The sequence below is a fragment of the Helicobacter sp. MIT 11-5569 genome (genome assembly GCF_000765695.2).
GTDB lineage: Bacteria > Campylobacterota > Campylobacteria > Campylobacterales > Helicobacteraceae > Helicobacter_D.
This window is the reverse complement of the sequence record NZ_JRPB02000001.1, coordinates 230,687-433,360: the sequence shown is the minus strand read 5'-3', so window position 1 is coordinate 433,360 and position 202,674 is coordinate 230,687. Positions and strand designations below refer to the sequence as shown.

Sequence of the window (202,674 nt, the reverse complement as noted above, 5' to 3'; positions counted from 1 at the left end):
TGATTGTAGAATCTTTAGGAAGCATTACCTTTAATTTTATCTAGCCATTCTTTAAGTGTTTTCTCAAAACCTTTAGGAAGCCATTTGACGAAGGTTAAAGTGTGTGTCAAATAGGATTGTTTGACATATCCGCCAAAGTCGTGGGGATAGAGATAGTTTTGGGAGAAGTGTTGGATATTTTGTGGGATTGTGATATTCGGGTTTTTTTCTACATAATCTAAAGCTGCGTTAATCGCTAGGTATGCGGAGTTTGATTTTGGGCTAGCACAGAGATAAATCACGCATTGACTAAGAATAATTCTAGCTTCTGGATAACCGATTTTTGCCACACTTTGCATTGTGGAGTTTGCTAAGTTTAGGGCATTTGGATTTGCATTGCCAATATCTTCGCTTGCTAAAATGACAAGTCTTCTTGCGATAAATTCGGGATTCTCTCCACCTTGTATCAGACAAGCAAGATAGTAAATCGCTGCATTTTCATCGCTTCCGCGTATGCTTTTAATCATCGCAGAGATAAGATTATAATGTGTATCTAGCTCACTTGTTCCGCTTAGTGAAGTCTTGCGCAAAGATTTTAACAACTCTACATTTAAGGGTAGTTGCGTGCTTTGTGCGCAATCTAGTAGATTTAACATTGCTCTTGCATCGCCCCCACTTGTTTGGATAAGAAATTCTTGAATCCCTTGACTTAGATTGAAAGGTTCTAAAACTTTTTCTAAATCTTCCTTGTTGAGTGGATAGAATTCAAAAAGCATAGAGCGTGAGCGTATCGCTTGGGTTAATGCAAAATAGGGATTTTCTGTGGAAGCTCCTAAAATAAGTGCGGAGTGATTTTCCATAATAGGAAGCAGCATTTCTTGTTGCGCTTTATTGAGTCTATGCACTTCATCGATGAAAATCAAAGGTTTTTGTAAAGTATTTTGATGATTTTTTAGGATATTGCGTAAATCTTCAGTCTTAAAATTTGTCGCATTTAATGGATAAAATGGATAATCCATAGTTTTTGCAATCAGTATTGCAGCACTTGTTTTTCCACTTCCCGGAGGTCCAAAGAAAAAAGAATGCGGAATCTTGCGTTGCAAGATAAGCTGCATAAAAGGCGCATTTTCTCCAAAAAGATGTGTTTGTCCGATAAATTCTTGAAAATTTTTAGGTCTTTTATTGTATGCTAAGTCTTTCATTTTACTCTCTTAAGGATAGATATGACAAAATTTATTCCTTTGTTTCTTGGCATTTTTGCCGCATTTATGGTGCTTTTTATGATGTATGGTGTGGGGAATCCGATTTTTTAAAGTTCTCTAAAATCTCTAGCACTTCATTAGGATTATCAGCCGTGGCAAGCAGTTCTAGCTCTTCTTTAGAGATAGCCTCTTCTTTTAGAAGTGTGGTTTGTAGCCACGCTAGCAGTCCGCTCCAATAGTCTTTTCCATAGAGAATAATGGGAATCCTTTTGTGTTTGCCTGTTGCAATTTGCACCAAAACTTCGCTTAATTCATCAAGTGTTCCATAGCCTCCCATTGCGACAATAAAAGCTGTGGAGTTGTAGCTAAATACAAGTTTTCGGCTAAAGAAATTTTGGAATTCAAGCGGAATCTCTACATAGGGATTGATTTTTTGTTCGTGTGGAAGCTGGATATTTAATCCAATAGAAAATACAGAGGAGTCTTTGGATTCTTGTTTATACTGCATAAGTCCGCGATTTGCAGCTTCCATAATTCCTGGTCCCCCACCTGTCATAATGGAGTATTTATGCGCCCCTAGTGTGTATGCGAGTGCTTGTGTTTTGTGATATGCGCTATGGTTTTTGCTAACGCGTGCGCCGCCAAAAATTGTGATAATATTTTCTAGTTTTTCTAAAGTGTGCAAACCTTTAGAAATCTCTTGTCTTAATGCTTCTAAATCCATTATTATCCTTGTTTGAAGTTCTCTAAAAGCTCTTGCACATTTTTTGTAATTTCTCCTTGCCAAATGCTGCTAATGCACGCTACCATTTGCGCACCTTTAATTTGCTTGATATTATCCTTTTGGATTCCACCAATTGCACATAATGGAATCCCTAACGTTTGTGCTTGTGTGAAAATATCTAGGTTTATGGTTTTGGCATTTGGTTTGGTGCTAGATTGAAAACACGCTCCAAAGGCTACATAATCAGCACCTATTAGGGCTGCGTTTTGTGCGAGATTAAAATCTCCATAGCAAGATACTCCTAAGATTCCGCTATATTGCGCTCTAATTTGTTTGAGTTCTTCTTTGGTGTAGGGGGTATCATCGTCTTTTTTGCCAATATGTAGTGCAGGGCTTTTTATTGCTTTTGCAAGCTCTATGCGGTCATTTAAAACAAAGATAACATTATGTGCTTTGCACATTTCTATTAGGGGTTCGCAGAGTGAAGCGAGTTTGGAATCTGGAGTTGTTTTATCGCGGAGTTGAAAGAGTGAGATTCCACCTTTTATTGCGTCTTTTAGCATACTTGCTAAGGAGGAATAGGGTGTGAGTGTCGTATCGCTAATCGCATAGATTCCGTGTAGCATTTTGGTAAATCCTAATAAAAAATATTTTAAAATTTTATACTTTAATCTATAAAGAGAGTTTGAAATGTCAAAGAGTTTGCGAACAACTTATGAATTTCATCTACAAGGTGTTGTGCAGGGTGTGGGATTCCGTCCTTTTGTGTATCGGATTGCTAAGAAATGTGGAATCTTTGGCAATGTGCGCAATACAACTTCTGGAGTGTTTATCCTAGCACAAGGCACAATACAAGCATTAGAATGTTTTGAGAAAGCACTCAATAATCCCCCAAGTGCAGCAAAGATTGTTGCAATTTCTAAGAAATGTATAGAAAATGCAGAATCTTTTAATGCTTTTAGCATAGAGCAAAGCACGCAAGATAATAGAGTGAGTGCTACAATTCCTGCAGATATTGCGCTATGTAGTGAGTGTTTGGAAGAAATAAGGAATCCTAAAAATCGTAGATTTCAATATGCGTTTTGTAGCTGCACAAATTGTGGGGGGAGATATAGTTTAATCCGCGCTTTGCCCTATGATAGAAAAAATACTGCTATGGTAGAATTTGAAATGTGTGCGCGTTGTAAAGAGGAATATGAGAATCCTGATTCTAGGAGATTCCATTCTGAAATTAATTGTTGTGAGGATTGCGGTCCAAGATTATTTTTTGCTAAGGATTTGGAGGGTTTTAAAACTAAAGAATCAATGGGAGATTTTGCTTTATGCAAGAGATTTAGCAAAGATTTTTTAGAGAATCCTTTAAATGAGGCTATAGAGTTTTTAAAACAAGGAAAGATTTTAGCGCTTAAAGGGGTTGGTGGCTATGCGCTAGTGTGTAATGCGTTAGACTCCAAAGCAATTGCAAATTTACGTGCGCGAAAAAATCGCCCTAGAAAACCTTTTGCGCTAATGTGTAAAGATATGAAAATGGCAGAATCTTATGTGCATTTAAGCAAGAAGCAAAAAGAGATTTTAAGCTCTAGCATTGCCCCAATTTTGTTGGCTAATTTTAAAAATAACACTCCTTTGCCACTTTCTAGCATTGCTCCAAATCTCTCTACGCTTGGGATTATTCTCCCTTATGCACCTTTGCATTATTTGCTTTTTACACAATTAGATTTTCCTCTTATTTTTACAAGTGCGAATCTTAGCGGTGAGCCTATTATTAAAGATTTTTGCAAAATTGTAGAAGTGTGTAGCAAAATATGCGATGGAGTTTTATTTTATAATCGTGATATTTTAAATCCCATTGATGATAGTTTGGTGCGCACGATTTTGCATAATGGTGAAGAGCAAATGCAAGTTTTGCGCCGTGCGCGCGGATTTTTATCAGAAATTCCATTGCCATTTAAAAGTCAGCAAAATTTTATCGCATTAGGAGCGCAACAAAAAGCAACTTTTTGTCTAAAAACACAAAATCAGATTCTACTTAGCCCGCATTTAGGAGATTTAGAAAATGTTGTGAGTGTGGAAAATTTTAGCAATACACAAAAATTATTTTTGACACAATACCAAATTGCATTGAAGGATTTTGTGCTAGATTTGCACCCTAATTATGCGCAAAGGGGGTTTGTTAAGGATTTAGAGCATGCACAGCATGTGCAACACCATTTTGCGCATTTGCTTTCAAATGTCGCAGAAAATGCAATCGATTCAAAAGTGCTAGGAGTGGTATTTGATGGCACGGGATATGGTGAGAATGGTAAGATTTGGGGGGGAGAGTTTTTGAGATGGAATCCTAGCACGCCATTAGAGTATCAACGCATTGCACATTTTGATGATTTTGCACTTTTAGGAGGAGAGAGGGCAATCAAAGATATAAAAAGGCTTGGGCTTTCTTTGGTTTTTGAAAGTTTTAAAGAAGAGTATAAAACGCTGAAATTGCCATTATTGAAGGAGTTTTCAAAGGAACATTTAGAGATGTTTTATGCAATGGGGGCAAAAGTGCCTTGTAACAGCGTAGGCAGGCTTTTTGATGGTGTAAGTGCTTTGTGTGGTGTGTGTTTGCAAAGTAGTTATGAAGGAGAAGGGGGAATGGTTTTAGAATCTCTTGCGCAAAGTGCGGAATCTAAGGATTTAAGTGCGTATTCTTATGTGCTAGATAATGGAGTGATTCTCTATCAAGAAATGATTAAAGAGATTTGCAAAGAACTAGAACAAGGAGTTAAGGCGTGTAATATCGCGTTGCGATTCCATATTACGCTTGCACAAATTATTGCTAAAGTGGCTAAGGATTATACGCATATTGCTTTAAGTGGTGGGTGCTTCCAAAACGCGCTTTTGACACAGCTTGTGTTGGAGGAATTAAAAGAAAAAATCGTGTATTTAAACAAAGAGATTCCATGCAATGATGGAGGAATTAGCGTTGGGCAAGCGTATTTTATGGATTTACTCCTTATGCACGGATAATGCGCTAAAGCTTTGTGTGGTTGGCATCATTTCTAATGTGTTGATATTCACGTGCTTAGGTAGGGTCGAAACCCAATAAACTGCTTCTGCAATATCTTGTGGTTGTAGTGCGTTGCTGCCTTTATAAAGTGCTTTGGCGCGCTCTTCATCTCCTTTAAAACGCACGAGTGAAAATTCACTTTCTGCAAGTCCGGGTTCAATATCACTAACTCTTACATTTGTGCCTGCTAAATCTGCGCGCAATCCCAAAGCAAATTGTCTTACAAAAGCTTTTGTTGCTCCATAAACATTGCCACCAGGATAAGGATATTTTCCTGCAATAGAACCTAAGGTAATAATATGCCCGCTTTTGCGCTCTACCATTTGCGGCAATATAAGATGTGTTAGAAAGCTAAGGGCGGAGATATTCACTGCAATCATTCTTTCCCAATCGTCAAAATCGCAGATTTGAGCGGGTTCTATACCTAAAGCAAGTCCTGCATTATTGACTAACACATCAATGGATTGAAATTCTTTTGGCAAAGAAGCAAGAGAATTTTTTAGGGCAACTTTATCGCAAATATCACAAGGCAAAATTTCACATTGTGGAATCTCTCTTTGTAGGGATTCTAACCTCTCTTTACGCCTTGCAAGTGCGATAACTTTATGTCCATTCTCTCCAAACTTTTTTGCAATAGCTCTTCCAAAACCACTTGATGCGCCTGTTATTAAAACTATCATAACTTACCTTTCTGTTTTGATTTTACAATTTAAAATTTTTTGATAATGCATTGTTAATTCCTTTTCTTTTTGGATTTCTTCTTTTGCGATTTTATCAATTTCTATTTTTGCATTTTTGCAATCTTTAAGTTTGAAATATCCCCACGCAAGGGAGTCTATATAATAGTGGTTATCAGGGTCTAAGAGGAGAGCTTTTTTGACATATTCTATACCTTCTTGAACGCGCAGGGAATCGTTAAAATCATGGTCAATCATTAAATAGCCTAAATAATTCCAATACAACGCATCATCAGTCTTTTGCGCTGCTTCTTTTAAATCTTTTTCTATGGATTGTAGATAGGATTTTGTGCGCGTTTTGGTGCTCTCATAAGAAAGCATTGCTTTATAGGCTAGGAAGTTAAAATCTTGTGTGTTTTGATAGATAATTTCTGCTTGTTGGATACTCTTTTTTACATCTTTTTGTAAGCGATACACTTCAAAGAGTAATGTATCTCGCATATCAATATTTGGGTGTTTTAATAAAAAAGATTCTACTAAATCTAAATGTTTATTTTTGGCATAAATTTCTAAGACAAAGCGCGCGTAATCTTGCGTGCCTAATTCTTCAAAAAGAAGTGTATAAATGCGCGCAGCGTCAAGATAGAGTTTGGATTCTAGGTAGATTGCTGCAAGTTTATCCCCGATTGCTTTTGTGATTCCTTGTGTTTTGATATGTGTTTCATAAAGAGAAAGTGCGGTTTGTAAATCTTTTAAAAACAGAAGGTGAGTTGCTGCGAGTTTATCGAGTAAAATAGGGTTTGGGTCTAAATTATAAGCAGATTGGAGATATTTTACAGCATTTTTATAATCTTGGCGCAAAAAATATACAGAAGAAATAAGTTCATAGCTTTCAGCATTTTTGTGGTAGCTTAAAAGTGTTTTAGCTTCTTTTAGGGCTAAATCAAATTGCCTTGAGTTTGTTAGGATTCCAATAAGCACGCTACGCACCACTTCATCTTTTGGATATTTTTCTAAAAATACATACGCTTGTTTTTGTGCTTCTTCTAGGTTATTTTGTGCGACTAAGATTCCTAGAATCTCTTTTGAATAGCTGGGGTTTGGATTAATTGTATTAGCATTGCTAAAAGCTTCTTTTGCGCTTTCATAATCTTGTGCATCAAGGGCAGCATAACCTTGTGCGATAAAAATATCTTCAAGATTTTCCACTTCTTTAAAAGAGGGGCTTTGAGAGAGCATTAAGTTGTTTTTGAAACAACCCACAAATCCAATAAATAGAGCAAATCCACTAATAAAAATGATAAGACTTTTATTTTTTAACCACACCGATACATTCCTTTAATAATTCTTCAATATTATCTTTATAACAATCCCAAAAAGGAAAAGTAATACATTGTTTTGGGCGTTTTGGATAAATTTGACAGATTCCGTCTTTAAAAAATATGCAAGAATAGATTTTATTACCTTGCGCAATTTCTAATAAAGAGTAGCGATAGCCTACTTTTTTGACATAGTTTTGACAAAAAGTATCAAAATCTATGCTTAAAAACTCTGCAATTTCTTGTATCTCTTTAGGAGAGACAAAAATATATCCACTCTCTCCTGTGCAACATTTGCCACCGCATTCTTGACATTTGTTAGAATCAAAGTAGAATCCAAAATTAGAATTCTCTAACATTTAATACTCCATGTATTTGCATGCTTATAAATTGCTTGGACTTCTTGCGTGAAATGTTCTCCATTGTGCGTAAAAAGTGGTGGCAGAATCTCGCATAGGCTTTTAGAATTTTTTTTAGCACGGCATAATACCAAAGTTGCGCTTTTTTCTACCTTTGGATACACAAAACGCACAGAGATTGGTGGAATCTTAAAAGTGTGCAATGTATTAAATAGGCTAGAAATTGCCTTTGCATCATAACAAAAAATAAATTCTCCTTGTGGTTTTAGCAAGGAATTGACTTTTTTGACAAAATCAATAAAAGGAAGATTTTCTGCATAACGCGCGCTAGAAATTTCTGCATTTTCTGACTTTATAACTCCATTGTGATAAAAAGGCGGATTGCTTAAAATCACATCAAAAGCAACTTGTTTGGAATCTAAAGTCTTAAAATCAAAATGTAAAAAATCTTCACAAATAAGATTAGCTTGGAGATTATTAATGCGTAAATTATGTGCGCATAATTCCGCTATTTTTGGATTTTTTTCAATCATTGTTAAGTGGATTGGCAAATCTCTAGCACAGAGCATTCCTAAGATTCCACAGCCCGAACCAACTTCTAGTGTGATGTGATGTTTTTTTAAAAAAGGCATTGCAAAGTTATGCAAAAACAAAGTATCGCTATTGTAGCAATATCCATTTTTTGGTTGGTAGATTTGCATAGGATTCCTAATGGATTGCAAGAGAAAAAATTGTTTTTTTCTGCAAGTCTTTAATCTCTAATTCTATGGAATCTTGTGTGGTGTTGTAGTTTAGCTCCATTCCCTCACGCATAATATTTTGCTCAAAACCATTTTGGATTTTGCGCTTATTTTCTCCGCTAAAAATTTCTTGTCCTTTTAAAATTGCATTAAAATCAAGTTCTCTAAACGCATCATTTCCAAAAAATTTCCGCATAACAGAATCCTTAGCATAGCATTGTGTGTTTAGACAAATTTTATCTTTATAACAATCCATTTTTAAAAGCACAATTCCTGCATTAAAAATTTCTAATGTTGTATGGTTTGGATAGGATTTTACAAAACCTAAGTCATAAAATTTAAAAGCGTTAGTGGAGAAGAAAATTGTTTTTGGTGTAGAATCTTGTAGGGCATTGGGTGTCTTAGAGCACCCAAATACCGATAAAAATATCAGGCTACAAATGCTTAATTTTAGAATTGTTCGCCGGTTAATACGCGATACCATCGTTTTCCATCAAGTTTAAGTTCCATACTAACTTGGCAAAGCCCGTCTTTATAAACAGTTTCTATGATTTCAGCATTGCGAATTACTGCTAATACTTTTGTTTTAACAGTAGAATTCTTTAGCATCATATCACGCACTGTATCTTGTGCATTTACGCGGATACCATACATTTTTTCACCGATTTGGCGGTAAGCATCTACGATAGCTGCGCGTTTAGCAAGTGCTAATGCTTGCGCTGGAGATACCGTAGATTCAGGTGCAACCCCCATACCAATTGCGCTAATTTCAATAATGCTTGATGGTGTAATAATCGGAGCATTTGGAATTACAATATCATCTCCCCCAACTTCCATTCCTTGTAAATTAGAAGGAGAATTTGAATTTCTTCCAATAGAAGAATTTTGAACAGAGTTTTGGAATCCTGCATTCCCTATTGGGCTTACAGATGCACTACTTGTTGTTGAATTTACTTGAGCAGCAAATAAACTACTTCCTAAAAGCATTCCTGCTAAAACTAATGAAATTGATGTTTTTCTTGCCATTTCAATCCTTTTTGACATAAGATACTTTGTGTTAAGCAATTGGTGTTCCACTTTTTTCAAAAAGTGTTTCGCGTAAGGATTCTAACATTTTATCCATTCCTATAAGATAAAGTTCGCAACTTTTTTCCCAAAGATCTTGCATATTATTATGTGGGGTATGTATAGAACAAGACGCAATTGCATAGAGAAAATGGCATAGAGTTCCTCCAAAAAGTATGCTAATAAAAGGATTGCTAAGAGATTCTATGGCAATTACTTCATAAACTTTATCCAAAGCTACAAATAAATCTTGTTTTGAAAAAACTTTCATTTTGAAAGTATCGTGTATTTTGTTTTTAAAAGCTAGAATTTCAAAAATGTATTTTTGTGTTTCTTTTGTGTAGAATCCTTCTTTTTTTGGGTCTCTAAAAAGAGATTTAATTTGTTTTAGTGCTGTTTTTTTGTTGATTGTTTTAAGCTCAAAATCTTCATGGTGTATAGGTTGTGCGCCATTAATCCTTGCGCCATCACTTAAATTTAAAATATGAAAAGGTTTAAGTGCGCTAAATGCTTCTTCTAAAGTCGTTTTTGATAGAGAAAAAAGCGCATCTGAATAAATATCATCGCTAAAATTTCCAGCCACAGGATAGGCGTCTTCTGGGATTTCTGCATCTTCATCTCCATAATAGGAATTTTTAGCATGCTTACTAGAACCTTTTTTGTAACCACAATCTAATCCGCATAAAATCACATCACTTCCTAAATATGCTGCTAATGCCGCTCCAGCATTTCCAACAAGTGGTGCAGTAAATTGCACTCTAAAACGTGGAACATTTAAATTTGCAGCACTACTACCATCACGTTCAAAGAGATAAAGTTCTTTTGCAACTTCTTTTGCGCTTTTATCAAGCACGCTTGCAGCAATTAAAGGAATATCATCTAAAGGAGCAGATTTTAAAACATCGCCCAAATAATCATGGCGTTCGATTTCTATTTGAAAATCAGGTTTGATTCCATAGTTTAGCAGAGGTTTTAAAGCGGTTCCACAGCTAAAAATAATCATTTTATTTTTATTCTTTTTGATAAATGGAAGCAAGAAGTCAAGACTTGGTCCATTTGCCACTACGCAAATTGGAGCATTAACGCGCTTTGGCTCGATGAGCATTTTGCGGATAGGAAAAGAAAGTTTATTTTTGATTCCGCGCATCTCATCTTCAAAAGTTCCCCATCCACGCATAATTTGAGAATGCATTTCATAAACAACATCGCGCGCATTTAGTGTAATTGGAGTTTGATAAAGCATAAGTTCAAATCGAATAAGAGAGGTGGTGATTTTTTTTCTTAGAAAAAAGTTTTGGATATATTCTTTTTTCATGATGCTTTCTAAAAAAATATATCCTGCTTGGTCTTGAGTTTTGCTAAAAAGTAGGGAAAAATCGACAAAAAAGCATGCGATTCTAAATAAATCTAAGGATTCTTCAAAAATAAAAAAATTATGGATTGTTGCATAATTTTCAATAAGAATCTGCAAGAAAATCCCCCCACCTAATCCAAATAGGTTTAAACTTGGCAGAAAATCACTAGGCAAGTGATTATCAACAATTCCACCATTTTTGAGTGTGTAATTTAAAATTTCATCAATAAAGATGTTGCTATAAGGATATTCATCTCCTACAAAAGAGGCTTTTCCTCCAAAAATGTGATTCCATTTTTCATTAATGGGAGGATTATAAGCGCAGTTTTCATGCACATCTAGCATTGTAGATTTCCCATCAACGACCGCATACATAAAAGTATTTTGTTTGAAATTTAAGATATTAACACCTTCTTGCCCTATATAAAGCTGATATTCTTTAGCTGGAGTTTGTAGCACTTCAAAAAGATTAGGATAATTTGCTGCTTGAAAAAAGGCTAAGTTACTTTGGAATCTCGCATTACAGAATGCTTCTAATTCTTTTGGAGAGCTATTTTTTAGAGTTTCTACAATATTTTGTTTGAAATTTGTGTGCATTTTTATCCTTGAAATTTATAAATGAGAAATTTTAGCAGAAATTTTTAAAACCTTTTAGCAAAAAAGACAAATCCTTTAAGTTTGTAAGGTTTATAATTTACTTTTTATTTCACACAAAAGGTTACTAATGCAAGATTACAAGATTTTTACAGGAAGTGCTCATAAGGAGTTTTCTCAACATGTCTCTAAAGTTTTAGATGTAGAGTTATCTAAAGCGGAAGTTACGCGTTTTAGCGATGGGGAGATTAGTATCCGTTTGTGTGAAAGTGTGCGCGGAAAAGAAGTGTTTGTGATTCAACCAACTTGCGCACCTGTAAATGACCATTTAATGGAATTATTAATAATGATAGATGCGTTAAAACGCAGTTCTGCAAAGAGTATTAATATTATTATGCCTTATTTTGGCTATGCAAGGCAGGATAGAAAGGCAGCACCACGTGTGCCAATTACAGCAAAACTTGTCGCGGATTTACTCCAACGTGCTGGAATCACGCGTTTAATCACTATGGATTTACATGCTGGGCAAATTCAAGGATTCTTTGATGTTCCTGTGGATAATTTGTATGGGTCAATCGTCTTTAAAGATTATATAATGGAGAAAAATCTTAAAAATCCGATTGTTGCAAGTCCAGATATTGGAGGTGTAGCGCGCGCTAGATATTTTGCAAAACTTTTGGGGCTTGATATTGTAATTATTGATAAAAGACGTGAAAAGGCAAATGAAAGCGAAGTGATGAATGTCATTGGAAGTGTAGAAGGTAAAGATGTGATTTTAATTGATGATATGATTGATACAGCTGGAACAATGGTAAAGGCTGCGGCTGCTTTTAAACAAAAAGGTGCGACAAGTGTTATTGCGTTAGGAACACACGCGGTATTTAGTGGTCCTGCGTATGAAAGAATCTCAAATGATGCGATTGATGAAGTGATTGTAACAGATACGATTCCATTGCAACAAAGCTGTGAAAAGATTAAAATTTTAAGTGTTGCACCATTATTTGCAGAAGTGATTAAAAGGATAAACAATGATGAAAGCGTTAATTCTCTTTTTGTTTAGAGTCAGTCTTGTTGCTGGGCTTGGAATCCTATCTTTAAATGCGCAAGAGCAAAATAAGATTATTCAAGCAGTGTTGGAGACAACTTCAGGCAAGATTACTTTAGATTTATTTCCAGAAGTTGCTCCAAAAGCGGTTGAAAATTTTATAACACACATTAATAACGGATATTATAATGGAGTTATTTTTCATCGTGTCATTCGTAAATTTATGATTCAAGGGGGAGACCCAACAGGCACAGGAAGAGGCGGGGAATCCATATGGGGGGAGGATTTTGAAGATGAGATTGCAAAGGGATATGCCTTTGATAGAGCAGGAATTTTAGCAATGGCAAATGCAGGTGCTAATACAAATGGAAGTCAATTTTTTATCACGACAACACGCACTCCACATTTAAATGGAAAGCATACAATTTTTGGTGAAATTAGCAAAGAACATCAACAAGAAAGTTTTACAACATTGCGCAAGATAGAATATACGCAGACAGATTATGCAGATAAACCTATTAGAGAGCAAAAGATTTTAAAAGCATATATTGTTGCAAATTAGCTTTAAGATTTTGGTCGGAATGCTTGGATAACAGAAGGATTTGTTTCTAAATATGCTGCTCCGATTAAATCAAGACAATAAGGAACAGCGGGAAAAACAGAATCTAAGCATTCGCGGATAGATTTTGGTTTGCCCGGAAGGTTGATGATTAGGCTTTTGTGGTAGATTCCAGCAGTTTGTCGTGATAGAATCGCTGTTGGGACATATTTTAAGCTAGTTTGGCGCATAAGTTCTCCAAAGCCAGGAAGCATTTTTTCGCATACAGCTTCTGTGGCTTCGGGTGTTACATCACGCAGTGCGGGACCAGTTCCCCCAGTTGTTACGATTAAATCGCAAGATTCTTCATCTGCAAGTTCAATAAGCTTCTTTTTAATCAGTTCTAATTCATCAGCAATTACGCAATAGCTATGCGTAAAAGGAGTAATAAGATATTCTTGTAGAGTTTCTAAAATCGCTTTTCCAGAAATATCTTCATAGATTCCAGCACTTGCGCGGTCTGAAATGGTTAAGATTCCTATTTTTGCTTGCATATTATTCCTTTATGTTAGTGTCAATCCATTTTAGGATTTCTAAGGGATTATTTAAATCTAAAATTTCTAATTGATAGGGTTTTAGGGATTCTTTAGGAATGCTAGAATCAATAGCGATTGCTTGGATAAAGGGTAAAAAGCGCGTATCAAAAGAATCTCTAGCGACACAAATTCTTGGCAATGGCAATTCTTTTAAGCCTTCTACAAAAAGATAATCATAGGTGCTAAATTGCGCTTTTAGGGATTCCAAACTTAAAGCATAATGGAATCGCAAAGTTGTTTGTGTGCTTCCTAGAATCGCTACATCAGCTCCACTATTAAAAAAGCGCGCGGAATCCTTACCTTGCGTATCAAGTTTTGCTTTATCTTTTGGGTCATGTTTGATGATTGCAACTTTTTTTTTCTTGAGCATTTAAGAGCAAAGAGAGTTTTTCAATCAGCGTTGTTTTTCCGCTATTAGAATTTCCTGTAAATGCAACAGCTTTCAAGAATTATTCTTCACTTAGGATTCCACTATGTGGGAGATGATAGCTGCGCTCTTTTGCATAAATTCTTTCTCCTTGCTTTAAATCATATTTCCAAATAGGGGCATTATGCTTAAAGTCTTCGATAAAATCTTCAAAAATTTCCAAACTTGCGCGTCTTTGCGAGCTAAAAACACCTGCCATATAAGAGCTTTGATGGTTAAGCACATCGCCTTGTGCATGTGCCATTTTTAAATACGCATTTAAGTTTTGCGCTTTTTTGCACCATGTGTTAAACCATTGTTCTAAAAGAGGTTTATAAATATCAAAGCTTAAGCCATCACACCCATTTTCAGCGCGCACTATTCCTGTAAAAATAACATTTGCGCCTAGGTTGTGTTTAGTTCCAAAGGCATACCATTGCGCATAAATTGTTGTGGTATCTAATGCGCCATTATAAAGTAATAGGTCCTTTGTGTCTTGCATTATCCACCGCATACAGGAGGAAGCATAGCAATTCTGTCTCCTTCTTTGATGGGAGTATCTAAAGAAGTGATAATCTCATCATTTAAAGCAATTGCGCAGTCTTTTAACCATTCCTTTATTTCTGGAATGGATTGCAATTCTTCTTTTAATGCGTGTAAATTTGTAGCATTACTTTTATAAGTTTTATTGCCAAGAGGTCCTAAAAATTCTACTTCTATCATAAACACTCCTTTATTGTAAAAGTTCAATGCGTTCTTCTTGCATTTCATAAGGAGCCGCATTTCTTATAGGCGCAGGTAAATTTTCTGGAGTAGCTTTATATTGCGATTCTGTGGTTGGTCTTGTTTTTGGAGGTTTAGCAACAGAAATGATTTTTCCTGTTCTACCATCAACAAAAAATGCAGAATCTTTAGGATATTTTTCCATTTCTCTTTTTAAAGTTTCATCAAAAGGTGTTAGAGGTGAAACTACGGTGTATGTATATGATTTATTTTCAGAGGGTTTTGGAGTTACAAAAATATCTGCATATAGAGTGCTGTTGGTCAAAGAAAATACAAGAACACTAATACTTAGAACTCTTAAAAGTGATTGCATAAGAAATCCTTAAAAACGAAATTTGCTATAATTTTATAATAAATTACACAAAAAAGTAAAGGAATCTATATGTTAGAAATTATTGCAACACAAAATGCACCTCAGGCTATTGGTCCTTATTCTCAAGCAATTAAAGTCAATGGAATGCTTTATACCTCTGGGCAAATTGGTTTAACGCCACAAGGGGAATTAATCGGCGATATTAGTGTGCAAACAAGACAAGTGTTACAGAATTTAAAAGAGGTGTTAAAAGCAGGAAATAGCGGTTTAGATAAAGTTGTAAAAACAACAATTTTTTTAAGCAATATGGAAGATTTTGGGATTGTGAATACTATTTATGCAGAATTTTTTGGGGAGCATAAACCAGCAAGAAGCACAGTTGGCGTAAAAGTCTTGCCCAAAAATGCGCTTGTAGAGATTGAATGTATTGCAATTGTGAATTAAAGTTTTATTAATAAAAATTAAGATAAAATTTAGCCTTTTATTAAGTTTTAATAAAAAATAACTTCAAATTTTAAGGAATTGTATTATGTATGCAATCATTGCGAATGGAGGCAAACAATACAAGGTAAGTGAGGGCGATATTATTTTGCTAGATTGCTTAAACCTTGAGCCAAAGTCAAAAGTTGAAGTCAATGAAGTTTTAGCAATCTGCAATGGCGATGATATTAAGCTAGGTGCACCTTATGTGAAGGGTGCAAAAGTTGAGCTAGAGGTCATCAATGAAGGCAGAGGCAAAAAAGTCATTACTTTTAAGAAACGCCGTAGAAAAGATAGTAAAACAAAAAGAGGTTTTAGACGAGATTTTACGCGTGTGCACGTAGTAAAAATTGCGGCTTAAGATTGCGACATTTAAGGAGTTAAAATGGCACACAAGAAAGGTCAGGGTAGCACTCAAAATAACCGTGATTCCGCGGGACGCCGCTTAGGTGTTAAGAAATTTGGCGGTCAATTTGTGCGTGCGGGTAATATTATTATTCGCCAAAGAGGAACAAAAGTTCATCCGGGAAACAATGTGGGAATCGGTAAAGATCACACAATTTTTGCATTGATTGATGGAATCGTATCTTTTGAAAGAAAAGATAGAAATCGCAAAAAAGTCTCTATTCTTCCTGCTTCTTAAGCACTGCATTTCAAGATTCCAAACTACGGAATCTTGAGCCAAATACTCTAAGGCTATTTAATGTTTGTTGATTGTGTTGAAATCTTTGTATCTTCTGGCAAAGGTGGAGAAGGCGCAGTTTCTTTTCGCCGTGAGAAATTTGTCATTAATGGAGGTCCAGATGGTGGTGATGGTGGCAAAGGTGGCAATGTGTATTTTCAAGTCGATAGAAATACAGATACGCTTTCACATTTTCGAGGACACAAACATTTCAAAGCGCAAAATGGACGTCCGGGTGAAGGGCGTAACAAATCTGGTAAAAAAGGTGAAGATTTAATCATTGTTGTGCCTCCGGGGACTCAAGTTTTTGATAGTCAAAGTGGAGATTTGCTTTTAGATTTACTAGATGAAACACAAAAAATATTATTTTTAGAAGGTGGCAAAGGTGGATTAGGTAATGTGCATTTCAAAAATGCTACAAATCAACGTCCTATTTATGCGCAAAAAGGTTTGCCCGGAGTTGAAAAAACGATTCGCTTGGAGCTTAAACTTATCGCTGATGTCGGGCTTGTGGGTTTTCCAAATGTAGGAAAATCTACACTTGTTTCTGTGCTATCAAATGCAAAACCTGAAATTGCAAACTATGAATTTACAACGTTAATTCCTAGTCTCGGAATTGTAAATGTAGGGGATTATCAATCTTTTGTTATAGCAGATATTCCCGGAATTATCGGTGGAGCAAGTGAAGGGAAAGGACTTGGAATAGAGTTTTTGCGCCATATTGAACGCACGAGATTTTTACTTTTTGTGCTAGATTTAGTAAATTATAGGACTTTAGATGAGCAATTTGACATATTGCGTTTAGAGGTGAGTAAGTTTAGTAAAAAACTAGAAAATCGTCCTTTTGGGATTATGTTTTCAAAGAGTGATGCAACAGAAGATGCAGCAAATCTTATAGAATCTTTCATAAAAGATAAGAATTTTGGGCTTAAAAAAAATGTAGAGATTCCACAATGTTACACACAAGAAGAGAATTTTGATACAAAATACGATGTTATAAAACCACTTTTTGTATTGGGAGTTTCAAGCGCGAGTAATGTTAATGTGGAATCATTAAAGCATTTATTAAATGCAGCATTTAAAAGAATTTAACAATGAATACAAAAGACAAAAATAAAAGAATCGTCATTAAAGTTGGTAGTGCAATTTTGGTAGAAAATCAAAGGATTAACCTTGCTCGCATTGAAGCATTGGCTCAACTTATTGCAAAACTTAGAAGTGCTTATGAAGTGATTTTAGTAAGCTCTGGTGCGGTAGCTGCAGGATATACAGAGCTAAAACTTGATAAAACAAATCTTAGCAATAAACAAGCCTTAGCGGCAATTGGGCAACCATTACTTATGCAAATTTATGCAAATGTGTTTGAAAAACATAAAATCACGACAGCGCAAGTTTTATTAACTGCTTATGATTTTGATTCCAGAAAACATACACAAAATGCACGTAATGCAATGGAAGTTTTGCTTGAAAATAAAGTATTGCCTATTATTAATGAAAATGATGTGATTGCAACAGGGGAATTAAAATATTTGGGTTTTGGGGATAATGACCAACTCTCTGCGCATGTTACACATTTTTTCGATGCTTATTTACTTGCTATTTTAAGTGATATTGATGCTTATTTTGATGCAAATCCAAAAGAGAATCCTAATGCTAAAATGCGCAAAGTTGTAACACAGATTTTTGAAGAAGAATTGCATGCTGAAGCTACCCCAAATAACGCATTTGCCACAGGTGGAATTGTAACAAAATTAAAAGCGGCAAAATTTTTACTTGAGCATCAAAAAGAAATGTTTTTGTCTAATGGCAAAGATTTAGAAGTTTTACACGATTTTTTAATGTGTAATATTCACGAAAAAGGCACTTTATTTACTACATATTCTTATAACTCTTAAAATTTAGGAACGAAAATTGCTTTAATCTCAGTATTGCCACAATAAGGAGATTAATATGGAATTTTTAAAAGATGACGGCTTGGTATTTTGTAGTTTTTTTGATATTAAAGAGATTTCTGTCAATAAAAATGCGTCTAAGGAAAATAAAAAAGGCAGCGTATATTTAAGTGATACGAAAGAGAATGAAAAAATAATGATTTTATATGCAAAGGAAAAATTGCAAAAAACACCTGCGTGATACTAAAGGAAGCAAATTTTTTTAAAAAAATCGCAAAATTTTTAGAGTGTATTTACTTAGCTAAAATTATTGTTATAATGCTACATCAAAACATAAAATTTTGGAGTTTTTAATGATTAAAATTACTGAAAATAGTTTAAGAGATGGGCATCAATCTTTATTGGCAACAAGAATGCGCACAGAGGATTTAGTTGAGGCTGCTCAGCTCTTTGAGCAAGTTGGATTCCATAGTGTAGAAGTGTGGGGTGGAGCGACTTATGATACTTGCTTGCGTTATTTAAAAGAAGACCCTTTTGAGCGTCTTGCAATTTTCAAAGAAATTTTCAAAAAAACTCCAATACAAATGCTTTTACGTGGGCAAAATCTAATCGGCTATCGTCATTATGCAGATGATGTTGTGCGAGAATTTGTTAGACTTTCTGCACAAAATGGTGTAGATATTTTTAGAATTTTTGATGCGCTTAATGATATTCGCAATTTAGAGGTTTCTATACAAGAAGTTAAAAAACAAGGCAAGCACGCACAAGGGGCAATTTGTTATACGACTTCGCCTGTGCATACGATTAAAAGTTTTGTAGAATATGGCAAGGAGCTAGCAAAGCGCGGTTGCGATTCTTTGGCAATTAAAGATATGGCGGGATTAATTACTCCAAATGCAACCTTTGAGCTTGTTAAGGCGTTAAAAGGGGAAATCGGTTTGCCTTTGGCATTGCACACACATTCTACGGCAGGATTTGCTTTTGGTTCGCATTTGAGGGCTATTGAAGCAGGTGTGGATATTGTAGATGTTGCAAACTCTGCATTAGCTGAGGGCACAAGTCACCCCTGCACACAATCTATCGTTGCGACTTTGCAAGGCACGCAGTGGGATACAAAATTAGATTTAGAAATTATGGAAAAAGCTGCTGAGATTTTGAAGCGCAATCGCCGAAAATATAAAAAATTTGAATCCGAATATAATCAAATTGATACGCGTGTGTTGGTTAATCAAATCCCTGGTGGTATGATTTCTAATATGGCAAACCAGCTTAAAGAGCAAAATGCGCTTGATAAAATGGACGAAGTGTTAAAAGAGATTCCAAATGTGCGCAAGGATTTTGGCTATCCTCCGCTTGTTACGCCATCTAGTCAAATCGTTGGCACACAAGCTGTGCTTAATGTCCTAGCACAAACGCGTTATAAGACATTAACGACAGAATCTAAAAATATTATTAAAGGATATTATGGCAAAACTCCAGCCCCTATTGCTAAAGAATTAATAGAGCGCATTCATGCGGAGGGAGAGGGAATTATTTCAGAGCGTCCGGCAGATAAACTAGAGCCAGAATTGCAAAAAGCTCGTGAGGAATCCAAAGACTTTGCCAAAAGTGAGACAGATATAATTTCGTATGCAATGTTTGGTGGAATCGCTAAGAAGTTTTTATGTGAGCGCAATGAGAATCGTTTAAGCCCAGAGGCACTAACGACTTTTGAGGGAGTAAATGCGCCAATGTCAAAAGAATTTACAATTAATTTGCATGGCGAAACTTATAATATCAAAATAGAAGGAAGCGGTGCAAAAGATGAGAATGTGCGACCATTCTTTGTGCGTGTCAATGGAGATTTAAAAGAAGTTTTGATAGAATCTAACGATAAAGAGGATTCCAAAACTCCTAGCAAAAAATCTGATTCTTTGCCACAAGCAAATCTTCCCGGACATATTATTTCACCAATGCCCGGTAATCTTACAAAACTGAAAGTTCAAGTAGGGGATAAAATCAAAGAAGGCGATGTGCTTGCTATCGTGGAAGCTATGAAAATGGAAAATCAAGTTTTGGCAACAGTTGGGGGAGAGATTAAGGAGATTTACGCAAAAGAAGGGCAGCAAATTAGCGCGAATTTAGCAATTATGCTTGTAGAATAATGCCTACTTTAAGCGTTACAGAATTAAATACACAACTTAAAAGCTTAATAGAAGCTACTTTTATCCAAGTAAGTGTGAGTGGGGAAGTAAGCAACTTCACGCACCACTCTAGCGGACACTTATATTTCACTTTAAAAGATAAAGATTCTTCTTTAAAATGCGTAATGTTTCGTAGTAATGCTTCAAAGTTAAAGTTTAAGATTGAAGAAGGAATGGAGCTAACACTTGAAGGTGTTATTAGTGTGTATATTCCACGTGGAGAGTATCAGCTAAACTGCACCAATGCCTTTCCTAGTGGCTTTGGAGCATTGCTTTTAGCGTATGAACAGTTAAAAAGTGAGTATGAAAAGAAGGGTTATTTTGCAAATAAAAAGCCTTTGCCAAAATTTCCCAAAAAAGTTGCACTAATCACTTCAAGCACGGGTGCAGTGTTGCAGGATATGTTAAGTATTGCAAAAAAACGATGGAATCTTGTAGAGTTTGTGCTGTTAAATACGCTTGTGCAAGGTGATGGTGCTAAAGAAAATATTGTAGAAAATCTTAGAATCGCAGATAATTTAGGAGTAGATTGTATCATTTTGGCGCGTGGTGGTGGGAGTTTTGAAGATTTATGGGTGTTTAATGAACCTTTAGTCATTGAAGCAATTTATACTACAAAGACTCCTGTTATTTCTGCAATTGGGCATGAACCTGATGTTGTCTTAAGCGATTTTGTAGCAGACTTGCGCGCTCCAACACCTTCTGCTGCGATAGAAATATTACTTCCGGATAAAAATGAATGGTTGATGCGTTTAGATTCTATGCAAGGGGATTTGGATAAAAATTTAATGCGTATTTTGCAGGTAAAATTTACACAAATGCAAAGATTAAGAGAAAAACTAAATCAGAATCCTTTTTTTAATAAAATCACCCAACTGCAAATGCAATGTCAGCAACAAGGTGAATTTTTGATACAAAAAATGGAGCATAAACTTATTCTTTGTGGGTTAAGATTCCAGATGCCAAGTGAGAAATTGCATTTAAAAGTAGAGCAAAAATTAGCAAGGCTTTCTATGAAAATAAAATCTTTAAAAATGCAGCTAGAAGCAAAGAATCCAGAAAACCACCAAAAAGAAGGTTATGCATGTGTTTTAAGCGAAGGTAAAAAAATTAAAAAACTTTCAGATTTATCTTTAGATTCCACAATAGAACTGCAAGATAAAAGTGCTACAATTAAGGCACAAGTCAAAGCTATGCTTAAATAATATCTAGATAATACAAAAATGCAACACCAAGAACAATGCGATAGATTCCAAAAGGAATAAAATTAAAACGTGATACAAAGCTCAAAAAAAGCTTAATTGCAAGTAATGCACTAAAGAATGCAGCGACAAACCCAACTCCCAAAATAAGTGTATTATCGGCATTTAAAACTTCATGATTTCTATAAAGACTATATGCGCTTGCTATAATCATCGTAGGGAGTGCTAAAAGAAAAGAAAATTCTGTGGCAACTTTGCGATTACAACCTAAAAGCAATCCACCAACAATCGTTGCTCCGCTTCGTGAAATTCCCGGAATCATAGCCAATGCTTGAAAAAATCCAATCAATAAAGCTTGCTTGTAAGAGATTGTATTGATTTCTGTGGTATGGTGTTCTTTCTCCTTATAAAAAATCTCCAAAATAATAAAGACAATTCCTCCTAGAATGAGCGCAATTGACACAATAATTGGTGAAAAAAGTTCTTTAATATAGGGGTAAAATAAGAATCCTAAGATTCCAGCAGGTAAGAATCCTAATGCTAATTTTATCCATAAATATAGACTATTTTTAAAAAGTTTTTCATAAAAGACAAAAATCACTGCTAGAATAGATCCTAGTTGAATCACAACTTCAAATGTTTTGTGAAAAATATCTTGTGGAATCCCTAATAATTTTGAAGTTAAAATTAAATGTCCTGTGGAAGAGATAGGTAAAAATTCTGTTAAGCCCTCTACGATTCCTAAAATGATTGCATGAAATAATTCCATAAAACTACCTAAATGTGTAAAAATGCGCAAATTGTAGCACATTTGCAAGCTTTTTACCAAATTTTATAAAACTTTAACAATTCTTAAAAATAAAATTTATAGAATGTGTAGATTATCTTTGTTTGGAGCGATAATGTTTAAAAGAATTTTGATTGCAAACCGCGGTGAAATTGCCGTGCGTATTATTAGGGCTTGTAATGATTTGAACATAGAATCTGTAGCAATTTATTCGCGCGCAGATAGAGATAGTATGCATGTAAAAATGGCAACATATACTTATGCGATTGGTGATGATCCTATTAAGGGATATTTAGATTCTGATTTAATCATTCAAGCAGCTAAGGAAATGGAAGCAGAAGCAATTCATCCCGGATATGGATTTTTAAGCGAAAATGCTCTTTTTGCTAAAAAAGTGCAAGAAGCTGGGCTTGTTTGGATTGGTCCTAGTAGTGAAGTGATTGCAAAAATGGGGGATAAAAATGCAGCTAGGAGTTTGATGATTGCAAATGGGATTCCAGTTGTTCCGGGCACTGAACCATTAAATGCCCTTAGTATGTATGAGATTCAAAAAATTGCACGTAAAATTGGCTACCCTGTGATTTTAAAAGCAAGCAGTGGAGGGGGAGGACGTGGAATCCGTGTTGTTTGGGAAGAGAAAGATTTGGAAAGTTCTTTTGAAGCGTGCAAAAGAGAAGCATTAACATTCTTTAAAAATGAAGATGTTTTTATGGAGAAATATATTCAAAATCCTCGTCATATTGAGTTTCAGATTTTAGCGGATAATTATGGGCATGTTATCCATTTATTTGAGCGTGATTGTTCTATCCAAAGGCGACATCAAAAGCTAATTGAGATTGCTCCTTGTCCGACAATGAGCACAGATATGCGCCGCAGAATGGGAAGTGTCGCAGTGGGTGCTGCAAAAGCTGCAAATTATACAAATGCTGGAACTGTTGAATTTTTAGTTGATGATTATAATAATTTTTACTTTATGGAGATGAACACAAGGATTCAAGTAGAACACGGTGTAACTGAAGAAGTTACTGGGTTTGACTTGATTGGGAGACAAATTAGAATCGCAAGTGGAGAAATTTTAGATATTGTGCAAAGTGATGTGCATATTCAAGGATTTGCGATTGAAGCTAGGATTAATGCAGAAGATGTGCATAATGATTTTGTGCCAAATCCTGGGACAATCACAGCGTATTATCCAGCACTTGGTCCTTTTGTGCGTGTAGATAGTTATATTTATAAAGATTTTACGATTCCACCTTTTTATGATTCTATGGTTGCAAAACTTATTGTGCATGCGACAAGTTATGATTTAGCGGTTAATAAATTAAAGCGTGCATTAAATGAGTTTAAAATCCGCGGAGTGAAAACTACGATTCCATTTTTGATTAATATTTGTAATGATAGGGATTTTAGGAGAGGAAATTTTGACACTTCTTATTTGGAGAGAAAGCTAGAGCAATTAATGCCACAAGAAAGCAAAGATGAAAGTGATTTGGTTGTTGCTATCGCTGTTGCGCTAACTTGTGGATTGGAAGAGAGTGATAAATAAATCTAGTTTTAAGTAAAATTGCGCTAAAATCAGCGTTTATTTTTTAGTAAGGTTTTTAACAATGAAAAGGACATATCAACCACATAATACTCCACGTAAGCGCACGCATGGTTTTAGAGTAAGAATGCAGACTAAAAATGGACGTAAAATTATTAATGCAAGACGTGCAAAAGGCAGAAAAAGGCTTGCAATCTAAGTTTTATAGGGTTGCATTTGGTTACGCTAAACACAAAGCAGGATTTTGACCGTGTTTATAAGAGCCAAAAACGATGGCATAATTCTCATTTTGTCTTGTTTTTTAGAGAAGATGCGCAACGAAAAAGAGTTGGGTTTTCTGTATCGAAAAAGATAGGCAATGCAGTATGTCGTAATCGTATCAAAAGAAGATTACGTTCTATTTATAGAGAATCTATGTTAAATTTAAGGGGCGGAGATATGATTTTGTTGGCAAAAGATGGATTAGATGAGGTTGCATATAAAACCTTGCAAGATAATTATAAATACGCATTAATGCGACTTGGTTTGGTCTAAAATATGTTTAGAAATGTTTGTCTTTTTGCTATCGAAGGTTATCAGCGTTTCGCTTCCCCGTTTTTAGGGATGAATTGTCGCTATTACCCCAGCTGTTCAGAATATGCTAAGCAAGTATATTTATTTCAAAACCCATTTATTGCAACTTTTAAAACTTTAGGTAGAATCTTATCATGTAATCAATTTTTTGAAGGCGGTGTTGCCTATCCTAACATTTCTATATCTTTGCAAGTTAATGTGTTTAAACCCTGTTTAGTCAAATATTGGTTAATTCCTTACAAAGAACAGAGTTATATTTTTCAAAATATCCCTATAAATAGAATGTTGCTAAATATTCAATTACAAGCATTTCAAGTTATTAAAAACTATTCAAAGGTTTCTCGTGTTTAACAAAATTGACCAATTAAGCTCACAAACTAGAATTATGATTGCAGTAGTTTTAGCACTTGCATTTTTTGTGCCATACAGCTATTTTTATCAACCTGAATTCACTGAAAATAATGCAACAAAAATAGAATCCAAAGTTAATGCTAATGCACCGCAAATTTCTTCAAATGTGCAAGATGCAAGCACTTCTGTGGAGACTAGTAATGCCATAAAAGATTCTGCAATAATTGCAACTATTGAATCAAAGAGTTTTACTTACAAAATTGATAAGTTAGGCAGAATTACAATTGTGGAGCTAAAAGAGGAAAAATATCGTAAGGATTCCGCACCACTTTCTTTGTTTGCCGCTGATGTAGCAAACCAAAGTAATCCTAAGATTTTGGAAGTGCGTTTTTCTGATTCTGTATTAAATAATCAAGCTTTAAACACTCCTTATAGAGCAAGTGTAAGCCATTTAGAATTAACCGATGCTCCACAAAGTCTAACACTGGTGCAAGAGTTAGATGGAATCACAGTGCAAAAGATTTTAACTTTCTATTCCAATGGTTATTATACCGCTACGATTAAGATTCCACAAAACTCTATTTATTTTGTTTCTCCGGGTATGCGTCCAAGCGTAGAAAATGACGCGTATGTTTTTAAAGGAGTGATTGTTAAGGAATCTGATAATACGATTACAACGGTCGAAGATGGCGATGCACAAGGGCAAGTAAATTTTTCTAATGCAAAAATTTTAGCATCTGTGGATCGTTATTATACAACACTCTTATTCAATGAAAAAGGTTTAAATGCAACAATTTTAAGTAACGCAAATGAAAATCCAATGCCTTTTATTAGTGGGAATGGAGAGCTAGTATTAGAGGGTTATATTGGTCCTAAAAATTATCGTTTGTTAGAATCTATTAATCCGACTTTAACAGATGTTGTAGAATATGGCGTAATCACATTTTTTGCAAAGCCATTATTTTTACTCTTAGAGAAATTATATGATTTTTGCGGAAACTGGGGTTGGGCGATTATTTTACTCACGCTTATTGTTAGAATCGTTTTATATCCTTTGACTTACAAAGGAATGGTTTCAATGCAAAAGCTCAAAGAAATTGCACCAAAGATGAAAGAATTGCAGCAAAAATACAAGGGTGAGCCACAAAAATTACAAGTGCATATGATGGAGCTTTATAAAAAACATGGCGCAAATCCTATGGGTGGATGCTTACCGCTATTATTACAGATACCGGTATTTTTTGCAATCTATCGCGTGTTATTTAATGCAATTGAGTTAAAAGGTGCGGATTGGTTGTTGTGGATTACAGATTTATCAGTGATGGACCCTTATTTTGTATTGCCAATTTTAATGGGTGGGACAATGTATCTTCAACAACATTTAACACCAACAACATTTAATGACCCTATACAAGAGAAAATTTTTAAATTTTTACCTTTAATTTTTACAATTTTCTTTGTAACATTCCCATCAGGGCTTGTCTTGTATTGGTTTGTTAATAATGTATTCTCTATTTTGCAGCAGCTTTTAATCAATAAATCTCTAGAGCGCAAAAAAGCTAGAGAAATTGCTGAACATAAACAACATAAAGTTTAACCATGAAAAAAATAGAAGCTCAAACCTTAGAAGAAGCACTAATTATCGCTGCAAAAACATTTGATTGCTCTGTGGTGGATTTAGAATACGAGATTATTCAAAACCCTTCCAAAGGGCTTTTAGGATTTGGTAAAAAGCAAGCAATAATTTGTGCTCAGCCTAAAAATGTTAATAAGAATGTTAATGTGGAATCTCAAAGTGTTTTGAAAGATTTTACTAAAGAATCTAGTAAAAATCCTTTTAGTGATTTTGAAGATACAAAAGAATCATATGATAAAAAATGCAAGAAGCCCACTTTTTCTAATGAAGAGCTTCAAGAGATTGCAAAAGTCGTGCAAAAAGAGCTTAATGAGCTATTAAAAATGCTTCCTTATAAGCTTGATGATGTGATTGTTGAGCCTTATGATGAAAATACGCTTTTTGTAAAAATTGATGGTGAAGATTCTGCATTATTGATTGGTAAAGAAGGGTATCGCTATAAGGCAATTTCTTATTTAATCTTTAACTGGGTTAATCATGTTTATGGTTTGATGATTCGCCTTGAAATTGCAGAGTTTTTGCGTAATCAAGAAGAAATGATTGCAAATTACTTATTGCCAACTATTGAGAGTGTTAAAGCCACAGGAAGGGCGCAGACAAAGCCATTAGATGGCGTATTGGCACACATTGCTTTAAAGCAACTGCGTGAGCAATTTCCTGATAAATATGTTTCTTTTCGTCTAAATAGCGAAGGGGAACGTTATATTGTGATTAATGCTTTTTATCATTCTTGATAATGTTAGATAACGATACAATTATAGCTCCAGCGACAACTTATGGTCGCTCCTCTTTAAATGTGCTGCGTTTAAGTGGTAAAAACTCCCTTTTTATTGCTTCAAAACTTGCCAAACTTGATTTTAATTATATTGAAAACTCTATTAAACCGCGTTTTGCAAGACTTACTAAAATTTATTTTGAAAATGGTGCGCTTTTAGACGAATGTATTGTGCTGTATTTTAAAGCTCCCAATAGTTATACTACTGAAGATGTGGTGGAATTTCAATGCCATGGTGGAAATTTCATAGCGCAAAATATTTTACAAGAATGTTTAAAGTTTGGGGCACGTTTAGCAAATCCCGGAGAATTTACAAAGCGCGCATTTTTAGGCGGTCGTATTGATTTATCACAAGCGCAAGCCATAGCAAAACTGATAGAATCTCAAAATGCAAATGCGCATCAAATGTTAATGCGCCATTTAAAAGGAGAAATGCACGATTTTTGCGAAGATTTGCGCTCTACCATCATTGGTTTATTGGCGCATAGTGAGGTGTTTATTGATTATGCTGATGAGGAGTTGCCTGAAAGCTTATTAGGGGATTTAGAGCAAAAGTTACAAGCCATTTTAAAGAATCTCAATGCGCTTTTAGAGTATTCTAAAAACAAAAGAATGGTATTTGAGGGCTATAAACTTTGTATTGTGGGAAAACCAAATGTCGGCAAAAGTTCTTTGCTAAATGCCCTTTTGCGTAATAATCGCGCTATTGTGAGTGATGTTGCAGGGACGACACGTGATAGTATTGAAGAAAATTTTATGCTAGGTGGGCATTTGTTGCGCTTAATTGATACCGCTGGGATTAGAGAAAGTGCAGATGTCATAGAAAATGAAGGCATTAAACGCAGTTTAGAAAGTGCAAAAGAGAGTGATTTGCTTCTTGCACTTTTTGATGGTTCTCGTCCTTTAGATGATGAAGATTTACAGATTATTACTTTGTTAAAAACATATAAATTGCAAAAGAAAATTCTTGTGCTTATTAATAAAGTGGATTTGGAAATGCGACTTGATACTGCAATGCTAGAAGAGTTTGAGCCTTTATTGTTGAGCTTAAAAGGGGATTTATATCATGAAGATTCTTTGCTTGAGCAGTTCAAAGCTAAACTTGAAACGCTTTTAAATGCAAATGAAAAACTAGAATCTCTTTTGTTGGTTTCAGAATATCAGTTTCAAGCGGTGCAAGCATGTATTAACGCGCTAAAAAGCTCTCTTGAGCCACTAGAAAATGGTGAGCTAGAACTTTTTAGTTTTCATCTAAACGATGCATTAAGTGCGATTGCTTCTATTACAAAGCCTTATGAGTATTCGCAAATGTTAGATGTGATGTTTAGTGATTTTTGTTTGGGAAAATAAATCAAATTAAGTTTGTGATTACGCTGTTTTTAGGGTAATCACTGCAAGAATAATAATAAAGATTCCAATCCAACCAATAGGTTTTAGTTTTTGCTTGAAAAAAACCCAGCCTCCTATTGTTGTGCCTAAGATTCCAATACTTCCCCAAAGTGTATAAGCTACTGCTAGTTTCATTCCTTCTAGGCTTAAAGCAAGTAAATAAAAAGCAAGCCAAACAAGCAAAACTGATAAAATTCCCCATTTTAAGTTTCTAAAACCATCAGATTTATTCAGTGTTAGATTTGCGATAATATCTAAAATGGCAGCCAAAATGACATAGAGAAGATAAATGTTAAACATTATGGTCTTCTCCTAAATTTACAAGTGTGATTCCAATAACAGCAAGGGCTAATCCAATATATTCTTGTGTTTTTAAGGAAGTATCAAAAATAAATAATGCAATTAGAGTGATTAAGCTTAAACCTACAATCTCCCAAATTGCATAAGCGATTCCTACGCTAATCTTGCGGATAGATAGGGACATAAAATAATACGCGATTCCTATCATTAGGAACATAAATCCATAGACAAAAATTTCATTTCCTTCTTTGGAGTAATTCATAATAGAAACACCAAAAACTTCACTCACAATCGCAAGAATGAGAAAAAACCACGCTTTTAGCAAACTTTCTCCTAAGGCTCAAATCTTTGCCACAAAAAGAGAAAATTATAACACAAAAGGATATATAAAACAAAAAATTGCTAAAATGAAAAAAACAAACAAAAGGCAAAACGCGTGGAATCTTGCATAAATCCTTTGCGGATTACTTTAAAAAGCCAAGACATTGGTTACAAAATTCATTTTGGAGATTTACCTAAATTGACATTGGATAAAAAAGTTTTAATTGTTACAAATCCAAAAATTGCAGGATTGCATTTACAAACCCTTTTAGGACAAATTCAAGCAAAAGAAGTGTATTGTTGCACGATTCCTGATGGCGAAGTTTATAAAGATTTTAAGAGTGTTGAAGCGATTTTAGAAGCGGCATTTATTCATCGTTTAGACAGAAAATCTTTAATGATTGCTTTTGGTGGTGGTGTTATTGGGGATATGGTAGGGTTTGCTTCTGGAATCTTTATGCGTGGGATTGATTTTATTCAGATTCCAACTACACTTTTAGCGCAAGTGGATTCTAGTGTTGGTGGGAAAACAGGAATCAACAATTCTTTTGGTAAAAACCTTGTTGGGCTTTTTCATCAACCACAAGTTGTGTATATTGACCCTAAGTTTCTAAACACATTGCCAAAACGTGAAATGAGCGCAGGGCTTGCAGAAGTCGTGAAAATGGCAGTGTGTTTTGATAAGGAATTTTTTAGATTTTTAGAAAATCTTGATATTAGCAATGAAAATAATCTTTTAACAATGATTCATAAGGCAGTTAGCATTAAAGCGCAAGTTGTGAAAGAAGATGAAAAAGAGCAGGGGATTAGAGCAGCACTAAATTATGGGCATACTTTTGGTCATATTATAGAGCTACAAAGTGGATATGGAAAATATCTGCATGGAGAAGCAGTTGGGATTGGAATGATGATGGCAAACACTCTTGCGCTTGCTCTTGATTTAATCAAGCAAGAAGAGTTTGATGCAATTAAGGCTTTATTGGAGAAATTTGGGATTCCAACAACTTATGCAATTAAAAATGTGGAATCCTTTTACGAAAGCTTCTTTTTGGATAAAAAAACCCTTGATGCGCGTATTAAATTTATCTTACCGCAAGGAATCGGAAATGTATGTTTTAGGGAAAATATTCCAAAAGCTTTAGTGCTGGATATTTTAAGAGAGTTTATGTAATGCGTTTTGTAGTTTTTATTTGTCTTTTTGTATGCATCGCATTTGGAGAAATTGTTGATGAGATTAAGATGATTAAATCTTTGGAATTAGAAGTTACGCAAGCAAATCGTTTGTTAGAAGATTCAGACAATGTATGGATGAAACGTTATTCTAATTATCAATCCTATCAACAAATTTTAGAAAGCCTTAAAAATACTCAAGAAGCAATTGCACATTTAGAGAGTAAGCCAAAAACTCTTGAAACCCAAAATCAATTAAGTATTTTAAATCGGAATCTTATAGCGCTAGAACAGCAAAAAAAAGTGTTAGATATTTATAAAGATTTACCCTTTAGAGAACTTACAGAAGCAAAAGAGTTAGAGGAAATGCCAAATGTAACAAATCCTCTTTTAATTGTGCGTGCCTATTCTTATATTAAAAAAGCTGATGAAGAATTAAAAATTTTAAATGCAAATTACAAGAGCTTGCTTAATAATTTAAAATGGCTAAATGATAAGGATATTGCATTAAAAGGTTTGCTTAAAATTTATCAAACTACTCCAAATCAAGCAGAATTATATAATGTTTGTCGTTCAAATTATTGTTTGTTTTCAAATCAAAAAGAGATTGAAAAAGCATATAGCAATAATATTAATGCGCTTACTGTGCTAGAGACTACCAAAGAGGTTTTTAATACAACTTTAGAGATTTTCACAAAAGAAACACAAGAAAACAGAGCGCGACTTACGGTGCAAATTAAAGCGCAGTTTGTAAAAGGTATTTATATAGGAATTAGCATTCTTGTATTAATTGGAATTGCATTTGCATTAAAGCTTGGAGTGCGCAAGTATATTCATGATAATGAGCGTATTTACACGACAAATAAGATTATTAACTTCTTAAATATTACGCTTATTGTAATCATTTTGCTTTTTTCTTATCTTGATAATGTGGGTTATCTTGTTACTGTGCTTGGTTTTGCGTCTGCTGGTTTAGCAATTGCTATGAAAGATTTATTTATGTCTGTTCTTGGTTGGATTGTGATTGTTGTTGGTGGAGCTGTGCATGCAGGAGATAGAATCAAGGTGATTAAAGATGGTGCAGTGTATGTGGGAGATGTATTAGATATTTCTGTGCTTAGAATCACGCTTTATGAAGATATTACATTAACAACTTATACGGAAAATCGCCGCGCTGGAAGAATTATTTTTGTTCCCAATAACTTTGTTTTTACGACAATGTTTTCTAATTATACGCATGGAGGAATGAAAACAGTTTGGGACGGGATTGATTTTACGATTACTTTTGATTCAGACCATGCAAGAGCTTGCCATATTGCAAGAGAATGTGCGAAAAAATATGCAAAAGGTTACACAGAAAGCACGCGCAAGCAATTTATAAAATTGCGTGATAGGTTTTCTTTGCGTAATACAAATGTAGAGCCACGCGTTTTTAGTCTTTTAGAACAAAATGGGATTAGAATCTCTGTGTGGTATTTGACAAACGCCTATGCGACTTTGGCTTTGCGTAGTAGTATAAGTGCAGAAATTATTAATGCGATTTTGCAAGAACCAAGCATTCAAATTGCATATCCTAGCACAACAGTGTATGAAGGAAAGCGCAAAAGCGAACAAGAGGCATTTAAAGCTACGCGTGTCGGCGATGGCGTTGTTCCACCTACAAATTTTAGCTAGAGATTTTAATGTCTAAACAAAAAGTCTATTTTAAAACGTTTGGTTGCCGAACAAATGTCTTTGATACGCAAGTAATGATTAATGCTTTAAGGGATTTTATACAAACTCCCTATGAAGAAGATAGTGATATTGTAGTGGTTAATTCCTGCACAGTTACAAATAGTGCAGATAGTGGTGTGAGAAACTATATTAATCGTTTGCAAAATGAAGGGAAGAGAATCTATTTTACAGGTTGTGGTGTGCAAACACAAGGGCAAGCACTCTTAGATAAAGGGCTGGTAAATGGGGTGTTTGGACATTCTCATAAAGAAAATATTAATACTCTTTTAAAGCAGGATTCTAAATTTTATTTACACGATGATTTAGAATCTTTGGAGAATGAAATTTTAAGTGATTTTGTGGGGAAAAGTCGCGCTTTTATTAAGATTCAAGAAGGTTGTGATTTTGCGTGTTCGTATTGCATAATTCCTAGTGTGCGTGGAAAAGCTAGGAGTTTTTCAAAAGAAAAGATTTTAGAACAAGTGGAGAGTTTAACGCAAAAAGGGTTTAGTGAGTTTATTATTACAGGGACAAATATGGGCAGCTGGGGTAAGGATTTTGGCTCAAATATTACCGCACTTGTGGAATCTCTATGCGCAATCCCAGCTTTAAAACGTCTTAGAATTGGAAGTTTAGAACCTTCACAAATTGATGAAAAGTTTTTAGAAATACTAGATAATCCAAAGATTGAACGGCACTTGCATATTGCATTACAGCACACTTCGCCAAAAATGCTAAAGATTATGAATCGCTTAAACACTTTTGAAAAAGATTTGGAATTATTTTGTATTTTGCATGATAAAGGATTTGCGCTAGGGAGTGATTTTATTGTTGGACATCCCGGAGAGAGTGAAAAAATTTGGCAAGAAGCATTTGAGAATTTTTCACAACTTCCTTTGACGCATTTGCATAGTTTTATCTATTCTCCGCGTGATAATACACCATCAGCTTTGCTAAAAGATAGAATTAATGGAAATGTCGCAAAAGAGAGAAAAAAACAGATTGAAACAAGTGTGCAAGAAAATAATCTAGCATTTAGAGAGGCGTTGTGTAGCAAAAAGATTCCTTTAAATGTGTTGGTTGAAAATGTAATATCACAAGATTCTATGTCTATTGCACAAGGTTTTGATGAATATTATAATAAAGTGCAAATGATTTCTAAAAAATTGATTTTAAAAGATAGCTGGATAAAGCTAGAAAAATTTAACCCAAAAATGGATAAGAATTATGCAGAAATTTAAAGCTTTTTATGTTGGCATTTTAGCGATTTTAGTTGCTGGAATCCTACTTGGCGTGTTATTTTTAAAACAAGAAGTGCAGTTAATTAGCGCAACAAAGCTACAAAGTTTAATGCAAAATGATATGCCAAAAATTGCAACAATTAAGGGAGAATATTTATATTTCACATTGGATAAAAAGCATTATAAAGTTGCAAAGGATAGCGTGGATTTGCAGGCTTTTGGGCAACAAGTGCCTTTGGAAATCAAAGAAGATTGGAGTTTATGGCGTAATGCAGTAGAAATTATTGTAATTTTTGGAGCAGTTTTTATTGTTTTGTTATTTTTCTTTGCTTTTAAACAAAGTAAAACTATTCAAAGTCCGCAAAAACAAGTTAAACCAAAAGAGGAATCAACATATTCTAATGTCGCAAAATCTTTAGCAAATGAAGCATTTATGCTCCAACACATTAAGCCTATAAGCTCAAATGTTACTTTTGCAGATGTTGCTGGGATTAGTGAAGCAAAAAATGAATTAGAAGAAATTATTGATTATCTAAAATCTCCTAAGAAATATCAGGATTTTGGCGTAAAATTGCCAAAAGGGGTATTGCTAGTTGGTGTGCCGGGTGTTGGGAAAACACTCATTGCAAAAGCACTTGCAGGGGAAGCAAAAGTGCCATTTTTTTATCAAAGCGGGGCAAGTTTTGTGCAAATTTATGTCGGAATGGGTGCAAAACGTGTGCATGATTTATTTACAAAAGCAAAATTAAGTGCACCTTCTATTATTTTTATTGATGAAATTGATGCGGTGGGCAAAGCGCGTGGTGGAATGCGCAATGATGAGCGAGAAGCAACGCTCAATCAGCTTTTAACAGAAATGGACGGCTTTGAGGATAGTTCTGGAGTAATTGTAATTGGAGCGACAAATAATGTAGAATCCCTTGATGAAGCATTATTGCGTAGCGGAAGGTTTGATAGAAGAATTTTTGTAGAATTACCAAATTTACAGGAACGTGTTAAGATTTTGCAAGTGCATACAAGGGGCAAGAATTGTGATTTTGATTTTGAAGAAGTCTCAAAACTATGTGTAGGATTTAGCGGTGCTGCGCTTGCTTCTTTGGTGAATGAAGCTGCATTAAATGCGATTAAAAGAGGTTCAGAGGTTATTACCAAAGAAGATATTTTGAGTGTGCGCGATAAAGTCATGCTTGGGGTGCGCAAAAAGCTAAGTTTTAGTGTCAAAGAACGCGAGATTCTAGCATATTATCAAGCAGCTAAAGCTTTTAGTGCATACACTTTAGAAGTTCCTTTTGAAAAAATCACTTTAATGAGCGATGGATTTAAATATGCAGATAAAGAGTTTTTAAGTCAAAATGAAATGGAAAGTCAAATTAAAATTCATTTATCTGGAATTGCAGCTTTGGAATTACTCTTTGAAGAACGCTATTCGCATGCAAAAGATGATTTAAGCATTGCAAAAGGCATTGCGCATAAAATGGTAGAATCTTATGGAATGGGGCAATATCTTGTAGGTAGGGAAGAAGATGTTTTAAAGATTTTAGAAAATTGCAAAAACGAGCGTTTAGCATTTTTTAAAAATTATCGCAACATTTTAGAGAATATCAAAGTCTCTTTACTTGCTAATGAAAAGCTAGAATATAATGCCGTAGGAGAAATTATTGCGGAGGTGCAATGTTAGTTTTTGGCGATACATTTGTGCTAGAATCTTTTAAGATTCCGCCGATTTTATATGGCACATTTAGTGTATTTGGTGTAAATGTATGTTGCAACAAAGCCATAGAATATGCTTATAAACAGCTTTGCCAAAAAAAGCGTGTAGAAAATTTAGTTTTGATAAATCCAAGCAGAACCTTACAAAGTAACTCTTTAGAGCAAATTCAAAATTTTGGAAGCAAGATTTATTGCTTTGTAGCAGTAGAAGATTTTAAGGGCTTACAAGAGTTTGCACATTTAAGAAAAGTCGGGCTTGTTTTTTGTTATAAGTCGCAACAATCTTAATATGCTTTGTTTCTATAACATTCTATTTCAATTTCTCTTGCAATTGGATTTGTTTGTCCATTATTTAGGTTTTGGAAATACAATTTAATCTCTACGAAAGTTCCCGGGGTTAAATCCTTAAAAGTTCCATATTTATTGATTCCAAAAGCACCACAATTATCCATTTCGATTTCAGTATTTGGTAAAATCTTTACAACAACACTATCTCCATAAATGGAATCCACAGTAATTGTTTTATCCGCATTATTTGTCTTTGCAATAGTTCCTTGAAGCTTGAAGCTGCTTGCTAAACTTGTCGCAACCAGCAAAGACATAATTAAAATTGCTCTAAAGAAAATCATAGAAGCTCCTTAATACGCTTTTTCTCCGCATTGCCACTTATAATGTAAGCATTAAAATTTCTTCTTTTAAGTAACCTTTTGCCTCTACAAACATTCCTGATTGCAGAGCAGAGAAACGCTCATTGTCTGAATATGTGCCAAATAAACCACAATTTTTTCCATGTAGCTTTGTATTTGGAAATACTTGCACAGTAGTAACATTATTGTTTTGTGCATTTTGAATAGTGATTGTTTTATTTGCGTCATCTACATTGATAATTTGTCCATATAAAATTGCATTATCTGATGCAAATGTATTTAAACCAACAAATACTACCAAGATTGTGAATATTTTTTTAAAATACGTTTTTTATCTTTATCCTTTCATAAACTAAACAAAAGAATTCTAACGCATTTATTGTTAGTTTTTGTTAAGATATAGATTTAATGATTATAAAATTAATATGCTCTTCGCCCGCATTTCCATTCTATTTCTTTTGCTCCAAAAACTTGCCCTTGTGGATAACCATCAATCTCAACAAACATTCCGGGCTTAAGAGCGGTAAAATTATGATAAGTATCGTAAGCTCCAAAGATTCCGCAATCATCTCCTTTAAGTTCAGTATAAGGAAAAACTTGAACAACCATATTATTACCATGCATTCCTGAAATTGTGATGGTTTTGTTAGTATGATTGACATCAATAATTTGTCCTTGTATATCCATATCTGCAAAAGCAGGCAAACTTAAAACGCTAGCTAATAGCATTGCGCTTACAAATTTTTTAGTTTTCATTACTAACTCCTATTTAAAATTGATTTGGTGAAATTTTAGTTGGTTATTGTTAGTTTTTTGTTAAGATTCCATAAAATTTTAAAGGTAGATTTTGGAATCTCTTATTAAGAAAAATACATTAATGTTAGCTCCTTTGGCGGGTTATAGTGATTTGCCTTTGCGTGAAGTGGCAAAAAAGTTTGGAGCAGATATTACTGTTAGTGAGATGATTAGCGTGCATGCTTTGGCATTTAAAAACAAAAAAACATTAAAAATGGTAGAAAAGTCTCCCCTTGAAACTCCTTTTGCTTTGCAAATTGCGGGTAATGATTTTGGAATTATTACGCGTGCAGTAGAATATTTAAATACACTAAAGAGTGAAATCCAGATTTTGGATTTAAATTGTGGTTGTCCAGCTCCAAAGGTTTCAAGTCATGGAAGCGGTAGCTCTTTGTTAAAAGATTTAAAAAAACTTGTAGAAATTTTAAAGCTCATTAGAGAAATTAGCGAGATTCCGTATTTAAGTGTAAAAGTGCGTTTGGGGTTTGATAAAAAAATTCCCTTAGAAATTGCACAAGCTTTAAAAGATGCGCCTATTGATTATGCCGTTGTGCATGGCAGAACAAAGACTGATGGATACAAAAAAGAAAAAATTGATTATCATGCTATTGCTCTTATGAAAAAAAATCTTTCCATACCACTGATTGCAAATGGAGAGATTACAAGTGCTAAAAAAACACAAGAAGTCATAGAATTTACAGGGGCTGATGGTGTAATGATAGGGAGAGCAGCGGTAGAGAAGCCGTGGATATTTGCACAGATTAAAGAAGGAAGCGTTGAAGAGAGTGTAGAGCTAAGAAAACGCGTTGTGCTAGAGCATTTTGACCGCACAATTTCTTTTAGAGGGGATTATGGGGCAACAATGTTTCGCAAAAATTTGCATGCTTATTCTAAAGGATTAAAAGGTGCAAGTGAATTTAGAAGTAGAGTTAATGCAATTGCAGAACCTTCTTTAATGCGCGAGGCAATTTTGGAGTTTTTTACCACAACAGCATTTGAGGATTAATTTAGGCTAAAAATATAGGCTTTGAATGCAAAAAGCACTAGCGATTCTACACAAAGTAAAAGACATGTTAAAAGAATAAATTTGGGATTCCATAAAATAGATAAAAAATATTTCCAACTAAAATAATGCAATGTTAAAAGAAAAACAAAAACTCCACTAATGCTTCCAGCAAGTGCTAGTCCAACTGCTCCAAAAAACTGCATAAGAATAAGTGAAAAAAATGTGCCAACAAGTAGAGAAAATGCAGAAATTTTTGCCGCTAAGACTTGCTGATTTTTAGAATAGAGCCAAAGAGAGAAAATTCTAGCAAGCCCAAAAGGAAGCAATCCAAGAAGATATGCTACAAAAACATTCGCACACATTAAAGTATCTTCGCGCACAAATTTACCTCTCTCAAAAAGCAACCAAATAATTTCATTTTTTAAAAACATTCCTCCAACTGTGCAAATGCTAAGCAAAATTGCAAGAAACCAAAAAGATTTTGAGAGAGCTTTTAAGGCTTCCTCTTCTTTTGATTCTTTAAGGAATTTTGCAACAAGAGGGAAAAGTGCCGTAGAAGTGGCAATGGCAAAAACTGCTAAAGGAAGCTGAAAAATACGATTTGCATAATATAAATAAGAGATTGTCCCGCTTGCTAAAAAGGAAGCTAAAAGCGTATCAATAAAAGATGCAAATTGCGCAGTAGAGCTACCAAGCATTGCAGGAAAAAATTGTTTAAAGAATCTCTTAACGCTTTGGTCGATAGATTTTCTTTTGTCGATATAATTTGTATTGTGTGGTTTGGTTTTGAGTTCTTTAAAGCCAGCAAATAAAAGCTTAAAGAATCCCAAACGATACATTGGAAAGCAATGTAATAGAATCTGCATGATTCCACCTGCTAATACGCCATAGCTAAGAATAATTACTGCTTCATAAGCTTCACTATTTCTTGCAAGCAAAAGTGCAACAATCATTGCAAGGTTTAAAAGTGCGGGAGAATAAGCCCACGCGGTGAAATTGCGTTTAAATTGCAACATTGCTCCAAAGAGAGTAACAATAAAGATTAAAAGCAAATACCAAAAGTTAATTGCTACTAAAGGCGCGGTGAGTTCTATCAAATCATCAGAGAATCCAAACGCCAAAAGTTTGGTAATACTCGCACTAAAAATCCCTGCAAAACAAGAAAGCACAATCAAAATCGTGCAAAAAATTAAACCGATTTTAAGAGCAAATCCCCCGCGTAATCGCGCATTGAATAATCCGGGCAAAAATGCTTGATTAAATGCGCCTTCTCCAAAGACACGGCGGAAAAGGTTTGGTAGTTTAAAGGCAACAAAAAATATATCACTATAAATGCCAGCACCTAATGTCGTAGCAGTGAGTAAGTCGCGGAAAAAACCTAGAATCCTTGAAGTTAGGATTCCGCTAGAATTTGTTAGAAAACCTTTTAAAAACATATTTTCTCTTTTTTTAGTATGAAAATCAAAAATTTCAATGAAACTTATAGCAAGATTGGCTAAAATTAATATTTATTTTTACATAAAAGGCTTTAGAAATATGTTAAAGAAGGGTTCGCATACATTTCGACCTTATTATATTAATGAATGCGAAGATATTAAATTTGCTATTAAGCACATTGCTTCACAATATAATCGTGATGCGGATTTATTTGATTTTGAGCTTCAAGCAGTAACGACTTATAAGAAAAATCTTTATGATTATGAATTAGAGCAAATTCATCAAGATGCTGTTGATGAATTTTTGACAAAGCGTGATAATATGCTAGAGCCAAACTTGGTTATCTCACAACGTTATTGTATTTTAATTAAAGAAAAAGAACGCAAAGAAACACGATTCCACATAAGTGCAGATAAGAGTTTTAGTGAAGCGTTTTTGTATTTTCATTCTGGTTTTGTATATAGGGAAGAAGATTTTGAAAATCTTTATGTGCAAATCAAAAAAGAAAAAGTGTGGAATAAAATTTTATGCTTTGATGAAGAAAACGAAAAAAAAGCATTAGAGGAATTTTTAAATACTCTGACATATCCTCTTGGGCAAGAAGTGCGGTATTTGTTAATACGCGGAGTTAATTTAGTTGTTAGCACAGAAGCAAAATTTGAATTTAAAAAAGATGTAATCGCACAATTTCAAACTGTTTTGCAAAATGAAGTTATTTGTGAATTTCAAAAACCTTTAGAAGGAAAGCCCGGTCGTAATATTAGAGGAGATTACATTGTTCCACAATCTCCAAAAAGTCTTGAACAGACTAGCCCTTTAAAGTATGATACAGCAAGCATTACACTTATAGATTATCCTAATAAAATAGAGTATAGAAGTGCTATTGGTGGAATCTTAAACTATGAAGAAGATATTTTAAGTATTGAAGATACTTTAGAAACACAAGAAGTTTCTTTTAAAACAACAGGTTCTTTGATTGGTTCTATTGATAGCCAAACAGTTGTTAATATTACAGAAGCAGATACGATGAAAGAAGCCTTAGGGCAGGGAATGAAAATCCAAGCTGGTGAGGTTAATATTGAAGGAAATGTTGGAACTGATGCGATTGTGCATTCTAAGAAAGTGCGTATTGGTGGGCTAACGCATCAAAACTCAAAAATTTATGCAGATGATGTAGAAGTGGCAACACATAAGGGCTATATTAAAGGAGAGAATATTCAAATTGATATGCTAGAGACAGGAATCGTTGAGGGCAAGCGTGTAGAAGTTAGCAAAATGTATGGAGGAAAAATTTATGCAGAAGAAATTATTATCCAAACTCTACATGCTAACGCGTTTTTGTATGCTACAAAAAGCATTCACGTTGTCCATATGAAAAAGGGGGAGAATAAATTTTTCTTAGCAGCAAATTATAGCCCTAGCAACAAAGAAAAGTATAATGCTTTACTGCATAAAAAAAATCATTCCATTAAAGAAGCGATTCGTATGACTAAGGAATTAAAAGTAGAGAGTTTAGAGGTAGCTAAGCTTAAGGAAACTGCTGATGAGGTGCGTAAAGTGTTGATGCAATATAAAAATACACAAACAAAACCACCAAGCTATTTGTTAGAAAAATTTGAAGCATATCGTGCGCGTGTTGTGGCTTTGCGTGAAAAAAGAGAAAAGATTAATCAACTAAGCGAAGCATTTAAAAATGCGCGTGATGATATTATAAAGCTGGATTCTCAAACAAAAAATGCAACAATTACCATAGAAAGTGGTTGGGTAGGACATAATGAAGTGCATTATACATTTTATGCGCCTAGCAAAGAATTGCTTTGTGTTCCAAAACCCGGAGAGCCAACGCGAGTGATTTATGAAAATGATAAGGTTGTATTGGCGTTATAAGGGAGAGAAATGATTATTGCAATAGAAGGAGAAATTTTTATTAAAGAACCTACACGCATTGGAGTTAAATGTGCAGGGTTAGTGTATGAAGTGTTTATATCATTACAAACATCACAACAGATTAAAGCAGGTGTAGGAGAGAAGCTTGCCTTGCATATTACACAAATTATCCGAGAAGATACACAAATGCTTTTTGGGTTTTTAGAATTATTAGAAAAGAATCTTTTTGAAAGATTAATTAAAATTAACGGCGTGGGTCCAAAGGTTGCTATTGCGATTCTATCGACTTATAATCCACAAACTTTTGTAAAAATCATAGAAAGCAATGATATTAAATCTATGCAAAGAGTTCCGGGGATTGGTCCAAAAAGTGCAGGGAGAATCTTAGTAGAATTATCAGGTTGGTCGCTAGATTTAGCACAAGAGCAAAGCATAAGCGTGCCTAAGGATTCTAATTTACACCAAGTTATCTTAGCCTTAGAATCTTTGGGATACAAAAATGATGTGATTGCAAAAGTAACAAAGGGCTTAGAAAATGATGAAGTGGGCGCAATGATAAAAGCTGCTCTGAAACGCCTACAAACTCTATAAAGTCGAAAATAATGCATAAAAAATTGTATTTAATTTCATTAGGTTGCACAAAGAATCTCGTAGATAGTGAAGTCATGCTTGGGGCTTTAAGTGAATATGAAAACACGCAAAATGTGAGTGAAGCTGATATTGTGATTGTTAATACTTGCGGATTTATTGAAGCAGCAAAGCAAGAAAGTATCCAAACGCTTTTAGGCGCATTGGAATCTAAGAAAAAAGATGCGATTTTGGTTGCAAGTGGTTGCTTGAGTGAGCGTTATGCAAAGGAGTTAAAAGCAGAGATTCCAGAGATTGATATTATCACAGGTGTTGGAGATTATGACAAAATTAGTGAAATGATTGATAGACGCAAGAAAGGGGAAAAGGTTTATCAAAGCCAAAATGGTGTGTTTCTAGCAGATGAGAATCATAAACGCATCATTAGTGGCTCAAAAATCCACGCTTATATCAAGCTTTCTGAGGGGTGCAATCAAAAATGTAGTTTTTGTGCGATTCCAAGTTTTAAGGGCAAATTGCACTCGCGCACATTAGAATCCACGCTTAAAGAAGTGCAAAATTTAGTTAAACAAGGCTTTAGAGATTTTAGCTTTATCTCTCAAGACTCTAGCTCGTATTTAAGAGATTTGGGCGTCAAAGATGGATTGGTGGAGTTGATTAAAGGCATTGATAAACTTGTTGAAAATGGGTTAGAGCTTAGAAGTGCTAGGATTTTATATCTTTATCCTTCCACGACTTCTAAACGATTAATTTCTGCGATTTGCGATTCTCCAGTTTTTCAAAATTATTTTGATATGCCTTTGCAGCATAGCAGTCAAAAAGTCTTAAAAACAATGGCGCGAAGTGGCGAGTTTTTGGAGTTGTTAAAAGCAATGCGTGCAGTGCCAAATAGCTTTGTGCGCACAAGTTTTATTATCGGACACCCCGGAGAAAGCGAAGAGGATTTTGCGCAATTGTGTGAGTTTATTCAAGAATTTTCTTTTGATAGAATGAATCTTTTTGGATTCTCTTGCGAAGAGGGGACAAAAAGCGCGAGTTTGGAGCAGATTCCACGAAAGATTATTAATGCGCGATTAAAGAAAATTGACAAAATTTTTACTAAACAATATCAAGCAGGTTTAAAGCAGCTAGTCGGTCAAGAGATTGTCGCTATTATTGAAGGAAAATCACAAGAATCCGAGTATTTTTATAGTGCGCGCGATTTACGCTTTGCTCCTAATATTGATGGGGAGATTCTTATTAATGATTCAGCATTTGAGGGAGAATTAAGCGTTGGATATTATCGCGTAAAAATCACAGAAATTGCAGGGGAAAATGTGCTTGGTTGTGTGCTTGGGCGCGCATAATGGATTATTTAGAGATTCAATTAGAGTTTTTAGACGCCCTTAGAGGCAGTCGGAATCTTTTGGCATTTTCTAGCGGGGTGGATTCCAGTGCTTTGTATTTTTTGCTTAAATTTTATGGAATCCCATTTGATGTGGCTATCGTAGATTATGGGGTGCGCAAGCAATCAAAGCTAGAAGTGGAGCGTGCAAAAACACTTTGCTTTTTGGATAAAAAGCAATGCTTCATTAAGCAAGCAGAGCCAATTTTTACGGATTTTGAACACACAGCACGTAAAATCCGCTATGAATTTTTTGAGCAAATTCTTCACACTTATCATTATCAAAACTTAATCTTAGCGCACCAGTTAAATGACGCGTTTGAGTGGTTTTTGATGCAATTTTGCAAAGGCACAAGTGGTGCGTTGTTGCAAATGCAGGGTTGTTATAAAAAGCAAAGCGCATTTGGGGATTACTTCATTGTTAGACCGCTTATTAAAACTTCAAGAAAAGAAATTTTAGAGTTTTTGCACAATTTTAAAATTTTTTATTTTGAGGATTTTAGTAACACAAACACAAATTTTCAGCGTAATGCTTTTAGGAAGCATTTTAGCAATCCTTTATTAGAGCGTTTTAGAAGTGGAATCGCTTTTAGTTTAGGGCATTTTAAAAGTGAAATTGCAGATGTGAAGTTATTTAGGATTCCACCTTTAGAGCCTTTTTGCGTTTTTAAAGAAGAATCGCATTTGCTAGAGAGGATTGATAGGGCTTGTAAAATGTGTGGAATCTTATTATCGCGCGGGCAAAAGCTAGAGCTTAAGGGTTATTTGGAGAGAGAAGAATTTTCTGTGGTGCTGCAGGGGAAAATTAATATAGAAAAGCTTGATTGCAAGATTTTTATTTCGCGTTTTTGTGCGTATCAAGCTACAATTCCAAAGCAGTTTAAAGAAAAATATCGTAAGCTTAGGATTCCAAAAAAGTTTAGAATCTTTTTAGAAAATGCTAGAAAGTTAGGGAAGCTTGAGGCTGTTCTATCTGAAATTAAGGAGATATGATGGATAAAATTTTATTGCTAAAAGATGATGCGATTGGTGAAAATGGAGAGCTTGGGCATAAGCTGATGATGAGCTTTTTAAGCACATTGCTGACAATGGAGACATTACCAAAGGAAATGTATTTGCTAAATCGTGCAGTGCTATTGGCGACAAGTGATATTGAGGGCGTAGAAATTTTGAAACGTTTAGAAGCAAAAGGGGTAAAGATTTATGCTTGTCAAACTTGTTTAGGGTATTTTAATGTTTTAGACGCGCTTAAAGTTGGCAGTGTTGGCAATATGCAAGGCACAATAAATGCAATTTTGGAATCTAGTAGTGTAATTACTCTATAAGCAAAGGGTCTAAAAAATCTTGCAATGCTTTTAGCGCGGCTTGTTGGTTAAGTTTGCTTAAAAGGCAATCGCTTTTTTGGCTATCATTGCAACCTGCTTTACCACAAGGCACACAAGGCAAAGGTTCTTGATAAATGCAGTGTTTGCCCATTTTTTGGATTCCACCTTTTTGGTGTTTGTAGGTAGAATCGCTTAGGGCATTATCCCATGGTCCCCAAACATACGCTAAGCTTGGTCCAAAAAAAGCAAAAGTTGGAATCCCATTTGACGCGCTTAAGTGCATAATAGAAGTATCCACACCCACAAATGCCTTTGCTTTTGTGTTTAGCAATGCGACTTCTTCTAAGGATAAATTGCCGGCAAAACAAATAGGATTGCTTTGTGTTAGGGTTTGTATGGTTTTTAATTTTTGTCTTTCATTGGCATTTGGAGCAGTAGTTAAAACACATGGAATCTGATAAGTTTGCGTGATGAAATCCACAATTTGCGCGCAAAATGAATCTTCTAAACATTTAAAAAACCAATCACTAAAAAAATGGCAATGCACAAAGTTTTGTGGTAAATCTTGCAAAGCTTCAGATTCTTTTGCAACTTTAGCATGCACAGATTTATCTATGATTGGAATCTCAAGTAAGCGCAAAGCGTCAAGGTTGGATTCTATATTGTGTTGTGCTTTGTAGGGGATTTTGTGTGTGTAAATATGTTTTGCCCAAAAACTTCTTGGGGGGATTCCAACGCGCAAACTTGCTCCTGTGATAAATGCCACAAAGGCGGTGCGCTCACCACTTGCTAATCCAATAACAATATCGTATTTTTCCTTTCTTAGTGCCAAAATTAAGGATATTTCTGTTTTTATTTTAGTGAATATATTTTTTGGGCGGTGCAAAAGGTGGATTTTACGCAAATGTGTGGAATCTAATAGCCCTTCTGTTCCTGCATTAACTAGCATATCAATCGAGCAATCTTTAAAATGCGCTTTTAGATTTGCAAAAAGAGGGCTAGTTAATAGCACATCGCCGATTTTGTTAAGTTTAATGATGAGAATTTTCATTGTTTTCATAGAGTTTTAAATATTTCCAAAAAGCAGTTTGTGCATTATAACTTGCAATAACAAAGCCTTCATAACCTTGTAAGATTCCTTTTTGTAAAAAATAGTTTTTAAAAAAACACCAAATGCTATGCGAAAGTGCTTTAAGCGCGCTAGATTGTTTTTTGCCACATTTTTCTTTTGCAAAAAGAGTAGAATATTTTTGCATTTTATCCAAAAAACCTTCTAAATTTTTATAAGGATAGTGTGAAATATGTCCCTTTAAGTCGAGAGTTTGCATAGGATTATTATTAAGTGGAATGACGCTTTCATGCACAAGCTCTGCGTTGAAGTTAAAATATTGTTTATTGTATAAGCCAATGCAGCGGTCGTTTCCCCAACCGCAGCTATAAATATGCTTGCCATTAAAATAATTTTTCACATCATAAGTGTAGCAATATTTTGCATCAAGTTTTAAGCTTGCAATTTCTTCTATAAGCTCTTTAGAGGCAATCTCATCGCTATCAATGGTTAAAATCCAATCATTTTTAGCAAGATTTGCACCTAATTGTTTCATTGCTCCAAAACCTATAAAGTCGTGATAATGAATGCTTGTGTTTTTGAAGTTTTTGGCAATTTCTAGTGTGTTATCGCTTGAACCATTATCTAAAATTACTACTTCATCAAGGGTTTGCAATGCTTCTAAAACTTCTGATAAAAGTCGGCTTGAATTTTTTGTCAAAATCACAGCAGATATTTTTTCCATAAGTTTTCCTAATGCTGATAAATTTCTGGATATTGGTTTTTAAATTTTTTATGAAACCATAGCCACTCTTTTGGGTTTTCTCTAATGATTTGCTCTAAAACATCACTTTGTAGTTGGGTTAGATTTTGAGTATCTTCTTGTAAATCTTGTGTTTTTTGAAACTCTAAAGGGGGCAAAGTTTTAATCATAATTTTACGATAATCTTTAGAATAATGGGCAAAAGCATGCACAATCTTAGCATTATATTTCAAAGCTAAAATAGATGCAATAGGAGTGTGGCGGACATTTTTGCCAAAGAATTTGACAAGCAATCCTTCACTTTCAGCGGTGTTTTGGTCTGTTACGATTCCTATAACCCCTGTTTTTTTAAGTGTGCGAATCAAGCCGCTTGCTGCACCTTTTTTATCTAAAATTTCAATATCAAACCGCGAACGCACTTTTGTGAGATAAGCATTAACGATAACACTTGGAGTCATTCTAGCAACAGCAGTTATGTTATGATTAAAAGTGCAACTAAAGGCTGGAGTTGTGTATTCCCAATTCCCAAAATGTGCAGTTACAAAGATGATTTTTTCACCTTGTTCTAGGAGTTTTGTAATAATTTCTGGTTTATCAATACAAATTGTATCTAAAACGCGTTTTTTGCTACTAACTCCAAGCATAAAAAAATGTATGCTGTTATACACTAAGTTTAGATAATTTGTGGCTAAAATCTCTTGTTTTTGTTCTTGACTTAGGGAGTTGTTGTAGGCAAAGTCTAAGTTGTTTAGTAAATCAAATTTGCGTTTGGAATCTAAAAGAAATAAAAGATATGCGATTCCTTTTGCTAGGTTAAAGCGCAAGAAATGTGGCATATACAAAAAGAAATAGCCTAAAGTATCTAAGAGAAAAAAAATAAGTTTTTGTTTTAGGGTATTTAGCATTGCATGTCCTGTTGTAAAAGCTTTTCTGCAAGCTCTAAAATCGCAGTTGCTTTTAATGTATGCAGACTAAAATCATTTTTGTCGTATTTTGCATTTGGGTTTGCGCTTAGATGGAGATTATAAGCTGTATCTAGGTTAAAACGCTCTTTGGGTGTTGCGCCAAAAAGCGTAATAGAAGGGCGTTTGAATGCCCAAGCTAAATGTGTGATTCCAGTATCTCCGCCAATGATTAAATCCATTTGTGCAATAAGGCTTTTGATGTGTTTAAGCTCTAGGTTGTGCGCGTGATAAAACTGCGCTGTATTTGGAATCTCTTTAGAATCTTTGGATAAAAATATTGGCGTATATCCTTTGGCATTTAGCAATTTTGCAAGCTCCAAAAAAGATTCTAGGGGATAGGTTTTGTTTGGCTTTGAAGTCTCAAGAACACATAAAATATTTTTACCTTTTTGGAGAAAAGGAAATTGCATAGGGGTAAAACCCAAAAAAGGCTCGCAGTGTTTTAAGGATTCTAAGTTTGGAATCTCTAAAGCAAATGCGCCAAAAGCTAGAGTGGCATTGCGCAATAAAATATGCTCTTCATAAGAAATGGGGATTTTAGTTGAATAAAAAAGCTTTGCAAGCGATTCTTTTGGAGTTTGGAATCCAACACTTCTTTTTGTGTGCAAACATTTACTAAGCAGGGCTGATTTTAATAAACCTTGCATATCAAGCACAATATCAAAGGATTCCTTTTTTAAGGTTTTATAGATATTAAAAAGTGCTTTAAAATCTTTTGTTTTTATGGCTTTTTTAAGGGGTAGAGAAACAAGAGTGTCGATATAGGGAGAATCTTGCAAGATTTCACTAAAAATAGAATCCACATACCAATAAATTTTTGTTTCATAATGCTCTTTAAGGGATTCCAAAAGAAATGGCAAGATGCTAGCACTATGGATAATATCTCCCATAGCACTTAAACGCACAATCGCCATTTTTAGCGGTGGTTTCATCGCAAATCTTTAAAAGCACTTGCTAAAACAAGCTGTGAAAATGGACTCGGAAGAGGGAATTTTTCTAGTTTTTCTTGCACGATATAAGAGATATTTGGGTGTATGATTTGCAAAGTGTATCCATTTAAGCTATTAAAAAGAACAAAATGAAAATCTTTTGGGTTTTCATTTTGGCTTAGAATCTCACTTAAACCGACAAAAAAACTAAGGATTCTTAGGGTTTGTAAGTCTGGAAGCAGCTCTAAAAAAGGCAAAGAATCTGGAATCTTTTTAGAAGCAAAGCGCACAAGAGTGGCAATAAGCAAGCGGTCTTGATGGCTTAAACCATAGCTTAAAGCGTTTAATAAAATATAATCACTATGGTAGCTTTTTTCATAAAAATTTAATGCGATTCCAATGTTACAAAGCTCCGCGCTAATGCTTAAGTGTTTTTTGAAAACATGTGGAATCAAGGCTAGATTTTCTTGCGCGCTAAAAAGACGCATTGCTAAAAGCTTTTGAAGATTAGATTGTGTTGCATTTTTTTGGAATCTGTCTTTTAGATTACGCACGCTTGGGTTAAAGTTTGGTGGAAAATGCCCATTTTCATTGCGTAATAAATCATTCAAAAAAACACCTTCTCTTACACCAGCTCCGCTTGTAATAACTTTTTCTGCACCAAAGTGCAGTAAGCATAGGTTAAAAATAAGTGCTCCTCCTTGAATAGAATCAACGCGATCTTCTTTGATTCCTAATTTTGGCAAATCATTAGGCTTTGCAGAGTAAATTGCTTGGAAAAACTCTGTATGGTCAGAGAAATCATACTCAAATGCGTGCAATGTATCAAGGGGGTATTGTATGTATTTTTGAATACTCTTGCTAAGTGCTCTTGCAGTGCCACCGATTCCAAAAATACGCTTATGTTGGAAATGGCTTGGAATATGGGAAAGTGCATTTTGGACAAATTCTTTTGCACCCTTTAAATCCCCCTTATCAAAAAAAAGTTCTTTTAACCGAATAGTTCCAAGCTCTAGGGAAATTTTATCAATGATTTTATGGTTTTCAATCAGTGCGCATTCTGTGCTGCCACCACCAATATCAATAGTAAGACCGCCCGTATAAGGCAGAAGGTTAAGCGCGCTTAATGCACCAAAATACGCCTCTTGTTCTCCTGTTATGACTTTAATCTTAAGTCCGATTCCTCTTGCAAGTTTTAAAAATTCTGCTTTGTTAGGAGCATCACGCACAGCAGAGGTAGCTACGCATAGAATCTTGCGCGCTTTATGGATTTTTGCAATGTATAAAAAATCTTTTAATGCACAAATTGCACGCTCCATCGGTTTTGGTTGTAGGTAGCCATTGTGTGCATAACTAGATTCTGAAATTCTTACTTTGCTTTTGGTTTCATAAAGTAAATGGAATCCTAAATGGCTAGTTTTTTCAAAAATAGCCATACGTGCAGAGTTTGAGCCAATGTCGATAATGGCAGTAATTTTCGCCATTTTATATGCCCTTAATCTTCTTGGTGCATTTGCGAATGCTTAAATTTTAATTCTTCAAGCGTTTCGACATTATCAGGATCTGGAATAATCGCATCAACTGGACAAACAGATAAACAAGCGGGTTCATCATAGAAGCTAAAACATTCTGTGCAACGTTCAGGGTCGATAATATAATAAGGATCTCCTTCTTCAATTGCTTCATTAGGGCATTCTTCTCTACAAGCATCACAAGCAATACATTCTTCATTAATCATTAATGCCATAAATAACTCCTAAGTTAAAATAAACTTTAGCTTTTAACTAAAAGATTCTAAAAAAAAACTTAAAAAATAAATCAATCCTAAACGATTTTGCATTTGTTGGTTTAATCTATAAGTAACAATTCAATATTTATTTAGTTTTATGGGGTTGCACAAGTGTTTTGTAGATTCTAAGCAATGCAATAAAAAGTGCAGTGATTGCTGGTCCTAATACGATTCCCCAAAAACCAAAGCTCGTTAGTCCAGCAATGATTGCAAAGAAAATGAGCATTTCATTGATTTGAATAGGAGTTTTAATCAGAACATGGTTAATAAAAGTAATAATGAAAGGCTTAACGCCATTATCAGCTAAAGTTGCAATAATGATAATAGAGTAGAGTGCAATAATAATTGCATTTGCGTAATTACCTAAATAAAGTTCATATCCAGCAATAGGAAGCCATACAAGTGTGCCTCCAACAACAGGCACAAGTGAAGCAAACCCGTAAAGAACTGCTAATAGATATGCGTTATATCCATAAAATAACATTAAGATTCCAAATAAAGCTCCTTGCAAAAACATTGAAAAGATAGAAGAATAAAAAACAACGCTAATTACCGCACTGACTTCATTATATAAAGATTGTGTTTGTGCGTGGTCAAAGGGAATAAGCTCTAAAAAATAATGTCCTAAAGCATTTCCATAGTAATAAAAAAAGAATAAAAATACTAAAATAAATAGTGTATCACTGACAAAATAAAAACTATTTTTAGAAGCTTTAGCGATAAGATTTATTCCTTGTTTTACAACATCTCCCCATTTTATTGCATGGAATTGCTCAAGCAATGCGTTAGCTTCGTTTTGAATAGTTGCTGGTAAATAAGAGAGCAAGTCTTTACTAAAGAGTGTTAAGCGCGTTTGGATATCAAGTAGAAAATTTTGAAAATTTCCTAAATCTAAATTTGTCGCCATATTTGCAAGGCTTAATAAAATATAAAAAATTGGCACAAAACAGAGTGTTATTAAAAATATAAGCATTAAAGTAGAAACGAGTAATGGAGATTTAAAGCGTTTTAAAAGTGCGCAGTAAATATTTTGTGTCGCAATAAAAAGTAAAAATGCAATCAAAAGATTCATCAAAAAAGGCATATAGAGCTTAAAAAGTGCTAAAAAAGTAAGCGTAAAAGCTATAAGAAAGAAGTAGATTCCACTACTGCGCATTTGCATAATTGTCCTTGAAAATTAGAATCGCAAAGTTTTTAGCTTTGCAATTCTTAAATTATTTGATTTCTTTGCTAGGTGGATAGATAAATACACTTTTGCGATGCACTTCAATTGGCGTTTTGCTATCAAGCGCGTAAGCTTTGATTTGTAGCGGAATATGTGTATTTATCTGGGAATCTTCAGAAAGATCCTTATCAGTATAGAGTGTAACAGGTTGTTTTTGTTTTTCTCCTGCTTTAATCAAAAACGGCTTGCTTGGTCTTTTAATTTTAATTGCGTCATTGTTTTCAATAGCGAAGTAAAACTCATAATCTTCTTTGCTTGTATTTTGGAATAAGAAGATATAAGAGTTTTCTACAATATGATTATCACGAATTGAGAGTTCCCCACGATTAATATTTAGTAGCATACTTTCTTTTGTGGAGCTCATTGCCAAAAGTCCCACAAAGACAATCGTAAGCGCAACAACATAAGCGATTGTTTTAAAGCGCATATAGCGCACATTTTTTCTCTCTTCGATACTTTGTGGGCTTGTCCAAGAAATTAGTGTTTCTTTGCCAAGTTTTCCCATTACACGCGTGCAAGCATCTGAACATTCAAGGCAATTTATACATTCTAGCTGCATACCTTTTCTAATATCAATATGTGTAGGACAAATTTTCACACAAGCTTCACAGCCGGTGCATTCTGCATTTGGAGTTTCTGGCTTTTTCCAAAGTTTGATTCCTTTTGGGTCAAACACAGCTCCACCGCGCTTATAATCATACACTGTCATAATCGTATCATTGTCATATAAAACACTTTGCACACGACTATAAGGACACATATAAATACAGAAATTTTCTTTGATAAAGACGACATCAGCAATTAAAAAAAGTGTGATTCCAAGTAAAAAAATGAATAAATATTTATGCTCTAGCGGGTTTTGGATATAAGTAAAGAAATCCGTAGGCGGCACGAAATACCACATAAAATTTGAAGCAGCCACAAGTGCCAAAAATGCCCAAACAAGAATCGCAATCATTTTTTTAACCTTATTGCTACCTATACTCATATCAGGTTCTAATTGGCGATTTTCTATGCGTTTTCTTAGGTGTAGAATTTTTGTTTCTAGTAAGTCCCTATACAAAACGCGGAATATTGTCTGCGGACAAGCCCACCCGCACCAAACACGCCCTGCAAGTGTGGTGAGAAAAAAGATGGATAAAAACATTAAAATTAGCAAAAATGGCATTAAATAGAGCTCTTGCATATCAAAAGCAACTCCTAGTAAATGCAATTGTTTGTGGTCAAAAGAAAGAAGAAAAATTTGATTGCCATTAATTTGTATGAAGGGAATTGAAAAGACTAAGATTGTTGTAATAAAATACATTACATAGCGTTTTTTGAAGTATTGACGCATTTTTATTGCTTGCTCCATAAGTACTCCTTGAAAGATTCTATAATTTTGCAATACTAGCACTTTGAAAGTAAAAAATAGCAAAAAAAATTAAATTTATATTCCTGTAATGTGATTTTTTTACATTTTAGTGCATTTTTATGTTAGAATTGCGTGCTTTTTAGCAATATTTTTTAAAAAGGTGGTGATTTAGATGCCAGGAATTAAAGTTAGGGAAAACGAATCTTTTGATGATGCGTATAGAAAGTTTAAAAAACAAGCAGATAGAAACCTTGTTGTAACTGAAAGTCGCGCAAGAAGATTTTTTGAACCAAAAACTGAAAAGCGTAAAAAGCAAAAAATTAGCGCACGCAAGAAAATGCTTAAACGCTTATATATGCTTAGACGCTACGAATCAAGGCTCTAATTACATTAGGATTCCAATTTTTGGAATCCTAGCTTAGAATATTTATTTTTAAAGGCAAAACCTTAAGAAGAACAAGCAGATTTTCCTGTATCTACGGGTTGAATCGCGCTATTATCTGCGAGTTTTTTAGTATTGACTTCTTCTATAAAATCCCATAATTCTTTTGCAGCTTTAAGATACTCTTTTGCAGATTTAGATTCTGGTTTGAAATAAACAATTGGCTTTCCGCTATCTCCTCCCTCACGCACAATAGGTTCAATAGGAATCTGTGCAAGTGTTTTTGTGTTAAAATCTTTGGCGACTTGCTCTGTTGTGCCTTTGCCAAAAATATCATATTCTTCACCACAATTTGGACAGATAAATCCACTCATATTTTCAATAATTCCTGCCACAGGAATTTTAAGTTTTGCAAACATATCTAAAGCTCTTGCACCATCATCAAGAGCGACTTTTTGCGGAGTAGATACAGCAATACCTGCTGTTACAGGAACACTTTGTGCTAGCGTTAGTTGTGCATCTCCAGTTCCCGGTGGCATATCAATAACCATTACATCTAAATCCCCCCATATAACATCACTTAGCATTTGCTCAATTGCGCGGATAATCATCGGACCGCGCCAAATAAGACTTTGTCCTTCATCATATAAAACACCCATAGAAATCATTTCGATTCCATAAGCCTGCAATGGAATTAGTTTTTTGAGTTTTTGATCAACTTCTGGTTTGTCTTTTTCTAAACCTAACATTCTAGGCACATTTGGACCATAAATATCAGCATCTAACAATGCAACTTTTTTGCCTTGCTGTGCCAAAGCAATTGCAAGATTAACGCTTGTTGTAGATTTTCCAACACCACCTTTACCGCTGCTTACCATTACAAAATTTTTAATTTGTGGAGCAAGATTTTTTGTGCCTTGTGGTTTTTGTGTTTGCGCTTGTGGTTTTGGTTGCTTAATATCAAGATTGATTTTTGAGATTCCTTGTGCATTTAATTTTTGTGTGATGTTTTCACGCAATTTTTCTGCAACTTCAGGCGAAGCGGAAGGAATCTCTACGCGGATTGCTACAGAATCTCCTTGTGTAAGTGTTTCTTTGACAAAGCCAAAGGTTACAATGTCTTTTTCAAAATTTGGATAAATCACTTCTTTTAAAAGTTGGATTAGTTGTTCTTGATTCATAATATTCCTTTAATAATTAACTGTGCTGTTCGACAATTTCTTGTGAAATTTTGTAACTACAAAATTTTGGTCCGCACATTGAGCAGAATTTCGCGTCTTTAAAAACCTCTTGCGGCAGGCTTTCGTCATGGTATTCACGCGCTCTATCAGGATCTAATGCAAGTTCAAATTGCTTATTCCAGTCAAAATTATAGCGCGCATTACTCATTGCATCATCTCTAAGTCTTACTTTTGTTCTTCCTCTTGCAATATCTGCGGCATGCGCAGCAATTTTATAAGCGATAATTCCCTCGCGCACATCTTTTGCATTTGGCAAGCCTAAATGTTCTTTTGGTGTAACATAACAAAGCATTGCAACGCCTTTCCATGCAGCAATAGCCGCGCCCATAGCTGAAGCAATATGATCATATCCTGCTGCAATATCTGTAACAAGTGGTCCTAGCACATAAAAAGGTGCTTCATGGCAAAGCTCTTTTTGTAATTCTACATTGCGTTCAATCTCATTCATCGGCACATGACCGGGTCCTTCAATCATAACTTGCACATCTTTTTCCCATGCTCTAAGAGTGAGCTCTCCTAAGACTTTAAGTTCTCCAAGTTGTGCTTCATCGCTAGAATCCGCTAAACAACCTGGACGCAAGGAATCTCCAAGACTTAAAGATACATCATATTTTTGACAAATTGCCAAAATATCATCGAAAGCTTCATAAAAAGGATTCTGCTTGTGATAGTGCATCATCCATGAAGCCATTAAGCTTCCACCACGACTAACAATTCCCATTTTGCGTTTTGCAAGACGCGGCATATGCTCTAGCAAAAACCCACAATGAATCGTAAAATAGCTGACACCTTGTTTTGCTTGACGCTCCATAACTTCTAGCATTTTATCAATCGTTAATGCGTTAATATCATTTTTAACATCATGCAAAATCTGATAAATAGGCACTGTTCCAATAGGCACACTAGAATGTTTAATCACTGCTTCTCTAATGGAATCCAAATCCCCACCTGTGCTTAAATCCATAATTGTATCTGCGCCATATTTAATAGAAATAAGAGTTTTTTGCACTTCTTCATCAATTGAGCTTGCAAGCGCAGAGCTTCCAATGTTTGAATTAATTTTTGTGCGTGTTGCGATTCCAATTCCCATTGGTTCTAAGTTTGTGTGATTGACATTTGCAGGTAAAATTAAGCGTCCTTTTGCAATTTCTTTGCGCACAACTTCAGCATTTAGATGTTCTAAATTAGCAACATATTGCATTTCTTCGGTAATAATACCTTTTTTTGCATAATGCAATTGCGTTTTTATCGTATCATTTTTTCGGGATTCTACCCATTTGCTTCGCATAAAAGCTCCTTTTTCCTTATCTTGAGTAAGGTTTGGTCTTATAATTTTTAGATTATATAGGGTGGTAAGGTAGCAAAATAAAAATAAATTCTAGCTTTTCTTTTTATAAAATTCTTTAAAAGGTTAAAATAAAGTTTCAAAAATAAAAAAATGGAATCTACTTTGATTATTAAATAGTATTAATAAAACTTTAGAAGTATAAGAAGGGAGAATATTAATTTTTTTAAAAAAGGGGGGAGGTAAAATCAAGAACCAAGCCAAAGCTAATTTAAGCTTGGCTATTTTTCAGATTCTTTATCTTAGTGATATTTTTCAAATGGGCAACATAATTATACAAAGTGTTCATTAGATTTGTAAGTGATAATGTTACCTTATTACTCTGCATAAAGTTCTGTGCTTAGGTAGCGTTCTCCTGTATCGCAGAGAATCGTAACGATATTTTTACCCGGATTACTTTTTGCAATTTCGCGTGCTGCCCAAAGATTTGCTCCGCTTGAGATTCCAACTAAAACACCTTCATTTTTTGCAATTTCGCGTGATTCTTTATAAGCCCATTCTACATCAACTTTTAAGATTGCATCAATTAAATTTCTATCTAATGTATCTGGAATAAATCCTGCCCCGATTCCTTGAATCTTATGTGGTCCTGGTGCTTCACCGCTTAATACAGCAGAATTTATTGGTTCTACGGCAATGACTTGAGCATTGGGATTGCGTTGTTTTAAAACAGAACCTACACCGCTTAAAGTTCCGCCTGTTCCAACTGCAGAGATAAAAATATCAACTTTATTTTCTAGCGCATCTAAAATTTCAAGCGCAGTGTGCTCTCTGTGCGCTTTAGGGTTTGAAGCATTTTGAAATTGTTGCAAGATAATAGAATTTGGTGTGCTTGCTTGTAATTCTGTGGCACGATTTACTGCACCCTTCATTCCTTGTTCTTTTGGAGTTAAAACAAGTTCTGCACCAAGTGCAGCCATAAGTCGTCTGCGCTCAATACTCATAGATTCTGGCATTGTAAGAATAAGCTTTATGCCTTTTGCGGCACAGACTGCGGCAAGACCAATTCCTGTATTTCCACTTGTAGGCTCAATTAAAATTGTATTTTGATTGATTGTTCCACTTTGCAGAGCATCTTCAATCATACCAAGTGCGATTCTGTCTTTTACAGAGCTTGTAGGATTAAAAAATTCACATTTTGCATAAATGTTTGCCCCGCATTCTTTGGATAATTTTTCGAGCTTTAAAAGTGGTGTATTTCCGATTGCCTCTGTGATGGAATGGATAATTTTCATAGAATATTCCTTTTTCTTGAAGTGATAAAGCAATCTTTTTAAAATATTATAACTTAAAATAAATTTAAAAATTTTAAGGTATTTTGAAAAGTTGAGAAAAAATACAATTTTACACAGCTTTTTAAAAAAGATTAAAAAATATTTATCTAAATTTGCGCAAATGGATAGAAATTCTTGTATTATTGTTAGGTTGAAATAAACCCAAAATTAAAGGAGATAGGCTAATGAATTTCTTTGAAGAATATGATAAGCAAGTAAAAGAGCGCGCAAAGCAAAATATTCCACCTTTGCCACTAACAAAAGAGCAAGTGCTTGAAATGATTGAGCTATTAAAAAAAGGGGAACGTTCAGAGGAATTGATAGAATTGTTATCAAATCGTGTTAGCCCCGGAGTTGATGAAGCTGCGAAAGTTAAAGCAGAATTCTTAGATTCTATTGTAGAAGGTAGAGAAAAGATTAATGGAATCTCTAGCATTGAAGCGGTGAAGTTACTTGGAACAATGCTTGGGGGATATAATATTAATCCTCTTATTAAAGCACTGAAATCTAGCAATGCAGAGTTAGCAAAAGCTGCTGCGGAGGCTTTAAAACATACATTACTTGTTTATGATGCTTTTAATGAAGTTGTAGAAATCTCTAAAAGTAACACTTATGCAAAAGAAGTGTTGGAATCTTGGGCGAATGCAGAATGGTTTTTAAGTAAGCCTGCATTAGAAGAAAAAATTACAGCAGTTGTTTTTAAGATTGATGGAGAAACAAATACTGATGATTTAAGCCCAGCAGGAGATGCTTTTACGAGAAGCGATATTCCTCTTCACGCACAAGCAATGTTGAAGGCTAGAACTGAAAATGCTTTTGGTAGAATCGAAAAACTAAAAGAAAAAGGTTATCCACTTGTGTATGTGGGTGATGTTGTGGGGACTGGAAGCTCAAGAAAGTCTGCTTGTAACTCGCTTGTATGGCATATGGGGCGTGAGATTCCATTTATCCCAAATAAAAAGGCTGGTGGATTAGTCATTGGAAGCGTGATTGCTCCAATTTTCTTTAACACTTGCGAAGATAGTGGGTGTTTGCCAATTATTGCTCCTGTTACAGAATTAAATGAAGGAGATGTTATTGAAATTTATCCTTTTAAAGGAGAGATTCATAAAAATGGCGCAGTGGTATCAAAGTTTGATTTAAAACCAACAACACTTGCAGATGAAATTCGTGCAGGCGGGCGTATCAATTTAATTATTGGACGCGGGCTAACAGCAAAAGCTAGAGAAGCTTTAGGAATGCCAGAAGAGAAAATCTTTGCAAAACCTGCACAGCCAACTTCTAGTGCAAAAGGCTTTAGTTTGGCGCAAAAAATGGTAGGACGTGCTTGTGGAGTAGAGGGAGTTTTACCCGGAACATATTGTGAGCCACGCGTTAGCACAGTTGGAAGTCAAGATACTACAGGTGCAATGACTAGAGATGAAGTTAAAGAACTTGCTTCTTTAGGCTTTAGTGCAGATTTTGTATTGCAAAGTTTCTGCCATACTGCTGCTTATCCAAAACCTGCTGATGTGAAGTTGCATGCAACATTGCCACAATTTATGAGTAGTCGCGGAGGTGTTGCTTTGCGTCCGGGTGATGGTGTTATCCACTCTTGGCTAAATCGTATGGTATTGCCAGATACAGTTGGAACAGGTGGGGATTCTCATACGCGATTCCCTATTGGAATTAGCTTCCCAGCAGGAAGTGGATTAGTTGCTTTTGCGGCGGTTACAGGCTCTATGCCATTAGATATGCCAGAATCTGTGCTTGTGCGCTTTAGTGGAAAATTACAGCCGGGAATTACTTTGCGTGATTTAGTCAATGCGATTCCTTATTATGCTATTAAGCAAGGTTTGCTAACAGTTGAGAAAAAAGGAAAGAAAAATATTTTCAGCGGTAGAATCTTAGAGATTGAAGGTTTGCCAGATTTAAAAGTAGAGCAAGCATTTGAGCTTAGCGATGCGAGTGCTGAACGCAGTGCAGCAGCATGTAGTGTGGCATTAAACAAAGAACCAATTATTGAATATCTCAAATCTAATATCACATTAATCAATGCGATGATTGAAGCGGGTTATCAAGATGCAAAAACTCTCCAAAGAAGAGCGCAAAAAATGCAAGAATGGATTGATAATCCTGTGCTATTAAAAGCAGATTCTAATGCAGAATATGCAGCTGTGATTGAAATTAATCTTAATGAAGTAACAGAACCGATTTTGGCTTGTCCAAATGACCCTGATGATGTTGCAACGCTTAGTGAAATTTTAAGTAGCTCCAAACGCCCACATAAAGTTGATGAAGTTTTTGTGGGAAGCTGTATGACAAATATCGGGCATTATCGTGCGCTTGGTGAAGTTTTGCGCGGAGAGGGAATGGTTCCAACAACACTTTGGGTTGCGCCACCTACAAAAATGGATGCAAAACAACTTACAGATGAGGGATATTATTCACTCTTTGGAGCAGCTGGAGCTAGAATAGAGATTCCGGGTTGTAGTTTATGTATGGGAAATCAAGCACGCGTTAGGGATAATGCGGTTGTGTTCTCAACTTCTACACGTAATTTTGATAATCGTATGGGAAAAGGTGCGCAAGTTTATTTGGGTAGCGCAGAGTTAGCGGCAGTTTGTGCATTGCTTGGTAAAATTCCAACAAAACAAGAATATTTGGATTTGATTCCTAGAAAAATTGAAGGAAAAGAATCACAAATCTATCGCTACTTAAATTTTAATCTTTTACAAGATTATACTTTATAGTAATATTTAGCCTAAAGGATATTTCTTTAGGCTATGTTACAAAATCTCTCATCTTGGTTAAATTTATTTTTTCTTTAATTTTATAAACAATAAAATCATCTTTTTTAATGCTTTTTCAAATTGAATATTGCTAGAATCACTCGCGATTATTTAATAATCAATTTTGTGTATTAAGGAGTTTTCGTGAAGCGATTTATTATGTCGTTATCTACGCTTGTTGTTGTTTCTGCATTGACGTTAAATGCAGCAGATTCTAATTTGCTTCAAAGCGCAAAAGATAATGGACTTGTTCCATTGCCTAGTAATCAAAGTGAAGTTGAGGCAATCTTTAAAGAGATGAATCTAAAATTTACGCCTTTTTCTGAAGAAAAAGCAGAACTTGGTAAAAAATTGTATTTTGAGCCACGCCTATCAAAAAGTGGTTTAATTTCTTGTAATACCTGTCATAATTTAGGTATGGGTGGAGCAGATGGAATCTCTGCAGCTGTTGGACATAAATGGACAGCAAATCCTCATCATCTTAATTCTCCTACTGTGTATAACTCTGTTCTTAACTCTGCGCAGTTTTGGGATGGACGCTCTGGAACATTAGCTGACCAAGCTAAAGGACCTATTGAAGCAGAACCAGAAATGGCTACTCCTGCAAAACTTGCAGTAGAGAAAATCTCATCTCTACCAGAGTATAAGGCAGAATTTGAAAAAATCTATGGCAGAAAAGGAGTAACATTTGATAATATTGCTGATGCAATTGCAACTTTTGAGCGCACTTTGATTACTCCTTCACGTTATGATGCATTTTTAAAGGGAGATGAAAAAGCTTTAACAAATGATGAGAAAAAAGGCTTACAAGTTTTCATCGACAAAGGTTGCACAGCTTGCCATACAGGACCAAATCTTGGTGGATCAATGCAAGCTTTTGAAGTAGCAGGTAAATATAAATTTGCAAATCTTGGGGATTTCAAAGGTGATGCAAATGGAATGGTAAAAACACCAACATTGCGTAATGTTGCTGAAACTGCACCATATTTCCATAATGGAGCGGTTTGGAGCTTAACAGAAGCAATCAAAGAGATGGGAAGCATACAATTAGGTATTGAGATTTCTAACAAAGAAGCACAACAAATTGCAACTTTCCTGAATTCTCTAACAGGTGAGAAACCACAAATTATTTATCCTCAACTTCCAGTTTCTACTGAAAAAACACCAAAACCAGAACTTTAAGATTCTGTATAACTTCGGGTTTTTTCCCCGAAGTTTTTCAGCTTTTGTATAAAATTCTACCTTAAGATTCTGTTTTTTTAAGAATCATTTTTAGCTTTATTTATCAATTTTTTACAAATCTAGGATTTGATATTAGGTAAAATTGGCATTATTTCAGATTATATTGCTATAATTGTAAAATTTTATTAACAAACAAGGATAATTCAATGGAGCAATCAGTCGTCAATATCCTAAGCAACTATGTTCCGATGGTGCAACGCTATCAGTCCCAATTCTCATCATTAAATACTTTGTTGAGCAAAACAACTTTAACAGGAAAAATCAGTTCTCTTGATATTGCTGAAAATTTGTTTGATTATATGGAGAAAACTCAAGAAAAATTTGAGAATCTTCAAGACGAATTAATCCAAACAATTATGGAGCAAAATTTTTATAACGCATATGAAGAGGCGCAAACTTCAGCAAAAGTAATTGGTGATATGCTAGGAATGTTTGTTAGGGGGTGTCATGAAAGTATCTTGGAGCTTTCTAGGAATAATGCGTTACATAGTTTTGCGGTTGATTATATAAGTGCGACAGAGAAAGAAGCGTCAAAAGCATCCTTTGATGCGATGATTCAGATTTTACAAAATTTTGGCAAAAACTCTCAAAATTCTTATAAAGATATTTTTTGTTTTGCAAATGATGGAGCACAATTAGGGCGTATAAAATTTGTAGGAGATCAAGAAAGCAATACAAAAACAAAGCTCCAAAATGTATTAGATGGTGGTAAAGAAAAATCTTATATGGAATATTGCCAAAAAGTTGATTTTTATTATGTTAGAGAAGATGTTGCAGATGAAAAGTTGGAATTATTTTTTACGATTCCATTACGCACAAACAAGGAAATGGCTCCAAGTGTGATTGCAGTGTTTGTTGTTAATATTCAAGAAAAAGTTAAAGAGATTTTAGGGTATTTTCCTTACCGCTTGCCTCAAGGGAATTTGCTTGTAACAGATGACAAAGAACGTGTTGCGTTTTCTGATAATGCAAAAACATTTCCTGTTGGACAGGTTTTAGCATTTAATAAGTATCAAGAATATACTTTTTTGGAGAATCGTGCAAAAACTTGTATGGTAGCATTTGGAAGAGTGAGTGGGCTAGACCATTTAGAGAGTGTAATTAAGAATTGTAGTATTTGTAGAATCGTGCCTTTATATGTTGCGTTTGATGCGAAGCGTCAAATTAATAGAGAGATTAGCGATGAACTTTTGGAAAATTCTTTGCTTGTTGCTGAAGATCTTGAGCGTGTAATTGCAGAAGGTGAAAATATTAATGAAGAACTTGGTGATGTAGTAATTAATGGAGAAATTATCGCTTCAAAAAGCCACTCTTATGCGTTAAATCCGATTCTTAATAACATTAGAATTTTAAGTGAAGAGATGAATACGCTATGTATTCAATCAACAGAAGAACTACAAAAGGGCATCTATGGCGCATTGTTTAATATTGTAGAATATTATTCTAAATATCTTGTTTTAGCAACTGATAAATTATTTGCAAAGGCAATTGAAGATGTCAATCAAGTTTGTAATAATTTAGAGTTCATAGAATACCTTGGCAAAATTGGGCAAGAAGCAGCTGTAGATTCTGAAGTTAAGGCACATTTAGCTTCTTTAGAACAAGATTTTGAGTATTTTTATAATGTAGCATTTTTTGACAAAGATGGGACAATTTTACAAAATGGGTTAGATGACAATACACTCAATAAAAAGAAAATTAATTTTTCTGGAGTAGCTGGAAGTGATGTTATTGTTTCTAATTTTGAGCCAACTTTTTTATACGGCGACAAGCCAACGATATTAATGTATATGTATCTTAAAGATTCTGCGCATCATTTGCTAGGTGGGCTTGTGTTTGTGCTTGATTTTGAAAAAATTCAAGATTTTTTAAATCAAGTATTACCTAACGAATCTACAATTATTTCTGAAAATAGTGAGATTTTTAGTATTGTTTTTAACGATTATAAAAATGTTTTGGCTACAACTAAACCTGATTTTGATTTTGAAGAGTTTTCACAAAATGAAATTATTGATTTTAAAAATCTTAAAAAAATGAATCAAATTATGAAAATTGGACAAAAACACTATCTTATTTGTAGTGATATTTGTAATCCACAACAAAGCGTATATACAGAATATACAAGGAGGTCTTTGCATGCTATGATTTTTGTAGCAGTTAAAGAGGATAAGGTCGATTAAGTTTTGGGAAGCTAAGGAGTTTAACTCTTTGGATTCCATTAGTGGTTGTTAAAGTTTTTCAGATTCTAAATATTTTTTAAAACAGCGTCAAATTTTTGCTGTAAATAAAGGGGTTGATAGGATTGTTTTGCTTTTCTTAAGCCTTCAATTCCTAAGTCTTCTTCTCGATTAACAAGCTTATAATCACTCCAAGCATTTGCTAAAAACTCTCTGTTGATTGCTTGATAAGCCCCTTGAAATTCAATATCAGCTTTTTCTATATGAATAACAACTGTGTCTTTATTGAGTGGTTCTCCAAAACTAAAGGCGATAATTTGTCCATCTACACGTAAGATTCCACCTTGAAAATCAAGATTGTTAAATGCTCTTAGGGATTCTATAATTCCTACATATTCATTGCGCAATCCATCACTTGCAACATCATTAATTTTTCCAAACCAAGCTTGATAAGTGTTAATGAGTTCATTGATATTTTGGCTATCAAGAGCCTCATAAGTAAAAGCATAGCGTTCTACAAAGCGATTGAGGTGTGTTTTTTTCTTATGATATTTTTTTCCTTTTAGCTCGATAAGTTCTGGGATAGAATAAATATAATCACTGCGATCTTCTCTATAAATAAAATCAAATGTATCTGGCATAAGCTTTTCTAGCTCTTCTTTATCAACTTCACTTAAGGAGTGGATTGAAAATCTTAAGCCTTTGCCTTTGCAAGATTCCATAATCTGCAAAATGGTTTGTTTTTTGGCATTTAAATCATTGTTTTTGTGAATAGGATAAAAAATAAAGGGATTTTCATCTGGATATTGTGTTTTAATCACAAGGCATTCATTAAGAATTATATAACTAATATGTCTTGCATAGTGCCAAAGGTAGAGATTTGTAAAAGTTAAATCTGAAACTAAAATAGAGTGTGAAGCAAAGAAGCTAGTTAGCAACTCTTTATCTTCAATATCAATTGGTTTCCATTGCATAGAAATTTCTCCATAAAAAAGAGAAATTTTAGCTCAAAACTTTAAAAAGATAAATTAAGTTGAGAAACTTTTTCTTCTTTGGGAAGAAAATTTCTAGTTTGTTTGAGTTTGCGCATTTCAACACCTAGTTTTTCTTTTTGTTCTTTAGCGTATTCTGTGATTTGCTCCATAATTGCTAAAGCTTCAAACATTTCATCACGTGTTTTGAGAGTTGGTAAATTATCTAGCAACTCACCCATTTTGTTATCGTTTTTATTTAAATATGCTATTTTTAATTCATTAAGCCAATTCATGATTTACCTCTTTCCAAGCTTCTAATAAGCCTTTTGTTACTTTGATAACAATATCAATTTTTTCTTTGTTGTTTTCCATATTTGCCTGTGTTAAAAGCTTTATTTGGTGTGTGTAAAGCCCAGTTAGATAATGTGCTACTTGCCCACCTTTCTCATAATCTAATGAGCTTAAAAGCTCTACAAAAATATCTGTAGTGCGATTAATGTAGTAAATTTTTTTCTCAATATCTTGTGAGTCAATACTGCGTTTTGCCATTGAAGCAAAACGTAAAATCCCTTCATAAAGCATTTCTACTAGTCTTGCAGAAGACTCCACAGCTACAGAATTTTGTTGATATGAGTTATAAGCTAAATTTCCTTTCATTTTAAACCTTTATGAGTTCATAGATTGTTGAATCATTTGCTGAACAACATTAGCTTGTTGTTGTGATTTGGCAATTAATTGGTCGTATGCTGACCATTTAGAAGCCAAAGTTTCATAACGCGTATCAATGCTTTCTTGTGTAGAAGTTTTATCTTTGCTTAACGTGTTATGTTCATTTTTTAGGCTTTGTTCTAGCGCGTTAAGCGTTGCTTTGTCTCCTGTGATTAAACCATCCATTGTGTTGCGCAATCTTGTAAAGACTCCATCGACTTCTTTGGTGTTTCCATTTACTGTGCTAGTTGTGCTCCTAAAGAAAGAAATTGCAGCTTCTGGGTCTTCTTTATAGACTTTCTCAAATTTTTCTTTATCAAATTTAAGTGTTCCATTGCTAGTAATTTTGCCATTTTCATCTGTGCTCATACTTATACTGATTCCGAATTTTAACAAGTTGTTACCATTGACATCATTGGAGTTGATGATAGAATTGAGTTGGCGTATAATACTGCGCATTTCGCTGTTTCCATTAAACACCCCTGCAACTTTTGTTGTTTCATCATATTTCACAAGTTCTTGAATTTTGTTATAGACTTCATTATAATTTTTAACGAAGTCTTCTAATGCTTCAGAGATTCCTTCATCATTACGCGAAACGCGCACGGTAACTTCTTTGTTTGCTTCAGTGATTGCTGTGAGTTCCAAAGATAGACCAGAGACAACATCATTAATCTCATTTTTACTGCGCTCAACTTTAATCCCATTATAGGTAAATTCTGCATTTTGTGCTTTTTGGATATTTGTGATATCCATCTCTTGCATAAAGCTTTGAGAAGAGGCAAAAGTTCCAGCCTGTAATCCTATGGCTTCCAAAACTTTTGCTTTTTCTGCATCATTGTTACCTTCTGCACTGATTATAATATTGTTGCCATCATTGCTATTTAAAACTAGCTTACCATCTTTTACGCTAGCTGTAACTTTTCCGCTTAAGTTGGCATTTTGATTGATAGCTTCTGCAATTTTTTCTGCATTGTCTTTACCTAAGGTTTCACTAAAAGTGCTTAAATCAATTTTTTCTCCATTAATTGAAATTGTCCCATTTAGCTGACCACCAGCAATGCTTTTGTTGCCTGTGATTAAATCTTTTTTTCCAGCACTTTTATTGACAAAGCCTAAATCTGTATCTATTTCACTTGTTCCTGCTGCACCTTGCATTTTAATATCAGTTGTTGTGATATTAATCGCGCCACCTTTGGAGTCATTAAAGATAAGCCCTTTTCCTGTGCTGTTTAAGCCAATAGTAATTTCGCCACTATCTATTTTATCCTTTAAGTCTTTTAGACTAGAATCATTTTCTATTTTTTTATTAATTGCTTCTAAGACAGCTTTTGCATTATCTTCTGCGGTATTTCCAAGCTTGCTTTGGACATCTGTAGCCATATCCAAAGTAATTTTTTTACCACCAATTTCAATATCAAGTGTTCCGCTTTTAATATGACCACCGGGCATTGCAGCACTTTGTAGGGTTGTTCCAAAATAGATTTTATTATCTTTTCCGGATTCTTTACTTTGAATCATAAGGCGATAAGGATTATCACCACCTGTTTTCATTATAATCCCCATAACAGCACCGTCTGTTGCATCGGTAATACTTTGAGAAACTTCTGCAAGCGTAGAACCAGCTTTAACATCAATGCTATAACTTGTGCCATTATGGTAGAAGTCGATAGTTGTGTTTTTGTTTGTAAAAATACTATCTCTTGATGCAAATTGCATTCCTACTTGATTCACATCATTTTGGGCAAGTTGATTAACATTAATTTTAATATCTTGGATTGCTAATCCTTCTCCTGCAGTTGCTTTAACTCCACTTCCTTCTACAGTGGTTTTACGTTGTTGATAAGTGCTAAAGTCAGAAAGTTTCTTAAAGCTGCTATTAAGAGTAGTCATCATTGTTGTTAGAGAAGTAAGCTCTTTTTGTTTTTCTAAATTTTGCTCTATCTTCTTAGTAATAGGATCAACTCTCCATTTAACTTCTTGGTCTTTCATTTGGTTAATATAATCCCAACTTAAGTTACTTCCGATTCCTAAAACAGCCATAGATCCTAAAGCCATGATAATCTCCTTATAAAATTTATGCTTGCTCGTTGAAAATAGTTCCAACGACTTCTTTCATTTTCTTCATCAATTCCATTGCTTCATCGCTTGGAATCTTGCGGATAACGCGATTAGTATCACGCTCACTCACTGTTATATATAATCCTTCAATATCTTCGTTGAAGCTAAATGTAACATTTGTATTTAGAGGATTCAACTCTCTATTTAATTGTTGTGCTAACTCATTTAGCTTTTCCTTTTGCTCTTGAATTTTTTGCCCTTCACTTAATTGATCTATTTCATTTTGGATCTCTTGTGTTGTTGTAGGTGCTTGTGCCACCTGTGCCCCGTTTCCACTACTTGCTTGTTGCTGTTGCGAGTAAGAAACGCTATTTTGTGTGCTAGCAATATTCATTCCAATTCCATCAATATTCATTTTTTACCCTCCTTGTGAATGGATATGATTACAAAATTATTACATTAATGCAATAAATGCAATAAATGCAATAAATGCAATAAATGCAATAAATGCAATAAATGCAATAAATGCAATAAATGCAATAAATGCAATAAATGCAATAATTACATAGTATATCGGATATTTTATTTAAAAACTAATAGCTAAAATAGAATTTTTGTAAAAAAATTAAATATTTTTTGCGCTAATTAATTCAAGAGGGTCAATATGTTTATCTTTTAGCGTTACTTCAAATTTTAGCGCATTATCTACACGTCCTATTGTATAGCCCTTTTTTACTGCGCGTCCGGGTTTTATCGTTGGGGCGATTTTGTCAAGTTGCGCATAAATTGTGTGCATATTATCTTTATGTTCAATAATCACAACACGTTTTAAAATCGGTGTATCTTTAGCAAAAACAACTTTGCCATCAAGCACACTTTTGACTTTGTCATCACCTTTTGGGGCTAGTGTTACGGATTCGTTAAAAACTTTTATTTTATAGACAGGGTCAAAATAAGGTCCAAAACGTTTTTCAATCGAGAAATTATCAAGCGGAGCAATTGTTTTTGAGCCTTTGTATTTTGTGGTGCTAATATCGTGATAAGAACTTGCAATTTGGCGGACATCAAATCCATCAGAAGCTTTGATTGGCTCTTTAGTAGAAGGTTTTGTGGCGGATTTTACTTCGCTTTTTGGGGCAGTGTTTTGTGTATTATTTTTTGCTGCAAGTTTTTCTTCTTCTTTACGTTTAGCTTCTTCTTTGGCTAATGCTTCACGTTTTTTGCGTTTTTCTTCTTCTTGGCTTTTTAGGATATTGAGATTGACTAAAATATCTTGCACAGTATCGCGCTCTTTAGCGATTTTTTGAAGTTCATTATTGTATTTTGTGATTTCTTTTTGATAGTTTGCAATAAGAGTATTTTGTTTGTTTTGTAATTCTTTGAGTTGTTTGCGTTTTTTATTTTCTGCATCAATAAAGCTTTTTAGCTGTGCAATTTGAGTTTGGAGACTATGTAGAGTTGCGATTGCTTCACTTTGTTTTGTGCTTAATTCTTTAAGATGTGTTTTTGTAGTCTCGCTTAGTGTTTTAAAGCTTTCTTCTGTGATTAAATCTTGAATAGATTCTGGTTGAAAGTCATTGAGTAAAATAACAAAAGAAATATCTTTTAAGATTAAATCAATCATTTCAAGTTCAATTTTTTTGCGTATTTGGAATAAAGAATCTTGATTATTTGTTAGATTCTTTATCATAGCTTGTTTATCTTTATATTCTTTTTGGTTTTTGGCTATATTTTGTTCGCTTAAAATAATAATTTGTTCTAAATCTTTGCTTTCTTTTTCTTGTTTATTAATAGCATCTCCTAGTTCTTGGAGTTTAGCATTAATTTGTTCTGTTCTTTTCTTTTTGTTCTCAAGTTTTGTTTTATTTTGGCTAATTTCTTTATTAATATCTTTTTGGTCTGCTCCTAAAAGTATGCTAGCAACTATAAAAATCATTAGCCAAATGCGCATAAATCCCCTTTAGTCTTTTTGCTGTAAGCTTACAATCCATACAGCAATCAAAGAGAGTGTAAGCCCTGTGAGTAAAAGCACAATGGAATCTAAAATCGGGGAGAAAATCTCTGGATTTAATCCGAGTTCTTGAAAAAATATAAGCAAGGACGGATTTTGTGAAATATAAAATAACCCCCCAGCAACGATTAAGGTCGCAAGGATTGTATCAATACAAGCTAAGCGAAACAACACTTGCGAGCGCATCCACAAGGGCGCGCCAAAGAGGGTCATAATTTCCATTCTTTCAATATGTTGGAATTTCCAAATTTCAATTTGTTTAAACATTAAAAGTAGGCTGATTAATGCAATAAGACTTGAAAAAATCATAATACTACCATTAATAATTAAAAGAAGTTGATAAATTTGATTATGGCTTTTGGTAAAGGTTTCAATGCGCACGATTTCATCAAAGCTTTCTAATGCTTTTTGGATAGCAATCAAACGCGCATCACTTGGGTATTGGTTTAAGGTTAGAGAATAAAAGTTGGGAAGAGATTTTTTAAGTAAAATAAGATTGGCTTGACTAATATTATTTTTTAGGCGGTCTAAGATGATTTGCGCATCAATTGGATTTAAAGATTCCGCTTCTGTGATTTTATTGCGTAAAGATTCTAGAGATAACTCTTTTTTGCTTGCTAGAATGATTGCGTAATTTTTCCCGAGTTTGCTTTCATAATCACTAAGCGTGCGATTAACTAATAAAATGCTCTCAAGCGCAAAAAGTAGCGCAACTAATGGAATAATTAAACTTAAATGATTTTTAAGAGAGTTCATAAATTACCCCCTCTTCAATATGGAAATGCCTATAATGCACTCCTAGTGCTTCTGGAATCCTGTGTGTAACAACAACAACAGTAATGCCAAGCTGCGTATTAACGCCTCTTAAAAGATTCCATATCACTTCAGAAGAGTAATCATCTAAGTTTCCTGTTGGCTCATCAGCTAAAATCAAAAGAGGATTATGTGCTAAAGCGCGCGCCATTGCGACACGTTGCTGTTCTCCTCCGCTTAATTCTAAGGGATATTTGCTACCTTTATGAGAGAGCTTAATATGTGCGAGAAGTCTATCGGTTTGTGCTTGAGAGGATTCCTTAGTAAAACCCCCAATCATCATAGGGAGCATAACATTTTTTTCGACATTGAAATCTTTAATGAGTTTATAATCTTGAAAGATTATCCCTAAATGTCGGCGTAAAATTTCAATATTTTTTTTGTTTGCTTTAAACATTTCTACGCCGCAAACTTCTAAAGAACCGCTTTTTAAAGGTAAATCACCATACATTGAGCGCAATAATGTGCTTTTGCCACTTCCACTTTGTCCGCTTACAAATACAAATTCTTTAGGATAGATATTAAAGCTTGCATTTTTAATAATAATATCATTTTTGTAGCCTAGATTAATATTGCTTGCATGAATGATAGGATCCATTATGATTCCTTAAAGTGACTAGAGATACAAGCACTTAAGAGATTATGCGCTTTGTGGTTAATTTTAGAGGGCAAAGGATTGCTTTTAAAATAATGTAGTTTAGAATCTTGTATCACATAGCGCGTTTCTGGATAATTAAAATCTCCAAAAGCAATTTTGATTAAGCTATTGTTATTGCTTAAGAAAATTTCTTCAAGATTTAAAAAATAATCTTCTTTAACAAATTTTTTAGATATAAAATCTTTTGGCTTTAAGGAAGTTTCAAAATCAAAACCAAAATCTAATGCGCGCTCTTTTGAAGTTTGTAGGGCAAAACATTCTAAGTTGTAAATATCTTTTTGGTGTCTTAGCCACCGCGCTTCATATTTGCTAATAATTTCCTCTTGTAGATTTTTTTGCGATTCTACTTTAAAAGATTCTGTAAAATCTTTCATCAAATCTTTTACAAAAGTGAAATATTCTAAACTATCGGTGCGTAGCTGTAAATGCCCATTTTGTTTTAATACTCTTGCGCTTTGGGTTAAAAATGCGTGGCTAAAGATTCTGCGATGAGGTTTTTTATCCCAAGGGACGGGAAAATGCACAAAAATTTTATCCAATACATTAGAGGGGAGCAATTCCAAAAAAATACGCGCATCAAAGGCAAGGATTAAAATATTATCTAATGCTTGGATTCCTATTTGCCGCGCGACTTGTTCTAAAGAAGGGTGGTGGATTTCAAGCCCTAAATGTAAGATATTAGGATTCTCTTTTGCGTTATGTAGCAAATGTCTTCCGCTTCCAAAGCCAATTTCTAGCCAAATTTCTTCAAAGTTGCGTTTAGATTTTGTGCATATTTTTTTAAATAGTTCTTTAAAGTCTAAAAAATCATTAATATCTTTAATAAAAGGGAGTTTGTATTCTGGGGTTATGGTGTTGCGGTTTAAGTTGTGTGTGATAATGGAATCTTGCATTTGCATAAGAATCTCAAGTGCGTTTTTAATGATTTCTATTGGTGCAATACGTGAATGTTTATCAAAGCGCACAAGACTTTCTTTTGGAGTTTGTTTAATCTCTAAGAAAAATTCTTTGGGTTGCGTGTTGTTGTTTGGAATAAAATGGACATGCAGTAGGGATAAATTTGGGTGCCTTAAAGAAGTAAAGAGTTCCAAAAAATTAAACTCTCCAGCACTATGTATGCTAGTGTAGGGGAGATTTGGAAGATTTAATTTAGAAGTTTTAAAATGTGGCATATTATTTTGGCAAAGATAAGGTAACTTCTTCTGAAGGTTTAGATTCTAAACCATTCTCATCAACGGTGCTTACGCGGTAATAGTATTTTTCTCCAGCTCTAATTTCTCTATCAATAAATTCTGGAGTTAGCACTTTATTGTAGCGCAGTGTTTCTCCAAATAATATGGAATCCTTTTTATACACAATGTATTCCTTTGCGCGGTCGTCAGTTGGCACCCATTTTAGCACAACAGAGTCGTTTTCAATACGTGCGTAGGTAATGCTTGGAGGATTTGGAATCGCAAGTGTTGCTCCAGTAATTGGTCCGCTCTCAAGGCTGTCGATTCCATCTTTATCTGTGGCGATGATTTTATATTGGTATTTTTCACCATCTTTTTTAATGGAATCTTGATAAGAGGTTGTGTTGCTTGGCAATGTGGCAATAGTGCTAAAGAGACTTGAAATAAAGCTAGAGCGCAAAACTTTGTAAGAAACTACTTCTTTATTAGGGTGTAAATCCCAACTTAGAGTAATTTGTTTGGGTTGGTCAAGTGTCGCGCGAAAATTCGTTATTGGTTGTGGTTTTGGTTTTGTAGTAGCACTTACGATTGAAGATGGCAAAGAGAGAGAATTTTTAGCATTATAAGCGAAGACTTGATAAGTGTAAGTCGTCCCATCTTCTAAATTTGTATCAAGAAATTCCACAAGCAAACGATTTTTGATTTTTCCTATTTCTTTCCAAACCCCATTTTTATCTTTGCGTTGCACAATATAACCTACAACGCGTGGGTCTTGGTGAGGATTCCAAATCACTTTGACTTTACGCGGATAGTTTCCGATAGCTTCTGCATAAGTGATTGCAGAGATTGATAATGTTGTTGCAGTAACCGCAGGAGAATAAGAGGAAACATTGCGATTTTTATCAAAAGTGGCGAAATAATAAGTATATTGTGTGCCAGCTTTTAAGTTGTTATCTGCATAATGTGTATTAAAACGAGAATCTAATGTGGCAATTTTCTCAAAATTTTGCGCACTAGCTTCTTTACGATAGATATAATATCCCATTACGCTTGGGTCTTGCACAAGTTCCCACTCAAAAGCAATCGCATTGACATCACTTAAAACGCGAATATCACTTGGTGGCGTTAGATTGCTATTGATTGTTGGATTGTTGCTAAAAGTCGTGCTGCTACAACCACTAAAAAACATAAAAAATAAGCTTAAGATTCCACTTAGAACATATAATAAAAGATTCTTGTGCATAATAGATTCCTAATTTCTTGCAAGTTTTAAAGTTGCTTATTTTAGCATAAAATGCGCAAATTTGCATAATTTTATTATAAAGTAGTCTGAAATTATCCTTGATAGATTTTGGAGAGTGGGATTTGTATAGTATGTGGATTTTGTGTGTTTTGATAGCGTGAAAGGTTAAAATGCTCGCATAAAAAATCTTGCATATCTTTTGGGATTGGAGCGTAAAATTCTAAAGATTCTTGTGTTTTTGGGTGTAGTAAATGCAAGAAATGTGCGTGCAGTAGGATTCTTCCTGTGTAGCTTCCTTTGTATCCATAAAAACCATCTCCTAAAATATGGCGATTAATAGCATTTAGATGCACGCGGATTTGATGCGTGCGTCCTGTGAATAATTTTGCTCCAATTAATGCAAGATTTTGTGTTGGAAGTTTGGAATCGCAATGCGTGGAAATGGCAAAAAAAGCGGTTTTTGCAGTTTTTGCGGTTGGGTGATTTGTGGTAGTGGTTATGTATTTTAGGCGGTGCTTTGGGTGGCGCATTATAGGAAAATCTACAATTTTGGATTCCTTTAAGGGTTGATTGATAACACACAGATAATAACGTCCCATTTGGCGTTCTTTAATTTGTTTGCTTAAATTAGCATGCGTTGCATTATTTTTGGCAATAACAATTGCTCCGCTAGTGTTTTTGTCTAATCGATGAACAATGCCTAAGCGATAAGAATCGCCAAGATTTGAAAGTTTGAATCCTTTGTCTTTTAGATAATCAACAAGGGTAAATTGCAAATCTTGTGGATTTGTGCGATGCACGAGGAGATTTGTTGGCTTGTTTAAAATCAAAATTTCTTCATCTTCGTATAAAATTGGAATATTAAAGTCTTGTGGGGTGGAATCTTTTAGTGGTTTTGCTTGGAGTTTTAATGTGAGTTTATCTCCTGTTTTTAATGCGATTCCATATTTTTCTAAAGGAAGAGAATTTAACAGAATTTCTTTTTTTTGGATTAGAGTTTGTGCTTTTGAGCGTGAGATATTTAGGATTTTGGATAAAAAAATATCTGCGCGGACTCCGTTGTTTTCACTAGGAATGCTAAAAGTTTCTAAGGATTCTGTTTTGTCCCCTTCAAAGTATTGTTGCATAAGGATTCTTTGTGTTAAAACTTTAGGTATTTGTAGAAAATATTGTAGCATTTGAGTGTGTAAGATACAATAAAATGTGGTGGAATAATTTTGTTAGTTGTAAAAGTGGAATGGTAAATGCTTAATTACTAAGAAAATTTTAAAAGGAGTTGTAATGTTATCAACAGTAAATCCCTATGGAGTTGGGAATATCTATCAAAAACCGCAAGTTGCAGCAACACAAGAAAAAGAATCGCAAAATGTTTCTACGCAACAGCAAAATTTGCAAGAAGTGCAAGAGTTACCAAATGTATCACAAACTGCGCTAGAGATTCGTAAATTTACTGATGGAATCAAAGGTGCAAATGAAATGGTAGGAGCAATGCAAATTGCTGATATTACGCTTAATGCGCTAAGTAATCAGATTAAAAGCAGTGGCGCAGATATGAATGCACTTGATGCAACAGCAAAGGCAGCGCAATTTAAAGGAGAAGCTTTATTTGGCAAAGAATTAACCACTTCTTTGGCAGATGAGAATGTTTCTTTGTCTCTTCCATTGCCTAGCCAAATTCAAGGAGATGTAGCAGAAGCTTTTGCAAATAAACATCAAGAGATTATGGACAAAATGGGGCAAATTAGTGGATTGATTGAAAAAGCAAGTTTGCCTTTTGGTGCTCCAAATGGTCAAAGCTTTGATTTTGAAAACTTTGACCCTAGCGCATTAAAAGGACTCTTTAGCTAGATTGCAAAATATTTTGCGTCTTTATAAGGCACAATGAGCGCAGAAGTTGTTGCTTCTGGCGTCATTTGGTAAGTTTGGCTAAGCGTAATACCAAAAGATTCTGGTTTTAAAAGCTTAAATAATCCAACGCTTAAGGCTAAATCTGGGCAAGCGGGATAGCCAAAGGAATAACGTTGTCCGCATTTAGAATCCAAAGAAAGCTCTTTGCGCACTCTTGCGTGCGTAAAGTCTGCTAAAGCTTCTGCTAAGTCCATTCCCAAAGCGTGAGCTAAATAGTATTTATGGTATTCTCCATTTTTATAAAGTGCTTCTTCATAAGGGGCAAAATGATGTCCGCTAGAGACTAAATGCAAGGCGCAAATATCTCCTTGCGGATTAAAATAATCGCTCAAACATAAATAAGGCTTTTTGCGACTGCGCGGGAATAAAAAGGATTCTGCATTGCTAAAATCTGCATTTGCGCTTATTTCTAAAATCAAACCATTTTCTAAGTTTTTTGGTGCTTTTGTGCGCGTGTGGAAATACCCATAAAGCACTATGGGCTTAAAGATTCCTTTTTGGATAAATTCTTGCTTTAGTGCATTAAATGTTGGCTCTAATTCACGCTCTTTTAGGGCTTGATATTCTTCTTTTTTGAGCTTGCTATATCCCCAGCGGTGTTTAAAAAGTAAGTCTTTATCAATATAACTAAAAACTTCTTCTAACATTGTGGAATCCAAATGCAAAGATTGCACACCAAAAAAAGGAGGAGTATGCGCGATATAGTTAAATTCTAATTCGCATTTAGTGGGTTTTGGGGTGGAATCTTGTTGCAAGGTTTTTTCTAATTTTTTCGCAAGCCTTGCTTCTTGTTTTGCTTGTTTTTCTTGCGCATTACCTGCTTTATCGCTTGGCAATGTCAAGTCGCTAAAATCTCCACTTTGGATAATTTGCATTGCTGCAACGCTATCAAATGCGTCTTTGCAATAAAAAATGATTCCATCATAATTTGGCTTACAAAATTCCTCTACAAAATTACGATTAAGTGCCGCACCACCTAGCATAATAGGAATCGTGATTCCGCGTCTTTTTAGCTCTTCTAAATTTTCTTTCATCACTAAAGTGGATTTGACAAGCAAGCCGCTCATTCCGATACAATCTACCTTTTGGGATTCTAACACTTCTAAAAACTTTTCTAATTCTGCTTTGATTCCGATATTAATGACATTAAAACCATTATTTGTTAGGATAATATCAACTAAATTTTTGCCCACATCATGCACATCTCCTTTAACTGTGCCAATCACAATCGTAGTTTTGTGCGCACTTTGCTTTTTGGGCAAAAAGGCATTGAGATAATCTACGCTTTTTTTCATCACCTCTGCACTTTGTAGCACAAAAGGAAGCTGCATTTCTCCATTTCCAAACCGCTCTCCTACGATTTTCATTGCATCAATAAGAATCTCATTAATAATAATTTCAGGATTAATGGAATCTTTAGCGGTTGGCAAGAGATTTTGCATTGCGTTTAAATCCCCATTAATAAGATATTTTTGGATTTTCTCTTGCACAGATAGTGCACTATCATCTTCTGTGCTTTGGAGTTGTATTGCGCCTTTGGATTTAAAATGCTTGATAAACGCATATAAAGCATCACTAGTTTGTGCTGTATTAAAGATTAAATCTTCACACGCTTTAATATCTGCTTGTTCTAGTCGTGCATAAGGAATCAAATGCGCAACATTTACAATCGCTGAAGTTAAACCATTTTTAATCGCGTGGTGCAAAAAGACAGAGTTTAGGCAGATTCTACCTTCTTTGCTTAGTCCAAAAGAAATGTTTGATAATCCAAGCGTTGTTCCAGCTTTTGGATAAAGATTACTAAGTTCTTTAATGGCATTTAAGGTTTCCATTCCGGCAGTGAAATATTCTACATCACCGCTACCAATCGTAAAGGTTAGCGGGTCAAAGATAATATCTTCTTCTCTTAATTTATGCACATTTTTTGCGCGTTCCATCATTCTTTTCGCACATTCTATTTTGCGCTCAAAAGTCTTGCACATTCCTTGTTCATCAATGGTTAAGCAAACAAGTGCTGTTCCAAATTTCTTTGCTAAGCTTGCAATTTTGTCAAATTTTTCAATCCCATCTTCTAAATTTGCAGAGTTGATAATCGGACGTCCGCCGATATGTTTTAGCGCGATTTCTAGCGCGTTAATCTGTGTGGAATCTGGCATTAAAGGAAGAGTGATTTTTGTGGCATAAAGCGGAATTAATGCTTGCATATCTTTATCTTCATTGCGTCCTGCAAATGCTACACTCACATCTAAGCAATGCGCGCCACTACGCACTTGTGAGCTACCTACACTAAGCGCACCTTCATAATCTTCTGCAAGTAATAATTCTCTAAAAGCCTTTGAACCTGTTGCATTAGAACGTTCGCCAATTAGTAAAGGAGCAGGTTCTTGTTTGAGTTCTTTAGATTCAAAAAGAGAAGTGATACTCGGTTTGTAGATTCCATTTGGCGGGAGTGGAATCGCATTTTTTGTTTTTTGCACGAGTTGTCTAATATGTTCTGGTGTCGTCCCGCAACATCCCCCAAGAAAAGCAACACCATTAATCTCCAAAAAGCTTTTTTCAATGGTGCTAAACTCTTCTGCACCCATAGGATAATATGTGATTCCACCCCTATTTTCTGGTAGTCCTGCGTTTGTGTGGATAGAAATAGGGAATTTACACACAGCACTTAGATTTTGCAAGTGTTTGCGTGCTAAATCCGGTCCTAAGCCACAATTAATACCAAGTGAGAGAATATTAAAAGGTTCTAAAATATAAAAAAGTGTCGTAATATCTGTGCCTATTAGCATTGTTCCTGTTGTTTCAATCGTAACAGATACCATAATAGGAATCTCTGGAGCAATTTCTTGTGCTGCGTGTAAGGCGGCTTTGATTTGCAAAGGGTCTTGCGCAGTTTCTAACAAAATAATGTCCGCACCTGCTTCTTTAAAGCCTTCAACGCAAGTGCAATAACCGCTAAACATTGTGTCATAATCAATATGCCCTAAGCTAGGGAGTTTTGTGCCCGGTCCCAAAGAAGCTGCGATAAAAAGCGCGTCTTTTTGATTTTCTAAAGGTGTGTGTGCTGCAATACATTCTTTGACAAGAGAAACTCCAGCAATCGCAATTTCTTTGCATTTGGATTCTAAACCATATTCTGCTAATACCCATGGCATAACGCCAAAAGTATTTGTTTTGATAAGATTTGCTCCTGCTTGTAAATAGCTTGTATGAATCTCTTTGATAACATTAGGAGCAGAAAAGTTTAAAGCTTCTGAACAGCCATCAAGCTTTTCTCCTTTTGCATTTTCTCCCCAAGTTGGAATCTCTTTTTTTTGAATCTCTGTTCCCATTGCGCCATCAAGAATCAAAACTTGATGTTTTAATAACTCATAAATACTCATTTAATGCCTTTTTGTAGCACGACTTAACCATAACCAAAGCCCGCCTAATAACAAAATAAGAAATAATGGTGCAAAAATCGGATAATCACCTAACATTTCAAAAATTTTAATAAGAATCCCACCTGAAAAATATCCCACAACGCCAATGCTAACACTCCAAATCACCGCACCAATTGCGTTATAAAGATTAAATTTCACCAAAGAATAAGGAGTAAGTGCTATTGCAAGCGGCACAAGCGTTTTGAATCCATAAATGTATTTTTTAACAATCAAAATGATAGAGCCATATTTACGCATTAGCAAATGTACTAAAGCAAGCTTTCTGCGGTGTGTCGTAAGATAGGGTTGCATCATTGCTTTTTGATAACGTGAGAGATAAAACAATAACCAATCCCCCAAAAAATTTGCCACACAAGCAACCAAAATACTAAGGCTTAAATCCATCTTCCCAGCAAAACTTAAAATACTTGCCCCAACAAGTGCGACAAACCCGCCACCAAGTGAATATAAAAATAAAATCACATAGCCATATTTTGCAATTAAATCTATTGTTTCTTGCATAGTTTTTAAACAATTATTTTTAAGATTTTATCATTTTGCTTAAGAGAATCTAAAACTTTTAAGCTTTCTTCATCTTCTATTTGTCCAAAAATCGTGTGTTCTCCGTCTAAATGGGGCTGTGGTGCAAAGCAGATAAAAAATTGGCTACCACCTGTATTGCGTCCTGCATGTGCCATTGAGAGCGTTCCTTTTAGGTGTTTGTGGGGATTATTTTCTAGCTCACAAGCGATTTTGTATCCCGGTCCTCCTCGCCCACTTCCTTCTGGGCAACCTCCTTGTGCGACAAATCCCGGAATCACGCGGTGAAAATTTAGTCCATCATAGAATCCTTTTTGTGCAAGAGACGCGAAATTTGCTACTGTGTTTGGGGCTTCATTTAGAAAAAGTTTGATTTTTATATCACCTTTTTCTGTGCGAATAAGTGCATATTGTAATTTTTCTAATTCTTCTTTTGGTAGATTAAATACTTTTAATTCCATATTTTAAATCCTTTTTGTAAAATTAAGGCGTTTATTGTAGTATTTTAAGGTTTAAAAAATCCAAAAAGGATAGAAATAATGGCAAAGATAATTTTTATACTGCTTCTTGCGCTTACTGCAAATGCAAAATATCCAAATTGGTTGCAATATGGAGTAAAGGTGATTGCGGAGTTTGATGTATCAAACAAAAGTATGCAACAATATAACGAAGGTTATGGTTTGATTATTAATGATGGCTTGGTTTTAACAAGTGCTAGTATCGTGTATGATGGTAAAAAAGCAAAAGATATTACACTCTATCATTCAGAGACTCTTGGGCAGCCTATCGCGTGTTTATCACATGCTAGAATTTTAGCAATTGATGATAGCTTAGATTTAGCAGTGCTTGAGACAGAGAGATTTACAGATATTTATTGCAATTCCTTGCCAGAGCCAAATTTTCGCTCGATTAGTTTTGTAGAGAATTATTTTGACATTCTTCTGATTCCTTTAGATTTGCCATTAGATGAACGCCTAGAAATTTCTTATTTTAAAGAGCATGATTGGTCGCAGTTTTTGCGCCATAAAATTGCTTTTAAAGATTTTCTAGTGCTATCGCAGGATAATGCAAAATTATTGCTGGGAATGCCATTATTTGTAGAAAATGAATTTTTGGGACTAAAAATTAAAGCAACTAAAGATTCTACAAAAAAAAGTTTAAACATTGGAATCCTAACACATAGAGAAATTTTAGAATTTCTTTGTCGTTTAGAGAGAGAAACATCTGTATTTAAAGGCAAGCAGAGTCTTAATGCGTTTTGTAATACGCCACCAGATTTGAAAAGCATACCTTGAAGCAAGATTAAAGTCAAAGTAGTATAAAATAAATAGAATTTATTTAAAAGTTTTTTAAAAAGGGAATAAATGTCTGACTTGCTGAATTTCAATCAAGATATCCAAAATGTTAATATTGAAGATTCTATTAAAGAGAGCTATCTTGATTATTCTATGAGTGTTATTATAGGGCGTGCATTGCCAGATGCAAGAGATGGTTTGAAACCTGTGCATAGACGTATTTTGTATGCGATGTATGAGCTTGGTGTAACTTCAAGGGTTGCTTATAAAAAAAGCGCAAGAATCGTTGGTGATGTGATTGGTAAATATCACCCACATGGAGATACGGCGGTTTATGATGCACTTGTAAGAATGGCGCAAGATTTTTCTATGCGTTTAGAGCTTGTAGATGGACAAGGGAATTTTGGAAGTATTGATGGAGATAGCGCAGCAGCTATGCGTTATACAGAGGCTAGAATGACACAAGCTGCTGAAGAAGTTTTGCGTGATATTGATAAAGATACAGTTGATTTTCTGCCAAACTATGATGATACTTTGCAAGAACCAGATATTCTACCAAGTCGCTTGCCTAATCTGTTGATTAATGGTTCTAATGGAATCGCTGTTGGAATGGCGACAAATATTCCTCCGCATAGAACAGATGAAATTATTGATGCGCTTGTGTATTTGATTGATAACCCAAAAGCAAGCCTAGAAGAGATTTTACAATTTATCGAAGGTCCAGATTTTCCAACAGGGGGAATTATTTATGGAAAAAGTGGAATCCGTGAGGCTTATGAAAGTGGACGTGGGCGTATCAGAATCCGTGCAAAAACACATGTTGAAAAAACAAAAACAAAAGATATTATTGTCATTGATGAGATTCCTTATCAAGTCAATAAAGCGCGCTTAGTAGAGCAGATTGCAGAGCTTGCAAAAGAAAAGGTGATTGATGGAATCTCTGAAGTGCGTGATGAGTCTGATAGAGAGGGGATTAGGGTTGTTATTGAGCTAAAACGTGAAGCAATGAGTGAAATTGTGCTTAATCATTTGTTTAAATCCACTCCGATGGAAAGCACATTTGGAATCATTTTGCTTGCAATCCATAACAAAGAGCCAAAAATTTTCACACTTTTGGAATTGTTAGATTTATTCCTATCACACCGCAAAAGTGTTGTGATTCGGCGCACGATTTTTGAACTAGAAAAGGCAAAAGCTAGAGCGCATATTTTAGAAGGGCTAAGAATCGCATTAGAAAATATCGATGCTATAGTTGCATTGATTCGCTCAAGTAGCGACCCAAAAGTTGCAAAAGAAAGTTTAATCGCACAATTTAATCTCAGCGAGATTCAAGCACAAGCGATTTTAGAAATGCGCTTGCAACGCTTAACAGGATTAGAGAGGGATAAAATTGAAAATGAGTATCAAGCCTTGTTAAAAGAAATCGAGCATTTAAGTGCGATTTTAAAGAGTGAAAGTTTGCTTAATGGAATCATTAAAGAAGAATTATTAGAAGTCAAAGAGAAATTTTCTACCAAACGTCTAACTGCGATTGAAGAGGATTATGAAAGTATTGATGTAGAAGATTTGATTCCTAATGAACCAGTCGTTGTTACAATGAGCCATAGAGGCTATGTCAAGCGTGTGCCAGTGCGCACGTATGAGAAGCAAAATCGCGGGGGCAAGGGAAAAATCTCTGCAAATACGCATGATGATGATTTTATTGAAAGTTTCTTTGTTTCTGATACGCATGATACGATTTTATTTGTTACAGATAAAGGGCAGCTTTATTGGCTAAAAGTCTATAAGATTCCAGAAGCAAGTAGAACAGCTATTGGTAAGGCAGTTGTGAATCTTATCAATCTTGCGCCAGATGAAAAAATTATGGCGACAATTACAACAAAAGATTTTAATTCTGATAAATCGCTTGCTTTCTTTACGAAAAATGGAATCATTAAACGCACAAATTTAAGTGAGTTTAAAAATATTAGAAGTGTTGGAGTCAAGGCGATTAACTTAGATGAAGATGACGCACTAGTTACTGCAAAAATTATAAGCTCTGATATTAAAGAAATTTTAGTAGTAACTTATGAGGGAATGTGCGTGCGTTTTGGCGTGGATAATGTGCGTGAGATTGGGCGTGTGGCACGTGGTGTAACGGCGATTAAGTTTAAAATGTCAAAAGATTATGTGATTGGTGCAACAGTGATTGCTGATGAAAATGAAGAAATTTTAAGTGTGAGTGAAAAAGGAATCGGAAAACGCACAGAAGTCAATGAGTATCGCATTACAAATCGCGGAGGCAAGGGCGTGATTGCGATGAAGCTCACGCCAAAAACTGGAAAGCTTGTAGGGATTGTTAATGTTGATGAAAAAATGGATTTAATGGTGCTAACAAGCAGTGGCAAGATGATTCGTGTGGATATGCAAAGTATTCGCAAAGCAGGACGTGCGACAAGTGGAGTTATTATCGTAAATGTTGATGATGATAAAGTTGTTTCTATTGCGAGATGTCCTAAGGAAGAAGAAAATTCACAAGAGGATTCTTTGGAATCTGGGTCTTTAGATGATGTTGTGGAATAATGATTAGAGTTCTTTTTGGAATGTTATGTTGCGCATTATTTGTAGAAGCTTCAGAATATATTTTTTCTTATAGGGTTGCTGTAAAAAATGGAATCCTTTTAAGTGAAAAGTATTATTTTTCACCTGCAATGGTGAGTGCAAAAATGCTAGACAAAGTCCAAAGCTCTTATCAATCCTGTGAGATTGTGCATGATGCAAAAACAGAAAAAGAGTTTATTAAAGCATATCAAAATGAGATTTTGGCGTGTTTTTTTAGTTGGGGTGTGCGTTTAGAAGATAGAAGTGAAGTGAGAAATTTGCAGGGCAAGTCTATTACTTTTCTTTCGATTCCACCTTCACGCATTAAAATAGAATATGCAAGCGGAATCGCAACAATTTACGCATTTATCCAAAACAAAAAGCGCGCAATTTAATCATATAAAGGAGGAGGAATGAAACTCGCTGTTGTAGAAGATGATATTAATATGCGTAAATCCCTAGAAATCGCACTAGGGGAATATGAAGAGTTTGAAGTGGTAAGCTTTAAAAGTGCAAAAGATGCGTTAAAAAAGCTTGATGATTCCTTTGATTTGATTGTTACTGATATTAATATGCCACAAATGGACGGAATCGAGTTTTTACGCGTTTTAGATGGGCGTTATGAAGCATTAATTATCACAGGAAATGCGACTTTAAATAAAGCAATTGATTCGATTCGCTTAGGTGTGAAAGATTTTTTAACAAAGCCTTTTGAGATTGAAACGCTTGTTGAAGCGATTTTGCGTGCTAAAAAAGCTAAAGAAGTGCTGACAAAAACTAAAGTGAAATCTCCAAAAGCAGTAGAAAATAAGCAGTTTATAGCGTCTTCTCCTGCGTTGGATAATGTTTTAAAACTTGCAAATAAAGCAGCAAAAACCGATGCTTCTGTGCTTTTGCTTGGAGAGAGTGGAGTGGGTAAAGAGTTATTTGCAAATTATATTCATACAAACTCTCTAAGAGCTAACGCGCCTTTTATTGCATTAAATATGGCTGCGATTCCTGAAAATTTATTGGAATCTGAACTCTTTGGCTATGAAAAAGGGGCTTTTACAGACGCTACGGAAGGGAGAGCAGGGAAGTTTGAAGCAGCAAATGGGGGAAGTATATTTTTAGATGAGATAGGGGAAATGCCATTAGGTTTGCAAGCAAAGCTTTTGAGGGTTTTGCAGGAAAAAGAAGTGGTAAGACTTGGAAGCACAAAACCTATTAAAGTTGATATTCGTTTTATTTCTGCAACAAATGCAGATATTCAGAAAAAAATTAAAAAAGGTGAGTTTAGAGAAGATTTGTTTTTTAGGTTGCAAACCATTCCTGTGAATATTCCGCCATTGCGTGAGCGCACAGAAGAGATTATTCCTTTGTGTGAGTGGAAACTCGAACAAGTGGATAAGCAATATGGAATCGGAAAAAAGCAATGGGGAGAAGGTGCAAAAGAGCAGCTTTTGAACTATAATTGGCCGGGAAATATTAGAGAATTATTATCTGTGGTAGAAAGAGCAGCAATTTTATGTGAAGATAATACAATTATTCCTGAGGATTTATTTTTGAGTTCAAGGGAGAGTGGAGGAAAGAAAAAAATAGCAAATTTAGAAGAAGAGCTTATTTATGAAGCTTTGAAAAATTGCGATTCTGATATTGATAGTGCAGCAGAATTACTTGGGCTTAAAAAAGATGTGTTATTAAGCAAAATAGAACGCTATAATATTAAATTATAAAGGAGATAAAATGAGAAAATATAATATTGCAGTAGTTGGTGCAACTGGTGCAGTGGGAGAAGAAATTTTTAGGGTTTTAGAAGAAAGGGATTTACCAATTAATAAAATTGTGCCTTTAGCAAGTGCGCGCAGTGTTGGGAGAGAAGTAGAGTTTCAAGGAGAAACTATTAAAGTCAAAGAGCTAACACATAGTGTTTTTGAAGAAGAAGATGTTGAGATTGCTTTCTTTTCAGCAGGTGGAAGCGTGAGTGCAGAGTTTGCTCCAAGTGCAGCAAAAGCTGGAGCTGTAGTGATTGATAATACAAGCCATTTTAGAATGCAGCATAATGTGCCTTTGGTCGTGCCTGAAGTGAATCCTAATGATATTGCACTATGGGAGAAAACAGGAATTATTGCAAATCCAAATTGTTCTACGATTCAAATGGTGCAGGTTTTAGCACCTTTGCATAATGCTTTTGGGATTGAAAGGGTAGATGTTAGCACATATCAAGCCGTATCTGGAGCAGGTAAAAAGGGTATGGAAGAGCTTGTTATGCAAATGCAAAAATTCTTTGATTTTAGTCTTGATTCTTGTGAGCCAAAGGCGTTTCAACACAGAATCGCACTAAATTTGATTCCACAAATTGATGTGTTTTTGGACAACGACTACACCAAAGAAGAAATGAAAATGGTTAATGAAACTAATAAGATTATGCATAGCGATTTTGCGGTAAGTGCGACTTGTGTGCGCGTCCCTGTGCTTAGAAGTCATAGTGAAGCAATAACAATTAAGTTTAAACAACAAGTGAGCAAAGAGCAAGCACAAGAAGTGTTGAAAAATGCAGAATCTGTGATTCTTGTGGATAATCCAAAAGAGCATAAATATCCTATGCCAACACTCGCAACAGATACAGATGAAACTTATGTGGGTAGAATCCGTGTAGATAATTATGATAAAAGCATTTTGCATCTTTGGTGTGTTGCAGACCAAATTCGCGTAGGTGCAGCGACAAATGCAGTTAGAATCGCACAAAAGTGGATTGCAATGCAAAACTAATAATTAATTGTTTTAAAAGGTATTATGTGGAGATTCATTCCCTTTTATTTGTTTGTCTTGGAAATATTTGCCGCTCGCCTTTAGCAGAAGGAATTGCAAGAAATCTTTCTAAAAAAGAAGGCTTGGATTTAAAGATAGATTCTGCTGGGACAAGTGGTTGGCATATTGATGAGCCACCTTGTGAGCGTTCTATCAGCATTGGCAGAAAGCATGGTATTGATATTTCTACTTTGCGCGGTAGAAAGATAAATGCTTATAGTGATTTAGAGTTTGATTTAGTCGTAGCAATGGATAGACAAAATTATAAAGATATTATTCGGTTAGGATTTGATAAGGATAAGGTTGCGCTTATGGGGGATTTTGGTTTGCAAGGCAGAGATATACCTGACCCTTATTATTATAAAGATTTAGATGGTTTTGAAGAAGTGTATCAAATGCTAGAGAGTGCGATTATAGAACTTCTAAAAGGAATCAAAAATAACACAACCTGCTTATAATTTCTTGCAGGTTAGATTCCATATTTTATTATGGAATCTCTTTTGTAGTTTTGCAAACACGTAAAACTAAAATCCAAAACTTATATCCACAAAAGCAATGCTAAGGAGAATATATGGTGATTTTAATTGGTGGAGAAAGCCACACAGGAAAGACTGCTTTAGCACAAAAACTCCTTGAGATTTACCATTATCCTTATTTGAGTTTAGACCATTTGAAGATGGGATTTATTAAAGGAATGGAAAATCCTCCATTTAGTGTAGAAGAGGATTCTAAAATTAGCGCGTTTTTGTGGAATATTGTGCAAGGAATCATTGAAACTTGTATAGAAAATCAACAAAATTGCATTATCGAAGGCATTTACTTAGAGCCAAAAAACATAAGAATCTTGCTTGATTCTAAGCCTTTCTCTCCTATAAAAGTGCTTTTTCTTATTTTTTCAGAGCAGTATATTTTAAAGCATTATCATCTTATTGTTGCTAAAGAAAATGTAATAGAGCAGCGCAAAGAATCTTATAATACGAATAAAGCGCAGCTTATAGAGGAACATAAAGCCCTAAAAGAGCAATGTGAAATTTATAAACTTCCCTTTATTGAGATACAAGAAGATTATGAAAGCCAAATACAAGAATCTTTGAGCTTGCTTAGAGGATTTTTATAAATAACATTGGGGTTGAAAATCAAAGAGGCATTATATTCTTGATTTTGAAGCTAAAAATAAGAAATTTATAATTTATAAAAATAAATTTCATAGAATTATGTTAAAATTACTCAAAACTTTTTCATTTTAAGGTTCGCTTTTTGTTTAGCTTTAATCACAAGTTTCTATCACACTTTGATTTTACTCTACCTCTACTCATTATGCCAATTGCCTTGCTATCTTGGTATTTGATTGATGAAAATAATGTATTTTTGGGTAATAAAGTTCTAATTTATATGTGTATAGGATTGTTAATTTTTGTTATTGTCTTTTTAATCCCAGTGCGTAGAATGTCGTGGTTTATTATTGGTTTTTATTGGATAAATGTTTTATTGCTTGTAATGGTGGAACTCTTTGGTGATACGCGTTTAGGGGCGCAAAGGTGGCTTGAGATTCCATTTGTGCATTTTACTTTTCAACCTTCAGAGACGATGAAACCCGCACTGATTTTTATGTTAGCATATTTAATTAGTAAGAATCCCCCTAAAAAAAATGGTTATAAACTTTTGGATTTTTTAAAGCTTTCTTTCTTTGTATTTGTGCCTTTTGTGCTTGTGCTAAAACAACCAGATTTAGGAACAGCGTTAGTATTGCTGCTTATGAGTTTTGGAATGTTATTTTTAATTGGTGTAAATTATAAAATCTGGCTAGCTTTGTTTGTGGGGGTAATGTTTTTATCACCGGCTTTATATACAAATTTGCATGATTATCAAAAAAAGCGCATTATGGATTTTATTTTAAAAGAGCCAGATTATCAAGTCAAACAATCCATTATTGCTATTGGGTCTGGTGGAGTATATGGGAAGGAAAAAGAGGAAGCTACGCAGGCGGCATATAAGTTTTTGCCGATTGCGACAAGTGATTTTATTTTTCCTTATTTTGTGGAACGATTTGGCTTTATAGGCGTGATTGGATTATTTATTTTATATGGCACGCTGATTTTTCATATATTTTCAATGAGTAATACAGATGAGAAGGATTATTTTTTAAAGGCTGTGTCGTATTGTGTTGGGTTGTTGATTTTTATTTATTCTGGTGTGAATATTGCAATGACAATTGGTTTAGCTCCTGTGGTTGGGATTCCTTTGCCTTTGTTTAGTTATGGAGGAAGCAGTTTTATTACTTTTATTATTCTTTTTGCTGTCCTTGAAAACTTGCTTGCCTTTAGATATAAATTTGTGTATAATCATAGTTCTTTTTCAAAAAGGGCCCTTAGCTCAGCTGGTTAGAGCACTCGGCTCATAACCGATTGGTCATAGGTTCAAGTCCTATAGGGCCCACCACTTACAAATTTAAAATAAATTAATTTTAGGGAATTCAAATGCAAAAAATTCAATGCCAAAATATCAAATGTGAAGGTTGTGTAAAAAAGATTAATGATGCACTTTTAGAGGACTATCCAACATTACGTGTAGATATTAGCACACAAAGTGTAGAAGTAGAAGCTGATGAGAATGCGCTAAATTTGATTAAAGAAAAGTTACAACAATTAGGATTTTTAGCTCCTAGTGGAATGTTGGGTAAGTTTAAAGGCTTTTTTAGTAAGTAAGGTTAATGAATGGAAATTTTGTTACTTGTTACAATTGTTATTATAGCAATTGCATTTATTAATTTTAAAGATTACTTAAATCATCCACACAAACGTCCGCAGATAAATGCACAAGAAGATACACAAGAATTTAAGCAATACCAAAATCCTTATAAAGAGCAGCCTAATCTACAGGAACTAAGCAGGGAAGAGAAGATTAGAGATAGTGAGTATGGTTTAATCGTGGCTTTGCTTGCAAAACTTGCGCAAAGTGATGGAAAAGTGTGTGAGCTAGAATTAGAATTAATGGAAAATACCATTATGGATATTACTAATGCGTTGATGCTCCAAAGTGCAATGTATCAAAAAGATGAGATTCTATCTATTTTGCATCAAATTTTTAAGGAAACAACGCAAAGCGTAGAAGAGCTAACAATGCGTTATGCAGCCTACACAAAAGGACAATATAAAAGTCGTTTAAAATTGGTAGAGTATATGTTCTCTCTTGCATATGCAGATGGCAAACTTGGCGAGAATGAGCGAGAAATTATTTTAGATGTTGCTGCATATTTGGAGATTGATAATACAGATTTTAACACACTTTATGAAGAATATGAAAAATTTTATGCAAACACAATACAAGCAAAAGATATACAAGAATCCTACAAAATTTTAGGAGTGAGTGAGGAAGATTCCATAGAACATATTAAAGATGCGTATAAAAAGCTTGTCCAAGAATATCACCCAGATATTTTGCATCACAAAGGGTTAGATGAATCAATTATTGAAAAATATACACAAAAATTACAAGAAATCAATACAGCCTATGAGGCAATAAAAGCGCATAAAAATGCACAAAAATAACGCAATACAAGAAGAGATTTTAAGCGATATTGCTACATTATATCAGTATTTAGACCATCAAAATAAAGCTACAAATACATTGTATGAAAATATGGAATCAGAAAGTATAACAGAGCTTCTGATTCCTGTTTTTAAGGAGATTCCAGATAATACAGAAACGCGTTTTGCGTGTGTGGATAGAATCGTTGGATTAAAGGAAGGTTCTTTTTTAAATATCTTACAAAAACTTGGAATTGACGAACAAAAAAGTTTAGAATTGCGCATAATGCTTTTGGAGATTACGCGTGATTTTCATATGAAAAAACATACAAAACTATTAGAATATATCCACAAAAACAGCCTTTTAAGCCCATTTTTGCGGAATCTTTTGGATTCTATCCATAAGATTGGAATCGCGTTTAATGCTTTTTTCTTTGCTTGGAATCAAAAATTAATTTTAGGAATCAATAAAGATTTAAATACGCACTTTAAGGGCGATTATAATGCAATTTTAAAAGTTTTGGAATCTAGCATTGAATGCTGTGAAAAGGATTTTTCTAGCAAAGGGGGATTTAGCACGCAAGGTGAGCTAAGCGATAGGAGCTATTCTGTCCCTGTGCTTAAGGATTCTGTGTATCAAGCAGTAGCGTATGCAGAGTTTTTTCAAGAAGAATTTGAAGCGATTAATCAAGCTTTTAATCATGCTTTAGAATCTTTGGAGAATAGCACTGAAATTTGTGCTACTTTGGAACAAAAAGACGCGCATATTGCGTATTTAAAGACTTTACAAAACGCATTAATGCAAAAGCAGTCTAGCTTGCTTTTGGAATCTTGGAGGCTTGTCGATAAGGCTTGGATGCAGATTTCCACACCTTTGCAAATTGGACATCCTTTAGAATATTATGAAGACCATTTTAGAAAAGCAGTCGCTCCTGAATGGGATTTAAGAATCGCTAGAATTTATAATGGCGCAGATTTACTAGAATCTGGTATAAACACAGATTCCAAACTTTCAAAAGAATTAATCTTAGAATTTTATACGCAATATAGTAAAAAGTTTAATAATACGCCATTTAAGGATTCTATTGATAGTTGTGTAGAAGATGCACTCAAACAAACGCAAAGTTATGGCGGTATGCCTTTGTTGTTTTATGGAGCGGAATTAAATGGGCTTTTTAGTGCGCAAGTTGTCCCAAATGATGAAAAAGTAAGCGCAAAATATGGCAAAAAGATTTTTTATTTTCCAGACCGCGTGCGTGAGCTATCAATGGCAAAGCCTTTTATGCTTCTTTCTTCTAAGACTTTTCCAAAGGAATTTTTAGATTTCAATCGGGAATTATTGTATTTTAGAGAACAAGATTGGTATAATGTTTATGAAATCTCCACAGTTGGGCATGAGTTTGGGCATATTTTGTGGGTGGATTTAGATAGTGAATTGCAGATGAATGCTAATGGGCAGTTTAAAAATATCGAAGAATTTAAAGCAACAATGGGGGGTTTAGCCTATTATTTCACAAGAGAAAATAAACCACTTTTAAAAGAATTAATCTTTAATACAATCTCACGTGCGGTTGGTTTGATTGCTTGGATGCAAGAAGATGAAGTGTTGCCTTATTATTGTGAAGGGCTTATCCATTTGCAAGTGCTTTTTGATTCTGGAGTTTTGTATTATAAAGGCAGTTTTGATGCTGTTGCACTTGAAATTGTTTTAAATTCAACAACACTGCATACTTTAGAGCAAAATTATTTACAAATTTATGATAAGTTGATTAATGTGTATCTTAATAAGCGTGATGCTAAAGAGTTTTTAGAAGATTATGCAAAAAAAGATTCCAAAGGGAATTATAAGCCAAAAGATTCCAAAATCTGTGCATTTGTGGAAGATTATTATGCGCAGTATCAAGAGATTGGACAAGTGCAAGATATTATGACGCCAAAGATTTGGCAAGAAACATATAAAAAGGAAAATAATGCACCCAACTATTAATTTAGAGGATATTAATCAAGCACGTGAGCTTATCTATAAAATTGCTGGGCTTTATATGCCACAAAACAAAGATTCCACAATTAAAAATCGTCTTGATAAATTATCAAGAGAACTTAATATTAAAGATTATTCAGAATTTTTTATGGGTCTCAAACATGGAAAATTTAAGCAAGAATTTATTAATGCCTTTACCACAAATAAAACAGATTTTTTTAGAGAAGGATTCCATTTTGAAGATATGATGAATAGAATTCTACCGCATCGTTTGCAAGATAATGAACCTTTTGAAGTGCTTTGTGCTGCAAGTTCTACGGGAGAAGAGCCTTATTCTATTGCAGCGACTTTATTGTTCGCTAAAGAAATTTATCACTCAAATACACAAGTTAGTGTCCAAGCAATTGATATTGATACTTTTGTGCTTGAAGTAGCTAGGGTTGGAAATTATATCATTGATACAAACTTAAATCCTTTGCCAACTTGGATAGAATTAAAGAATTATTTTGATATTACAAGACTTAGTGAGCATAAAATAAGAATGCAAGCAAAACAGAATCTTAAAAAAATTCTGACTTTTAAGCAACATAATCTCTGTGCTCATGTGTATCCTTTTAGTGGAAAAAAATTTGATATTATTTTTTGCCGTAATGTGTTAATTTATTTTAAAGTTGAAGACCAAGAGCAGATTTTATCAAAATTGTTTTCGCATTTAAAACTTGGAGGAACATTGTATTTGGGACATAGTGAGAGTATTTTAGGGCTTGCTTCAAAAGTAGATAGGTTAGGACAAAATATTTTTATAAAGGTAGCGGAATAGGATGTTAAAAGTAAGTTCTAGCGAAAAATATCATCCAGATGAATTGTTAAAATCTGCACCTTATAAGGGTGAAAGCGCAAAGATTATTGCTATTGGAGCAAGCACTGGTGGCGTAGATGCGATTGTCAAAATTTTAAAGCAGTTGCCACGCGATCTTCCTCCTATTGTTATTACACAACATATTCCTGATGGGTTTTCCACTTCTTTTGCAAATCGTTTAAATAAAAATTCAGAATTAGACGTCTTTGAAGTGCGTCAAAGAATGCAATTGCAAAATTCTTGTGCTTATTTAGCTCCGGGCGGTTTGCATATGCTTTTAGACAGGCATAGTAATCATTATTATGCAAGACCACAAGAAGGAATCAGAATTTCACGCCATTGTCCAAGTGTCGATGTGATGTTTAGAAGTGTGAATAATGTTGCAGGAAAAGCAGCTTTAGCTATCATTATGACAGGAATGGGAGATGATGGAAGCATTGGTATTAAAGAACTTTATGATAATGGAGCTTATACGATTGCGCAAGATGAAGCAAGTTGTGTTGTCTTTGGAATGCCAAAGCAAGCTATTGCAAAGGGAGCAATTTGTGAAGTTGTGGATTTGAATTTTATACACAAAAAAATATTAGCTTATGCAAAAGGAGAGCTTAAACGCACAACTTGATGGAAGATTTGTATTATCCTGTGGAAATTGTGGAATCTAGTTTTGAAGTGAAAGGTTCAACATTTATTTCTTATGTGATTCCAAAGGATAGCATAGAAAGTTGGAATCTGAAAATGCGTCAAAAACACCTAAAAGCTGTGCATTTTGTTAGTGCTTCGCGTTATTTTAATACAGAAGGGCAAATTGCGGAGAGTTTTAGCGATGATGGAGAACCAAAGGGGACTTCAGGAATGCCTACATTGAAAGTTTTGCGTGGATATGGGCTTGTGGAGTGCGGGTTGCTAACTATTCGCTATTTTGGAGGCACATTATTAGGCACAGGAGGGCTTGTGCGAGCTTATACACAAGGTGCAAAAGATGTTGTGCTAAAGGCTAGGGATTCTAATAAGCTTGCTTTATACACTCCAAAAGATAGTAGAGAAATCATAGTGAGTTTCGCACTCTTTACACAGGTGGAATATTTGGCTAAAAAGATTGATATTACAATCCAAAGTAAAGAATTTTTAGCTGAAGGTGTGTGCCTAAAAGTAGAGGGAAAAACAGAAAACTTAGAAGTGTTTTTAGAAAAAGTGCAGGAAATGCAGTATTGATTATTCATTGATTTATAAATTTTTGATAAACTCATAGAATGAGAAAATTGCTTGCCTTTTTGCTTTTATTGTCTTTATGTTTTTCGGAAAATGCACCTTTAGAATCTGAAAGTGATATTGCACAATATTTAAAACTAGAGATTAAAGAAAAGAATCCTTTTGAAAATTTTAAACCTTTTGGGGATCGTTTTGGGATTCCATTGCCATCATTAAATAGTGATGAAGTCGTGGTTAATGATTTTCAAGTAAAAGAGCAGTCTTCAATAAATGGGGATTTTAATTTTGAAAAAGATAGTCTATTAAACACATATATTTTAGATTCTGGATTTAACCATATTTCAACGCTACTTAGTGATTATATCAAAGAAATATTAAGAGATAATAATCAAGAAGATATTATTAATATTGAAGTTAATCTTAGCGGAGTGGTAACACACGAAGAAAGTGGTTTAGGGGGTGATGTAAATTTGCTATACCGCGTGCATAAAGATAAGGTAAATACTTTAGAGTTATTGGGAGGGATTAATCGTGATCCTGCTTCGCAAATATGGAGTGGAAACTATGGTGTGCAGCATAGGATTCAACATCAATCTTTAGAAAAAATATATTTTCAACAAAGTCTTATAAAAAATGATGATTTGATTGATGAGAGCACTTGGAAGTATGGCATTGGATATTCGCCTTTTGAAAATTTTACAACTTATATTGAGCGCGAAAATAATACAGGAAGTGAAGATAGCACTAAAGCTGGTGTGCGATATAAAATTACTTTTTAAGCTAATAATTTTTAATTTTCATTTTTTCTGCTTAGGTTCTAAAGTAAATTTATATTTGAATAGATTTATCTTCAGGTATTTAAGAGAGATTAAGCATATAGATTGTTAAACAATCTATAAAACTAAATCTCACAAATATCTTTTATTTATTCTTATCCTAAGTTTTTTCTTGCAATTTCTTTTGCTAAATCTAAGGCTTGCGTGATTTTGCTAGTATCCTTTCCTCCAGCAGTGGCAAAGTCGTCTCTTCCGCCACCATTTCCCCCTAGAATCTGTGCAACTTCTTTTACCCACACTCCAGCTTTTAAGAGAGATTCCACTCCTTTTATTCCTGCGGTAATGGCAACTTTTCCATTTGTTTGCGTGATGAGCAAAATTGCTACTTTTTCATTTTCATTTTTTGTTTTATCTATGATTTCTTTTGCCTCTTTTGCTTCAACAGAATCAAGCTTTAACACAATAAGTTTTGTGCTGTTAATTTCTTCATAATCTAAGCTTTTGATATTTTGTTTTGCTTTGTTTGCTTGCTCTTTTGCTTCTTTTAATGCGTTTTGTAATTTCGCAACACCTTGTATTATATCTTGATTTTTTAGCGTATCTTTAAGGATTCTGATAGAATCTAGCGCATTTTTGCCATATTGATATGCTGCTGCTCCACAGACTGCCTCAATGCGTCTTACTCCGCTACTTACGCTACTTTCACGCACAATATAAAAGCTTCCAATCTCTGCAGTATTTTGCACATGGATTCCCCCGCATAGCTCAATAGAATCGCCAAAGGTTATAACGCGCACATTATTACCATATTTTTCACCAAAGAGTGCCATAGCACCTTTTGCTTTAGCTTCTGCAATCTCCATATTCTCGCACACTTGTGGATTTTGGTTTAAAATTTGTGCATTAACAAGTGTTTGTATTGCTTCTAATTCCTCTTGTGTAAGGGCTTTTGGGTGGCTAAAGTCAAAACGTAAGCGATTTTCTTCTACAAGGCTTCCAGCTTGTGTGATATGATTGCCTAGAATCTTGCGTAATGCAAGATGCAATAAATGCGTAGCTGAATGGTGTTTTGCAATTTCAAAGCGACTAGAATCCACTTCTGCAATAATTTTATCTTTTGTTTTTAAGATTCCTAAAGCTTGTATTTTTGAGAGATTAAGCCCAAAATATTTTTGTGTATCTAACACTTGTGCGACAACATTGGAATCTATTTTTAAGATTCCTTTATCGCCAACTGGTCCTCCTGATTCTGGATAAAATGGTGTAGAATCTAATAGCACATAGCCTTCTTGTCCGTTTTGTAAAGATTCTACACGCGTAAAATGAGAATCAAGCAAAGCTAGAAGCGTAGAGTGTGCTTGTGTGTGCGTATAGCCAATAAATGAATTCTCGCCAAATTCACTTAAAAGCGCGTTGAAATCACCTTCTTTTAAGCTATCCCCACTCCCTTTCCAATGCGCTTTACTCCTGCTTTTTTGCTCTTGCATACAAGCTTCAAAGCTTTTTAAATCTACGCTAAAGCCAACTTCCCTTAGCATATCTTGTGTTAAATCAAGTGGGAATCCGTAAGTATCATAAAGTTTAAAGGCAACTTCTCCTTTGAAGCTTTTTTCGTGATTGTTTTGCATAGAAGCTAGCTCTGCGTTAAATAGGCTCATTCCTGATTCTATTGTCTCAAAAAAGCGTTCTTCTTCTGCTTTGCATTGCTCCATAATTGCGTTTTTGCGCTCTATTAAATAGCTATAATGTGTCCCCATAGATTCACACACAGCACCTATTACTTCATATAAAAATGCTTTTCTTAAACCTAGTAAATATCCATGTCTAACCGCACGGCGTAAGATTCTGCGCAAAACATAACCGCGCCCTTCTTTGTCAAAATTTACCCCTTGTGCAAGCAAAAAAGCAACAGCTCTTGCATGGTCGGCAATTACCCTAAAGCTTGCTTGTGTTGCATTTGGCGTATTTTTGTGTATTTCATCATCACGATAATACTTTTCCCCTGTTATTTTTTCGATTTTTTGCATTAATGGTGAAAAAAGAGAAGTATCAAAATTATTGTGCTTGCCCTCTAATAATGCCACTACGCGCTCTAGCCCCATACCTGTATCAATGCTAGGCTTAGGCAAAGGTTTTAAATTTCCCTCTTTATCGCGTTCATACTGCATAAAAACAAGATTCCAAATTTCTAAGAATCTATCCCCATCTCCACCAAAATAATCTTCCTCTCCATTAAAAAACTCTTCCCCTTGATCGACAAAAATCTCACTACAAGGTCCGCAAGGTCCTGTATCCCCCATTTGCCAAAAATTATCTTTATCTCCCATTCTGCTAATACGACTTGGGTTAATATGCTTGCACCATATATTATAGGCTTCATCATCACTTTCGTGGATTGTTACATAAAGCACAGATTTATCAAAACCTAGAATCTTAGTTACAAATTCCCAAGCATACGCAATTGCATTTTCTTTAAAGTATGCTCCAAAGCTAAAATTCCCAAGCATTTCAAAAAGTGTGTGATGGCGCGCAGTGTAGCCGACATTTTCTAAATCGTTGTGTTTTCCACCTGCACGGATACATAGCTGGGAGCTTGTAGCGATATTTGGAGTTGGAATTGGAATTTTGCCTGTGAAAATATCCTTAAATTGCACCATTCCCGCATTAGTAAAAAGCAAGCTTGCATCATCTGGCACTAAAGGCATAGAATCATAGACTTTATGCCCTTTGCTTGCAAAATACTCTAAAAATAATGCTCTTATGTCTTTTGTTTTCATTGAAATACCTTGAAAAAATGAGTAAAATTCCAAAATTCTACTTTTTTTCAATTAAAAACTCGCTTTAGTTATGCTTTTTATGTTTGAAATATTGGGTTAAAAATTTTTAAGTGCGCTTTGCCATAAATTTTGGTGTTTGAGTAGGGATTGTGCTAGAGTTTGGTGTTTTTGACGCAGTGTTAAATCTTGATAGGATTCCACAAAATCTATAATCTTTTTTGTGATTGTGCTGTGTGAAAGTTGATAGGTTTTTGGAAGATTGAGTGTGCAGGATTTAAAACTTTTTAAATTTGCATTTTGGTTGGCTGCAACTTCAAGCGCAATTGCTGGGATTCCGCAAGATAGAATCTCTCTTAAGCTTTGCCCACAAGCACAAACGCAAAAATCCATTGCGCAAATGTGTTGCGCCATTTCTTTTGCGCTAAGGTTGGAACGTGTGATAACGCTTTTTGGCAAGAGTTTGGAATCTTTTGTGATACAATGAATTTCAAGGTTGGGAAATGCACTTAAGAGTGCAGAGGCTATGGGGGTGTTGAGTTTTAAAATATCTTCACCGCCTAGAGTAATTAGGCAGCGTTTAAGTGTTGGATTCAGCTTTGGGGGAGTTTGTAGCTTAAAAGCTTGTTGTAAGAGGGTGAATTTATCGCCCAAAAATAGCGTGTGGTTTTTGTATTTTTGCGCATAAGCTTGAAAATTGACACCACTTGCATTATTAATAATGATTCCTTTTGGATAATCTAGGCGCAAAGTATCATCAAAAAATAGACAAATCTTAGCGTGTTGTGTAGCGAGGATATAAGATTCTAAAGGCAAGATGTAAGAATCTATAGCTATTAAATCATAGCTTGTAAAACTAAAAGAATCTAGCAAAGTGGAATCTAAAAGTTCAGCTTTGAAATTTTGGGATTCTAACTCTTCTTTTAATGCACTACAGCGGCTAATATGTCCTAACCCAACTCCAAGCTTGCCATCAGCAAAGATTAGAGCGGTTTTTAAGTGTTGCATGATTTGGGCGCGTAAATGCGTTGTAGAGATTCTAGTTTGCTTGTGGCATTTAGCAAAAGCATATCTGCTAGAATTAGTGCGAGTTGAGATTCACACACAATACTACCGCGCACAGCAATACAAGGGTCGTGCCTTCCTTTGATATTGCATTCTACTGCATTGCCCTGTATATCTTGTGTGCTTTGTGGCAAGAAAATGCTAGGAGTTGGTTTAAAATGCACTTTAATGCTGATTGAATCTCTTGTGCTAATTCCCCCTAAGATTCCGCCACAATTATTACTTAGGAATCCCTGCTCGTTCATTTGATCATTGTTTTTTGAGCCAAGTAATTGTGCAGATTCTATGCCATTGCCAATTTCAACTGCTTTTACTCCATTTAAACCAAGCATTAATGCGCCAATTGCGCTATCAAGTTTGTAATATAGAGGCTCTCCAAGTCCAGCTGGAATTCCGCTTGCTTGGATAAGAGCAACACCGCCAATACTATCGTGTGCATTTCTTGCTTGCATAATCATTTCTTTTTGGAGAGATTCTACATTACAATCAAGCGCAAAAATTTCACTATTTTTTGCATAATTAAAATCAATATTTTGTGCTTCTATTTCTCCAATATTTAGGATTCCGCTTTGCACTTTAATATTAAAATGCCCCAAGAATAGCTTTGCAATCGCACCAGCTGCTACGCGTGCAGCAGTTTCTCTAGCACTGCTTCTCCCGCCACCCCTATAATCGCGGATTCCATATTTTTGAAAATAAGTAAAATCAGCATGTCCGGGACGGAATAAGTTTTTTATAGAATCATAATCCTTGCTTTTGTTTGCAGAATTTTGGATAAAAAAGCCTAGTGGTGTGCCTGTAGTTTTGCCTTCAAACACACCGCTTAAAATTTCAACTTTATCGGCTTCTTTGCGTTGTGTGGAATAGAGATTCTGCCCACCAGCTCTGCGTTGCATTTCCTTATCAATAAAATCTGTATCAATACTAATCCCAGCAGGCAATCCATCAATCACACCGCCAATCCCACATCCGTGGCTTTCTCCAAAAGTTGTAACTCTAAGTGCTTGCCCAAAGGTATTCATTTTAACCCTTTAATTTTTCTAGTGCAATTTTTGCGCAGATTTGTTGTGCTTCCTTTTTACTTTTGCCATTTGCTGTGGCATATTCTTCGCCTTGAATTTTGACGCTCATTAGAAAATTTTTATTATGGTCTGGTCCGCTAGAATCTAATAAAATGTATTCAGGAGTAACACCAAATTTTTCTTGTGTTAGCTCTTGTAATGCTGTTTTATGGTCATAAAATAGGCTATTTAAATCAATATTTGGATGCACTGCATTTAAAAGATGATGCACTAAAGTGCGCGCAACTTCTAAACCACTTTCTAAATAAATCGCCCCAATAACTGCTTCAAAAGCATTTGATAAAATGGAATCCTTTTGGCGTCCATGATTTTGCTCTTCAGAATTTGAGATGAAAATATAATCTCCAATCTTTAAATAGCGCGCAACCTTTGCAAATGCCTTTTCATTAACCATTGAAGCACGCATTTTAGAGAGTTCTCCTTCTCTTGAATTTGGGAATTTTTTATACAAAAACTCGCCAATAATCAAATCTAAAACCGCATCACCTAAAAACTCTAAACGCTCATTATGCGCCCCTTTTTTTGTGCTTTTGTGGGTGAGTGCTTCTTTGAGTAATTGTTGGGTTTGAAAATGGTAGCCTAAGGTCTTTTCAAAATGTTTCAAATCCACAATAGTCCTTAAATATTTTTAAATTTTAATGCTTCTTCTTTAGCAATTTTATCACAACGTTCATTTTCATTATGCCCATTATGCCCTTTTACCCATTGCACTTTGATATTATGGGGTTTTGCTGCGATGAGATAACGTTGCCAAAGTTCTGGGTTTTTGACGTTTTTGAAATTTTTAGCAATCCAGTTTGGAAGCCATTTGCTAATGCCATCTAACACATATTTAGAATCGCAAACTACAAGCACTTCGCAAGGCTCTTTTAAAGCTTCTAAACTAACAATAAGTGCTGTTAATTCCATTTGATTATTAGTCGCTTTCTTTGCACCACCGCTTAAAATTTTTTCGTGATTGCCATAGCGTAAGATTCCACACCAACCGCCAAAACCCGGATTTCCTAAAGAAGAACCATCACAGAAAAGAGTAACACACTTCATCTTGCTTTTCCTTTAAAAATACAAGGGTTTTAGAAGTTAGCAACTCATCACAATGCGGACAGCGGTCAAAGGCTAAAGGGGAAGTCCCAGAACAATTTGTGCATTGATAGCTAAAGCGTAAATCGCCTTGATAACTCTTATTTGCACGCAATAAACATAATGCTTCTAACTCAAAGATCGCTTTTTGTGAAGCACTAAGCGATAGGATTCCTTTTGCTTCTAAAATCTCTTTTAAGATTCTAAGATTATTTGCTTGTGTGGGCAGATTTTCTAATTCTTCTAAAATCTCTTGTGGAATCTCTTTTTGACTCCATAATAAATCTAAGATTTGCAAAAGGGAATCTTGTGGAATCTCTAAGACACATTGCCAAAATAAAGAAGGGTAGTAATCTTTTAAAAAAGTCATAATAAGACGCATTAAGCGAGGTTCTTTTTTTAGAGTTGCAAGGAGCTTTGCTGGAAGTTGTTTTTGGGTGATTTGTGTGTGATTTTGAGAGGTAAAAATAAGAATTTTGGTTTGTAAATAGGATTGGTGTAATTGTGTGCCACCTTGAATTTCTTCTAAACAATCTAGTGCATTTAGCGCATCTTCAAATGCGTTTAATTCTTCATAAATTTTAATCAGCGCATTTAAAGTCACTGGATTGCGTGGATAATGGTGTAAAATCTCAAGATAAATTTCTTTAGCGCGCAAAGGGAATCCTGCTTTTGTATAGACAAGCCCTAGAGATTCTAGGATTGGAATCTTATCTAAAGGATTTTTAATAGAATCCAAAAGTGTCGTATAAAGACGGATTGCTTTTTCATAATTTGCGCTTTTTTGATACATTTTTGCCATAAACAAAAGAGAAGGAATAGGATTTGGGCTTAGGGCTAGGAATTCTTTAACTTCTTTATCAAAGCCGATATAATCAAAGCTTTCCATAAATTTACGCAAAGATTCTTGTTGTTTTTTACTAATAATGTAATTCCAATAATAGCCAAACAAACTCACAAGTCCAATGCAAAAAATTAGAATCACGATTCCAAATAGTGGGTCGCGATACTCAATATTGCTTATAGCGTATTCAAAAAAATCCACTCTATCCCTTTTTTAAAAAATCCACACATTATAACAAAACTTATAGGTTAAATTTTGTAAAATGCGTGCGTTTTTAATTTTTTATAAAAAGTAAAGTTTTAGAGTTTAAGAAATTTTGGAGTAAAGTTGATACAGCAGCAAAGCATTGATGCGTTAAAAAATCAATTAGATATTTTAGAAGTAATTAGCCATTATATTGAAGTGAAAAAAATGGGAAGCAGTTATAAGGCTTGCTGTCCGTTTCATCAAGAAAAAACTCCTAGCTTTGTTGTTAATGCAAATAAGGGCTTTTATCATTGTTTTGGTTGTGGTGTAAGTGGCGATTCCATAAAATTTGTAATGGAATATGAAAAACTTAGCTATATTGAAGCGATTGAAAAACTTGCACAATTTTATAATGTGCATTTAGAATATGCGCAAAAAACTCAAAATAACGATAGTTATAAGATTATGGATTTTATGAATCATTATTATCAAACAATGCTAAATTCTGAAGTAGAATCTTATCTAAAAGAGCGTGGAATCACAATGGAGACTAAAACACGCTTTGAGCTTGGATATGCTCCACAAAATCATGAGATTATGGCGTATTTGCAACGCAATATGGTAAATTTACAAGATGCGCTGAATCTTGGAATCTTAGGAGAAGATATAGAAAATGGTGTTAAACGCTATTATGCGCGTTTGGTCCAACGTTTGATTTTTCCTATCCGTTCTGCACAAAATAAAATTATCGGCTTTGGGGGGCGCACACTTGCAAATCGCCATGCAAAATACATTAACTCACCCCAAACTAAACTTTTTAATAAATCACAAATTTTATATGGGTATCCACAAGCAAAAGAAAGCATTTATCGTTTAGAAGAGGTTATTATTACAGAAGGGTATTTAGATACATTAATGCTCCATCAAGCAGGATTTACAAATGCAGTTGCAACACTTGGAACAGCACTAACTAAAGAGCATTTGCCTTTGCTTGCAAAAGGGAATCCAAAGATAATTTTAGCCTTTGATGGTGATAAGGCAGGAATGCAAGCAGCTTTTAAAGCAGCAATGTTGTTAAGTATTGCGAATAAACAAGGGGGTGTGGTGCTCTTTGATGGCGGATTAGACCCTGCAGATATGGTAAAAAATGGTGCAATAGAAGAATTAAAAAGCTTATTTGATGCTCCAATTCCATTGATTGATTATGTTTTAGAGAGCATTTTAAAACGTTATGATTTACAAAATGCAGTGCAAAAGGATAGTTGCTTAAAAGAATCGCTAGAATATTTACACCAGTTATCCCCTGTGATTCAAGAAGAATATAAAATTTGGCTTGCTAGACGTTTGGCATTACCAGTGCATTTAATCCAAGTTACAAAACAGCAAGCTTATAATAAAAGCACTATAAAAAATGTGCCACAACCCACACAAGAAAGCTTTTATGGTTTAGTAGAGAAAATTATTATTAAAAGTGTTTTAGAAAATATGGAGCTTTTAGAATTTGTGCTTGATTATTTAGAACCCAAAATGTTTCATACACAAAGGGAAGCATATGAAAAACTTTTAAAAAACGAGCTAGAAGATTCTTTGTTAATTGGAATCTTATTAGATGAGAGAATAAAACCACAAGATAAGGAGCATTTAAAACAGCAAATTATTATGGTTTTATACCAACATTATGACCAAAAGCGCAAAGAGTTATTGCATGATAATGGTTTATCTTTGCGCGAAAAGTCATTTTTGTTGCGTAAATATCAAAAATATTTAGAAGATTTAAAAAAAGGAGATTTATTGCTTTATGAAAGCACTAGCGTTATTTAGTGGTGGGCTTGATAGCTTGCTTGCAATTAAAATTATTAAAGATTTAGGCATTGATGTTTTGGCGTTGCATTTTAATATTGGTTTTGGAGCAAAGCGCGATAAAAGTGAAATTTTGCGCCAGCGTTTAGACCAAGTGGGTGTAGAGTTAAAAATTATAGATATAAGAAAGCAGTTTTTTGAAGATGTGCTGTTTCAGCCAAAATTTGGTTATGGAAAGTATTTTAACCCATGCATTGATTGTCATGCAAATATGTTTGCGCATGCTTTATCAATGCTTGAGAGTGAAGGGGCGAGTTTTGTAATTAGTGGAGAAGTTTTAGGACAACGTCCTAAAAGTCAAAGAGCAGAGGCTTTAGGACAGGTAGAAAAACTTTGTAAAGCAGAGGGCTTAATTTTGCGTCCAATGTGTGCAAAATTATTACCTATTACAATTCCAGAGCAAAAAGGTTGGGTGGATAGAGAAAAACTACTTGATATTCACGGAAGAGGGCGCGAGCGACAATTACAGCTTGTGCAAGAATATGGATTAGAATATTATGAAAATCCCGGAGGGGGTTGTTTATTGACAGAAACTTCTGTGGCAAATAAAATTAAAGATATTCAAGCACATCGTGAAGTGGTTTTTGAAGATATGGAGCTAGTGAAGTTTGGTCGCTATATGATTTTACCAGATGGCGGCAGATGTGTGATTGCTAGAAATGCAGAAGAAAATGAAAAATTAAATTTCGAGCACCCTAAAATGAGCAAAATTGAGCTTTTAGATTGTATTGGTCCTTTAGGACTTGTAGAAAATTCAGCAAGTTTAAGTGATAAACAACTTGCTATAGCACTTACGCTTTTGTATGGAAAGTCAGAAGCAGACAAAAATTATCAAGTGCGCTTTGAAGGCGAAGAGTTAGAGGCAAAAGCATATGTTAGTAAAGAGAAAGCAAAAGAATTTTTAATTAAGGAGTAAATAATGGAATTTTCAAAAATCATTCATACGCGCTATTCTTGTAGAAATTTTAAGGATTCTATGCTTAAAGAGCAGGATTTAGAATTTATTTTAGAAGCGGGTCGTTTAGCACCTAGCTCTTTAGGATTAGAACCATGGATATTTTATGTTGTGCAAGATTCTAAAAAGAAACAAGAGATTGCAAATATTGCAAATCATCAAAGCCACGTGGAGCATTGTGGGGCGATTATTATCATTGTTTCACGTTTAGATTTTGGCGAGTATTTTGAAAGTAAGCTTAGAGAGCGGAATCTCAAAGAAGAAGAATTGCAAAAACGTTTAAAACTCTATAAGCCTTTTATTGATGGAATGCATGAAGAGAGGAAATTAAGCTATGCTAGAGAACAAGCACATTTGGCTTTGATGAATATGGCAAATGCTGCAACTTCTTGTAATCTTGCATCGTGTATTGTGGGTGGATTTGATAATAGAGCTTTAGATAAATATTTAGGATTAAGCAGCAAAGAAAAGAGTGCTGTAATGCTTGTAGTTGGGGAGTCAAAAGATTCTACAATTCCAGAAAAGATACGAAACTCTAAAACAGAAGTTATAAGATTCCAATAATAGAAAGCTTTATTAATTTTAATATTATTTGAAGTTTAATGATAATTAGTGTATAATCAATCCTAATTTTTTTGATTAAATTATAGTTAAATAAAAATTCAATGCGGGGAGTTTTCTATGTTTGGCAATTTAAAAAAAGAGCAGGAATTAGTTGCAGAAAATAGGGCATTGCATACGAAAATTGAACAGCTTCAAAATGCACTGCGTCAGCAAAACGAAGAAAATGAGAAAAAAAATGCCTTATTAGCAGAATTTCACGAAAATAAAGAAAAATCTGCTATTTCTAATGGAATCTTTAACGCAGTTATGGGGTCTTGTGCGAGAAATCTAAAGATTCTACAAGATAATTTTGCATCGTCAGTAGAAATGTTGGAGGGTGCAAAAAGTGCTTCAGCAGACAATGCTGAACAAACAAAATTATTAGAAAAAGCAATTATGGATAGTGTGTGTCAGGTTACAGAACGTTTAAATAGTTTTCAAGGAATGATTCAGCAAGTTTATCAAGATTTGGATTCCATTTCTAATGTGATTAATCTCATTACAGATGTAAGCGACCAAACAAATCTTTTAGCATTAAATGCCGCTATTGAAGCAGCAAGAGCAGGAGAGCACGGAAGAGGATTCGCTGTTGTTGCTGATGAGGTTAGAAAACTTGCAGAACGCGCACAAAAAGCAACAAAAGAAATTGAAATGAATATTCAAGTGTTGCGTCAAAATTTCTCCGAAGTGCAAACTTCCACAGAAGAAATTGTAGATGATATGCATGAGGTAAATGATGAGGTGGCAAAATTTGTAGAAGTTGGAGAAACATCTATGGAAGTAAGACAAGATTCTGCAAATGTGTTAGATACGACATTTATTGGTCTTGTAAAACTTGATCACTTACTCTTTAAAATTAGGGGATATAAAGCAATTTTAGAGGAAGATTTGGAGATAGATCTTGCCTCTCACCATGATTGTCGTTTAGGAAAATGGTATGAACAAGGAGTTGGAAAAGAGGCGTTTGGACATTTAGAAGATTATCGAAGTTTGGAATCTCCGCATGCAGGAGTTCATGACTCTTTTAAAGGTGCAATTGAAATTTTAAAGAGTCAAGGTGTAGAAGGTAACTCTGAAAAAATTTTAGAATTCTTACAGCAAGGAGAAGTGGCTTCTGATAAAGTTGTTGAAGTGCTTGATAAAATGCTTGATGCAAAAATTACAGAGCGTAATAATCGCCATTGATAGATTTTATTTAAGCGATTTTTGTATTATATGTGTTCATAGTTAGAAGTAAAAGAATTTGATAAACCCTTGATATGTAAGAGGAAATTTTATTTGTTGGTACGCTCAGAGGGAGTCGAACCCCCAACCCTCAGATCCGAAGTCTGATGCTCTATCCAATTGAGCTATGAACGCTTTTAAAAAGAGAATAATATCCTAAAAACATTTAATACGCATTAAATAAGGAATTAAGAATGAAAAAGATTTTAATATTTGCTTGCTTGTTTTTAAATATTACATTTGCGTTTGCGCGTGATGTGGTCGCAGTAAGTATTCCAATGCAAAAGGAATTTGTTGGGAAAATTGCGGGGGAATTTTATGATGTTGTTTCTCTTGTAACTCCGGGGATTAATCCACATGATTTTGAGCCAAAAGCGTCAGATATTAAAAAGATTAATAAAGCTGTGGCATATTTTTCTATCGGAATTGAATTTGAAGAAGCTTGGATTCCACGTTTTAAAGGGCAGAATCAAGCAATGAAAATTTTTAATACAAATGCTAATGTTGCACTTATTAATTTTACGCAAAATGAACACAATCACGCACATGATGAACATGGAGATACACACATTTGGCTATCTCCTAGTAATGCAAAAATTATTGCAAAAAATATCTTTGAAGGATTAAAAAATCTAAACCCTAAAGAGGATTTCTCCAAAAATTATCATGCACTAATTAGCGAGATTGATGAAGTAGATAGAGAGTTAAGAGAGATTTTAAAAGATTTACCCAAACATCAAAAATTTGTCGTGTTTCACCCAATGCTTGGATATTTTGCTAGAGATTATCATTTAGAAGAAGTTTCTATTGAAGTGGAGGGAAAAAGTCCAAAAATGCAAGAGATGATTGCTGTGATTGAAGCAATAAAGCAAGAGAATCTTAAAATGGTTTTTGCTCAGCCAGAATTTTCTGCAAAAGCTGCAGAGTTTATTGCAAAAGAAAGTGGTGCAAAATTAGGATATTTTTCACCTTTACAAACACCTTGGGGAGAAAATTTATTAAATTTTGCTAAAACACTTGCGGAGTTTCAAAAATAAAGTTTTAAAAGGAAAAATTGTAAAAGAGATTAAAAAGATACAGAATCTTAAAAACCCAAGAGGGTTTTAAGATTATTCTACAACTGGTGTATGTGCATTTCTCTTATCATCACCAATATCTTCTCTATGTGATGGAGAAGCAGCAACAGCGTCCCATACAATACAGCCTTCTGTAGGGCAAGCAGATGCACAAGCAGGCTCATCATTATGCCCCACACATTCTACGCACTTGTCATTATAGACGAAATAGCATCCATCATCATTTGGGTTATCATCTTCATCAACAATTGCTTCTACTGGGCATTCATCAATACAAGCACCACACGCGATGCAAATATCAGTAATTTTAACTGCCATAATTTCTCCTTTTGATACTTAGATTAAGTGGTGAGTATATAGAAAAGAATATAAAATCTAGCTTCAATCAAGAAAAATTATAAAAGTTTTGGACAAAATTAGTGTAGAATCTCCCTTGAAAATTGAGCGAATATAATCAAAAGGTTTTTTTGATGGATATTATTTTTGGACCTGTGCAATCAAGACGCTTTGGCGAATCTTTGGGGGTGGATTTATCGCCAAAACTTAAGCAGTGTAATTATGATTGTCTTTATTGTGAATTGAGAGGCAAAAAAACACAAAGTGAAATGCAAGAGATTTTAGAGGTTGATGAAATCTTAGAAGCAGTTAGACAAGGTTTAGCAAAGTTTCCTAATGTGGAATCCCTTACTATTACAGCAAATGGAGAACCTACACTTTATCCATATTTGTATGAGTTAATGCTGCGTTTAGAAGATATTAAAGAGAGTAAGCAAACTTTACTTTTAACAAATGGCGCATTGCTGTGGGAACCATGTGTTGCTAGAGCTTGTTTGTTCTTTGATAAAGTGAAGTTTTCTTTAGATGCAATAAGTCAGAATGTCTTTAAAAAGATTGATAGACCGCATAAAGAGATAGATTTAGACCGTATTTTAAAAGGAATTTATCAGTTTAGTGCAGATTTTAAAGGTGAGTTATATGCGGAGATTCTTTTTGTAAAAGGTGTCAATGATGATGCCCAAGAGATTCAAGAAATGGCTCGATTTTTAGCACCTATGCCACTAAAGCGTTTAGATGTTAGCACCATAGACCGCCCTCCTGCTTATAAAGTGGAATCTTTAAGTGTGTCAGAATTAGAAGAGATTGGTAAAATCTTTTTACGCTATCAGATTCCAGTTTTTGTGCCAAAGAGAACTTTAGTTAAAAAACAAGAAAACTTAGAATTAAATAGAGAAGAGATTGTAAAAACACTTGCTTTGCGCCCGATGAGTCAAGAAGATATTAATACACTTTGGAGTGCGCAATCAAGAGAGATTTTAGAATCCTTAGTAAAAGCACAAAAAGTAAAAATCAAAAGCATAAATGGAGTTAATTTTTATGCCCTAGAATCATAAAGTCAATAAGATTTGCCAAATACTTTGGAATTTTTATCAGTATTCTTTTTTATCTACTCGTGTCGCAAAGCATCAATTGGGTTTAGTCTTGAAGCGCGGCGCGCAGGAAGATAACCAAATAAGATTCCAATAAATGCTGAAAATACAAAGGCAATTAGGGCAATACTATAATCAAAGTTGAAAGGCAAATCCATCGCATAACAAATTCCAAATGAGCCAAAAAATGCCAAAACTACTCCTAAGATTCCACCAAGCGCACTTAGGGTGAGTGATTCTATCAAAAATTGCAACAAAACTTCACTTTGCATTGCACCAATTGCTAAACGTGTGCCAATTTCTCGTGTGCGCTCTGTTACAGAAACTAGCATAATATTCATAATCCCGATTCCGCCTACAATCAAGCTCACTCCAGCAATCGCACCTAAAAAAATCGTCAAATTTGCGGTGGTGTTTTGCATCATTTCAATGATTTGCTTTGTATCCATAATTTCAAAATCATCTTTTTGCCCCTCGCGAATGTTGCGAATCTCGCGTAATGCACTAGCAATCTGCTGGCTTGCGAATGTGGAATCTACATTGTCCTTAAGAGAAATCATAAGCCTTGAGATATTATAAAGTGTGCTAGATTTGGAAATACTGCGTTGGTATGTGCGAAGTGGTAACAAAATCACATCATCTTGGTCATTTCCCATTGCTCCTTGTCCCTTTTCTTCTAGCACTCCGATACATTCGCATACGATATTTCCAAGTCGGATTCTACTGCCTAAAGGATTTGTAGAAGATTTATCAAAAAGGTTTTTTCTAACACTTGTGCCTATAATGCAAGTATTGCTTCCTGCACGATAATCTTGTGCGCTAAAGGTCGTTCCTGAAGTAACATTCCAATTTGTCGCGATAAAATAATCTGTATTGACGCCTTGAATTTGTGTTTGCGTGTTTTCTTGACGAAATTGCACAAGACTAGAAGTCATAGAAATAGGCGCGATTGCGCGTGTGAGGAATCCAACTTGCAAATTTAATGCCTTGATATTTTCCAAACTAAAAAGTCTTCTGCCACCACCTCCCACATTTTGGTTGCGCGCAGGAAAAACAAGTAAAATATTGCTTCCTAAGCTACTCATACGCTCGGTAATAACTTGTGTTGTTCCATTACCAAGCGTAATCATAATAATCACCGCACCTACGCCAATAATGATTCCAAGCATTGTCAAAAGTGCGCGCAAAAAATTTCGTCTTATCTGGCGAAATGCGAGAAAAAAGGCGTTAAGTATCATTAATTTGTTCCTTTTATGCTTTGGAATCGCTTTGAATCAAGCCATCTAAAAAGACAATTTCACGCGTTGCGTATTGTGCCATTTCTGGTTCGTGCGTAACCATTAAAATTGTGATTTTGGATTCTTGATTAAGACGCACTAGAATTTCCATAATCTCTATACTTCTTTTAGTATCTAAATTGCCTGTTGGTTCATCTGCGAGCAAAAAAAGTGGTTTGGAGGCGATTGCGCGGGCGATTGCTACGCGTTGTTGTTGTCCCCCACTTAGTGCATTACTTTGATGATTATGCCATTTTTCTAAACCTACCATTTCAAGGGCTTGCATTGCGGTTTTTAGGCGTTCCTTTTTTGGGATTTGACGATACAGCAGAGGAAGCTCAACATTTTCTAATGCAGTTGTGCGTGGCAAAAGATTGAATCCTTGAAAAATAAAACCGATATAATTACGGCGCAAAAGTGCTTTTTGCTTTAGGTTAAGATTGCTCACATTCACTCCGCAAAACTCATAAATTCCGCTTGTTGGGCTATCTAAACAGCCTAAAATATTCGCCAAAGTGCTTTTTCCACTTCCACTTGGTCCCATAAGTGCGACAAAATCACCCTCTACAATCTCCAAATCAATTCCTCGCAAAGCTTCAAAAGAGTTTGGAGGTTTGCCATAAGTTTTATGAATCTTTTGCAAGGATATAAAAGACATTACTTTTCTTCTTTTTGTGCGACAATCACTGACATACCGGGCTTAATAGAATCGCTAAAGATTTGCGTTAGAGTTCCATCACTAATGCCTACTTCTATTGTAATTTCTTTAGGCGCACCCTTTTCTAACACCCAAATGCTAGAGTTTGCTTTAGGTTTGCTTCCATCTCCTCGCGTTCGTGTTGGACGTATTGAAAAGGAGCTCAACCCAGAAGTTTTAGTAGAATCTTTACGTTTGGTTTGCGGGGTAAAATAAAGTGCGCTAGAGGGGACTAATAATGCGTTTTTGGCAGAATCTGTTACAATATCTGCTGTCGCACTCATTCCGGGTTTAAGCAGTAAATCTTGATTGCTCACATAAATGCGTGCTTCATAGCTTACGATATTGTCTGTGCTTTCACTTGCGCCGAAATTCACCCTATCCACAATAGCTTCAAAGGTTTTTTGGGGATAGGAATCTACGCTAAATTTCACATTTTGCCCTACTTTGACTTTGCCAATATCTGCTTCAGAAATGCTAACATTAAGTTCCATTTCTTCTAAACTTTCAGCGATGATAAAAAATTCTGGTGCTTGAAAACTCGCTGCAACACTCTGCCCAACTTCAATGGAGCGACTAAGAACAACGCCATCAATGGGGGTTGTAATATGGGCATTTTTCAAATCCACTTGTGTGGAGCGAATCGCAGTTTCAATCTCTTTAATACTTGCTTGACGAATTTCCACTTCGCTTATAGCCGCATTGTAAGCAGTTTTTGCAGTTTGTAAATCAAGTTTGGAGGGAGTTTTGCCATTGGTGGTTTTAAAAAGTGTTTGAAGCTGTTTGTATTGCCATTGCTTCTCCTCTAATGCTACTTTAGAGCTTTTTAGCTGTGCCTTTGCGCTTTGGAGTTGCGCCTCATAACGATAAAGGTCTTGCTCAATGCTTTCACTATCAATTTTTGCTAAAACTTGTCCTTTGCTCACCTTGTCATTCACATCAACAAGCACTTCAAGCACGATTCCAGAAATGACTGAACCGATAGAAACTTCGTGCGTTGGAGAAAGTGTGCCATTGGCACTAATGCTTGTAGAAATATCTCCTAAAGTTGCCTCTTGTGTTGTATAAGAGTAGTTAGGTGCTTTATTTTGCCACCAAAATATTAAACCACCAAAAAGAAGAATCCCTAAAAGCGTAGCTGTTAAAAGTGTAATAAGTTTTTTATAATTGCGCTTAGGGTTTAGTGTTTGTAAGATTTCTTCAGTTGTCTGCATAAGATTCCTTATGTAAGTTTAAGTTCCCTCCAAAGGCTTTATAGAGCGTAACAAGTGTTTTTAGGTTCTCGCTTTGTGCGGTATTTAATGATTTTTGAGCATTGTTTAAAGAAGCACTATTAAGCGCATGTTCTAATGTATCAATAAGCCCTATTGTGTGGCGATTGAAAGAAAACTCATAATAATTTTGTGCATTTTTCAAGCGTCTATGGCTGTTTTGGAGCTGTGTTTGTGCGCTATTTGTGTTAAAGCTTGCGTTTTCAATTTCAAAAAATGCGTCTTTTAGGGATTTTTGAAGCGTTAAATAGGATTCCTTGAGTAAAGCATCTTGTAAAAAATAATTTTGTGTCAGTTGGGTGCGATTAAGAATCGGTGCGCTTAGAGAGCTTGCAAGCCCCCAAGCGAGATTTCCGCTAGATTGTGTTGTGGAATCTAAAATTTCTCCAATGTTAGCACTAATAGAGAGAATAGGGAATAAACTTGCTTTTGCATTAGCTTTTGTGTAGATTTGTGCATGCAAACTAAAAAGTGCGGCTTTAATATCAGGGCGTGATAATAGCGTATCTGCTGGAAGATTTGCGAGATTAAATTGTGTTTTTGGTTGGGGTAAATTTTGTTGGATTCTAAATGGAAGCGTTGATGTATCAAGCAAGACTAATAAGGCATTTTTACTTTCTTCTTCAATACTTTTTAGGCGTTCTAATGTGTTTTGTTCTTCTGTTAAGAGGTCTTGTTTTTCAAAAAGTTCTGTGCTATCTAGCAAGCCATTTTCTACTTTTAAGCGCGTTAGTTCTAGAGCATTTGCATAATGTGTGATATTATCTTGCGTGAGAATTAAATTTTTTTGTGTTTCAAGCAAGGTAAAATAAAGTGTGGCAATATCTGAAAATAGAGTGATTTTAGCATTTTCTAAATCTTGCAGCGATTTTTCATAAAGAGATTGCTTAGCATTTTTTGTCTGTCTTAAACGTCCAAAAAGGTCAAACTCCCAAGAAAGAGTCGCACCAATTTGGGTAGAATAGCTATGTGTTTTAATCACAGGAGTGGTGTTGCTACGACTTTTAGAAGTCTCTGTGTTTAAGCTTCCATTAATAGTTGGAAACAAATCCCCCCACGCAGTTTTTAATTGTGCTTGTGCTTGTAGGATTCTTGTTTGTGTGATTTGTAAATCTAAATTTTTTTGTGCAGCAATCTCTAAAAGTGCATCAAGAGTGGAATCATCAAATAAAAGCCGCATTTGTTCTATGGGAGTAGAATTTTGTATTTTTTGGTTTGTGTTTTGAGAAATAAGACTTATGTTTGTGAAATTTGGCATTAAGTCTTGTGTGAGTGATTTATTATCAGGAATTTTAGCAGAACAAGCAATAAATGTGAAACATAGTGCATTTAAGATTCCATATTTTAAAGCAATCTTTAGAAATTTTTGCAAAGCACTCTCCTTAAAACTTAAAGTGTATTTTACAAAAAAAGCATAAAGTAAACGTTAAGAACATTTTAATGTTTTATAAAATTGTGTTGTATTAACTTAAGCAAAATGTGCTAAAATTACTAAATTTTAGAAGTATTAGAAGGGTTGATATTGAATCTCACAATGTTGTATAGTAAAATCCATCGCGCAAGTGTAAGTGATGCGAATCTTAATTATGTTGGTTCTATCACAATAGATTCTGCTTTAATGGAAGCGGCAACACTTTTTGAAGGACAAAAGGTTGATATTGTTAATATCAATAATGGCGAGCGTTTTTCAACTTATGTGATTATGGGAAAAAAAGGCGATATGTGCTTAAATGGTGCAGCGGCGCGCAAAGTGCAAGTGGGAGATAAGATTATTGTAATGGCATATGCGCAATACAGCCAAGATGAGCTTAAAAACTATACACCAAAGGTTGTTTTGGTTGATGAAAATAATCAAATTGTTGCAATTAAAAAGGAGTTGAGAGATGTTTGATCCTAAAGAATTAGCAAAAACACTAGGGGATTTGCAAGAAAAGTTTCAGAGCGCACAAGAATCCAACAAAAATATTACCCTAAATGCCAAAAGTGGTGGTGGGCTAGTAAGCGTTAGCGCAAATGGAGAAGGGGAAATTATCGACATTACTATTGATGATTCTTTGCTTGAAGATAAAGAATCTTTGCAGATTTTATTAATGAGTGCGCTAAATGATGTGCTAAAGAGTGTAGAATCTAACCGCAAAAATATGGCAATGCAGATGTTAGGAAATTTAGGAGATTTTCCCTTAAAGGTATAAGTATGATTCGAGAAAATATAAAATTTTTTAAAGCTGCATTTGCAGCATTGTGTTTTTCTTTGCCTTGTATGGCGTATGATTTTAGTGCGTGTGAGAAAAAAGCAGCCTTATCTATGGAACGTGTAGGAAGCACTTATGGAATCGCAATCAAGTCTCTAGGAGCGCAAAACCCATCAAAAGCAGTATTATTTGTGTATTCTCCAAAACAGCAACTGCGTGGTTATAAGATTCTAAAACACGACCCTTTTGTTGGAATGTATTTGTTAGAATCAAAAGGCGCATTAGAGCCGATTAACTTAAGGGTTATACAAAAAGAAATTTTAGAAGATGAGATGGCAAGTGTTAATCCAAATGATAGTGTGAGTGGAAAGATTGCAACAAGAATGCAAAGCCCGATTGATTTTGCAACACTTAATACGCCAACTTTTCAAAATAGTTTAATTAGCACGGTTTGCGACCATATTTATGGAATCGGGATTGGAGAAAATGCTTTTATTGAAAAGGCATATTTAGAGCGTTTTGTAGATAGCGATTCTATCTATTATGGAGATATTGGAGTGCGTGTTATACAAAATGATGAACACGCAGTGGAGGTTAGTATCGTGGATCCTTTTTTTAAGAAGAATCCTTTTAAGGTTGGCGATGTAATTAGTGCAGTCAATGGGGAGAGCATTACAGGTTTGCCAAGTTTTCGCCGTATTGTCTTTGATTTAAATGAAGGAGCAGTCGTTCCTGTGCGTATTAAGCGTGATGGTGTTGCGATGGAAGTTATGGTGCAAGTCGATAAATTACGTGGCGGAATGTTGCTTCCTGATGACTTTTTTTCACGTGTGCATATTGGGGTTAATGATAATTTTGTAATTACTTATGTGGGTAATGAAGCAAAAGATGGATTTGAGCGTTTGAGGGTTGGAGATAGAATCTTGCGTGTTAATCAGCATACTACACCAAAGGGTCTTAGCGCAATCATTCGTTTATTAGGGGAATATCCAGATAAAAAACAGCGTTGGTTGGTTTCGCGCAATGATTTTCAATTTTTTATTGATGTGAATGATAAAAGTGCGATGGAATCGCAAGACTCTCTTACACAAGGGCTTTTAAGTGAAGACACTAGATTCAGTTTTTAAGGCTTTTGAAGAATATTTAAAACACAATACACCTAAAGTTTCATCTTTTCATCCCCATTATGAAGCAGCTCTTTGGGAAATGGTCTTAAATGGTGGTAAGAGATTCCGCCCTAAATTACTTTTAAGCATTGTGGCGAGCTTCAAAAAAGAATCTCTGCAAAATGCTTTTGCTCCAGCTCTTGCTTTAGAGATTTTGCATGCATATTCTTTAATTCACGATGATTTACCTGCAATGGATAATGCGCCATTGCGGAGAGGTTGTGAGACTTTGCATAAAAAATATGATGAAGTTTTAGCAATTTTAGCGGGAGATGGGCTTAATACGCATGCGTTTTATTTGATTGCAAAAGCGCAATTAAAGCCAAAAGTCAAAGTTAAATTAATAGAGACATTAAGTTTTAATGGTGGAATCTATGGAATGGTTTTAGGGCAGGCTCTTGATTGCCATTTTGAACACCAAACATTGCCTTTGGAGCAGCTAAAAATTATCCATTTAAATAAAACAGCAAAATTGATTGCCTCTGCGCTTGAAATGGGTGCGATTATTGCGCAATGTGATAAAAAAACACGTAAAAATTTATATCAATTAGGTTTAGATTTGGGGCTATTTTTTCAAATTCGTGATGATGTGATTGATTCTACACAAAGTATTCAAGAAGCAGGAAAGCCTACGCATAATGATAGTATAAAAAATAGTTATGTGAATTTACTAGGTTTAGAAGGTGCAAGAAAAAGTGCAAAAGTTTTGCAAGATTCCATAACTAAGCAGATTAAAACCCTAAATAAACCTGCGCAAAAGCATTTGCAAGCATTATTAAATGGCTATTTTAATATTTAAAGGAAAATTTTGAAGCGTATTTTAATAACAAATGATGATGGTTATGAATCTCCCGGACTTTTGGCTTTAAAAGAAGCACTAAGTCCTTTGGGGCATACGGTGATTGTCGCTCCTGCTAGTGAAAAATCTGCTTGTGGGCATGGAATGACATTAACGCGCCCTTTGCGCTTTGTCAAGCTTGAAGATGATTTTTATAAGCTTGATGATGGAAGCCCAACAGATTGTATTTATCTCTCGCTTAATGCGTTGTATGAAGAAAGTTTTTTGCCAGATTTAATTGTAAGTGGTATTAATATTGGCTCAAATATGGGGGAAGATGTGAGTTATTCTGGGACAGCTAGTGCGGCAATGGAAGGCGTGTTGCACGGGATTCCATCTATTGCTATTTCTCAAGTTTTAAAAGATAAAGACCATTTTGGTTTTGATTTTGCGCTTGCTAAAGAGACGATTTATACACTTGCTAAAAAGATTCTTGATGGTTCTTATCCCTTGCATTTTAGAGAGTTTTTAAATGTAAATATCCCACAATTAAAGCCAAAAGAATGTAAGGGAATGCAAGTTACAGAGCTTGGTATCCGCTCTTATGGGAATGATGCGCATGTGCATAGGAATCCACGCGGAGAAGAGTATTATTGGTTGGGATTGCACCCGCTTGCTTGGAATGAGCGCGAAAATGGAGAAATTTCAGATTTTAGCGCAATACAGCAAGGTTATGTTTCTATTACGCCTATTACACTTGATTTTACGGCGCGGGAGCGTTTAGGAGGACTTAAGGAGTGGATTAATGCAAAATAAGCGTTTTGCTAGAACTTTGTTGCTTGTCAAAGAAGAGGGATTTCAAAAATTGCAAAATGCTAGTGTATTGTTGCTTGGTGTTGGTGGGGTCGGAAGTTTTGTGTTAGATTGTTTGTATCGCACAGGAGTTGGGAAGATTTGTATCGTAGATTATGATAGTTTTGATATAACAAATCAGAATCGTCAAATTGGCGCATTTGAAGGTGTCGGGCGCAAGAAAGTCGAAGTTTTGGGAGAAAAATATCCCGGAATCTTATCAATGGATTCTAAAATTACACAAGAATTTATTGATACATTTGATTTTAGTGCGTATGATATTGTTATTGATGCTATTGATGATATTAATGCAAAGATTGCTTTAGCGATGAAGATTGCAAATCAACCCAAAAAATCTAAGAAATCTGAAAGTTTAAAAATGCCACATTTGCTTGTTTCAACTGGGAGTGCAAAAAAACTCGACCCTTCAAAGATTCAGTTTGCTCCTATTTGGAAAAGTTATGGAGATAAGTTTGCTAGAAAGTTTAGAGAAGGGCTTAAAAAACAAGGATTTAAAGGGGATTTTATGGTTGCATTTAGTCCTGAAGAGCCAAAATGCAAAGAGCTTGGAAGTTTTTGTGGTGTAACTGCAAGTTTTGGGCTGCGATTAGCAAGTGAAGCAGTTGCTTTGATTTTACGAAAGGAATGATTATGGAATTAGTAGCAAAACCATTTGAAGAAGATGAGATTGAGGAATTTGAAGAAGAAGAGTATGATGGCTATGATTCAGATTATGAAGATAGTGATAGATTTTTATATGATGAAGATGATTATGATAGCAGCGATAGTGATTATGAGGGCGATGATTTTTAAAAGTAAAAGTTATTTAAGGAAAAGCAATGGAGATTCAAGTCGCATTAATTCAACAATCTTATAAACACAATAAACAAGCAACCAAAGCTTATACAGCAGAGAAAATTAAAGAAGCTGCAAACAATGGAGCGCAATTAGTGCTGCTGCAAGAGTTGCATTGTAATGAATATTTTTGCCAAAGTGAAAATGTGGATTTTTTTGATTATGCTTTGGAATTTCAAGAAGATTGTGCATATTTTGCAAAAGTTGCTAAAGAATGCAAAGTTGTGCTTGTAACTTCTTTGTTTGAGCGGCGTAGTGCTGGGTTGTATCATAACACAGCAGTCGTATTTGAAAATGATGGGAGTATAGCAGGGCAATATCGTAAAATGCACATTCCAGATGACCCAGGATTTTATGAGAAATTTTATTTTACTCCCGGGGATTTAGGATTTGAGCCTATTTCTACAAGTCTTGGGAAGCTTGGAGTGCTTGTGTGTTGGGACCAATGGTATCCTGAAGCAGCGCGCATTATGGCGTTAAAAGGAGCGGAGATTTTAATTTATCCAACTGCAATTGGTTGGTTTGATGCAGATGATGAAGGAGAAAAGAATCGCCAAAGAGAAGCTTGGATAGCAGTGCAGCGCGGACATAGTGTAGCAAATGGAATCCCTGTTGTAGCGATTAATCGTGTGGGGTTTGAAAAAGATGCAAGTGGTGTGATAGATGGAATCCGTTTTTGGGGTTCTAGTTTTGCGTATGGAGCGCAAGGAGAATTACTAGCTTTAGGAAGTGTGGAGAATGAAGAGATTTTGTATTTTAAATGGGATAAAAAGCGCAGTGAAGATGTGCGCAGAATTTGGCCATTTTTAAGAGATCGCCGCATTGAAATGTATAGCGATATTTTAAAGCGGTATTGTGATTAAATGCAAGATGATGCACTAAAATGGAACACACGCCACAAAGAAAATCCGCCACCAACTCAACCTTTGGAGCTTTTAAAAACACATATTCATAAGGCAAAAGTAGGGAAGGCACTTGATATTGCTTGTGGAATGGGGCGCAATTCAAGATTTATGCGAGAATGTGGCTTTTGTGTGGATAGTGTAGATATTTCTACTTATGCAATTAGTGCATTGCAAGGAGAGCATAATATCAATGCGCAATGCGTGGATTTGGATACTTTTAAGATTCCAAAGCAAAGTTATGATTTGATTTGTAAGAGTTATTTTTTAGAACGCCGATTATTTCCTTATATGGTAGAAGGATTGAAAAAAGATGGAATTTTGATTTTTGAGACTTTTATACAAAGTCCTGTGGAATCGCAAAATGCTTTTACTAGCGATTCTAGCCATTTGTTGCGCAAAAATGAGCTATTGCGCGCATTTTTAGATTTAGAGATTCTTTTTTATGAAGAAACATTAATAACACGCGAAAAAGATTCCAGCCTTGCTCTTGTTGCAAGATTAGTGGCGCAAAAAAGATAGGGATAACTTTTTATTTTAAATTTAATTTTTTTTGATTACAATTTCAGTCTTATTTTATGCAAGGTTTGCATATAACATTTTCCTAAGGACACTTCATGCTTTCACTTTTAAAGCAATTCAAACAAAAATATCTTCTTTATTTTTGGGATACTTCAAAAGCTATGATTGCACTTGCAATTATTGCTTCAATTTATTTTGGTTTTTTTGGCACAGGTTGGCAAGTTACTGGTGAGATGACGCGCTGGGGAGGCGAGTTTTTGGAGCTTTTTGGGCTTGATACTAGCAAATATAGCTATTATAATATGACAAACCTTTCAGGAAATCCACTAACCCGCTATGAAGGGCTTGTGCTTATTGGTATGTTTTTAGGTGCGTTAATAGCAGCCCTTTGGGCAAATAAGGTTAAATTCCGCCTTCCTGCTTCTAAGATTCGTATTGCTCAAGCAATTATTGGTGGTCTTTTATCTGGCTTTGGTGCAAGACTTGCTTTTGGTTGTAATTTGCTGGATTTTTTTACAGGGCTTCCCTATTTTTCACTGCACACTTGGGAATTTGCAATCTTTATGGTTCTTGGGATTTTTGCCGCTACAAAAGTTGGTAAGCTTAAAATTTTTATGCCAAAAACTACTCTTGAAAAATGCGGTGTAAGTGGCAAGGGAATCGTGCATGACAAAAGCCGTGCAAATCGCCATTTTAAATATGGCTTAGCGATTCTAATTTTAACGCTGATTTGGCTTGTTTATCTTTTTGCAACAACTGAACCCTTTACTTTGAAAGTGAAATCTAGTTTCTTGCCACTTGGATTAATTTTTGGGCTGATTTTTGGATTTGTGATTTCGCGCGGTCAAGTCTGCTTTACATCATGTTTTAGAGATTTGTTTTTATTTGGTAGAGACAATGCTGCAAAAGGCGCGTATTATGGAATGATTATTGCCACATTTATCATTTTTATACTGATGTTAAATGGATACACAGCCTTTGTTAGAAGCCTTTCAATTGCTGTTGCACTTGGTGCTTTTTTGTTTGGTTTTGGTATCGTTTTTGCTGGTGGTTGTGAGTGTGGCTGGACCTATAGAGCGGCTGAAGGGCAAGTGCATTTTATGATAGTTGGCGTAGCAAATTTCGCTGGAACTGCGATTTTGGCGTTAAGTTATGATAGGATTCCAGATTGGATTAAATCTGGTCCAAAAATCCAACTTTTAAATGATTTTGGTGCTTTACCCGGTCTTGCTTTAAATGTTGGGTTTTTACTTCTCTCACTTGCGCTAATCTTTGCCTATAAAAAACAATTTTTTGCTAAAAAGGAAGGCTTAAATGGCTAATTTAGAAAATGTTGAAATCACATACACGCTTGATATTCAAGGAGAAGCTTGCCCGATGCCTGCAATTGCTACCATAGAGGTATTGCCGCAACTTAAAAAAGGCGAAGTCTTAGAAGTGCTTTGTGATTGCCCACAAGCGATTAATTCAATCCCTGTAGATGCTAAAAATAGAGGTTTTGAAGTCTTAGCAGTGGAGCAAGATGGACCAACTTTAAGGTTTGTAATCCGCAAACCTTAGAGGATAAACTTAGAGCAAAATAACTTCTATAATATCTCCATTTTTTTTGCTAGAATCTAAAATGCAAAGCCCAACTTGTGCGTCATCAAGCGGGCAGAAGTTATTTAGAATCGCACTTTGAAAATCTTTTTTATCTTTAAAATCAATTTGAAAATTTCCATCAACATTGCGCACATTACAAACGCGAAATTCCAAGCGTGTATCGTTTTTGTGAATATCTTGTGTGAGTGGAATCTTAAGAATCGTAGTCTTAAGTGTGGTTCCGCTTAGTTTTTTAAAAATCTCTTTTACAAAAAGTTCAAAAGTTACAAGTGTGGAGTTTGGAAAGCCGGGCAATCCAAAAAAATACTTATGGTTAAAGCGTGCATAGATAATATGCTGCCCTGGCTTAATACGCACACCTTGAAAGACAACTTCTTTTGCGCGTTCTTTGCAAAGTGCAGCGATAAAATCATAATCCCCAACGCTTGCTCCACCGCTAGTTACTACCATATCACATTCTTGTAAGGCAAGATTAATATAGTGTTGGATTTGCTCTGCATTGTCTTTTAAAATCGGGTAAAGTTTTGGGATTCCGCCATTCTCTAACACTTTTGCAAAGAGTAAATGTCCATTTGCGTTATAAAGATTTTTAGAATCGCTTGCATTCTCCCCAATCTCTAAAAGCTCATTTCCACTAACTAAGATTCCAACTTTTGGGCATATAAAAACTTCAACAAAGACTTGATTAAGGCTTGCTAAAAGCCCAATGTGGTGCGCGTTTAGTTGCGTTCCTTGTGTGAGCAATATTTCGCCTTGTTTATAATTCTCCCCTCTTTGTCTAATGTATTGCCAAGTTTGTGGCAAAGTAATAACCTCTAATGTATTTTGTGTAACTTTGCAATGTTCAATTGGTGCAAGCATATCTGCATACAATGGAATCGTAGCCCCTGTGAAAGTTTTTATCGCATAAGGAGCGTTAAGCGGGAGTGTTGGTTGTGCGCTTCCTGCTGGATTCTCTCCTAGAATCTCAAAGGTTTTGGCGTCTTTAAAGTTGGAGCTAAAGGCATATCCGTCCATATTTGAAAGAGGGGTGATTGGCATATCTGAAGGAGCAAGAATATCCTTTGCCAAAATGCGCCCTAAAGCATTATGTAAAAATACGCGCTCAACACCTATTGGAGTGATATTTTGTGCATGTAGAATCTGTTTTGCGTCTTTAAAATCAATTTTTGTTTGCATGGGATTCCTTTTTAGAGTAGATGTCCCATCTTTTCTTTTTTGATAGCGAGATAGTGTGCATTATGCTGATTGCATTCTGTGAGGATTGGCTCTCTTTCTAATTTTATCATTGTTTCAAAAATTTTGATTTTGCTAGGATTGTTGGTAAGCAAACGAATATGTGTTAGCTTGTAAAAATCAAAGATAAATTTTACAACATTATAATCACGTTCATCGTCTTTGAATCCTAATGCTAAATTAGCTTCTACCGTGTCAAGTCCTGTATCTTGCAAGGCATAAGCATTGACTTTATTAAAAAGCCCGATTCCTCTACCTTCTTGACGCAGATAAATAACCATTCCTTGTTCTTTTTGGATTCTTTGTAGTGCAATATGTAGCTCACTACCACAATCGCATTTGAGGCTTAGAAGTGCGTCTCCTGTTAGGCATTCTGAATGCACGCGCACAAGGGGATTTTGTGGTAAATCTTGTGTTTTAATCACAAGATGTTCTAGGGTTTGATTGGATTTTATCTCTCTGAATGCACGGATTTTAAACTTTCCAAATTGTGTTGGTAAATTTGCTTCATTAGAAATTTCTATCATTTTGTTATCCTTATTTGTTTTTTTAAAGAGCGCATAATAACGAATTTATTGTAAGAATTGTTTTAAGTTGATTTGTTAGAGAAGTTGCGTTACAATGTAAATGATATTTTACTAAGGATAGCTAGTGGAGAATCCTATAAGAAGTGTTGAAGTTGGACAAAGAATCTTATCAAAAAACGATAAAGTTGCAGAAGAGCTGCGTGGTATTTATAGACAAAATCATATGTTTGTGATTAATCTTATGAGTTCCCCAGGAAGCGGAAAAACAACACTACTAGAGAGCATTGTTAAACATAATCTTTTGAATTTTAGCGTGGTGGAAGGAGATTTGCAAACAAATCGTGATGCAGAACGTTTATCGCGTTTTGGTGTCAATGCGTATCAAATTACTACCGGAGAGGCTTGCCATTTAGAAGCTTTAATGGTAAAAGAAGCATTAGAGAAACTACATCAACAAGGAGCATTAAAAGAGTTTATGTTTATTGAAAATGTAGGGAATCTTGTGTGTCCTGCAAGTTATGATTTGGGTGCTAATATGAATATTGTCTTGCTTTCTACTCCAGAGGGAGATGATAAAGTGCTAAAATATCCTACAATGTTTTTATGCGCTGATGCTGTTATAATCTCTAAAGCAGATTTGATAGATGTGTTTGATTTTAAAATAGAAAGAGTGCAGAAGGATTTAGCAAAATTGAAAAAGGAGATTCCATTATTTTTGTTATCGTCTAAAAATATGGAATCTTTGCAAGAATTCTGTGCATTTTTACAACAAAAAAAGGAGCAAAATTATGTGTCTAGCCATACCTTCTAAAGTTATCTCTATTGATACAAAAAACAATATGGCAATGCTTGATACACTAGGTGTTACGCGTGAAGCAAGTTTGGATTTAATGCAAGAAGAAGTGCAAGTTGGGGATTATGTGCTTTTGCATATTGGATATGTGATGGGAAAGATTGATGAAGAACAAGCAAAGCTATCTTTAGAAACTTATACAGAAATTTTACAAGCAATAGAAGAAGAGGAAAATGAGCTAAGAGAGTATTAGAACTCTCTTTTATTAGGATTCCAATGAAGCAAGTTTTTCTTGTGCTAGGCTATCTAGGCAAGCAACAACAGCATCACTTGCTTCTTCTGCTTTTTTAAAGTATTCGTAAATTTCTTCTAAACAATCACGAGAGTTCCCATGCTGTTTCATAATTTCATGCGCTGCAATGATATTGTCATGCACATCTTTATGGAATGGCTCTAGCTTCGCATAGCTTGGAAGTGTTGAGAATACTTGTTTTCCTCTACCAGTATCATACCATTTACCTAAGCGACAATCATGATGACCAGCAAATTTTGCTTCTAAATCTTCATCAAAAATTGCTCTATAGCCATTTATTTTAAAGAGTGTGTGGTCTAACTTTATAAGTCCAATAAATGTTGCAATAAGAATCTCATAAGTATCTTTGCAAATCGTATCTGCAGATGAGTTAATCTTTTCTAATGTTTCATTTTGTGCTTCTAATGTTTCCATTTCGCTAATAATGCTATCTGTGGAAGTTTGCACTTCAGAGAAATTTTGTCTAACAACTTGAATATTCATTTCAATTTCTTTTGTTGCTTTTTGTGTGCGTTCTGCAAGTTTTCTAACCTCATCAGCAACAACAGCAAATCCTCTTCCATGCTCTCCTGCTCTTGCTGCTTCAATAGCGGCATTCAAAGCAAGAAGGTTTGTTTGATCAGAAATATCTGTAATTAGTGCTATAACACTTGAAATTGTTGTAAAATCATTTTGCACTTGTGTAATCATACTATTAAATTCTGATAGCTTGGCTGTCATATTTGAGATTCCCTCTACAAGAACACCTTGCGTTTCTTGAGTGTTTTGTTTATTGTTTTCTGCAATTTCTTTTGCATTATATAAAAGATTAATGGATTTGCCAAAATCATCTTGCAAAACTTTTAAATTAACACCGCAACCTTTTGCTAGAGATAAAGTCATATCTCTAAAAGTCCCAGCACACTCTTCATTTTTTGTAGTATTTGTGCTACTTGTAGATTGTAATTGTTCTTCTAATGCCTTATTTTTGTCTAACATTTCTTGTAGTTTTGCTTTTAGGAGCTTATTTTCTTCTAAAGCATGTTGTAATTTTTCTTTATATTCACTGCCAAACATCTTGCTTATCCTTACACAAATTGAATTATTAAACTACATACTTATTAATTTAAGAATTAAAAATTTAACTCACCTAAATATTAAGTAGGTAATTTAATTTTTAATTATAGCATAAATTATTAATGTTTATTAAATTTTTCAGCTGAAAATTATAGGGCTTAGCGAAATTTATTTGCGGATTTTTCAAAAACCACAAAAAAGATAAATTTTTAACCCTTATATTAATAAAACTGCTTTATAATTCCAAAATTTTTTATTCATTTTGGAGTTTTTGATGGATATTCCAACACTACAAGAAGCACTTAAATTTGATAAAGATGGTATTCAAGCACTAAAAAAGACATTGAGAGAAAAAATCCAAGTAAGCGATTTAAACGCCTATGTTGGTGCATTAGAAGATAGCGATACAAATCTTTTGCCTATTGCGATTAAAGATAATATTAATGTAAAAGGCTGGGAAATTACTTGTGGCAGCAAAATTTTACAAGGTTATATCGCTCCTTATAATGCAACAGCCATAGAGAATCTTATTAAAAAAGGTTTTGCTCCTTTTGGACGCACAAATATGGACGAGTTTGCAATGGGAAGCACAACAGCAAGTAGTTGCTATGGCAAAACACTAAATCCTAAAAATAAAAATAAAGTTCCCGGTGGAAGTAGCGGCGGAAGCGCAGCGGCTGTGGCAGGTGGAATCGCACTTGCAGCACTTGGAAGTGATACAGGAGGAAGCATTAGGCAACCCGCTAGCTTTTGTGGTTGCGTGGGATTAAAGCCTACTTATGGACGTGTTAGTCGCTATGGGCTTGTGGCTTATAGTTCAAGTTTGGACCAAATTGGACCTATTGCGCAAAATGTAACAGATTGTGCCTTGCTTTTTGATGCGATTGCAGGCTATGATACGATGGATTCTACAAGTGCAAAAATGGAATCCCCAAATACTTTTAATGCACTAAATGCAGAGCGAAAATTAAAAATTGCAATTTTGCCAGATTTTCTAAAAGATGCGGATTCTAATATCCAAAATGCTTACCAAAAAACGATAGATCTTTTAAGTAAAAATGGACACACGATTCTTGAAAAACAAATGCTAGATACTAGCTATATGATTGCTGCATATTATATCATCTGCACCGCAGAAGCAAGTTCAAATTTAGCGCGTTTTGATGGGGTGCGTTATGGAAGACGCGCAAAAGATTTAAGCAATCTAAAAGAATTGTATTTAAAAACGCGTTCTGAAGGCTTTGGTGATGAAGTTAAGCGCAGAATCTTGCTTGGCTCTTTTGTATTAAGTAGTGGATATTACGATGCGTATTATATTAAAGCGCAAAAAGTGCGCACTTTGATTGCTAAACAATATAATACGATTCTACAAGATTGTGATGTGATTTTATCTCCAGTTTCTCCAAGTGTTGCATTTGATTTTGACGCGTGTAAAACACCTTTGCAAATGTATTTGGAGGATATTTATACGATTGGGATAAATCTTGCGGGATTGCCTGCTATTTCTTTGCCTGTTGATAGTGATGAGGGATTGCCTATAGGAATGCAATTTATTGGAAAAGCTTTTGATGAGCAAACTTTACTTGATATTGCATTGCATTTAGAAAAATACATTAAGATAAGGAGTTTTTATGAGGATTAGAGCGCGCGCATTAACCTTTGAGGATGTTTTATTAGTCCCTGCATATTCAGAGATTCTACCTAAAGAAGTTTCCTTGCAGTCAAAATTTTCTCGCAATATCGCATTAAATGCTCCTATTGCTTCTGCTGCAATGGATACTGTAACAGAAGAAAGAACAGCTATTGCAATGGCAAGATTAGGAGGGATTGGAATTATTCATAAAAATATGGATATTCCAACACAAGTTGCATTGATTAAAAAAGTAAAAAAAAGTGAAAGTGGAGTGATTATTGACCCTATTTATATTAGTCCAAATTCCATACTTGCCGATGCAAAAGAAATTACAGATAATTATAAGATTTCTGGTGTGCCTGTCGTAGATGAGCATGGAGGTTTAATTGGAATCTTGACAAATCGTGATATGCGTTTTGAGACAAATTTAACGCGTCTTGTTAAAGATGTGATGACAAAAGCTCCTTTGATTACTGGGCGTGTTGGAACGAGTTTAGAAGAAGCACGCAGTATTATGAATAAGCATAAAATTGAAAAACTTCCTATTGTTGATGAAAAAGGAATCCTAAAAGGGCTAATTACGATTAAAGATATTCAAAAGCGCATTGAGTATCCAAACTCCAACAAAGATGATTTCGGACGTTTGCGCGTGGGTGCTGCGATTGGCGTATTTCAGTATGACCGCGCTAGAGCTCTTGTAGATGCAGGAGTTGATGTATTAGTTTTAGATTCTGCACATGGGCATAGTAAAGGGATTTTAGAAACGATTCAAACAATTAAAAAAGACTTAGTTATTGATATTGTAGCTGGAAATGTCGCAACAGGAGAAGGAGCACAAGCACTCATTGATGCAGGCGCAGATGGGGTAAAAGTTGGAATTGGTCCAGGAAGTATTTGCACAACAAGAATTGTAGCAGGTGTTGGAGTGCCACAAATTACTGCGATTGATTCTGTTGCACAAGTTTGTCAAAAAGCCGGAATCCCAGCTATTGCAGATGGTGGTATTAAGTATTCTGGGGATATTGCAAAAGCTTTAGCAATAGGTGCTTCTAGCGTGATGATTGGAAGTATGCTAGCGGGAACAGAAGAATCTCCGGGAGAGACAATTATCTATCAAGGAAGACAATATAAAATGTATCGCGGTATGGGAAGTTTAGGAGCGATGAATCGCGGAAGTGCAGATAGATATTTTCAAGAAGGCATGGCACAAGAGAAGCTTGTTCCAGAAGGAATTGAAGGAAGAGTGCCTTATCGTGGAAGAATCGCAGATGTTATTCACCAAATGCTTGGAGGCTTGCGCTCCTCAATGGGATATTTAGGAGCTAAGGATATTCCAACACTTTGGGAAAAGGCAGAGTTTGTGGAGATTACACAAAGTGGGCTTAGAGAATCGCATGTGCATGATGTGATGATTACTAAAGAAGCACCAAATTATCAGATTAATCAATAATGCCAAAATTATTATTTTCTTATAGTTTGTATCACGCAAAGACTCAAGATTATGAGATGATTCTGACAAAAATCAGAGAGGATTTTAATGCTAATCAGCCAGATATTTTTCTGAATAATCCAGAATATTTGGTTTTAACCTTAAAGGAAAAAGAGTGGCAAAAAGAAATTATCAATCTGATTGAACGCTTGAAAAAATGTGTGAATGTGGAAGTAGAGCGTTTGCGTGAAATGGGTGCAAATACGCACATTGTGTATCGTTTTGGGATATTAGAAATGGAGAGCAAGTTTTTTCAATATCCAGAAGATTTAGAAGATGATGATGACGACTAAAGTTTATATTTAAATCGGTGGTTAAAGAAAAAGCCGCTAAAATCTTAGGAAAATTTTTAAAAGGAATCAAAATGCAAAGACCAGCAGTGGATAAAAAAGCAGTAGAAGAGTTTTTTAAGTATTGCAAGGAAAATGAAGTAGAATTTATTGATTTTCGCTTTACGGATATTAAAGGAGTTTGGCATCATTTTTCCTTTGATATAGAAGTAATTGATGCAAGCAGTTTTGAGGGGATTCCTTTTGATGGAAGTTCGCTTCCTGCGTGGCAACCAGTCGATAAATCTGATATGGTGCTAATCCCAGACCCTGTGCGTTATTTTATTGACCCTTTTACAGCGGATACGACTGCTGTTGTATTTTGTGATGTGTGGGATATTTATAAAGATGAGCCTTATGAAAAATGCCCACGTTCCATTATTAAGCGTGCTATGCAATATTTAAAAGATTCTGGAATTGGAGATGTAGCGTATTTTGGTCCAGAAAATGAATTTTTTGTGTTTGATTCTATTAAGATTAAAGATTCTGTGAATTGTCAGTATTATGAGCTTGATACAGAAGAGGGAGAGTGGAATCGCAGCAAGGAATTTGAAGGAGTGAATTTCGGGCATCGTCCGGGAACTAAAGGGGGATATTTTCCTGTTGCTCCAGTAGATTCTATGGTGGATTTGCGTGCTGAAATGGTAAAAGTGCTTAAGCAAGTGGGCTTAGAAACTTTTGTTGTGCATCATGAGGTTGCGCAAGGACAAGGTGAGATTGGTGTGAAATTTGGAAATATGTTAGAAGCTGCTGATAATGTGCAAAAACTTAAATATGTTGTAAAAATGGTTGCACATTTAAATGGCAAAACAGCGACTTTTATGCCAAAACCGCTTTATGGTGATAATGGTAGCGGAATGCACGTGCATATTAGTATTTGGAAAGAAAATAGGAATCTTTTTGCGGGAGATTCCTATCAAGGTTTAAGCCAAATGGCTTTACATTTTTTAGGAGGAGTATTAAAGCATGCTAGAGCTTTAGCAGCTTTTACAAATCCTAGCACAAATTCTTATAAGCGATTGATTCCGGGTTTTGAAGCTCCAAGCATTTTGACATATTCTGCGCAAAATAGAAGTGCGAGTATTAGGATTCCATATAATAGTGGGGAAAAAGCAAAAAGAATGGAATTTAGATTCCCAGATAGCTCAAGTAATCCTTATTTAGCATTTTCTTCTTTGCTTATGGCAGGAATTGATGGAATCAAAAATAGCATTGAGCCAGGCGAGCCTATGGAAATAAATCTTTTTGAGTTGCATTTAGATGAGATTCGCGAAAAGGGCATAAAGCAGCTTCCACATACACTAAGACACGCAATTGAAGAGATGTTATTAGACCGCGCATTTTTAAAAGAAGGTGCAGTGTTTAGCGAAGAGTTTATTCAAGCGTATAAAACTTATAAATTTGAAACTGAAATTTGGCCTTGGGAAGCACGCCCACATCCTTTTGAGTTTATCACAACTTATAGTTGTTAAAACTTTTGGATTCCACAAGTTTGGAATCCAAAGCTTAAACATTTAATTAGTAAAGCAGTGGTAAAATCCGCAAATTTATTTTATAAGGATTGACTTTATGGAAAATGCTGGAAATATCTTGACACAATTACTTCCGTTAATTGTTTTAATTGCAATTTTTTATTTCTTAATTATTCGCCCGCAGCAAACGCAAGCTAAACGTCATAGAGAAATGATTGCAAGTTTAGATAAAGGGGACAAAATCGTTACAAGCGGTGGATTTATCGTAGAGGTTGTAAAGAAAGAAGAAGAGTTTTTTATGGTGCGTTTAAATGATGATACACTTGTAAAACTCTCTAAAGATTATGTCGCTAAAAAAATTGAACAATAGTGTAAATCGTATATGAAAAAATCTTTTAATACAAAGTTGCTATTTTTTATCATTGCAACACTTTTTGGAATTGTGCTTTCTATCCCTTCTCTTTTTCAAACACAAGGTCCTAAAATCACATTAGGTCTTGATTTGCAAGGGGGGTTAAATCTGCTTTTGGGAGTGCAAACAGAAGAAGCAATTAAAACGCGCTATTCTTCTTTGGCTTCCCAAATTAATTATTACGCTTTAGATGAGCAAATTCTATTAGATGGATTAAGTGCGTTTGGGGATTCTGTTAGTTTTGAGTTGTTAGATTCTAATGAAAAAGCCAAAATGGATTCTTATTTGAAAGAAATCAAAGGTTTAGATGTGATTGAGAATAGTTTGCGCTATACGCTTACTTTCACAGAAGCAGAAATTATCAACCTTAAAAACTTTGCAATTGAACAAGCAATTGGAAACATAAGGAATCGTTTAGATCAATTCGGATTATCTGAGCCTAGTGTAACAAAGCAGGGAGAAGACGCAATTTTGGTGCAATTACCCGGGATTAAAACGCAAGAAGATGAGCAACGTGCTTTAGAATTAATTTCTAAAGGCGGGCATTTACAAATGATGGCAGTCGATGAAGCGCGTAATGCTAGAGTTTCATCGATGACGCAATTAGAAGCAGAATCCTATGGTGATGTAGTCTTACCTTTTATAGAAGATGAAAACCAAAAAATCTTGCTTAAAGCGATTCCGATTTTAGATGGTGCAATGCTAACAGATGCAAGAGCAGCCTATGACCAAAACGGACAACCTATTATCAACTTCACGCTTAATGCACAAGGAGGAAAAATCTTTGGAGATTTTTCTGGAAAAAATGTTGGTAATCGTATGGCTATCGTGCTAGATGGCAAGGTATATTCTGCACCTGTTATTAGAGAGAGAATCGGTGGGGGAAGTGGTCAAATTAGTGGAGGATTTAGCGTGCAACAAGCAAGCGATATTGCTATTGCCCTAAGAAGCGGGGCTTTGCCTGCACCTATTGTTTTACTAGAAAAGCGTAGCGTTGGACCTTCATTAGGAGCAGATAGTATTAAGGCTTCTATGGTTGCGCTTATTACTGGTGCGATTCTTGTTGTGATTTTTATGGTGTTGTATTATGGAATCGCTGGAATCATTGCAAATCTTGCGATGATTGTTAATATCCTTCTTGTGATTGCAGTAATGGCTCTTTTTGGGGCAACTTTAACATTACCCGGAATGGCTGGGATAATTTTAACAGTTGGTATGGCTGTGGATGCAAATGTAATTATCAATGAAAGAATCCGTGAGGGATTCCGAGCAAAAGAAAATTTTATAAAATCTATGGAAAATGGTTATGCAAATGCCTCAAGGGCGATTTTTGATTCCAATTTAACTTCTTTAATCGCCGCTGTGTTGCTTTATATGTGTGGAACAGGTGCAATTAAAGGGTTTGCTATTACTATGAGTATTGGAATCTTAGCATCTATTATCACTGCGATTGTTGGGACGCATGGGATATTTAGAATGTTTCAAAATCGTATTATAAAATCTGGCAACTATGCGCTTTGGTTTGGTTATAAAGATAAAAGCAAATAAGGATAAATATGGATTTTTTCAAGCATAATAGAATTTATGATTTCGTAAAAATGTCAAATTATGGAATCGTGCTTTCTTTGATTTTATTTGTTGGGTCTTTGATTTTATTTGTTAAACCCGGATTTAGTCTTGGAGTAGATTTTGCGGGCGGGACAGTCATTCAAGTGCAGTATGAAAAGCCAGCTCCTTTAGCAGAGATTCGTAAAACATTAGAAGCAGTAGAAGCATATAGTGGTGTGCAAGTTAGTGAATTTGGCTCACCAGAAGAGATTTTAATCAAACTTCCTACCGCTTCATCAAAAGTTAATCAAGATATTGGGCAAGAAGTCGCAAATGTGCTAAAGAACACAGGAGATTTGAGCGTGCGCCGTGTGGATATTGTAGGTCCAAAAGTAGGTAATGAGCTAAAAGAAAAAGGCTCTTTAGCTCTAATTTTAGCAATCATTAGTATTATGCTTTATGTATCGTATCGTTATGAATGGCGTTTTGCATTGGCTGCGGTTTTGGCTCTTGTGCATGATGTGGTAATTTCTGCGGGTGCGGTGATTTTATTTGATATTGATTTGAGTTTAGAAGTTATTGCTGCACTTTTGACACTCATTGGATATTCTATTAACGATACAATAATCATTTTTGATAGAATCCGAGAAACAATAGGCATTAGAGTCAATGATAGTTTAGAAAATGTTATCAATGAAGCATTATCAGCTACGCTTTCAAGGACAGCTTTAACTTCTCTAACAGTATTTTTTACAGTTTTTACACTTTATGCTTTTGGTGGAGAGATTATTAAAGGCTTTAGTTTGCCTATGTTGGTAGGTTCTATTGTCGGAAGTTATAGTTCTATTTTTGTGGCAAGTAAATTAGTAATTTTATTTAGATTTAATTTACAAGCCTATTGCCAAAAAGTAACAGAAGCGCAACGCAAGGCATTAGAAAAGAAAAAATTGCGTGAAATGTATGAAAGAGGGAGAATGTAATAATGGATTGGGGAAAAGTAACTTTTGTATTCTTTATCTTAATGAGCCTAACTTCAACGGTAGGTTTTTTGTATGAACAAAATTTGGTGATGTTGTTTATTGCTGGGGGAGTAAATATTCTTTCTACAATTTTAAAAATAGGTGTTAGAAGTTTTATGTCTGCAGAATTAATGGCAGCTTCTTTGGTTGCAGATTTACATTTGATTCCATCATTTATTTATATGCAAGTCTTTAATAATGTTAATATTGCTGTGGCATTGGCACTTGGGGCAGTAGTTGCAAATATTGTTTCTATTGTGTTCATTGCTATTGAAAGCATTAAGAGTTACAATAATTATAATTAAGGGCGGCGCATGGAATACAATCCTAAAGCTATTGAAAAAAAATGGCAAAACTTTTGGGAAGAAAGTGGTGCATATGAACCCAAAGACGATAAAAATTTACCTAAAAAATACATTTTAAGTATGTTTCCTTATCCTAGCGGAAATATCCATATGGGACATGTGCGTAATTATTGTATTAGTGATTGTATCGCAAGAAAGTTTCGCAAAGAAGGTTATAATGTTTTGCACCCTATTGGTTGGGACGCTTTTGGAATGCCTGCAGAAAATGCCGCAATCAAACATAAAACTCATCCTAAAGCTTGGACATATTCTAATATTGAAAATATGAAATCCCAGCTTTATAGTTTGGGATTCTCATTTTCTAAAACGCGTGAGCTTGCAACTTGCGATACAATTTATTCAAAGTGGGAGCAAGCCTTTTTTATTGCAATGTGGGAAAAAGGACTAATTTATCGCAAGAAAGGTTTTTTAAATTGGTGTCCTAATGACCAAACTGTGCTTGCAAATGAACAAGTGATTGAAGGAAAATGTTGGCGTTGTGATACTCCTGTGGTGCAAAAAGAAATGTATCAATATTACATTAAAATTACAGATTATGCGCAAGAGTTGTTAGAGGATTTAGAAACTTTGGAGGGCAAGTGGTCTAATCAAGTGCTTACAATGCAGAGAAATTGGATTGGCAAATCTGAAGGTTTGAGCTTTTCTTTTGATTTAGAGAGAAGAATCGGTGAAGGAGATTGTGCAATTTCTACCTTAGAAGTTTTTACAACGCGCCCTGATACGATTTATGGGGTGAGTTATTGCGCACTTGCACCTGAACACTCTTTAGTAAAAGCAATAATGCAAAATGCAGAATTGTATGGAATCTCAAAAGAGGCAGCACAACAAATTCAAACGATGCAAAATACAAGCGAGAGAATGCGTGCGCAACAAGAAAAAATAGGGATTCCATTAGGAATTAATGTTGTGCATCCTTTAAATGGCAAAAAGATTCCATTATGGGTAGCAAATTTTGTTTTAATGGGATATGGAAGCGGAGCTGTGATGAGTGTCCCAGCACATGATGAAAGGGACTTTGATTTTGCAAAAAAATATCATCTTCCAATTCTTCCTGTGATTAAGCCAAAAGATTCTACAGATTCTGTGAGAGATAATTTTTATGCAGAAGGTGGAGTGCTTATAAACTCTGAAGAGTATAATGGCTTAGATAATGAAGATGCAAAGAAGAAAATCATTGCATTTTTTGAAAAAAGCGGGAAGGGCAAATCTGTTGTTAATTTTAAATTACGTGATTGGGGAATCTCAAGGCAAAGATATTGGGGGACTCCGATTCCTTTAATCCATTGTGAGGCTTGTGGAATTGTTCCAGAATCTTTAGAAAACTTGCCTGTTGCTTTACCAGAAGATGTAAGTATTGATGGAGAAGGAAATCCTTTAGACAAACACCCAAGTTGGAAGTATTGCATTTGCCCAAAATGTGGCAGAGAAGCGACAAGGGAAACAGATACACTTGATACTTTTGTAGAGTCAAGTTGGTATTTCTTGCGCTATACGACACCGCAAAACTTACGCCAAAACGAAGCAATTAGTGCCAAAGATGCGCAATATTGGATGGACGTTGATGAGTATATTGGTGGAATCGAACATGCGATTTTACATTTATTGTATGCACGCTTTTTTACAAAAGTCTTAAAAAATTTAGGTTATACGGAATCCAAAGAGCCATTTTCTCATCTTTTAACGCAAGGAATGGTAACAAAAGATGGCGCAAAAATGAGTAAATCTAAAGGAAATGTTGTCGATCCAGAAGAGATTATTGCGCAATATGGTGCAGATACAGCAAGGCTTTTTACTCTATTTGCCGCTCCTCCTGTGCGTGAATTAGAATGGAATGATGCAGCAGTAGAAGGTTCTTATCGATTTATCAAGCGTTTATGCGCAAAGATAGAAAAAACACAAAAAATGACAAGCTTGCCAAAGATTACTGCGGAAAACTTAAGTGAAGCAGAGAAGTATGCGCGCAAAAAAGTGTATGAAACACTTAAAAAATCCAATGAAACCTTTACACATGAAAGTGGATATACATTTAATACATTAATCGCATCTTGCATGGAAGCTTTAAATGCGCTTAATGAGCAAGATAATACAGAAGTATGGAGTGAAGGATATTTCATTTTGCTCAATATCTTAGAGCCAATTATTCCACATATTTGTTGGGAGTTAAGCAAGGAATATTTTAATCTTGCAAACTTTGCACCAATTGCAGTGGATACAACAGCACTAAAAGAGGATTCTATTATTATGGCAATTACGGTTAATGGGAAGCGTAGAGGAGAAATAAAAGTCGCTGTAAATGCCAATAATGATGAAATTTTAACACTTGCTAAGGAAGCTGTTTCAAAATGGATTGCTGAAGCTACAATTATTAAAGAAATTGTCGTGCCTAATAAGCTTGTGAATTTTGTGGTGAAATAATGCAAAAAATCTTTATCGCTTTTGTGTGTGCTATGGTATTTAGTTTTGGTGGTTGTGGCTATAAACCTTTAGCATATAATACACAAAAGACATTGGGGGATAAAATCTATATAGAAGTTAAGATTGACCCAAGAGATCCTCAAAATAGCGTAATACTAAAAGATGAACTTTCTAAAAGTATTTTTGAGCGTTTGCATGCAAACATTGTGGATAAAAATGATGCAATTTCTATTATAGAAGTGCAACTGCGCTCGGTAAATTTTAACTCTCTAGCAGAGAATCGCACAGGTTTTGCGACTTTTTATCGTTGTGAAGTTATTGTAGAATTTAAATATATTAATAATTTAAATCAAAAAATGCGTATATTTAATAAAAGAGGATATTATAATTTTTCTGTTAATGAAAATTCTATTATCACGGATTCTATTCGTCTTGAGGCAATTAATCGTTCTGTGTTGCAAGCTCTTGATGGATTTATATCTCAAGTGGGAATTGATGGTTATTGATGCAAAATGCACAAAATATTGCTAGAGAAGCTTTAAGAGAGTTACTAAAGGAAGGGAAAGATCCAACGCCAGATGCGTATGCACAAGCCTATTGTGCTGCTGCAAAAAAGTTGGGTGTTGTAGTTGAAATGGAATTTAGTATAGAAAAAGTGCTTGAAATGCTAGAATCTGAAGTCAAAGAAAGTCTTTCAAATAAGAAATTTAAGAACAAGAATGAGTTTTTTATTGCTTTAACAAAAGCAATTAACCATTTAAATTTTTCAAAAAAAAATTTTAGCACATCTCTTGAGACTTTAAAACTGCTTTTACGCTTGCTTGCTACCTATCCCCAAAAGGAAGTTAGCACCTTTGCTAAAGGGCATTTGATTGAAATTGATAAATTAAACTCCAAATCAATGCAAATTTGGCGTGAGCGTTGGGTGGAGCAAGTTAAAAAGATTCCAGAAATTGATATTTTGGATTCTTTAAAAATTATTGAAATTTTAAGTAATTTTAAGATTCCACATTCAGCATTCCAAAAATGGCAAGATGAAGCGCGTAATTTATTAAAAGGGTCAAAACCTAGCAAAGACAATCAAGTAAAATTGCTAAAAAGTTTGGAATCACAAATTTTGGCTTTGTGTGCAAAAAGTGCTGAATCTCCACAAAATCCACAGACTTCGCAAAATCAGCAAACTTTGTCAAATGCACAAACGCCTAAACAACAAGATTTCATAAAACCGCCAGAAACTCCAAAAAAACCTTCGCAATATAAAGATGTAATGGCTTTGCCTATTGATGCAGTAACAACGCTTGTTAGCAAGGTTGGTATGCAAGAGGTATTGCATTTTGCAGAAGAAGAATTTTTGAAGAATAAGGAAAATTATTCTGTAATTGTTTTTGGAATCGCAGAATATGACAAAATAAAAGAACATTTTGGATTAGAGGCGGCAAAGCGCATTTTAGCAACACTTGGGAGATTATTAAAGCAATATAGTAATGCAAGGGATTTGATTGCTTATTATGGAGATGAGGAATTTTTAGCTTGTTTATTAGGAAGAGAAAAAGAAGAAGCAATCGCGTTTATTTATAATTTGGATAAGATTGTTAATCAAAGTAAATTTATGTTTCAACAAACACGCATTACAATTTCATTAAGCGCACAAGTTTCACATCGTATGGAGGCAAAAGATTTAGAATCTATGCTAAAGATGAGTATTGAAGAGTTTATTAAACACAAAGACTCTCAAGGAATCATTAAATATGATGCGTAAGTTAGAGAAGTTTTTGGAGCAAAAAGGGGTAGAGTATGCTCCTTTTGACCCAAAACGCGCTCCAAAACTTTTAGAGCAGCTAAACCTTAGTTTTAATGCAAATCAGATTATTATTCAAATCATTGGCACAAATGGTAAAGGAAGCACAGGGAGATTCCTAGCTTTAGCACTTAAAGCTTTGGGGGTAAATGTGGGGCATTTTACTTCACCGCATTTATTATCTTTGTGCGAGCGTTTTTGGATTAATGGGGAAAATATTGCAGAATCTGCATTAGAGCATGCTTTTGAAAGTTTGGATTTAGAGATTTTAAAAGAAGCGAGCTATTTTGAAGTGCTAACATTTTTGGCATTTAGGGTTTTTAGTGCGTGTGAAGTGGTGATTTTAGAAGCAGGGCTTGGTGGGGAGTATGATTCTACAACAACTTGTTCTTCTCCTAAGCTTACATTATTTACTAGCATTGGAATTGACCATGAAACCTACCTTGGAGAAAGTATTGAAGCAATCGCGACAACAAAGCTTAATGCAATGGCAAAAATAGCAGTATTGGGAATACAAAGAGAAAAGGTTGTCATATCCATTGCACAAAAGATTGTTAAAGAAAAGGGTGCGCATTTGGTGCAGATTAATACAATTCCAAAAGAGATTTCTCAATTTGTGCAAGCAAAGCACTATCCAAGCTATCAAGCACAAAACTTAGCCCTTGCTTGGCAAGGTTTGTTAGAATTGCAACAAATCAAAAAACTACCTAATTTTACATTGGAATCTTTACTTAAAATTTTGCCTCCTCTTGATTTACAAGGAAGATTCCAAAAATTATTGCCAAATGTTTATTTAGATGTTTTGCATAATGTTGATGGAGCTAAAGTATTGTTAGAATGTGATACTTTAAATAAAAATAAAACTATTTTAATTTATAATTCCTATTTTGATAAAAATCCTAAAAAGATTTTATTTCTTTTGAAGTCAAAAATTAAGCGTGTAGAGATTTTTGAAGTCAAAAATCCGCGTATTATAGAAAAGAGTCTATTAGAAAAAATTTTAGAAGAATTAGAGATTCCTTATTGCAATTTTTGCGGTATTAATCAAAAAGAACAATATTTGGTTTGCGGTTCTTTTAGTGTTGTGGCAAAATTTTTAAAAGAATTTCAAGCAAATAGAATAATGGATAATAAAGAATGAAAAATCGTTTTGTTGTAACCATAACTGATGTTAATGGCTCTAAGCAGTATAATATCCATCAGTATATGAAACAAATTGTGCTTTATGTAATTTTGCTTGTAGTTGTGATTTTTTTCTTCAGTTTTATCTCCATTCAACTTCTTTTAAAAGAAGTGCGTCAAATTGAAGTAAAACGCGATTTAATGCAACAAGAATATTTAAAGATTAATGAAAGAAATGAAGAATTGCAAGCTTTAATTGATGAAAAAACAGAAGAATTGGTTAAAGTTTCTGATAGAATAGAAGACTTAGAAGGAATTGTTGGGCTAAGTGATCAAATTATAGAACAACAAGATTTAAGCCTAATTGAGCGCGTAGATTTAGCGAGTATCACTGGGGCGCAAAAAGCATTTGTGATGCAGTTACTTCCAAATGGAGTTCCATTGCGTGGGAATTATCGTATCACTTCAGAATGGGGCACACGTGTAAATCCAGTTCTAAGACGCACACAACCACATACAGGAATTGACTTTGGGCTACCTGTTGGCACACCTATTTATGCACCAGCTGATGGTGTAGCATATTTTACAAATAATAGCTATAATGGCGGTTATGGAATTATGTTAAAATTAGAACATTCCTTTGGCTTTAGCACTTTTTATGCACATTTGAGTAGAATTGCTGTAAAAAAAGGAGATTTTGTAAGGCGAGGGCAGGTTATTGCTTATTCCGGTAACAGCGGAAGAAGCACGGGTCCGCATTTGCATTATGAAATCCGCTACTTAAGTCAAGACTTAAATCCGCGTCCATTTATTGAATGGACAATGCGGGACTATACTAAAATTTTTGAAAAGGAGAAAAGTGTAAAATGGCAATCTTTGCTAACAATGATAAATCAACTAGTGGAAATTCGGGAAACACCAGCATTATTGCGCAAGGAACAAAAATAAAAGGCGATGTGTATAGTGAATGCAGCTTACATATTGATGGTGTTTTAGAGGGTAATATTGTTGCGAAAACAAATGTAGCAATTGGAAAAACAGGCAATGTTGATGGCAGTATTGATGCAGAGCATTTAGTCATTAGCGGAAAGCTTATGGGGAATTGCACTTGCAATACAGTAGAGATTCTACCGCAAGGAAGAATTGATGGAAATGTTGTCGCAAAAGAATTAATTATTGAGAAAGGTGGAGAGTTCGTAGGGCAAAGTGTTGTGCATAAAAACAACGAATATGATAGAAATAAAACAGACTTAAAAGCGCCAAAATCAATTCCACTAAATCAAAAAATAGAGGAAGGCATTGTATCAAAGTAGCATTTATGTTTTTTTAAAAGAGCATAAAAGAGAATTTAAAACACGCTTTGATAATGGTTTGGTTGTGTTATGCGAAGATAGGCAAAGTGCCTTATCTTGCGCTGATGTAGTAAAATTTTTAGGATTTAAAAGCTTTGTCTTGCCAGATTTTAGGGCAACTTTTGGCGATGATTTACGCAGTTATCAAGAGGAGCTAAGTGCTATTTTTGAGACACTTAGAAATTTTTATGCGTATAAAGGTGAAAAGATTTTATTATCACCTTTATTTACTCTGTTGCACCCTATGCCTAATGCAGAATCTTTATGTGCGATTATGCTTAAAGTTGGAGATGTTTTAAATCTTAAGAATTTTAAAGAGACGCTGTTACATTTTGGTTATGAATTTGTCGATTTAGTAGAATTAGGTGGTGAAGTTTCTATACGCGGAGATATTATTGATATTTTAACGCCAAATAGTGAGCAGGCTTGTCGTATTACTCTTTTTGGAGATGAAGTAGAGAGTGTGCGCCATTTTGATTTACAAACACAACTTTGCACACAAGAAGTTTTGGAATCTTTAGAGATTCCACCTGCATTTTTAAATCTTAGTGTTACAGCCTACGATATGCTAGAGCAAGAGATTTCCGAACTTCCTACAAAACAATCCTTATTAGATTTGGATAAGGGCAATAATCTTTTAGGTTTTGGATTTTGGTGTTTAGAAAATATTGGAATCGCAAAAGATTTTTTAAAAGAATATCCTTTTGTTGTATTGCCAGCTGCTAAAGATTTAGCACAAGAAATTTTAGGGTTTAAAGAACATAATGCACAAAAGCTAGAACAGATTATCAAGGGAAAAACTTTAGAGCCAACTAAAGATTATCAAGATTTTGATTATAACTTTAACACCTTGCAAGACTTTTTAGCATTGCACCAAAATAAACATATTACGATTTTAGCAAAAACTGAAGCACAAGTGCGACAAGCTAGAATCCCACTAGATTCCCCTTATACTTTTAAGTTTGGAGTGGATTACGCGGTTAATCTTTTGGGCAAAGAGATTTTAATTTTATCGCTAAATTCACCACAAAAACAAAAAAAACATTCTAAAGCAAAAATTTTATTAGATGAGCTTAATGTTGGGGATTATGTGGTGCATTGTGATTATGGAATCGCAATTTTTAATGGAATTACACAAGCAAATATTTTTGGCGCAACACGTGATTTTATTGCATTGCGCTATTTGGGTGAGGATAAGCTTCTTTTGCCGGTTGAAAATTTAGACAAAATAGACCGCTATATTGCAGATAGTGGCGGGATTCCGGTATTAGACCGCTTAGGTAAAGGTTCTTTTGCAAAACTCAAAGAAAAAGTAAAAGAAAAACTTTTTGTCATTGCAAATGCTATTGTTGCTTTAGCTGCTAAGCGTGAGTTGATTGATGGTGTGGTTTGTGATGTGCAAAAAGAAGAAATTTTAATCTTCCAAAATCAAAGTGGATTCTATTATACACAAGACCAAACGCAAGCAATTGCTGAAATTTTTAAAGATTTAAGCAGCGGTAAAGTTATGGATAGGTTGCTTAGTGGTGATGTTGGTTTTGGTAAAACAGAAGTCGCAATGAATGCAATGTTTGCTGTGTTTTTAAGTGGTTTTCAATCTGCGATGATTGCACCAACAACATTGCTCACTTATCAGCATTTTAATACACTTAAAGAGAGATTATCCCTATTTGGGTTGCGTTTAGCAAGACTTGACCGCTATGTAAGTGCTAAAGAGAAAAAGCAGATTTTACAAGATTTAAAAGAAGGTAATTTAGATGCAGTCGTTGGCACGCACGCACTTTTGAATGTAGAATTTAAAAATCTCGCATTAATGATTGTTGATGAAGAGCATAAATTTGGGGTTAAACAAAAGGAAAAAATTAAAGATTTAAGTCAAAATATTCATTTATTATCAATGTCAGCAACTCCGATTCCAAGAACTCTAAATATGGCACTCTCCCATATTAAGGGTTTAAGTGAGTTAAAAACTCCCCCAAGTGAAAGGCAAGCGACACGCACTTTTATTAAACATTTAGATGACACGCTTTTAAAAGAAGTGATTATGAGAGAAATGCGGCGTGGTGGGCAAGTGTTTTATATTCATAATAATATTGCTACTATCAAACAAAGAAAAGAAGAGATTTTGCGTGTGCTTCCAAAGCTAAATATTGCGATTTTACATTCACAAATTCCTGCAAATGAAGCAGAAGATATTGTGTTAGAGTTTGCTAAAGGGACTTATCATTTGCTTCTTTGCACAAGTATTGTGGAATCTGGAATCCATTTGCCAAATGCAAATACAATTTTAGTAGATAATGCAAATTGTTTTGGGATTGCAGATTTGCACCAATTACGAGGGCGTGTTGGGCGCGGAAATAAAGAAGGATTTTGTTATTTGCTTGTGGAGGATTTTAACGCAATTACAGAAGATGCAAAAAAGCGTTTATTGGCTTTAGAGAAAAATTCCTTTTTAGGTAGTGGAGGTGCGCTAGCCTATCATGATTTAGAGATTCGCGGGGGAGGGAATTTGCTTGGAGAAGCGCAAAGTGGGCATATTAAAAATATCGGATATTCTTTATATTTAAGAATGCTAGAAGATGCAATTTTTGCTCTTAGTGGAAATATGCAACAAAAAGAAGCAAGTGTAGAGGTTAAGCTTAGTGTAACAGCATTTTTAAATCCCGAGTTGGTGGAATCAGAGCGTTTGCGTTTAGAGATTTATCGGCGATTATCAAAATGTGAAAATGAAAAAGCAGTTTTTGCAATAGAAGGGGAGATTGAAGAGCGATTTGGGAGATTAGATATTTATACAAGGCAATTTTTGGATTTAATCCGTATTAAGATTATTGCTAGAAATTGTGGAATCGCAAGCATTATGAATTATCAGCAAAACATTACTTTTGCGCCTCTTGATGGAGATAAGATAAATATTAAAGCAAGCAGCAAAGATGAAGATGATGTTTTTAAAGCAGTGTTTGAGTATTTAGAGAGGTTGAAAGAAAAATAATGCGCTTTGGGTTTGTTGGTGATATTGTGGGGAAAGTTGGCAGAGGGCAGGTTGCACGCTATGTAAAGGAAGCAAAGCAAAACTATAACCTTGATTTTGTGGTTGCGAATGGAGAAAATGCAAGCCATGGATTTGGACTTGGTTTAAAAAGCATACAAGAGTTACAAGATTCTGGAGTAGATATTTTTACTGGGGGAAATCATACTTGGGATAAAAGAGAGATTGTTGCATTTTTGGGCATTGAAAATTCTAATGTGTTGCGTCCTCATAATTATCCACAAGGTGTTGTAGGCAGCGGTTTGTATCGTGGTGCTATCAATAATGAACGCTTTGCAGTGGTGAATTTAATGGGGCATTTTGGAATGCCACAATGTGATAATGCTTTTATTTGTGCAAATGCTACTATTGATGCACTACAAAATGAGGGGATAAAAAATATTATTGTAGATTTTCACGCAGAAGCAACAAGCGAAAAACGTGCAATGTTTATGATGTTAAAAGGCAAAATCGCAGCAATTTTTGGCACGCATACGCATATAGGAACAGATGATTTAGAGATTTTTGATGGGACTTTTGGAGTGAGTGATGTAGGAATGAGCGGAGCAAGAGAAAGTGTTATAGGAATGGAATGCAAAGAACCAATTGAGCGTTTTTTAACCGGGATTCCTAGTCGCTTAAGTGTGCCTGAATCTAGTGGAATCCCAACACTTTTTCAAATGATTGTATGTGAGATTTGCGATGGGAAATGTGTCGAAGCCTTTAAGTTAAAGGCTGTGGATAATGGAGAGTTAGAAAAAACATTAGTTGCTAAATAAGGAGAGTTATGCGTCAAACCATTGATAAATTAAAAGCGAACAATGCTTTAAAGATTATTACTGAACCTTTAGATGTAGAGTTAGAGATTCCACATTTAGCGTATTTGGAAGTTAAACACAAAGATTCTAAAGCTTTGTTGTTTGTAAATCCTATGGATAAGGCTAGGGGAGTGCATTATGAAACTCCAGTGCTTATGAATCTTTTTGGAAGTTTTGAGCGGGTGAAATTGCTAATTGGAGATGTGGAAAAACAAGGAAATGAAGTCGCAGAACTTATTAAACTTAAACCCCCAAGATCTTTTAAAGAAGCAATGTATTTATTGCCAAAATTATCAAAATTGCGATTCTTATCTCCTAAGATTTTAAAAGGCAAAGGCTTGTGTCAAGAAGTGATTAAGCAAGGGAATGCTGTAGATTTAAATGCGATTCCTGTGCTTAAAACTTGGAGCGAAGATGGAGGAAGATTTATCACAATGGGGCAGTGCTATACGCAAAGTCTTGATGGAAATGTGCGAAATCTTGGAATGTATCGCTTGCAAGTGTATGATAAAAACCATTTAGGGTTACATTGGCAAATTCACAAAGATAGTGTGTGTTTGCTAGAAGAATACCACAAAGCAGGCGAGAAAATGCCTGTTAGTATTGCTATTGGTGGAGACCCGCTTTATACTTGGTGTGCAACTGCACCTTTGCCTTATGGAATCTATGAATTAATGCTCTATGGTTTTATGAAAAAACAAAAGGCAAAAATGGTGCGTTGTATTACAAATCCCTTAGCTGTGCCTTATGATGCGGATTTTGTGATTGAAGGCTTTGTGGATACTGAAACAATGCGTGATGAGGGGAGGTTTGGCGACCACACGGGATTTTATACTCCTATTGAACCTTATCCTGTGCTTGAAGTTAGCGCAATTACTTCAAAAAAGAATCCTATATATTTAGCAACCGTAGTTGGTAAGCCTCCTTTGGAAGATAAATATCTAGGCTATCCCACAGAGCGCATATTTTTACCTTTATTGCAAACAACAACACCTGATTTAATCGACTACTATATGCCAGAAAATGGAGTGTTTCATAATCTCATTTTAGCAAAAATTAAAGCACGCTTTCCTAATGCGGCAAAGCAAAGTATGCACGCATTTTGGGGTGTTGGGCAAATGAGCTTTGTAAAGCATGCATTATTTGTCGATGAAAACGCTCCTGCATTACAGAGTACAGAGATTGTGCCTTATCTTTTGAATCGCTTTAGCACGCAACATTGTTTGATTAGCGATGGCGTGTGTGATGCGCTAGACCATGCTTCACCAGAGTTTGCACAAGGGGGTAAATTGGGTGTGGATTGCACAAGGGATTATGCGAAGGATTTACAAGCGTGTGAAATTTTAGAAGATAATGCACTAAAAGGGCTTTTAGAGAGTGCATTAAAGAAAAGTGGAGATATTAAGCAGATTAAACAACTCTACACTAATACAAAAAATCCTATCACATTAGTAGCATTAGAAAAAAAAGAGAGTGTAAGCAAAGCATTTTTAGAATTGCAATCCCATAGAGAGTTGCAAAAATATACGCGTATAATTGTTATTGTAGATGCTACAAAAAATGATTTAGAAAATTTATATATGCTGCTTTGGCGCATTGTTAATAATATTGATGCAAAACGTGATGTGAGAATCGTAGAATCTATGGTGTTTATAGATGCAACAGATAAAGATGAGCGCGATGGATATTTAAGAGAATGGCCAAAAGAGACAGATTGCTCTTTGAAAGTGTTAGAGCATTTAGAAAAATTAGGGCTTTTAAAAGATTATGGAGATTTAAAACAATTTTATAAAAGATTCCATATTGATAAATCCTATAATTGTTAAGAAGATTTTGACAATTTTAAGGCAGAATTTTAGCATTTAAAAATATTAAGAAGGGGGTTTTACATGGAAAATAAACCTAATACGCGTAGAAGCTGGCTTAAAGGGTTGAAGTCTGAAATTATGGAATTGCGTTATCAGAATTTGAATGATAAAGAAATTAAGCAAAAAATGCGTTCAGCATTTCGTGGCTATTCTACAAACATAGAATCTGCAGTAAGTTGGAGTTTTTGGCTTATTATTTTAGCGTTAGTTGGGTTTGGAATCCATATTGGCTATGCAGTATTAATGTGGGAAGCGCATTTATATGAATTTATTGTGCATTTTCCTTATGCTTCGATGTTGATTTTTGCGCTTTTATGCGTTGCGTTATGTGCAATTTTGGTATTTTGGCTTGAGTATTTTGTCGATTTTTTTAGATTCCATAAAATTCTTGATGATTCATTAGAAGAACAATTTTATTTAAAACTTTTCAAAACATTTTTAGCATTGAGTTTGGTAGGTTTTGTGGTATTTATGATAATGATATTTTTCGTAGGGTTGCAAATTTCAGAATTTTATCAGATTCCACTTGGAAGAAGTTTGTTTGAAATATTAATGGAGATAATTGATTGAGCAGTATTGGGCTGATTAAAGAGCTTGAAATTGTGCGTTTTGCAAATCACGGAGCGTATTTACTAGAAAATGAAGAAGAGATTTTACTCCCTAATAAATATGTGCCAAATGCAGCAAAAGTTGGTGATAAAATTCAAGTTTTTCTTTATACAGATTCTAGTGACCGTCCTATTGCAACGACTCTAGTGCCAAAAGCACAAAGAGGAGAAGTTGCAGTTTTAAAAGTCGTAGATAAAAACAATGTGGGTTGTTTTTTGGATTTAGGAATCGCAAAAGATGTTTTTATGCCAACAAAGATTCCACAAAATTATCCTATTGGCAGTCAAGTTGCAGTATTTTTAACTTTAGATAGAGAGAATCGTTTGCTTGCAAAAGAAAACATTAAACCTTTTTTGTATGATTTTAAAACAAATCTAAAAATGTTAAAAATAGGCAGCAAAGTCGAGATTCTACCTTTTAGAAAAACACCTATGGGATTTGAATGTGTCGTAAATGGGGAAAATTTAGGGTTATTATATCACAATGAAATCTTTGGCGAATTTACACTTTATGTGGCAAAGAAAGGATATATTAAAAGAATTTATGCCAATGGAAAATGTGATTTGAGCTTAAAGCACCCTTTGCAAAAAAGTGATAAAAATATGGAATCTAAAAATCTTTTAGAGTTGTTAAAGCGAGAAAAAGTATTGCAGATAAACTATGATAGCGAGCCTGAAAAGATTTACGCACAATGCAAAATGAGTAAAAAGGCATTTAAGCGCGCATTGGGTGTATTGCTCGCAGAGAATAAAGTAAAGCTAGAAGAAAATACAATTCGTATAAAAAGTTAAGGTTCTATAACAAGCAGAGAATCTGCAAAAAGTTCTTCTAAAGAGCAGCTTTGTGCGTTATTGGTGGATTTTAAGATACTCTCTAAAATGGGGAATACTCCTAACTCTTTTGCGACTTTTATAATGTCCTCGTCTTTTCCATAACGTTTAATGTATTGGCTAAAGCTACTATGCCAGTCAATATTTTTTGTAACGTGTTTTGAGTTGCTGAATTGAAATTCTTTCAAATATGCAACTTTTAAAAGAGAGGCAATTTTTGTTTTTAAGCTACTAATAGCAACATAATCTTTTAAGATTAATAGCGTATGTTTTGGTTCTCCTTTTATAGCAACTTTAAAAGCTTCTTTAAAAACTTCAGAAAACTTATTATAAAGGATTCTAAATTCTTGAAGATTTTTTAATTCTTTATATTCTTCTGCAAGTTTGAAAGATTCTTTTAGATTTTTTTGCGCAAAAGATTCTAAAAATTTTTCTTTAATGCGGAGGGTTTCAAGTTTAACACTAGCAATCTCTTTAAAAGGAGGTATTTGATTGAGGTATTCACAATTTTTAATTGCTTGGTCTAACTTGTTTTCTTTTTCTAATGTATTTGTTTGTCTAAAAAGTTTTTTAATAGCATAGAGTGCCTTTTTGTAAGTATCTGTTTCTTTTAAAAAATAAAATTTTTCACAAAGAGAAAAATATTCTATCAAGTTATTATTTTTATAGTTTTTTTCTGCTTCTAAAAATGAATTAGCGTTGCTAAGAAGTAATTGGATAGCTTCTTTTTTGGATTCTATATTGCTAAAGATTTTTAAAAGATTTTTTGCTTTTTTGATATTTAATGTTGCATCTTCTGCAAGAAGAGTTTGGCAAGTGTTGAGAACTTGTTGCCAGAGTTCTTCCATTTTTTCATAGGCTAGAGTGTTTTTAACAAAGGGATATTGTTCTGCAATTTCATAGGCTTTAGTATAATTTTTGCATTCTGTGGCATCAATAAATTCTGCAATGTGGTGGATTTGTTCTAAACAAGTGTTGAACTCTTGCTTTTTTTCTATATCACGCATAAAAGGTTCAGCTAAAGTCATTGCCTCTTGGATTGCATTTTTAGAGAGTAAAGCAACAGCCGCTTTTAAGGTTTGCTTCCATTGTTCATCTAGCTTTTCTTTATAAGCTTTTAGCGTGCATAAAAAGATATTATCACGATAAAACATTGTTGTCATCTCTGAAATATTGCCAAATTCTAGGATTTTTAAGAAAGCATCTATTTGGAATGCAGTATCGATACATTCAATCGTTCCATCGCTATATCCTAAGAATAGAAAATTTTGATAAAAATGTATTGCTGAGATTCCATAATGTTTAACTTTTAGCGATTCTACAAGTTTATTACTAGAAATTCTTATAAGATATAAAAAATTATCTCTAGAACCAACAAGGGCAAAATCTGTATTTGGAATCCTTTTGCAAAGAGTAAGCCAAGCATTTTTGATTTTATTTTTGCTTATGATTTTATTTTCTGTCAAATCATATAAAATTGTATCACCATCACGCGTAATGCAAAAGATTCTTGCGTTATCTTTGTCAAAAAGTGCATCTTCAACAACGCTATCAAATGTTATTTTGGCAAAAATTTTCTCATAAGGAATATCTATAACCGCAAGTTCTCCACTAAAGCTAGCTCCTATAGCATAATGTTCATCATCGCTAATAGCAATAGTGGAAATTGCATCAGAAAAGGGTGAAGAGCTTAGCAGAAAGTTATAATTATCTCCATAATATACAACGATTCTTCCGCATTCTCCTCCTGTTGCAAGATAGGTATCATTGGGAGAAAAGAGCACTTTTGTGATTTCTTTTTTTTGCCAAGTTAGAGGCTCTAAAACTTTAATGTCTTGTTCTAAACTAATGACTTCTCCTTTATTGGAATTGTGAAAGCCTATTGCAAAACGTCTGCATTTATTAGCAAAACTTATTGCTTTGCTGAAGCGAAAAAGAGGATTTTTATCATCATGAATAATGGTAGATTTTTCTAAGATTCCATTTGCGCGCGAAAAGATATAAACTTTATAAAGATTATCTACAGCGTAAATTTTATCTGCATCCGCAGTGATTCCTAAAACGCTATTATTAAGAGAAAATGTATCTTTTAGTGGAAGCATTTTGCATATCCTTAGATTTTTTATTTAAATATTATTTGAACTATAAAGCATAGATTATAATTATTTTTTTACGATTGTATAGTAAAACTCTTAACAAAAAATAAATAGACACATTATATTTAGGCATTTATCAAACATTTAATTTTTGACATAAGTCAAGGAAATGGATTTAAAAATTCATTAGAATTATAGCCTAGAGTTTAAAATTCTAGGATTTTAAACTTGAATACTAAAAAAGGAGCGTCCATTGGAAAGTAAGCCTAAAAAATCGCTCTCTTTTCTTGCTACGTTACTTGGGATTCTGTGTGTTTTTGCTTGTGTTATAGGGCTATATACTTTTTATAATGCAAAGGGTATGTCTTATTTTAGCAATGATAGTGAAGCCTGTAATAACTGCCACATTATGAATGATGTTTATAATGATTGGTTAAAAGGCTCACATTCAAAAAAGGTCGCAGGAAAACCGCGTGCAACTTGTAATGATTGCCATTTACCGCACGAATTTGTAGAGAAGTGGATTGCAAAAGCGGAAAGTGGAATAGGGCATGCGTATGCTTTTACTTTTAAACTTGATGTGTTGCCAACAAACTTGAGCGCGACACAGAAGTCTAAAGGCATGATTCAAGATAATTGCGTGCGTTGCCATAGCGAGATGGTGAGTAATGTCGTAAATCCTACGACTAATCCACATGGAAATGAGTCTCTTAGTTGTGTTTCTTGCCATACAGGTGTAGGACATAAACGAGGTTTTTAAATTATTTAGGAGGTTAAAATGCAAAAAAAATCACCTTTAATGCCGATTTTGGTGGTGGTTGTTTTAATTGTGATTGCTGGAATGTTTTGGTTAAACTCTGATATTAGCAAAAAACAAGCACAAAGCACAGGTGGAATAAGCTCTAAGGGCTTTGTAGAAATGAGTGATGATAATCCGACTTTTGATCATTGGGGTAAAAATTTCCCGGATTATTTGGATATGTATTTAACGGTAGAAAATCAAGCTCCAATTCCAACAGAATTTGGTGGAAATTTGGCATATTCTAAATTGATTCGTTATCCACAGCTTACGATTCTTTGGGCAGGCTATCCTTTTAGCATTGACGCAAATGAAGAGCGTGGGCATTTTTGGATTCAAGTGGATCAAATGGATACTGCAAGAAACAACAAAGATTTCTTAAATGCGCATGGATTTGCAGGATTTGGCGGACAACCTACTGCTTGTATGAATTGCCATAGCGGTTGGAGTCCATGGTTGCTTAAAAATGTTGGAATCGGAAATACTCCAGAAGAGAAGTGGATTTCTTTTAACTCTACAAAATATTGGACAATGATTAAAAATGTCCCAGCAGTTAATGGAATCGCTGAAAATTCTCCAGAGCACAGCGGACCGCATGGGGGTAAAAGAATGGGTGTAACTTGTGCGGATTGCCACAATCCAAATGATATGCAGTTGCGTTTAACAAGACAAGCTGCCATTAATGCGCTTGCTAGCAGAGGTTATGAAAAAGACCCAGTTACTGGAATCAAAGCAAGTCGTGATGAAATGCGCACACTTGTTTGCTCACAATGCCATGTGGAATATTATTTCAAACCAACAGGCACAAAAGTGAAAGTTATGGGAGAATCTATCGCTAATGATTCTACTCAAAAATGGTTTAATGGCACACAAAAAACTTATGATGAGTTTGATTCTTGGAGAGATGGCAACCAACCAACAGAAATTGAAGTTGCAGGGATTGAGCTAGTATTCCCATGGAGTGCTTGGAAGAAAAACGAGCCTTTTAGAATTGAAATGTTTGATGAGCATTATGAAAAAGTGCGCGATATTTTCCCACAAGATTGGCAACACAAAATCACTAAAGCTCCTATGCTAAAGATTCAACATCCAGAGACAGAGCTTTTTAGTGGTGGTGTGCATGCGGCAAATGGTGTAAGCTGTGCAGATTGTCATATGCCTTATAAACGCAAAGGAGCAAAGAAAATGACAGAACACAATATTACTTCTCCATTGCAAGATATTAATGCAGCGTGCAAAACTTGCCATACTCAAAGCGAAGAATATCTTAAAGCACAGATTTTTGATATTCAAAAATCTATTGCATTTGATTTAAGAAGCGCAGAATATGCAACTGTGAGTTTGATTGAAGATATTAAAGCATTGCGTGCAAAATTAGGCGTATTGCCAGCATTCCAAACAGATGGCAAAGCAGATGATAAAAAGATTTCTGCAGCTTTAAAAGAGCCGTTAGAATTGCACCGCAAAGGGCAAATGAGAGGCGATTTCGTAGGTGCTGAAAACTCCACAGGATTCCACAATCCAAGAGAAGCAAGCAGAATGTTGCTTCAAGCTGTTGAAATGGCGAGAATGGGACAAACTAAACTTGTTGAAATTGCAAATGCTAATGGAATCAAGGACTTTAAAACTTCTAATTTAGGATTTGATGAGATTCAAAAATATAATCCCGGAGAGATTCGTTATAAAGTTGATATGAATGGACATAAAGCAGGAGATAGATACTATAAGCACGAAGAAATTAATGGTCCAGCACCAAAAGAGCTTATGGAATTGGATAAAAACAACAAACCTTATAATTATAAGGCAATTGACTCCAAAACTTCTGCGTATTAAACCTATCTTTTAAATTTCTCTAAGGCAAAATGCCTTAGAGATTAGTTTCCTTAATAGTAAAAATAATTGGAATTTGTAAAAGTGCATCATTTGTATGTGCTGGGAAATGTAGAGATGCTTTTTCAATAGTCTTGAGTGCGCTCTCATCAAGTATAGAATAACCAGAGCTTTTGCGCACTTTTAAACCTTTAAGAATTTTGTGTTTTGTCCATAGAAATTCTACCACAACCATACCTTCAATATGCATTTTTCGTGCGCCTCTTGGGTAGGTTAAGGATTTATCAATAGCGGATTTAACTTGTCTTAAAAAAGGATTATCGTTTTTACCATAAGAGAGAAATTGCGTAGAATCCTGCGCACCTACATTAGCTAAATTGAAATCCTGCGTATTTTGTGTGCCTTGTTGAAGTTTAGCAGTTTGTGGGATTGGCTTGTTGGATTTGAAATCTGTTTTGTGGTGTTGTTTGTGTTTTGGCTTTTTATGTTTGAAATCCTTTTTTAGAGGCTTTACAATCTCATTTGGTAATTGTTGTTCCATTTGTGCAGAATGCACAGAATTTAAAGCACTTTGCACAGCAAATTGCCCCATTGTGAGTGTAAATTCATTGCGGTTTGCAGGGCTTACTTCCAGCCAAGAAGCACTCCAAAACAGCATAATCACCAAAGGTAAAAAGCAAAAAGTTGTCAGATAAAAAGCTTGTAGTTTGTGTGTAAAAAACAAATTCATGGGTTTCTCTCTGTGATGATTTGAAAATTCTCGTGGTTTTTGTTTCTCAAAATATCAATAATGCGTATAAAACTATCAAACTTCGCATTTTTATCGCTTTTCAGCTCTACAATAGTTTGCCTATCCAAAGCATTGATTTTTTCTGCAATCTCTTCCAAAGTTGCTTCTTTGTCTTCTATATAAAAGATATTTTCATTATTAATAATGATTTTTAGTTTATTAGAATCTTGAGAACTTTTTGTGCTAGAATCACTCTTAGGTAATTCTATTTTGATTTCTCCATGTGCGATAAAAGTAGAAATGCTTAAAACCATTGCCAACAACACCAAAATCACATCAATAAAAGGGACGATGTTTAGTCCTTGTGAATGCTGGATTTTAAGCATTATTTACCCTTTTGGTAGCGACTACTAAGGAGGCTAACTTTGCGAAAAAGCGCGTTGTGTGCCATAAGACTAGGAATCGCAACAACAAGCCCTAAAGCAGTTGCTTTAAAAGCCAAAGATAATCCTACGACAATGGATTTTACATCAATATTCCCACTCATTCCCATATCATAAAAGGTAATCATAATCCCAATAACCGTGCCAAGAAGCCCAACATAAGGGGCGTTAGAGTAGATGATATGCAAGGTTGTGAGGTTTTCTGTAATTGCATCATCAAAATCTTGTTGGCTTTCAAAGTTTCGCAAGTCTAATTTGCGAAAAAACAATAACCGCTCAATCACGCACCAAAGCGCAACAAAAGCCATTAAACCAAGAATACTAAAAATAATAATATCAATGTAAGTTTTGAGTGTTTCCATAAATTCCTCTTTCCTTAAAAATAATTTGTAAATTATAAGGATTTGAAACTTATATAATAATTAGAATAATTATCATTTATTTAATATTATTTTTAATAATAATTATTATAATGCTCAATTCCAAAAAAACGAAATACTCATATAGATATTACGAATTTGGAAAATTAAATTAAAGGTTAAAAATGAGAAAAATAACTTTAAGCATTCCTGCTTGCTTGCTGCTTGCGCAAAGTTTATCTGCACAAACCGAACAATATGTTTTAGGAAATTCTGTCGTAAGTGCGTCTGGGTTTGAACAAGATATTAAAGAAGCACCCGCAAGTATTTCTGTCATCACACAAGAAGATATTATGGAACGCCCTATTAGGGATTTGGGGGATATTGTGCAAGAAGTTCCCGGGGTTTCTACTACGGTAGCAAAAACAGGAGGCACAACGATTCAAATGCGTGGTATGGCGTCTAAATATACTTTAGTTCTCATCGATGGCAAGCGTATGAATATGGACGCTGGGTTTGATGGCAATGGATTTGATTCCACAAGCGGATTTATCCCACCTGCTAGTATGATTGAACGCGTGGAAGTGATTCGCGGTCCTGCTTCTATAATCTATGGAAGTGATGCAATGGGGGGGGTGATTAATATTATTACCAAAAAGAATCCGGGTAAGCTTACAGGGACGATTTCAGCGGAAACTAGACTGCAAGAACACCATGATAATTGGGGAAATACTTATGGGACAAATGCAAATTTGTTTGTGCCAGTAGATGAGCAATTTTCTCTTAATCTAAGAGGCAAGGTGTATTATGGAGAGTCAAATTATTTCTACCAAAAAGACATTCCGGGATACACTCCAAGTAGCGCGAATCCTTATACAAGCCATTCTCCCACAGGTTATCGCAACTATTCTGCGGGTGGGAGATTGAACTATCTTTTAGATGTGCAAAACAGCTTTTATGCAGATATTGACTATGGATTCCAAAGGCTTGGGTCCCTTAACACTTCATCAAGCCAATACACTGCTGTAAGGGATTATCATCGTTATAATACCGTGCTTAATCACGATGGGAATTATGAATGGGGAAGCATTAATAACTATATCCAATACCTTAATACAACTAGGATTCCACATAGGGCAGAGGATATGACGCAAGGATTGCACCCCGGACAAGGTTCTGGTGTCAAAGATAAAACAAAATTAGTAGAAGACCAAAATATTATTTTAAGCTCTGCTTTGAAAAAAGATTTTGATTTTGGCTCTAAGGGAGCTTTGATTTTAACAGGTGGTCCTTACTACAAATACGAGAAATTAACCAATCGTTCTAATCAGTTCCAAAAAGATTCCAATTTGTTTGCAGTATTTGGAGAAGGGGAATATTTTTTCAATGAATATGTTTCCACAACAGCAGGATTAAGAATCAATTATGACGATACTTATGAAGAGTTTTTTAACCCAAGATTCTATGTTAATACTTATCCCACAGAATGGCTAACTCTTAAAGCTGGGATTGCAAGTGGTATGCGATTGCCCGAACTTGCTACGCGTTATGATGGGCTTTATGATGTGAGTAGCAGTAGAGGAAGTGGTGATATTGCAAGTTATGGTAATGCGAGTTTGAAAGCAGAGGAGAGTCAGAATTATGAATTAAGTGGAATTGTAGAATCCTCTATTGGAACTTTGACGCTTACAGGATTCTACACAGATTTTAGAAATGCGATTGCCACAGAAAGTTACCAACAAGATATGACTCTACCCGGAGGATATGGGGTTTGTGGTTATAATACTTGCAATATCTATGAGAATGTAGATAAAGCAGTAATATCAGGAATAGAAGTTTCGCTAAGGACAAAGCCAATGCTAACAAGCATTATCCCTAATGGAATCACAGCGGATTTATCCTATGCTTTGACAGAAACAGAAAGAAAAAGTGGTGATAGAAAAGGAAGTGATTTAAACGATGTTCCTAGACATAACTTGTCTGCGAAAGTTTCTTATAAAATCAGCAAATGGGATACTTATGTGCGTTATGTCGGCAAACTCAAAACTCCTACAAGCAATGAACACACTGCAAATGTTGGACCAAGAGCATATTTTAAAGATATGCACACGATAGATTTAGGTGTGAATTATCGGTTTAACAAAACTTGGCTTTTTGGAGCGGTGATTAATAACTTGTTAGATAAAGACTATGTGGATTATGTAACTTATCAAGGCACTAGAGGATTATCTTATACAAATAATTATCAAAGAATGATTCCCGGAAGAAACCTTTGGCTTAATGTCCGCGCGGAATTTTAAGGAATGGCAATGACAAAGAAGCTAATTTCTAATAAAACTTGGATGCAAATTCATTTATATGTGAGCTTGTTTTTTATTCCTATGGCGTTAATTTATGCCATTACAGGGTCTTTGCATATTTTTGGGATTCGGCAAAATGCTGGAGCGGAGATTGTGGAAGTCAAAGTGGAATCCCAAATCGCACAGAACATCAAAGGCAACGAAGCGCAAGTGATATTAGAGACATTAAAGGCAAATAATCTCAAGATTCCACACAACACAGAAGTGAGATTCTTTAGAAATTCTCATTCTATGGGGGATTTGAAATATTCTGCTACACTCACTAAAGATAAAGAGGGGGATTTTGTTGTTAGGAGCTTAGATGGGCATTGGTATGGTGTGCTTTTGATGCTGCATAAAGCTGCTGAAATGGTATTTTGATGTTTTAGCAGTTGGATTTTCTATCGCGCTTATTGTGTTGTATTTATCAGGGCTATTTATAACCACATTTTGTAAGCGTAGTTGGAAAAGCGCAAGTATTGTTACACTTTTAGGATTTATAATTACTGCTTTGGCGGTGGTTTGGAGTTTGTAAGGGGTTTTTTAGAATCCTTTGCTTTGTAATGAAAATAGCCAGAAAATGGTATTAATAATAAATTTTATCTCCTTGAAATCGTGTGTCTTATGAAATCTGCAAGGCACACGATGAATTTTAACACTTTTTTAAAGCATAGAATCTTATTTTGGGATTCCAAAAATTTATTTCTCAAAACTTTTTCATTAATTAAAGATTAATTATTAAAAGGTAAAATATCAAAAATTTTTATTTAAGGTTTGAAATTATGAAAAAAATTCTTGTTAGTTCAGTCGTTGCATTTGCATTATTACAAGGTGTGAGTTTTGCAAAAACTTATGCAAAAGTTGATGGTTCAGAAGTTACAGATAGAGATGTTGCAGCTTTAATGCGTGCAATGCCGGGTGTTGCTTTTGAGCAGTTGCCACAAGATGTAAAAAATCAAATCATCAACCAAGCAATTGAGCGTAAGCTACTTATTGCACAGGCTAAAAAAGAAAAAGTGCAAAATTCTAAGGAGTTTAAAGAAGCTCTTGCAAATATGGAAGAAGATTTGATGCTTGAAGTTTGGATGCGTAAGCAAATGGAGAAAGTAAAAGTTTCAGATTCTGAAATTACAAAATTCTATAATGAAAACAAAGAAAAATTTGCACAACCAGAAATGATAAAAGTTAGACATATTTTAGTGAGTAGCGAAAATGAGGCAAAAGCGGTTATTAATGAGCTTAAAAAAGCTGGAAAAGACCTTACAAATAAATTTGCTGCTTTAGCGCAAGAAAAATCTAAAGATGGTGCTGCAAAAAATGGTGGAGATCTTGGATATATTGGAAAAAATCAAGTTGTTCCAGAGTTTGCTAATGCCGCATTTAAGCTTAAAAAAGGAGCATATACAACAACACCAGTAAAAACACAATTTGGATACCATGTTATTTTAGTTGAGGATAAAAAGCCAGCAGGAACTTTAGCACTTAAAGATATAAAAGGGCAAATTGAGCAAAACTTAAAACTTAAAAAATTCCAAGAGGAAGTTAAAAAAGAAGGTGAGGAGCTACGCAAAAAAGCAAAAATTGAATTATCAAAATAAGGAAATTCTATGCTAGTTTGTGGAAGTGCAATCTTAGATAAAGCAAACAAAGAAAATTATGGAGTGGGTGCGTTTAACTTCGTAAATTACGAAATGTTAAGCGCGATTTTTGAAGCTGCAAATTTAAAAAACTCTCCAATTATTGTGCAAGCAAGTGAAGGAGCAATCAAATATCTAGGGATTGATATGGCAGTAGGAATGGTGAAGATTCTTTCGCGTTCCTATCCGCATATTCCTGTTGCTTTGCATTTAGACCATGGGACGAGTTTTGAATCTTGTGTAAAAGCAATCCGCGCAGGTTTTACTTCAGTAATGATTGATGCAAGCCATCATCCCTTTGAAGAGAATTTAGCAGAAACAAAGAAAGTTGTTGAAGTTGCGCATATTGCAGGTGTGAGCGTGGAAGCAGAGCTTGGACGTTTAATGGGGATTGAAGATAATATTTCGGTCGATGAAAAAGATGCGTGTTTGGTGAATCCTAGTGAAGCAGAAGAATTTGTCAAGGAATCCAAAGTGGATTTTCTAGCTCCTGCAATTGGCACAAGCCATGGGGCATTTAAGTTTAAAGGTGAGCCAAAGCTAGACTTTGAACGTCTTATTGAAGTCAAAAAACGCACAAAGATTCCATTAGTGTTACATGGTGCAAGTGCAATTCCTACAAATGTAAGTGAAGCATTTTTAAAAAGTGGCGGGGATTTAAAAGGAAGCAAAGGAGTTCCTTTTGCATTCTTGCAAGAAGCGGTTAAAGGCGGGATTAACAAAATCAACACCGATACAGACTTAAGAATCGCGTTTATGTCTGAAGTTAGACGCGTAGCAAATGAAGATAAAACACAATTTGATTTACGAAAATTCTTTGCCCCTGCAAAAGAATTTATGGTTCAGGTCATTGCAGAGCGTATGGATATTTTGGGAAGCTCTAATAGAGTTTAAATAAAAGTTAAGGAGTGGATTATGAAAAGTAGAAGTATTTTATTTTTATTGTTGATGATTGTAGGTATTTTATTTTCTGCATGTAGTTACAAAACTATTTATTGTTGTGATAACGCAACTCAATCAGATTGCCAAAATATTAAGCGAAATCAGTTGTAACGAAGCCATAAAACAATTTACATTACAAATTCTTTAGATGAAATTAAAATCAGCTGTATAGTAGAATGCGCAAGAGTCTTTAATAAGCTTAATTTAATAAAATTTAAATAAAGGAAAAAAATGGCGTATGCAATGGGAGATTTAAAAAAAGGTTTAAAGGTTGAACTAGAAGGGGTTCCTTATAGAATCACAGAATATCAACATGTAAAACCGGGCAAAGGTGCAGCGTTTGTGCGTGTGAAAATGAAATCATTTTTAGATGGCAGAGTGCTTGAAAAAACTTTTCATGCAGGAGATAAATGCGAAGAGCCAAATTTGCAAGAACGTTCTATGCAGTTTTTGTATCATGATGGAGATCATTTTCAGTTTATGGATAATGAAAACTACGAGCAAATTGGACTAAGTGATGAACAAGTTGGTGAAGTGGCAAAATGGATGATTGATGGTATGGCAGTTAATGTTATGTTTCATAATGGCAAAGCAATTACGGTGAGTGTCCCACAGACTGTGGAGCTAAAAATCACAGAAACTCCCCCAAATTTTAAAGGTGATACAACAAGTGCTGGTAAAAAACCTGCAACACTTGAAACAGGTGCTGTTGTGCAAGTGCCTTATCATGTGTTAGAAGGCGATGTAATCCGCGTTAATACAGAAACAGGCGAATATTTAGACAAAGTGAAGTAGGGGGAGATTATGGCGGCTAGAGTTTTAATACCTCTTGCAAAAGGATTTGAAGAAATTGAAGCGATTTCTGTAGTTGATGTATTAAGGCGAACAGGTTGCGAGGTTATCCTTGCAGCAGTAGATGAAAAATCACAAGAAACCCTAATTGTGGAATCGCAAGGCGGTGTTAAGGTTGTTGCGGATTTGAAAATTACAGAAATACAAGCAGATAACTTAGATGCAGTAGTTTTACCCGGTGGCTGGGAAGGCACGCAGAATCTTATTGCTTCTTCTGCACTGCATACGATTCTATCTGAATTAAATGCAAAGGGTAAAATCTGTGCGGCAATTTGTGCCGCTCCTTTAGCCCTCTTTAAGCATAATATATTAATTAATCAAAACTTTACTTGTTATCCAAGTATTGAAGAAATGATTGAAAATAGTAATTACAAAGCGGATTCTAATATTGTCCAAGATAGTAATATTATTACTTCAAGAGGACCAGCAACGGCGTTAGAATTTGCCTTCTACTTAGCTTCTCTTTTAGGTAGTGAGCAAAAATCTAAAGAAGTTCAAGCAGGAATGTTATCCCTTTGAGATTCTCCTTTAAAATGCTTAAAATTCTTAGTATTAGTGTTGCTTTTGGGATTTTTCTTGGTGGTTGTTTGTATGGTTATAGAGATTTGATTTATAACCCACAGATTCTAACTCAAGGGGTTTCAAAAGAGCAAGTGATTAAAAAAGCAGTCAATTATGCGCTTAATCCCGAGCAACTTGAAATTGATATTAAAAATCTCCAAGCAAATTTCAAAAAAGTCGTAGTAGCTTTGACGCAAAATGCTTCTAAACAATGGGGAGAAAACAATACCCCTACTGCTTCACAAGATGTTTATGTAAAATATACAGATTCTTATCTTTCTCGTGCGCAAGTGGATTTTAGCAAGGGTGTAATTTCCGTTGCAACACTTGATACAAAAAACCCCAAAGAGTCGCTTAAAAAAGCGATTGTTACGACTTTGCTTACTCCAGAAGACCCAGAAGAAGTGGATTTGTATTCTGATAAAGAAGTCGCCTTTAAAGGCAAACCTTATTTGGCAGATTTGGTAAAAGATAATGAGGGAGAAGCAGTGCTTTATCCTTGGCGTGCGAATCGTTATGCGGATTATCTGATAGAAAATAAATTACAAACGACAGAAATTACAGAAAAAGGGGAGAGTAAAAAGGTCTATTATGTGCAATTTGATATGGTAGAAGACCATGAAATTAAAAGTGAGCATAAATATGGGGAATATGTAGCCCTTTATGCAAAAGAATATCATTTAGAGCAAGCATTGATTTTTGCAATCATCAAGACGGAATCGAGTTTCAATCCTTATGCAGTGAGCCATATTCCAGCATACGGACTTATGCAAGTTGTGCCAGCAAGTGCAGGCAGAGATGTTTATAAGGCTCTAAATAATAGAGATGGGATTCCAACTAAGGAAATGCTTTTCACTCCAAAAACAAATATCCAATATGGCTCAACCTATCTTAACATTTTATTTACACGTTATATTAAAGGTGTGAAAAATTCCTTATCTCACGAATATTGCGTGATTGCTGCGTATAATACAGGAAGTGGAAATGTATTAAGCGTGTTTGATAAAGACCGCACAAAAGCGGTGCAAGTGATTAATTCTATGACTTCAGCGGAAGTTTATAGAAAATTGCGCACTTCTTTGAAATACGAAGAAGCAAGAAATTATTTGCATAAAGTAACAAATGCTAAAAAAGAATTTCAAACACAAAGTCGCGCTAATGTGGAATCGCCAACAAATTCAAAGATTCATTTAAGTTTAAAATAACCAATGGAAGTTTATGAGCTAGTTCAAGAACCGCGCCCTTGTAGCTATATTCCTAATTTAGAAGCAAGATTCCATTATTTTTATATTAAAGATTGCACAATACCTTTTTATCTGCATTTACTAGAGCGCGGTTGGAGACGCTTTGGAAATTACTTCTTTGTGCCTATTTGCAATGGTTGTGAGGCTTGTATATCCATTCGGCAAAATTGTGAAAATTTTGTATTTTCAAAATCACATAAGCGTGTTTTAAAACACCCTATAACATTGCAAATCAAGCGTCCTTGGGTCAGTGAAGCGCATTTACTTCTTTATGATAAATATCATCAAGCAATGCATGTAAAAAAAGGGTGGGAATACCATAATATCACACTTGAAGCTTATTATGATACTTTCGTGCAAGGGTTTTTAAATTTTGGTTATGAGTTTGATTATTATATGGAAGATAAACTTATCGGTGTGGCGTATGTCGATGTGATGGCTGGTGCAATTTCTGCTGTATATTGTTATTACGACCACGATTTTTCACGATATTCTATTGGAACATATTCAATCCTTAAACAAATAGAAATTGCAAAAGAGTATAATATCAAATATCTTTATCCGGGATATTGGATACAAAACCATATTTCAATGGGTTATAAGGAGCGTTTTAAACCTTTTGAAATTTTATGCAATCGTCCAAATTTAGAAGAGATTCCACTTTGGATAAAGGAGTAGTTTTGCATTATACAAATTTAATGTCGTCTTTATTTGAAAAATTTGCCACACATGAGTTTTCATCAATCATTCAAGTATGGATTAATAAGGCGTATGTTAGAATATTTAATGTTAATTTAGATGAGTTTGATACATTAAGAAATTATCCTAGTTTAAATGCACTTTTTACGCGCTCATTAGTAAAAATGCGTAAGTTTGATAAAACGCAATCCCATATGATAGCTCCTTGTGATTCTGTGATAATGGAATTTGGGGAATGTCAAGATGATTATGCAATACAAATTAAGGGAAAAAAGTATCGTGTAAGTGATTTTATTAAAGTGAAGTTAGAAAATGACTACATATTTGTGAATTTCTATCTTTCTCCTAGTGATTATCATCGTTTTCATGCTCCTATAAATCTTAGAGTGAAGAGACTAGACTTTATAACTGGAAGACTTTTAAGAGTTAATGAAAAAACTTTATTAAAACATAAAGAAGTTTTTGTAAAGAATAAGCGTGTTGTGCTAGAATGCGAAGATGACTTTGGAGAAACTTTGTATCTTGTCGCAATTGGTGCTTTAAATGTGGGTAAAATCCAAATTAACTTTGCTCCTAAAGTCGCTAACTTTAAAGAATCGCAAAGCATAGTGTTTGAAACACCAATCTTTGTGCAAAAAGGGGAGGAGATTGGAAGTTTTTTAATGGGTTCTACGATTGTATTGTTTAGTAAAAATTGGCAGTATGACTTAAAACAAAGAGAAAGAGTGTATTTTGGACAATGTATTGCAAAATCTATGAAGGAATCTTAAAAGGTAAAAGATGATAAAAAAACGCATTAGAGAGTTGCTAGAGCAATTAGACGCACTTTTGGTGGCGCATTACTACCAACGTGATGAAGTGGTGGAAATTGCTGATTTAACGGGAGATAGTTTAGAATTAGCACGTAAGGCAAGCACAAGCGAAAAGTCAAAAATTATCTTTTGTGGTGTTGGTTTTATGGGGCAAAGTGTGAAAATTTTAGCTCCAAATAAGCGTGTGTTTATGCCTAAAATTGCGTGTTGTTCTATGGCGAGAATGATTGATGATAGTTATTTTGACGCTTCTATTGCAAAATTAAAAGAATATGGAATCGCAGAGATTTTTCCTGTAACTTATATTAATTCAAATGCGGAAGTAAAAGCGAAAGTTGCAAGGCTTGGCGGCGTTGTTTGCACGAGTGCTAATGCGTCTAAAATTTTGCAATATGCTTTAAAGCAAAACAAAAAAATTTTCTTTTTGCCAGATTATTGTTTGGGACAGAATCTTGCGCATGATAATGGGCTAAAAAGTGCTATTTTGGGTGTGGATAGTCAAGAAAAAGTGCAAGAAGCAGATGTGATTTGCTATCATGGATTCTGCTCTGTGCATCAGCTTTTTACGCCAAAAGATATTGATTTTTATCGTGCGAAATATCCTGAAATTTTAATTGCAGTGCATCCAGAGTGCCAGCCTGAAGTTGTCAAAAAAGCAGATTTTGTGGGTTCGACAAGCCAAATTATCAAATATGTCCAAAGTTTAAAAGATAGTCAAAAGGTTGCAGTAGGGACGGAATTTAATTTGGTCAATCGTTTGAGAGAGCCAAAAGGTGAGCAAAATACTTTTGTGTTAAGCTCTACAAAGCCAGAATGCCCAACAATGAATGAAACAACATTGCAAGATGTGTTAAGATGTTTGGAGGCAATCCAAAAAGGAGAATCTTATAATGAGATTCTTTTAGATTCAGAAATTGCAAATCTTGCAAAGCAAGCATTAGATAAAATGTTAGAACTATCATAAAGGAGTAAAAATGCATAAAATCTTGTTAGATGATTTTTTAAAAGAAGTGTTAAGAGAGGATATTGGGCGCGGTGATTTGTATATGCGTATGCAAAATGATATTGAGGTAGAAGCTTATATTGTTGCAAAAGAGAGTGGAATTTTATCAGGAAAAACGTATGTTGAACGTTTATGCGAGTTGTTAAAGATTGATTGTCAATTTACCTTTGATGATGGTGTTGGATTCAAAAAAGAAGAAAAAATTGTTACTTTTGAAGGTAAGATGAGCGAAATTTTAAGTGCAGAACGCACAATTTTAAATCTCTTAGAACATTCAAGTGGAATCGCAACGCTAACACGCAAATATGTGCAAAAAATAGAAGGAACAAATTGCATTTTGCTAGATACGCGTAAAACTCGTCCTTTACTTAGGGATTTTGAAAAATATTCTGCGCGTAATGGGGGAGCTGTTAATCATCGCTTAGGATTAGATGATTGTCTAATGTTAAAAGATACACATTTAACAAGGATTTTGGCGTTAAATAAATTTGTTAAGGATATTTGTTCTAAGATTCCATTTACTGCAAAAATTGAAGTAGAGTGTGAGAATATTTTGCAAGCCAAAGAAGCATTAGAATCAGGAATTGATATTTTGATGTGCGATAATATGGATATTGAAACGATAAAAAATGTTGTAAAAATGCGTAATGCAATGGCTCCAAATGTGCTTTTGGAAGCAAGTGGAAATATCACATTAGAAAATATTAGAGAATATGCAGAAAGTGGCGTAGATGCAATTTCATCTGGTGCGATTATTCATCAGGCAGTTTGGGTAGATTTGAGTATGAAAATAGACTAATGCGTGATAGAGAAAAGGCGTTTATACATTCCTTAAAACAAAGTGGTGCAACTTTTGGAATCGGAGATGATGGTGTAGAGATTGATAATTATGTCGTTGCAAGTGATGCTTTTTTTGAAGATGTGCATTTTAAACGTGTTTGGGGGGATTTAAGTGATATTGTAGAAAAATGTTTTTTGGTCAATCTCTCTGATATTTATGCAATGCATGCGATTCCACGCTTTGTGCTTTTAACGCTTACTTTGCCAAAGGAATTTAAAGGAGTGGCGAATCTCGCAAAAATTATAGGAGAATGCGCATTAAAATATAGTGTTAAAATCATTGGTGGAGATACAATAACAGCAGATAAATTGCATTTTTCACTAACGGTTTTAGGAGAGAAGCAAGGTAGAATCTTAACAAGAAAAGGAATAAAAAAAGGAGATATTCTAGGCTATATTAGCCCAAAAAGTATCTTAACCGGGTTAAAAACACAAAGTTTTGGAAGAAATGCAAAAATGTTAAAAAATGCGTTAAGATTCAATAAACACAAAAAAATCCAAAATAATACGCGTTTTGCAAAGCCTCTTTTGTATCCTAAAATGCTTTTTGAATTAAATCGTATTGCAAGGGCTGGAATGGATATTTCTGATGGAATTTTTATGGAGTTGCCACGTCTTAGTCGCTTAAATCGCTTGGGTTTTAAAATGCTTAAAGTTAAAGGAGATTGGTTGTATTCTCCAGAAGAATACCAAATGCTTTATGCGATTCCAAAAAATAAGTTAAAAAAAATGCAAAATCTTGCTTTTAAACACCGCCATTTCTTTATTCCATTTGCTAAATCAGTGCGTGGCAGATTTAAAGAAACAAAAAAGAATTGGCACTGCTAAGAAATTAAAAATAGAGAAGCACTATAATAATGCTTCAATTTTTTGTTCTAAATCTTTAATTTTACTTTTATATTTTTCACTTTCTACGCGGTATTGGGAATTGCGTTGTTTTAAAATTTTAACCTCATTACGCAATGCAGTAATTTCATCTGTTAAAATATCAATATTTCCTAGTGCTCTTTGGAGTTGTAGTTGGTGTTTGCGGATTAAAATTTCTGCTTCTTGTAAAGTTAGTTTCATCACGGCACTATTTTTTTCTTCCTTTTGGGCAATGCTTTTATAAAAGAAAGTTTTGATAACCATAAATAAAACAAAAAGAATAAAAGCAGTTAAAAACAGCCATTGTGTGAATTGTGCCATAAAGATTCCTTAATGTAATTTTCCTATGCGACAAGTGTGGCGACCGCCCTCAAAAACCCCCTCGCAAAAGTTTTTTAAAATACTCTCCACCATACCTATTCCAATAACACGTGCTCCTAAGCATAGGACATTTGCGTCATTGTGCGCACGGCTCATAGAGGCACTATATGGTTCATTGCAAAGTGCAGCACGTATGCCTTTATGACGATTAGCAGCAATACTCATTCCAATTCCGCTACCACAAATCAAAATTCCAAAACTCCCTTCATTTTCTAATACTTTTTGGCATAAGCTATTTGCAAAATCAGGATAATCTACACGTTCTGCATCCATTGGTCCTAAATCCACAACCTTATGCCCCATTTGTTCTAAGATTCCAAAAATTGAACCTTTAAGCGTAAAACCTGCATGATCACTTGCGATGAAAAATTGCATAAATACTCCTATAAAAGCAAATTAATAATATATTGCACAGGTATGAAAATGAAATTAGATAATGATGTGCTTAAGATAATAATTAAAATGAGCATTCCTGCCATTGGTGGAATCTTATCAAATATTCTTGCAAAAAAGTCATTTTTAAACATTAATCCAAAATAGGCTAGAGCATTTGCACCGTCTAAAGGTGGAATCGGAATTAGATTAAAGACAGCTAGCACAACATTATAAATCAAAACTTGCAAGAAAAAGTAAATTGTCAATAATAAAATAAAATTCCCAGCAAGGATTCCACTATTTAAAACATAGATTAAAATACTAGCAAGGATTGCTAAAATAAAGTTATATGTAACTCCAGCGATTGAAACGCCAAATGCACCAAAATATCCACCATTATAAACTACTCGGTCAATGCGCACAGGAACAGGTTTTGCCCAACCAAATAAAAAAGGAGCATTCATTAAAAATAAAGCTCCGGGAATTAGAATAGAACCGACTAAATCAATATGAATAATGGGGTTTAAGCTTAGTCGTCCAGCATCACGTGCTGTCGTATCACCAAATTTTAGCGCGATATAACCATGCATTATCTCATGTCCAATAATTGCTAATAAAAGCGCGCAAATCTTAATAGGAATGTCATAAATTAATGGAATCTCAAACATTTAAGATTCCAAATTTTTGGTATTTTTTTCTTGTAAAGCTTGTTTTTCCAAGCTCTCAACACTTTTTCCGATTCGATTCCAACGAATATTAAAGGCATCGTCCCAGCTAAAGTAAATAAACCAAGGTTTGCCTATAATATATCGATAAGGCACAGCTCCCCAAAAACGAGAATCGCTAGAATTGTTGCGATTATCTCCCATCATAAAAAACTCATCGTCTTTAATGCTTGTGTAGAATGCAATTTCTCCATTGCTTAAATCAACTTGCTCCATTGCAATTTTTTCCCCATTATGCAATAGGATTCTTAATTGTTCAAACGCATCAAGGGAGGTTTGCGCGTAATGCACCCCAGCGTGAAGTGCCGCATAAGGTTCATAATAGAAGACTTTTCCGCCAAATTCTAAAGAACGTGCTGTCGTGTCTTTATAGATAGAATCGCTGCTGAAATGCACCCATAAGCCCTCTTTAGTATAAAGCACTTCATCACCACTAATAGCAACATTGCGCTTTACAAAATGAATTTTTGGTGCGTTAGGGTCGCGAAATATTACAATATCTCCACGCTTTGGACGTTCTCCTTCAATTAAATGTCCGTTTTTATTAAAATCTGGTAGCACTTGAATTTCAAGCCATGGAATCGTGGGTGTTGGGATTCCATAGGAAAATTTTTTGACAAATAAATTATCACCAATCAATAATGTATTTAACATACTTCCGCTTGGAATCACAAAAGCTTGCGCCAAAAAGAAGATAATTCCCAAAACAATAATAATCGTGCCAACCCAACTATTAATAAATGCGTAAAGTTTAAGAAAAATATTTTTCATTGTTTTCCCTTAGTGTTTGCTTGGACGTAATTTAGCAGCTTTTAATGTGTTTTGCAAAAGTGAAGCAATCGTCATTGGTCCAACGCCACCGGGGACTGGAGTGATAAAGCTACATTTTGGGGAGACATTTGGATAATCCACATCTCCTACGATTCTACCATCTTCAAGCTTGCTAATTCCAATATCTACAACAACTGCATTTTCTTTTACTATATCTTTTGTGATAAGGTTTGGCTTGCCAACAGCCACACATAAAATATCTGCTTCTTTTGTAAATTTTGCTAAATCTTGTGTATAAATATGGCATAGAGTAATTGTAGCATTTTCATTTAAAAATAGCGCACCTAAAGGTTTTCCTACAATATTGCTAGCCCCGACAACCACAACATTTTTACCTTGTAGTGTGATATGATAATGTTTTAAAAGCGTGATAACCCCCATTGGAGTTGCTGGAATAAAACCATCAAGATTTGCAAGAATGCGCCCCATATTAAAAGGGTGGAATCCATCGACATCTTTGTGTGGGGCAATAGCTTCTAAAACTGCTGTTGTATCAATGTGTTTTGGTAAAGGGAGTTGCACTAAGATTCCATCAATATTTGGATTTTGGTTTAGCATTGCAATTGTTTGCAAAAGGGATTCTTGCTGGATATTTTCGGGCATTTCATGTGTAATAGAGTAGATTCCAGTGCGTTTGCAAGCCTTTGCTTTCATATTGACATAACTTTGTGAAGCAGGGTCGCCACCGACTAAAATCACTGCAAGACCGGGAGTAATACCTTGTTTGTTTAGAATTTCGACTTCTTTTTGGATTTTATTTTCGATGTTTTGTGCAAGAGCCTTTCCGTCTAAAATTTGCATCAATAAACCTTTTTTGAAATAATCTTGCAATTATAATATAAAGAAAGTTTTTATACCTTTAAGCTTAGCTAGAATTTTAAGAAAAAGCGTTGCATTGCAGGTTGCTTTTGCATTTAGTAGTGTTTGCAAGTGTATTTAACCTAAATTTTGCTAAGATTGCACTAAAAATTTAAGGGATTGTATGCGCTTTGTATTGGTTTTGGTGTGTGTAATAGTTTTTTTAAAAGCGGAAGAGAACTTTATTACACCGCTTGAATACGGAAAAATGCTTTATGAAAATCCTCGAGGAATTGGTTGTGTAGAGTGCCATGGGAAGTATGGAGAGGGAGATAGAGTTGCTAATTACACACATAAAAATTATGCAAAATCTATTTATGCGCCGCGTATTAATAATTTAGAATTTAATACTTTTAAAAATGCTTTGCAAGGTGGCAAACGTGTTATGCCAAAATACTATCTAACTGCAAATGAAATTGAAGCAATTTATAAATATTTACAAAATTTTAAACAAAATCAATAAAAGATTTTTCTATGAAATGTAGAAGTCGAAGTCTTTGTAATCCTATAAAATTTCTATACCTATATAAAAATAAATATATCCAAAAAGTTAAAAAATATTGACTTTTCTAGCCCTAAGGGAGTAAAATTAGCACTATACTAATTATTTTATCAAAGCTTATGCTAGGAATAATACAGATGATTAAAACTCCCATTTCACACACTTTTCCACTTGGTAATATTTTATTAGACAAAAATACTTTAGAATATAATACAAAATTGATATTACTAAATAAAGTGCAAGAGATTAGAGATGATTTTGCTTTAGAGGCAAAGCATCATATTGTGATTGACTCAAAACTTGCTATTGTATATATAAGCGAAGATAATGGTGTGATTCCACAAGTTGTGCAAGATTTTACAGAATCAGCACAGATTTTTTTTGAAGTTTCTTTGTTAGATATTGCGCTTTTAGAAAATTTTAGCGGAAGTTTTGGTGCATTTAGTGCGCGGTTTAATAATGGAAGCGTGGTTGAGTTTGCGCAAGCTGTGCTGTTTGTATATGAGGAAGAATTATTGCGCTTTAGAGGTGTTTATAATGTAGCGGATTTTCAAAGTGCTGATACTTTGCTAGAAAGATTGCGTAATAACCTTGGGGAGTATAGTTATAAGGATATTATTAGCTATAAAGAGGATTATTGTCAATACCATCATAGAAGAGAAAAATACTGCGTAAAATGTGTTGATGTCTGCCCAACTTTTGGTGTAGGCGCAAATGATAGCTTAATGGAACTTGCTTTTTCAATGGTGGATTGTGTGAGCTGTGGGGCTTGTGTGGGAGTATGTCCTACAAATTGTTTAGAATACGAAGAAATGCCAAAAGAGGGATTAGAAGAAATTATTGAGCTTTATAAAGAGCAAAAAATCTTTTTATGTTCTTTTGATGATTATATAAAGTTATGCGAGAAAAATGTAATTTTACCAGAATCCCTAACACCTATGATTCTTCCAAATCTTTTAATGCTTAATGAAAATGACTTATTGACAATGCTTCAGACAAGTGGGAATGCCTTGCTTGTTTATGGAGATACATTAAGTGCGCCTATGGAGTTTTTAAACAACATAACGCAGCAAATTTATCAAAAAGATTCCATATTTTTAGTTAACAGCGTGGAATCCATTTCTACTTTAGCACAAGATTTACCAAAAATGGAATCGTATTTTTATAAAAATCGCTATAACAAGCCTTTTAGAGAATCCTTCGCACAACGCTTGCAATATATGATTAAAGAAGGTGATTTTGGGCTTGCTGCAAGTGTGGCAACAGAAAATAGCGCACCTGTATTTTATGGAGATTTAAAAGTCGATGCGAGCAAATGCACGCTTTGCCTTTCTTGTGTTGGGGCTTGTAATGTGAATGCAATTTTTGCAAAGAGTGATGATTTTTCTTTGCGCTTTAATGCTTCTCTTTGCACAACTTGTGGATATTGCATTACTTCTTGTCCAGAAAATGTTATGGAACTAAGTAGAGATGGAATCACATTAAAGGGAGAATATTTTAAAAGTAGAGAGCTTGCAAAAGATACGCCATTTTTATGCGTAGAGTGTGGAAAGGCATTTTCTACACAAAAATCTATCGAAAAAGTAATGGGAATGCTAGGTTCAGCGTTTAGCTCAGATTCTAAAAAGCTAAAAACAATTCAATGCTGCCCAGATTGCAAGGTTAAAGTTATGTTTGGGCAAGGAGAAGCAAATGTTTGAAAATTTAAGTCCGCAAGAAGCACAAGATTTAAAAAATGCGCGTTTGCTTTATTATGATTTTTTCTATGGTTTGTTTGTTTTTGAGCTTTTAGATGAGCGCGTGGAGTTAGCAAAAAGACAATTAGAAATCTTGCAAAATGCCCCTTTAAATGATAATTCAGAAGCAAGTATGCAGGTTTTGCAACAAGAATTGCAAAAAAATGGAATCGCGAATCTTAAAGAAGAATTTTCACGCCTTTTTGCCTTGCCTTTTGGAGGAAAGCAAGTAGGAATGCATTTATCGCATTATTATGAAAATTGTATTGGAGCGGAATCGCTTCTTAAAATACGCGCACTCCTTAAGAAAAGTGATGTTAGGGTAGAGACTTCAGAGTTTAGAGAGAGTGAAGAGCATTTAGGATTCTTGTTTGGTTTTATGCGTTATTTAATCGAAAATGAAAACACAGAGCTTGCAAAAGAAGTTTTTATCTTCATTAAAGATGCGTATTTTGGATTAATTAATGAGATTAGAGAACGCAAAGATGCGAAATATTATCTAGCATTAGCAGATTTGCTAGAAGGATTTATGCGGTTTGAAAATGATGTGTATGTGTGATTCGACTAGGGCTTTTGCGCAAAAGTCCTAGTGGGATTATCCCAAATCTCAAAATAAAGGAGCCAATACATGGAAAAAAGTAGGCGTGAGTTTCTTAAAACCACAGCGAAAACTTCCGTTGCTGCTGCAGGTGTAAGTATTGCATTAGCAGGTTGTGGCAAAAAAGGCACAAGTGAGAATCTTGTTCGTGGAAAATCTCCAAAAACAGAGATTCTTTACCAAAAAAGTAAGCAATGGGATTTGTATTATTCTGTTGCAAAATAAAAGAAGTGAGGCAAAATTATGAGCGAAGCAATTAAAAGACGCCAAACAAGACGTGCGTTTTTGAAAATGACAGCTCTTGGAAGTTTGGCAGGTGCTAGCGTAGCTTTGGGTAATGATAGTCAAAAAACTATGCGTCAAGCAACTGCGCAAGAGCTAAAAGAAAGGTATCCAAATTCCCAAAAAATTAAAACTATTTGTACGCATTGTTCAGTAGGTTGTGGAATTGTGGCGGAAGTTGTTGATGGCGTATGGGTGCGCCAAGAAGTTGCACAAGATCATCCTGTGTCTCAAGGTGGGCATTGCTGTAAGGGTGCTGACTTGATTGATAGAGCAAGAAGTGAGACAAGATTGCGCTATCCTTTGGAGAAAAAAGACGGAAAATGGGCGCGTTTAAAGTATGATGAGGCAATGGATAAAATTGCAGCACAACTTAAGCAAATCCATGAAGAAAGCGGTCCTGATGCAGTAATGTTTTTAGGAAGTGCAAAATGTTCTAACGAGCAAAGTTATTACATTAGAAAATTTGCAGCTTTTTTTGGAACAAATAATATAGATCACTGCGCTAGAGTTTGACACAGCCCAACAGTTGCCGGTGTGGCAAATACATTTGGGTATGGTGGTATGACAAACCATCTTGGCGATATGATGTTTTCAAAATATATTATTATCATTGGAGCAAACCCAGCAGTCAATCACCCTGTATCTATGGTGCATATTTTACGTGCAAAAGAGCAGGGCGCAAAACTTGTTTGTATTGATCCTAGATTTACAAAAACAGCGGCTAAGTGCGATGAGTTCCATAGAATTAGAAGTGGGACAGATATTGCCTTTGCTTATGGATTATTAAATCACATTATTACAAATAATCTTTATGATGCGCAATATCTAAAAGATAGAGTGTATGGCTATGAAGATATTATGGAAGAGGCAAAAAAATTCCCCCCAGAAGTTGCAGCAGATGTGTGTGGAATCCCAGCAGATATGATTCGTCATATTGCAGAAGAGATGGCAGCCGCAAAGCCTGCAAGTTTGATTTGGAATCAAGGTCTAACACAACATACAGTTGGGACAAGCAATACTAGAATTATGCCGATTTTACAAATGTTCTTAGGAAATATTGGTAAAAATGGTGGTGGTGTAAATATCTTACGCGGACACGATAATGTGCAAGGTGCTTCAGATATGAATAATCTAGCGGATTCTCTTCCGGGATATTATGGGCTTGGAGAGCCAGCTTGGAGACATTTCTGTAAGCATTGGGGTGTAGATTATGAATGGATGCTTGGTCGTTTCAAAGATAAAGAAATGATGGGTAAAACAGGATTTGCACACTCTACTTGGAAATTTGGTGTTTTAGATGAAGAAAATGCTGAAAATAATGGTGGAACTAAACTTAGAGCGTTAGTTGTAATTGGTTCTGGTATGACAACAGTTTCATTGCTAGATTTACAAAAAAAGGCTATGGATAAACTTGATTTGGTTGTCTTTGTAGATCCTTATGTAAATGACTTGGCAATTTATAGTGATAGGACAGATAATCTCTTTATGCTTCCAGCCGCATCACAAATGGAGACAGCAGGTTCTGTGGCTGCGACAAATAGAAGTTATCAATGGCGTAGCAAGGTTATGGAACCTTTATTTGAGTGCCGCCCAGATGAGGAGTTTTTGTTTGGTTTAGCAGAGCGTTTAGGATTCTTAGATAAATTGCAGTGGAGACTTTACGATATTGCAAAATCTAAGGGTAGAGATAAATTTATTTGGCCAGATGACGCGACAACAGAGCTTACACAAAGTATTAGAAGCATTGGTTTGCAAGGAATGAGTCCAGAGCGTTTAAAAGCACACCAAGAAAATTGGCATATGTTTGATAAAGTAACATTAAGAGGAACAGGTCCTTTTAAAAATGATTATTATGGATTGCCTTGGCCTTGCTGGAGCGATAAGCATCCGGGAACCCCAGTAATGTATAATGATACTATTCCTGTTATGGAAGGTGGTATGGGATTCCGTGTAAATTGGGGTGTAACAAGTCCAGATGGAAAATCTATGCTAACCCCACGTTCTTTACCAGATGCAAAATATCAAGGTGGGCATGCTCCTGTAACTGCGGCAAATGCAGAATCTTTAGGTATTAAGCTAACAGAGAAAGAAAAAGAAGAAATTGCAGGTTCAACATTTGCTCTAGGAATTGGTAATAATATTCTTGTGGAAAAGGCATTAGAAGCTGGAATCTGCCCTTATGGAAATGGAAAAGCAAGAGCTAAAGCCTGGAATTGGTATGATCAGATTCCATTACATAGAGAGCCTTTACATTCTGTAAGAGGAGATTTGGTAGATAAATATCCAAACTTCCCTGATAAGCCTAATCATTTTAGGGCAAATATCAAATATAGAAGTCGCCAAAAAGAGTTGGGAGAAAACAAAAATTGGGTCGATGAATTCCCAATTAATATGCTAAGTGGGCGTCTTGTTGCACATATGGGAACAGGTGCAGAAACAAGAAGTGCGAAATATTTAGCAGAGGTTGAAGGTGAAATGTTTGTTGAAATTCACCCTGATAAAGCAGCAGAGCTAAATATTGTAAATGGCGATATGGTTTGGGTGTATGGAACAATGGATACTAGAATTTTGGTCAAAGCAAAACTTTCTACAAGGGTAGATTATAATAGTATTTGGCTGCCACAAAACTTCTCTGGTATGGATCAAGGAAAATCAAGACTTGAAATGTATCCTGAAGGCACAAAACCTTATGTAATTGGTGAATCAGCAAATATGATTTCAAGCTATGGCTTTGATTATAACTCTGCTTGTCCAGAAACAAAATGCGGTTTATGCCGTATTGAAAAAGCACAATAGGGGGTAGAAAATGAGTAATACGATTCCTATGAATCTTGAAGATTTTTCAAGAATTAAATTCTATTGTGATACTAATCGTTGTATTGAGTGCCACGGATGCGATGTTGCATGTAAAGAAGCGCATCACTTGCCTGTTGGTGTGAATCGCCGTAGAGTTGTTGTGTTAAATGAAGGACAAGTTGGTAAAGAAAGTGCCGTTTCTGTAGCTTGTATGCATTGTGCAGACGCACCTTGTGCGCAAGTATGTCCTGTGGATTGTTTTTACATCCGTGCAGATGGCATTGTTTTACATGATAAGAAAACTTGTATTGGTTGCGGATATTGTTTGTATGCTTGCCCATTTGGTGCGCCACAATTCCCCAAAAATGGAGTTTTTGAAAGTCGTGGAGCAATGGACAAATGCACATTTTGTGCTGGTGGTCCTGAAGAGACAAATAGCGAAGAAGAATATAAACTCTATGGACAAAACAGAATTGCAGAAGGTAAAGTTCCGATGTGTGCAAGTATGTGTTCTACAAAAGCATTGTTAGCAGGAAGTAGTGAAGAAGTTTCTAATATCATTACACATCGTGCAACAATGCGTGGGGAAAATATCCCAAATGCCGTTCCAAATGTATGGAAAACAGCGTATGGCAACTAGGAGGATTCTATGAGATTATTTAAATTCTTTAGAATCTTTGTAATGCTTGCAGGTTTTGTAAGTGTTATGTTTGCAGCAAATCCTAGTGTCCCACAAGAGGGCGGCAAGCAGTATGCTGAAGTTATTAAAGGGAATAATGCTTTATTTACAAAAGAGGATTTAGCAAATCCTTACCTTTATGGTGGTCCTGAAGTAGAGGCAATTAAGAGTTGGGGTATTGGTTCTCCTAATGCAAGTGGATTAGGGGAGATTTTTACTCTTTTACAAGGACATTATTTTGCAACAATTTTTGCACTTTTAATTGTGTTTGTTATCCTAGCTTTTTTAGGGCATTTTATGATTGTTGGACAAAAGAAATTTACACATGGAAAGAAAATTCGCGTGTTTTCTAGTTACAATATTTTTGTGCATTGGGCAGCAGCGATTCCTTTTGTGTTGATTTGTCTAACAGGATTAACAATGGTATTTGGTGATAAATTAGGCGGTGGAGCATTTGTGCGCTTTGCGCGTGATGTTCATGGAATCGCTACAATACTTTTTGTTATTTTCGGCGCTTTGATGTTTTTGATGTGGGCAAAAGATGCACTTCCAAAAGCTTATGATATTCAATGGCTTATGATTATGGGCGGATATTTAAGCAAGGAGAAAAAACCTATTCCTGCGGGGAAATTTAACGCAGGGCAAAAAATGTGGTTTTGGGTATGCACGCTTGGTGGTTTTGTAATGGCAATTTCTGGAGCATATATGTTCTTTCAGTTTGCCGATATTGACACTTTGCGTTTAATGGCATTGGTGCATAATATTTTAGGATTCTTAATTATTGCGTTATTAATTACGCATATTTATATGGCAGTATTTGCGATTGAAGGTGCTTTACATTCTATCATAGATGGAAATATGGGTGAAGAAGAAATTGCAATTTTGCATAGCTATTACTATAAAGAGCTAACAGCTGCATAATGGAATCTTATTGTAAAACATTAACAATAGAAAAACTCTCTCCCAATGGATTTGTTGGGGGAGTAGTTAGCGATAATGTTATCACAGAAGAGCGTATCGCGTTTTATCTTAATGGTAGAAAATTACTTTCAGTTATGAGTATCCCAAGTGAGCAAGATTTTCATTTTGTTGGGTTTTTGATAAGTGAAGGTGTTCTTAGTGATATTTCTCAAATCAAACATTTAGAGATTGCAGAAGATGGCAAAAGCGTCTCTATGGAAGCTGAGATTCATACAGAAAATTTAGAAAATTTATTTCGTGAGAAAACATTAACTTCAGGTTGCTGCGTAGGTGTTGCTGGAAATTTAGAAGGGCATATTGTAGAGCGGTTTGTAGAATCTGAAATTCTTTTAAATCCTTCGATACTTTTTAAGTATTTAAGGGAATTTGAAATCCCAAGTCCTTTGTTTAGCAAAACAGGCTGTGTGCATAAAGCAATGCTAGTTTTAGGAGATAAAACCTTAGTTTGTGAAGATATTGGTCGGCATAATGCTATTGATAAAGTGATGGGAAAAGCGCGTATGTTGGGGTTAAATACACGTGATTGTATGCTTTATGTGAGCGGAAGATTATCGCTTGAAATGGTGATTAAAGCAGTTATGCACAATATTCCTATTGTGATTTCAAAAGCAGCAGCGACATTAATGGGAATAAAGGCTGCACAAGAAACAGGTGTTACGCTTGTTGGGTTTGCTAGGGGAGAGCGCGCAAATGTTTATACACATAGTGGAAGAATCCAAATGTAGCTACAATTTTGCAATGAAAGCTAAAGCTATGTAGAGATTCCATATTTATAAATTTGTAAGTTTGTATGAGTTGCTAACGCGCATTTTGCCTTGTTTATAATAGTGCGAGTAAGTCTTGTAATAAAATCCTAAAACTTGACAAAAACTTAATAATTTCCCCCTTTTTAATTCACAAGTATCCTTTAAAATTTCAATAATTAATTTTAAAGGAATAAAGATGAAAAAGTCAATCTCTACTATTATTTTAGTTTTAGCATTTCTTTTTAGCGGTTGTGAAAATAGAATCCAACCTAGCTTAGAGTTAAGAGAAATCACAAATATTGGTTTTAATATTAATTATATTTACAAAACTTATTTTAAAAGAGCTTTTATTTTTCAAAGCATAGCATATAAAGATTCTTGATAATCTAAGATTCTTTAGATTCCCCCCAAAGCCCTTGAGTAAAAGCACAAAGCTTATTAGCAATCTCACCATTTGCATTCTCACTTTTCTTGCATATTTTATCAATATAGCGCACAAAGGCACTCCCTACAATAGCGATTGGCACAACTCCGCGCAAAGCGTCAATTTGTTCTTTGCTTTGGATTCCAAATCCTAGTGCAATGGGTTTTTGACAATGTGCTTTGACAACGCAAATATATTGCATTAAAGATTCATTAATTTGTGTGGTATCACCTGTGATTCCATTGCGTGCAACTACATAAACAAATGCACCACTTGCATTGCTTAGCTTTTCTATGCGTTTGGGTTTGGTTTGTGGTGCAATAAGTGCAATATTTTCTAAGCCCATTTTTCTAGCTTTTGCAAAGAGTTTTTCATCATTGCCCCACGATAAATCTGGCACAATTAGTCCATAAACCCCGCAAAGTTTCGCTTTTTTAAGGAAACTCTCTATACCATAGCAAAACAAAATATTCCCATAAGTCATAATTAATAATTTGGTTGTAATGCCACTATGCGCAAGCTTTTGCTGTAATTGGGTGATAAACTCAAATCCCAAATCTGTATTAAATCCATTTTCAAGTGCTACTGCGCATGCATTAGTGATTGTGATTCCATCTGCATTTGGGTCAGAAAAGGGAAATTGCACTTCTAAATATTTAGCCCCACCTAAACAGATTCCAAACGCTGCTTCTAGGCTTGTTTCAAAGTTTGGAAATCCCGCAACAATATGCCCCATTAAAGCAATTTCTTTCATTTTTGGATTCCTTTTGTGGGTGTTAGTGTATTTTGCATTTCATAAATTTCTTGACTTAGAAATTCTGCCCAACGCTCTTTTTGCAAGGTTTTTGCAGTGATAAAAATATCTTTATCTCCTCTGCCTGAAATATTTACAATGATTTTTTTGTTTTTTACACTTTTAGCAATCTTTAAAGCCCCTGCAAGCGCATGACTAGATTCCAAAGCTGCAAGGATTCCCTCAGTTTTGGCGAAGAATTGCAAAGCTTCCAATGCCTCACTATCTAAAGCACTCAAAAACTCTATGCGTCCAATCTCTTTTAAATGCGCAAGTTGCGGTCCAATCCCCGCATAATCAAGTCCCGCCGAGATAGAATAAGTTTCTAATAGGTTTCCATATTTATCGCTTAAAAATAAGCTTTTGTAGCCTTGTGCAATACCAAGATGCGCATTTTTATTATCCATTCGCGCAGCATTTTCTCCAGCACCACTGCCACGTCCTCCAGCTTCTACTCCAATTAATCGCACTTGACTTTTTAAATAATGATTAAAGAATCCCAAAGAGTTGCTTCCCCCACCTACACAAGCAATCATGATGTCTGGATTGCCTTTGAAAAACTTTCTAGTTTGTTTAGTGAGCTCTTTGCTGATAATGCTTTGAAATTCACGCACTATATCAGGATAGGGATAAGGTCCAAGCGTGCTTCCAAGCACATAAAAAGTGTTTTTGCTTTCTTTACTCCATTCCCTTAAAGCTTCATTAACAGCGTCTTTAAGTGTCTGGCTTCCACTCTCTACACTGACAACTTTTGCTCCTAGAAGCTCCATATTAAACACATTTGGGAATTGTCGTTTAATATCGCGCGCACCCATAAACACTACGCATTCCATACCAAGTTTGGCGCAAGCAGCACTTGTGGCAAGCCCATGTTGTCCTGCACCTGTTTCTGCAATGATTCGTGTTTTGCCCATTTTTTTTGCCAACAAAACTTGCCCAATGGCATTATTGATTTTGTGCGCGCCCGTATTTGCTAAGCCTTCAAACTTCAAATAAATCTCATTATTTAGAATCTTGCTTGCATTTTTGGCATAAATTAAAGGTGTCGGACGCCCGACAAATTCTCTATACAAAGTGTGTAGCTCTTCTTTGAATTCTTTGGATTTTAGAACATATTTATAATAGCCTTCTTCAAGTTCTTTTAATGCAGGGTAGAGAATCTCTGGCATATATTGCCCTCCAAAAGCATGTAAATCTCCTTTTGGAATCCCAAAAAAGCCTTTTTTAGACTTTAAAAACATTTTGTGCTTCATTTTTCTACTTTGTGTTGTGAATTTGAGTGCGTATTTTAACAAAATTTTATAGGAAATTCTGCAATTTCTACACATTTAGATTGTGCTTGTGGAATCCTAAACCAAAAAGATTCCATAAGTTTAACTCTCTCTTAACTTTTCAAAAGAAAATCCGATATAATGAGATAAGTTTATACAAAAGGAGGGAGGGGCAATGCTAAAAAAATATCTTTTTAGTTTGGTGCTATGTGGTGTATTAGGCACTCTATCTATTGCACAAACAGAATCCAAAATGCAAATCAGTGAGCCTTTAAGTGGAGTGGAAGCGAAAAAAGCGTTGCAAAATTTCCCAAAGGAAAGTAAAAGTGCGCTTAAAGTGAAACAAGGCGCGAAAGGAGGACAATTTCCTTATGAAAATGATGTTGTCCCCCCATTTGATTCGGCGACAGATTCGCTTGTGGCATTAAAAGATGCAAATGGCAATACAATATTGTTTGTAACTTACACGACAAAAACGCCTATCGCGGAGGTTGGAGTTTTAACCCCCAATCCTAGCAGACTTTATTCGCCCAATGATTTTGCTGTTTGGAAGTGGGATTCTAAAAAACAAGAATTATATGCAGAATATGTTAATGCTGGGACTTATTACAATGGCGGACGCAATCCCACAGATAAACATCCCGAATGGGGTATGCCTTATTCTAATAGTTTTGGAATGTGGATAAAGCTAGGCGGATACCCTCCAAAACCAATTCCATTGTTTAATCGAAATGAGGAGATTCTGCAAACAGACCCGGGCTGGGAATACCAATATTTCAATTTTCAACTATTAGAATCCGGACAACTATCAGTTACTACAAAATTAACAGATTATTCCACAGAAAGGATTATTACCACTAAGCCAATTCCGCTTAATAAATGGGTTTATGTCCAAGCAATTCAAGAAGTGCGTAATTATAAATTAGGCTGGAAAGCAGAAGATGGTAGTGATGAAGAGTTAGTAAAAAAAGAATTTAATGCAGACACAGTGGAGTTTAACCGAGAGACTTCATATATAAGAAAATTTGATACAGCTGAATTAATTAATTTTCTAAAGACGAGTAATTATCGCTTATATGTTAATGTCAAGGAACTTTTCTATAACCCTATCGTAGGAATGTTTGAATTAATGAATAATTACAATGCGAAAGAAAAGTTGATTTTCTCCACAGGCTCACAAATAACCTATGACATTAACACTTTGATTCAAGAATCCTATATTGTTTTAACAGGTGGCACTTCATCAATCCTAAATATCAATGATATAGACATTTACTATGACCCACAGACTTTGGACATTCTCCTAATAGATTGGCGGGTAAATCGTAGGGGAGCAAACTAATGAAAATAAATGCCAGCACAGGGTTAGGCGTAGAAAACCTAAGCACTCTCAAAGGGCAAATCAGCAACAATGGAATCAAACTAACAAAAGAAATGAAAGAGGAAATCGCAAAAGCAGAATATGAAGCTAAGGCTCGGGATACGAGATTGCGCGTTAGAAGTGTTTTGGGCTTATCTGGGCTTTATAGTGTTGATCGTTCTGATACATGGAATACTTTGAATTATCAAAAGTTACATTATTTTAAGTCAAGCTCATACGATCATATTCTCCATAACGATTATTACAACTATGGCGATAATGGCTATAACAATGGCTTAGGAACTTTCTTTAACTCCAAAGGAACAAGTAAGTATTTGGATACGCCTGTGGGGCAAATGGAAGTTTTCTTGGATTTAGACGATGATAACGACCAATATGGCGTAGGGACATTAGAAAGCGTAGGACAACTGGTCGGTTTAGATATTAATCAAGACGGATTTTTGGATTCTAGCGATGAGTTTTTTGACAAACTTAAGCTTAGAGGTTATAACTCTAATGGCGAAGAAGTGGTCTTAAAACTTAGCGATGTGTATAATGCGTTAGATTTGACAAAGTTTGTTAATACACAAAAAGATGTTGATGAGTGGGAGAAAAATTCTACCTATAAAAAAGATGGTATCACTTATCTAAAACGAAAGGTAGTCAATGGCACTTCCCTTTTCCGCCCTGAAGAGAGCTATAAAAGGCTTGACGATAGTCAAAAGAGTAGCTTCAAAGAAATGTTTAAAAACAACGCAGATGAAAATGGCTGGATAGACTTCACCAAAACAAAAACCGATGAATATGGGCAAAAGCAATATGTCTTTAAAGATTTAGCAAACTCGCTAAGCCTAGCGTATAATAAAGTCGGATTAAATGGGGATACAAGGCTAGAGCGCATAACATTTGGGTTTTTTGATAAAAGCGATAAAAACTATCTCGCCGATGTGAAATCTAGGTTTAATGGCATGTATAAAGATTATTACAATGGCGAGGGTAACAAGCTTGCGATACAAAGAGAATTTCAAGTCATCACCGGAATGCAGTTTAGCGAGGAGAAGTTTAAAGAGTTTTATGAGGGATTAAACAATCCAACAACTGCAAACAAATATGCAAATGCCCTAAAAGATGTGGATTCTGTCGTGGGAATGAAGCTAAATGATAATGGAATGCTAACCCTTGCTTTTGATTCGGGAAGAACGATGTATATTAGTTTAGATGATTTATTTACAAGTGATGGAGAGTTTAATCTAACAGAAAAAGGCGAGAGAGCAAGTGTAATGAGTGGAGCTTCCTCTATGAATGAAGAAGAATTAAACCAACTAGACTTTAGCCAAATCGGAGCAGATACTAATGGTGGTATTTTCTCTCTCGCAGAACTTGGAGTAGAGTTTATCCGCAAAGAAACCTTTTCTAATGGACGCACTGCGTTTATTCTCACCACAAGAGATAACAAAGAGATTGTTGCTTCCACGCTTTACAAAATCCGAAGCGTAGAAGATATGGTAAAGTTTGCAGAATTAGAAGAAAAAGACAAGCTAAGAGCGATGAAGTTTGAAAGAGAGGCGTAAGAGGTAATCTCCTTGCATCATCGCAGAGGTTTTAGCCTCGTGGGCATATGATTTAACTGCCAAAGTTTAAGCTTAAGATTGCGCAATCAAACTTGCGCATTTAATAAAATCTTTAATCTTAAAAATGTAGAATCCGCGAAAATCATTTGCAAAGAAGTTTTTATGTTTGAATTTCTAAAAAACACCAATAAGCAAGGAATCAAAGCAAGTTTTAGTATTTATAAAATCCCAGCTCTCAAAATCACTCCTTTAATAGTATGCGAGAGCTTGAATGCTCCTGTTTTGCTAGAATCTGCATTTTTAAAGACAGGTAAAGGACGCTTTTCTATTTTGATTCTTAAAGAAGCCTTTAGGATTATCAAAGAAAATGACGAGGTTTTTTTACTAGAAAATTCCCAAAAGCACGCACTTAAGAATTTATGCAAAATCGGGGATTTTTCTTTGCCAAGCAAACCAAAATTCCTTGACTTTTTGGACGCATTTCGCCGACTTTCTCCAAATCCCTTTGCTTCAAATTCTGTGGTAGAATCTAGCAATCAAATAATTTCTAGTGATGAGATAGAATCTTTGCCTTTGCCATTAGGTGGAGTAGGGTATCTAGGTTATGAATTTTTTGGAGAAATTGAGGAAGTAGAGTTCCAAAAAGACGCACTTTATGAAGCAAGTGAGAATGCTTTTATTTTTGGGAGAGATTTTGTTGTTTTTGACCATTTTTTTGAATCTCTTTATATCGTGAGTGTTGCTTACGAGGGGGAATCACAAAGGCAAAATACCGCGCAAAGAGTGCAAGAGTTAGCGCATACTTTAGAGCATTTGAATTTGCAAGATACGCTTAAGCAAACTTACATTTCAAAGATTACTTCTAAAGATAAGGAATCTTATTATACGCAAATGGTTAAGACTTTGCAAAATGAGATTTATAAGGGAAATTTGCTCCAATGTGTGCCAAGCCAAAGCTTAGAAATTACAAGTGATTTGCCACCCTTGCAAGCTTATGAAAACCTGCGCACACATAATCCAAGTCCCTATATGTATTATTTTGATTTTGGTAATTATCAAATTATCGGAAGTTCTCCTGAAGTGCTCATCAAAGTCAAAACAACTGCGCCAAAGGAAGCAACCCTCACAATTCGCCCTATTGCAGGAACGCAAGGAAGGGGCAAAAATGCGTTAGAGGATTCCAAACTAGAAGAGGAATTAAAGGCAAATGCTAAAGAAAATGCGGAGCATTTGATGTTGCTTGATTTGGGGCGCAATGATGTAGGCAAAGTCGCTAGACCTAGAAGTGTGAAGGTTACGCAAGAAAAAGTGATTGAAAAATACGCAAGAGTGATGCACTTAGTCTCTGAAGTGCAGGGGGTTATGGATTTAGAATCGCATAGGAAAATTGACGCGCTTTATTCTGCATTTCCTGCTGGAACGGTTAGTGGCGCACCTAAGATTCAAGCGATTAAAACCATAGAATCCTTAGAATCGCATAAGCGCGCAATTTATGCGGGAGCAATTGGGTATTTTTCCCAAAATGGCGATATGGATTTTGCGATTGCTATCCGCACTGCTGTTTATCAAAAAGGTGTGTATTATCTCCAAGCAGGAGGTGGAATCGTTTATGATTCTAACCCAAAAGAAGAATATATTGAAACACAAAACAAAATGCGCTCGCTACTTGAGGCAATTTTAGGAGAGAAAGTATGATTTTACTCATTGATAATTACGATTCTTTTACCTACAATATTTATCAAGCATTGGCTGTTTTTGGCTATCCGATTAAAGTTTTGCGCCACGATAAAACGAGCCTAGAAGAGATAGAATCCCTTAATCCAAGTTATATTGTTTTAGGACCCGGACCTAAAAGTCCTAAAGATTCTCCGCTAAATATCCAAATTGTGCAGAAATTTAAAGGAATCTATCCGATTTTGGGGATTTGTTTGGGACATCAAGCGATTCTAAGTGCTTTTGGTGTGGAGATTAAGAATGCTAAAAATATCGTGCATGGCAAAGTAGAGCCTCTATTGCACAACCAAAAAGGAATCTTCCGCCATATTGCACAAAAAACCCCGATTGCGCGTTACCATTCTTTAGTGGGTAAGCGTGAGGAGATTCCAGAGTGTTTTATCATCAGCGGCAGCAGTGAAGATGGTGAAGTAATGGCGATAGAACATAAGCAATACCACTTGATAGGATTGCAGTTCCACCCAGAATCTATCGGCACGAAAGAGGGTGAGAAAATGCTCCAAAACTTCTTGCATTATGCGCGTGAGCAAATTCCTATAAAAGACTATCTCAAAAAATGCTTGAAACTAGAATCGTTAAATTTCCAAGAAAGCTATAATCTAATGGACGAGCTTACAGAGGGTAATTTAACAGACGCACAGATTGGAAGTTTCCTCACAAGCCTAGAGATTAAAGGGGTCGATGAATATGAGCTTGCGGGATTTGCTTCGGTGTTAAAACAAAAGGCGGTGCGTTTTGGAACAAAAAAGGATAAAGAGATTTTGTTTGATATGGTTGGCACAGGTGGAAGCAATGCAAAGACTTTTAATGTCTCTACGACTTGCGCACTTCTTTTAGGAACACTTGCCAAAAAGCAAAATTTCGGAATCATCAAGCATGGCAATCGTGCTATTACTTCTAAAAGTGGTTCGGCGGATTTGTTAAATGCGCTTGGAATTAATCCAAATATGGAATTACAAAACGCACAAAAGGCTTTTAAGGAATTAAATCTTACTTTTCTCTTTGCACAAAAGTTTCATGCTGCTATGCGCTTTGCCGCTCCAGCGCGTGGTAGTTTAGGATTCAAAACCGCTTTTAACTTGATTGGTCCTCTAAGTAATCCCGCACCTATCACACACCAACTCATCGGCGTATTTGACAAATCCTACACAGAGATTATTGCAAAAGCTTTAGCGATTTTAGGGGTTAAACGCGCAATGGTTGTCAGTGGGTTAGATGGTTATGATGAAATTTCACTTTGTGCGCCTACGCAAATTACAGAATTGCGCAATGGTGCAATCAAAACTTATATTTTTAATCCTATTGAAGTGGGGCTTAGCTTTGCAAGTTATTCTATGCTTAAAGGTGGCAATGCAGAAGAAAATGCGCAAATTACAAAAGATATTTTTAATGCAATGCCTTCACCAAGGTTAGATTTGGTTGCACTTAATCTAGGTGCTGCACTTTGTGTGCTTGATATTGTAGAATCCTTAAAAGAGGGATTTTTCCACGCAAAGCAAATCATAGAATCTAAAGAAGTTTTTGGTATTTTGGAGAGATTCCAAAATATCAGCAATCTAAAAATAGCAGGTTTATAATGGAGTTTTATAGTGGAGTGCCAACGATTCTAAAGGAAATTTTGGACAAAAAGCAAAAGGTTGTTTTACGCACAAATACACGCACAACACCGCTAAATCCTCCAAATTTGGATTCTTCTTTAATTATTGCAGAAATCAAACGCGCAAGTCCAAGTGCTGGAAATATCGGCGAAATTGCAAATCCTAATGCGCTTGCAAAGGCGTATTTGCAGGGTGGAGCAGGTGCTATTTCTGTGTTATGTGAGCAGGATTATTTTAAGGGTGATTTGGAGGATTTAAAGAGGGTTAAAGAAAGTAATCCAAAAGCTTGTGTGCTACGAAAAGATTTTATCACAAAGATTGAGCAAATCGCAGAATCTTACGCTTTTGGTGCGGATATGGTGCTACTTATCGCTGCGGTGTTTGTGGGTGAAAACAATCCTTATGGTGGATTTTTGCAACTCAAAAAACTTTATTTAGAATGCCTTGAGTTTGGTTTGACGCCTTTAGTAGAAGTGCATAATGCGCAAGAGGTGGAGTTTATCACACCTTTGAATGCCAAACTCATCGGGATTAATTCTCGCAATTTGCATACTTTTATCATTGATAGAATCCAAGCTTATAATCTTTTAGGGGAAATCCAAACTAAAAATCCACAAAGCAAAGTGATTTTTGAATCTTCGTTAAATTGTGATTTTGATGGCTTTGTGGTTGGGAATTTGGGTTTTGATGGGATTTTGTGCGGGAGTTATTTGGTGCGCAATAGTGAGCCAAAGAATGCGCTAACTAGCTTAAAGGAATCCCTAGAATGCGGGAAAAAGGATTCTAATATCTTTTATAAAAATGTCTTTAGGTTGCTTGATTCTCCTTTGGGATTTGTGAAAATTTGTGGAATCACAAACACGCAAGATGCTTTAATGTGTGCGCAAGGTTTGCAAGAATTAGATAAAGATTCCAATCAAGCCCAAAAAATTGCTGCATTAGGATTCATCATAGAGCCAAAATCCCCGCGCTTTATAGAGATAGAGCGCATTAGGGCAATCGCAAAAGAGCTAGAGCGATTCCCTAATATCCTAAAAGTCGTTGTGCTAAAAGATGATAAAAATCAAATGCAGTCTGCACTGAAGCTTTATCAAGATGGAATCATTGATGCGTTGCAATTACACGGGATAAAGAGGGCAGGTTGGTTTGGTGGAGTGGAGCTAAGAGGGGCTAAATTTGCATTTTATGAAGCTTGGAATGTGGAGAATGCAGAGGATTTGGGTGAGTTTGTTAGTCCTTTTGTTTTGTTGGATTCTAAAAGCATTTTAGGTGGTGGAAGTGGGCAGAGAATTGGTTTAGAAGTTTTAGAACAGCTTAAAAGTAGGGTGCAAACTTTATGTGTTGCTGGTGGAGTGGGCATAGAAAATTTAGAATCCCTAAAAAAACTAGGTGCAAAAATGCTAGATATTAATTCTAGCATAGAATCTAAAGTAGGCAAGAAGGATTTAGCAAAACTTCAAAGCTTGATAGCACATTTAAAAAACTTCAATAGCTAAAGTGCTACAATAATCAAGTCAAAAATGGAAATGCTTGGGCTTACTCTTACCAACAAAATACCAAATATAATTCTTTGGAATCTTTAGCGAGAGAACAAAGACTAGGCTTATGGCAAGAAAGCAATCCGATGAATCCTAGAGAGTTTAGGAGGAGGTTTTAAGTTATATTCTAAGGAATTTTAGAAATCTTAATACTGATTAGTTATTTTTCAATACTTTCAAAAATTTGTTTAACGATTTTAGGGTGTAAAGTTTTACCACTATGAAAAGGCAATACTTGAAGAATATCTCCTTTAGCATAAATTCTATGGCTACCTTTTTGCCTCTTAAATTCAAAGCCATTCTCTAAAAGAATTTTTTCTGCTTCTTTAGCTGTTATTTTAGGATACTCGGGCATTTTCAATCTCTGTAATTTCAATCGGAACAATGGAGAATATTTTATTTTTAAGAGATTCTGTCTCTTTCTCATTTAGACTTTCTAAATATAATTGTATTGCCTCTTTAATATTTGTAATAGCTTCCTCGTATGTTTCACCTTGAGAAACACAACCTTTTAATTCTGGAACATATGCAAAATAACCAAATTCATCTTTTTCAATTACTGCATTTAAAATCATTGTTTAACCTTTTAAAAAGCTAGAGAGTTGTTATTGAAATTGTGTAGGAGATTTTATTATTTCCTTGTCAATGCCAACATTTTTCACTTCAAAACCCCTAGCGTTATTTTTAAATCCAACTCTATTGTTTCTATTGTTGTTGATTAGATTCTCACTCTTATCTTTTATTTTAAGTGCTAGTGCATTTAAAATCTCTTCATTGCTTTTGCGCAATTCTTTAGAAAGAGATTCAAACTCTTTGTATTGAAACTTAGCAATATGAGATTTATCCTTTAAGATTTTCTCTAAAGTATTATAACGCATTTTCATTAAATTTTTAATCACTTCTGTATTGCTATCTAGCAAATCCATTCTCTCTAATCCTAAATGATTTTTTAAAACCATTATTTTATTATATTCTAATTCTTTCTTTTTCTTAATGAGTGTAAAAGTATTAGAATATGTGTTTAATAAATGCGCAGTTATTAAACTAGAGCTTAGAGAATCTTGCAGAATTTTATTCATACTAGATTCTTTTAAGGTAATTTCTTTTTCAAAACGATTTAAAAGAAAGATTTGTTGTTTGGAGAGATTCTTTTTAGCATAATTTTCTTTGACGAATTCAATATAGCGTTTCTTTTCTTGCAAGGAAGAATAATCTTTACCTTTATTGAAATCTAATTCCCTGTAATTATCTAACCTAATAAATTCTTGTTTTAACTTTTTAGAATCTAAAGCAATATTTTTATACAAATTGCGCATAGATTTGATTTTTTCATTGTAATTTTTAACTTCTTTAAATTTCTTAAAATAGATTTTATTCTTATCTCTTTGCGCTTCTAATGCTTCTATTAAGATTTGATTTTTTTCTTGATAAAGATTGCTTAGAATTGTTTTTACTGCATTGGATTTTTTCTCTAAATTTTTGATTTTTTTCTCTAAAGCATTTTGTTCTTTGCTAAGAGATTCGCTAAGAATGACTTTGGATTCTAAATTGTTTGCCCTAAAGGATTCTAATTCTTTTTGTAGATTATTTTCTAATCTTGTTTTGTTTTGATAGTTAAAGCCTCTTGCATTTAAAGCCAAAGCAAAATCATTTCTCATTGTATTAAAGAAATATTTAATTTCTTCTCTGGAATCAAAATGGATTTTTTTCTTTGTAAAAGCATTTCTTTTGTTTAATAAAATATGAATATGAGGATTGTTTTGATGAGTATGGGGGACTAAAACATAGCTATAACCAAAGAAGTTTTTATCTAAGACTTGTTTGGTCGCACTTAGTAAATTTTCCATATTACGCGGAGTAGTATTTTCTTTGATAGAAAATGTTAAATGCCAAACATCTTTAGAATTTTTGTTTGTGCCAAAATCTCCCTCCCATTCTCTTAAAACTTCTGAAGTTTCTAATTTTCTACCACAATCATCAATGCAATAAAAATTATCAGAATGCTTAATCACATAGTTTAATGCGTTTTTAAATCCTTGCCTATTTAAATTAGAAATATTTTTAACTACTACTTGCTTTTAAAGATAGCTAGAATCTCCACGAGCATTTTTATGATAAGTAATCATAGAGTGATTAAAATGCACACTCTTATCTTCTTTAAATTCTTGATAAACTCTTTTGGCTTTTATCTCTTCAAAATCCCAAAATAAATTACTTCTTCTCCCTTTTTTAAATTCAGCAAAAGAGAAGAAATATTTGTAAGACATATTGCAAATTTCCTTAAAAATATAATAAAAAAGATTCTACAAAAAGTAAAGCCAAAAGTAAAGGCATAATTTTGAGCAGGATAACCCTTTATATGTGCCAAAATATGTGCTAAAATGCACAAAAAAGACTAATAAATCCCAATAAATAGGGCTTTATGTAGATTTTCTTAAGAAAATGAAAATATTATTGATTTTTTTGAGATTTTATAAGCAAAAGTTTTCAAAGCAAAAAGTAAATTTTTTAAATTCAAAGTAATATCTTTAAATCCAAAGTCAAAATTTAAAATCTCAAGTAAAAAGTTTAAATCTAAAGTAAAACTTCTTTAAAGATTCCAAGTAAAATTCTTTAAATGAAAAGCAAAAGATTTAAGATTATAAGTGTAATATCTTTAAATCCAAAGTATTAAATTTTTAGAGTTAGAATCGGTATAAATGCTAATAAAATGATAAAAATCTCTTTAGAATCTATTATCTATTTTTACAAAAAGTAACAAGCTTGATTTAAAAAATAATAAATTTTTATTTGCGGAAAATTTGTTTTAATTTTTAGATTCTAAAAACTTTTCTAAACAAAAGAAATCACAAAATTTTTAACTCCACACCTTGAAAAGCTTTTAAGAATATTTTAATGTAATTTCAATTTATTTTAAGCAAGTTTTAGAATTTCAAACATTCTATTTTACGCAATTCTTATAAAAAATTACTCCGCAAAAATACCTTTGTGCTTTTTTAAAAATTCCCATTATCATTGCATCAAATTTATTCACAAGGATTAAAAATGTTGAAAAAAATTTGGTTTAAAGTCTCGCTACTTTTTCTAGTCAATATGCCTCTTGCTTTATTTGCTGCAAATGATAGCGCACTGGGAAAATTTAAAGGACAATTTGAAACAGAAGTTACAAACACTGCTTCAGATATTGCTTCAATGGTAAATATTTTTGTAAGTGTGATTGGAATCTTATGGCTAGTGATTCTTTTTATTATTGTAATGTTTAATAAAGAAAGAATGATGGAACACATTAAGGGAATCATTGCTGTATCTGTAATACTAGGAATTGTGTGGGGAATCTCAAAATCTCTAATTTAAAAACTTTAAGGAGAAAAGAAATGTTAAATAGCCTATGTTATAGAGAAATGACAAAAAAACCAAAGGCAAAAGGTTTGACAATTACTTCTTGGATAATTTGGGCTTTTAGCACTTTTATCCTTTGGTTTTTAATTGCTTTTTATATGCTTCCTGTGAGCATTAGTATTCTTGCTTTGCTTTATACCTTAGAATTTTTTGATGAAGATATTTATGATGTTTTAAAAGCAAAATCAAAAATAAAATCTAAAAAATTTTACGCTTAAAGGCAAAAAATGTTGAAAAGCTTTTTAAAAAATAATCGCTCACAAACTAAACAAAAAAATACAAACAAAGATATAAAAAAACTAGATATGTTTAAAATGATTAATAATATTTTAAAGCAAGGTGATAGTCTTTTTACATTAGGACAACCTAATATTTATTCTCTAGCTCAAGAAAATAATATTGCGCAAAAATATGATGAGAATCTTATTTGCACAAGTGATAAAAATCTTTGTATAGGATTTAAACTTTTTGGATATTCTTATTCTAGTGTAACACCTGAAGAAGAATTAATGCTTTCTGAATCTCGTAATAGATTTTTTACTTCTTTGGATAATGATGTAGAGATGAATATTATCTGCAAAAAAGAAAAAATACTTTTAGAAAATACAAAGCAAGAGATTAAAAATCCTTATGCAAAAGAAATTGTTGATAAATGGGAAAATCTGCGTGAAGCTTATCAAATTGTCTATTATATTATCATCTCCACAAAAACTAAAGCGATTTTAGGAGAACTCAATAAATTTAAAGACAAACTCACAAAAGAAGAGCTAGAAGCAGAGCAAGACCAAAAAGAGCAAGAAGAGCAAGAAGAAAAACAAAATTTTAATGAAAATGATACCAATATCATTGAACTATCTAAATTCCAAAAACAATCGCAAGCAATTAATTATGGTTTTAGACAAAAAGCAGAAAGATTAAACAATATCAAAGAGAGTTTAAGAAGCACAATGGGAGCATTTAAACCCAAACAACTCAATGCTGATGAGCTTATTAATTTTTTTGCGACTTATGCTAATCTGCAACCCACCAATTTAAAATATAGCTCCGAACTCTTAACTGATTGTTATATTACTTCTAATGTGGAATTTAAAAAAGACTATATCGTTTTTTACACCAACACAGGAAAGACAATTTATGCAAGATTTATAAGTGTTAAAGCTTATGAAACAGAAAATATTTCAAGCTTAATTAACACTGCAATTTTGCGCCAAAATTTGGAATATACAATTTTCATTCACGCTGAAACCTATCCTAAAGATAAGGCGTTAAAAAAGATAAGAGATATAGCAGTTTTTGCTGTTCAAGAAGCAAAAGCAATGTTAGAATCTTTAAAGCAAGACATACAAAGTGATAGAGAAAAATTGCTTGAAGTGAGTTATTCTATTCTTATCTATGATGAAAATAGAGAAATTTTAGAGGAAAAAACAAACCAACTCAAAGGGGTGCTAGAGAATCAATCCTTAGCAACTACAAGAGAAACAATTAATCTAATCCCTTTATATTTCTCATTTTTTCCAAGCAGAGGCAATCTTAATGCAAGACTAAGAAGTTTGCAAAGTAGTAATCTTGCAGTAATGATGAATCTTGAAAATGATATTTTAGGATTTAAAGATAATCGCTGGGGAAATGCACCTATTAGCATTTTTAGACATTTAAGTGGAAGCCCTTATTTCTTTAACTTTCACGCAACAAATGGTAAAGAAGCAAGTGGGCATACAATGATTATCGGAGGGACAGGCACAGGAAAGACTGCTTTAACACAATTTTTAATGTGTAATCTCTTTAAATATAATATTAATATCTTTGCGCTAGATAAGCTAAGAGGAATGCACAATTTTGCAAGATATGTAGAGGGTGAATATCACGATTTAGAGGATTCTAGCGGATTTAAACTCAATCCCTTTTCACTAGAAAAAACCATAGAAAATAAAGGTTTTCTAAAAGCTTTTCTAGCAATGATGTGTGGTGTTACCAAACACGATACACAAGAAATCAACAATATTAACAACACTCTTGATAGAATCCTTGAATTACCTCACGCGAAATTAAACGATTTTTACGATTCCATTGAAATAATGCAAGATTCTAAAGATATTAAAATGGCTTTAAAAGAGTATATCGGAGAGGATTCTATTTTTGATAATAATGAAGATGCTCTAAACTTTGAAAAACAGCTTGCGATTTTAAATATGGACGCCATACTTAAAAATAAAGAGTTAAGTGCATTAACTGCAATTTATTTATTCCACAAAATTAAAAATGTCTCCAAAAATAGCAACAAAGGATTCTTTGTTTTTGTAGATGAATTAAAAGATTATCTCAATGATGAAATTATGCGTGAGCATATCCTAGAAGCAATTTTAGAAGTTAGAAAAATTAATGGGGTAATTATGATGGCAACCCAAGATATAGGATTTTTTAGAGAGATTCCTAAAGGACAATCTTTTTTATCTAATATGACAAATTTTCTTATCTACCCAACTAACAACCAAAAAAGCTTAGAAGATATGAGAGATTTAATCAATCTCACAGGTTCTGAAGTGGCTTTTTTAAGACAAACACAACCTATTGAAAGAAAAATTTTGCTCAAAAGAGGAGATTATAGCGCAATTTTAGATGTGAATCTAAGCAGACTTGGAGAGCATTTAAGAGTATTTAGTTCAGACGCTGGAGATGTTAAGAATCTCAAAGAGCTTAAACGCACTTATGGAGAGCGTGAGTGGAGAAATCTCTATTTAAAAAATCATCAAATCCCACAATATTAAGGAGAAACAATGAAAAAAATATTTTTAAGTCTTAGCCTCATTGCAATGGTATTTTCATTGAATGCGTGTAGCACAAAATCAAAAATTGACAGAAAAAGCCCTTGCGCTTGTTTTGAAATTGAAAAAATGCCAAATAATAAGGGATAGGCAATGATGAAAAGCTTAAAAGACCCTAATTATATTTTTCAGTTAGAAAAAAATATTACAAAGATTTTATTTTTGCTTGTAATTGCTTTAACAACAATGCTAACTCTAGCAATTCTAGCAATCGCGATTTTACTTCCGCTCAAAGAAACAAAACCTTATCTTGTATTCTTTTCAGACCCACAAGGAAGCTTCTTTAGGGTAGAAACAGAGGGTTTTAATGTGCGAAGTGATGTTGCTTTGCTTAAATCTCTCCTTGCAGGTTATGTTCTAAAGCGAGAAACAATCAATCGGATTGATGATGATATAAGATACCGAGAAATTGCCTTGCAAAGCGATAATAAAGTTTATGGTGTTTTTCAAAAAGCAGTTACACAACAAGGCTCTATTTATCAAACAAGAAATCTTTATAGAGAAATAGAAATTATTAATAGCCAACTTCTCTCTAATGATATTGCAAGTGTGGAATTTATTGCAATTACTAGGCAAGGAGAATTACAAACAGGTTATCAAAGATATAAGGCAACCTTAAAATTTGGATTTGAAACAAGAGAAATTGCAGAAAATGCAATCCCTTTGAATCCAACAGGATTTAAAGTTTATGAATATGCTTTAAGTAAAGTCAATGTTGAAACACTAAATCCAGCAAATCCAAAAAATAATAAATAAGGAAAAATAATGAATAAAAAGTTAGCCATTCTTGGAATTAGCATTACTTTAAACACTTATATCTATGCGTTAGACCCACAAACACAAGAGGCTTTAAATAATGCTTTTGAAATTCAAAAGGAAGTAGAAAAAAGAGAATTAAGCGGAGAATCTCCCTTTAATAGTGGAAAGCTTACAATGGAGAATAAAGATTCCTATGTTGGCAATAATATTTCTGTTTCTCAATCTTATCAGAATCCCCATTATCAAAATCAAGCTTATGCACAAGGCTATCCACAAGAAGAAATTAGCGAGGAACAAATCTTATTGATGAAACAAGCTTTAAGAAATAAAAATCTAAGAGCAATCCAGCAAAAATTTTTGAATAAGAAATATACAGGATTTGAAAATACTCTGACAATTCCTTATGAAGAGAATAAAACACAAAAGATTCGCACACGCTTTACAATGGCAACAACTTTAATGTTTGATGCGGATATTGCAAGTTATATTCTAGGAGACCAAAGCGGTTTTAGAGTAGATGAGATTCCAAATTTAAATAATGCTCTCTCTATCAAACCGCTTTTAATTGGAATTGATACAAATCTTACAATTTTCACCAAAGACAATAAGATTCACAATTTCTACCTTTATTCTACGGATTATAAAAGCAAAGAAAATCCTAATTTACTTGTAAAAATTACTGATGATGAAAGTTTGGAGATTGTTAAAGAATTAAGAGAAAAAGAAGAGAAAGAATTTTTAATTATCAAAGAGGGTATTGCAAAAATCAAAGTCAAAAGAAGCGAGATAGACAACAACTATAAGCAAAAAGCCAAAAGAGAAAATGAATGGTTGTTAGCAGAAGAGATTTTTAGTGATGATACTTTTACTTATTTCAAATACGATAAGAAAAAGAACAATAAAATCCCTACAATTTTTGCAGTAATTGATAAAAAAGATACACCTGTTGAAACAAAGGTTATAGGGAATTATATCATTGCAGAAACAAGGAATCCAAAATGGACAATTTGGAGTGGAGATTCTTATGTATGTGTAGAAAAAATTCAACAAAACACAACTAAAGAATCCACATACACACTTCCAAATAAAGTAGAAACAAGGACAATTAAACAATGAAAAATGGTATTCTAATCAGTTTAATTGCCTCTTTGGTTTTGAATCCTTTATTTGCTGAAAGTATCTTTGTTGATAGTTCTCATCAAAGCCAAAGTCAAGAAGTCAAAGAATCCCAAAAAGAAGTTTTACAAGAAAACTTAGATTATCTTTTTGATACGAATTATCCGCTTGATGATTATCTTTATAAGCAAAAACCTAAGCCAAAATATCTTGATAAAGATTTTGCTCAAAGAGAAGACCCTAATGCTTTGAATCAAGATAATGTAAATACTGATAATGCAATGATAAATAAAGCAGAAATCTTAAAAAGAGAGATTGAAGCAAAGGAGCAGATAAGCACCGCGAAAAAGGTTGTGGAGGATTCTAAAAACGCCCAAAAATCAATCTCCCAGCCAAAGCCCCCAAAGCCCCTTACAAGAGAGCAAAAGCTCAATGCAATGCTAAGGGATTCTATTTTGGCAGAAAGAGGAAATCAAGAAACTTATTTTTCTAGTAGTGGCAGACAATGGGGAGTGGATAGATTTTCTAATCAAGAAAATATTGATACCGCCACAAATGAACATAATCTCTTACGAATGATAAGGGCAGGGCGTTTAATTCCAGCAACTCTTACAACTGCAATTTCAAGTGATTTGGCAGGAATTGTAAGTGCGCAAATTGAAGAAGATATTTATATGCCACAATGGGAAGAGCAGTGATGATTCCGCGAGGCAGTAAAGTTATTGGACAATATCAAGCAAGCGGAGAAGTTACAGGACACGCAAGATTACAAATACAATGGCGTGAAATTATTACTCCTCAAGGAGTGAATATTTTACTAACAAATGCCAATGTGGCAGATTCTATGGGAATGAGTGGAGCGGAGGGGTATTTAAATAATCGCTATTTAGAAAGATATGGAATCCCTTATGCGCTTTCTACTTTAACAAATGTGTTGTTGCTTTCTATTGCTACAAATAACAATAAGGGTAACAATACTTATAGTGAATCTATTTACAACCAATCCCAAACAGATTTAAGCACGATTGTGCAAGAAATTCTAACACAGCAACGAGCAATTAAGCCAACGATTGAAATTAAAGCGGGTAGTAGAATTTTTATTGTGCCAACACACCATATTTGGTTTCCAAAACCTAAAAATAACGAAGTTATGGTGAAATATTTTAAGTAAGGAGAAACAATGGCAGAGTTTAACGAAGTAGTGAGTTTTATGGAGAATGTAGAATCCAAAAATGCAAAGCTAGAAAAAAAGAAAGAATCTCTAAAGAAAGTCTATAAGGAAATTACACAACTAGAATCCAATCTAGCTAGAGTAAAGCTAAAAGCCACAAAGATTTTAGATGAGATTAAAACTCTAAGTAATCCTAGCAATGCAGAGGCTTGAATTAATGCAAGAAGAAAACGCAAATCTAAGAGCTATTGACCAATCGCAAGAAATTAGTGCGATTCTAAAATCCATTCTTAGACACTTTGATAAGTATCTCTCTTTGGACGCAAACGAACTCATTATCAACAGAGAAAAAGAAGTTTTGATTGATAGACAAGGCGAATGGGAAATTATTGCTGATGAAACACTTAGTTTAACTATTTTAGAGAGCTTTTTAAAAGAATTAGCAACAAAGAGAAAAGCTTTTAATGCAAGTAATCCTAGTTTATCTTGCGAGCTTCCCTATCCCTATTTAAGATATAGGGTTCAAGCTCAACATCAAAGCGTTTTATTTAACTCTAATATCGGAATTTCAATAAGAATCCCAAGCAAAGCTAGATTTGAATTAAATGCTTTTACTTTAAGTGATTTATGCTTAGAGAAAGGTTGGACTTATGAAAAAATCAAAGATTTAGTTAAAGCGCATAAAAGTATTTTAATTAGTGGAGGAACAGGCACAGGAAAAACAAGTTTTTTAAATGCTTTAGCTAATGAGATTTATGAAAATGAAAGAATCGTAACCATTGAAGATTCTCAAGAGCTATCTTTAAAGAATCATAATATTTTACAACTTGCAGTGCCAAAGGTAGAAACAAATACTTATAGTTATAGAATGGCTATTGATAATGCTTTAAGATTAAGACCCGATAGATTGCTTTTAGGCGAAATTGATATGCGCAACACTCTCCCTTTTTTAAGAGCTTCTAATACAGGACACGATGGCAACCTAAGCACACTTCACGCAAATAGCCCAAAAGACGCAATTAAAGCTATTGCGATTAATGTAACTTTAGGAGGAGGATTGCAAAATCCAGATTCTAAAATGATGAACTCTTATATTGAAAGTGGAGTAGATTATATCATTCAAATCAAAAGAGTAGGGAAGCAAAGAGTAATTACTGATATTTTAAATCTTAAAGAAACAGATTTAATACTTTATTGTAGGAGAAAGGAAATGAGGTTGAATCTATATTTAAATCCGCAAGAATATAAAATTTTATCAAGACTGAAAACCCAAACAGGCTATACAAAAAATGCAATCATTCGCAAAATGATTCAAACAGAATCCATTAAAAACAACAATGAAAAGCTTATTTATTTTATAGAGCTAAACAGAACCTTTATTGATAATATCCATAAAATCGGAAATAACATTAATCAAATTGCACACAGACTTAATATCTCTTCTGAACAAATTAATCCTAATGATTTACAAAATATTTACTCACAAATGAATGAAGTAAAGAAGATTTTAGAAGAATATAAAGAGATTTATAAGGAAAACAAATTGGATTCACTAAGTATTGAAAAATCTTATCGTAAAAACAAGGAATCACAAAATGACTAATAATAATGTTATAGGAGTTGGAAAAGAAATTACACTTAAACGATGGCTCATAGGATTTTTAATATCCTCTATAATGAGCGCGATTCTTTATTTTTTAGCAGTGAAATATATTTTTAATCCAAATTTCAAAGACTTATTTAATGTAGGGATTTTAATTCTGCAAAATATCTCAAGTGGGACATTAAAATTTAAAGCTTACCTTGCAATTTTGGTTGGATTAATGCCACTTTGCACCCTAATTGTTTATTTTTTCATACACACAAACAAATCATTAGAAACTTATGGAAGTGCCTCTTTTGCAAGAAAAGAGGATTTTCCAGCGATGAATATTAATGGTGAGAAAGGCTTAATGCTAGGAGTTTTATTAAAAAAGAATGGTGAAGTAGAACAATATTTGCGTTGTTTAAGTCCTTTAGCTTGTTTGATTGTCGCACCGCCCGGAACAGGAAAAACTGCAAGTATCGCTTTACCAAATCTTTTTTCAATCTTTAATTCTGTTGTGGTTTTGGACATTAAAGGAGAGCTTTATCAAAAAAGCGCAGGGTATCGCCAACAAAAATTTGGGCATAAAATTTTAAGATTCTCACCCCTTAATACTGATGAAAATACTATGTTTTTTAATCCTTTTGATAAAAAGGTGATTAAAGACTTAGATTATGTGGAGATGAAGACACTTGCAGACCAAATCGCAGGAACAATTTTTGTAGGAGAAAAAGGCAAAGAAAACGACCATTGGATAGTCAGTGCAAAAACAATGTTTAGTTTCTATGCGACTTATTTTATGCAAAAAAATGGACATACAAGCTTAGGAGAATTGGCTCAAGCTCCAAAAATGGATAAATATCATCTAATTAGTGATGAAATTAAAGTGCAATTTGAATTAGCTCAAAAAGACGAATATACAGGGGAATTGGGCGAAAGAGATTCTAGCAAAAGTGAAGAAAAAGCTTTCTTTACGCAAGTGAGCTTAGATGAATCCTTGCACGACATTACAAGAAATCAAGCAAAGGCTTATACAAGTTCAGCAGAAACAGAATTTGCAAGTATTAAATCCACCTATGATACCTTTATGGCTGTTTTCCAAAATCCACGCGTAGCAAGTGCTACTTCAACAATGAGTTTTGATTATTATGATTTAAGAGAAGAAAAAATCTCTTGCTATGTTGTAATTCAAAGTGAAGATATTGATATTCTAGCACCTCTTATTAGAATCTTTGTAGAGACAATGTTTAAAAAACTAATGAGCGGTAAAGAAAACAGCGACCCTAATAAATTTATCTATTTTATCGGTGATGAGTTTGTGCGGTTTGGAAAAATGCCTTACCTTTTAGAAGCTCCTGCGCTTTGTAGAAGTTATGGATTGATTCCAATCTATATTACACAAAGTTACGAGCAAATTAAAAAATATTATGGGGAAGATGATTTAAATATTTTAAGAAGCAATGTAGGTTACCAAGTTGTTTTCACAATGAATAGCGCAAAAGACGCAGAAGAGTTAAGTAAAATGATAGGGAAATTTACAAGAAAGAAACTCTCTTCTAGCAAAGGCAACCTAGATTTAATTAAAAGCAATGATTCTGTTTCTAGTGAGGGATATGAGCTTGTTCCTGCCCAAGATATTTTAAATATGCCAAGCACTGATATTTTAATCCTTATTCGTGGATTCGTCAAACACCCTATTAAAGCCAAAGTGAATTTTTGGTTTAAAAATAAAGAGTGGCAAGGTGCAGATAAGATTCCTGTTAAAAGCGAGGAAGAATTACAACAAGAGAGAATAGCACAAGAGCAAAAAGAAGATACAGAAACTCCAAAAGAAACAGAAGCAATTAAAGATTCTACTTCCACACTGCAACCCAAAGCAAGAGTGCAAATTGTTGTTGATGAAAACATTAAAAATCTTGAAAACAACCCAACAAATCAAAATCGCTATATGCAAGTTGTAATGGACAAGAAAGAAACACAAGAATTAGAACAAGAAACAGAATCTATCTCTAAAGCAACAGAGCCTAATTCTGAAGCAATAGAATTTAACTCTGAAGCTTCGCAATTAAATCCTAAAGCTTCGCAAGAACAAAACAAATCAGATTCCAAAGATTCTAACACTCAAGAATCATCAGAAATAAGCCAACAAGACCAAGAAGAAGTCAAAGAAAAAAGAGCGTTAATTCAACAAGAATTAGGAAAAGAGGGATTAAAAAAATTCTTTAAATTCCATATAGAAAAATGTGTTTCGCCAGAATACATTACAACAGATGAGCAATGGAATGAATCTTTAGAGAATTTCAGAAATAAATTTAATAGAAACGAGGTTAGTTATAGCTACATAGAAACATTAATTGCAATGATTAAAGAGGAAGAAGAAATGGATACCGCGTAAGTCTCTCTTCCTTGCCATAAGCTAAATTAAGTCTATAAGTGTTGATAGATTTACTTTAGCTTATTTTTAAAGCAACAGCAGAGAAAGTAAGCTAAAAATTACCAAAAAGGAAAGCAAATGCAAAACAAAGTTGATTCTAAATCCGATGAAATCGCTAATGAAAATTTAGAAGAATTAGTGATTCCAGAAATTGATGCCAAACCATTGTCTAAAGAGGATGCCCAAATGTTGTTAGAAGAGGCGAAGTTAGAAAGTGAGCTTCAATCTCATTTTACAGAGCCTGACGCTTATGATGAAGAGGGAAATCCTTTGTATTCTGATTTTAGAGATGAAATTGATACAAGACATTAAATAGGCGCAAAATTATTGCTAGACAAACAAGGAAAATTAAATGGAAAACAAAGAAAATGTAACTGAAAACAAAGAAACAAAAAAATGGGAAGAAATGGACAATAGCGAAAGATTGGATTTTGTGAATAAGAAAAAACGAATCCTTGTCGCTATGGCTATGAGTGAGAAAAACATAGGAAAAATGTTTTGGAATAAAGAAATGGATACCAAAGACATTGAAAAAACTATGCCTTACAACAAAGCCACAGGAAAACCATTTTTAGGGCTTAATGGAGTTTTAATGCGCGCTTTTGCTGATGTTAATGGCTATAAGAGCAATGAATTTATCAGTGCAAAGCAAGTCTTTGAATTAGGCGGAGAAATCAAAACTTATCCGATTTTTGATAAAGAGGGTAATCCTGTTCTTGATGATAAAGGAGAGCAAATTTGTAAAGGAAAATCTTTTCAATACGAATATCTTGCAGACTTTGGAATGCAACCTAAAATTGACCCTAAGACAAATGAGCCGATGAAAGCAATTTCACAAGAGGGTAGAGAATATATTGTTAAAGAGCGTGTAGATTATCCAACGCCAAAGCTTGAAACAACAAATCTCTACCATATTAGCGAGATTAAAGGCATTGATAAAAGTAAGCTTAAAAGTTTGGATTTAACAAATTTGCCAGACTATAGACAAAAGTTAGCAGAGCAAATAAGAAGCACTCTTCCTAACCTTCAAAAATTAGGAATCACAGGAATGGCTCAAAGCACAATTATGAGATTCTTAAATGCTCAAAATAAAGGAGAGAATTATATTCCAACATTATCACAAAAGCAGGTAGCAGAAAAATATAAGCAAAATGAAATTGCTACCAAAGCCAAAGAGAATCCAAAAGCTCAAAGCAGGGGAATGTAGGAATTTTAATCTCTAGGATTTAAGTTAAGAGTTGTTTAGAATCAACAAAGGGAGCATTGCTTCCTTTTTGTGCGATTGGTTCTAGATTTTAAATAAAAATGAAGCAATTAAAAAATGATTTACAAAAAGAAATAAAAGAATTTGGAGGGAATCGCTTAGAAGCAAAATACCACCAAATTTTTCTTAATTCTATACAAAGAAATATTTTTAGAATCATTACTGAAAGAATATACTTAGGACAGATAGGCGATATTGAAACAATGGAAGAAAGTTTCACATTTTCTCTCAATGAGATTCTAAAAACTATTCAAACTTCCATTGATGAAGCCAAAGAATTTGTAGAGAAAGAATGTTCTTTTAAAAGTAAAGATTCACAACATTTACAAAATTATCAAGTATTCCTTAAAACCACTAAAAGAAAGCGCAAAAAGAATTCGCTTAATCTATCACACAAGGAAACAAATGCAATAGATTAAATTAATTTCAAAGGAGAAAAAATGAATCAAATGACAATGTGCGGGAATCTCGGTAGAGATTTTGAAGTATTGCAATCCAAAAATGGCAGTGTAATTGCTAAGAACTCTTTAGCTATTACAGAGAAAAGAAAAGTTGGGAATGACACGATAGAGCATACCGATTGGATTCCTATTGTAATTTTTGGGAAAAGAGCAGAGGTTGCCTCACAATATTTTAAAAAAGGTGATAAATTCCTTGCAACAGGAAAGATTTATACCTATGAATATGACGATGAAAATGGTAACAGAAAATATGGTTGGCAAATGATTGTAAGAGATTTTACTTTTGTTGGACAAAAGAGAGAAGCTCAAGCAAATATTCCAACGCCACCACAAGTTATTTATGAATCTGCACCAAAAAATCTTGAAGAAGCCGAAGTGATTAATAGCACAGAAGCAGAACAAGAAATACCATTTTAAGCCCTTATGGGCTTACTTAGTATAAAGGAATCAAAATGATTTTTGATTATTCTTATACAAATAGTGGAAAAAGATTGATTGCTGGGAATGGAGAGGTAGGAGCTTATAATTATCCACCCCTTACAAAAGAAGAAATTCTCAATGAAATAAAAGATTTTATTTCAAAAGAAGAGATAGAGAATGCAAGAATTACTTTTACATTCTATCCAAAAACAGCTAGAGAATTTGACTATTTTAGAGAGGGTGAAAATTGGATTTGGAATCCAGAGAATCAAAACCTTATTGCTAGAGAACCTAGCTTATTTTAAATTTTTAAACAAAAAGGAAATCGTATGAATAATGATACTAACAGCAAACCTTATAGCACAAGATATAAGGAACTTGAGAGAACAACAGGAGAAATTAATGGTATGCCTTATACCATCTTAAAACTAGAATATAAGAATTTAGACTACCTTATTGAAAATGATTTATTATGCAATGGTGAAACAGGACGATTCCTTAGTGGTTTTATCGGATTAACTTCAAAACAAATAGCACCTTTTGAAGCTGATGAATTTGGTCTTGTATGCCCAGTGTATTTTGATAAAAAAAGGACAGATTTATTTGGAGATAAAGAGAATATTACCAAGATTATAAATTTTGACCTTAATCATTGTTGGGGGACACCAATTCAATTAGATATGGATTTTTGTTTAGAGAAAATCACAGAGCTTGTGCAGTGCATTAAAAAGCATAATAGAGAAGAAAATCTAACAAACACGCCACCACAAATAGATTATAAATCTCTCTTAGAAGCAGATAAAGGATTTAGGACAGAAGAATCTTTAAAATCCTTAGCAAAAGACATCGCTAAAGAATATAACATAAGCCTAGAACGAGCAGAAAAAGAAATAGAAAAAGTGCTAGATAATCTTATGGATTCTAAAGAACAAAGACAAAAAATAATCAACTCTAAAGTAGAATCTAAAGAAGTAAAGCAAACAATCCAACAATCGCCAAAGACGCCACAAAAAGAGATTCCAAAGCAACTCTCTAAGACTACAACTACAAAACAAGAAAAAGAACAATACAGAGGAAGATAAAGGAATCGCAATGAACAATATGAGCATTTACAAAGGAGAAAAGCTAGTAGGTAGAATCATCAAAGATGAGAATGCCTATCTTGGATTTGTGGGATTTATTAGATTCCAAAGGCAAAATATTAACAACGATTGAAGTTAATAAAAATGCTAATCGGGAAGATTTTGTTTTTTATATTATGAGAAATTTTAGCAAAGAACTTGGCTTGAGTATGGAAGATGGTGTTACTTTCAGAGAAGAGAAAACAGATGAAAAATGAAAATCTCATCAAAAAGACTTGTAAAGAGCTAGGGCTTACCTATAGAGAGCTTGGAGAAAAGATAGGATTTAATGGAAATACTCTCAATAATATGGCTTCTAAAACAAATGATAAATTAAGCACACAGCTTATTAAGGCTATTGAATTATACCTTGAAAACTTAAAACTTAAAGAAGAGTTAGAAGACTTTAGAATTCTTAGAGAGATTTTAAAGAAATGGAATAGGGAATAAAGAATGAAACAAAAAAACACCATCAAAATATTAGCAGAAGTAATTTTGGGATTGATTATCTTTGGAATTTGTTGTGCGATTGTTTCTGCTGTGGTTATGGTTTGGAACTAAGGAAATAAAATGAAACAAATAAAATCTAAACTAATCTATAAAGTCTATCTTGTTTATGATGTAGATTTGGAACAAGCTTCAGGGCTTGGAGAGAGTAAAGATGAACTCTTAAGTGTTTTAGTTGCAAAGACATACGATAGAAAAATGGTAGAACGCATAGAAAGAGAAAGTGAATATAGTCTAAAAGTTTTTATAAACAAAAGATTAAAGAAATTACTTTTTTTACTCTTTTAGATTCCAAAGAAAAGCCACTCTCTAAGAGAGAATATTTCCAAAGAACTAGAGAGATTTTAAAACAAAATCAAATCAATCTTGAAAACATTAAACCAATGGCTTGTTCTTGTCTTGCTTATGAAGTAAAGCCAATAAGAGTAGCAATAAAGAGGAAAAGACAAATGAAAATAAGGAATAAAAATGCGATTTAAATGTTTTTATCACGAGGGAGATGAATATATTTGTTGGTTTGGTGGAGAAATAATTATCAACGAAATACCAAATTACCCAAACATTACCCGAAAAGATATTTTTAATGTAGTTGAAGAAATTATATCTGACCAAATGCAAAAATTTGGTCTTAGCTTTTATATTAACTTTATTTTGGTTACCTTTATTTTGTAT

The 202,674-nt window shown here is 34.6% G+C and carries 212 protein-coding genes, 2 tRNA genes and 3 pseudogenes (1 of these 217 running past the window's edge); 139 read left to right on the top strand and 78 right to left on the bottom strand.

What is annotated here, in order from left to right:
* Window positions 1-14: 14 nt before the first annotated feature.
* The 3 genes from LS70_RS02170 to thiE all read right to left on the bottom strand — a co-directional run bounded on the left by LS70_RS02170 (window position 15) and on the right by thiE (window position 2,531).
* Entirely contained in the window at window positions 15-1,181 is a 1,167-nt protein-coding gene (locus tag LS70_RS02170; RefSeq protein WP_034288059.1) for a replication-associated recombination protein A, read from the bottom strand.
* Window positions 1,182-1,257: 76 nt separating this feature from the next.
* The gene (locus LS70_RS02165) at window positions 1,258-1,905 is read right to left on the bottom strand and encodes a TIGR00730 family Rossman fold protein (protein ID WP_034288055.1); all 648 of its coding nucleotides are present in this window, start codon (window positions 1,903-1,905) and stop codon (window positions 1,258-1,260) included.
* 2 nt (window positions 1,906-1,907) lie between these two features.
* Window positions 1,908-2,531 (bottom strand): thiamine phosphate synthase, encoded by a 624-nt coding sequence (gene thiE, locus LS70_RS02160; RefSeq protein ID WP_034288051.1) that lies wholly within the window; start codon window positions 2,529-2,531, stop codon window positions 1,908-1,910.
* A gap of 64 nt (window positions 2,532-2,595) precedes the next feature.
* Here thiE and hypF point away from each other — a divergent pair, with 64 nt between their 5' ends.
* The gene (gene hypF, locus LS70_RS02155) at window positions 2,596-4,914 is read left to right on the top strand and encodes a carbamoyltransferase HypF (RefSeq protein ID WP_034288048.1); all 2,319 of its coding nucleotides are present in this window, start codon (window positions 2,596-2,598) and stop codon (window positions 4,912-4,914) included.
* Here hypF and LS70_RS02150 read toward each other — a convergent pair.
* From LS70_RS02150 to LS70_RS02120, 7 genes are all read right to left on the bottom strand, one after another.
* Complete coding sequence (locus tag LS70_RS02150) at window positions 4,894-5,634, bottom strand: SDR family oxidoreductase (RefSeq protein ID WP_138109302.1); 741 nt, start codon at window positions 5,632-5,634, stop codon at window positions 4,894-4,896. The two genes, hypF and LS70_RS02150, sit on opposite strands and share 21 nt — an antisense overlap.
* A 3-nt stretch (window positions 5,635-5,637) precedes the next feature.
* Window positions 5,638-6,957: a hypothetical protein gene (locus LS70_RS02145; protein WP_034287144.1), complete on the bottom strand. Its 1,320-nt coding sequence runs from the start codon at window positions 6,955-6,957 to the stop codon at window positions 5,638-5,640.
* Window positions 6,941-7,309, bottom strand: a complete 369-nt coding sequence (locus tag LS70_RS02140) for a YkgJ family cysteine cluster protein (RefSeq protein WP_034287142.1) — start codon at window positions 7,307-7,309, stop codon at window positions 6,941-6,943. Before LS70_RS02140 ends, LS70_RS02145 begins: the two co-directional genes overlap by 17 nt.
* Window positions 7,303-8,010: a tRNA1(Val) (adenine(37)-N6)-methyltransferase gene (locus LS70_RS02135; RefSeq protein WP_138109301.1), complete on the bottom strand. Its 708-nt coding sequence runs from the start codon at window positions 8,008-8,010 to the stop codon at window positions 7,303-7,305. The genes LS70_RS02140 and LS70_RS02135 overlap by 7 nt, the downstream gene beginning before the upstream one ends.
* Window positions 8,011-8,017: 7 nt before the next feature.
* Window positions 8,018-8,533, bottom strand: coding sequence for a hypothetical protein (locus LS70_RS02130; protein ID WP_034287139.1), 516 nt, complete (start codon window positions 8,531-8,533; stop codon window positions 8,018-8,020).
* On the bottom strand, window positions 8,500-9,036 hold the full coding sequence (locus tag LS70_RS02125; protein WP_442906990.1) for an LPP20 family lipoprotein: 537 nt from the start codon (window positions 9,034-9,036) through the stop codon (window positions 8,500-8,502). Before LS70_RS02125 ends, LS70_RS02130 begins: the two co-directional genes overlap by 34 nt.
* A 70-nt stretch (window positions 9,037-9,106) precedes the next feature.
* Window positions 9,107-11,065 (bottom strand): 6-hydroxymethylpterin diphosphokinase MptE-like protein, encoded by a 1,959-nt coding sequence (locus LS70_RS02120; RefSeq protein ID WP_034287136.1) that lies wholly within the window; start codon window positions 11,063-11,065, stop codon window positions 9,107-9,109.
* Between the two features lie 127 nt (window positions 11,066-11,192).
* Here LS70_RS02120 and LS70_RS02115 point away from each other — a divergent pair, with 127 nt between their 5' ends.
* Window positions 11,193-12,122: a ribose-phosphate pyrophosphokinase gene (locus tag LS70_RS02115; protein ID WP_034287134.1), complete on the top strand. Its 930-nt coding sequence runs from the start codon at window positions 11,193-11,195 to the stop codon at window positions 12,120-12,122.
* Complete coding sequence (locus LS70_RS02110; protein WP_034288903.1) at window positions 12,094-12,669, top strand: peptidylprolyl isomerase; 576 nt, start codon at window positions 12,094-12,096, stop codon at window positions 12,667-12,669. Before LS70_RS02115 ends, LS70_RS02110 begins: the two co-directional genes overlap by 29 nt.
* A gap of 2 nt (window positions 12,670-12,671) precedes the next feature.
* Here LS70_RS02110 and mog read toward each other — a convergent pair whose 3' ends face one another.
* The 5 genes from mog to LS70_RS02085 form a co-directional block, all read right to left on the bottom strand.
* A complete protein-coding gene (mog, locus tag LS70_RS02105) occupies window positions 12,672-13,199 on the bottom strand; it encodes a molybdopterin adenylyltransferase (RefSeq protein WP_034287133.1) in 528 nt (175 codons plus the stop codon).
* A 1-nt stretch (window position 13,200) separates the two neighbouring features.
* Window positions 13,201-13,611 (bottom strand): molybdopterin-guanine dinucleotide biosynthesis protein B, encoded by a 411-nt coding sequence (gene mobB, locus LS70_RS02100; RefSeq protein ID WP_236096408.1) that lies wholly within the window; start codon window positions 13,609-13,611, stop codon window positions 13,201-13,203.
* 79 nt (window positions 13,612-13,690) lie between these two features.
* Window positions 13,691-14,149, bottom strand: coding sequence for a molybdopterin synthase catalytic subunit (locus tag LS70_RS02095; RefSeq protein ID WP_034289262.1), 459 nt, complete (start codon window positions 14,147-14,149; stop codon window positions 13,691-13,693).
* Window positions 14,149-14,370 (bottom strand): MoaD/ThiS family protein, encoded by a 222-nt coding sequence (locus LS70_RS02090; protein WP_034288437.1) that lies wholly within the window; start codon window positions 14,368-14,370, stop codon window positions 14,149-14,151. Before LS70_RS02090 ends, LS70_RS02095 begins: the two co-directional genes overlap by 1 nt.
* Before the next feature lie 10 nt (window positions 14,371-14,380).
* Complete coding sequence (locus tag LS70_RS02085; RefSeq protein ID WP_034288440.1) at window positions 14,381-14,743, bottom strand: hypothetical protein; 363 nt, start codon at window positions 14,741-14,743, stop codon at window positions 14,381-14,383.
* A gap of 69 nt (window positions 14,744-14,812) precedes the next feature.
* On the opposite strand from LS70_RS02085, the gene LS70_RS02080 reads away from it, so the two are divergent.
* The 8 genes from LS70_RS02080 to xseA all read left to right on the top strand — a co-directional run bounded on the left by LS70_RS02080 (window position 14,813) and on the right by xseA (window position 21,185).
* The gene (locus LS70_RS02080; protein WP_034288443.1) at window positions 14,813-15,187 is read left to right on the top strand and encodes a RidA family protein; all 375 of its coding nucleotides are present in this window, start codon (window positions 14,813-14,815) and stop codon (window positions 15,185-15,187) included.
* Between the two features lie 82 nt (window positions 15,188-15,269).
* Window positions 15,270-15,584 carry a 50S ribosomal protein L21 gene (gene rplU / locus LS70_RS02075; protein ID WP_201273950.1) on the top strand — a complete coding sequence of 105 codons (315 nt, stop codon included), beginning with the start codon at window positions 15,270-15,272 and terminating at the stop codon, window positions 15,582-15,584.
* A 24-nt stretch (window positions 15,585-15,608) separates the two neighbouring features.
* Complete coding sequence (rpmA, locus tag LS70_RS02070; protein ID WP_034288449.1) at window positions 15,609-15,866, top strand: 50S ribosomal protein L27; 258 nt, start codon at window positions 15,609-15,611, stop codon at window positions 15,864-15,866.
* Between the two features lie 60 nt (window positions 15,867-15,926).
* A complete protein-coding gene (obgE, locus tag LS70_RS02065) occupies window positions 15,927-16,997 on the top strand; it encodes a GTPase ObgE (protein WP_034288452.1) in 1,071 nt (356 codons plus the stop codon).
* 2 nt (window positions 16,998-16,999) lie between these two features.
* Window positions 17,000-17,800: a glutamate 5-kinase gene (gene proB / locus LS70_RS02060; RefSeq protein ID WP_034288455.1), complete on the top strand. Its 801-nt coding sequence runs from the start codon at window positions 17,000-17,002 to the stop codon at window positions 17,798-17,800.
* A 55-nt stretch (window positions 17,801-17,855) separates the two neighbouring features.
* Window positions 17,856-18,038, top strand: a complete 183-nt coding sequence (locus LS70_RS02055) for a hypothetical protein (RefSeq protein WP_034288458.1) — start codon at window positions 17,856-17,858, stop codon at window positions 18,036-18,038.
* Window positions 18,039-18,150: 112 nt separating this feature from the next.
* Window positions 18,151-19,941: a sodium-extruding oxaloacetate decarboxylase subunit alpha gene (gene oadA, locus LS70_RS02050; RefSeq protein WP_138109300.1), complete on the top strand. Its 1,791-nt coding sequence runs from the start codon at window positions 18,151-18,153 to the stop codon at window positions 19,939-19,941.
* Window positions 19,941-21,185 carry an exodeoxyribonuclease VII large subunit gene (xseA, locus tag LS70_RS02045; RefSeq protein WP_034288461.1) on the top strand — a complete coding sequence of 415 codons (1,245 nt, stop codon included), beginning with the start codon at window positions 19,941-19,943 and terminating at the stop codon, window positions 21,183-21,185. The genes oadA and xseA overlap by 1 nt, the downstream gene beginning before the upstream one ends.
* Here xseA and LS70_RS02040 read toward each other — a convergent pair.
* Window positions 21,178-21,951 carry an undecaprenyl-diphosphate phosphatase gene (locus LS70_RS02040; protein ID WP_034289265.1) on the bottom strand — a complete coding sequence of 258 codons (774 nt, stop codon included), beginning with the start codon at window positions 21,949-21,951 and terminating at the stop codon, window positions 21,178-21,180. The genes xseA and LS70_RS02040 overlap by 8 nt on opposite strands.
* Before the next feature lie 133 nt (window positions 21,952-22,084).
* Between LS70_RS02040 and LS70_RS02035 the strand changes: the two genes are divergently transcribed.
* The 7 genes from LS70_RS02035 (at window position 22,085) to mnmE (ending at window position 28,197) form a co-directional block, all read left to right on the top strand.
* Window positions 22,085-23,515 (top strand): acetyl-CoA carboxylase subunit A, encoded by a 1,431-nt coding sequence (locus LS70_RS02035; protein WP_034288464.1) that lies wholly within the window; start codon window positions 22,085-22,087, stop codon window positions 23,513-23,515.
* A 61-nt stretch (window positions 23,516-23,576) separates the two neighbouring features.
* Window positions 23,577-23,711 carry a 50S ribosomal protein L34 gene (gene rpmH, locus LS70_RS02030; protein ID WP_006801736.1) on the top strand — a complete coding sequence of 45 codons (135 nt, stop codon included), beginning with the start codon at window positions 23,577-23,579 and terminating at the stop codon, window positions 23,709-23,711.
* A 17-nt stretch (window positions 23,712-23,728) separates the two neighbouring features.
* Window positions 23,729-24,046, top strand: a complete 318-nt coding sequence (rnpA, locus tag LS70_RS02025) for a ribonuclease P protein component (RefSeq protein ID WP_034288468.1) — start codon at window positions 23,729-23,731, stop codon at window positions 24,044-24,046.
* A gap of 3 nt (window positions 24,047-24,049) precedes the next feature.
* A complete protein-coding gene (yidD, locus tag LS70_RS02020; protein WP_052083352.1) occupies window positions 24,050-24,436 on the top strand; it encodes a membrane protein insertion efficiency factor YidD in 387 nt (128 codons plus the stop codon).
* On the top strand, window positions 24,429-26,033 hold the full coding sequence (gene yidC / locus LS70_RS02015; RefSeq protein WP_034288472.1) for a membrane protein insertase YidC: 1,605 nt from the start codon (window positions 24,429-24,431) through the stop codon (window positions 26,031-26,033). The genes yidD and yidC overlap by 8 nt, the downstream gene beginning before the upstream one ends.
* Window positions 26,034-26,035: 2 nt before the next feature.
* A complete protein-coding gene (locus LS70_RS02010; protein WP_034288475.1) occupies window positions 26,036-26,806 on the top strand; it encodes a Jag N-terminal domain-containing protein in 771 nt (256 codons plus the stop codon).
* Window positions 26,807-26,808: 2 nt separating this feature from the next.
* Entirely contained in the window at window positions 26,809-28,197 is a 1,389-nt protein-coding gene (gene mnmE / locus LS70_RS02005) for a tRNA uridine-5-carboxymethylaminomethyl(34) synthesis GTPase MnmE (RefSeq protein ID WP_034289271.1), read from the top strand.
* Window positions 28,198-28,215: 18 nt separating this feature from the next.
* Here the strand turns inward: mnmE and LS70_RS02000 are convergent, their stop codons facing one another.
* Both LS70_RS02000 and LS70_RS01995 read right to left on the bottom strand, forming a co-directional pair.
* Complete coding sequence (locus tag LS70_RS02000; protein ID WP_236096418.1) at window positions 28,216-28,527, bottom strand: DMT family transporter; 312 nt, start codon at window positions 28,525-28,527, stop codon at window positions 28,216-28,218.
* Window position 28,528: 1 nt separating this feature from the next.
* Complete coding sequence (locus LS70_RS01995; protein WP_034288481.1) at window positions 28,529-28,861, bottom strand: DMT family transporter; 333 nt, start codon at window positions 28,859-28,861, stop codon at window positions 28,529-28,531.
* Between the two features lie 132 nt (window positions 28,862-28,993).
* Here LS70_RS01995 and aroB point away from each other — a divergent pair, with 132 nt between their 5' ends.
* From aroB to LS70_RS01970, 5 genes are read left to right on the top strand one after another with little or no spacing between them, the layout of a single operon-like run.
* Window positions 28,994-30,028: a 3-dehydroquinate synthase gene (gene aroB, locus LS70_RS01990; protein WP_052083368.1), complete on the top strand. Its 1,035-nt coding sequence runs from the start codon at window positions 28,994-28,996 to the stop codon at window positions 30,026-30,028.
* A complete protein-coding gene (locus LS70_RS01985; protein ID WP_034288484.1) occupies window positions 30,028-31,701 on the top strand; it encodes a mechanosensitive ion channel domain-containing protein in 1,674 nt (557 codons plus the stop codon). The genes aroB and LS70_RS01985 overlap by 1 nt, the downstream gene beginning before the upstream one ends.
* 8 nt (window positions 31,702-31,709) lie before the next feature.
* The gene (gene mtaB / locus LS70_RS01980; RefSeq protein WP_034288487.1) at window positions 31,710-32,981 is read left to right on the top strand and encodes a tRNA (N(6)-L-threonylcarbamoyladenosine(37)-C(2))-methylthiotransferase MtaB; all 1,272 of its coding nucleotides are present in this window, start codon (window positions 31,710-31,712) and stop codon (window positions 32,979-32,981) included.
* Window positions 32,968-34,659, top strand: a complete 1,692-nt coding sequence (locus LS70_RS01975; RefSeq protein ID WP_034288490.1) for an AAA family ATPase — start codon at window positions 32,968-32,970, stop codon at window positions 34,657-34,659. The genes mtaB and LS70_RS01975 overlap by 14 nt, the downstream gene beginning before the upstream one ends.
* Window positions 34,653-34,979: a hypothetical protein gene (locus tag LS70_RS01970; RefSeq protein WP_034288492.1), complete on the top strand. Its 327-nt coding sequence runs from the start codon at window positions 34,653-34,655 to the stop codon at window positions 34,977-34,979. Before LS70_RS01975 ends, LS70_RS01970 begins: the two co-directional genes overlap by 7 nt.
* On the opposite strand, the gene LS70_RS01965 is transcribed toward LS70_RS01970, so the two are convergent.
* The 3 genes from LS70_RS01965 to LS70_RS01955 form a co-directional block, all read right to left on the bottom strand.
* Window positions 34,976-35,320 (bottom strand): hypothetical protein, encoded by a 345-nt coding sequence (locus tag LS70_RS01965; RefSeq protein WP_034288494.1) that lies wholly within the window; start codon window positions 35,318-35,320, stop codon window positions 34,976-34,978. The two genes, LS70_RS01970 and LS70_RS01965, sit on opposite strands and share 4 nt — an antisense overlap.
* A gap of 37 nt (window positions 35,321-35,357) precedes the next feature.
* The gene (locus LS70_RS01960; protein WP_034288496.1) at window positions 35,358-35,639 is read right to left on the bottom strand and encodes a hypothetical protein; all 282 of its coding nucleotides are present in this window, start codon (window positions 35,637-35,639) and stop codon (window positions 35,358-35,360) included.
* Between the two features lie 119 nt (window positions 35,640-35,758).
* Window positions 35,759-36,094: a hypothetical protein gene (locus LS70_RS01955; RefSeq protein ID WP_034288499.1), complete on the bottom strand. Its 336-nt coding sequence runs from the start codon at window positions 36,092-36,094 to the stop codon at window positions 35,759-35,761.
* Window positions 36,095-36,215: 121 nt separating this feature from the next.
* Here LS70_RS01955 and LS70_RS01950 point away from each other — a divergent pair, with 121 nt between their 5' ends.
* Complete coding sequence (locus LS70_RS01950; protein WP_081949753.1) at window positions 36,216-37,139, top strand: tRNA dihydrouridine synthase; 924 nt, start codon at window positions 36,216-36,218, stop codon at window positions 37,137-37,139.
* Here the strand turns inward: LS70_RS01950 and murJ are convergent.
* On the bottom strand, window positions 37,136-38,575 hold the full coding sequence (gene murJ, locus LS70_RS01945; protein WP_034288505.1) for a murein biosynthesis integral membrane protein MurJ: 1,440 nt from the start codon (window positions 38,573-38,575) through the stop codon (window positions 37,136-37,138). The two genes, LS70_RS01950 and murJ, sit on opposite strands and share 4 nt — an antisense overlap.
* 100 nt (window positions 38,576-38,675) lie before the next feature.
* On the opposite strand from murJ, the gene LS70_RS01940 reads away from it, so the two are divergent.
* From LS70_RS01940 to yedF (LS70_RS01920), 5 genes are read left to right on the top strand one after another with little or no spacing between them, the layout of a single operon-like run.
* A complete protein-coding gene (locus LS70_RS01940) occupies window positions 38,676-40,463 on the top strand; it encodes a FapA family protein (RefSeq protein WP_034288508.1) in 1,788 nt (595 codons plus the stop codon).
* A 9-nt stretch (window positions 40,464-40,472) separates the two neighbouring features.
* Window positions 40,473-41,054 (top strand): Holliday junction branch migration protein RuvA, encoded by a 582-nt coding sequence (gene ruvA, locus LS70_RS01935; protein ID WP_034288511.1) that lies wholly within the window; start codon window positions 40,473-40,475, stop codon window positions 41,052-41,054.
* 11 nt (window positions 41,055-41,065) lie between these two features.
* Window positions 41,066-42,397, top strand: a complete 1,332-nt coding sequence (gene rimO, locus LS70_RS01930; protein WP_034288514.1) for a 30S ribosomal protein S12 methylthiotransferase RimO — start codon at window positions 41,066-41,068, stop codon at window positions 42,395-42,397.
* On the top strand, window positions 42,397-43,428 hold the full coding sequence (gene tilS, locus LS70_RS01925; RefSeq protein ID WP_034288517.1) for a tRNA lysidine(34) synthetase TilS: 1,032 nt from the start codon (window positions 42,397-42,399) through the stop codon (window positions 43,426-43,428). The genes rimO and tilS overlap by 1 nt, the downstream gene beginning before the upstream one ends.
* Window positions 43,428-43,760 carry a sulfurtransferase-like selenium metabolism protein YedF gene (gene yedF / locus LS70_RS01920; RefSeq protein ID WP_034288523.1) on the top strand — a complete coding sequence of 111 codons (333 nt, stop codon included), beginning with the start codon at window positions 43,428-43,430 and terminating at the stop codon, window positions 43,758-43,760. The genes tilS and yedF (LS70_RS01920) overlap by 1 nt, the downstream gene beginning before the upstream one ends.
* On the opposite strand, the gene LS70_RS01915 is transcribed toward yedF (LS70_RS01920), so the two are convergent.
* The 8 genes from LS70_RS01915 to ccoG all read right to left on the bottom strand — a co-directional run bounded on the left by LS70_RS01915 (window position 43,750) and on the right by ccoG (window position 51,833).
* A complete protein-coding gene (locus LS70_RS01915; protein WP_236096407.1) occupies window positions 43,750-44,820 on the bottom strand; it encodes a glycosyltransferase family 9 protein in 1,071 nt (356 codons plus the stop codon). The genes yedF (LS70_RS01920) and LS70_RS01915 overlap by 11 nt on opposite strands.
* A complete protein-coding gene (locus tag LS70_RS01910; protein ID WP_034288526.1) occupies window positions 44,792-45,553 on the bottom strand; it encodes a glycosyltransferase family 2 protein in 762 nt (253 codons plus the stop codon). Before LS70_RS01910 ends, LS70_RS01915 begins: the two co-directional genes overlap by 29 nt.
* Window positions 45,554-45,561: 8 nt before the next feature.
* The gene (locus tag LS70_RS01905; protein ID WP_034288529.1) at window positions 45,562-46,476 is read right to left on the bottom strand and encodes a lipid A biosynthesis lauroyl acyltransferase; all 915 of its coding nucleotides are present in this window, start codon (window positions 46,474-46,476) and stop codon (window positions 45,562-45,564) included.
* A complete protein-coding gene (gene waaC, locus LS70_RS01900) occupies window positions 46,470-47,468 on the bottom strand; it encodes a lipopolysaccharide heptosyltransferase I (protein ID WP_034288532.1) in 999 nt (332 codons plus the stop codon). Before waaC ends, LS70_RS01905 begins: the two co-directional genes overlap by 7 nt.
* Entirely contained in the window at window positions 47,465-48,949 is a 1,485-nt protein-coding gene (locus LS70_RS01895; RefSeq protein ID WP_034288535.1) for a Ppx/GppA phosphatase family protein, read from the bottom strand. Before LS70_RS01895 ends, waaC begins: the two co-directional genes overlap by 4 nt.
* 11 nt (window positions 48,950-48,960) lie before the next feature.
* On the bottom strand, window positions 48,961-49,212 hold the full coding sequence (locus LS70_RS01890; protein WP_034288538.1) for a YfhL family 4Fe-4S dicluster ferredoxin: 252 nt from the start codon (window positions 49,210-49,212) through the stop codon (window positions 48,961-48,963).
* A 127-nt stretch (window positions 49,213-49,339) separates the two neighbouring features.
* Window positions 49,340-50,416 (bottom strand): AI-2E family transporter, encoded by a 1,077-nt coding sequence (locus LS70_RS01885; protein WP_236096406.1) that lies wholly within the window; start codon window positions 50,414-50,416, stop codon window positions 49,340-49,342.
* Window positions 50,417-50,468: 52 nt separating this feature from the next.
* Complete coding sequence (gene ccoG / locus LS70_RS01880; RefSeq protein ID WP_138109298.1) at window positions 50,469-51,833, bottom strand: cytochrome c oxidase accessory protein CcoG; 1,365 nt, start codon at window positions 51,831-51,833, stop codon at window positions 50,469-50,471.
* A 172-nt stretch (window positions 51,834-52,005) separates the two neighbouring features.
* On the opposite strand from ccoG, the gene rpsU reads away from it, so the two are divergent.
* On the top strand, window positions 52,006-52,218 hold the full coding sequence (rpsU, locus tag LS70_RS01875; protein WP_006803152.1) for a 30S ribosomal protein S21: 213 nt from the start codon (window positions 52,006-52,008) through the stop codon (window positions 52,216-52,218).
* Window positions 52,219-52,280: 62 nt separating this feature from the next.
* On the opposite strand, the gene LS70_RS01870 is transcribed toward rpsU, so the two are convergent.
* From LS70_RS01870 to cysK, 3 genes are all read right to left on the bottom strand, one after another.
* A complete protein-coding gene (locus LS70_RS01870; protein ID WP_034288542.1) occupies window positions 52,281-53,396 on the bottom strand; it encodes an Mrp/NBP35 family ATP-binding protein in 1,116 nt (371 codons plus the stop codon).
* Window positions 53,397-53,412: 16 nt separating this feature from the next.
* Entirely contained in the window at window positions 53,413-54,786 is a 1,374-nt protein-coding gene (gene thiC / locus LS70_RS01865; RefSeq protein WP_268902937.1) for a phosphomethylpyrimidine synthase ThiC, read from the bottom strand.
* 332 nt (window positions 54,787-55,118) lie between these two features.
* Window positions 55,119-56,036 (bottom strand): cysteine synthase A, encoded by a 918-nt coding sequence (gene cysK / locus LS70_RS01860; protein ID WP_034288549.1) that lies wholly within the window; start codon window positions 56,034-56,036, stop codon window positions 55,119-55,121.
* A 224-nt stretch (window positions 56,037-56,260) separates the two neighbouring features.
* On the opposite strand from cysK, the gene acnB reads away from it, so the two are divergent.
* The 3 genes from acnB to LS70_RS01845 all read left to right on the top strand — a co-directional run bounded on the left by acnB (window position 56,261) and on the right by LS70_RS01845 (window position 62,268).
* Complete coding sequence (gene acnB, locus LS70_RS01855; RefSeq protein WP_034288552.1) at window positions 56,261-58,807, top strand: bifunctional aconitate hydratase 2/2-methylisocitrate dehydratase; 2,547 nt, start codon at window positions 56,261-56,263, stop codon at window positions 58,805-58,807.
* A 198-nt stretch (window positions 58,808-59,005) separates the two neighbouring features.
* Entirely contained in the window at window positions 59,006-60,028 is a 1,023-nt protein-coding gene (locus tag LS70_RS01850; RefSeq protein ID WP_034289283.1) for a cytochrome-c peroxidase, read from the top strand.
* Window positions 60,029-60,234: 206 nt separating this feature from the next.
* A complete protein-coding gene (locus tag LS70_RS01845; RefSeq protein WP_034288555.1) occupies window positions 60,235-62,268 on the top strand; it encodes a cache domain-containing protein in 2,034 nt (677 codons plus the stop codon).
* A gap of 65 nt (window positions 62,269-62,333) precedes the next feature.
* Here LS70_RS01845 and LS70_RS01840 read toward each other — a convergent pair whose 3' ends face one another.
* From LS70_RS01840 to LS70_RS01790, 11 genes are all read right to left on the bottom strand, one after another.
* Window positions 62,334-63,239: a DUF2156 domain-containing protein gene (locus LS70_RS01840; RefSeq protein WP_034288558.1), complete on the bottom strand. Its 906-nt coding sequence runs from the start codon at window positions 63,237-63,239 to the stop codon at window positions 62,334-62,336.
* Between the two features lie 41 nt (window positions 63,240-63,280).
* Window positions 63,281-63,532 carry a hypothetical protein gene (locus tag LS70_RS01835; RefSeq protein ID WP_034288561.1) on the bottom strand — a complete coding sequence of 84 codons (252 nt, stop codon included), beginning with the start codon at window positions 63,530-63,532 and terminating at the stop codon, window positions 63,281-63,283.
* Window positions 63,519-63,896: a flagellar export chaperone FliS gene (gene fliS, locus LS70_RS01830; RefSeq protein ID WP_034288564.1), complete on the bottom strand. Its 378-nt coding sequence runs from the start codon at window positions 63,894-63,896 to the stop codon at window positions 63,519-63,521. The genes LS70_RS01835 and fliS overlap by 14 nt, the downstream gene beginning before the upstream one ends.
* 9 nt (window positions 63,897-63,905) lie before the next feature.
* Window positions 63,906-66,005 (bottom strand): flagellar filament capping protein FliD, encoded by a 2,100-nt coding sequence (gene fliD, locus LS70_RS01825; protein WP_034288567.1) that lies wholly within the window; start codon window positions 66,003-66,005, stop codon window positions 63,906-63,908.
* Between the two features lie 19 nt (window positions 66,006-66,024).
* Window positions 66,025-66,423 carry a FlaG family protein gene (locus LS70_RS01820; RefSeq protein ID WP_034288570.1) on the bottom strand — a complete coding sequence of 133 codons (399 nt, stop codon included), beginning with the start codon at window positions 66,421-66,423 and terminating at the stop codon, window positions 66,025-66,027.
* Window positions 66,424-66,633: 210 nt separating this feature from the next.
* Window positions 66,634-67,959: a murein hydrolase activator EnvC family protein gene (locus LS70_RS01815; RefSeq protein WP_034288573.1), complete on the bottom strand. Its 1,326-nt coding sequence runs from the start codon at window positions 67,957-67,959 to the stop codon at window positions 66,634-66,636.
* A gap of 9 nt (window positions 67,960-67,968) precedes the next feature.
* Window positions 67,969-68,775, bottom strand: coding sequence for an FtsX-like permease family protein (locus LS70_RS01810; protein WP_034288576.1), 807 nt, complete (start codon window positions 68,773-68,775; stop codon window positions 67,969-67,971).
* Entirely contained in the window at window positions 68,762-69,430 is a 669-nt protein-coding gene (locus LS70_RS01805) for a cell division ATP-binding protein FtsE (protein ID WP_034288579.1), read from the bottom strand. The genes LS70_RS01810 and LS70_RS01805 overlap by 14 nt, the downstream gene beginning before the upstream one ends.
* Entirely contained in the window at window positions 69,430-70,662 is a 1,233-nt protein-coding gene (trmB, locus tag LS70_RS01800) for a tRNA (guanosine(46)-N7)-methyltransferase TrmB (RefSeq protein ID WP_034288582.1), read from the bottom strand. Before trmB ends, LS70_RS01805 begins: the two co-directional genes overlap by 1 nt.
* 1 nt (window position 70,663) lies before the next feature.
* Window positions 70,664-71,905, bottom strand: a complete 1,242-nt coding sequence (locus tag LS70_RS01795; protein ID WP_034288585.1) for a fibronectin type III domain-containing protein — start codon at window positions 71,903-71,905, stop codon at window positions 70,664-70,666.
* 92 nt (window positions 71,906-71,997) lie between these two features.
* A complete protein-coding gene (locus LS70_RS01790; RefSeq protein ID WP_081949711.1) occupies window positions 71,998-73,032 on the bottom strand; it encodes an RluA family pseudouridine synthase in 1,035 nt (344 codons plus the stop codon).
* A gap of 154 nt (window positions 73,033-73,186) precedes the next feature.
* Here LS70_RS01790 and LS70_RS01785 point away from each other — a divergent pair, with 154 nt between their 5' ends.
* Window positions 73,187-73,753 (top strand): flagellar FLiS export co-chaperone, encoded by a 567-nt coding sequence (locus LS70_RS01785; protein WP_034288588.1) that lies wholly within the window; start codon window positions 73,187-73,189, stop codon window positions 73,751-73,753.
* Here the strand turns inward: LS70_RS01785 and LS70_RS01780 are convergent.
* From LS70_RS01780 to LS70_RS01770, 3 genes are read right to left on the bottom strand one after another with little or no spacing between them, the layout of a single operon-like run.
* Window positions 73,750-77,193: a homocysteine S-methyltransferase family protein gene (locus LS70_RS01780; RefSeq protein WP_201273944.1), complete on the bottom strand. Its 3,444-nt coding sequence runs from the start codon at window positions 77,191-77,193 to the stop codon at window positions 73,750-73,752. The genes LS70_RS01785 and LS70_RS01780 overlap by 4 nt on opposite strands.
* Window positions 77,194-77,754, bottom strand: a complete 561-nt coding sequence (locus LS70_RS01775; protein WP_034288591.1) for a DedA family protein — start codon at window positions 77,752-77,754, stop codon at window positions 77,194-77,196. It abuts the gene before it with no gap.
* Window positions 77,755-77,759: 5 nt separating this feature from the next.
* Entirely contained in the window at window positions 77,760-78,233 is a 474-nt protein-coding gene (locus LS70_RS01770) for a peptidylprolyl isomerase (RefSeq protein ID WP_034288594.1), read from the bottom strand.
* Between the two features lie 78 nt (window positions 78,234-78,311).
* On the opposite strand from LS70_RS01770, the gene LS70_RS01765 reads away from it, so the two are divergent.
* The 16 genes from LS70_RS01765 (at window position 78,312) to LS70_RS01690 (ending at window position 92,792) form a co-directional block, all read left to right on the top strand.
* Window positions 78,312-79,067: a hypothetical protein gene (locus tag LS70_RS01765; RefSeq protein ID WP_052083353.1), complete on the top strand. Its 756-nt coding sequence runs from the start codon at window positions 78,312-78,314 to the stop codon at window positions 79,065-79,067.
* 69 nt (window positions 79,068-79,136) lie between these two features.
* Window positions 79,137-81,629 carry a DNA topoisomerase (ATP-hydrolyzing) subunit A gene (gene gyrA, locus LS70_RS01760; RefSeq protein WP_034288597.1) on the top strand — a complete coding sequence of 831 codons (2,493 nt, stop codon included), beginning with the start codon at window positions 79,137-79,139 and terminating at the stop codon, window positions 81,627-81,629.
* A complete protein-coding gene (locus LS70_RS01755) occupies window positions 81,629-82,042 on the top strand; it encodes a hypothetical protein (RefSeq protein ID WP_034288600.1) in 414 nt (137 codons plus the stop codon). Before gyrA ends, LS70_RS01755 begins: the two co-directional genes overlap by 1 nt.
* Before the next feature lie 18 nt (window positions 82,043-82,060).
* A complete protein-coding gene (locus LS70_RS01750; RefSeq protein WP_034288604.1) occupies window positions 82,061-83,362 on the top strand; it encodes a sigma-54-dependent transcriptional regulator in 1,302 nt (433 codons plus the stop codon).
* 10 nt (window positions 83,363-83,372) lie between these two features.
* Window positions 83,373-84,398, top strand: a complete 1,026-nt coding sequence (locus LS70_RS01745; RefSeq protein WP_034288607.1) for an aspartate-semialdehyde dehydrogenase — start codon at window positions 83,373-83,375, stop codon at window positions 84,396-84,398.
* A 26-nt stretch (window positions 84,399-84,424) separates the two neighbouring features.
* Window positions 84,425-84,895: a low molecular weight protein-tyrosine-phosphatase gene (locus LS70_RS01740; RefSeq protein WP_138109297.1), complete on the top strand. Its 471-nt coding sequence runs from the start codon at window positions 84,425-84,427 to the stop codon at window positions 84,893-84,895.
* Window positions 84,896-85,008: 113 nt separating this feature from the next.
* Window positions 85,009-85,554: a hypothetical protein gene (locus LS70_RS10185; protein WP_034288609.1), complete on the top strand. Its 546-nt coding sequence runs from the start codon at window positions 85,009-85,011 to the stop codon at window positions 85,552-85,554.
* Between the two features lie 140 nt (window positions 85,555-85,694).
* On the top strand, window positions 85,695-86,822 hold the full coding sequence (locus tag LS70_RS01730) for an FtsW/RodA/SpoVE family cell cycle protein (RefSeq protein WP_162845087.1): 1,128 nt from the start codon (window positions 85,695-85,697) through the stop codon (window positions 86,820-86,822).
* Window positions 86,800-86,876 (top strand) — tRNA-Ile (locus LS70_RS01725). Before LS70_RS01730 ends, LS70_RS01725 begins: the two co-directional genes overlap by 23 nt.
* 38 nt (window positions 86,877-86,914) lie before the next feature.
* Window positions 86,915-87,142, top strand: a complete 228-nt coding sequence (locus tag LS70_RS01720) for a heavy-metal-associated domain-containing protein (RefSeq protein ID WP_034288612.1) — start codon at window positions 86,915-86,917, stop codon at window positions 87,140-87,142.
* Window positions 87,143-87,151: 9 nt separating this feature from the next.
* A complete protein-coding gene (locus LS70_RS01715) occupies window positions 87,152-87,985 on the top strand; it encodes a TerB family tellurite resistance protein (protein WP_034288615.1) in 834 nt (277 codons plus the stop codon).
* Window positions 87,972-89,951: an invasion protein CiaB gene (gene ciaB, locus LS70_RS01710; RefSeq protein WP_034288620.1), complete on the top strand. Its 1,980-nt coding sequence runs from the start codon at window positions 87,972-87,974 to the stop codon at window positions 89,949-89,951. Before LS70_RS01715 ends, ciaB begins: the two co-directional genes overlap by 14 nt.
* Entirely contained in the window at window positions 89,935-90,765 is an 831-nt protein-coding gene (locus LS70_RS01705; RefSeq protein ID WP_034288623.1) for a CheR family methyltransferase, read from the top strand. Before ciaB ends, LS70_RS01705 begins: the two co-directional genes overlap by 17 nt.
* Before the next feature lies 1 nt (window position 90,766).
* Window positions 90,767-91,426 carry a CheB methylesterase domain-containing protein gene (locus LS70_RS01700; protein ID WP_034288625.1) on the top strand — a complete coding sequence of 220 codons (660 nt, stop codon included), beginning with the start codon at window positions 90,767-90,769 and terminating at the stop codon, window positions 91,424-91,426.
* On the top strand, window positions 91,426-92,016 hold the full coding sequence (locus LS70_RS01695; RefSeq protein WP_034288628.1) for a YigZ family protein: 591 nt from the start codon (window positions 91,426-91,428) through the stop codon (window positions 92,014-92,016). The genes LS70_RS01700 and LS70_RS01695 overlap by 1 nt, the downstream gene beginning before the upstream one ends.
* 38 nt (window positions 92,017-92,054) lie before the next feature.
* Complete coding sequence (locus LS70_RS01690; RefSeq protein WP_138109296.1) at window positions 92,055-92,792, top strand: hypothetical protein; 738 nt, start codon at window positions 92,055-92,057, stop codon at window positions 92,790-92,792.
* A gap of 152 nt (window positions 92,793-92,944) precedes the next feature.
* On the opposite strand, the gene alaS is transcribed toward LS70_RS01690, so the two are convergent.
* The 6 genes from alaS to LS70_RS01660 all read right to left on the bottom strand — a co-directional run bounded on the left by alaS (window position 92,945) and on the right by LS70_RS01660 (window position 99,835).
* Complete coding sequence (gene alaS / locus LS70_RS01685) at window positions 92,945-95,566, bottom strand: alanine--tRNA ligase (protein WP_034288634.1); 2,622 nt, start codon at window positions 95,564-95,566, stop codon at window positions 92,945-92,947.
* Window positions 95,567-95,662: 96 nt separating this feature from the next.
* A complete protein-coding gene (locus tag LS70_RS01680; protein ID WP_034288637.1) occupies window positions 95,663-96,571 on the bottom strand; it encodes a hypothetical protein in 909 nt (302 codons plus the stop codon).
* Complete coding sequence (aroC, locus tag LS70_RS01675; RefSeq protein ID WP_034288639.1) at window positions 96,559-97,650, bottom strand: chorismate synthase; 1,092 nt, start codon at window positions 97,648-97,650, stop codon at window positions 96,559-96,561. Before aroC ends, LS70_RS01680 begins: the two co-directional genes overlap by 13 nt.
* A 1-nt stretch (window position 97,651) precedes the next feature.
* A complete protein-coding gene (gene rnc / locus LS70_RS01670) occupies window positions 97,652-98,320 on the bottom strand; it encodes a ribonuclease III (protein WP_034288642.1) in 669 nt (222 codons plus the stop codon).
* An 8-nt stretch (window positions 98,321-98,328) separates the two neighbouring features.
* Window positions 98,329-98,754 (bottom strand): ribonuclease HI, encoded by a 426-nt coding sequence (gene rnhA, locus LS70_RS01665; RefSeq protein ID WP_034288645.1) that lies wholly within the window; start codon window positions 98,752-98,754, stop codon window positions 98,329-98,331.
* Window positions 98,729-99,835, bottom strand: coding sequence for a tetratricopeptide repeat protein (locus LS70_RS01660; protein ID WP_034288648.1), 1,107 nt, complete (start codon window positions 99,833-99,835; stop codon window positions 98,729-98,731). Before LS70_RS01660 ends, rnhA begins: the two co-directional genes overlap by 26 nt.
* Before the next feature lie 126 nt (window positions 99,836-99,961).
* Here LS70_RS01660 and dnaG point away from each other — a divergent pair, with 126 nt between their 5' ends.
* The 5 genes and pseudogenes from dnaG to LS70_RS10410 all read left to right on the top strand — a co-directional run bounded on the left by dnaG (window position 99,962) and on the right by LS70_RS10410 (window position 104,423).
* Window positions 99,962-101,641 (top strand): DNA primase, encoded by a 1,680-nt coding sequence (gene dnaG, locus LS70_RS01655; protein WP_034288651.1) that lies wholly within the window; start codon window positions 99,962-99,964, stop codon window positions 101,639-101,641.
* Window positions 101,619-102,596, top strand: a complete 978-nt coding sequence (locus LS70_RS01650; RefSeq protein ID WP_034288654.1) for an argininosuccinate synthase domain-containing protein — start codon at window positions 101,619-101,621, stop codon at window positions 102,594-102,596. Before dnaG ends, LS70_RS01650 begins: the two co-directional genes overlap by 23 nt.
* 3 nt (window positions 102,597-102,599) lie before the next feature.
* The gene (locus tag LS70_RS01645; RefSeq protein ID WP_034288657.1) at window positions 102,600-103,199 is read left to right on the top strand and encodes a nitroreductase family protein; all 600 of its coding nucleotides are present in this window, start codon (window positions 102,600-102,602) and stop codon (window positions 103,197-103,199) included.
* A gap of 117 nt (window positions 103,200-103,316) precedes the next feature.
* Window positions 103,317-103,928: pseudogene (locus LS70_RS10415) on the top strand (methyl-accepting chemotaxis protein); the annotation flags it as partial.
* Between the two features lie 30 nt (window positions 103,929-103,958).
* Complete coding sequence (locus tag LS70_RS10410; RefSeq protein ID WP_442906989.1) at window positions 103,959-104,423, top strand: CZB domain-containing protein; 465 nt, start codon at window positions 103,959-103,961, stop codon at window positions 104,421-104,423.
* 97 nt (window positions 104,424-104,520) lie between these two features.
* On the opposite strand, the gene LS70_RS01635 is transcribed toward LS70_RS10410, so the two are convergent.
* A tRNA-Arg gene (locus LS70_RS01635) sits at window positions 104,521-104,597 on the bottom strand.
* 59 nt (window positions 104,598-104,656) lie between these two features.
* Here LS70_RS01635 and LS70_RS01630 point away from each other — a divergent pair.
* Window positions 104,657-105,499: a metal ABC transporter solute-binding protein, Zn/Mn family gene (locus tag LS70_RS01630; protein ID WP_034288711.1), complete on the top strand. Its 843-nt coding sequence runs from the start codon at window positions 104,657-104,659 to the stop codon at window positions 105,497-105,499.
* A 72-nt stretch (window positions 105,500-105,571) separates the two neighbouring features.
* Here the strand turns inward: LS70_RS01630 and LS70_RS01625 are convergent, their stop codons facing one another.
* On the bottom strand, window positions 105,572-105,856 hold the full coding sequence (locus LS70_RS01625; protein WP_034288706.1) for a DUF362 domain-containing protein: 285 nt from the start codon (window positions 105,854-105,856) through the stop codon (window positions 105,572-105,574).
* Window positions 105,857-106,008: 152 nt separating this feature from the next.
* Here LS70_RS01625 and LS70_RS01620 point away from each other — a divergent pair, with 152 nt between their 5' ends.
* Entirely contained in the window at window positions 106,009-106,929 is a 921-nt protein-coding gene (locus LS70_RS01620) for a radical SAM protein (RefSeq protein WP_138109294.1), read from the top strand.
* A gap of 53 nt (window positions 106,930-106,982) precedes the next feature.
* Here LS70_RS01620 and LS70_RS01615 read toward each other — a convergent pair whose 3' ends face one another.
* Genes LS70_RS01615 through LS70_RS01600 form a run of 4 tightly spaced genes read right to left on the bottom strand, consistent with a single transcriptional unit; the run spans window position 106,983 to window position 111,582 of the window.
* Window positions 106,983-108,203 carry an ABC transporter permease gene (locus tag LS70_RS01615; RefSeq protein WP_034288700.1) on the bottom strand — a complete coding sequence of 407 codons (1,221 nt, stop codon included), beginning with the start codon at window positions 108,201-108,203 and terminating at the stop codon, window positions 106,983-106,985.
* Window positions 108,204-108,216: 13 nt separating this feature from the next.
* Window positions 108,217-108,900, bottom strand: a complete 684-nt coding sequence (locus LS70_RS01610; protein WP_034288697.1) for an ABC transporter ATP-binding protein — start codon at window positions 108,898-108,900, stop codon at window positions 108,217-108,219.
* Window positions 108,900-110,153 carry an efflux RND transporter periplasmic adaptor subunit gene (locus LS70_RS01605; RefSeq protein ID WP_138109293.1) on the bottom strand — a complete coding sequence of 418 codons (1,254 nt, stop codon included), beginning with the start codon at window positions 110,151-110,153 and terminating at the stop codon, window positions 108,900-108,902. The genes LS70_RS01610 and LS70_RS01605 overlap by 1 nt, the downstream gene beginning before the upstream one ends.
* Entirely contained in the window at window positions 110,140-111,582 is a 1,443-nt protein-coding gene (locus LS70_RS01600) for an efflux transporter outer membrane subunit (protein ID WP_081949715.1), read from the bottom strand. Before LS70_RS01600 ends, LS70_RS01605 begins: the two co-directional genes overlap by 14 nt.
* A 150-nt stretch (window positions 111,583-111,732) precedes the next feature.
* Between LS70_RS01600 and panD the strand changes: the two genes are divergently transcribed.
* The 11 genes from panD (at window position 111,733) to yedF (LS70_RS01550) (ending at window position 119,037) form a co-directional block, all read left to right on the top strand.
* Window positions 111,733-112,101, top strand: a complete 369-nt coding sequence (gene panD / locus LS70_RS01595) for an aspartate 1-decarboxylase (RefSeq protein ID WP_138109292.1) — start codon at window positions 111,733-111,735, stop codon at window positions 112,099-112,101.
* Window positions 112,094-112,402, top strand: coding sequence for a YbaB/EbfC family nucleoid-associated protein (locus LS70_RS01590; RefSeq protein ID WP_034288694.1), 309 nt, complete (start codon window positions 112,094-112,096; stop codon window positions 112,400-112,402). The genes panD and LS70_RS01590 overlap by 8 nt, the downstream gene beginning before the upstream one ends.
* Before the next feature lie 2 nt (window positions 112,403-112,404).
* Window positions 112,405-113,529, top strand: a complete 1,125-nt coding sequence (locus LS70_RS01585) for a DUF7488 domain-containing protein (protein ID WP_052083355.1) — start codon at window positions 112,405-112,407, stop codon at window positions 113,527-113,529.
* Entirely contained in the window at window positions 113,504-114,367 is an 864-nt protein-coding gene (locus tag LS70_RS01580; RefSeq protein ID WP_034288691.1) for a polyprenyl synthetase family protein, read from the top strand. The genes LS70_RS01585 and LS70_RS01580 overlap by 26 nt, the downstream gene beginning before the upstream one ends.
* A 9-nt stretch (window positions 114,368-114,376) precedes the next feature.
* Window positions 114,377-115,162, top strand: a complete 786-nt coding sequence (surE, locus tag LS70_RS01575; protein WP_034288688.1) for a 5'/3'-nucleotidase SurE — start codon at window positions 114,377-114,379, stop codon at window positions 115,160-115,162.
* Window positions 115,152-115,847: a ThiF family adenylyltransferase gene (locus LS70_RS01570; RefSeq protein WP_034288686.1), complete on the top strand. Its 696-nt coding sequence runs from the start codon at window positions 115,152-115,154 to the stop codon at window positions 115,845-115,847. Before surE ends, LS70_RS01570 begins: the two co-directional genes overlap by 11 nt.
* Window positions 115,848-115,849: 2 nt before the next feature.
* On the top strand, window positions 115,850-116,011 hold the full coding sequence (locus LS70_RS10050) for a hypothetical protein (RefSeq protein ID WP_162845086.1): 162 nt from the start codon (window positions 115,850-115,852) through the stop codon (window positions 116,009-116,011).
* 32 nt (window positions 116,012-116,043) lie between these two features.
* Complete coding sequence (locus LS70_RS01565; RefSeq protein ID WP_034289295.1) at window positions 116,044-116,916, top strand: carbon-nitrogen hydrolase; 873 nt, start codon at window positions 116,044-116,046, stop codon at window positions 116,914-116,916.
* On the top strand, window positions 116,917-117,477 hold the full coding sequence (locus tag LS70_RS01560) for a class I SAM-dependent methyltransferase (RefSeq protein ID WP_034288683.1): 561 nt from the start codon (window positions 116,917-116,919) through the stop codon (window positions 117,475-117,477).
* A gap of 95 nt (window positions 117,478-117,572) precedes the next feature.
* Window positions 117,573-118,799: a selenium metabolism membrane protein YedE/FdhT gene (yedE, locus tag LS70_RS01555; protein WP_034288679.1), complete on the top strand. Its 1,227-nt coding sequence runs from the start codon at window positions 117,573-117,575 to the stop codon at window positions 118,797-118,799.
* Window positions 118,792-119,037: a sulfurtransferase-like selenium metabolism protein YedF gene (yedF, locus tag LS70_RS01550; RefSeq protein ID WP_034288675.1), complete on the top strand. Its 246-nt coding sequence runs from the start codon at window positions 118,792-118,794 to the stop codon at window positions 119,035-119,037. The genes yedE and yedF (LS70_RS01550) overlap by 8 nt, the downstream gene beginning before the upstream one ends.
* Window positions 119,038-119,046: 9 nt before the next feature.
* On the opposite strand, the gene LS70_RS01545 is transcribed toward yedF (LS70_RS01550), so the two are convergent.
* Both LS70_RS01545 and ribA read right to left on the bottom strand, forming a co-directional pair.
* A complete protein-coding gene (locus LS70_RS01545; protein WP_034288671.1) occupies window positions 119,047-120,258 on the bottom strand; it encodes a molybdopterin molybdotransferase MoeA in 1,212 nt (403 codons plus the stop codon).
* Between the two features lie 11 nt (window positions 120,259-120,269).
* Window positions 120,270-120,842, bottom strand: coding sequence for a GTP cyclohydrolase II (gene ribA, locus LS70_RS01540; RefSeq protein WP_034288669.1), 573 nt, complete (start codon window positions 120,840-120,842; stop codon window positions 120,270-120,272).
* A 124-nt stretch (window positions 120,843-120,966) separates the two neighbouring features.
* Between ribA and hypB the strand changes: the two genes are divergently transcribed.
* Entirely contained in the window at window positions 120,967-121,653 is a 687-nt protein-coding gene (gene hypB / locus LS70_RS01535) for a hydrogenase nickel incorporation protein HypB (RefSeq protein WP_034288666.1), read from the top strand.
* Complete coding sequence (locus tag LS70_RS01530; protein WP_034288663.1) at window positions 121,631-121,888, top strand: HypC/HybG/HupF family hydrogenase formation chaperone; 258 nt, start codon at window positions 121,631-121,633, stop codon at window positions 121,886-121,888. Before hypB ends, LS70_RS01530 begins: the two co-directional genes overlap by 23 nt.
* A 12-nt stretch (window positions 121,889-121,900) precedes the next feature.
* Here LS70_RS01530 and LS70_RS10405 read toward each other — a convergent pair whose 3' ends face one another.
* Both LS70_RS10405 and LS70_RS10400 read right to left on the bottom strand, forming a co-directional pair.
* Complete coding sequence (locus LS70_RS10405) at window positions 121,901-122,362, bottom strand: CZB domain-containing protein (protein ID WP_236096415.1); 462 nt, start codon at window positions 122,360-122,362, stop codon at window positions 121,901-121,903.
* Window positions 122,339-122,668, bottom strand: a pseudogene (locus tag LS70_RS10400) (methyl-accepting chemotaxis protein); the annotation flags it as partial. The gene LS70_RS10405 and the pseudogene LS70_RS10400, both read right to left, overlap by 24 nt.
* A 616-nt stretch (window positions 122,669-123,284) precedes the next feature.
* On the opposite strand from LS70_RS10400, the gene gatA reads away from it, so the two are divergent.
* The 19 genes from gatA to LS70_RS01430 all read left to right on the top strand — a co-directional run bounded on the left by gatA (window position 123,285) and on the right by LS70_RS01430 (window position 145,069).
* On the top strand, window positions 123,285-124,646 hold the full coding sequence (gatA, locus tag LS70_RS01520) for an Asp-tRNA(Asn)/Glu-tRNA(Gln) amidotransferase subunit GatA (protein WP_034289309.1): 1,362 nt from the start codon (window positions 123,285-123,287) through the stop codon (window positions 124,644-124,646).
* Window positions 124,636-126,087 carry an IMP dehydrogenase gene (gene guaB, locus LS70_RS01515; RefSeq protein ID WP_034288716.1) on the top strand — a complete coding sequence of 484 codons (1,452 nt, stop codon included), beginning with the start codon at window positions 124,636-124,638 and terminating at the stop codon, window positions 126,085-126,087. Before gatA ends, guaB begins: the two co-directional genes overlap by 11 nt.
* On the top strand, window positions 126,087-126,419 hold the full coding sequence (locus LS70_RS01510; RefSeq protein ID WP_034288717.1) for a hypothetical protein: 333 nt from the start codon (window positions 126,087-126,089) through the stop codon (window positions 126,417-126,419). Before guaB ends, LS70_RS01510 begins: the two co-directional genes overlap by 1 nt.
* A gap of 71 nt (window positions 126,420-126,490) precedes the next feature.
* Window positions 126,491-127,927: a type I glutamate--ammonia ligase gene (gene glnA / locus LS70_RS01505; protein ID WP_034289310.1), complete on the top strand. Its 1,437-nt coding sequence runs from the start codon at window positions 126,491-126,493 to the stop codon at window positions 127,925-127,927.
* A 97-nt stretch (window positions 127,928-128,024) separates the two neighbouring features.
* A complete protein-coding gene (gene yajC / locus LS70_RS01500; protein ID WP_034288718.1) occupies window positions 128,025-128,297 on the top strand; it encodes a preprotein translocase subunit YajC in 273 nt (90 codons plus the stop codon).
* A 12-nt stretch (window positions 128,298-128,309) separates the two neighbouring features.
* The gene (gene secD / locus LS70_RS01495; protein WP_034288722.1) at window positions 128,310-129,887 is read left to right on the top strand and encodes a protein translocase subunit SecD; all 1,578 of its coding nucleotides are present in this window, start codon (window positions 128,310-128,312) and stop codon (window positions 129,885-129,887) included.
* 8 nt (window positions 129,888-129,895) lie between these two features.
* On the top strand, window positions 129,896-130,867 hold the full coding sequence (gene secF, locus LS70_RS01490) for a protein translocase subunit SecF (RefSeq protein ID WP_034288725.1): 972 nt from the start codon (window positions 129,896-129,898) through the stop codon (window positions 130,865-130,867).
* 2 nt (window positions 130,868-130,869) lie between these two features.
* On the top strand, window positions 130,870-131,211 hold the full coding sequence (locus tag LS70_RS01485; RefSeq protein WP_034288728.1) for a DUF6394 family protein: 342 nt from the start codon (window positions 130,870-130,872) through the stop codon (window positions 131,209-131,211).
* Window positions 131,212-131,220: 9 nt separating this feature from the next.
* Window positions 131,221-133,686: a leucine--tRNA ligase gene (gene leuS, locus LS70_RS01480; RefSeq protein WP_034288732.1), complete on the top strand. Its 2,466-nt coding sequence runs from the start codon at window positions 131,221-131,223 to the stop codon at window positions 133,684-133,686.
* Complete coding sequence (gene lptE / locus LS70_RS01475) at window positions 133,686-134,192, top strand: LPS assembly lipoprotein LptE (RefSeq protein WP_034288735.1); 507 nt, start codon at window positions 133,686-133,688, stop codon at window positions 134,190-134,192. The genes leuS and lptE overlap by 1 nt, the downstream gene beginning before the upstream one ends.
* A complete protein-coding gene (locus tag LS70_RS01470) occupies window positions 134,192-135,445 on the top strand; it encodes a diguanylate cyclase domain-containing protein (protein ID WP_034288738.1) in 1,254 nt (417 codons plus the stop codon). The genes lptE and LS70_RS01470 overlap by 1 nt, the downstream gene beginning before the upstream one ends.
* On the top strand, window positions 135,435-136,625 hold the full coding sequence (locus LS70_RS01465; RefSeq protein ID WP_236096405.1) for a Mur ligase family protein: 1,191 nt from the start codon (window positions 135,435-135,437) through the stop codon (window positions 136,623-136,625). The genes LS70_RS01470 and LS70_RS01465 overlap by 11 nt, the downstream gene beginning before the upstream one ends.
* On the top strand, window positions 136,622-137,554 hold the full coding sequence (locus LS70_RS01460; protein WP_034288741.1) for a M23 family metallopeptidase: 933 nt from the start codon (window positions 136,622-136,624) through the stop codon (window positions 137,552-137,554). The genes LS70_RS01465 and LS70_RS01460 overlap by 4 nt, the downstream gene beginning before the upstream one ends.
* Window positions 137,473-137,919: a bactofilin family protein gene (locus LS70_RS01455; protein WP_034288744.1), complete on the top strand. Its 447-nt coding sequence runs from the start codon at window positions 137,473-137,475 to the stop codon at window positions 137,917-137,919. Before LS70_RS01460 ends, LS70_RS01455 begins: the two co-directional genes overlap by 82 nt.
* Complete coding sequence (gene mfd, locus LS70_RS01450) at window positions 137,906-140,947, top strand: transcription-repair coupling factor (RefSeq protein WP_034288747.1); 3,042 nt, start codon at window positions 137,906-137,908, stop codon at window positions 140,945-140,947. Before LS70_RS01455 ends, mfd begins: the two co-directional genes overlap by 14 nt.
* Window positions 140,947-141,762: a TIGR00282 family metallophosphoesterase gene (locus LS70_RS01445; RefSeq protein ID WP_034288750.1), complete on the top strand. Its 816-nt coding sequence runs from the start codon at window positions 140,947-140,949 to the stop codon at window positions 141,760-141,762. Before mfd ends, LS70_RS01445 begins: the two co-directional genes overlap by 1 nt.
* An 8-nt stretch (window positions 141,763-141,770) precedes the next feature.
* Window positions 141,771-143,627, top strand: a complete 1,857-nt coding sequence (locus LS70_RS01440) for a menaquinone biosynthesis decarboxylase (RefSeq protein ID WP_034288753.1) — start codon at window positions 141,771-141,773, stop codon at window positions 143,625-143,627.
* A gap of 63 nt (window positions 143,628-143,690) precedes the next feature.
* Window positions 143,691-144,239 carry a hypothetical protein gene (locus LS70_RS01435; protein ID WP_034288756.1) on the top strand — a complete coding sequence of 183 codons (549 nt, stop codon included), beginning with the start codon at window positions 143,691-143,693 and terminating at the stop codon, window positions 144,237-144,239.
* Entirely contained in the window at window positions 144,236-145,069 is an 834-nt protein-coding gene (locus tag LS70_RS01430) for a CvfB family protein (RefSeq protein WP_034288758.1), read from the top strand. The genes LS70_RS01435 and LS70_RS01430 overlap by 4 nt, the downstream gene beginning before the upstream one ends.
* On the opposite strand, the gene LS70_RS01425 is transcribed toward LS70_RS01430, so the two are convergent.
* Window positions 145,066-147,210 carry a hypothetical protein gene (locus LS70_RS01425; protein WP_034288762.1) on the bottom strand — a complete coding sequence of 715 codons (2,145 nt, stop codon included), beginning with the start codon at window positions 147,208-147,210 and terminating at the stop codon, window positions 145,066-145,068. The genes LS70_RS01430 and LS70_RS01425 overlap by 4 nt on opposite strands.
* A gap of 247 nt (window positions 147,211-147,457) precedes the next feature.
* On the opposite strand from LS70_RS01425, the gene nrfH reads away from it, so the two are divergent.
* Entirely contained in the window at window positions 147,458-147,964 is a 507-nt protein-coding gene (gene nrfH, locus LS70_RS01420; protein WP_034288765.1) for a cytochrome c nitrite reductase small subunit, read from the top strand.
* Between the two features lie 18 nt (window positions 147,965-147,982).
* The gene (locus tag LS70_RS01415; RefSeq protein ID WP_034288768.1) at window positions 147,983-149,836 is read left to right on the top strand and encodes an ammonia-forming cytochrome c nitrite reductase subunit c552; all 1,854 of its coding nucleotides are present in this window, start codon (window positions 147,983-147,985) and stop codon (window positions 149,834-149,836) included.
* A gap of 34 nt (window positions 149,837-149,870) precedes the next feature.
* Here the strand turns inward: LS70_RS01415 and LS70_RS01410 are convergent, their stop codons facing one another.
* Genes LS70_RS01410 through exbB form a run of 3 tightly spaced genes read right to left on the bottom strand, consistent with a single transcriptional unit; the run spans window position 149,871 to window position 151,368 of the window.
* Window positions 149,871-150,563 (bottom strand): energy transducer TonB, encoded by a 693-nt coding sequence (locus tag LS70_RS01410; protein WP_138109290.1) that lies wholly within the window; start codon window positions 150,561-150,563, stop codon window positions 149,871-149,873.
* Window positions 150,560-150,949 carry a TonB system transport protein ExbD gene (gene exbD, locus LS70_RS01405; RefSeq protein ID WP_034288777.1) on the bottom strand — a complete coding sequence of 130 codons (390 nt, stop codon included), beginning with the start codon at window positions 150,947-150,949 and terminating at the stop codon, window positions 150,560-150,562. The genes LS70_RS01410 and exbD overlap by 4 nt, the downstream gene beginning before the upstream one ends.
* On the bottom strand, window positions 150,949-151,368 hold the full coding sequence (exbB, locus tag LS70_RS01400; RefSeq protein WP_034288780.1) for a TonB-system energizer ExbB: 420 nt from the start codon (window positions 151,366-151,368) through the stop codon (window positions 150,949-150,951). The genes exbD and exbB overlap by 1 nt, the downstream gene beginning before the upstream one ends.
* Before the next feature lie 182 nt (window positions 151,369-151,550).
* Between exbB and LS70_RS01395 the strand changes: the two genes are divergently transcribed.
* The 12 genes from LS70_RS01395 (at window position 151,551) to LS70_RS01340 (ending at window position 163,122) form a co-directional block, all read left to right on the top strand.
* Window positions 151,551-153,665, top strand: coding sequence for a TonB-dependent receptor domain-containing protein (locus tag LS70_RS01395; protein ID WP_138109289.1), 2,115 nt, complete (start codon window positions 151,551-151,553; stop codon window positions 153,663-153,665).
* A 9-nt stretch (window positions 153,666-153,674) separates the two neighbouring features.
* Entirely contained in the window at window positions 153,675-154,085 is a 411-nt protein-coding gene (locus LS70_RS01390) for a hypothetical protein (RefSeq protein ID WP_052083324.1), read from the top strand.
* Window positions 154,086-154,486: 401 nt separating this feature from the next.
* Window positions 154,487-155,302: a peptidylprolyl isomerase gene (locus LS70_RS01385; protein ID WP_034287894.1), complete on the top strand. Its 816-nt coding sequence runs from the start codon at window positions 154,487-154,489 to the stop codon at window positions 155,300-155,302.
* 9 nt (window positions 155,303-155,311) lie between these two features.
* Window positions 155,312-156,235, top strand: a complete 924-nt coding sequence (locus tag LS70_RS01380; protein WP_138109288.1) for a class II fructose-bisphosphate aldolase — start codon at window positions 155,312-155,314, stop codon at window positions 156,233-156,235.
* A gap of 279 nt (window positions 156,236-156,514) precedes the next feature.
* Window positions 156,515-157,078 carry an elongation factor P gene (efp, locus tag LS70_RS01375; RefSeq protein ID WP_034287899.1) on the top strand — a complete coding sequence of 188 codons (564 nt, stop codon included), beginning with the start codon at window positions 156,515-156,517 and terminating at the stop codon, window positions 157,076-157,078.
* A gap of 9 nt (window positions 157,079-157,087) precedes the next feature.
* Window positions 157,088-157,654: a DJ-1 family glyoxalase III gene (locus LS70_RS01370; protein WP_034287902.1), complete on the top strand. Its 567-nt coding sequence runs from the start codon at window positions 157,088-157,090 to the stop codon at window positions 157,652-157,654.
* Between the two features lie 14 nt (window positions 157,655-157,668).
* Window positions 157,669-158,901 carry a murein transglycosylase domain-containing protein gene (locus LS70_RS01365; RefSeq protein ID WP_081949692.1) on the top strand — a complete coding sequence of 411 codons (1,233 nt, stop codon included), beginning with the start codon at window positions 157,669-157,671 and terminating at the stop codon, window positions 158,899-158,901.
* Window positions 158,902-158,904: 3 nt separating this feature from the next.
* Entirely contained in the window at window positions 158,905-159,618 is a 714-nt protein-coding gene (locus LS70_RS01360; RefSeq protein WP_034287904.1) for an arginyltransferase, read from the top strand.
* Window positions 159,619-159,620: 2 nt separating this feature from the next.
* Complete coding sequence (locus tag LS70_RS01355; RefSeq protein ID WP_052083325.1) at window positions 159,621-160,409, top strand: phosphatidylserine decarboxylase; 789 nt, start codon at window positions 159,621-159,623, stop codon at window positions 160,407-160,409.
* Between the two features lie 10 nt (window positions 160,410-160,419).
* On the top strand, window positions 160,420-161,415 hold the full coding sequence (nadA, locus tag LS70_RS01350; protein WP_034287906.1) for a quinolinate synthase NadA: 996 nt from the start codon (window positions 160,420-160,422) through the stop codon (window positions 161,413-161,415).
* Between the two features lie 10 nt (window positions 161,416-161,425).
* Entirely contained in the window at window positions 161,426-162,253 is an 828-nt protein-coding gene (gene nadC / locus LS70_RS01345) for a carboxylating nicotinate-nucleotide diphosphorylase (RefSeq protein WP_034287909.1), read from the top strand.
* Entirely contained in the window at window positions 162,223-163,122 is a 900-nt protein-coding gene (locus tag LS70_RS01340; protein WP_236096404.1) for a thiamine-phosphate kinase, read from the top strand. The genes nadC and LS70_RS01340 overlap by 31 nt, the downstream gene beginning before the upstream one ends.
* A gap of 21 nt (window positions 163,123-163,143) precedes the next feature.
* Here the strand turns inward: LS70_RS01340 and LS70_RS01335 are convergent, their stop codons facing one another.
* The 5 genes from LS70_RS01335 to folD are packed head-to-tail and all read right to left on the bottom strand — an operon-like array spanning window position 163,144 to window position 166,274.
* Complete coding sequence (locus tag LS70_RS01335; protein WP_034287914.1) at window positions 163,144-163,482, bottom strand: hypothetical protein; 339 nt, start codon at window positions 163,480-163,482, stop codon at window positions 163,144-163,146.
* A 9-nt stretch (window positions 163,483-163,491) separates the two neighbouring features.
* Window positions 163,492-163,917, bottom strand: coding sequence for a ribose 5-phosphate isomerase B (rpiB, locus tag LS70_RS01330; protein WP_034287917.1), 426 nt, complete (start codon window positions 163,915-163,917; stop codon window positions 163,492-163,494).
* Between the two features lie 8 nt (window positions 163,918-163,925).
* A complete protein-coding gene (locus LS70_RS01325; protein WP_034287920.1) occupies window positions 163,926-164,585 on the bottom strand; it encodes a site-2 protease family protein in 660 nt (219 codons plus the stop codon).
* Window positions 164,586-165,413 (bottom strand): signal peptidase I, encoded by an 828-nt coding sequence (lepB, locus tag LS70_RS01320; RefSeq protein WP_034287923.1) that lies wholly within the window; start codon window positions 165,411-165,413, stop codon window positions 164,586-164,588.
* 9 nt (window positions 165,414-165,422) lie between these two features.
* Window positions 165,423-166,274, bottom strand: coding sequence for a bifunctional methylenetetrahydrofolate dehydrogenase/methenyltetrahydrofolate cyclohydrolase FolD (folD, locus tag LS70_RS01315; protein ID WP_034287926.1), 852 nt, complete (start codon window positions 166,272-166,274; stop codon window positions 165,423-165,425).
* A 181-nt stretch (window positions 166,275-166,455) separates the two neighbouring features.
* On the opposite strand from folD, the gene LS70_RS01310 reads away from it, so the two are divergent.
* The 9 genes from LS70_RS01310 to LS70_RS01270 all read left to right on the top strand — a co-directional run bounded on the left by LS70_RS01310 (window position 166,456) and on the right by LS70_RS01270 (window position 175,036).
* Window positions 166,456-166,794: a c-type cytochrome gene (locus LS70_RS01310; RefSeq protein WP_052083326.1), complete on the top strand. Its 339-nt coding sequence runs from the start codon at window positions 166,456-166,458 to the stop codon at window positions 166,792-166,794.
* Between the two features lie 176 nt (window positions 166,795-166,970).
* Window positions 166,971-168,533: a 4Fe-4S binding protein gene (locus LS70_RS01305; RefSeq protein WP_034287929.1), complete on the top strand. Its 1,563-nt coding sequence runs from the start codon at window positions 166,971-166,973 to the stop codon at window positions 168,531-168,533.
* The gene (locus LS70_RS01300; protein ID WP_034287932.1) at window positions 168,526-169,128 is read left to right on the top strand and encodes a TorD/DmsD family molecular chaperone; all 603 of its coding nucleotides are present in this window, start codon (window positions 168,526-168,528) and stop codon (window positions 169,126-169,128) included. Before LS70_RS01305 ends, LS70_RS01300 begins: the two co-directional genes overlap by 8 nt.
* A gap of 69 nt (window positions 169,129-169,197) precedes the next feature.
* Window positions 169,198-169,392 carry a twin-arginine translocation signal domain-containing protein gene (locus LS70_RS01295; RefSeq protein WP_034287935.1) on the top strand — a complete coding sequence of 65 codons (195 nt, stop codon included), beginning with the start codon at window positions 169,198-169,200 and terminating at the stop codon, window positions 169,390-169,392.
* 18 nt (window positions 169,393-169,410) lie between these two features.
* The gene (locus LS70_RS01290; protein WP_138109287.1) at window positions 169,411-172,248 is read left to right on the top strand and encodes a molybdopterin-dependent oxidoreductase; all 2,838 of its coding nucleotides are present in this window, start codon (window positions 169,411-169,413) and stop codon (window positions 172,246-172,248) included.
* Window positions 172,249-172,258: 10 nt separating this feature from the next.
* Window positions 172,259-172,888, top strand: coding sequence for a formate dehydrogenase FDH3 subunit beta (fdh3B, locus tag LS70_RS01285; protein WP_034287944.1), 630 nt, complete (start codon window positions 172,259-172,261; stop codon window positions 172,886-172,888).
* A 9-nt stretch (window positions 172,889-172,897) separates the two neighbouring features.
* On the top strand, window positions 172,898-173,848 hold the full coding sequence (locus LS70_RS01280; protein ID WP_034287947.1) for a formate dehydrogenase subunit gamma: 951 nt from the start codon (window positions 172,898-172,900) through the stop codon (window positions 173,846-173,848).
* Window positions 173,848-174,633, top strand: coding sequence for a formate dehydrogenase accessory sulfurtransferase FdhD (fdhD, locus tag LS70_RS01275; protein WP_034287949.1), 786 nt, complete (start codon window positions 173,848-173,850; stop codon window positions 174,631-174,633). Before LS70_RS01280 ends, fdhD begins: the two co-directional genes overlap by 1 nt.
* Before the next feature lie 217 nt (window positions 174,634-174,850).
* Window positions 174,851-175,036, top strand: a complete 186-nt coding sequence (locus tag LS70_RS01270; RefSeq protein ID WP_034287952.1) for a hypothetical protein — start codon at window positions 174,851-174,853, stop codon at window positions 175,034-175,036.
* A 4-nt stretch (window positions 175,037-175,040) separates the two neighbouring features.
* Here LS70_RS01270 and trpA read toward each other — a convergent pair whose 3' ends face one another.
* Both trpA and trpB read right to left on the bottom strand, forming a co-directional pair.
* Window positions 175,041-175,832 carry a tryptophan synthase subunit alpha gene (trpA, locus tag LS70_RS01265; RefSeq protein ID WP_034287955.1) on the bottom strand — a complete coding sequence of 264 codons (792 nt, stop codon included), beginning with the start codon at window positions 175,830-175,832 and terminating at the stop codon, window positions 175,041-175,043.
* Complete coding sequence (gene trpB, locus LS70_RS01260) at window positions 175,829-177,124, bottom strand: tryptophan synthase subunit beta (protein WP_034287959.1); 1,296 nt, start codon at window positions 177,122-177,124, stop codon at window positions 175,829-175,831. The genes trpA and trpB overlap by 4 nt, the downstream gene beginning before the upstream one ends.
* Window positions 177,125-177,317: 193 nt before the next feature.
* Here trpB and LS70_RS01255 point away from each other — a divergent pair, with 193 nt between their 5' ends.
* The 6 genes and pseudogenes from LS70_RS01255 to LS70_RS10395 form a co-directional block, all read left to right on the top strand.
* The gene (locus LS70_RS01255; protein WP_034287962.1) at window positions 177,318-178,484 is read left to right on the top strand and encodes a hypothetical protein; all 1,167 of its coding nucleotides are present in this window, start codon (window positions 177,318-177,320) and stop codon (window positions 178,482-178,484) included.
* Window positions 178,484-180,073, top strand: a complete 1,590-nt coding sequence (locus LS70_RS01250) for a hypothetical protein (RefSeq protein WP_034287963.1) — start codon at window positions 178,484-178,486, stop codon at window positions 180,071-180,073. Before LS70_RS01255 ends, LS70_RS01250 begins: the two co-directional genes overlap by 1 nt.
* Before the next feature lie 162 nt (window positions 180,074-180,235).
* Window positions 180,236-181,768: an anthranilate synthase component I family protein gene (locus tag LS70_RS01245; protein ID WP_034289140.1), complete on the top strand. Its 1,533-nt coding sequence runs from the start codon at window positions 180,236-180,238 to the stop codon at window positions 181,766-181,768.
* Window positions 181,765-183,384, top strand: coding sequence for a bifunctional anthranilate synthase component II/anthranilate phosphoribosyltransferase (locus LS70_RS01240; RefSeq protein ID WP_034287966.1), 1,620 nt, complete (start codon window positions 181,765-181,767; stop codon window positions 183,382-183,384). Before LS70_RS01245 ends, LS70_RS01240 begins: the two co-directional genes overlap by 4 nt.
* Window positions 183,384-184,901 (top strand): bifunctional indole-3-glycerol phosphate synthase/phosphoribosylanthranilate isomerase, encoded by a 1,518-nt coding sequence (locus LS70_RS01235; protein WP_034287968.1) that lies wholly within the window; start codon window positions 183,384-183,386, stop codon window positions 184,899-184,901. Before LS70_RS01240 ends, LS70_RS01235 begins: the two co-directional genes overlap by 1 nt.
* A gap of 29 nt (window positions 184,902-184,930) precedes the next feature.
* Window positions 184,931-185,062: pseudogene (locus LS70_RS10395) on the top strand (thermonuclease family protein); the annotation flags it as partial.
* 41 nt (window positions 185,063-185,103) lie between these two features.
* Here LS70_RS10395 and LS70_RS01225 read toward each other — a convergent pair.
* The 4 genes from LS70_RS01225 to LS70_RS01210 all read right to left on the bottom strand — a co-directional run bounded on the left by LS70_RS01225 (window position 185,104) and on the right by LS70_RS01210 (window position 187,210).
* Window positions 185,104-185,298 carry a type II toxin-antitoxin system HicA family toxin gene (locus LS70_RS01225; protein WP_034287971.1) on the bottom strand — a complete coding sequence of 65 codons (195 nt, stop codon included), beginning with the start codon at window positions 185,296-185,298 and terminating at the stop codon, window positions 185,104-185,106.
* On the bottom strand, window positions 185,282-185,518 hold the full coding sequence (locus tag LS70_RS01220; RefSeq protein ID WP_034287974.1) for a type II toxin-antitoxin system HicB family antitoxin: 237 nt from the start codon (window positions 185,516-185,518) through the stop codon (window positions 185,282-185,284). The genes LS70_RS01225 and LS70_RS01220 overlap by 17 nt, the downstream gene beginning before the upstream one ends.
* 30 nt (window positions 185,519-185,548) lie before the next feature.
* Window positions 185,549-186,955 carry a relaxase/mobilization nuclease domain-containing protein gene (locus tag LS70_RS01215; RefSeq protein WP_034287976.1) on the bottom strand — a complete coding sequence of 469 codons (1,407 nt, stop codon included), beginning with the start codon at window positions 186,953-186,955 and terminating at the stop codon, window positions 185,549-185,551.
* 66 nt (window positions 186,956-187,021) lie between these two features.
* On the bottom strand, window positions 187,022-187,210 hold the full coding sequence (locus LS70_RS01210) for a hypothetical protein (protein WP_034287979.1): 189 nt from the start codon (window positions 187,208-187,210) through the stop codon (window positions 187,022-187,024).
* 778 nt (window positions 187,211-187,988) lie between these two features.
* On the opposite strand from LS70_RS01210, the gene LS70_RS01205 reads away from it, so the two are divergent.
* From LS70_RS01205 to LS70_RS01120, 21 genes are all read left to right on the top strand, one after another.
* The gene (locus LS70_RS01205; protein ID WP_034287982.1) at window positions 187,989-188,297 is read left to right on the top strand and encodes a hypothetical protein; all 309 of its coding nucleotides are present in this window, start codon (window positions 187,989-187,991) and stop codon (window positions 188,295-188,297) included.
* A 20-nt stretch (window positions 188,298-188,317) separates the two neighbouring features.
* The gene (locus tag LS70_RS01200) at window positions 188,318-188,560 is read left to right on the top strand and encodes a VirB3 family type IV secretion system protein (protein ID WP_034287984.1); all 243 of its coding nucleotides are present in this window, start codon (window positions 188,318-188,320) and stop codon (window positions 188,558-188,560) included.
* 9 nt (window positions 188,561-188,569) lie between these two features.
* A complete protein-coding gene (locus LS70_RS01195) occupies window positions 188,570-191,107 on the top strand; it encodes an ATP-binding protein (RefSeq protein ID WP_052083327.1) in 2,538 nt (845 codons plus the stop codon).
* Between the two features lie 9 nt (window positions 191,108-191,116).
* Window positions 191,117-191,254 carry a hypothetical protein gene (locus LS70_RS10045; protein ID WP_162845084.1) on the top strand — a complete coding sequence of 46 codons (138 nt, stop codon included), beginning with the start codon at window positions 191,117-191,119 and terminating at the stop codon, window positions 191,252-191,254.
* Window positions 191,255-191,257: 3 nt separating this feature from the next.
* Complete coding sequence (locus tag LS70_RS01190) at window positions 191,258-191,920, top strand: type IV secretion system protein (RefSeq protein ID WP_034287988.1); 663 nt, start codon at window positions 191,258-191,260, stop codon at window positions 191,918-191,920.
* Between the two features lie 9 nt (window positions 191,921-191,929).
* Entirely contained in the window at window positions 191,930-193,039 is a 1,110-nt protein-coding gene (locus tag LS70_RS01185) for a TrbG/VirB9 family P-type conjugative transfer protein (RefSeq protein ID WP_081949694.1), read from the top strand.
* Window positions 193,036-193,737, top strand: a complete 702-nt coding sequence (locus tag LS70_RS10160; RefSeq protein WP_236096403.1) for a hypothetical protein — start codon at window positions 193,036-193,038, stop codon at window positions 193,735-193,737. The genes LS70_RS01185 and LS70_RS10160 overlap by 4 nt, the downstream gene beginning before the upstream one ends.
* Entirely contained in the window at window positions 193,737-194,210 is a 474-nt protein-coding gene (locus tag LS70_RS10155) for a TrbI/VirB10 family protein (RefSeq protein WP_236096414.1), read from the top strand. Before LS70_RS10160 ends, LS70_RS10155 begins: the two co-directional genes overlap by 1 nt.
* Before the next feature lie 9 nt (window positions 194,211-194,219).
* Window positions 194,220-194,423: a hypothetical protein gene (locus tag LS70_RS01175; RefSeq protein WP_034287991.1), complete on the top strand. Its 204-nt coding sequence runs from the start codon at window positions 194,220-194,222 to the stop codon at window positions 194,421-194,423.
* 4 nt (window positions 194,424-194,427) lie between these two features.
* Window positions 194,428-195,813 carry an ATPase, T2SS/T4P/T4SS family gene (locus tag LS70_RS01170; protein ID WP_161594694.1) on the top strand — a complete coding sequence of 462 codons (1,386 nt, stop codon included), beginning with the start codon at window positions 194,428-194,430 and terminating at the stop codon, window positions 195,811-195,813.
* Window positions 195,806-198,190 (top strand): type IV secretory system conjugative DNA transfer family protein, encoded by a 2,385-nt coding sequence (locus LS70_RS01165; RefSeq protein ID WP_081949696.1) that lies wholly within the window; start codon window positions 195,806-195,808, stop codon window positions 198,188-198,190. The genes LS70_RS01170 and LS70_RS01165 overlap by 8 nt, the downstream gene beginning before the upstream one ends.
* Window positions 198,191-198,307: 117 nt before the next feature.
* Complete coding sequence (locus tag LS70_RS01160) at window positions 198,308-198,541, top strand: hypothetical protein (protein ID WP_034287993.1); 234 nt, start codon at window positions 198,308-198,310, stop codon at window positions 198,539-198,541.
* 40 nt (window positions 198,542-198,581) lie between these two features.
* Entirely contained in the window at window positions 198,582-199,436 is an 855-nt protein-coding gene (locus LS70_RS01155) for an ArdC-like ssDNA-binding domain-containing protein (protein WP_034287995.1), read from the top strand.
* Window positions 199,437-199,534: 98 nt separating this feature from the next.
* Window positions 199,535-199,912 carry a hypothetical protein gene (locus LS70_RS01150; protein ID WP_138109284.1) on the top strand — a complete coding sequence of 126 codons (378 nt, stop codon included), beginning with the start codon at window positions 199,535-199,537 and terminating at the stop codon, window positions 199,910-199,912.
* A gap of 21 nt (window positions 199,913-199,933) precedes the next feature.
* On the top strand, window positions 199,934-200,371 hold the full coding sequence (locus LS70_RS01145) for a single-stranded DNA-binding protein (protein WP_034288002.1): 438 nt from the start codon (window positions 199,934-199,936) through the stop codon (window positions 200,369-200,371).
* A gap of 35 nt (window positions 200,372-200,406) precedes the next feature.
* Complete coding sequence (locus LS70_RS01140; RefSeq protein ID WP_138109283.1) at window positions 200,407-200,679, top strand: hypothetical protein; 273 nt, start codon at window positions 200,407-200,409, stop codon at window positions 200,677-200,679.
* A 24-nt stretch (window positions 200,680-200,703) separates the two neighbouring features.
* Window positions 200,704-201,456, top strand: coding sequence for a hypothetical protein (locus LS70_RS01135; protein ID WP_052083296.1), 753 nt, complete (start codon window positions 200,704-200,706; stop codon window positions 201,454-201,456).
* Between the two features lie 71 nt (window positions 201,457-201,527).
* Entirely contained in the window at window positions 201,528-201,713 is a 186-nt protein-coding gene (locus LS70_RS09905) for a hypothetical protein (RefSeq protein WP_161594693.1), read from the top strand.
* Window positions 201,703-201,945 (top strand): hypothetical protein, encoded by a 243-nt coding sequence (locus tag LS70_RS01130; RefSeq protein WP_034287561.1) that lies wholly within the window; start codon window positions 201,703-201,705, stop codon window positions 201,943-201,945. The genes LS70_RS09905 and LS70_RS01130 overlap by 11 nt, the downstream gene beginning before the upstream one ends.
* 120 nt (window positions 201,946-202,065) lie before the next feature.
* Complete coding sequence (locus LS70_RS01125) at window positions 202,066-202,290, top strand: hypothetical protein (RefSeq protein ID WP_034287559.1); 225 nt, start codon at window positions 202,066-202,068, stop codon at window positions 202,288-202,290.
* A 180-nt stretch (window positions 202,291-202,470) separates the two neighbouring features.
* Window positions 202,471-202,674, top strand: the 5' portion of a protein-coding gene (locus LS70_RS01120) for a hypothetical protein (protein WP_034287557.1). Its footprint extends 111 nt past the window's final position; only the first 204 of its 315 coding nucleotides appear in the window; the start codon lies at window positions 202,471-202,473; its stop codon lies off the right edge, out of view.

What these genes read in the sequence shown, in the direction of transcription:
- alaS (WP_034288634.1), bottom strand. Translation starts at nt 95,566, where the DNA reads ATGAAAACAAAAGACATAAGAGCATTATTTTTAGAGTATTTTGCAAGC.
- LS70_RS01415 (WP_034288768.1), top strand. Translation starts at nt 147,983, where the DNA reads ATGCAAAAAAAATCACCTTTAATGCCGATTTTGGTGGTGGTTGTTTTA.
- LS70_RS01160 (WP_034287993.1), top strand. Translation starts at nt 198,308, where the DNA reads ATGCAAAACAAAGTTGATTCTAAATCCGATGAAATCGCTAATGAAAAT.
- rimO (WP_034288514.1), top strand. Translation starts at nt 41,066, where the DNA reads ATGCATAAAAAATTGTATTTAATTTCATTAGGTTGCACAAAGAATCTC.
- LS70_RS01270 (WP_034287952.1), top strand. Translation starts at nt 174,851, where the DNA reads ATGAAAAAGTCAATCTCTACTATTATTTTAGTTTTAGCATTTCTTTTT.
- secD (WP_034288722.1), top strand. Translation starts at nt 128,310, where the DNA reads ATGAAAAAATCTTTTAATACAAAGTTGCTATTTTTTATCATTGCAACA.
- LS70_RS01805 (WP_034288579.1), bottom strand. Translation starts at nt 69,430, where the DNA reads ATGGATCCTATCATTCATGCAAGCAATATTAATCTAGGCTACAAAAAT.
- LS70_RS01790 (WP_081949711.1), bottom strand. Translation starts at nt 73,032, where the DNA reads ATGCAACAATACTTTGAAGGGGACAAAACAGAATCCTTAGAAACTTTT.
- LS70_RS01570 (WP_034288686.1), top strand. Translation starts at nt 115,152, where the DNA reads ATGCAAAATAAGCGTTTTGCTAGAACTTTGTTGCTTGTCAAAGAAGAG.
- yajC (WP_034288718.1), top strand. Translation starts at nt 128,025, where the DNA reads ATGGAAAATGCTGGAAATATCTTGACACAATTACTTCCGTTAATTGTT.
- LS70_RS01360 (WP_034287904.1), top strand. Translation starts at nt 158,905, where the DNA reads ATGGAAGTTTATGAGCTAGTTCAAGAACCGCGCCCTTGTAGCTATATT.
- rpmA (WP_034288449.1), top strand. Translation starts at nt 15,609, where the DNA reads ATGGCACACAAGAAAGGTCAGGGTAGCACTCAAAATAACCGTGATTCC.
- xseA (WP_034288461.1), top strand. Translation starts at nt 19,941, where the DNA reads ATGCCTACTTTAAGCGTTACAGAATTAAATACACAACTTAAAAGCTTA.
- LS70_RS01620 (WP_138109294.1), top strand. Translation starts at nt 106,009, where the DNA reads ATGGATATTATTTTTGGACCTGTGCAATCAAGACGCTTTGGCGAATCT.
- ciaB (WP_034288620.1), top strand. Translation starts at nt 87,972, where the DNA reads ATGCACAAAAATAACGCAATACAAGAAGAGATTTTAAGCGATATTGCT.
- LS70_RS01690 (WP_138109296.1), top strand. Translation starts at nt 92,055, where the DNA reads ATGAGAAAATTGCTTGCCTTTTTGCTTTTATTGTCTTTATGTTTTTCG.
- LS70_RS02090 (WP_034288437.1), bottom strand. Translation starts at nt 14,370, where the DNA reads ATGATAGAAGTAGAATTTTTAGGACCTCTTGGCAATAAAACTTATAAA.
- LS70_RS01170 (WP_161594694.1), top strand. Translation starts at nt 194,428, where the DNA reads ATGCAAGAAGAAAACGCAAATCTAAGAGCTATTGACCAATCGCAAGAA.
- LS70_RS01325 (WP_034287920.1), bottom strand. Translation starts at nt 164,585, where the DNA reads ATGTTTGAGATTCCATTAATTTATGACATTCCTATTAAGATTTGCGCG.
- LS70_RS01840 (WP_034288558.1), bottom strand. Translation starts at nt 63,239, where the DNA reads ATGCAATGGAAACCAATTGATATTGAAGATAAAGAGTTGCTAACTAGC.
- yedE (WP_034288679.1), top strand. Translation starts at nt 117,573, where the DNA reads ATGCTTTCACTTTTAAAGCAATTCAAACAAAAATATCTTCTTTATTTT.
- nadC (WP_034287909.1), top strand. Translation starts at nt 161,426, where the DNA reads ATGCATAAAATCTTGTTAGATGATTTTTTAAAAGAAGTGTTAAGAGAG.
- LS70_RS01210 (WP_034287979.1), bottom strand. Translation starts at nt 187,210, where the DNA reads ATGTCTTACAAATATTTCTTCTCTTTTGCTGAATTTAAAAAAGGGAGA.
- LS70_RS02130 (WP_034287139.1), bottom strand. Translation starts at nt 8,533, where the DNA reads ATGGTATCGCGTATTAACCGGCGAACAATTCTAAAATTAAGCATTTGT.
- ccoG (WP_138109298.1), bottom strand. Translation starts at nt 51,833, where the DNA reads ATGGAGCAAGCAATAAAAATGCGTCAATACTTCAAAAAACGCTATGTA.
- LS70_RS02170 (WP_034288059.1), bottom strand. Translation starts at nt 1,181, where the DNA reads ATGAAAGACTTAGCATACAATAAAAGACCTAAAAATTTTCAAGAATTT.
- LS70_RS01225 (WP_034287971.1), bottom strand. Translation starts at nt 185,298, where the DNA reads ATGCCCGAGTATCCTAAAATAACAGCTAAAGAAGCAGAAAAAATTCTT.
- mnmE (WP_034289271.1), top strand. Translation starts at nt 26,809, where the DNA reads ATGTTAGATAACGATACAATTATAGCTCCAGCGACAACTTATGGTCGC.
- LS70_RS01630 (WP_034288711.1), top strand. Translation starts at nt 104,657, where the DNA reads ATGAAAAAGATTTTAATATTTGCTTGCTTGTTTTTAAATATTACATTT.
- LS70_RS02120 (WP_034287136.1), bottom strand. Translation starts at nt 11,065, where the DNA reads ATGCACACAAATTTCAAACAAAATATTGTAGAAACTCTAAAAAATAGC.
- LS70_RS01380 (WP_138109288.1), top strand. Translation starts at nt 155,312, where the DNA reads ATGCTAGTTTGTGGAAGTGCAATCTTAGATAAAGCAAACAAAGAAAAT.
- LS70_RS01835 (WP_034288561.1), bottom strand. Translation starts at nt 63,532, where the DNA reads ATGAATTGGCTTAATGAATTAAAAATAGCATATTTAAATAAAAACGAT.
- LS70_RS02125 (WP_442906990.1), bottom strand. Translation starts at nt 9,036, where the DNA reads ATGCTTTTAGGAAGTAGTTTATTTGCTGCTCAAGTAAATTCAACAACA.
- LS70_RS01745 (WP_034288607.1), top strand. Translation starts at nt 83,373, where the DNA reads ATGAGAAAATATAATATTGCAGTAGTTGGTGCAACTGGTGCAGTGGGA.
- LS70_RS01385 (WP_034287894.1), top strand. Translation starts at nt 154,487, where the DNA reads ATGAAAAAAATTCTTGTTAGTTCAGTCGTTGCATTTGCATTATTACAA.
- LS70_RS01460 (WP_034288741.1), top strand. Translation starts at nt 136,622, where the DNA reads ATGAAAAATCGTTTTGTTGTAACCATAACTGATGTTAATGGCTCTAAG.
- LS70_RS01190 (WP_034287988.1), top strand. Translation starts at nt 191,258, where the DNA reads ATGATGAAAAGCTTAAAAGACCCTAATTATATTTTTCAGTTAGAAAAA.
- secF (WP_034288725.1), top strand. Translation starts at nt 129,896, where the DNA reads ATGGATTTTTTCAAGCATAATAGAATTTATGATTTCGTAAAAATGTCA.
- rpiB (WP_034287917.1), bottom strand. Translation starts at nt 163,917, where the DNA reads ATGCAATTTTTCATCGCAAGTGATCATGCAGGTTTTACGCTTAAAGGT.
- LS70_RS01455 (WP_034288744.1), top strand. Translation starts at nt 137,473, where the DNA reads ATGGCAATCTTTGCTAACAATGATAAATCAACTAGTGGAAATTCGGGA.
- hypF (WP_034288048.1), top strand. Translation starts at nt 2,596, where the DNA reads ATGTCAAAGAGTTTGCGAACAACTTATGAATTTCATCTACAAGGTGTT.
- thiE (WP_034288051.1), bottom strand. Translation starts at nt 2,531, where the DNA reads ATGCTACACGGAATCTATGCGATTAGCGATACGACACTCACACCCTAT.
- LS70_RS01810 (WP_034288576.1), bottom strand. Translation starts at nt 68,775, where the DNA reads ATGAACTCTCTTAAAAATCATTTAAGTTTAATTATTCCATTAGTTGCG.
- LS70_RS01895 (WP_034288535.1), bottom strand. Translation starts at nt 48,949, where the DNA reads ATGGCGAAAATTACTGCCATTATCGACATTGGCTCAAACTCTGCACGT.
- LS70_RS01155 (WP_034287995.1), top strand. Translation starts at nt 198,582, where the DNA reads ATGGAAAACAAAGAAAATGTAACTGAAAACAAAGAAACAAAAAAATGG.
- LS70_RS01470 (WP_034288738.1), top strand. Translation starts at nt 134,192, where the DNA reads ATGCAAAATGCACAAAATATTGCTAGAGAAGCTTTAAGAGAGTTACTA.
- obgE (WP_034288452.1), top strand. Translation starts at nt 15,927, where the DNA reads ATGTTTGTTGATTGTGTTGAAATCTTTGTATCTTCTGGCAAAGGTGGA.
- LS70_RS01715 (WP_034288615.1), top strand. Translation starts at nt 87,152, where the DNA reads ATGGAAATTTTGTTACTTGTTACAATTGTTATTATAGCAATTGCATTT.
- LS70_RS01585 (WP_052083355.1), top strand. Translation starts at nt 112,405, where the DNA reads ATGATTCGAGAAAATATAAAATTTTTTAAAGCTGCATTTGCAGCATTG.
- LS70_RS01240 (WP_034287966.1), top strand. Translation starts at nt 181,765, where the DNA reads ATGATTTTACTCATTGATAATTACGATTCTTTTACCTACAATATTTAT.
- efp (WP_034287899.1), top strand. Translation starts at nt 156,515, where the DNA reads ATGGCGTATGCAATGGGAGATTTAAAAAAAGGTTTAAAGGTTGAACTA.
- LS70_RS10185 (WP_034288609.1), top strand. Translation starts at nt 85,009, where the DNA reads ATGGTGATTTTAATTGGTGGAGAAAGCCACACAGGAAAGACTGCTTTA.
- yedF (WP_034288523.1), top strand. Translation starts at nt 43,428, where the DNA reads ATGGATAAAATTTTATTGCTAAAAGATGATGCGATTGGTGAAAATGGA.
- fdhD (WP_034287949.1), top strand. Translation starts at nt 173,848, where the DNA reads ATGGAATCTTATTGTAAAACATTAACAATAGAAAAACTCTCTCCCAAT.
- LS70_RS01770 (WP_034288594.1), bottom strand. Translation starts at nt 78,233, where the DNA reads ATGGAATTAAAAGTATTTAATCTACCAAAAGAAGAATTAGAAAAATTA.
- LS70_RS01390 (WP_052083324.1), top strand. Translation starts at nt 153,675, where the DNA reads ATGACAAAGAAGCTAATTTCTAATAAAACTTGGATGCAAATTCATTTA.
- LS70_RS02110 (WP_034288903.1), top strand. Translation starts at nt 12,094, where the DNA reads ATGAAAGCGTTAATTCTCTTTTTGTTTAGAGTCAGTCTTGTTGCTGGG.
- fliD (WP_034288567.1), bottom strand. Translation starts at nt 66,005, where the DNA reads ATGGCTTTAGGATCTATGGCTGTTTTAGGAATCGGAAGTAACTTAAGT.
- LS70_RS01975 (WP_034288490.1), top strand. Translation starts at nt 32,968, where the DNA reads ATGCAGAAATTTAAAGCTTTTTATGTTGGCATTTTAGCGATTTTAGTT.
- LS70_RS02115 (WP_034287134.1), top strand. Translation starts at nt 11,193, where the DNA reads ATGCAAGATTACAAGATTTTTACAGGAAGTGCTCATAAGGAGTTTTCT.
- nadA (WP_034287906.1), top strand. Translation starts at nt 160,420, where the DNA reads ATGATAAAAAAACGCATTAGAGAGTTGCTAGAGCAATTAGACGCACTT.
- proB (WP_034288455.1), top strand. Translation starts at nt 17,000, where the DNA reads ATGAATACAAAAGACAAAAATAAAAGAATCGTCATTAAAGTTGGTAGT.
- LS70_RS01650 (WP_034288654.1), top strand. Translation starts at nt 101,619, where the DNA reads ATGAAAGCACTAGCGTTATTTAGTGGTGGGCTTGATAGCTTGCTTGCA.
- lepB (WP_034287923.1), bottom strand. Translation starts at nt 165,413, where the DNA reads ATGAAAAATATTTTTCTTAAACTTTACGCATTTATTAATAGTTGGGTT.
- LS70_RS01435 (WP_034288756.1), top strand. Translation starts at nt 143,691, where the DNA reads ATGGAAAATAAACCTAATACGCGTAGAAGCTGGCTTAAAGGGTTGAAG.
- LS70_RS02055 (WP_034288458.1), top strand. Translation starts at nt 17,856, where the DNA reads ATGGAATTTTTAAAAGATGACGGCTTGGTATTTTGTAGTTTTTTTGAT.
- trmB (WP_034288582.1), bottom strand. Translation starts at nt 70,662, where the DNA reads ATGCCACATTTTAAAACTTCTAAATTAAATCTTCCAAATCTCCCCTAC.
- LS70_RS01795 (WP_034288585.1), bottom strand. Translation starts at nt 71,905, where the DNA reads ATGCACAAGAATCTTTTATTATATGTTCTAAGTGGAATCTTAAGCTTA.
- exbD (WP_034288777.1), bottom strand. Translation starts at nt 150,949, where the DNA reads ATGCTTAAAATCCAGCATTCACAAGGACTAAACATCGTCCCTTTTATT.
- murJ (WP_034288505.1), bottom strand. Translation starts at nt 38,575, where the DNA reads ATGTTTTTAAAAGGTTTTCTAACAAATTCTAGCGGAATCCTAACTTCA.
- LS70_RS02135 (WP_138109301.1), bottom strand. Translation starts at nt 8,010, where the DNA reads ATGCAAATCTACCAACCAAAAAATGGATATTGCTACAATAGCGATACT.
- LS70_RS01185 (WP_081949694.1), top strand. Translation starts at nt 191,930, where the DNA reads ATGAATAAAAAGTTAGCCATTCTTGGAATTAGCATTACTTTAAACACT.
- LS70_RS01815 (WP_034288573.1), bottom strand. Translation starts at nt 67,959, where the DNA reads ATGCGCATTTGGCTAATGATTTTTATAGTTGCTAGCATACTTTTAGGA.
- LS70_RS01530 (WP_034288663.1), top strand. Translation starts at nt 121,631, where the DNA reads ATGTGTCTAGCCATACCTTCTAAAGTTATCTCTATTGATACAAAAAAC.
- gyrA (WP_034288597.1), top strand. Translation starts at nt 79,137, where the DNA reads ATGTCTGACTTGCTGAATTTCAATCAAGATATCCAAAATGTTAATATT.
- LS70_RS01145 (WP_034288002.1), top strand. Translation starts at nt 199,934, where the DNA reads ATGAATCAAATGACAATGTGCGGGAATCTCGGTAGAGATTTTGAAGTA.
- LS70_RS01395 (WP_138109289.1), top strand. Translation starts at nt 151,551, where the DNA reads ATGAGAAAAATAACTTTAAGCATTCCTGCTTGCTTGCTGCTTGCGCAA.
- LS70_RS01445 (WP_034288750.1), top strand. Translation starts at nt 140,947, where the DNA reads ATGCGCTTTGGGTTTGTTGGTGATATTGTGGGGAAAGTTGGCAGAGGG.
- lptE (WP_034288735.1), top strand. Translation starts at nt 133,686, where the DNA reads ATGCAAAAAATCTTTATCGCTTTTGTGTGTGCTATGGTATTTAGTTTT.
- LS70_RS01200 (WP_034287984.1), top strand. Translation starts at nt 188,318, where the DNA reads ATGTTAAATAGCCTATGTTATAGAGAAATGACAAAAAAACCAAAGGCA.
- LS70_RS01300 (WP_034287932.1), top strand. Translation starts at nt 168,526, where the DNA reads ATGTTTGAAAATTTAAGTCCGCAAGAAGCACAAGATTTAAAAAATGCG.
- LS70_RS10160 (WP_236096403.1), top strand. Translation starts at nt 193,036, where the DNA reads ATGAAAAATGGTATTCTAATCAGTTTAATTGCCTCTTTGGTTTTGAAT.
- trpB (WP_034287959.1), bottom strand. Translation starts at nt 177,124, where the DNA reads ATGAAGCACAAAATGTTTTTAAAGTCTAAAAAAGGCTTTTTTGGGATT.
- LS70_RS01850 (WP_034289283.1), top strand. Translation starts at nt 59,006, where the DNA reads ATGTCGTTATCTACGCTTGTTGTTGTTTCTGCATTGACGTTAAATGCA.
- mobB (WP_236096408.1), bottom strand. Translation starts at nt 13,611, where the DNA reads ATGCTCAAGAAAAAAAAAGTTGCAATCATCAAACATGACCCAAAAGAT.
- LS70_RS01125 (WP_034287559.1), top strand. Translation starts at nt 202,066, where the DNA reads ATGAAACAAATAAAATCTAAACTAATCTATAAAGTCTATCTTGTTTAT.
- LS70_RS09905 (WP_161594693.1), top strand. Translation starts at nt 201,528, where the DNA reads ATGCCTATCTTGGATTTGTGGGATTTATTAGATTCCAAAGGCAAAATA.
- LS70_RS01645 (WP_034288657.1), top strand. Translation starts at nt 102,600, where the DNA reads ATGGAATTTTCAAAAATCATTCATACGCGCTATTCTTGTAGAAATTTT.
- LS70_RS01755 (WP_034288600.1), top strand. Translation starts at nt 81,629, where the DNA reads ATGATTAGAGTTCTTTTTGGAATGTTATGTTGCGCATTATTTGTAGAA.
- LS70_RS01235 (WP_034287968.1), top strand. Translation starts at nt 183,384, where the DNA reads ATGGAGTTTTATAGTGGAGTGCCAACGATTCTAAAGGAAATTTTGGAC.
- LS70_RS01150 (WP_138109284.1), top strand. Translation starts at nt 199,535, where the DNA reads ATGAAGCAATTAAAAAATGATTTACAAAAAGAAATAAAAGAATTTGGA.
- LS70_RS01820 (WP_034288570.1), bottom strand. Translation starts at nt 66,423, where the DNA reads ATGAATATTGATGGAATTGGAATGAATATTGCTAGCACACAAAATAGC.
- LS70_RS01610 (WP_034288697.1), bottom strand. Translation starts at nt 108,900, where the DNA reads ATGTCTTTTATATCCTTGCAAAAGATTCATAAAACTTATGGCAAACCT.
- LS70_RS01410 (WP_138109290.1), bottom strand. Translation starts at nt 150,563, where the DNA reads ATGAATTTGTTTTTTACACACAAACTACAAGCTTTTTATCTGACAACT.
- oadA (WP_138109300.1), top strand. Translation starts at nt 18,151, where the DNA reads ATGATTAAAATTACTGAAAATAGTTTAAGAGATGGGCATCAATCTTTA.
- LS70_RS01220 (WP_034287974.1), bottom strand. Translation starts at nt 185,518, where the DNA reads ATGATTTTAAATGCAGTAATTGAAAAAGATGAATTTGGTTATTTTGCA.
- LS70_RS01955 (WP_034288499.1), bottom strand. Translation starts at nt 36,094, where the DNA reads ATGAAAACTAAAAAATTTGTAAGCGCAATGCTATTAGCTAGCGTTTTA.
- LS70_RS01255 (WP_034287962.1), top strand. Translation starts at nt 177,318, where the DNA reads ATGCTAAAAAAATATCTTTTTAGTTTGGTGCTATGTGGTGTATTAGGC.
- LS70_RS01750 (WP_034288604.1), top strand. Translation starts at nt 82,061, where the DNA reads ATGAAACTCGCTGTTGTAGAAGATGATATTAATATGCGTAAATCCCTA.
- LS70_RS01560 (WP_034288683.1), top strand. Translation starts at nt 116,917, where the DNA reads ATGCAAGATGATGCACTAAAATGGAACACACGCCACAAAGAAAATCCG.
- yedF (WP_034288675.1), top strand. Translation starts at nt 118,792, where the DNA reads ATGGCTAATTTAGAAAATGTTGAAATCACATACACGCTTGATATTCAA.
- ruvA (WP_034288511.1), top strand. Translation starts at nt 40,473, where the DNA reads ATGATTATTGCAATAGAAGGAGAAATTTTTATTAAAGAACCTACACGC.
- LS70_RS01910 (WP_034288526.1), bottom strand. Translation starts at nt 45,553, where the DNA reads ATGGAAAAAATATCTGCTGTGATTTTGACAAAAAATTCAAGCCGACTT.
- LS70_RS10050 (WP_162845086.1), top strand. Translation starts at nt 115,850, where the DNA reads ATGGAATTAGTAGCAAAACCATTTGAAGAAGATGAGATTGAGGAATTT.
- LS70_RS02010 (WP_034288475.1), top strand. Translation starts at nt 26,036, where the DNA reads ATGAAAAAAATAGAAGCTCAAACCTTAGAAGAAGCACTAATTATCGCT.
- LS70_RS01310 (WP_052083326.1), top strand. Translation starts at nt 166,456, where the DNA reads ATGCGCTTTGTATTGGTTTTGGTGTGTGTAATAGTTTTTTTAAAAGCG.
- mog (WP_034287133.1), bottom strand. Translation starts at nt 13,199, where the DNA reads ATGCAAGCAAAAATAGGAATCTTAACCATTTCAGACCGCGCAAGTGCT.
- waaC (WP_034288532.1), bottom strand. Translation starts at nt 47,468, where the DNA reads ATGAAACCACCGCTAAAAATGGCGATTGTGCGTTTAAGTGCTATGGGA.
- LS70_RS01335 (WP_034287914.1), bottom strand. Translation starts at nt 163,482, where the DNA reads ATGGCACAATTCACACAATGGCTGTTTTTAACTGCTTTTATTCTTTTT.
- LS70_RS01625 (WP_034288706.1), bottom strand. Translation starts at nt 105,856, where the DNA reads ATGGCAGTTAAAATTACTGATATTTGCATCGCGTGTGGTGCTTGTATT.
- acnB (WP_034288552.1), top strand. Translation starts at nt 56,261, where the DNA reads ATGAATTTCTTTGAAGAATATGATAAGCAAGTAAAAGAGCGCGCAAAG.
- LS70_RS01870 (WP_034288542.1), bottom strand. Translation starts at nt 53,396, where the DNA reads ATGAATCAAGAACAACTAATCCAACTTTTAAAAGAAGTGATTTATCCA.
- LS70_RS01295 (WP_034287935.1), top strand. Translation starts at nt 169,198, where the DNA reads ATGGAAAAAAGTAGGCGTGAGTTTCTTAAAACCACAGCGAAAACTTCC.
- LS70_RS02040 (WP_034289265.1), bottom strand. Translation starts at nt 21,951, where the DNA reads ATGGAATTATTTCATGCAATCATTTTAGGAATCGTAGAGGGCTTAACA.
- LS70_RS01785 (WP_034288588.1), top strand. Translation starts at nt 73,187, where the DNA reads ATGTTATCAACAGTAAATCCCTATGGAGTTGGGAATATCTATCAAAAA.
- LS70_RS01605 (WP_138109293.1), bottom strand. Translation starts at nt 110,153, where the DNA reads ATGCAGACAACTGAAGAAATCTTACAAACACTAAACCCTAAGCGCAAT.
- LS70_RS01590 (WP_034288694.1), top strand. Translation starts at nt 112,094, where the DNA reads ATGTTTGATCCTAAAGAATTAGCAAAAACACTAGGGGATTTGCAAGAA.
- ribA (WP_034288669.1), bottom strand. Translation starts at nt 120,842, where the DNA reads ATGATAGAAATTTCTAATGAAGCAAATTTACCAACACAATTTGGAAAG.
- rpmH (WP_006801736.1), top strand. Translation starts at nt 23,577, where the DNA reads ATGAAAAGGACATATCAACCACATAATACTCCACGTAAGCGCACGCAT.
- LS70_RS01440 (WP_034288753.1), top strand. Translation starts at nt 141,771, where the DNA reads ATGCGTCAAACCATTGATAAATTAAAAGCGAACAATGCTTTAAAGATT.
- LS70_RS01205 (WP_034287982.1), top strand. Translation starts at nt 187,989, where the DNA reads ATGTTGAAAAAAATTTGGTTTAAAGTCTCGCTACTTTTTCTAGTCAAT.
- LS70_RS01695 (WP_034288628.1), top strand. Translation starts at nt 91,426, where the DNA reads ATGGAAGATTTGTATTATCCTGTGGAAATTGTGGAATCTAGTTTTGAA.
- LS70_RS01915 (WP_236096407.1), bottom strand. Translation starts at nt 44,820, where the DNA reads ATGAAAACAATGAAAATTCTCATCATTAAACTTAACAAAATCGGCGAT.
- LS70_RS01765 (WP_052083353.1), top strand. Translation starts at nt 78,312, where the DNA reads ATGGCAAAGATAATTTTTATACTGCTTCTTGCGCTTACTGCAAATGCA.
- LS70_RS01465 (WP_236096405.1), top strand. Translation starts at nt 135,435, where the DNA reads ATGATGCGTAAGTTAGAGAAGTTTTTGGAGCAAAAAGGGGTAGAGTAT.
- rnhA (WP_034288645.1), bottom strand. Translation starts at nt 98,754, where the DNA reads ATGAAGTGTGTTACTCTTTTCTGTGATGGTTCTTCTTTAGGAAATCCG.
- LS70_RS10155 (WP_236096414.1), top strand. Translation starts at nt 193,737, where the DNA reads ATGATTCCGCGAGGCAGTAAAGTTATTGGACAATATCAAGCAAGCGGA.
- LS70_RS01510 (WP_034288717.1), top strand. Translation starts at nt 126,087, where the DNA reads ATGCCAAAATTATTATTTTCTTATAGTTTGTATCACGCAAAGACTCAA.
- LS70_RS01720 (WP_034288612.1), top strand. Translation starts at nt 86,915, where the DNA reads ATGCAAAAAATTCAATGCCAAAATATCAAATGTGAAGGTTGTGTAAAA.
- LS70_RS01615 (WP_034288700.1), bottom strand. Translation starts at nt 108,203, where the DNA reads ATGATACTTAACGCCTTTTTTCTCGCATTTCGCCAGATAAGACGAAAT.
- LS70_RS02165 (WP_034288055.1), bottom strand. Translation starts at nt 1,905, where the DNA reads ATGGATTTAGAAGCATTAAGACAAGAGATTTCTAAAGGTTTGCACACT.
- LS70_RS01905 (WP_034288529.1), bottom strand. Translation starts at nt 46,476, where the DNA reads ATGCTAAATACCCTAAAACAAAAACTTATTTTTTTTCTCTTAGATACT.
- LS70_RS01245 (WP_034289140.1), top strand. Translation starts at nt 180,236, where the DNA reads ATGTTTGAATTTCTAAAAAACACCAATAAGCAAGGAATCAAAGCAAGT.
- LS70_RS01165 (WP_081949696.1), top strand. Translation starts at nt 195,806, where the DNA reads ATGACTAATAATAATGTTATAGGAGTTGGAAAAGAAATTACACTTAAA.
- LS70_RS02035 (WP_034288464.1), top strand. Translation starts at nt 22,085, where the DNA reads ATGTTTAAAAGAATTTTGATTGCAAACCGCGGTGAAATTGCCGTGCGT.
- LS70_RS01485 (WP_034288728.1), top strand. Translation starts at nt 130,870, where the DNA reads ATGGATTGGGGAAAAGTAACTTTTGTATTCTTTATCTTAATGAGCCTA.
- LS70_RS01950 (WP_081949753.1), top strand. Translation starts at nt 36,216, where the DNA reads ATGTTAGCTCCTTTGGCGGGTTATAGTGATTTGCCTTTGCGTGAAGTG.
- folD (WP_034287926.1), bottom strand. Translation starts at nt 166,274, where the DNA reads ATGCAAATTTTAGACGGAAAGGCTCTTGCACAAAACATCGAAAATAAA.
- glnA (WP_034289310.1), top strand. Translation starts at nt 126,491, where the DNA reads ATGCAAAGACCAGCAGTGGATAAAAAAGCAGTAGAAGAGTTTTTTAAG.
- mtaB (WP_034288487.1), top strand. Translation starts at nt 31,710, where the DNA reads ATGTCTAAACAAAAAGTCTATTTTAAAACGTTTGGTTGCCGAACAAAT.
- LS70_RS01985 (WP_034288484.1), top strand. Translation starts at nt 30,028, where the DNA reads ATGCGTTTTGTAGTTTTTATTTGTCTTTTTGTATGCATCGCATTTGGA.
- LS70_RS01705 (WP_034288623.1), top strand. Translation starts at nt 89,935, where the DNA reads ATGCACCCAACTATTAATTTAGAGGATATTAATCAAGCACGTGAGCTT.
- LS70_RS01775 (WP_034288591.1), bottom strand. Translation starts at nt 77,754, where the DNA reads ATGCAAGAAACAATAGATTTAATTGCAAAATATGGCTATGTGATTTTA.
- LS70_RS01135 (WP_052083296.1), top strand. Translation starts at nt 200,704, where the DNA reads ATGAATAATGATACTAACAGCAAACCTTATAGCACAAGATATAAGGAA.
- yidD (WP_052083352.1), top strand. Translation starts at nt 24,050, where the DNA reads ATGTTTAGAAATGTTTGTCTTTTTGCTATCGAAGGTTATCAGCGTTTC.
- LS70_RS01700 (WP_034288625.1), top strand. Translation starts at nt 90,767, where the DNA reads ATGTTAAAAGTAAGTTCTAGCGAAAAATATCATCCAGATGAATTGTTA.
- LS70_RS01305 (WP_034287929.1), top strand. Translation starts at nt 166,971, where the DNA reads ATGATTAAAACTCCCATTTCACACACTTTTCCACTTGGTAATATTTTA.
- LS70_RS02080 (WP_034288443.1), top strand. Translation starts at nt 14,813, where the DNA reads ATGTTAGAAATTATTGCAACACAAAATGCACCTCAGGCTATTGGTCCT.
- LS70_RS01940 (WP_034288508.1), top strand. Translation starts at nt 38,676, where the DNA reads ATGTTAAAGAAGGGTTCGCATACATTTCGACCTTATTATATTAATGAA.
- LS70_RS02140 (WP_034287142.1), bottom strand. Translation starts at nt 7,309, where the DNA reads ATGTTAGAGAATTCTAATTTTGGATTCTACTTTGATTCTAACAAATGT.
- fdh3B (WP_034287944.1), top strand. Translation starts at nt 172,259, where the DNA reads ATGAGTAATACGATTCCTATGAATCTTGAAGATTTTTCAAGAATTAAA.
- LS70_RS01140 (WP_138109283.1), top strand. Translation starts at nt 200,407, where the DNA reads ATGATTTTTGATTATTCTTATACAAATAGTGGAAAAAGATTGATTGCT.
- LS70_RS01680 (WP_034288637.1), bottom strand. Translation starts at nt 96,571, where the DNA reads ATGCAACACTTAAAAACCGCTCTAATCTTTGCTGATGGCAAGCTTGGA.
- exbB (WP_034288780.1), bottom strand. Translation starts at nt 151,368, where the DNA reads ATGGAAACACTCAAAACTTACATTGATATTATTATTTTTAGTATTCTT.
- tilS (WP_034288517.1), top strand. Translation starts at nt 42,397, where the DNA reads ATGGATTATTTAGAGATTCAATTAGAGTTTTTAGACGCCCTTAGAGGC.
- LS70_RS01885 (WP_236096406.1), bottom strand. Translation starts at nt 50,416, where the DNA reads ATGCAAATGCGCAGTAGTGGAATCTACTTCTTTCTTATAGCTTTTACG.
- LS70_RS02085 (WP_034288440.1), bottom strand. Translation starts at nt 14,743, where the DNA reads ATGCAATCACTTTTAAGAGTTCTAAGTATTAGTGTTCTTGTATTTTCT.
- rpsU (WP_006803152.1), top strand. Translation starts at nt 52,006, where the DNA reads ATGCCAGGAATTAAAGTTAGGGAAAACGAATCTTTTGATGATGCGTAT.
- LS70_RS01780 (WP_201273944.1), bottom strand. Translation starts at nt 77,193, where the DNA reads ATGAGTATTTATGAGTTATTAAAACATCAAGTTTTGATTCTTGATGGC.
- LS70_RS01970 (WP_034288492.1), top strand. Translation starts at nt 34,653, where the DNA reads ATGTTAGTTTTTGGCGATACATTTGTGCTAGAATCTTTTAAGATTCCG.
- LS70_RS01365 (WP_081949692.1), top strand. Translation starts at nt 157,669, where the DNA reads ATGCTTAAAATTCTTAGTATTAGTGTTGCTTTTGGGATTTTTCTTGGT.
- LS70_RS01965 (WP_034288494.1), bottom strand. Translation starts at nt 35,320, where the DNA reads ATGATTTTCTTTAGAGCAATTTTAATTATGTCTTTGCTGGTTGCGACA.
- LS70_RS01130 (WP_034287561.1), top strand. Translation starts at nt 201,703, where the DNA reads ATGAAAAATGAAAATCTCATCAAAAAGACTTGTAAAGAGCTAGGGCTT.
- aroC (WP_034288639.1), bottom strand. Translation starts at nt 97,650, where the DNA reads ATGAATACCTTTGGGCAAGCACTTAGAGTTACAACTTTTGGAGAAAGC.
- LS70_RS01890 (WP_034288538.1), bottom strand. Translation starts at nt 49,212, where the DNA reads ATGGCATTAATGATTAATGAAGAATGTATTGCTTGTGATGCTTGTAGA.
- LS70_RS10045 (WP_162845084.1), top strand. Translation starts at nt 191,117, where the DNA reads ATGAAAAAAATATTTTTAAGTCTTAGCCTCATTGCAATGGTATTTTCA.
- LS70_RS02150 (WP_138109302.1), bottom strand. Translation starts at nt 5,634, where the DNA reads ATGATAGTTTTAATAACAGGCGCATCAAGTGGTTTTGGAAGAGCTATT.
- LS70_RS01370 (WP_034287902.1), top strand. Translation starts at nt 157,088, where the DNA reads ATGGCGGCTAGAGTTTTAATACCTCTTGCAAAAGGATTTGAAGAAATT.
- LS70_RS10405 (WP_236096415.1), bottom strand. Translation starts at nt 122,362, where the DNA reads ATGGAAACATTAGAAGCACAAAATGAAACATTAGAAAAGATTAACTCA.
- LS70_RS01175 (WP_034287991.1), top strand. Translation starts at nt 194,220, where the DNA reads ATGGCAGAGTTTAACGAAGTAGTGAGTTTTATGGAGAATGTAGAATCC.
- leuS (WP_034288732.1), top strand. Translation starts at nt 131,221, where the DNA reads ATGGAATACAATCCTAAAGCTATTGAAAAAAAATGGCAAAACTTTTGG.
- LS70_RS01250 (WP_034287963.1), top strand. Translation starts at nt 178,484, where the DNA reads ATGAAAATAAATGCCAGCACAGGGTTAGGCGTAGAAAACCTAAGCACT.
- LS70_RS01425 (WP_034288762.1), bottom strand. Translation starts at nt 147,210, where the DNA reads ATGCTTCCACTAAAAGATACATTTTCTCTTAATAATAGCGTTTTAGGA.
- LS70_RS01845 (WP_034288555.1), top strand. Translation starts at nt 60,235, where the DNA reads ATGGAGCAATCAGTCGTCAATATCCTAAGCAACTATGTTCCGATGGTG.
- fliS (WP_034288564.1), bottom strand. Translation starts at nt 63,896, where the DNA reads ATGAAAGGAAATTTAGCTTATAACTCATATCAACAAAATTCTGTAGCT.
- LS70_RS02095 (WP_034289262.1), bottom strand. Translation starts at nt 14,149, where the DNA reads ATGCAAGACACAAAGGACCTATTACTTTATAATGGCGCATTAGATACC.
- LS70_RS01195 (WP_052083327.1), top strand. Translation starts at nt 188,570, where the DNA reads ATGTTGAAAAGCTTTTTAAAAAATAATCGCTCACAAACTAAACAAAAA.
- cysK (WP_034288549.1), bottom strand. Translation starts at nt 56,036, where the DNA reads ATGAAAATTATCCATTCCATCACAGAGGCAATCGGAAATACACCACTT.
- LS70_RS01545 (WP_034288671.1), bottom strand. Translation starts at nt 120,258, where the DNA reads ATGCAAACAAAAATTGATTTTAAAGACGCAAAACAGATTCTACATGCA.
- LS70_RS10410 (WP_442906989.1), top strand. Translation starts at nt 103,959, where the DNA reads ATGCATGAGGTAAATGATGAGGTGGCAAAATTTGTAGAAGTTGGAGAA.
- trpA (WP_034287955.1), bottom strand. Translation starts at nt 175,832, where the DNA reads ATGAAAGAAATTGCTTTAATGGGGCATATTGTTGCGGGATTTCCAAAC.
- guaB (WP_034288716.1), top strand. Translation starts at nt 124,636, where the DNA reads ATGAGGATTAGAGCGCGCGCATTAACCTTTGAGGATGTTTTATTAGTC.
- LS70_RS01280 (WP_034287947.1), top strand. Translation starts at nt 172,898, where the DNA reads ATGAGATTATTTAAATTCTTTAGAATCTTTGTAATGCTTGCAGGTTTT.